Annotated in this window: 196 protein-coding genes, 1 tRNA gene, 3 rRNA genes and 4 pseudogenes (1 of these 204 running past the window's edge); 128 read left to right on the top strand and 76 right to left on the bottom strand. The window is 72.8% G+C overall.

Annotated features, from left to right (window positions below; genetic code table 11):
• Positions 1-2,041, top strand: the 3' portion of a protein-coding gene (locus JNO44_RS12590; RefSeq protein WP_205364012.1) for an ABC transporter ATP-binding protein/permease. It extends 494 nt beyond the left edge of the window; only the last 2,041 of its 2,535 coding nucleotides appear in the window; its start codon lies off the left edge, out of view; the stop codon is at positions 2,039-2,041.
• A 102-nt stretch (positions 2,042-2,143) separates the two neighbouring features.
• Here JNO44_RS12590 and JNO44_RS12585 read toward each other — a convergent pair whose 3' ends face one another.
• Together JNO44_RS12585 and JNO44_RS12580 are read right to left on the bottom strand one after the other, a co-directional pair.
• Positions 2,144-2,863, bottom strand: a complete 720-nt coding sequence (locus JNO44_RS12585; protein ID WP_205364003.1) for a transglycosylase SLT domain-containing protein — start codon at positions 2,861-2,863, stop codon at positions 2,144-2,146.
• A 337-nt stretch (positions 2,864-3,200) separates the two neighbouring features.
• Positions 3,201-3,929 (bottom strand): nitroreductase family protein, encoded by a 729-nt coding sequence (locus JNO44_RS12580; protein WP_205363997.1) that lies wholly within the window; start codon positions 3,927-3,929, stop codon positions 3,201-3,203.
• Between the two features lie 482 nt (positions 3,930-4,411).
• Between JNO44_RS12580 and JNO44_RS12575 the strand changes: the two genes are divergently transcribed.
• The 4 genes from JNO44_RS12575 to JNO44_RS12560 all read left to right on the top strand — a co-directional run bounded on the left by JNO44_RS12575 (position 4,412) and on the right by JNO44_RS12560 (position 7,069).
• Entirely contained in the window at positions 4,412-5,557 is a 1,146-nt protein-coding gene (locus JNO44_RS12575; protein ID WP_039637638.1) for a GAF domain-containing sensor histidine kinase, read from the top strand.
• A complete protein-coding gene (locus JNO44_RS12570; RefSeq protein ID WP_205363995.1) occupies positions 5,550-6,233 on the top strand; it encodes a response regulator in 684 nt (227 codons plus the stop codon). The genes JNO44_RS12575 and JNO44_RS12570 overlap by 8 nt, the downstream gene beginning before the upstream one ends.
• A 217-nt stretch (positions 6,234-6,450) precedes the next feature.
• The gene (locus tag JNO44_RS12565) at positions 6,451-6,660 is read left to right on the top strand and encodes a chaplin (RefSeq protein ID WP_205369719.1); all 210 of its coding nucleotides are present in this window, start codon (positions 6,451-6,453) and stop codon (positions 6,658-6,660) included.
• Between the two features lie 163 nt (positions 6,661-6,823).
• Positions 6,824-7,069 carry a chaplin gene (locus JNO44_RS12560; protein WP_205363993.1) on the top strand — a complete coding sequence of 82 codons (246 nt, stop codon included), beginning with the start codon at positions 6,824-6,826 and terminating at the stop codon, positions 7,067-7,069.
• A gap of 101 nt (positions 7,070-7,170) precedes the next feature.
• Here JNO44_RS12560 and JNO44_RS12555 read toward each other — a convergent pair whose 3' ends face one another.
• Positions 7,171-7,986, bottom strand: a complete 816-nt coding sequence (locus JNO44_RS12555) for a hypothetical protein (protein WP_205363991.1) — start codon at positions 7,984-7,986, stop codon at positions 7,171-7,173.
• A 108-nt stretch (positions 7,987-8,094) separates the two neighbouring features.
• On the opposite strand from JNO44_RS12555, the gene JNO44_RS12550 reads away from it, so the two are divergent.
• The 4 genes from JNO44_RS12550 to JNO44_RS12535 all read left to right on the top strand — a co-directional run bounded on the left by JNO44_RS12550 (position 8,095) and on the right by JNO44_RS12535 (position 11,298).
• Positions 8,095-8,889, top strand: a complete 795-nt coding sequence (locus JNO44_RS12550; protein WP_205363989.1) for an ABC transporter ATP-binding protein — start codon at positions 8,095-8,097, stop codon at positions 8,887-8,889.
• 110 nt (positions 8,890-8,999) lie between these two features.
• On the top strand, positions 9,000-9,413 hold the full coding sequence (locus tag JNO44_RS12545) for an NfeD family protein (protein ID WP_039637641.1): 414 nt from the start codon (positions 9,000-9,002) through the stop codon (positions 9,411-9,413).
• 99 nt (positions 9,414-9,512) lie between these two features.
• The gene (locus tag JNO44_RS12540; RefSeq protein ID WP_039637642.1) at positions 9,513-10,445 is read left to right on the top strand and encodes an SPFH domain-containing protein; all 933 of its coding nucleotides are present in this window, start codon (positions 9,513-9,515) and stop codon (positions 10,443-10,445) included.
• Positions 10,446-10,530: 85 nt separating this feature from the next.
• Positions 10,531-11,298 carry a sulfite exporter TauE/SafE family protein gene (locus JNO44_RS12535; protein WP_205363987.1) on the top strand — a complete coding sequence of 256 codons (768 nt, stop codon included), beginning with the start codon at positions 10,531-10,533 and terminating at the stop codon, positions 11,296-11,298.
• 49 nt (positions 11,299-11,347) lie between these two features.
• Here JNO44_RS12535 and JNO44_RS12530 read toward each other — a convergent pair whose 3' ends face one another.
• From JNO44_RS12530 to JNO44_RS12520, 3 genes are all read right to left on the bottom strand, one after another.
• Positions 11,348-11,854, bottom strand: coding sequence for an HNH endonuclease (locus JNO44_RS12530; RefSeq protein ID WP_205363985.1), 507 nt, complete (start codon positions 11,852-11,854; stop codon positions 11,348-11,350).
• A gap of 456 nt (positions 11,855-12,310) precedes the next feature.
• Positions 12,311-12,850 (bottom strand): YbhB/YbcL family Raf kinase inhibitor-like protein, encoded by a 540-nt coding sequence (locus JNO44_RS12525; RefSeq protein ID WP_205363983.1) that lies wholly within the window; start codon positions 12,848-12,850, stop codon positions 12,311-12,313.
• Between the two features lie 42 nt (positions 12,851-12,892).
• Positions 12,893-13,675 (bottom strand): sporulation protein, encoded by a 783-nt coding sequence (locus JNO44_RS12520; RefSeq protein WP_205363975.1) that lies wholly within the window; start codon positions 13,673-13,675, stop codon positions 12,893-12,895.
• Positions 13,676-13,828: 153 nt separating this feature from the next.
• Here JNO44_RS12520 and JNO44_RS12515 point away from each other — a divergent pair, with 153 nt between their 5' ends.
• The 6 genes and pseudogenes from JNO44_RS12515 to JNO44_RS12490 all read left to right on the top strand — a co-directional run bounded on the left by JNO44_RS12515 (position 13,829) and on the right by JNO44_RS12490 (position 22,228).
• Positions 13,829-14,479, top strand: coding sequence for a DNA-3-methyladenine glycosylase (locus JNO44_RS12515; RefSeq protein WP_205363973.1), 651 nt, complete (start codon positions 13,829-13,831; stop codon positions 14,477-14,479).
• 619 nt (positions 14,480-15,098) lie between these two features.
• Positions 15,099-16,627: ribosomal RNA gene (locus JNO44_RS12510) — 16S ribosomal RNA — on the top strand.
• A 306-nt stretch (positions 16,628-16,933) separates the two neighbouring features.
• A 23S ribosomal RNA gene (locus JNO44_RS12505) occupies positions 16,934-20,056 on the top strand.
• A gap of 139 nt (positions 20,057-20,195) precedes the next feature.
• Positions 20,196-20,312: ribosomal RNA gene (gene rrf / locus JNO44_RS12500) — 5S ribosomal RNA — on the top strand.
• Together the 16S, 23S and 5S rRNA genes form the textbook arrangement of a ribosomal RNA operon.
• A 125-nt stretch (positions 20,313-20,437) precedes the next feature.
• Positions 20,438-21,349, top strand: a pseudogene (locus tag JNO44_RS45140) (hypothetical protein); the annotation flags it as partial.
• Between the two features lie 99 nt (positions 21,350-21,448).
• Positions 21,449-22,228 (top strand): tetratricopeptide repeat protein, encoded by a 780-nt coding sequence (locus tag JNO44_RS12490; protein WP_205369717.1) that lies wholly within the window; start codon positions 21,449-21,451, stop codon positions 22,226-22,228.
• Positions 22,229-22,296: 68 nt separating this feature from the next.
• Here the strand turns inward: JNO44_RS12490 and JNO44_RS12485 are convergent, their stop codons facing one another.
• The 5 genes from JNO44_RS12485 to JNO44_RS12465 all read right to left on the bottom strand — a co-directional run bounded on the left by JNO44_RS12485 (position 22,297) and on the right by JNO44_RS12465 (position 29,042).
• Positions 22,297-24,102 (bottom strand): IucA/IucC family protein, encoded by a 1,806-nt coding sequence (locus JNO44_RS12485; protein ID WP_205363971.1) that lies wholly within the window; start codon positions 24,100-24,102, stop codon positions 22,297-22,299.
• Entirely contained in the window at positions 24,102-24,668 is a 567-nt protein-coding gene (locus JNO44_RS12480; RefSeq protein WP_205363969.1) for a GNAT family N-acetyltransferase, read from the bottom strand. The genes JNO44_RS12485 and JNO44_RS12480 overlap by 1 nt, the downstream gene beginning before the upstream one ends.
• The gene (locus tag JNO44_RS12475; RefSeq protein ID WP_205363967.1) at positions 24,665-25,990 is read right to left on the bottom strand and encodes a lysine N(6)-hydroxylase/L-ornithine N(5)-oxygenase family protein; all 1,326 of its coding nucleotides are present in this window, start codon (positions 25,988-25,990) and stop codon (positions 24,665-24,667) included. Before JNO44_RS12475 ends, JNO44_RS12480 begins: the two co-directional genes overlap by 4 nt.
• A 38-nt stretch (positions 25,991-26,028) precedes the next feature.
• On the bottom strand, positions 26,029-27,615 hold the full coding sequence (locus JNO44_RS12470; RefSeq protein ID WP_205363965.1) for a pyridoxal phosphate-dependent decarboxylase family protein: 1,587 nt from the start codon (positions 27,613-27,615) through the stop codon (positions 26,029-26,031).
• Between the two features lie 161 nt (positions 27,616-27,776).
• A complete protein-coding gene (locus JNO44_RS12465) occupies positions 27,777-29,042 on the bottom strand; it encodes a DUF1015 family protein (protein WP_205363963.1) in 1,266 nt (421 codons plus the stop codon).
• Between the two features lie 178 nt (positions 29,043-29,220).
• Here JNO44_RS12465 and JNO44_RS12460 point away from each other — a divergent pair, with 178 nt between their 5' ends.
• On the top strand, positions 29,221-30,243 hold the full coding sequence (locus JNO44_RS12460) for an HAD-IIA family hydrolase (RefSeq protein WP_205363961.1): 1,023 nt from the start codon (positions 29,221-29,223) through the stop codon (positions 30,241-30,243).
• A gap of 95 nt (positions 30,244-30,338) precedes the next feature.
• Here JNO44_RS12460 and JNO44_RS12455 read toward each other — a convergent pair whose 3' ends face one another.
• Together JNO44_RS12455 and JNO44_RS12450 are read right to left on the bottom strand one after the other, a co-directional pair.
• Positions 30,339-31,241: a siderophore-interacting protein gene (locus JNO44_RS12455; protein ID WP_205363959.1), complete on the bottom strand. Its 903-nt coding sequence runs from the start codon at positions 31,239-31,241 to the stop codon at positions 30,339-30,341.
• A gap of 73 nt (positions 31,242-31,314) precedes the next feature.
• Positions 31,315-32,352, bottom strand: a complete 1,038-nt coding sequence (locus tag JNO44_RS12450) for an ABC transporter substrate-binding protein (protein ID WP_205363958.1) — start codon at positions 32,350-32,352, stop codon at positions 31,315-31,317.
• A 111-nt stretch (positions 32,353-32,463) separates the two neighbouring features.
• Between JNO44_RS12450 and JNO44_RS12445 the strand changes: the two genes are divergently transcribed.
• The 3 genes from JNO44_RS12445 to JNO44_RS12435 all read left to right on the top strand — a co-directional run bounded on the left by JNO44_RS12445 (position 32,464) and on the right by JNO44_RS12435 (position 35,681).
• Positions 32,464-33,522, top strand: coding sequence for a FecCD family ABC transporter permease (locus JNO44_RS12445; RefSeq protein WP_205363956.1), 1,059 nt, complete (start codon positions 32,464-32,466; stop codon positions 33,520-33,522).
• 118 nt (positions 33,523-33,640) lie between these two features.
• Positions 33,641-34,768, top strand: coding sequence for a FecCD family ABC transporter permease (locus JNO44_RS12440; RefSeq protein ID WP_420882637.1), 1,128 nt, complete (start codon positions 33,641-33,643; stop codon positions 34,766-34,768).
• A gap of 76 nt (positions 34,769-34,844) precedes the next feature.
• Positions 34,845-35,681, top strand: coding sequence for an ABC transporter ATP-binding protein (locus tag JNO44_RS12435; RefSeq protein WP_205363953.1), 837 nt, complete (start codon positions 34,845-34,847; stop codon positions 35,679-35,681).
• Here the strand turns inward: JNO44_RS12435 and JNO44_RS12430 are convergent.
• On the bottom strand, positions 35,665-36,012 hold the full coding sequence (locus tag JNO44_RS12430) for an SCP2 sterol-binding domain-containing protein (protein WP_205363950.1): 348 nt from the start codon (positions 36,010-36,012) through the stop codon (positions 35,665-35,667). The two genes, JNO44_RS12435 and JNO44_RS12430, sit on opposite strands and share 17 nt — an antisense overlap.
• A 64-nt stretch (positions 36,013-36,076) precedes the next feature.
• Between JNO44_RS12430 and JNO44_RS44805 the strand changes: the two genes are divergently transcribed.
• The 4 genes from JNO44_RS44805 to JNO44_RS12415 are packed head-to-tail and all read left to right on the top strand — an operon-like array spanning position 36,077 to position 38,194.
• Complete coding sequence (locus JNO44_RS44805; RefSeq protein ID WP_338058566.1) at positions 36,077-36,283, top strand: hypothetical protein; 207 nt, start codon at positions 36,077-36,079, stop codon at positions 36,281-36,283.
• Entirely contained in the window at positions 36,280-36,426 is a 147-nt protein-coding gene (locus JNO44_RS44800) for a hypothetical protein (protein WP_338058565.1), read from the top strand. Before JNO44_RS44805 ends, JNO44_RS44800 begins: the two co-directional genes overlap by 4 nt.
• A gap of 14 nt (positions 36,427-36,440) precedes the next feature.
• The gene (locus JNO44_RS12420; protein WP_102923805.1) at positions 36,441-37,256 is read left to right on the top strand and encodes a TlyA family RNA methyltransferase; all 816 of its coding nucleotides are present in this window, start codon (positions 36,441-36,443) and stop codon (positions 37,254-37,256) included.
• 59 nt (positions 37,257-37,315) lie between these two features.
• Positions 37,316-38,194 (top strand): NAD kinase, encoded by an 879-nt coding sequence (locus tag JNO44_RS12415; RefSeq protein ID WP_039637662.1) that lies wholly within the window; start codon positions 37,316-37,318, stop codon positions 38,192-38,194.
• Positions 38,195-38,209: 15 nt separating this feature from the next.
• Here the strand turns inward: JNO44_RS12415 and JNO44_RS12410 are convergent, their stop codons facing one another.
• Positions 38,210-39,676, bottom strand: coding sequence for a S41 family peptidase (locus JNO44_RS12410; protein ID WP_205363942.1), 1,467 nt, complete (start codon positions 39,674-39,676; stop codon positions 38,210-38,212).
• Between the two features lie 245 nt (positions 39,677-39,921).
• Between JNO44_RS12410 and recN the strand changes: the two genes are divergently transcribed.
• Together recN and JNO44_RS12400 are read left to right on the top strand one after the other, a co-directional pair.
• Positions 39,922-41,658, top strand: a complete 1,737-nt coding sequence (gene recN, locus JNO44_RS12405; protein WP_205369713.1) for a DNA repair protein RecN — start codon at positions 39,922-39,924, stop codon at positions 41,656-41,658.
• A 414-nt stretch (positions 41,659-42,072) separates the two neighbouring features.
• Positions 42,073-43,236 carry a glycosyltransferase family 4 protein gene (locus JNO44_RS12400; protein WP_205363940.1) on the top strand — a complete coding sequence of 388 codons (1,164 nt, stop codon included), beginning with the start codon at positions 42,073-42,075 and terminating at the stop codon, positions 43,234-43,236.
• 25 nt (positions 43,237-43,261) lie between these two features.
• On the opposite strand, the gene JNO44_RS12395 is transcribed toward JNO44_RS12400, so the two are convergent.
• A complete protein-coding gene (locus JNO44_RS12395) occupies positions 43,262-44,887 on the bottom strand; it encodes a PucR family transcriptional regulator (protein ID WP_205363938.1) in 1,626 nt (541 codons plus the stop codon).
• 209 nt (positions 44,888-45,096) lie between these two features.
• Here JNO44_RS12395 and JNO44_RS12390 point away from each other — a divergent pair, with 209 nt between their 5' ends.
• The gene (locus JNO44_RS12390) at positions 45,097-46,287 is read left to right on the top strand and encodes a beta-1,3-glucanase family protein (RefSeq protein ID WP_205363936.1); all 1,191 of its coding nucleotides are present in this window, start codon (positions 45,097-45,099) and stop codon (positions 46,285-46,287) included.
• Between the two features lie 65 nt (positions 46,288-46,352).
• Here JNO44_RS12390 and JNO44_RS12385 read toward each other — a convergent pair whose 3' ends face one another.
• On the bottom strand, positions 46,353-48,155 hold the full coding sequence (locus JNO44_RS12385) for a glycoside hydrolase family 15 protein (protein WP_205369711.1): 1,803 nt from the start codon (positions 48,153-48,155) through the stop codon (positions 46,353-46,355).
• A gap of 454 nt (positions 48,156-48,609) precedes the next feature.
• Here JNO44_RS12385 and JNO44_RS12380 point away from each other — a divergent pair, with 454 nt between their 5' ends.
• The 11 genes from JNO44_RS12380 to JNO44_RS12330 all read left to right on the top strand — a co-directional run bounded on the left by JNO44_RS12380 (position 48,610) and on the right by JNO44_RS12330 (position 61,860).
• The gene (locus JNO44_RS12380) at positions 48,610-50,280 is read left to right on the top strand and encodes a CTP synthase (RefSeq protein ID WP_205363935.1); all 1,671 of its coding nucleotides are present in this window, start codon (positions 48,610-48,612) and stop codon (positions 50,278-50,280) included.
• 103 nt (positions 50,281-50,383) lie between these two features.
• Positions 50,384-51,010: an NUDIX domain-containing protein gene (locus tag JNO44_RS12375; protein WP_205363934.1), complete on the top strand. Its 627-nt coding sequence runs from the start codon at positions 50,384-50,386 to the stop codon at positions 51,008-51,010.
• A 192-nt stretch (positions 51,011-51,202) separates the two neighbouring features.
• Positions 51,203-53,314, top strand: a complete 2,112-nt coding sequence (locus tag JNO44_RS12370) for a tetratricopeptide repeat protein (RefSeq protein ID WP_205363933.1) — start codon at positions 51,203-51,205, stop codon at positions 53,312-53,314.
• Positions 53,315-53,481: 167 nt separating this feature from the next.
• Complete coding sequence (gene ald, locus JNO44_RS12365) at positions 53,482-54,597, top strand: alanine dehydrogenase (protein WP_073445446.1); 1,116 nt, start codon at positions 53,482-53,484, stop codon at positions 54,595-54,597.
• 490 nt (positions 54,598-55,087) lie between these two features.
• On the top strand, positions 55,088-56,104 hold the full coding sequence (locus JNO44_RS12360; protein ID WP_205363932.1) for a ParA family protein: 1,017 nt from the start codon (positions 55,088-55,090) through the stop codon (positions 56,102-56,104).
• Complete coding sequence (locus JNO44_RS12355; RefSeq protein ID WP_205363931.1) at positions 56,089-56,727, top strand: hypothetical protein; 639 nt, start codon at positions 56,089-56,091, stop codon at positions 56,725-56,727. Before JNO44_RS12360 ends, JNO44_RS12355 begins: the two co-directional genes overlap by 16 nt.
• Positions 56,728-57,030: 303 nt before the next feature.
• Positions 57,031-58,143 carry a segregation and condensation protein A gene (locus JNO44_RS12350; RefSeq protein WP_205363929.1) on the top strand — a complete coding sequence of 371 codons (1,113 nt, stop codon included), beginning with the start codon at positions 57,031-57,033 and terminating at the stop codon, positions 58,141-58,143.
• Complete coding sequence (scpB, locus tag JNO44_RS12345; RefSeq protein ID WP_205363923.1) at positions 58,140-58,823, top strand: SMC-Scp complex subunit ScpB; 684 nt, start codon at positions 58,140-58,142, stop codon at positions 58,821-58,823. Before JNO44_RS12350 ends, scpB begins: the two co-directional genes overlap by 4 nt.
• Entirely contained in the window at positions 58,823-59,941 is a 1,119-nt protein-coding gene (locus JNO44_RS12340) for a pseudouridine synthase (protein ID WP_205363919.1), read from the top strand. The genes scpB and JNO44_RS12340 overlap by 1 nt, the downstream gene beginning before the upstream one ends.
• A 106-nt stretch (positions 59,942-60,047) precedes the next feature.
• Complete coding sequence (locus JNO44_RS12335; protein ID WP_205363917.1) at positions 60,048-61,046, top strand: ADP-ribosylglycohydrolase family protein; 999 nt, start codon at positions 60,048-60,050, stop codon at positions 61,044-61,046.
• A complete protein-coding gene (locus JNO44_RS12330) occupies positions 61,039-61,860 on the top strand; it encodes a nucleotidyltransferase domain-containing protein (RefSeq protein WP_205363915.1) in 822 nt (273 codons plus the stop codon). The genes JNO44_RS12335 and JNO44_RS12330 overlap by 8 nt, the downstream gene beginning before the upstream one ends.
• A 67-nt stretch (positions 61,861-61,927) precedes the next feature.
• Here JNO44_RS12330 and JNO44_RS12325 read toward each other — a convergent pair whose 3' ends face one another.
• A complete protein-coding gene (locus tag JNO44_RS12325) occupies positions 61,928-62,635 on the bottom strand; it encodes a nucleotidyltransferase domain-containing protein (protein ID WP_205363913.1) in 708 nt (235 codons plus the stop codon).
• 140 nt (positions 62,636-62,775) lie between these two features.
• Here JNO44_RS12325 and aroH point away from each other — a divergent pair, with 140 nt between their 5' ends.
• From aroH to der, 5 genes are all read left to right on the top strand, one after another.
• Positions 62,776-63,138 carry a chorismate mutase gene (gene aroH / locus JNO44_RS12320; protein WP_205363911.1) on the top strand — a complete coding sequence of 121 codons (363 nt, stop codon included), beginning with the start codon at positions 62,776-62,778 and terminating at the stop codon, positions 63,136-63,138.
• Positions 63,135-64,220: a prephenate dehydrogenase gene (locus JNO44_RS12315; RefSeq protein ID WP_039637680.1), complete on the top strand. Its 1,086-nt coding sequence runs from the start codon at positions 63,135-63,137 to the stop codon at positions 64,218-64,220. The genes aroH and JNO44_RS12315 overlap by 4 nt, the downstream gene beginning before the upstream one ends.
• A gap of 142 nt (positions 64,221-64,362) precedes the next feature.
• Positions 64,363-65,097, top strand: coding sequence for a (d)CMP kinase (gene cmk, locus JNO44_RS12310; RefSeq protein ID WP_189865351.1), 735 nt, complete (start codon positions 64,363-64,365; stop codon positions 65,095-65,097).
• Positions 65,094-65,750, top strand: a complete 657-nt coding sequence (locus JNO44_RS12305) for a lysophospholipid acyltransferase family protein (protein WP_235092974.1) — start codon at positions 65,094-65,096, stop codon at positions 65,748-65,750. Before cmk ends, JNO44_RS12305 begins: the two co-directional genes overlap by 4 nt.
• 70 nt (positions 65,751-65,820) lie before the next feature.
• Positions 65,821-67,293: a ribosome biogenesis GTPase Der gene (der, locus tag JNO44_RS12300; RefSeq protein WP_205363909.1), complete on the top strand. Its 1,473-nt coding sequence runs from the start codon at positions 65,821-65,823 to the stop codon at positions 67,291-67,293.
• A 35-nt stretch (positions 67,294-67,328) separates the two neighbouring features.
• Here der and JNO44_RS12295 read toward each other — a convergent pair whose 3' ends face one another.
• Positions 67,329-67,637 (bottom strand): hypothetical protein, encoded by a 309-nt coding sequence (locus JNO44_RS12295; RefSeq protein WP_240167528.1) that lies wholly within the window; start codon positions 67,635-67,637, stop codon positions 67,329-67,331.
• A gap of 171 nt (positions 67,638-67,808) precedes the next feature.
• Positions 67,809-68,597, bottom strand: coding sequence for a hypothetical protein (locus JNO44_RS12290; protein ID WP_039641929.1), 789 nt, complete (start codon positions 68,595-68,597; stop codon positions 67,809-67,811).
• Between the two features lie 287 nt (positions 68,598-68,884).
• On the opposite strand from JNO44_RS12290, the gene JNO44_RS12285 reads away from it, so the two are divergent.
• The 4 genes from JNO44_RS12285 to JNO44_RS12270 all read left to right on the top strand — a co-directional run bounded on the left by JNO44_RS12285 (position 68,885) and on the right by JNO44_RS12270 (position 72,864).
• Entirely contained in the window at positions 68,885-69,463 is a 579-nt protein-coding gene (locus JNO44_RS12285) for a LysM peptidoglycan-binding domain-containing protein (protein WP_235092971.1), read from the top strand.
• 228 nt (positions 69,464-69,691) lie between these two features.
• Positions 69,692-70,951: a glycosyltransferase gene (locus JNO44_RS12280; protein ID WP_205363898.1), complete on the top strand. Its 1,260-nt coding sequence runs from the start codon at positions 69,692-69,694 to the stop codon at positions 70,949-70,951.
• 83 nt (positions 70,952-71,034) lie between these two features.
• Positions 71,035-71,901 carry a hypothetical protein gene (locus JNO44_RS12275; RefSeq protein ID WP_205363896.1) on the top strand — a complete coding sequence of 289 codons (867 nt, stop codon included), beginning with the start codon at positions 71,035-71,037 and terminating at the stop codon, positions 71,899-71,901.
• 9 nt (positions 71,902-71,910) lie between these two features.
• On the top strand, positions 71,911-72,864 hold the full coding sequence (locus JNO44_RS12270) for a helix-turn-helix domain-containing protein (protein ID WP_235092968.1): 954 nt from the start codon (positions 71,911-71,913) through the stop codon (positions 72,862-72,864).
• 46 nt (positions 72,865-72,910) lie between these two features.
• Here JNO44_RS12270 and ctaD read toward each other — a convergent pair whose 3' ends face one another.
• Positions 72,911-74,590: an aa3-type cytochrome oxidase subunit I gene (gene ctaD / locus JNO44_RS12265; protein WP_205363890.1), complete on the bottom strand. Its 1,680-nt coding sequence runs from the start codon at positions 74,588-74,590 to the stop codon at positions 72,911-72,913.
• 477 nt (positions 74,591-75,067) lie between these two features.
• Between ctaD and JNO44_RS12260 the strand changes: the two genes are divergently transcribed.
• Positions 75,068-75,292 (top strand): I78 family peptidase inhibitor, encoded by a 225-nt coding sequence (locus JNO44_RS12260; protein WP_205363889.1) that lies wholly within the window; start codon positions 75,068-75,070, stop codon positions 75,290-75,292.
• Positions 75,293-75,399: 107 nt separating this feature from the next.
• Here JNO44_RS12260 and JNO44_RS12255 read toward each other — a convergent pair whose 3' ends face one another.
• Both JNO44_RS12255 and JNO44_RS12250 read right to left on the bottom strand, forming a co-directional pair.
• Positions 75,400-76,437, bottom strand: a complete 1,038-nt coding sequence (locus JNO44_RS12255) for a phosphatase PAP2 family protein (RefSeq protein ID WP_205363888.1) — start codon at positions 76,435-76,437, stop codon at positions 75,400-75,402.
• A 265-nt stretch (positions 76,438-76,702) separates the two neighbouring features.
• The gene (locus JNO44_RS12250) at positions 76,703-77,896 is read right to left on the bottom strand and encodes a glycosyltransferase family 39 protein (RefSeq protein ID WP_205363884.1); all 1,194 of its coding nucleotides are present in this window, start codon (positions 77,894-77,896) and stop codon (positions 76,703-76,705) included.
• Between the two features lie 224 nt (positions 77,897-78,120).
• On the opposite strand from JNO44_RS12250, the gene JNO44_RS12245 reads away from it, so the two are divergent.
• Together JNO44_RS12245 and JNO44_RS12240 are read left to right on the top strand one after the other, a co-directional pair.
• A complete protein-coding gene (locus JNO44_RS12245) occupies positions 78,121-79,776 on the top strand; it encodes an MFS transporter (RefSeq protein ID WP_235092965.1) in 1,656 nt (551 codons plus the stop codon).
• Positions 79,777-79,909: 133 nt separating this feature from the next.
• Positions 79,910-81,103 carry an acyl-CoA dehydrogenase family protein gene (locus JNO44_RS12240; RefSeq protein ID WP_205363881.1) on the top strand — a complete coding sequence of 398 codons (1,194 nt, stop codon included), beginning with the start codon at positions 79,910-79,912 and terminating at the stop codon, positions 81,101-81,103.
• 104 nt (positions 81,104-81,207) lie between these two features.
• Here the strand turns inward: JNO44_RS12240 and JNO44_RS12235 are convergent, their stop codons facing one another.
• The 3 genes from JNO44_RS12235 to JNO44_RS12225 form a co-directional block, all read right to left on the bottom strand.
• Entirely contained in the window at positions 81,208-81,657 is a 450-nt protein-coding gene (locus tag JNO44_RS12235) for a cell division protein SepF (RefSeq protein WP_205363874.1), read from the bottom strand.
• Between the two features lie 376 nt (positions 81,658-82,033).
• Positions 82,034-82,987: an ABC transporter substrate-binding protein gene (locus tag JNO44_RS12230; RefSeq protein ID WP_205363873.1), complete on the bottom strand. Its 954-nt coding sequence runs from the start codon at positions 82,985-82,987 to the stop codon at positions 82,034-82,036.
• Positions 82,984-83,490, bottom strand: a complete 507-nt coding sequence (locus tag JNO44_RS12225) for a GNAT family N-acetyltransferase (RefSeq protein ID WP_205363871.1) — start codon at positions 83,488-83,490, stop codon at positions 82,984-82,986. Before JNO44_RS12225 ends, JNO44_RS12230 begins: the two co-directional genes overlap by 4 nt.
• Positions 83,491-84,005: 515 nt before the next feature.
• Between JNO44_RS12225 and JNO44_RS12220 the strand changes: the two genes are divergently transcribed.
• From JNO44_RS12220 to JNO44_RS12170, 11 genes are all read left to right on the top strand, one after another.
• The gene (locus tag JNO44_RS12220; RefSeq protein ID WP_205363869.1) at positions 84,006-84,869 is read left to right on the top strand and encodes an amino acid ABC transporter permease; all 864 of its coding nucleotides are present in this window, start codon (positions 84,006-84,008) and stop codon (positions 84,867-84,869) included.
• Complete coding sequence (locus JNO44_RS12215) at positions 84,866-86,764, top strand: FAD/NAD(P)-binding protein (RefSeq protein ID WP_205363867.1); 1,899 nt, start codon at positions 84,866-84,868, stop codon at positions 86,762-86,764. Before JNO44_RS12220 ends, JNO44_RS12215 begins: the two co-directional genes overlap by 4 nt.
• A complete protein-coding gene (locus JNO44_RS12210) occupies positions 86,748-87,680 on the top strand; it encodes an amino acid ABC transporter permease (RefSeq protein WP_205363865.1) in 933 nt (310 codons plus the stop codon). Before JNO44_RS12215 ends, JNO44_RS12210 begins: the two co-directional genes overlap by 17 nt.
• Positions 87,677-88,438 carry an amino acid ABC transporter ATP-binding protein gene (locus tag JNO44_RS12205; RefSeq protein WP_275695747.1) on the top strand — a complete coding sequence of 254 codons (762 nt, stop codon included), beginning with the start codon at positions 87,677-87,679 and terminating at the stop codon, positions 88,436-88,438. Before JNO44_RS12210 ends, JNO44_RS12205 begins: the two co-directional genes overlap by 4 nt.
• Positions 88,439-88,491: 53 nt before the next feature.
• Positions 88,492-89,460 (top strand): ABC transporter substrate-binding protein, encoded by a 969-nt coding sequence (locus tag JNO44_RS12200; protein WP_205363863.1) that lies wholly within the window; start codon positions 88,492-88,494, stop codon positions 89,458-89,460.
• A gap of 114 nt (positions 89,461-89,574) precedes the next feature.
• Positions 89,575-90,744 (top strand): LLM class flavin-dependent oxidoreductase, encoded by a 1,170-nt coding sequence (locus JNO44_RS12195; protein ID WP_205363861.1) that lies wholly within the window; start codon positions 89,575-89,577, stop codon positions 90,742-90,744.
• Positions 90,741-92,111: an LLM class flavin-dependent oxidoreductase gene (locus tag JNO44_RS12190; protein WP_205363860.1), complete on the top strand. Its 1,371-nt coding sequence runs from the start codon at positions 90,741-90,743 to the stop codon at positions 92,109-92,111. The genes JNO44_RS12195 and JNO44_RS12190 overlap by 4 nt, the downstream gene beginning before the upstream one ends.
• A 1-nt stretch (position 92,112) precedes the next feature.
• A complete protein-coding gene (locus JNO44_RS12185; RefSeq protein ID WP_205363859.1) occupies positions 92,113-92,916 on the top strand; it encodes a DUF1684 domain-containing protein in 804 nt (267 codons plus the stop codon).
• A gap of 282 nt (positions 92,917-93,198) precedes the next feature.
• Positions 93,199-94,110: a S1 family peptidase gene (locus JNO44_RS12180; RefSeq protein WP_205363858.1), complete on the top strand. Its 912-nt coding sequence runs from the start codon at positions 93,199-93,201 to the stop codon at positions 94,108-94,110.
• A 159-nt stretch (positions 94,111-94,269) separates the two neighbouring features.
• Positions 94,270-95,190: a slipin family protein gene (locus JNO44_RS12175; RefSeq protein ID WP_205363857.1), complete on the top strand. Its 921-nt coding sequence runs from the start codon at positions 94,270-94,272 to the stop codon at positions 95,188-95,190.
• A gap of 490 nt (positions 95,191-95,680) precedes the next feature.
• Entirely contained in the window at positions 95,681-96,745 is a 1,065-nt protein-coding gene (locus JNO44_RS12170; RefSeq protein ID WP_443032908.1) for a S1 family peptidase, read from the top strand.
• A 123-nt stretch (positions 96,746-96,868) separates the two neighbouring features.
• Here JNO44_RS12170 and JNO44_RS12165 read toward each other — a convergent pair whose 3' ends face one another.
• A complete protein-coding gene (locus JNO44_RS12165) occupies positions 96,869-97,309 on the bottom strand; it encodes a subtilase-type protease inhibitor (RefSeq protein WP_205363856.1) in 441 nt (146 codons plus the stop codon).
• Between the two features lie 280 nt (positions 97,310-97,589).
• Positions 97,590-98,297, bottom strand: a complete 708-nt coding sequence (locus JNO44_RS12160; protein WP_205363850.1) for a TetR/AcrR family transcriptional regulator — start codon at positions 98,295-98,297, stop codon at positions 97,590-97,592.
• Positions 98,298-98,417: 120 nt separating this feature from the next.
• Between JNO44_RS12160 and JNO44_RS12155 the strand changes: the two genes are divergently transcribed.
• On the top strand, positions 98,418-99,188 hold the full coding sequence (locus tag JNO44_RS12155) for an SDR family NAD(P)-dependent oxidoreductase (RefSeq protein WP_102923784.1): 771 nt from the start codon (positions 98,418-98,420) through the stop codon (positions 99,186-99,188).
• A gap of 155 nt (positions 99,189-99,343) precedes the next feature.
• Here the strand turns inward: JNO44_RS12155 and JNO44_RS12150 are convergent, their stop codons facing one another.
• Positions 99,344-100,432: a DUF3533 domain-containing protein gene (locus tag JNO44_RS12150; RefSeq protein ID WP_205363839.1), complete on the bottom strand. Its 1,089-nt coding sequence runs from the start codon at positions 100,430-100,432 to the stop codon at positions 99,344-99,346.
• Between the two features lie 184 nt (positions 100,433-100,616).
• Between JNO44_RS12150 and JNO44_RS12145 the strand changes: the two genes are divergently transcribed.
• The 3 genes from JNO44_RS12145 to JNO44_RS12135 all read left to right on the top strand — a co-directional run bounded on the left by JNO44_RS12145 (position 100,617) and on the right by JNO44_RS12135 (position 106,325).
• Positions 100,617-104,192 carry a DNA polymerase III subunit alpha gene (locus tag JNO44_RS12145; protein WP_205363837.1) on the top strand — a complete coding sequence of 1,192 codons (3,576 nt, stop codon included), beginning with the start codon at positions 100,617-100,619 and terminating at the stop codon, positions 104,190-104,192.
• Positions 104,189-105,241, top strand: coding sequence for a DNA polymerase Y family protein (locus JNO44_RS12140; RefSeq protein WP_205363828.1), 1,053 nt, complete (start codon positions 104,189-104,191; stop codon positions 105,239-105,241). The genes JNO44_RS12145 and JNO44_RS12140 overlap by 4 nt, the downstream gene beginning before the upstream one ends.
• 226 nt (positions 105,242-105,467) lie before the next feature.
• The gene (locus tag JNO44_RS12135; protein ID WP_205363825.1) at positions 105,468-106,325 is read left to right on the top strand and encodes an esterase/lipase family protein; all 858 of its coding nucleotides are present in this window, start codon (positions 105,468-105,470) and stop codon (positions 106,323-106,325) included.
• A gap of 91 nt (positions 106,326-106,416) precedes the next feature.
• On the opposite strand, the gene JNO44_RS12130 is transcribed toward JNO44_RS12135, so the two are convergent.
• Positions 106,417-107,709 carry an APC family permease gene (locus tag JNO44_RS12130; protein ID WP_275695746.1) on the bottom strand — a complete coding sequence of 431 codons (1,293 nt, stop codon included), beginning with the start codon at positions 107,707-107,709 and terminating at the stop codon, positions 106,417-106,419.
• Positions 107,710-107,789: 80 nt separating this feature from the next.
• On the opposite strand from JNO44_RS12130, the gene JNO44_RS12125 reads away from it, so the two are divergent.
• Entirely contained in the window at positions 107,790-108,257 is a 468-nt protein-coding gene (locus JNO44_RS12125; protein ID WP_067353352.1) for an Lrp/AsnC family transcriptional regulator, read from the top strand.
• Between the two features lie 32 nt (positions 108,258-108,289).
• Here the strand turns inward: JNO44_RS12125 and JNO44_RS12120 are convergent, their stop codons facing one another.
• Complete coding sequence (locus JNO44_RS12120; protein ID WP_205363818.1) at positions 108,290-109,279, bottom strand: lytic polysaccharide monooxygenase auxiliary activity family 9 protein; 990 nt, start codon at positions 109,277-109,279, stop codon at positions 108,290-108,292.
• A gap of 285 nt (positions 109,280-109,564) precedes the next feature.
• Positions 109,565-112,084, bottom strand: coding sequence for a SpoIIE family protein phosphatase (locus tag JNO44_RS12115; RefSeq protein WP_205363814.1), 2,520 nt, complete (start codon positions 112,082-112,084; stop codon positions 109,565-109,567).
• A 185-nt stretch (positions 112,085-112,269) separates the two neighbouring features.
• Here JNO44_RS12115 and JNO44_RS12110 point away from each other — a divergent pair, with 185 nt between their 5' ends.
• A complete protein-coding gene (locus JNO44_RS12110; RefSeq protein WP_205363802.1) occupies positions 112,270-112,923 on the top strand; it encodes a class I SAM-dependent methyltransferase in 654 nt (217 codons plus the stop codon).
• A gap of 6 nt (positions 112,924-112,929) precedes the next feature.
• Here JNO44_RS12110 and JNO44_RS12105 read toward each other — a convergent pair whose 3' ends face one another.
• Complete coding sequence (locus JNO44_RS12105) at positions 112,930-113,859, bottom strand: GNAT family N-acetyltransferase (RefSeq protein ID WP_205363800.1); 930 nt, start codon at positions 113,857-113,859, stop codon at positions 112,930-112,932.
• Between the two features lie 254 nt (positions 113,860-114,113).
• Here JNO44_RS12105 and asnB point away from each other — a divergent pair, with 254 nt between their 5' ends.
• The 4 genes and pseudogenes from asnB to JNO44_RS12085 form a co-directional block, all read left to right on the top strand.
• Positions 114,114-115,964: an asparagine synthase (glutamine-hydrolyzing) gene (gene asnB / locus JNO44_RS12100; RefSeq protein WP_205363797.1), complete on the top strand. Its 1,851-nt coding sequence runs from the start codon at positions 114,114-114,116 to the stop codon at positions 115,962-115,964.
• Positions 115,965-116,105: 141 nt separating this feature from the next.
• Complete coding sequence (locus JNO44_RS12095; RefSeq protein ID WP_039637723.1) at positions 116,106-116,495, top strand: GntR family transcriptional regulator; 390 nt, start codon at positions 116,106-116,108, stop codon at positions 116,493-116,495.
• A 79-nt stretch (positions 116,496-116,574) separates the two neighbouring features.
• Entirely contained in the window at positions 116,575-117,351 is a 777-nt protein-coding gene (ddaH, locus tag JNO44_RS12090) for a dimethylargininase (RefSeq protein WP_205363793.1), read from the top strand.
• 91 nt (positions 117,352-117,442) lie between these two features.
• A pseudogene (locus tag JNO44_RS12085) lies at positions 117,443-117,679 on the top strand (pirin-like C-terminal cupin domain-containing protein); the annotation flags it as partial.
• A gap of 30 nt (positions 117,680-117,709) precedes the next feature.
• On the opposite strand, the gene JNO44_RS12080 reads toward JNO44_RS12085, so the two are convergent.
• Positions 117,710-118,822 (bottom strand): DUF5925 domain-containing protein, encoded by a 1,113-nt coding sequence (locus tag JNO44_RS12080; RefSeq protein ID WP_205363792.1) that lies wholly within the window; start codon positions 118,820-118,822, stop codon positions 117,710-117,712.
• A 410-nt stretch (positions 118,823-119,232) separates the two neighbouring features.
• Between JNO44_RS12080 and JNO44_RS12075 the strand changes: the two are divergent.
• Positions 119,233-119,574: pseudogene (locus JNO44_RS12075) on the top strand (YoaK family protein); the annotation flags it as partial.
• 169 nt (positions 119,575-119,743) lie between these two features.
• Here JNO44_RS12075 and JNO44_RS12070 read toward each other — a convergent pair.
• Positions 119,744-120,982, bottom strand: a complete 1,239-nt coding sequence (locus JNO44_RS12070; protein WP_205363790.1) for a S8 family peptidase — start codon at positions 120,980-120,982, stop codon at positions 119,744-119,746.
• Between the two features lie 313 nt (positions 120,983-121,295).
• On the opposite strand from JNO44_RS12070, the gene JNO44_RS12065 reads away from it, so the two are divergent.
• Positions 121,296-122,102: an SGNH/GDSL hydrolase family protein gene (locus JNO44_RS12065; RefSeq protein WP_205363788.1), complete on the top strand. Its 807-nt coding sequence runs from the start codon at positions 121,296-121,298 to the stop codon at positions 122,100-122,102.
• Between the two features lie 240 nt (positions 122,103-122,342).
• The gene (locus JNO44_RS12060; RefSeq protein ID WP_205363786.1) at positions 122,343-122,606 is read left to right on the top strand and encodes a hypothetical protein; all 264 of its coding nucleotides are present in this window, start codon (positions 122,343-122,345) and stop codon (positions 122,604-122,606) included.
• A 157-nt stretch (positions 122,607-122,763) separates the two neighbouring features.
• Here JNO44_RS12060 and JNO44_RS12055 read toward each other — a convergent pair whose 3' ends face one another.
• Entirely contained in the window at positions 122,764-124,053 is a 1,290-nt protein-coding gene (locus tag JNO44_RS12055) for a type ISP restriction/modification enzyme (protein ID WP_205363784.1), read from the bottom strand.
• Positions 124,054-124,250: 197 nt separating this feature from the next.
• On the opposite strand from JNO44_RS12055, the gene JNO44_RS12050 reads away from it, so the two are divergent.
• Positions 124,251-125,642 (top strand): MFS transporter, encoded by a 1,392-nt coding sequence (locus tag JNO44_RS12050; protein ID WP_205363782.1) that lies wholly within the window; start codon positions 124,251-124,253, stop codon positions 125,640-125,642.
• A gap of 43 nt (positions 125,643-125,685) precedes the next feature.
• On the opposite strand, the gene JNO44_RS12045 is transcribed toward JNO44_RS12050, so the two are convergent.
• Together JNO44_RS12045 and hmgA are read right to left on the bottom strand one after the other, a co-directional pair.
• On the bottom strand, positions 125,686-126,435 hold the full coding sequence (locus JNO44_RS12045) for a GntR family transcriptional regulator (protein WP_205363781.1): 750 nt from the start codon (positions 126,433-126,435) through the stop codon (positions 125,686-125,688).
• A gap of 34 nt (positions 126,436-126,469) precedes the next feature.
• Positions 126,470-127,816: a homogentisate 1,2-dioxygenase gene (gene hmgA, locus JNO44_RS12040; RefSeq protein WP_205363779.1), complete on the bottom strand. Its 1,347-nt coding sequence runs from the start codon at positions 127,814-127,816 to the stop codon at positions 126,470-126,472.
• 310 nt (positions 127,817-128,126) lie between these two features.
• On the opposite strand from hmgA, the gene JNO44_RS12035 reads away from it, so the two are divergent.
• The 3 genes from JNO44_RS12035 to JNO44_RS12025 all read left to right on the top strand — a co-directional run bounded on the left by JNO44_RS12035 (position 128,127) and on the right by JNO44_RS12025 (position 131,530).
• Positions 128,127-128,798 carry a TetR/AcrR family transcriptional regulator gene (locus tag JNO44_RS12035; protein ID WP_205369696.1) on the top strand — a complete coding sequence of 224 codons (672 nt, stop codon included), beginning with the start codon at positions 128,127-128,129 and terminating at the stop codon, positions 128,796-128,798.
• Between the two features lie 157 nt (positions 128,799-128,955).
• Positions 128,956-130,350: an aldehyde dehydrogenase family protein gene (locus tag JNO44_RS12030; protein WP_205363777.1), complete on the top strand. Its 1,395-nt coding sequence runs from the start codon at positions 128,956-128,958 to the stop codon at positions 130,348-130,350.
• A gap of 79 nt (positions 130,351-130,429) precedes the next feature.
• Complete coding sequence (locus tag JNO44_RS12025) at positions 130,430-131,530, top strand: Zn-dependent alcohol dehydrogenase (RefSeq protein ID WP_205363775.1); 1,101 nt, start codon at positions 130,430-130,432, stop codon at positions 131,528-131,530.
• A 24-nt stretch (positions 131,531-131,554) separates the two neighbouring features.
• Here JNO44_RS12025 and JNO44_RS12020 read toward each other — a convergent pair whose 3' ends face one another.
• Both JNO44_RS12020 and JNO44_RS12015 read right to left on the bottom strand, forming a co-directional pair.
• Complete coding sequence (locus JNO44_RS12020) at positions 131,555-132,490, bottom strand: urea transporter (RefSeq protein ID WP_240167526.1); 936 nt, start codon at positions 132,488-132,490, stop codon at positions 131,555-131,557.
• Positions 132,491-132,620: 130 nt separating this feature from the next.
• Positions 132,621-133,277 (bottom strand): TetR/AcrR family transcriptional regulator, encoded by a 657-nt coding sequence (locus tag JNO44_RS12015; protein ID WP_205363771.1) that lies wholly within the window; start codon positions 133,275-133,277, stop codon positions 132,621-132,623.
• Between the two features lie 91 nt (positions 133,278-133,368).
• Between JNO44_RS12015 and JNO44_RS12010 the strand changes: the two genes are divergently transcribed.
• On the top strand, positions 133,369-134,526 hold the full coding sequence (locus JNO44_RS12010) for an acyl-CoA dehydrogenase family protein (protein WP_205363769.1): 1,158 nt from the start codon (positions 133,369-133,371) through the stop codon (positions 134,524-134,526).
• A 134-nt stretch (positions 134,527-134,660) separates the two neighbouring features.
• Positions 134,661-135,284, top strand: a complete 624-nt coding sequence (locus tag JNO44_RS12005) for a TetR/AcrR family transcriptional regulator (protein ID WP_039637737.1) — start codon at positions 134,661-134,663, stop codon at positions 135,282-135,284.
• 54 nt (positions 135,285-135,338) lie between these two features.
• On the opposite strand, the gene JNO44_RS12000 is transcribed toward JNO44_RS12005, so the two are convergent.
• The gene (locus JNO44_RS12000; protein ID WP_205363763.1) at positions 135,339-135,800 is read right to left on the bottom strand and encodes a MaoC family dehydratase; all 462 of its coding nucleotides are present in this window, start codon (positions 135,798-135,800) and stop codon (positions 135,339-135,341) included.
• Between the two features lie 124 nt (positions 135,801-135,924).
• On the opposite strand from JNO44_RS12000, the gene soxR reads away from it, so the two are divergent.
• Positions 135,925-136,482: a redox-sensitive transcriptional activator SoxR gene (gene soxR / locus JNO44_RS11995; protein ID WP_205363762.1), complete on the top strand. Its 558-nt coding sequence runs from the start codon at positions 135,925-135,927 to the stop codon at positions 136,480-136,482.
• A gap of 37 nt (positions 136,483-136,519) precedes the next feature.
• Here soxR and JNO44_RS11990 read toward each other — a convergent pair whose 3' ends face one another.
• The 4 genes and pseudogenes from JNO44_RS11990 to JNO44_RS11975 all read right to left on the bottom strand — a co-directional run bounded on the left by JNO44_RS11990 (position 136,520) and on the right by JNO44_RS11975 (position 140,640).
• The gene (locus JNO44_RS11990; protein WP_205363761.1) at positions 136,520-137,962 is read right to left on the bottom strand and encodes an amidase; all 1,443 of its coding nucleotides are present in this window, start codon (positions 137,960-137,962) and stop codon (positions 136,520-136,522) included.
• 865 nt (positions 137,963-138,827) lie between these two features.
• Positions 138,828-139,055: pseudogene (locus tag JNO44_RS11985) on the bottom strand (helix-turn-helix domain-containing protein); the annotation flags it as partial.
• Positions 139,056-139,210: 155 nt separating this feature from the next.
• Positions 139,211-139,942 (bottom strand): 3-keto-5-aminohexanoate cleavage protein, encoded by a 732-nt coding sequence (locus JNO44_RS11980; protein WP_205369694.1) that lies wholly within the window; start codon positions 139,940-139,942, stop codon positions 139,211-139,213.
• Positions 139,943-140,025: 83 nt separating this feature from the next.
• Positions 140,026-140,640, bottom strand: a complete 615-nt coding sequence (locus JNO44_RS11975) for a hypothetical protein (RefSeq protein ID WP_205363760.1) — start codon at positions 140,638-140,640, stop codon at positions 140,026-140,028.
• A gap of 264 nt (positions 140,641-140,904) precedes the next feature.
• Here JNO44_RS11975 and JNO44_RS11970 point away from each other — a divergent pair, with 264 nt between their 5' ends.
• Complete coding sequence (locus tag JNO44_RS11970; RefSeq protein WP_205363755.1) at positions 140,905-143,727, top strand: penicillin acylase family protein; 2,823 nt, start codon at positions 140,905-140,907, stop codon at positions 143,725-143,727.
• Positions 143,728-143,892: 165 nt separating this feature from the next.
• Positions 143,893-144,933 carry a LysR family transcriptional regulator gene (locus JNO44_RS11965; protein ID WP_039637744.1) on the top strand — a complete coding sequence of 347 codons (1,041 nt, stop codon included), beginning with the start codon at positions 143,893-143,895 and terminating at the stop codon, positions 144,931-144,933.
• A 19-nt stretch (positions 144,934-144,952) separates the two neighbouring features.
• Here JNO44_RS11965 and JNO44_RS11960 read toward each other — a convergent pair whose 3' ends face one another.
• From JNO44_RS11960 to JNO44_RS11950, 3 genes are all read right to left on the bottom strand, one after another.
• Entirely contained in the window at positions 144,953-146,278 is a 1,326-nt protein-coding gene (locus tag JNO44_RS11960) for an MFS transporter (RefSeq protein ID WP_240167525.1), read from the bottom strand.
• Between the two features lie 164 nt (positions 146,279-146,442).
• Positions 146,443-147,747, bottom strand: coding sequence for an exo-beta-N-acetylmuramidase NamZ family protein (locus tag JNO44_RS11955; protein WP_205363752.1), 1,305 nt, complete (start codon positions 147,745-147,747; stop codon positions 146,443-146,445).
• Between the two features lie 134 nt (positions 147,748-147,881).
• Positions 147,882-149,024 (bottom strand): FAD-dependent monooxygenase, encoded by a 1,143-nt coding sequence (locus JNO44_RS11950; protein WP_205363751.1) that lies wholly within the window; start codon positions 149,022-149,024, stop codon positions 147,882-147,884.
• Between the two features lie 176 nt (positions 149,025-149,200).
• Between JNO44_RS11950 and JNO44_RS11945 the strand changes: the two genes are divergently transcribed.
• The 4 genes from JNO44_RS11945 to JNO44_RS11930 all read left to right on the top strand — a co-directional run bounded on the left by JNO44_RS11945 (position 149,201) and on the right by JNO44_RS11930 (position 153,435).
• Positions 149,201-150,178 carry a TetR/AcrR family transcriptional regulator C-terminal domain-containing protein gene (locus tag JNO44_RS11945; RefSeq protein ID WP_205363750.1) on the top strand — a complete coding sequence of 326 codons (978 nt, stop codon included), beginning with the start codon at positions 149,201-149,203 and terminating at the stop codon, positions 150,176-150,178.
• Between the two features lie 158 nt (positions 150,179-150,336).
• The gene (locus tag JNO44_RS11940; RefSeq protein ID WP_205363749.1) at positions 150,337-151,110 is read left to right on the top strand and encodes an SDR family oxidoreductase; all 774 of its coding nucleotides are present in this window, start codon (positions 150,337-150,339) and stop codon (positions 151,108-151,110) included.
• Entirely contained in the window at positions 151,107-152,759 is a 1,653-nt protein-coding gene (locus JNO44_RS11935; protein ID WP_205363748.1) for a class I adenylate-forming enzyme family protein, read from the top strand. The genes JNO44_RS11940 and JNO44_RS11935 overlap by 4 nt, the downstream gene beginning before the upstream one ends.
• A 64-nt stretch (positions 152,760-152,823) precedes the next feature.
• Complete coding sequence (locus tag JNO44_RS11930) at positions 152,824-153,435, top strand: TetR/AcrR family transcriptional regulator (protein WP_205363747.1); 612 nt, start codon at positions 152,824-152,826, stop codon at positions 153,433-153,435.
• Between the two features lie 95 nt (positions 153,436-153,530).
• On the opposite strand, the gene JNO44_RS11925 is transcribed toward JNO44_RS11930, so the two are convergent.
• The 9 genes from JNO44_RS11925 to JNO44_RS11885 form a co-directional block, all read right to left on the bottom strand.
• Positions 153,531-154,781, bottom strand: coding sequence for an acyl-CoA dehydrogenase family protein (locus JNO44_RS11925; RefSeq protein WP_205363746.1), 1,251 nt, complete (start codon positions 154,779-154,781; stop codon positions 153,531-153,533).
• A 7-nt stretch (positions 154,782-154,788) separates the two neighbouring features.
• A complete protein-coding gene (locus tag JNO44_RS11920; RefSeq protein ID WP_205363735.1) occupies positions 154,789-155,838 on the bottom strand; it encodes a phosphotransferase family protein in 1,050 nt (349 codons plus the stop codon).
• Positions 155,839-156,031: 193 nt separating this feature from the next.
• Positions 156,032-156,988, bottom strand: a complete 957-nt coding sequence (locus JNO44_RS11915) for an MBL fold metallo-hydrolase (protein ID WP_205363734.1) — start codon at positions 156,986-156,988, stop codon at positions 156,032-156,034.
• Positions 156,989-157,102: 114 nt separating this feature from the next.
• Positions 157,103-157,468: a DUF202 domain-containing protein gene (locus tag JNO44_RS11910; protein ID WP_205363733.1), complete on the bottom strand. Its 366-nt coding sequence runs from the start codon at positions 157,466-157,468 to the stop codon at positions 157,103-157,105.
• Between the two features lie 15 nt (positions 157,469-157,483).
• A complete protein-coding gene (locus tag JNO44_RS11905; RefSeq protein WP_205363732.1) occupies positions 157,484-157,867 on the bottom strand; it encodes a YidH family protein in 384 nt (127 codons plus the stop codon).
• 4 nt (positions 157,868-157,871) lie between these two features.
• Positions 157,872-158,423: an NUDIX hydrolase gene (locus JNO44_RS11900; protein WP_205363731.1), complete on the bottom strand. Its 552-nt coding sequence runs from the start codon at positions 158,421-158,423 to the stop codon at positions 157,872-157,874.
• A gap of 64 nt (positions 158,424-158,487) precedes the next feature.
• Positions 158,488-159,279: a glucose 1-dehydrogenase gene (locus JNO44_RS11895; protein ID WP_205363726.1), complete on the bottom strand. Its 792-nt coding sequence runs from the start codon at positions 159,277-159,279 to the stop codon at positions 158,488-158,490.
• A complete protein-coding gene (locus JNO44_RS11890) occupies positions 159,276-159,923 on the bottom strand; it encodes a TetR/AcrR family transcriptional regulator (RefSeq protein WP_205363725.1) in 648 nt (215 codons plus the stop codon). Before JNO44_RS11890 ends, JNO44_RS11895 begins: the two co-directional genes overlap by 4 nt.
• Positions 159,924-160,086: 163 nt before the next feature.
• Complete coding sequence (locus tag JNO44_RS11885; RefSeq protein WP_205363724.1) at positions 160,087-160,983, bottom strand: DMT family transporter; 897 nt, start codon at positions 160,981-160,983, stop codon at positions 160,087-160,089.
• A gap of 217 nt (positions 160,984-161,200) precedes the next feature.
• Here JNO44_RS11885 and JNO44_RS11880 point away from each other — a divergent pair, with 217 nt between their 5' ends.
• Positions 161,201-161,905: a helix-turn-helix domain-containing protein gene (locus tag JNO44_RS11880; protein WP_338058564.1), complete on the top strand. Its 705-nt coding sequence runs from the start codon at positions 161,201-161,203 to the stop codon at positions 161,903-161,905.
• A complete protein-coding gene (locus tag JNO44_RS11875) occupies positions 161,902-163,188 on the top strand; it encodes an MFS transporter (protein ID WP_205363723.1) in 1,287 nt (428 codons plus the stop codon). The genes JNO44_RS11880 and JNO44_RS11875 overlap by 4 nt, the downstream gene beginning before the upstream one ends.
• A 127-nt stretch (positions 163,189-163,315) precedes the next feature.
• On the opposite strand, the gene JNO44_RS11870 is transcribed toward JNO44_RS11875, so the two are convergent.
• Positions 163,316-164,071, bottom strand: a complete 756-nt coding sequence (locus tag JNO44_RS11870) for a response regulator transcription factor (RefSeq protein WP_205363722.1) — start codon at positions 164,069-164,071, stop codon at positions 163,316-163,318.
• A 193-nt stretch (positions 164,072-164,264) separates the two neighbouring features.
• Positions 164,265-164,672, bottom strand: a complete 408-nt coding sequence (locus JNO44_RS11865) for a hypothetical protein (protein ID WP_039637761.1) — start codon at positions 164,670-164,672, stop codon at positions 164,265-164,267.
• A 147-nt stretch (positions 164,673-164,819) separates the two neighbouring features.
• Between JNO44_RS11865 and JNO44_RS11860 the strand changes: the two genes are divergently transcribed.
• Both JNO44_RS11860 and JNO44_RS11855 read left to right on the top strand, forming a co-directional pair.
• The gene (locus JNO44_RS11860) at positions 164,820-166,244 is read left to right on the top strand and encodes a cytochrome P450 (protein ID WP_205363721.1); all 1,425 of its coding nucleotides are present in this window, start codon (positions 164,820-164,822) and stop codon (positions 166,242-166,244) included.
• A 348-nt stretch (positions 166,245-166,592) separates the two neighbouring features.
• Entirely contained in the window at positions 166,593-168,272 is a 1,680-nt protein-coding gene (locus JNO44_RS11855) for an ABC-F family ATP-binding cassette domain-containing protein (RefSeq protein WP_205363720.1), read from the top strand.
• A gap of 76 nt (positions 168,273-168,348) precedes the next feature.
• Here JNO44_RS11855 and JNO44_RS11850 read toward each other — a convergent pair whose 3' ends face one another.
• Together JNO44_RS11850 and JNO44_RS11845 are read right to left on the bottom strand one after the other, a co-directional pair.
• The gene (locus JNO44_RS11850; RefSeq protein WP_205363718.1) at positions 168,349-169,023 is read right to left on the bottom strand and encodes an HAD family hydrolase; all 675 of its coding nucleotides are present in this window, start codon (positions 169,021-169,023) and stop codon (positions 168,349-168,351) included.
• A 474-nt stretch (positions 169,024-169,497) separates the two neighbouring features.
• Positions 169,498-169,585, bottom strand: a tRNA-Leu gene (locus JNO44_RS11845).
• A gap of 303 nt (positions 169,586-169,888) precedes the next feature.
• Here JNO44_RS11845 and JNO44_RS11840 point away from each other — a divergent pair.
• From JNO44_RS11840 to JNO44_RS11830, 3 genes are all read left to right on the top strand, one after another.
• Positions 169,889-171,214, top strand: coding sequence for a M20/M25/M40 family metallo-hydrolase (locus tag JNO44_RS11840; RefSeq protein WP_039637835.1), 1,326 nt, complete (start codon positions 169,889-169,891; stop codon positions 171,212-171,214).
• Positions 171,215-171,437: 223 nt separating this feature from the next.
• The gene (locus tag JNO44_RS11835) at positions 171,438-171,671 is read left to right on the top strand and encodes a chaplin (RefSeq protein ID WP_205363716.1); all 234 of its coding nucleotides are present in this window, start codon (positions 171,438-171,440) and stop codon (positions 171,669-171,671) included.
• A 192-nt stretch (positions 171,672-171,863) separates the two neighbouring features.
• Positions 171,864-172,715, top strand: a complete 852-nt coding sequence (locus JNO44_RS11830; protein WP_205363714.1) for a chaplin — start codon at positions 171,864-171,866, stop codon at positions 172,713-172,715.
• An 85-nt stretch (positions 172,716-172,800) separates the two neighbouring features.
• On the opposite strand, the gene JNO44_RS11825 is transcribed toward JNO44_RS11830, so the two are convergent.
• Positions 172,801-172,989, bottom strand: coding sequence for a DUF5703 family protein (locus JNO44_RS11825; RefSeq protein WP_018537156.1), 189 nt, complete (start codon positions 172,987-172,989; stop codon positions 172,801-172,803).
• A gap of 47 nt (positions 172,990-173,036) precedes the next feature.
• On the opposite strand from JNO44_RS11825, the gene JNO44_RS11820 reads away from it, so the two are divergent.
• The gene (locus JNO44_RS11820) at positions 173,037-173,720 is read left to right on the top strand and encodes a hypothetical protein (RefSeq protein WP_205363706.1); all 684 of its coding nucleotides are present in this window, start codon (positions 173,037-173,039) and stop codon (positions 173,718-173,720) included.
• Positions 173,721-173,798: 78 nt separating this feature from the next.
• Here JNO44_RS11820 and JNO44_RS11815 read toward each other — a convergent pair whose 3' ends face one another.
• Together JNO44_RS11815 and JNO44_RS11810 are read right to left on the bottom strand one after the other, a co-directional pair.
• Positions 173,799-176,180, bottom strand: a complete 2,382-nt coding sequence (locus tag JNO44_RS11815; RefSeq protein WP_205363704.1) for a helix-hairpin-helix domain-containing protein — start codon at positions 176,178-176,180, stop codon at positions 173,799-173,801.
• Positions 176,177-177,160 (bottom strand): aldo/keto reductase, encoded by a 984-nt coding sequence (locus tag JNO44_RS11810; protein WP_073445305.1) that lies wholly within the window; start codon positions 177,158-177,160, stop codon positions 176,177-176,179. The genes JNO44_RS11815 and JNO44_RS11810 overlap by 4 nt, the downstream gene beginning before the upstream one ends.
• A gap of 160 nt (positions 177,161-177,320) precedes the next feature.
• Here JNO44_RS11810 and JNO44_RS11805 point away from each other — a divergent pair, with 160 nt between their 5' ends.
• Complete coding sequence (locus JNO44_RS11805) at positions 177,321-178,376, top strand: LLM class F420-dependent oxidoreductase (protein WP_073445306.1); 1,056 nt, start codon at positions 177,321-177,323, stop codon at positions 178,374-178,376.
• A gap of 258 nt (positions 178,377-178,634) precedes the next feature.
• Positions 178,635-179,423 (top strand): ferritin-like domain-containing protein, encoded by a 789-nt coding sequence (locus JNO44_RS11800; RefSeq protein WP_205363696.1) that lies wholly within the window; start codon positions 178,635-178,637, stop codon positions 179,421-179,423.
• Positions 179,424-179,444: 21 nt separating this feature from the next.
• Here JNO44_RS11800 and corA read toward each other — a convergent pair whose 3' ends face one another.
• The gene (corA, locus tag JNO44_RS11795; RefSeq protein ID WP_205363694.1) at positions 179,445-180,437 is read right to left on the bottom strand and encodes a magnesium/cobalt transporter CorA; all 993 of its coding nucleotides are present in this window, start codon (positions 180,435-180,437) and stop codon (positions 179,445-179,447) included.
• A 128-nt stretch (positions 180,438-180,565) separates the two neighbouring features.
• Between corA and JNO44_RS11790 the strand changes: the two genes are divergently transcribed.
• From JNO44_RS11790 to mshC, 4 genes are all read left to right on the top strand, one after another.
• Entirely contained in the window at positions 180,566-181,264 is a 699-nt protein-coding gene (locus JNO44_RS11790; RefSeq protein WP_205363692.1) for a histidine phosphatase family protein, read from the top strand.
• A 130-nt stretch (positions 181,265-181,394) separates the two neighbouring features.
• The gene (locus tag JNO44_RS11785; RefSeq protein ID WP_039637845.1) at positions 181,395-181,985 is read left to right on the top strand and encodes a DUF3090 domain-containing protein; all 591 of its coding nucleotides are present in this window, start codon (positions 181,395-181,397) and stop codon (positions 181,983-181,985) included.
• A gap of 5 nt (positions 181,986-181,990) precedes the next feature.
• The gene (locus JNO44_RS11780; RefSeq protein WP_420882636.1) at positions 181,991-182,866 is read left to right on the top strand and encodes an SCO1664 family protein; all 876 of its coding nucleotides are present in this window, start codon (positions 181,991-181,993) and stop codon (positions 182,864-182,866) included.
• Between the two features lie 214 nt (positions 182,867-183,080).
• Positions 183,081-184,310, top strand: coding sequence for a cysteine--1-D-myo-inosityl 2-amino-2-deoxy-alpha-D-glucopyranoside ligase (gene mshC, locus JNO44_RS11775; RefSeq protein WP_205363688.1), 1,230 nt, complete (start codon positions 183,081-183,083; stop codon positions 184,308-184,310).
• Positions 184,311-184,398: 88 nt separating this feature from the next.
• Here the strand turns inward: mshC and JNO44_RS11770 are convergent, their stop codons facing one another.
• Positions 184,399-185,502, bottom strand: coding sequence for a PAC2 family protein (locus JNO44_RS11770; protein WP_205363686.1), 1,104 nt, complete (start codon positions 185,500-185,502; stop codon positions 184,399-184,401).
• Between the two features lie 318 nt (positions 185,503-185,820).
• On the opposite strand from JNO44_RS11770, the gene JNO44_RS11765 reads away from it, so the two are divergent.
• The 8 genes from JNO44_RS11765 (at position 185,821) to JNO44_RS11730 (ending at position 194,644) form a co-directional block, all read left to right on the top strand.
• Positions 185,821-187,152: an enolase C-terminal domain-like protein gene (locus tag JNO44_RS11765; protein ID WP_205363684.1), complete on the top strand. Its 1,332-nt coding sequence runs from the start codon at positions 185,821-185,823 to the stop codon at positions 187,150-187,152.
• The gene (locus tag JNO44_RS11760) at positions 187,149-187,934 is read left to right on the top strand and encodes an SDR family NAD(P)-dependent oxidoreductase (protein ID WP_205363682.1); all 786 of its coding nucleotides are present in this window, start codon (positions 187,149-187,151) and stop codon (positions 187,932-187,934) included. The genes JNO44_RS11765 and JNO44_RS11760 overlap by 4 nt, the downstream gene beginning before the upstream one ends.
• A gap of 115 nt (positions 187,935-188,049) precedes the next feature.
• A complete protein-coding gene (locus JNO44_RS11755; protein ID WP_073445462.1) occupies positions 188,050-189,102 on the top strand; it encodes a sugar ABC transporter substrate-binding protein in 1,053 nt (350 codons plus the stop codon).
• Positions 189,099-190,721 (top strand): sugar ABC transporter ATP-binding protein, encoded by a 1,623-nt coding sequence (locus JNO44_RS11750; protein WP_205363681.1) that lies wholly within the window; start codon positions 189,099-189,101, stop codon positions 190,719-190,721. Before JNO44_RS11755 ends, JNO44_RS11750 begins: the two co-directional genes overlap by 4 nt.
• Positions 190,718-191,749, top strand: coding sequence for an ABC transporter permease (locus tag JNO44_RS11745; protein ID WP_205363680.1), 1,032 nt, complete (start codon positions 190,718-190,720; stop codon positions 191,747-191,749). Before JNO44_RS11750 ends, JNO44_RS11745 begins: the two co-directional genes overlap by 4 nt.
• Before the next feature lie 13 nt (positions 191,750-191,762).
• Positions 191,763-192,776 carry an aldo/keto reductase gene (locus JNO44_RS11740; RefSeq protein WP_205363679.1) on the top strand — a complete coding sequence of 338 codons (1,014 nt, stop codon included), beginning with the start codon at positions 191,763-191,765 and terminating at the stop codon, positions 192,774-192,776.
• A 37-nt stretch (positions 192,777-192,813) separates the two neighbouring features.
• Positions 192,814-193,662: an amidohydrolase family protein gene (locus tag JNO44_RS11735; RefSeq protein ID WP_205363678.1), complete on the top strand. Its 849-nt coding sequence runs from the start codon at positions 192,814-192,816 to the stop codon at positions 193,660-193,662.
• Between the two features lie 196 nt (positions 193,663-193,858).
• Complete coding sequence (locus JNO44_RS11730; protein WP_205363677.1) at positions 193,859-194,644, top strand: SDR family NAD(P)-dependent oxidoreductase; 786 nt, start codon at positions 193,859-193,861, stop codon at positions 194,642-194,644.
• 19 nt (positions 194,645-194,663) lie between these two features.
• Here the strand turns inward: JNO44_RS11730 and JNO44_RS11725 are convergent, their stop codons facing one another.
• From JNO44_RS11725 to JNO44_RS11700, 6 genes are all read right to left on the bottom strand, one after another.
• Positions 194,664-195,335, bottom strand: coding sequence for a FadR/GntR family transcriptional regulator (locus JNO44_RS11725; RefSeq protein ID WP_205363675.1), 672 nt, complete (start codon positions 195,333-195,335; stop codon positions 194,664-194,666).
• Between the two features lie 90 nt (positions 195,336-195,425).
• The gene (locus JNO44_RS11720) at positions 195,426-196,571 is read right to left on the bottom strand and encodes an LLM class flavin-dependent oxidoreductase (protein WP_205363672.1); all 1,146 of its coding nucleotides are present in this window, start codon (positions 196,569-196,571) and stop codon (positions 195,426-195,428) included.
• 218 nt (positions 196,572-196,789) lie between these two features.
• Positions 196,790-198,394, bottom strand: a complete 1,605-nt coding sequence (locus JNO44_RS11715; protein WP_073445319.1) for a glycerol-3-phosphate dehydrogenase/oxidase — start codon at positions 198,392-198,394, stop codon at positions 196,790-196,792.
• A 13-nt stretch (positions 198,395-198,407) separates the two neighbouring features.
• On the bottom strand, positions 198,408-199,964 hold the full coding sequence (gene glpK, locus JNO44_RS11710; protein ID WP_205363670.1) for a glycerol kinase GlpK: 1,557 nt from the start codon (positions 199,962-199,964) through the stop codon (positions 198,408-198,410).
• 43 nt (positions 199,965-200,007) lie between these two features.
• Positions 200,008-200,796: an MIP/aquaporin family protein gene (locus JNO44_RS11705; RefSeq protein ID WP_039637856.1), complete on the bottom strand. Its 789-nt coding sequence runs from the start codon at positions 200,794-200,796 to the stop codon at positions 200,008-200,010.
• Between the two features lie 227 nt (positions 200,797-201,023).
• Complete coding sequence (locus JNO44_RS11700) at positions 201,024-201,788, bottom strand: IclR family transcriptional regulator (protein ID WP_205363664.1); 765 nt, start codon at positions 201,786-201,788, stop codon at positions 201,024-201,026.
• Positions 201,789-202,027: 239 nt separating this feature from the next.
• On the opposite strand from JNO44_RS11700, the gene metH reads away from it, so the two are divergent.
• From metH to JNO44_RS11680, 4 genes are all read left to right on the top strand, one after another.
• A complete protein-coding gene (gene metH / locus JNO44_RS11695) occupies positions 202,028-205,576 on the top strand; it encodes a methionine synthase (RefSeq protein ID WP_205363662.1) in 3,549 nt (1,182 codons plus the stop codon).
• A gap of 193 nt (positions 205,577-205,769) precedes the next feature.
• Complete coding sequence (locus JNO44_RS11690; RefSeq protein ID WP_420882635.1) at positions 205,770-206,522, top strand: HAD family hydrolase; 753 nt, start codon at positions 205,770-205,772, stop codon at positions 206,520-206,522.
• Between the two features lie 360 nt (positions 206,523-206,882).
• A complete protein-coding gene (locus JNO44_RS11685; protein WP_205363660.1) occupies positions 206,883-208,493 on the top strand; it encodes an ABC transporter substrate-binding protein in 1,611 nt (536 codons plus the stop codon).
• An 83-nt stretch (positions 208,494-208,576) separates the two neighbouring features.
• Entirely contained in the window at positions 208,577-210,172 is a 1,596-nt protein-coding gene (locus tag JNO44_RS11680) for an ABC transporter substrate-binding protein (protein WP_205363658.1), read from the top strand.
• 103 nt (positions 210,173-210,275) lie between these two features.
• On the opposite strand, the gene JNO44_RS11675 is transcribed toward JNO44_RS11680, so the two are convergent.
• Together JNO44_RS11675 and JNO44_RS11670 are read right to left on the bottom strand one after the other, a co-directional pair.
• Positions 210,276-210,947 (bottom strand): response regulator, encoded by a 672-nt coding sequence (locus JNO44_RS11675; RefSeq protein WP_067353535.1) that lies wholly within the window; start codon positions 210,945-210,947, stop codon positions 210,276-210,278.
• A gap of 125 nt (positions 210,948-211,072) precedes the next feature.
• Positions 211,073-211,996 carry a RecB family exonuclease gene (locus tag JNO44_RS11670; RefSeq protein WP_205363655.1) on the bottom strand — a complete coding sequence of 308 codons (924 nt, stop codon included), beginning with the start codon at positions 211,994-211,996 and terminating at the stop codon, positions 211,073-211,075.
• 186 nt (positions 211,997-212,182) lie between these two features.
• Between JNO44_RS11670 and JNO44_RS11665 the strand changes: the two genes are divergently transcribed.
• From JNO44_RS11665 to JNO44_RS11655, 3 genes are all read left to right on the top strand, one after another.
• Positions 212,183-213,487 carry a site-2 protease family protein gene (locus JNO44_RS11665; RefSeq protein WP_205363654.1) on the top strand — a complete coding sequence of 435 codons (1,305 nt, stop codon included), beginning with the start codon at positions 212,183-212,185 and terminating at the stop codon, positions 213,485-213,487.
• Positions 213,488-213,759: 272 nt separating this feature from the next.
• Positions 213,760-214,755, top strand: coding sequence for a tRNA (adenine-N1)-methyltransferase (locus JNO44_RS11660; protein WP_205363653.1), 996 nt, complete (start codon positions 213,760-213,762; stop codon positions 214,753-214,755).
• A 202-nt stretch (positions 214,756-214,957) separates the two neighbouring features.
• Positions 214,958-215,548, top strand: coding sequence for a hypothetical protein (locus JNO44_RS11655; RefSeq protein ID WP_102923716.1), 591 nt, complete (start codon positions 214,958-214,960; stop codon positions 215,546-215,548).
• 101 nt (positions 215,549-215,649) lie between these two features.
• Here JNO44_RS11655 and JNO44_RS11650 read toward each other — a convergent pair whose 3' ends face one another.
• Complete coding sequence (locus tag JNO44_RS11650; protein WP_039637869.1) at positions 215,650-215,943, bottom strand: ferredoxin; 294 nt, start codon at positions 215,941-215,943, stop codon at positions 215,650-215,652.
• A 249-nt stretch (positions 215,944-216,192) separates the two neighbouring features.
• Between JNO44_RS11650 and arc the strand changes: the two genes are divergently transcribed.
• The 6 genes from arc (at position 216,193) to prcA (ending at position 222,218) form a co-directional block, all read left to right on the top strand.
• Positions 216,193-217,959 (top strand): proteasome ATPase, encoded by a 1,767-nt coding sequence (arc, locus tag JNO44_RS11645; RefSeq protein ID WP_039637870.1) that lies wholly within the window; start codon positions 216,193-216,195, stop codon positions 217,957-217,959.
• A 274-nt stretch (positions 217,960-218,233) separates the two neighbouring features.
• Entirely contained in the window at positions 218,234-219,745 is a 1,512-nt protein-coding gene (dop, locus tag JNO44_RS11640) for a depupylase/deamidase Dop (RefSeq protein ID WP_338057242.1), read from the top strand.
• A gap of 188 nt (positions 219,746-219,933) precedes the next feature.
• Entirely contained in the window at positions 219,934-220,152 is a 219-nt protein-coding gene (locus tag JNO44_RS11635) for a ubiquitin-like protein Pup (protein ID WP_039642048.1), read from the top strand.
• Positions 220,153-220,197: 45 nt separating this feature from the next.
• Positions 220,198-220,539 (top strand): endonuclease domain-containing protein, encoded by a 342-nt coding sequence (locus JNO44_RS45135; protein WP_420882634.1) that lies wholly within the window; start codon positions 220,198-220,200, stop codon positions 220,537-220,539.
• Positions 220,427-221,272, top strand: a complete 846-nt coding sequence (gene prcB / locus JNO44_RS11625) for a proteasome subunit beta (RefSeq protein ID WP_205363652.1) — start codon at positions 220,427-220,429, stop codon at positions 221,270-221,272. The genes JNO44_RS45135 and prcB overlap by 113 nt, the downstream gene beginning before the upstream one ends.
• Positions 221,273-221,342: 70 nt before the next feature.
• Complete coding sequence (prcA, locus tag JNO44_RS11620; RefSeq protein ID WP_205363651.1) at positions 221,343-222,218, top strand: proteasome subunit alpha; 876 nt, start codon at positions 221,343-221,345, stop codon at positions 222,216-222,218.
• A gap of 57 nt (positions 222,219-222,275) precedes the next feature.
• Here the strand turns inward: prcA and JNO44_RS11615 are convergent, their stop codons facing one another.
• Positions 222,276-223,430, bottom strand: coding sequence for a LacI family DNA-binding transcriptional regulator (locus JNO44_RS11615; RefSeq protein ID WP_240167524.1), 1,155 nt, complete (start codon positions 223,428-223,430; stop codon positions 222,276-222,278).
• Between the two features lie 124 nt (positions 223,431-223,554).
• Here JNO44_RS11615 and JNO44_RS11610 point away from each other — a divergent pair, with 124 nt between their 5' ends.
• The 7 genes from JNO44_RS11610 (at position 223,555) to JNO44_RS11580 (ending at position 230,209) form a co-directional block, all read left to right on the top strand.
• A complete protein-coding gene (locus JNO44_RS11610; RefSeq protein WP_205363643.1) occupies positions 223,555-224,814 on the top strand; it encodes an MFS transporter in 1,260 nt (419 codons plus the stop codon).
• A gap of 9 nt (positions 224,815-224,823) precedes the next feature.
• Entirely contained in the window at positions 224,824-226,185 is a 1,362-nt protein-coding gene (gene pafA / locus JNO44_RS11605; RefSeq protein WP_016570833.1) for a Pup--protein ligase, read from the top strand.
• A 154-nt stretch (positions 226,186-226,339) separates the two neighbouring features.
• Positions 226,340-227,356 (top strand): FKBP-type peptidyl-prolyl cis-trans isomerase, encoded by a 1,017-nt coding sequence (locus JNO44_RS11600; protein ID WP_205363642.1) that lies wholly within the window; start codon positions 226,340-226,342, stop codon positions 227,354-227,356.
• Positions 227,357-227,425: 69 nt separating this feature from the next.
• Positions 227,426-227,800 (top strand): FKBP-type peptidyl-prolyl cis-trans isomerase, encoded by a 375-nt coding sequence (locus JNO44_RS11595; protein ID WP_039637875.1) that lies wholly within the window; start codon positions 227,426-227,428, stop codon positions 227,798-227,800.
• Between the two features lie 114 nt (positions 227,801-227,914).
• Positions 227,915-228,925 (top strand): helix-turn-helix transcriptional regulator, encoded by a 1,011-nt coding sequence (locus JNO44_RS11590; protein ID WP_039637876.1) that lies wholly within the window; start codon positions 227,915-227,917, stop codon positions 228,923-228,925.
• 14 nt (positions 228,926-228,939) lie between these two features.
• Entirely contained in the window at positions 228,940-229,890 is a 951-nt protein-coding gene (locus JNO44_RS11585; RefSeq protein WP_073445338.1) for a helix-turn-helix transcriptional regulator, read from the top strand.
• Between the two features lie 70 nt (positions 229,891-229,960).
• Positions 229,961-230,209 carry a hypothetical protein gene (locus tag JNO44_RS11580; RefSeq protein WP_039637878.1) on the top strand — a complete coding sequence of 83 codons (249 nt, stop codon included), beginning with the start codon at positions 229,961-229,963 and terminating at the stop codon, positions 230,207-230,209.
• The last annotated feature ends 9 nt before the right edge of the window (positions 230,210-230,218 follow it).

Here is a 230,218-nt window from a genome sequence, read left to right as displayed (position 1 = left end):
GCCGCAGCAGCGCCCGGCCCCGCAGGCCCAGGGCGGCGACCGCAGCCCGACCACCTTCCACCGCCTGGACTCGGGCCGGGTGATGCGGATCGGTCGTGCGCTCGACAACGAGCTGGTCGTCTCCGACCTCCAGGTCTCCCGTCACCACGCGGAGTTCCGCGCCACCCCCGACGGCCGGTTCGAGATCCGCGACCTGGGCAGCCACAACGGCACCTACGTCAACGGTCAGCCGGTCCCCAAGTCCGGCACCGCGCCGGTCGGTCCGAACGACACCGTCGGCGTCGGCCACTCCACCTTCCGGCTGGTCGGCGACCGCCTGGAGGAGTTCGTCGACACCGGCGAGGTCTCCTTCTCGGCCCGCCACCTCACCGTCACCGTCGACGGCGGCAAGAAGATCCTCAAGGACGTCTCCTTCGGCGTCCCCGAGAAGTCGCTGGTCGCCGTCATCGGCCCCTCCGGTTCCGGCAAGTCCACGCTGCTCAAGGCGCTGACCGGCTACCGCCCGGCCAACGAGGGCGAGGTCCTCTACGACCACCGGAACCTCTACAAGCACTTCGCCGAGCTGCGCCAGCGCGTCGGCCTGGTCCCGCAGGACGACATCCTCCACAAGGAGCTGACCGTCCAGAAGGCGCTCCGCTACGCCGCCAAGCTCCGCTTCCCCGGCGACACCGCGGAGTCCGAGCGCGAGGCACGGATCGGCGAGGTGCTGCGCGAGCTCAAGCTCGACGTCCACAAGGACAAGAAGGTCACCTCGCTCTCCGGCGGCCAGCGCAAGCGGGTCTCGGTCGCCCTGGAGCTGCTGACCAAGCCGTCGCTGATCTTCCTGGACGAGCCCACCTCGGGCCTCGACCCGGGCATGGACCGCGACGTCATGCAGCTGCTGCGCGGCCTCGCCGACGACGGCCGCACGGTCCTGGTCGTCACCCACTCGGTAGCCGAACTCGCCCTGTGCGACCGGCTGCTGGTGATGGCCCCCGGCGGTTCGGTGGCCTACTTCGGCCCGCCCGAGGAGGCGCTGAACTTCTTCCAGTACGAGACCTGGGCCGACGTCTTCTCGGCGTTCGAGAACTACCGCGACTACGACTGGGCGGGCCGCTGGCGCGGCTCCCCGCACTACCAGATGTACGCCGCGGACCTCGACGCCGCCCCGCCGCAGTCGGTCAGCGTCCAGGCCCCGCCGGCCCGCATACAGAAGTCGCAGAGCTGGGGTTCCCAGCTGTGGACCCTGATGCGGCGCTATGTCTCGGTGCTCGCCTCCGACCGGGGCTTCCTCGCCCTGATGGTGATCCTGCCGGCGGTGCTCGGCGTGGTCTCCCTGCTGATCCCCAGCGACTACGGCCTCGGGTACGGCCCGGTCTCCAAGCACCAGACCAACCGCGACGCGAGCACCATCTCGCTGATCCTCGCGGTCGGCATGTGCTTCTCCGGCGCGGCCAACTCGGTCCGTGAGCTGATCAAGGAGCGGGTCATCTACGAGCGCGAACGGGCCACCGGCCTGTCGCGGTCGGCGTACCTGATGTCCAAGATCATCGTGTTGGGCGTGGCCACCGCCCTCCAGGGCGTGATCATCGCGGCCATCGGCTTCTCCACCCGGAAGATGCCGTCCCAGGGCCTGATCGTGGCCAAGGTCCCGGCCGTCGAGATGACGATCGCGATCATCGCCCTCGGCTTCACCTCGATGATGGTCGGCCTGATCATCTCGTCGCTGGTCAAGACGGCCGAGAAGACCATGCCGCTGCTGGTCATGTTCGCCATCGTCCAGGTCGTCTTCACCGGTGTCCTCTTCCAGCTCTTCGACACCGTCGGCGTCTCCCAGGTCTCCTGGCTGATGCCGTCCCGTTGGGCGGTCGCCGCGCTCGGCGCCACCGAGGACATGAACACGCTGCTGCCGTGGGAGCCGGGCAACCCCGACCCGCTGTGGAAGCACCAGACCGGCGTCTACGTGATGGACGTGATCATCCTGGTCGCCCTGGGCGTGACACTCGCCCTCGTCGTCTCGCGGCTGCTGCGCCGCCACGAGCCGGAGGTCATGCGCAAGTAGCGCCCGCGACCACCGCACACACCGCCGAGGGGCGGCACCCGGAATCGGGTGCCGCCCCTCGGCGGTGTGTGCGGGTGCTGTGGTCCGCGGTGAACGTCCGGCTCAGTAGGCCGAGTTGACGTTGTCCATCGAGCCGTAGCGGGCGGCCGCGTAGTTGCAGGCGGCGGTGATGTTGGCGACCGGGTCGTAGATGTTCCAGGAGGTACCGGAGACGTGGTACTGGCGGAACGTCGGGTCGATGACCTGGAGCAGGCCCTTGGAGGGTATGCCCGCCTGGGCGTTGGAGTCCCAGAGGTTGATCGCCTTGGGGTTGCCGGACGACTCGCGCATCAGGTTGCGGTAGATGCCGTTGTAGCTGCCCGGGATGTTGTGCTTGGCCATGACGTCCAGCGACTCGCGGATCCAGCCGTCCAGGTTGTTCGGGTAGACCTTGGCCGGCTTCTCGACGGCAGCGGGGATCGCCTGGCGGACGGCGGCGCGGCTCGCGGCCTCCTCGACCCGGCGCTCCTTCTCGGCCTTCGCCTTCGCCTCGGCCTCGGCCCGCTTCTTGGCGGCGGCGGCCTCGGCCTTGCCCTGCGCGGCGGAGGCGTCGGCCTGCTGGGCGATGGTGGCCTGCTGGGCGCGGGCGGCGGTATCGACGGCGCTGAAGGCCACCGGCTTGACGTTCAGGCTGGCAGAGGCGGCCTCGGCCTTGCTCTGGCCGGCGTCGGCACCCGGGACGGCAGTGAAGACCAGTGCGGCGGCACCCGCGGCGGCGATGCCGGCGGCGGTGAGCTTGTGGACGCGGGTCAGATTCAGACCGGAGACGGCGTACTTGGACATGGCGGCTCGACCTCTTCCAATGGGGTGCGTCGCACGGGCCATGAGCGGCGGCAGTACGCCGAGTTCTGATCCGGCGCCGAGCGACGGGAGCCATTCTTAGCGGCCGAAAATTCGCCGAGCAATGGTGTGACGTACGACCCCGGTTAGTGGAACCGACCTTGCCCGGATTGCGTCGGGACGGGAATATTCCCAGTTCAAGGCGGATTTGTTAGTCCACTAACCGGGGTCGTAAGTGACCTGCGCCCTATGCGCGGGGTCACATCGGGCCGAGGTTTATCTCGCCGGTAGTAATTGCAATCGCACAGACTGTGCGTGCATTGTGGGCCGGCTGTGCGGCTCAGACCTCGACCAGCACCTGGTCAAGGGACTTTCGGACCAAATCGGGCACCTGGCAGTCCGGTGCCGGGTACCCCACGGGGATCACCGCGAACGCCTTCTCGTTGGCCGGCCGCCCCAGCGCCTCCTGCAGGAACCGCATCGGGCTCGGCGTGTGCACCAGCGCCGCCAGCCCCGACAGATGCAGCGCGGACAGCAGCATGCCGACCGCGATGCCCACCGACTCGTCGACGTAGTAGTGCTTGCGCTTGGTGCCGTCCGGGCCCAGCCAGTGCCGCTGCTGGAAGACCACGATCAGGTGCGGGGCGTCGGTCAGGTGCGGCTTGACCTCGTCCGTGCCCAGCGGCCGCAGTGCCGCCAGCCACTCCTCGCCCAGTCGCCCCTCGTAGGAGCGTTGCTCCTCGGCCTCCGCCGCCGCCCTGATCCGGCGGCGCACCTCGGGGTTCTTGACCAGGACGAACGTCCACGGTTGCTGATGGGCCCCGGACGGTGCGGTGGCCGCACAGGCGATCGCGTCCCGGACCACCTGCTCCGGCACCGGATCGGGGGCGAACTGCCGTACCGTCCGACGGCCGTCCATTCGGGCCCGCAGCTCGGCGGCGCGGGCCAGGGACTCGGTCGCGGGCATCCGCTCGGGCCGGTACGGCACCGGGCGGTAGGGCTCTCCGTGGGTCGGCGTCCAACGCTCGGGGGGTGTCGGCGCGGTGCGCGCCTGCGGTGAAGAGGACATGCCCAGAGTGTGGGGCGACGACGGCGGTGTGAGACGCAGATCACCGAATTCCCGCCGAGACCCCCCGCGTCCAGGACGAGATCGACGCGAAGCCGCCCTCGGTGTCACGCGCTCTGTCCCCATTGATCCCCTACACCCCTATATAAGGGGAAAGATTCCGATTGCCGGCTCCCGTATCCACCCCCCGTGCCGGGGCACCCTTCCACGGGTCCCCCGCATCGATCCCCCGCATCGATCCCCCGCATCGATCCCCTGCATCGATCCTCTCCGTCGAACCCCTCTATATGGGGCTCTCTATATAAGGGGACACAACAAGCCATGTAAGGGGTGTAAGGCATGCATAAGAACGAATCGGTATAAACCAGGCTTCGGTGTGGTGCGCGCACGGCTGTGAGCGGGGCGTTCGGCCTAGGCCCGCCGGCGTAGGCACGCAGCGTCGGCGGACCGATACCGGCCGCTCGGCGCGCCGGTACGGTGAACGCATGAGCAACGGACCGGGAGCCGGGATTCCCGCGGTGAGCACCGCGATCCTGGCCATGAGCAGGCATCTGGAGGTGCGCGACGTCCTCAAGACGATCGTCGCCTCGGCCCGTGAGCTGCTGGACGCCGAGTACGCCGCGCTCGGCGTGCCGGACGACCACGGGGGCTTCGCCCAGTTCGTCGTGGACGGCGTCAGCGCCGAGCAGTGGAAGGCCATCGGCCCGCTGCCCCGCCAGCACGGCATCCTCGCCGCGATGCTGCACAACGCCACCCCCGAGCGGCTCGCCGACGTCCGCGAGGACCCCCGCTTCGGCGGCTGGCCCGCCGCCCACCCGGACATGTCCGACTTCCTCGGCCTGCCGGTCGCCGACGGCGACGAGATCCTCGGCGCCCTCTTCCTGGCCAACAAGCGCTGCCCCAAGCCCACCGGCGGCTGCGGCTTCACCGAGGAGGACGAACGGCTCCTGGGGATACTCGCCCAGCACGCCGCCATCGCCCTGACCAACGCCCGCCTCTACGAGCGCAGCCGCGAGCTGACCATCGCCGGCGAGCGCGCCCGGCTCGCCCACGAGCTGCACGACGCGGTCTCCCAGAAGCTCTTCTCGCTCCGGCTCACCGCCCAGGCCGCGACCGCCCTGGTCGACCGCGACCCGGCCCGCGCCAAGGACGAGCTCCACCAGGTCGCCGCGCTGGCCGCGGAGGCCGCCGACGAGCTGCGCGCCGCCGTCGTCGAGCTGCGCCCCGCGGCGCTGGACGAGGACGGGCTGGTGGCCACCCTGCGCTCCCAGATCCAGGTCCTCGACCGGGCCCACTCCGCCCGCGTCACCTTCACCGCCCAGGGCGTACGGGCCCTCCCCAGCGCCCAGGAGGAGGCGATGCTCCGGGTCGCCCAGGAGGCGCTGCACAACGCGCTCCGGCACTCCGGCGCCGAGCGCGTCGAGGTCAGCCTCGGCCGGGCCGGCCAGGGCGCCCTGTTGAAGATCGCCGACAACGGGCGGGGCTTCGACACCCGGGTGGTCCGCCGGGCCGGTCGGCATCTAGGGCTGGTGTCGATGCGTGACCGCGCCGGCGGCGTCGGTGGCAAGCTCACCGTGGAATCGGAGCCCGGCAAGGGCACCACTGTCGAGATGGAGGTGCCCGGTGGCTGACACCACGCGGGACGGTACGGAACGGGCGACGGGCGAGGGACGCACGATCCGCGTGCTGCTGGTCGACGATCACCAGGTGGTGCGCCGCGGCCTGCGGACGTTCCTGGAGGTCCAGGACGACATCGAGGTGGTGGGGGAGGCCTCGGACGGCGCCGAGGGCATCGCCGCCGCCGAGCAACTGCGCCCGGACGTCGTCCTGATGGACATCAAGATGCCCGGTATGGACGGCATCGAGGCTCTCCGCCAGCTCCGCACCCTCGACAACCCGGCCAAGGTGCTGGTCGTCACCAGCTTCACCGAGCAGCGCACCGTCGTCCCGGCCCTGCGCGCCGGCGCGGCCGGCTACGTCTACAAGGACATCGACCCCGACGCCCTGGCCGGCGCCATCCGCTCCGTGCACGCCGGGCATGTGCTGCTGCAGCCCGAGGTGGCCGGCGCGCTGCTCTCCCAGGAGGACGGCAACGGCGGCCAGGGACGCGGGAGTTCGCTGACCGAGCGGGAGCGCGAGGTGCTGGGTCTGATCGCGGACGGCCGCTCCAACCGCGAGATCGCCCGCGCCTTGGTGCTGTCGGAGAAGACCGTCAAGACCCACGTCTCCAACATCCTGATGAAACTCGACCTCGCCGACCGCACCCAGGCCGCCCTGTGGGCCGTGCGACACGGCATCGGGGCCTGAAACACGGGGGAGTACGGCGTACTGACGGACCATCAAAGCTATTAGCCGAACGTCGCCTCGCGGATCCGAGATTCATACTGTCGTGTATACGTAGCCCGTTTGGCGTATCCCCGCTCCGTGCCGGGCCGTTTCCCAGTGCAGTCGTGGCGGCTGGCCACGGCATCGGCAACGAGGAGCAAGAGAAGTGAAGAACATCAAGCGGGTTGCGGCCATCACGATGGCGGGGGCCGGTCTCGTCCTGGCGGGCGCCGGCGTCGCCTCCGCGCACGACGGCCAGGCCGAGGGCGCCGCGGTGGGGTCCCCGGGCGTCCTGTCGGGCAACGTCACCCAGGCGCCGGTCCACATCCCCGCGAACATCTGCGGCAACAGCACCTCCGTGGTCGGCCTGCTCAACCCGACCTTCGGCAACACCTGCGTCAACAACTGATCGCCGGAGCGTCCGCTCCGACGACCTGACCCCTGCGCCGGGCCGCCCACCGGCCCGCGCGGGTCACCTGGACCGGCCCCGCCAGCCCTGGCCGTGCGGCCGGTCCGCTCTCCACCGTCACCGTCATTCCGGCCCTGTGCCACCACGTGAGGAACACGCCACCATGAACAGCGTCAAAAAGGCCGCCCTTGTCCTTGCCACCACCGGTCTCGCCGTCGGTGCCGCCGCCGGTTCGGCGTTCGCCCACGACGGCGGGCACGCCGAGGGCCAGGCCGTGAGCTCCCCGGGTGTCGCTTCGGGCAACGTCACCCAGGCGCCGGTGCACGTCCCCGTGAACATCAGCGGCAACAGCACCAACGTCGTGGGCGTGCTCAACTCCGCCTTCGGCAACCCGGCCGTCAACAACTGACGCCGCCGGCCCGGGCCAACTCCCGGGCCGCCCAGGGCTCTTCAGCCCGGCTCTCCTGTGGGTCCCGCCGGCCGCGCCATGGCCGGCGGGACCTTCCCCGTTCACCCCCGGCGGCGCTCCTGCTCCTCCACAGCGGAGTTGTACGCCGCCACCTGCGCCCGGCGGGCCGTGCGCTCCACCGGCCGCAGCGCCTCGGCGCGGGCCGCGATCTCCGACGAACTGACCGCCGTGCCGTGCTCCCGGCCGTCCCCGCCCGCGCTCCGGGCGATGTCGATCAACGCGCCGACCCGCTGGGCCAGCTCCAGCACCCGCACCGCCCGCGGCGGATAGCCCGGCGCCAACACCTGCCTGCCGACCTCCGCCCGCGCCCGGTAGGCCGCCAGCGCCGCGTCCGCCACCGGGCCGGATCCGGCCACGTCCAGCCGCGAGAGCACCTCCGTCGCCTCCCGCAGGGCCTCCGCCAGCTCCCGTTCGGCCTCGCCCAGCGAGGGCACATCGGCCGGCGGCGCTTCGCGCGCCGGCAGGCAGTGCCAGACCACCTCGACATGCACATCGGGGTCGGCCGCGCCCTCGGGACCCGCCTCGAACACCTCCGGGACCAGGCCCAGACCGGCGCCCTGGGCGACCACCGCCTCCTCGGCCGCCAGGGCCCGCGCATTGAACTCCGGCGGGCCGCTGAGCCCCAGCGGGTGCCCCGGCACCGGCAGTGCCACCCGCAGGCCGATCGCGCCGAGCGTCCGCAGGCGCCCCAGGGCGAGCGTCAGGCCGACCGGGGCGTCTTCCCCGGGCAGGCCCGAGACGCGGTGTACCGCGTCGTCGCCGGCGATCCGGTGCGCGGCATCATCAGGTGAGACAAATCCGGCCAAAAGGGCATTTCCCCATGCCGCTAGCCGTCCTGAACGAGGTTCGTCGAGCATGGTCCCCAGCCTAGGGAACGGCACTGACATCGAGTGGCGTAGGTTTGCAGGGGGGCTGCGCCTACAGGCGCACACGACGACCGAGAAGCAATGGGAGACAGTGCGCTCATGAGCGATGTGCTGGAGCTGGTGGACGTATCCGTGGTCCGCGAAGGACGGGCTCTGGTCGACCAGGTCTCCTGGTCGGTGAAGGAGGGGGAACGCTGGGTGATCCTCGGCCCCAACGGCGCCGGCAAGACCACCCTGCTGAACCTCGCCTCCAGCTACCTCTTCCCGAGCGCCGGCTCCGCCCGGATCCTCGGTGAGCAGCTGGGTCGCGTCGACGTCTTCGACCTGCGGCCGCGCATCGGCATCGCCGGCATCGCGCTCGCCGACAAGCTGCCGCGCAGCCAGACGGTGCTGCAGACCGTCCTCACCGCCGCCTACGGCATGACCGCCAGCTGGCGGGAGGACTACGACGAGGTCGACGAGCAGCGCGCCCGGGCCTTCCTCGACCGCCTCGGGATGAACGCCTACCTGGACCGGAAGTTCGGCACCCTCTCCGAGGGCGAGCGCAAGCGCACCCTGATCGCCCGCGCGATGATGACCGACCCCGAGCTGCTCCTCCTGGACGAGCCCGCCGCCGGCCTCGACCTCGGCGGCCGCGAGGACCTGGTGCGCCGCCTGGGCCGGCTCGCCCGCGACCCCTACGCACCCTCGATGATCATGGTCACCCACCACGTCGAGGAGATCCCGCCGGGCTTCACCCACGTCCTGATGATCCGTCAGGGCAAGGTGCTGTCCGCCGGCCCGCTCGACCTGGAGCTGACCTCCAGCAACCTCTCGCACTGCTTCGGCCTTCCGCTCGTCGTCGAGCGCAACGGCGCCGACCGCTGGACCGCGCAGGGGCTGCCCCTCACGTGACCGCTACCGCCCGAGTGGAGGCGCTTCGCGCTGCGGCAACCGGTCGCTGACCGATCGCGCCCTGTCCCCGGGCCGCCCGCCGGACCTACCATGAGGCCGTGGATCCATGGGTGTGGTGGCTGATCGCCGCCGTGGGACTGGGCATTCCGCTCGTCGTGACCGCGCTGCCCGAATTCGGGATGTTCGCGGTCGGCGCCGTCGCCGGTGCCGTCACCGCAGCGCTCGGTGGCGGCACCGTCGCACAATTCCTGGTGTTCGTGGTGGTGTCGGTGGCGTTGGTCGCCGTCGTCCGGCCGATCGCCAACCGCCACCGCGGGCAGGGCCCGCGCCTCGCCTCCGGCATCGACGCCCTGAAGGGCAGGACCGCGACGGTCCTCGAACGGGTCGACGCCGGGAGCGGCGGCCGCATCAAACTCGCCGGAGAAGTCTGGTCCGCCCGTGCCCTCGACGGCGACCGGGTCTACGAACCGGGCCAACAGGTCGACGTGGTGGAAATCGAGGGTGCCACCGCCCTCGTCATCTGACCGAACCCGGTGCACGACGCCCCGCACCTCTGAAAGACTGATCAACGGAAAGCCGGCCGCGGCCGGACGGGCCAGCAACGAAGGGCAACGGGAGCCGCTGTGGATATCATCATCGTCCTGATCATCCTGGTGGTGCTCGTCTTCATCGCACTCCTCAAAACGATCCAGGTCATCCCCCAGGCCAGCGCCGCCATCGTCGAGCGCTTCGGCCGCTACACCCGCACGCTCAACGCGGGCCTGAACATCGTCGTCCCGTTCATCGACACCATCCGCAACCGCATCGACCTGCGCGAACAGGTCGTGCCGTTCCCGCCGCAGCCGGTGATCACGCAGGACAACCTCGTCGTCAACATCGACACGGTCATCTACTACCAGGTCACCGACGCCCGCGCCGCCACCTACGAAGTCGCCAGCTACATCCAGGCGATCGAGCAGCTCACCGTCACCACCCTGCGCAACATCATCGGCGGCATGGACCTCGAACGCACCCTGACCTCCCGCGAGGAGATCAACGCGGCGCTGCGCGGCGTCCTGGACGAAGCCACCGGCAAGTGGGGCATCCGCGTCAACCGCGTCGAGCTCAAGGCGATCGAGCCGCCCACCTCCATCCAGGACTCGATGGAGAAGCAGATGCGCGCCGACCGCGACAAGCGCGCCGCCATCCTCCAGGCCGAAGGTGTCCGGCAGTCCGAGATCCTCACCGCCGAGGGCCAGAAGCAGTCCGCGATCCTCCGCGCCGAGGGTGAGGCCAAGGCCGCGGCCCTGCGCGCCGAGGGCGAGGCCCAGGCGATCCGGGTGGTCTTCGAGTCCATCCACGCCGGCGACCCGGACCAGAAACTGCTGTCGTACCAGTACCTCCAGATGCTCCCGAAGATCGCCGAGGGCGACGCCAACAAGCTCTGGATCGTCCCCAGCGAGATCGGCGACGCGCTCAAGGGCCTCGGCGGCGCCCTCGGCAACTTCAACCCCGCGGGCGGCGCCAACATCCCCAAGCCCGGCGGTCCCGAGCGCCAGGCGCCCCCGATCGACTGACGCCGCGACACCCCTCGTGCATGATCAGGGTTGCCCCTCGACCTCAAGGGCGGGGAGGCAGCCCTGATCATGTGAGGAGATGGACGTGTCCCTCTGGGAAGCAGTCGCAGTCTTCGTCGCCGGCCTGGGCGCCGGCACCATCAACACCATCGTCGGTTCCGGCACCCTGATCAGCTTCCCCGTCCTGCTCGCCGTCGGCCTCCCGCCGGTGACCGCCAACGTCTCCAACTCCCTTGGCCTGGTGCCCGGTTCGATCAGCGGCGCAATAGGGTACCGCCGCGAACTGCGCGGCCAGGGGCGCCGGGTGCTGCGCCTCGCGACCGCCGCCCTCATCGGCGGCCTGACCGGTGCCGTCCTGCTGCTGGCCCTGCCCTCCCGCACCTTCGACACGGTCGTCCCGGCCCTGATCGCCGTCGCCCTGGTGCTCGTCGTCGCGCAGCCCCGGCTCGCCGCCGCGGTCCGCGCCCGCCGTGCCCGCAACGGCACCGCCGCCCACCGCGACGGCGGCCTCGCCCTCTTCGCCGGCCTGCTGCTGGCCAGCGTCTACGGCGGCTACTTCGGCGCCGCCCAGGGCATCATCTACCTCTCCCTGATGGGCGTCCTGCTCAGCGACGACCTCCAGCGCATCAACGCGCTCAAGAACGTCCTCACCGCCCTCGTCAACGGCGTCGCGGCGATCTTCTTCCTCTTCGTCGCCGACTTCGACTGGACCGCCGTCGCTCTGATCGCGATCGGCTCCGCCCTCGGCGGCCAGGTGGGGGCCACGATCGGCCGACGCCTCCCGCCGACCGCCCTGCGTGCCGTGATCGTCGCGGTGGGACTGGCGGCCATCGTCCAACTCCTCCTGAAGTAAGAGGAGTTGGACGCCGTTTCGCCGGCCGGTCGGCCAGCCGCCCGCGGCGCTACGCCGGGAGCGCTCCCAGCCACTCCGGCAGCTCGTCCCGCGCGGACACCCCCAGGGCCGACACCAGGGCGTCCGCCGGCGTCGGCACGAAGGGCCGCCGGAGCAGCCGCATCCCCGCCTGCTCCGGCGTCCGGTCCGCCTTGCGGTGGTTGTCCACCGCACACGAAGCGACGGTATTCAGCCAGGTGTCCCCACCGCCGTGCGACCGCGGCAGCACGTGGTCCACGGTCGTCGCCCGCTTCCCGCAGTACGCGCATCGGTGCTGGTCACGGGCGAGTACCCCGCGCCGGGACCACGACGCCTGTCTTCGGAACGGTACCCGGACGAACCTGCTGAGCCTGATCACCCGCGGCACCGGTACGTCCACCGACGCCGCCCGGATCCGCATCCCCGGGTGGGCGTGCTCGACGACCGCCTTGTCCTGCATGACCAGCACCACCGCACGCCGCAGCGACACCGTCGCCAGCGGCTCGAAGCTCGCATTCAGCACCAGCGTCTCGCGCATCCCGTCCACCTCCCGGACCCTGATCGCCGCCGTGGCGAAGTGGCTCCACTGTGCAGGGGCAGGTATTTCCCGGACAACGCAATTTCCGTGTGCCACAAGGGAAATGGCGGGTGAGGGCAGGGTGAAGAAGAGGTGTGCCGCAGCGACGGCGGGGGCGCCGCAGAGGCACACAAAAGGGTGCGCTCCGAGTCCCGTCCCCCGTGACACACGGAACCCGGAGCGAACGACAGCCGGTACGGACGTCCGGCGCGTGCGGACTCCGGACGGGGCACCCTCCCGCGCTCCTGAGGCACGGGGGGAGGGGGCGAACACACCTGCGCCCCAGCACTCCCGCCCACGGTGGTACCAGCTGCCCGCCGCCTCGTGGAGGCGGCGGCACGCGTACCACTGTGCGCGCGGGGAGCGCCGGGGCGCAACGCATTTCTCCCGGGCCCGACGGCCCGGCCGGTACCGTCGTCAGCCGGCGGCGGGCACCTCGTACTCGCCGATCAGCTGGGCCCGCCCGATCGCGTGGAACCGCAGGTTGAAGCCGACCACCGCGGGCGAGACGTCCGCGTCCGGACCCAACTTCTCCTGGTCCACCGCGTACACGGTGAACACATAGCGGTGCGGACCGTCACCGGGCGGCGGCGCCGCACCGCCGAAGTCCCGCGTCCCGTAGTCGTTGCGGACGTGCACGGCACCCTCGGGGAGCCCCTTCATGTCACCGCTGCCCGCCCCGGCCGGCAGCTCCGTCACCGACGCCGGGATGTCGAACAGCACCCAGTGCCAGAACCCGCTGCCGGTCGGCGCGTCCGGGTCGTAGCAGGTGACGGCATAGCTCCTGGTCCCCGCGGGAGCACCCGCCCACCGCAGCTGCGGCGAGCGGTTCCCCGCGGCGTGGACCTGCTCCGGCCGGAGCGTCCCGCCCGGCTCCACCTCCTCGCTCACCACGGTGAACTCCGCCACCGGCGGGTGGAAATCGTGCGGGAGCGGCCGCCGCTTCAGCTCGGACACCTCGGACCTCCTGGTCGCTTGCTGACACTCTGTCCGGCCAGGTTAGAGCCAGTTGCGCCGCCCGCCGACCTCGGCCAGCCAGTGGTTGAGATAACCGGCCCAGTCGGTCCCCTCGAAGTCGTGCAGCCCCACCGTGAACGACCGGTAGGTGTCCGACCCCTCGCTGAACAGCCCCGGCTTCTTGTCCATCTCCAGCACCACGTCCATCTCCCGGTCGTCCGCCACGAAGGACAGCTCGACCTCGCTCAGCCCGCGGTACTGCGGCGGCGCCGAGAACTCGATCTCCTGGTAGAAGGGAAGTTGCTGACGTGTCCCGTGGATCCGCCCCTGCTCCAGGTCCGCCGTCTTGAACCGGAACCCGAGCCGCCCGAAGGCGTCCAGGACCGCCTGCTGCGCCGGCAGCGGGTGCACCTGTACCGGGTCGAGATCACTGGAGTCCACCGCCCGCGCGATCGCCAGGTCGGTCGTCACCCCCACGCTCACCCCGGGCAGCGGATGCCCCGGGAAGGTGGTCATCGGCGTCTCCCAGGGGATCTCCAGCCCGAACGGCACCGTGTGCACGGCCCCCGCCTGCACCTCGAACGCCCCGCCCAACTGCAGCCGGGCGAATGCGACGTCCCGCCTGACTTCCTCGTCCCCGCGCTCGACCTCCACCCGCGCCTGCAGCCCGACGGACAGCCCCTGGATCGCCTGCGGCACCGACCCGCCCCGGAGCCGGACCTCCCCCTGCACCACCCCGCCGGGCACCACGTTCTCCTCGAAGAGCACCGTCTCCACGGACGCGCCCCCGGCCCCCAGACTCGCCAGCAACTTCTTGAACCCCATGCTCGCCCTCCCCTGACGCAATCCGCGCCCCGTACCGCCGGCCGATCGTGGCCCGATCCTTACGCACCCCGAACCGATCGACCCAATTCCGTTTCCACAACCGCTCAAACCGCCCCGTCGCCCACCCGCGCCCCTCCACTACGCTCGGGATCCATGACCGACGTACCGGGCCGAACCCCCCTCCCGCGCGACTTCTTCGACCGCCCCGTCCTGGACGTCGCCCCGGACCTGCTCGGCCGCACCCTGGTACGTCACAGCCCCGCCGGCCCGATCGAACTCCGCCTCACCGAGGTCGAGGCGTACGACGGCGAGTCCGACCCCGGCTCCCACGCCTACCGTGGCCGTACCGCCCGCAACGCCACGATGTACGGCCCGCCCGGCCACGCGTACGTCTACTTCATCTACGGCATGTGGTTCAGCATCAACCTGGTCTGCGGTCCCGAGGGCAAGGCCGGCGCGGTCCTGCTGCGCGCCGGCGAGATCCTCACCGGCGCGCCCCTGGCCGCCGGCCGCCGCCCCAAGGCGCGCAATACCGACGAGCTCGCCAAGGGCCCGGCCCGGCTGGCCACCGCCCTCGACATCGACCGCTCCCTGGACGGCGTCGACGTCTGCGCCCCGGCCCACAGCCCGCTCACGATCCTCCACGGCACCCCCGCCCCGCGCGATCGGGTGCGCAACGGTCCCCGCACCGGCGTCGGCGGCGACGGTGCCGACCACCCGTGGCGCTACTGGATCGACGGTGACGCCACCGTCAGTCCCTATCGCCCCCACACGCCCAGGCGACGCACCGCCACGACGACTTGACTCTGTCCCGCCAAACGCCTAACGTATCCCGAGCCGCTGAACCCGGGCAGTGCTATCTGCACACCCGAGGCGGCACCACCACTACTTCGAACGACTCCCTGGCGGGTTTTTTCGGCGTTGCCGAAATTCACCCCGATCGGCTCGATTATGAGTCGTCAGGAAAAGCCGCTAAAGTAGTGATCACGCCGAAAGGCGAACCCCTCCGACGAAAATCGGAACCGAATTCGAAGCCGGTAGCGCCCCTCGGGAAGCGGCCCGGAAGCGAAAAAGGATCTGGTAAAGTCGGAACCGCGAGGAAGCCGAAAGGCCGAATCGCACCGGCGAAAATCGGAGCCGAAAGGATCTGATAGAGTCGGAGACGCAAGACCGAAGGGAAGCGCCCGGAGGAAGCCCGAGAGGGTGGCCGAAGGAAGCGTCCGTTCCTTGAGAACTCAACAGCGTGCCAAAAGTCAACGCCAGATATGTTGATACCCCGTCTCCATCTTGGAGATGAGGTTCCTTTGAAAAGTCCTTCCAATAGCTTTGGGAGGCGCACAGCGAGGACGCTGTGAACCGCGAGGATTATTCCTCCTTGTGGTTCCGCTCAACGCGAGTGTTGATACCGGATTACCGGTAAGCATTCACGGAGAGTTTGATCCTGGCTCAGGACGAACGCTGGCGGCGTGCTTAACACATGCAAGTCGAACGATGAACCGGCTTCGGTCGGGGATTAGTGGCGAACGGGTGAGTAACACGTGGGCAATCTGCCCTTCACTCTGGGACAAGCCCTGGAAACGGGGTCTAATACCGGATATGACACGGGGTCGCATGATCTCCGTGTGGAAAGCTCCGGCGGTGAAGGATGAGCCCGCGGCCTATCAGCTTGTTGGTGAGGTAGTGGCTCACCAAGGCGACGACGGGTAGCCGGCCTGAGAGGGCGACCGGCCACACTGGGACTGAGACACGGCCCAGACTCCTACGGGAGGCAGCAGTGGGGAATATTGCACAATGGGCGAAAGCCTGATGCAGCGACGCCGCGTGAGGGATGACGGCCTTCGGGTTGTAAACCTCTTTCAGCAGGGAAGAAGCGAGAGTGACGGTACCTGCAGAAGAAGCGCCGGCTAACTACGTGCCAGCAGCCGCGGTAATACGTAGGGCGCGAGCGTTGTCCGGAATTATTGGGCGTAAAGAGCTCGTAGGCGGCTTGTCACGTCGGATGTGAAAGCCCGGGGCTTAACCCCGGGTCTGCATTCGATACGGGCAGGCTAGAGTTCGGTAGGGGAGATCGGAATTCCTGGTGTAGCGGTGAAATGCGCAGATATCAGGAGGAACACCGGTGGCGAAGGCGGATCTCTGGGCCGATACTGACGCTGAGGAGCGAAAGCGTGGGGAGCGAACAGGATTAGATACCCTGGTAGTCCACGCCGTAAACGTTGGGAACTAGGTGTGGGCGACATTCCACGTCGTCCGTGCCGCAGCTAACGCATTAAGTTCCCCGCCTGGGGAGTACGGCCGCAAGGCTAAAACTCAAAGGAATTGACGGGGGCCCGCACAAGCAGCGGAGCATGTGGCTTAATTCGACGCAACGCGAAGAACCTTACCAAGGCTTGACATACACCGGAAAGCATTAGAGATAGTGCCCCCCTTGTGGTCGGTGTACAGGTGGTGCATGGCTGTCGTCAGCTCGTGTCGTGAGATGTTGGGTTAAGTCCCGCAACGAGCGCAACCCTTGTTCTGTGTTGCCAGCATGCCTTTCGGGGTGATGGGGACTCACAGGAGACTGCCGGGGTCAACTCGGAGGAAGGTGGGGACGACGTCAAGTCATCATGCCCCTTATGTCTTGGGCTGCACACGTGCTACAATGGCCGGTACAATGAGCTGCGATGCCGTGAGGTGGAGCGAATCTCAAAAAGCCGGTCTCAGTTCGGATTGGGGTCTGCAACTCGACCCCATGAAGTCGGAGTTGCTAGTAATCGCAGATCAGCATTGCTGCGGTGAATACGTTCCCGGGCCTTGTACACACCGCCCGTCACGTCACGAAAGTCGGTAACACCCGAAGCCGGTGGCCCAACCCCTTGTGGGAGGGAATCGTCGAAGGTGGGACTGGCGATTGGGACGAAGTCGTAACAAGGTAGCCGTACCGGAAGGTGCGGCTGGATCACCTCCTTTCTAAGGAGCATTTCTTACCGAGCTTTGTGCTTGGTCAGAGGCCAGTACATCAGCGAGTGTCTGATGCTGGTTGCTCATGGGTGGAACGTTGACTATTCGGCGCGATTGGTGTGAGGACTGTTAGTACTGCTTCGGCGTGGAACGCAGGGTCTCATCTGGTCGGGTCGGGCACGCTGTTGGGTATCTGAGGGTGCGGACTATGGTCTGAACCTTCGCGATGCCGGTCCCAGTGAACTCAGCCTTCGGGTTGGGGTGGTGGGTGGCTGGTCGTTGTTTGAGAACTGCACAGTGGACGCGAGCATCTGTGGCCAAGTTTTTAAGGGCGCACGGTGGATGCCTTGGCACCAGGAACCGATGAAGGACGTGGGAGGCCGCGATAGGCCCCGGGGAGCTGTCAACCGAGCTTTGATCCGGGGGTGTCCGAATGGGGAAACCCGGCAGTCGTCATGGGCTGTCACCCGCTGCTGAACACATAGGCAGTGTGGAGGGAACGCGGGGAAGTGAAACATCTCAGTACCCGCAGGAAGAGAAAACAACCGTGATTCCGGGAGTAGTGGCGAGCGAAACTGGATGAGGCCAAACCAGTCACGTGTGATACCCGGCAGGGGTTGCGTGGTTGGGGTTGTGGGATCTCTCTTCTGTCGTCTGCCGGCGGCAGGGCGAGTTAGAAACCGTTGATGTAGGCGAAGGACATGCGAAAGGTCCGGCGTAGAGGGTAAGACCCCCGTAGCTGAAACGTCAGCGGCTTGCTTGAGAGACACCCAAGTAGCACGGGGCCCGAGAAATCCCGTGTGAATCTGGCGGGACCACCCGTTAAGCCTAAATATTCCCTGGTGACCGATAGCGGATAGTACCGTGAGGGAATGGTGAAAAGTACCGCGGGAGCGGAGTGAAATAGTACCTGAAACCGTGTGCCTACAAGCCGTGGGAGCGTCGCGCAGAGACTTGTTCTTTGCGTCGTGACTGCGTGCCTTTTGAAGAATGAGCCTGCGAGTTTGCGGTATGTTGCGAGGTTAACCCGTGTGGGGAAGCCGTAGCGAAAGCGAGTCCGAATAGGGCGTTGGAGTAGCATGCTCAAGACCCGAAGCGGAGTGATCTAGCCATGGGCAGGTTGAAGCGGAGGTAAGACTTCGTGGAGGACCGAACCCACCAGGGTTGAAAACCTGGGGGATGACCTGTGGTTAGGGGTGAAAGGCCAATCAAACTCCGTGATAGCTGGTTCTCCCCGAAATGCATTTAGGTGCAGCGTCGTGTGTTTCTTGCCGGAGGTAGAGCACTGGATAGGCGATGGGCCCTACCGGGTTACTGACCTTAGCCAAACTCCGAATGCCGGTAAGTGAGAGCGCGGCAGTGAGACTGTGGGGGATAAGCTCCATGGTCGAGAGGGAAACAGCCCAGAGCATCGACTAAGGCCCCTAAGCGTGTGCTAAGTGGGAAAGGATGTGGAGTCGCAGAGACAACCAGGAGGTTGGCTTAGAAGCAGCCACCCTTGAAAGAGTGCGTAATAGCTCACTGGTCAAGTGATTCCGCGCCGACAATGTAGCGGGGCTCAAGTACACCGCCGAAGTCGTGTCATTGCGGTATTACCCCCAACGGGGATCGTGATGGGTAGGGGAGCGTCGTGTGCCGGGTGAAGCAGCCGTGGAAACGAGTTGTGGACGGTTCACGAGTGAGAATGCAGGCATGAGTAGCGATACAAGAGTGGGAAACTCTTGCGCCGATTGACTAAGGGTTCCTGGGTCAAGCTGATCTGCCCAGGGTAAGTCGGGACCTAAGGCGAGGCCGACAGGCGTAGTCGATGGACAACCGGTTGATATTCCGGTACCCGCTTTGAAGCGCCCAATACTGAATCAGGCGATGCTAAGTCCGTGAAGCCGCCCTGATCTCTTCGGAGTTGAGGGGAGTGGTGGAGCCGACGGACCAGACTTGTAGTAGGTAAGCGATGGGGTGACGCAGGAAGGTAGTCCAGCCCGGGCGGTGGTTGTCCCGGGGTAAGGGTGTAGGCCGTGTGGTAGGTAAATCCGTCGCACGTTAAGGCTGAGACCTGATGCCGAGCCGATTGTGGTGAAGTGGATGATCCTATGCTGTCGAGAAAAGCCTCTAGTGAGTTTCAAGGCGGCCCGTACCCTAAACCGACTCAGGTGGTCAGGTAGAGAATACCGAGGCGTTCGGGTGAACTATGGTTAAGGAACTCGGCAAAATGCCCCCGTAACTTCGGGAGAAGGGGGGCCATTTCTGGTGATCCGTTTTACACGGTGAGCTGGGGGTGGCCGCAGAGACCAGCGAGAAGCGACTGTTTACTAAAAACACAGGTCCGTGCGAAGCCGTAAGGCGATGTATACGGACTGACGCCTGCCCGGTGCTGGAACGTTAAGGGGACCGGTTAGCTCCATTTCGGTGGGGCGAAGCTGAGAACTTAAGCGCCAGTAAACGGCGGTGGTAACTATAACCATCCTAAGGTAGCGAAATTCCTTGTCGGGTAAGTTCCGACCTGCACGAATGGCGTAACGACTTCTCGACTGTCTCAACCATAGGCCCGGTGAAATTGCATTACGAGTAAAGATGCTCGTTTCGCGCAGCAGGACGGAAAGACCCCGGGACCTTTACTATAGCTTGATATTGGTGTTCGGTTCGGCTTGTGTAGGATAGGTGGGAGACTTTGAAGCGCCAACGCCAGTTGGTGTGGAGTCGTTGTTGAAATACCACTCTGGTCGTGCTGGATGTCTAACCTGGGTCCGTGATCCGGATCAGGGACAGTGTCTGGTGGGTAGTTTAACTGGGGCGGTTGCCTCCTAAAGGGTAACGGAGGCGCCCAAAGGTTCCCTCAGCCTGGTTGGTAATCAGGTGTTGAGTGTAAGTGCACAAGGGAGCTTGACTGTGAGACTGACGGGTCGAGCAGGTACGAAAGTAGGGACTAGTGATCCGGCGGTGGCTTGTGGAAGCGCCGTCGCTCAACGGATAAAAGGTACCCCGGGGATAACAGGCTGATCTTCCCCAAGAGTCCATATCGACGGGATGGTTTGGCACCTCGATGTCGGCTCGTCGCATCCTGGGGCTGGAGTCGGTCCCAAGGGTTGGGCTGTTCGCCCATTAAAGCGGTACGCGAGCTGGGTTTAGAACGTCGTGAGACAGTTCGGTCCCTATCCGCTGCGCGCGTAGGAGTCTTGAGAAGGGCTGTCCCTAGTACGAGAGGACCGGGACGGACGGACCTCTGGTGTGCCAGTTGTTCTGCCAAGGGCATGGCTGGTTGGCTACGTTCGGAAAGGATAACCGCTGAAAGCATCTAAGCGGGAAGCCTGCTTCGAGATGAGGGCTCCCACCCACTTGATGGGGTAAGGCTCCCAGTAGATGACTGGGTTGATAGGCCAGATATGGAAGCGCCGTAAGGTGTGGAGTTGACTGGTACTAATAGGCCGAGGGCTTGTCCTCAGTTGCTCGCGTCCACTGTGTTGTTCCCGGGTTGCGAACAGTCGCAGCGTCGGTACACGAACTGGTATCCCGTTCCGCGGGGTGACGGTTCCACTTCTTTAACTGAAGAGTGTGCTTGTTCGCTTGAACCCGAATGGGTTTCGGTGGTTATAGCGTTAGGGAAACGCCCGGTTACATTCCGAACCCGGAAGCTAAGCCTTTCAGCGCCGATGGTACTGCAGGGGGGACCCTGTGGGAGAGTAGGACGCCGCCGAACAATTTTTCAAGGACCCTTGGTCCCAGCGTTCACGCTGGGACCAAGGGTCCTTTTGTTTTGCCGAAGCGCGCCGAACGGGTCGGTGCGTGAGAATGAATGAAGTACCGAAGACAGGAGTCACGTCGATGTCCACCAACCCTTCCGACGATCGTTCGGAGCGCCGGCCGAGGCGCGACGGCGGTGACCGTGGTGGTTTCCGGCGGGACGACCGTGGGCCGCGGCGCGACAGCAGGGACAACCGCGACAGCCGCGACAACCGAGACAACCGTGGTGGTGAGCGCGGTGGTTTCCGGCGCGACGACCGCGGTGAGCGGGGCGACCGCGGTGACCGGGGCGGTTACCGCGGTGGGTTCCGTCGGGACGACCGTGCCAGTGGCGAGCGCCGCGACGACCGCGGTGGTTTCCGGCGTGACGAGCGTCGGGACGACCGGGGCGACCGGGGCGGGTTCCGGCGGGACGATCGGGGCGGTGCCGAGCGTCGCGACGACCGTGGCGGTTTCCGCCGTGACGAGCGCCGCGACGACCGGGGCGACCGGGGCGAGCGCGGTGGTTTCCGGCGCGACGAGCGTCGGGACGACCGGGGCGAGCGCGGCGGGTTCCGGCGGGACGAGCGGCCCGAGCGTCGTGATGACCGTGGCGGTTTCCGACGTGATGAGCGGGACGACCGTGGCGGTTTCCGGCGTGACGAGCGCCGCGACGACCGGGGCGACCGGGGCGGGTTCCGGCGGGACGATCGGGGGCCGCGGCGGGACGACCGTGGTGGGTTCCGGCGTGATGAGCGGGATGACCGCGGTGGGTTCCGGCGGGATGACCGTTCGCGGGCGCCGCGTCGGGACGACGAGCGCGGTGGCTTCCGTCGGGACGACGAGCGCGGCGGGTTCCGGCGTGACGAGCGTCGGGACGACCGCGGCGAGCGCGGCGGGTTCCGGCGTGATGATGACCGGGGCGGGTTCCGGCGGGACGATCGGGGGCCGCGGCGTGACGACCGTGGTGGTTTCCGGCGAGATGATGAGCGCGGGGCGCGGCGGCCGTACGGCGGTGGGCGCGGCCGGGACGACCGCCGGGACGACCGTCGGGACGGGCAGCGTCGGGACGACCGTCGGGACTACGACCGGGACCGGGAGCCGATCAAGCGGCTGCCGATCCCGGAGGACGTGACCGGTGAGGAGATCGACAAGGCGGTGCGGCAGGAGCTGCAGAGCCTGCCGAAGACGCTGGCCGAGGACGTCGCCAAGAACCTGGTGATGGTCGCGCGGCTGCTCGACGAGGAGCCGGAGAAGGCGTACGGGTACGCGCGGGTCGCGCTGCGGCTGGCGTCCCGGGTCGCGGCGGTGCGTGAGGCCGCCGGCTTCGCGGCGTACGGGACCGGCAAGTACGCCGAGGCGCTGAAGGAGTTCCGGGCGGCGCGACGGATGACCGGCAGCGCGGAGCTGTGGCCCCTCATGGCGGACTGCGAGCGGGGACTCGGTCGGCCGGAGAAGGCGCTGGCGATGGCCGGTGAGCCGGAGGTGCAGAAGCTGGACCGGGCCGGGCAGGTCGAGATGCGGCTGGTCGCGGCCGGGGCCCGGCGGGACCTGGGGCAGGCGGACGCTGCCGTGGTGACGCTGCAGAGCCCCGAGCTGGCGTCGAACGCGGTGCACCCGTGGACCGCGCGGCTGCGGTACGCGTACGCGGACGCGCTGTTGGAGGTCGGGCGCGAGGGCGAGGCGCGGGACTGGTTCGCCAAGGCGCTGGAGGCAGATCAGGCCGGTACCACGGATGCCTCGGACCGGCTGGCCGAGATGGACGGCGTGCAGTTCACCGATGCGCTGGTCGAGGACGAGGACGAGGACGAGGACGAGAAGGGTGCCGAGGAGCCGCGGGCCGAGGCCGGCGGTGAGGCGCAGTCCGGTGGCGGGTCGGAGAAGACCGAGTAGCTGAGTGACGAGAGAAGGGCGGACCCGGTGCGGGTCCGCCCTTCTTCGTATGGCGTGCGGGGGTGGGGTCAGGGGGCGTAGGGGGCGATGGGGTTGTGCAGGGTGCCGATGAGCTGGAGGGCGCCGGCGGGGTCCTGGAGGTCGACCATCTGCTGGTTGTTGCGCAGCTGGAGGCGGTTGAGGCAGGAGAGGGCGAACTCGGGGGCGAACATGTCGTACTCGGCGAACTTGTCGGCGAGTTCGGGGTGGGCCGCCTGGTAGTCGGTGACGGTGGCGGCGACGGTGCGCCAGAAGGTGTCCTCGCCGAGGACGCCGCGGTCGGCGAGGGTGGCGCCGAGGAAGCGGAAGAAGCAGTCGAAGACGTCGGTGAAGACCGAGAGCAGCTTCTTGTCGTCGGGGACGTCGGCGCGGATGCGTTCGACGGTGGGCGGCAGGACCGCGTCGGCGGACATCACGGCGATCTCCTCGGCGATGTCCTTGAAGATCACTCGGGCCACCGCGCCGTCCTCGATGACCAGGATGGCGTTCTCGCCGTGCGGCATGAAGACCAGGTCGTAGGCGTAGAAGGCGTGCAGGACCGGGGTGAGGTAGCCGTCGAGGTAGCGGCGGAGCCAGGCTTCGGGGGCCAGGCCGGATTCCGCGACGAGGGCGGCGGCGAAGGAGTCGCCGTCCCGGTCCACGTGGAGGAGGGAGGCCATGGTGGCCAGCCGCTGGCCCGGTTCGAGGGTGGGGACCGGGCTCTCGCGCCAGAGGGCGGCGAGCATCTTGCGGTACGGGGAGCCCTTGTCGGTGGCGGCCTCGTACTGGCGGTGGTGGTAGCCGATGGCGGCGCGCTCGCGGATGATCGAGAAGCGGGCGGCGCGGAAGGTGTCGTCGGCGTCGATCAGGCGGGCCAGCCAGTCGTTGATGGCCGGGGTGGCTTCCATGTAGGAGGCGGACAGGCCGCGCATGAAGCCCATGTTGAGGACCGACAGGGCGGTTTTGACGTAGTGCCGGGTGGGCTGGGTGGTGTTGAAGAAGGTGCGGATGGACTGCTGGGCGAGGTACTGGTCGTCGCCGGGGCCCAGGCAGACCAGGCGGCGCTGGGCGACCTCGGCGGCGAAGGTGACGGAGAGCTTGTTCCACCACTGCCAGGGGTGGGTGGGGAAGAAGTAGTAGGCGTCCGGGTCGAGGCCGAGGTCGGTGAGGGTGGCGGTGAAGCGGGCCCGGGTCGCGGCGGGGAGCTCGGCGTCGATGAGGGTGTCGTAGTCGAGGTCGGCGCCGGCGGTGAAGGTGCTGTGGTCGCGGTGGGCGGCCAGCCAGAGGAGCTGGAGGGGGGCGGCGGCCTCGGGGGCGTAGGCGTGGTACTCGTGGATGCCGAAGCCGAGGCGGCCGTTGTTGGCGACGAAGCAGGGGTGGCCCTCGGTCATGCCGGTCTCGACGGCCTGGAAGTCGGCGGTGGCGAGTTCGGCGGCGGTGGGGGCCTTGCCGGCGAGCTTGTAGGCGGTGCCGGAGAGGGTGGAGCTGATCTCCTCCAGGTAGACCGGGAGGACGTCCGGGGACAGGCCCAGGGTCGTGTGGAACTCGGTGATGAAGTCCAGGGCGTCCAGCGGGAGTTCGGCGTCGTCGCGGTGACGGGTGATGCTCTCGGCGTCGATCTGCCAGTGGTCGAGGGCCTGTCTGCGGGCGGTGAAGCGGTAGCTGGTGGTGGCGTCGTCGCTGTGGACGGCGTAGCGGCCGTCGTCGGCCAGCGGCTCGGGGGTCAGCAGGCGTTCGTGGGCGAACTCGGCGAGGGCCTTGCGGACCAGGGCGCGGTTGGCGCGGGACCACAGCTCCGGGGTGAGGTGGGCGACGGCGTCCTGGGCGGGCTGCTCCGGGGCGGTGGGGGCGGGCATCAGCGGTCTCCTCGGGTGGCCAGGAACTGTTCGCGGGTGCAGGTGCTGAGGTAGGCGTCTTTGGACGGGAGCGAGACGGTGCGGACGACCTCGAAGCCGACGGCCTTGTTGAGGGCGTGGACCGCGGTGTTGCGGGTGTCGGGTTCGACGACCACGCGCCGGACGTCGGGTTCGGCGAAGAGGCTCTCCATGACCGTGGTGATGACGGCGTGGGTGAAGCCGTGGACGGGGGTGTCCGTGGGGGCGGTCAGGAAGTGCATGCCGACGTCGCCGGGCCGGGCGGCGTGGATGCCGACCAGTTCGCGGTGGGCGGGGTCGTAGCGCTCCATGAGGAAGGCCGGGGTGCCGTTGTGCAGGCCGAGGAGGGCGTCGTGGTGCGGGTCGGCGTCGATCCGGGTGAACTCCTTCTCGACCGCGGCCAGGTCGCAGTCCTGCATCAGCCAGAAGACGGCCTTGGGGTGGGTGACCCAGGAGTGCAGGACGGGGGCGTCGGCGGCGGGGTCGACGGGCCGCAGGGCGAACTCCCCCAGCGCGGGGTCGGTGCGGGTGAAGGCGGGGGCGTTCATGCGGATATCTCCATCGGGTCGTGCGGGCCGGCCGGGGCGGCGAACTCCTGGAAGGCGATGGCCTTCTCGACCGGGTAGTACTCGCGGCCGAGCAGCTCGCGGATGATGCAGGAGTTGCGGTAGGCGGCCATGCCGAGGTCGGGGGTGACGAAGCCGTGGGTGTGCAGCTCGGCGTTCTGCACGAAGATGCCCTGGCCGGTGGTGTCGATGCTGTAGTTGCGGGCGACGTCGTAGCGGCCGGCGGCGTCCCAGGCGATGCGGTCGCGGACCGGGTCCAGGAAGTCGGGGACGCGGTAGCGGTAGCCGGTGGCGAGGACGAGGCCCTGGGTGGCGAGGGTGAAGTCCCGCCCCTGCTCCTCTTGGCGCAGGCCGAGGGTGTAGGTGCCGGTGGCTTCGTCGTAACGGGCCTCCTGGAGCGCGGAGTTGGTCAGCAGGCGGGTGCGGACCGGGCCGGCCAGGCGCTTCTGGTAGAGCAGGTCGAAGATGTCGTTGATCAGCTCCGAGTCGATGCCCTTGTAGAGGTGCTTCTGGGTGGCGTTGAGGTGGTCGCGGGTGGCGGCGGGGAGGGCGTGGAAGTAGTCCACGTACTCCGGGGAGGTCATCTCCAGGGTGAGCTTGGTGTATTCGAGGGGGAAGAAGCGGGGGGAGCGGGTGGCCCAGGTCAGGTGGTAGCCGTGGGTGTCGATGTCCTGGAGGAGGTCGTAGTAGATCTCGGCGGCGCTCTGGCCGCTGCCCACGATGGTGATGCTGTCCTTGGCCTGGAGGGTGGTCTTGGCGTCCAGGTAGCCGGCGTTGTGCAGGGCGTCGCCGCCGAGGTCGCGGCAGGCGTCGGGGAGGTGCGGCGGGGTGCCGGTGCCCAGGACGAGCCTGCGGGCCCGGAAGGTGTGCCGTTCGCCCTGGTGGTCGGCGTGGACGAGGTAGACCTCGGCGCGCTCGTCGTACTCGACGGTGGTGACCTTGTGGGAGAAGCGGACGGAGTCGAGCTTGCCGGCGGCCCAGCGGCAGTAGTCGTTGAACTCGGCGCGCAGCGGATAGAAGTTCTCGCGGATGTAGAAGGAGTACATCCGGCCCGATTCCTTCAGGTAGTTGAGGAAGGAGAAGGGCGAGGTGGGGTCGGCGAGGGTGACCAGGTCGGCCATGAACGGCACCTGGAGGTGGGTGCTGTCCAGCATCATGCCGGGGTGCCAGTCGAAGCCCGGCCGGTCGTCGAGGAAGAGGCCGTCGAGTTCGTCGATGGGGGCGGTCAGGCAGGCCAGGCCGAGGTTGAACGGGCCGAGTCCGATGGCGAGGAAGTCGTAGGGGGCATCGTGGGGGACGGTCACGGGGGGCTCTCTTCGGAGATGGTCGGTCGGTGCGGAGGTCAGGGGGCGCTGAGGGCGGGTGCCGGGCGGTCGACGACGGGCTGCTCGGCCAGGTAGCGGCCGGCGTGCTCGGCGATCAGGTCGAGGACGGTGGCGATGTCGTCGAGCGTGGTCTCCGGGTTGAGCAGGGTGAACTTGAGGTAGTGCCGGCCGTCGACCTTGGTGCCGGCGACGATCGCGTCACCGGAGGCGAAGAGGGCCTCCCGGGCGTGCAGATTGATCCGGTCGGTGAGCTCGGGGTCCTGGGGGCCGCCGGGGAGGTAGCGGAAGACCAGGGTGCTCAGCTGGGGCTCGACCACGACCTCGAAGCGCGGGTCGTCGTGCAGCAGTTTCCAGGCGTCGGCGGCCCGGTCGATGACCTCGTCGAAGAGTTCGCCGATGGCCTGGGCGCCCATGATGCGCAGGGTCAGCCAGAGTTTGAGGGCGTCGAAGCGGCGGGTGGTCTGGAGCGACTTGTCGACCTGGTTGGGGATCCGCTTCTCGACCATCCGGCGCGGGTTGAGGTAGTCCGCGTGGTAGGTGACGTGCCGGAGCGTGGCGCGGTCGCGGACCAGGACGGCGCTGGAACTGACCGGCTGGAAGAAGGACTTGTGGTAGTCGACGGTGACCGAGTCGGCGCGCTCGATGCCGGTGAGCAGGTCGCGGCGGCGGGAGACCAGCAGGCCGCAGCCGTAGGCGGCGTCCACGTGCATCCAGGCGCCGTGGCGGGCGGCCAGGTCGGCGATCTCCGGGAGCGGGTCGATGGAGCCGAAGTCGGTGGTGCCGGCGGTGGCGACGACCGCCATGGGTATCAGGCCGTCGCGGCGGCAGCGCTCCAGTTCGGCGGCGAGCGCGTCGGTGCGCATCCGCCGGGTGTCGTCGACCGGGACGGGGATGACGGCTTCCGCGCCCATGCCGAGCAGGGTGGCGGATTTACGGATGCTGAAGTGGCTGGCGGCGGAGGTGAGGATGCGCAGCCGGGGGAGCAGGTCGGTGAGCCGGGCGCCTTCCGATGGGGGTGCCCCCTGTTCGAGCGGAGTCGAGAACTTGGCGGACTCCGGGCGGGCCAGTTCGCGGCGGCAGGTCTCGTCCCGGGCGAGCAGCATGGCCTGGAGGTTGGACTGGCTGCCGCCGCTGGTGAAGATGCCGTCGGCGGTCGGGCCGAGGCCGATCCGCTCGGCCGTCCAGTCGACCAGGCGGCGTTCGATGAGGGTGCCGCCGGCGCTCTGGTCCCAGGTGTCGAGGGAGGAGTTGACGGCGGAGAGCACCGCCTCGCCGACGAGGGCCGGGATCACCACCGGGCAGTTGAGGTGCGCGAGGTAGCGCGGGTGGTGGAAGTAGATCGCGTCGCGGAGGTAGACGCGTTCCAGCTCGTCGAGGGCGGCGGCCGGGTCGTGGAGCGGGGCGTCGAGGTCGACGGCGGCGACGGTGGGCGCCAGCTCGTCGACGGAGACGCCGGTGAAGGGGCGCTCGGTGGTGGCGAACCGGTCGCTGAGCCGGGCGACGCTCTCGGTGACGGCGGAGCGATAGCGGTCGGCGGTACGGTTGTTGAGAAGATAGGTGCGGCTGTCGGCCGGGTCCTCGGCGGGGTGCTCGAGGCGACTCATGAAGTGCCCTCCCTGGTGCGGGGTCAACCGCGTCCTGTGCAGGGTGCGGAGGCGTGCACAGGGGCAGGGGGACCCGCCCGGTGACGCAGTGAGGTAAGCCTAACCTAACTGGATCACCGGGTGGGTGCGGGGTGCCGTCCGGGACGGGCGCCCGCGGAGGGTCAGCTCCCTTGGTCGTCCAGGGTGCGCAGCACCAGACCGGTCGCCGGCTTGGGGCCGAACGAGGTGGACTTGCGGGGCATCGTCACGCCCTGCTGGGCGAGTTGACGGACCGTCTCCTCCGAAGTGGCGCGCATCAGGACCGCCGTTCCGCCGTGCCGGGCGGCCTGCGCCACCGCCGCCCCGGTGTGATGCAGATAGCCGATGTCCGATGGGTGGTCCGGGATCCGCCAGACCTCGTCCAGCAGCACCGAGTGCAGCACCGTCGCGTCCAGCCGCCGCCACGCCTCGGGGCGGTCGGTGCGGATCGCCCGGTCCAGCAGGCCGGGGTCGGGGCGGTCCAGGAGGTGGAAGGAGTCCGGGCCGCCGGACAGCACGAAGGCGGTTCCGGGCGTGTGGGCCAGTGCCTCCAGGGCGGCGGCCGGTTCGTCGGGCAGCCGGCTGACCCGGAACGCGCCGGCCACGTCCGCCAGTGCCTTGTCGGGCGACAGGTGCGGCAGCACCCGGTGGATCGCCCGGACCTGGAGCGGATAGCGGGCGGTGTCGACCAGCAGCACCAGCCCGGATGCCCACGGGGAGTCCGGGCCGGCCTCCGGCCGCTGCTCGTGGAGCCGTTGGTAGGTCGCCCAGCGGTGGTGGCCGTCGGCGATCAGCGCCTGCCGCTGGGCCAGGTCCGCGTCGATGGCGGCCAGCTCGGCGGGGTCGGTGACCGCCCACAGGCGGTGCGCGAAGCCGTCCTCGGTGGTGGTGGCCAGCAGCGGGGCGTGCTGGACGGTGCGCTCGATGACCGCGGTGGCGCCGTTCGCGGTGCCCTGGCCGCGGTACGACAGCAGCAGTGGCTCGAAGTTGGCCGCCGCGGCGCCCATCAGGGCGGCCCGGTCCTCGACCACCTCGGGGATGACGTCTTCGTGGGGCAGTACCGGGCCGTCCAGGCGGAGCGCGCCGATCAGGCCGCGTTGGAGGGTGTCGCCGCCGCGCTGCTCGTAGACGTACAGCGCGGGCTCCGGATCCGGTGTGAGGATTCCCTCGTCGCGCCAGCGGCGCAGGGTCTCGGCGGCCTGGCGGTGGCGGGCGGTGGGGTCCGCGGTGTGCGGCAGGATCAACCGGACGATGTTGTACGGATCGGAGGTCTCCAACTCGCGGACCCCGTCCGGGCGGACCACGACGTCGTAGGGCGGGGAGGTGACCGCGGTGAGGCTGCTGACCCGGTCCGGGGCGTAGCGCAGGCCGCGGAACGGGAGGAGGCGGAGGCCGTCGGTACTGGTCATTGAAGAATGCTATGCCGGGAGCGGGTGCGGGATGATCGGGGGAGCGGCCGTGAATCGGCCGGAATTATCGGTGGCCGCGCGATGGCGGAGGGACCGGCCCGGGGGGGCGCCGGACGGCCCGCGCACGGAGTGCGGGGCGAGCCTCCGTGCGGCACGGAGGAGCGAGGAGCAGGACGGCATGGAAGAGGTTCGCAGGCGGCCCGACGGATGCCGGCGCGCGCTGAGCGAGGCGTACGACACGGCGCTGCTGGATCTGGACGGGGTGGTCTATGCCGGCGGACGGGCCATAGAGCACGCCGTGGCGTCGCTCACCACGGCGCGGGAGGGCGGCATGCACCTCGCGTATGTGACCAACAACGCTTCCCGGACCCCGCAGGCGGTGGCCGGCCAACTGTCCGGATTCGGTCTCCCCACGACCGCCGAGGACGTGATCACCTCGGCGCAGGCGGTGGCCCGCTTGATCTCCGAGCAGGTGCCGGCCGGCTCCCGGGTGCTGGCCGTCGGGGGCGAGGGGCTGCGGGTGGCGCTGCGCGAGCGCGGGCTGGTGCCGGTGGCGTCGGCGGACGACGACCCGGCGGCGGTGGTCCAGGGCTTCGACCCGGCGCTGGACTGGGAGCGGCTGGCGGAGGCCGCGTACGCGGTGCAGCGGGGGGTGCCGTGGTTCGCCTCCAACACCGACCTGACCATCCCCAAGGAGCGCGGGATCGCGCCGGGCAACGGCGCGCTGGTGGAGGTGGTGCGGATCGCCGCCGGCGGGGCGCCGCAGGTCGCGGGCAAGCCGCAGCCGCCGATGCACCGCGAGACGGTGCTGCGGACCGGCGCGCAGCGGCCGTTGGTGATCGGGGACCGGCTCGACACCGACATCGAGGGCGCCTGGAACGGCGGCGTGGACTCCCTGCTGGTGCTCACCGGCGTCACCACCCCGGCGGCCCTGCTGGCCGCGCCGCCCGAGCACCGGCCGACGTACGTGGACGCGGATCTGCGGGGACTGCTGCGACCGCAGCCGGAGGTGGCGGCGGACGGCACCGGCTTCCGCTGCGGCGACTGGCGGGCCGAGGCGGCCGGCGACGAACTGGTCCTGGACGGCGCGGGGGAGCCGCTGGACGGGCTGCGGGCGCTGTGCGCGGCGGCCTGGACCGCGGCGGGCACCGGGAGTTGTCCGGCGGACGCGACCAAGCCCCTGCGTGCGCTCGGTATGTGACGGCACATCACATAACTCGCGGCGTGGGTCGGAAGGCCGGCGGGCCCCGTCGCGAGGAGCGGCGGGGCCGTGCGGGGGACGGGCGGGCCGGTGGGTCACTCCTTGCCGGCGGCGGCCGTGGCGGCCGCGGTCAGCTCCGCGATCAGGTCCTCCTCGGTGGCGCCGCGCCGCCAGTAGCCGGTGAACTTCACCGCGCGGCGGTCGAATCCGCGCTCCCCGACGAGATGCCGGCGCACCGCCTTGACGGTGCCGGCCTCGCCGGCGATCCAGGAGTACGGGGTGCCCTCGGGCAGGTCGGCGGCGCGCAGCGCGTCCAGGACGGGCCCGCCGTCCGCGCCGTCGCGGCCGTGGGAGCGGACCAGCCAGCTGACCTCGACGTCGGCGAAGGTCGGCAGCGGCTGCCGGTCGTCCTCGTGCCCGACCTCGATCCACACCTTGGCCACCGTGCCGGGCGAGAGCCAGGACAGGATCCCGGCGATGGCCGGCAGGGCGGTCTCGTCACCGGTCAGCAGGATCCAGTCGGTGCCGGGCGGCGGCCGGAAGTCCACCCCGCCGTTGTCCTCGACGGCCGGGGCGAGGACGGTCAGCCGGTCGCCCGGCCGGGCCCGGAGCGCCCAGCGGCTGGCCGGCCCGCCGGAGTCGAGGGCGGGGGACGCCGGGTCGTCGGCGCCGTGCAGCGCGAAGTCCACGTCGAACTCGCAAGGGTCGGGGCGCTGTTCGCGGATCGTGTACGAGCGCATCACCGGGCGCTCGGCCGGGTCCTGCGCCCGCCAGGCGGTGTACCAGCCGTCCCCCATGTCGTCGAAGACCGGCGCGGTCTGGTGGGGCTGCGGGAGGAACAGTTTGAAGCGCTGGTCCCGGCCGCCGGACACCAGCTCCTCCAGCCGTTCGCCGGTGAAGGTGATCCGGACCATGGAGGGGCCCAGGCGCCGGGTGCGGGCGACCTGGACGTCGAAGAAGCGGAACGGCGCGGTGGTGGGGGTGGCGGTCGCGGTCATTCGGGAACCTCCCGGGACGGTGCGGGGTGGGGTGGGGTGACCGGGCCGGCGGCGAAGCCGGCCCGGCGGTGCGTCAGTTGACCTTCTTCGCGTGCTCGATGGCCTGGGCGAGCGACTCCAGGAGTGGGGCGGCGCCGGCGTAGGAGAAGCGCGGCTCGCTGGCCCAGGGGGTGATCTGGCCGGCCTTGACGGCGGGCAGTCGGGCCCAGGACGGCTTGGCGGCCAGGTCCTTGGGCTGGAGGGTGGCGGTCCGGTTGTCCAGCAGGAGGACGTCGGCCTTGTACTTGTCGGCGTTCTCCCAGCTCAGGCTCTCGAAGTAGCCGCCCTTGTCGAGGTGGTCGGGGACGATCAGGTCCACGCCGAGGGACCTGAAGTACATCAGGTCCGCGCTGATGCCGGGGTTGGAGGCGTAGAAGAAGTCGGCGCTGCCGGAGCAGGCGAGGACCTTGACCGGGTGGGCGGCGGCGGCCTTGCGCAGCCGCGCCGCGGCCTGCTCGAAGCGGGCCTTGGCGTCGGTGACCTTCTTGGCCTTCAGGTCCGCGCCGAGCGACGCGGCGAACTCCGCGTACCGCCCGATGATCCGGTCCAGCGGCACCCGCGACGAGGTGAGGGCCACGGACTTGGCCAGCTTGGTGATCTTGTCCTTGCTGCTGTCCGGGACGAACCAGAGCGCGCCGGGCTCGTACATGTTGGTGACCAGCAGATCGGGGCCGAGGCCGGCGTACTTCTCGACGTTGAACTGGTCGTAGGCGTTGCCGAGGATGGTGACCTTGTCGACGTCGAGGTCGCCGGCCTGCGGGTCGGGCTTGCCGTTCGGCAGCTTGGTGGGGCCGAAGACGCCGACGATCCGGTCGTCGATCCCGAAGTCGTGCAGGGCCGCGGCGCTGCCGGTGAAGGCGACGATCCGGTGCGGTGTCCCGGGCAGCGAGACCTTCTGCCCGCGGTCGTCGATGAAGGACCACGGGCCGCCCTTGCCGCCGCCGTCGGAACTCCCGGACCCTCCGGACCCCTTGCTCCCCCCGCAGGCGGCGAGCAGCGCGCCGATGCCGAGGGCACCGCCGGCGGCCAGGACACCGCGTCGGGACGGGGATACGCTTCGGGGGGTTCTCATGACGTGCGTGCTTCTCTCTGGAGGCGGAGCGCCCCAACGGGCATGGCGGACGGGCCGAACCGCAAGGGCCGGTAGATCGACTGCTTGTGAGGGTAGGCTAACCTAACTGGCGTGTTGGTTGACAGTCCTCCCGTCGACAGTCCCACCGACGCGGCGACGGCCCCCACCGCACCCCGGCGGCGGCCTGCCGCCCGCGCCGCGGGACTGGCCGCCTGCCTCGCGCTCCTCGCCGTCGTCGCCGTCCTGGGCATCGCCGTCGGCGCCAAGGCGATCCCCCTCGACCAGGTCTGGCACGGGGTGTTCCACTACTCCGGCTCCGACACCGACGTCGTCATCCGCGACGTACGGCTGCCGCGCACGCTCCTCGGACTGCTGGTCGGCGCCGCGCTCGGCCTGGCCGGCACCGTCATGCAGGCGCTCACCCGCAACCCGCTCGCCGACCCCGGCATCCTCGGCATCAACGCCGGCGCCTCGGCCGCGGTGGTCTCCGCCATCAGCTTCCTCGGCGTCACCTCGCTGACCGGCTATGTGTGGTTCGCCTTCGCCGGCGCCGCGCTGGTATCCGTCGCGGTCCACGTGCTCGGCGGCACCCGCAACGGCACCCCGGTCCGGCTCGCGCTGGCCGGCACCGCACTGACCGCCGTCCTCACCGGCTACCTCAACGCCGTCAACCTCATGGACTCCGCGGCACTGGACCGGATGCGGTTCTGGACGGTCGGCTCGCTGGCCAACGCGACCCTGCCGACGGTGACGCGGATCGCGCCGTTCCTGGCCGTCGGCGCGCTGCTCGCGCTGCTGCTCGCCCGCCCGCTCAACGCCGTTGCGCTCGGCGACGACCAGGCCCGGGCACTGGGCGCCCGACTGACCCGCACCCGGGTGCTGGCCATGCTCGCGGTCACCCTGCTGTGCGGCGGGGCCACCGCGGCCTGCGGCCCGATCGTCTATCTCGGCCTGATGGTGCCGCACGCGGTCCGCGTCCTCACCGGGCCGGACCTGCGCTGGATCCTGCCGTACTCGGCGGTGCTCTCGCCGGTGCTGCTGGTCGGCGCGGACGTGCTCGGGCGCGTGCTGGCCCGGCCCGGCGAACTCCAGGTCGGCATCGTCACCGCCGTCATCGGCGGCCCGGTCTTCATCTTCCTCGTCCGACGCCGACGGATGGCCCAACTGTGAGCGTCGCACGCGCGGCCGCCGGGCTGCTGACGGGTACGAGAGGCGCGCTGCTGCGCCGCGCTGGCGGAGAAGCGGGCGGGGGAGCGCTGTGAACGGACGCGGCGAGCGAGGAGAGGCAGTGCACGCGAGGGTGAAGCCGGACGGGTCCGGGACTCCGGGACGGCCGGGGGAGAGTACCGCGGCCGGGCCGCGGAGCGGGGCGCCGGCCGGCCGGCGGACCCGGGTGGTGCGGACCGCGGGCGGGCTCTCGCTCCGCCTGGACCTGCGCGCCGTCCTGTCCGGGGCGCTGCTGCTGGCCGTCGCGGTGGCCGCCACCGTCGCCCTGATCGGCTCCGGCGACTACCCGATGACCCCCTCGGAGGTGCTCACCACCCTGACCGGCGGCGGCACCACCGGCCAGGAGTTCATCGTGCACGAACTGCGGCTGCCGCGGGTGCTGGTGGGGCTGCTGGTCGGTGCCGCCTTCGGGATCGCCGGCGCGGCCTTCCAGGCCGTCTCCCGCAACCCGCTGGGCAGCCCGGACATGCTCGGACTCTCCCAGGGCGCCTCGGTCGGCGCGCTGGTCGTCATCGTGTGGTTCCACGGCGAGCCCCGCACGGTGGCCGCCGGCGCGGTCGTCGGCGGCGTGATCACCGGCCTGGCCATCTTCCTGCTCGCCTGGAAGCGCGGTGTCCACGGCTACCGCTTCGTCCTCGTCGGCATCGGCACCGCCGCCATGCTCTACGCCGTCGTGCTCTACCTCCTGACGAAGTCCACCCTCTACGACGCGGCCCGGGCCACCCTGTGGATGACCGGTTCGCTGAGCGGCCGCGACTGGAGCCAGGTCGGCCCGCTGGCCGCGGTCTGCGCGGTGCTGGTCCCGGTGGCGCTGCTGTGTGCGCGGCCGCTGCGGATGCTGGAGATGGGCGACGACGCGGCCGCCGCGCTGGGCGTCCGCACCGAACGGGTGCGGATCACCGTCCTGTTGGTCGCCGTGGTCCTCGTCGCGGCCGGTACCGCCGCGGCCGGCCCGATCTCCTTCGTGGCCCTCACCGCACCCCAACTCGCCCGCCGGCTGACCCGTGCGCCCGGCCCCAACCTGCTGCCCGCCGCGCTGATGGGCGCCGCACTGCTGGTCGGCGCGGACTGGGCCGCCCAGCGGCTCTTCGGCGCCGACCAACTGCCGGTCGGTGTGCTGACCGGCGTCCTCGGCGGCGGCTATCTGCTGTGGCTGCTGGTCGCCGAGCGCAAGGCGGGACGGGTGTGAGCGGCCGGCCGCCCGTCATCGCGGCCCCCGGCCACCCCAGCGATCCGACCACCCCCATCACCTCAGGAGCCATCCAGTGAGCCGTCTCACGGCCGAGGGCCTCACCCTCGCCTACGACCAGCGGACCATCGCCGAGCACCTCTCGGTCGCCATCCCCGACCACTCCTTCACCGTCATCGTCGGCCCCAACGCCTGCGGCAAGTCCACGCTGTTGCGCGCGCTGTCGCGGATGCTCAAGCCGGCCGCCGGCGCGGTCCTGCTCGACGGCCAGGCGATCTCCTCGCTGCCGGCCAAGCAGGTCGCCCGCACGCTGGGCCTGCTGCCGCAGTCCTCGGTCGCCCCCGACGGCATCACCGTCGCCGACCTGGTGGCCCGCGGCCGCTACCCGCACCAGGGACTGCTGCGCCAGTGGTCGGCCGAGGACGAGCGGATCGTCCAGGAGTCGATGGCCGCGACCGGCGTGGCCGGGCTGGCCGACCGCTACGTCGACGAGCTCTCCGGCGGGCAGCGGCAGCGGGTCTGGATCGCCATGGCGCTGGCCCAGCAGACCCCGCTGTTCCTCCTCGACGAGCCGACCACCTACCTCGACATCCAGCACCAGATCGAGGTGCTGGACCTGTGCGCCACCCTCCACGAGGAGCAGGGCCGCACCCTGGTCGCGGTGCTGCACGACCTCAACCAGGCGGCCCGCTACGCCACCCACCTGATCGCCATGAAGGACGGCGAGGTGATCGCCGAGGGCGCGCCGTCGGACATCGTCACCGCTGACCTGGTGGGCCGGGTCTTCGGCATCGAATGCCGGATCATCGACGACCCCGAGAGCGGCACCCCGCTGGTCGTGCCGGCCGCCCGCCGGCCCCGGGAGGCCGCCGCGGCGGCGTCGGCCACCGCGGCGGCTACAGCAGGGCCCTGAGCCGCAGCAGGTCGCGCAGGCCGGCCTCCAGCTTCACCCGGCCGCTGCCCCAGGCCCGGGCGAAGTTGAGCCGGCCGTCCACCAGCGCGACCAGGTCGTCCCCGGTCATCGCCAGCCGGATCTCGGCCTTCTGGGGCGGCGGTCCGGCGAGGCAGATCACGTCCCGCAGGCTGCCGTCGGCCAGCCGGCCGACGAAGGTGGTGTCCAGGTCGGTGATGCGGCAGCTGACGGAGCGGTCGAGCGCCGTGGCGCTGCGCACCTCGCCGTCCGCCGACGCAAGGTTGTGGGCCAGCCGGTCGAGCGCGGCGCGGCACTGGTCGAGAGTTGCCATCGCGCCCGACGATACGCCAGGTCACGGACGGCCGGGGGCGCACGGCCGAGGTAGCGTCGGGGGCATGGCAGACCCGACGAACGGCCCGGCGCAGGCGGCCCCCGACACCCCGGACGCGGCACCGGAGCCGGCCCCCCAGCAGGCCCCCGAGGCCGTGGAGCCCGCCGAGCCGGCCGGCCCCCGGCCGCTCGGGCTGGCGGTGACCCCACCGGCCAGGCCGCGGTCGACGGCGACCTGCGGCGCCTGGCCGAAGCCGACCACCTCCCGGTGAGCGGCCACCTGGACATGTACGAGGATGTCCACCGTGGGCTGCGCGACGTGCTGGCCGGCCTCGACCAGCACCCCGGGCCGCCCGCCCCGTCCCCGTCCCCGACGCACGACCGTCCCGGCCGTCCCGGCCGGCTCGAACAGTAGGAGCTGAACCACAGGTGGCAGGAGTGGCACGACGCCGTCTCGACGCGGAGCTGGTGCGCCGCAAGCTGGCCCGCTCGCGGGAGCACGCGAGCCAGCTGATCGCCGCGGGCCGGGTGACCGTCGGCGGGACGACCGCGACCAAACCGGCCACCCAGGTGGAGACCAGCGCGGCCCTGGTCGTCCGGGCGGACGAGAGCGACCCGGAGTACGTCTCGCGCGGCGGTCACAAGCTCGCCGGGGCGCTGGCCGCCTTCGTCCCGCGCGGGCTGCGCGTCGAGGGCCGCCGGGCGCTCGACGCCGGCGCCTCCACCGGCGGCTTCACCGACGTCCTGCTGCGGTCCGGCGCCGGCCATGTCGTCGCGGTGGACGTCGGCTACGGGCAGCTCGCCTGGCAGCTGCAGAGCGACGAGCGGGTCACCGTCAAGGACCGCACCAACGTCCGCGAGCTGACCCTCGATCAGATCGACGACCGGCCCGTCGACCTGGTCGTCGGCGACCTCTCCTTCATCCCGCTCGGCCTGGTCCTGCCCGCGCTGGTGCGCTGCGCGGCGCCCGACGCCGACCTGGTGCTGATGGTCAAGCCGCAGTTCGAGGTCGGCAAGGAGCGGCTGGGCAGCGGCGGGGTGGTGCGCAGCGCGGCACTGCGGGCCGAGGCGGTGCGCGGCGTCGCGGACCGCGCGGCCGGGCTGGGGCTGGGCGTCCTCGGTGTGACCGCGAGCCCGTTGCCCGGCCCCTCGGGCAATGTCGAGTACTTTCTGTGGCTGCGCGCCGGGGCGCCTGCACTCGACCCGGCGGATGTCGACCGTGCAGTGGCGGAGGGGCCCAGTTGACCACTACCCAGGCAGTTGAAGGCAGCGCAGCACCGCAGAGCGGCGGCGCCGGGCGGACGGTGTTCCTGCTCGCGCACACCGGGCGCCCGGCGGCCATCCGCAGCGCCGAACTCGTCGTCCAGGGGCTGCTGCGCAGCGGGATCGGCGTGCGGGTGCTGGCCGAGGAGGCCACCGACCTGCCGCTGCCGGACCCGGTCGAGCGCGTGGAGTCCGAGCCCTGCGCGGCCGAGGGCTGCGAACTGCTGGTCGTCCTGGGCGGGGACGGCACGCTGCTGCGCGGCGCCGACTTCGCCCGGACGTCCGGCGTGCCGATGCTCGGCGTCAACCTCGGCCGGGTCGGCTTCCTGGCCGAGGCCGAGCGCGACGACCTCGACAAGGTCGTCGACCGGGTCGTCACCCGCTCCTACGAGGTCGAGGAGCGGATGACCCTCGACGTCCTGGTGCGCAACAACGGCGCCGTGGTGCACACCGACTGGGCGCTCAACGAGGCGTCCGTGGAGAAGGCCGCCCGCGAGCGGATGCTGGAGGTCGTCACCGAGGTGGACGGCCGGCCGGTCTCCCGCTTCGGCGGCGACGGGGTGGTCTGCGCGACCCCGACCGGCTCGACCGCGTACGCCTTCTCGGCCGGCGGCCCGGTCGTCTGGCCGGAGGTCGAGGCGCTGTTGATGGTCCCGATCAGCGCCCACGCGCTGTTCGCCAAGCCGCTGGTCACCTCGCCGACCTCGGTGCTGGCCGTCGAGGTCCAGCCCAAGACCCCGCACGGGGTGCTGTGGTGCGACGGACGGCGCAGCGTCGAGCTCCCCGCCGGCGCCCGGGTCGAGGTCCGCCGCGGCGCGGTCCCGGTCCGTCTGGCCCGGCTGCACCACGCCTCCTTCACCGACCGGCTGGTCGCCAAGTTCGCCCTCCCGGTGGCCGGCTGGCGGGGCGCGCCGCACTGACCCGACAGGGCTTCGTCAGGACGACGCCGTCCCGGTGCCGCGCGCCAGCAGCTCCCGCGCCCGGGCCAGGGCGGTGTCGCGCCCGGCGGTGAGTTCCGCGTCGGTGAAGACCGGGGTGCGGACGGCGGGCGGGATGCCGGGGCCGTCGAAGGCCCGGCCGTCGTCCGTCAGGAACTCCTCGTCGGGCAGGCCGAAGCTCCAGCCGTTCGGCAGCGCCCGCTCCAGCACGTCGGAGAAGACGCCCTGGGTGTTCTCGCCGATCCGGGTGGGCGCGGGGGAGCGGCCCATCAGGGACTGGGTGAAGGTCTCGCCCGCGCTGATCGTCAGCCGGCCGGTGAGCACGGCCAGCGGTCCGGTGTAGAGCGGGCCGCGGTGCGGACGGACGGTGATCGGCTCCGGCGCCGTGAACCCGCCCGGGTGCCGCGGGTCGTTCCGGACCCGCTTGCGGTACGCGGTGTAGGGCCGGTCGGTGAGCCGGGAGGCGATCCGCAGGCCCAGGGCGTCCGAGCCGCCGCCGTTGAGCCGCAGGTCCAGGACGAGTCCGCGCAGCGCGCCGGGGCCCTGGGTGCGGGCCCTGGTGAAGATCGCGTCCAGCGCCCGGTCGAGCTCGGCGACGTCCCCCGCGTAGTCGCCCCGCTCGGTGTACTTGGCGAACTGGGTGACCCGGAAGTAGCCGATCCGGCCGGGCAGATCGGCGTAGGAGAGCCTGCCGCCGGCCCAGTGCCGCTGGACGGCGCCCGGCCCGAGGTTCGCGGCGATCGCCCGGTCGACGCGGGCGGTGAACTCGGGCGTGGGCAGCACGGTGCCGGGACGGCCGCCGGCGAACCACCGGTCCGGTCCGGCGACGACCCGGGTGTGCGCGTCGTGCAGCGGCTCGATCATCGCGCGCAGCACCGCGAAGAGTTCGGCGTCCGTCGTCGTCGCGGTGATCCGGGGGCGGTAGCGGCCCCGGACCGCGTTCCAGCCGATGCCCTTCGCCCGGAAAAAGGGGTAGTTCTCCGCATATGTCTGCCAGAAGATGTCGAAGACCGCCCGCGGGTCCCGGGCCGGCCGGGCACCGCAGCGCTTCGGCAGCGCCCCGGCCCGGCGCAGTGCGTGGTGGCCGACGTTGTCCTCGAAGGCCATCCGGGCGCGGTCGGTGCCCGTCGGGGTCACGGTCAGCGGCGCGGAGTCCGGCACGGTGAAGCGGAGCGCGCCGTCCGCGCCGGGGGTGCCGGCCCGGCTGCCGGTGACCGCGCCCGGCAGGCAGCTGATCGCGGTGGTCTCGTACGTCTTGAGTGTGCGGCCCTCGATCGTGACGAGGGTGCCGTAGCCGTCCGTCCGCCAGACGCCGTCCAGGGAGGGCGCGGCGGCCCCCGCGGCGCGGGCGGGAGCCGCCGGGGCGGCACAGGCGGTGAGCGCGGTGACGGTGGCCAGCGCGGTGGCCAGGAGGACGGCGGTGCGCGGGCGGCGGGCCTGACGGGGCGCTGCCGGGTCACTCATGGAAGTACCTCGGGGAAGTCGGAACGGATTGCGGCACGGGCCGCGGTGTCCGCTCAGCGTGCCGTTCGGGCCCGGTCGGGCGCACTGCGGCGGCCACCCCCTTCCGTGGTGCGGTTTTCCGCACGTCCCGGGCCTGCGCGGCGTCCGGACGGGGCGGGACGGGGGCCGGAGCCGGGAAGCGGTGTGGGGGAGGCCGTCGCGGGGCGGCCCCCGGACCTCGTAAGGTCATACCCGTGTTGGAGGAGATGCGGATCCGGTCCCTGGGTGTCATCGACGACGCGGTCGTCGAGCTGTCCCCGGGCTTCACGGCGGTGACCGGCGAGACCGGCGCCGGCAAGACCATGGTCGTCACCAGTCTCGGCCTGCTGCTGGGCGGGCGCGCGGACCCCGCCCTGGTGCGGATCGGCGCCAGGGCGGCGGTGGTCGAGGGCACGATCGTCCTCAATTCCTCGTCCCCCGCGGCCGTGCGGGCCGAGGAGGCCGGCGCGGAGCTGGACGACGGTGCGCTGCTGATCAGCCGCACGGTCTCCGCCGAGGGCCGCTCGCGGGCCCATGTGGGCGGCCGCTCGGTACCGGTCGGGGTGCTCGGCGACCTCGCCGACGACCTGGTCGCGGTGCACGGCCAGACCGACCAGCAGGGTCTGCTGCGGCCGGCCCGCCAGCGCCAGGCCCTGGACCGCTACGCCGGGGACGCGGTCGCCGTCCCGCTCGCCAAGTACACCGGCGCGCACCGCAGGCTGCGCACCGTCGCCACCGAGCTGGACGAGCTGACCACCCGGGCCCGCGAGCGCGCCCAGGAAGCCGATCTGCTCCGCTTCGGCCTGGACGAGATCGCCGCCACCGAGCCGCTGCCCGGCGAGGACACCGAACTCGCCGCCGAGGCCGAACGGCTCGGCCACGCCGAGGCGCTGGCGTCCGCCGCGGTCGCCGCGCACGCCGCGCTGGCCGGCAACCCCGAGGACCCCGAGGCCGTCGACGCCACCACCCTGGTCGCCGGCGCCCACCGCGCCCTGGAGTCGGTCCGCGGCCACGACCGCGACCTGGCCGCACTGGCCGACCGGCTCGGCGAGATCGGCATCCTGATGGCCGACGTCGCCACCGAACTCGCCGGCTACGCGGACGGCCTGGACGCCGACCCGCGGCGACTGGCCGCCGTGGAGGAGCGCCGCGCCGCCCTGAACCACCTCACCCGCAAGTACGGCGAGGACATCACCGCGGTGCTGGCCTGGGCCGAGCAGAGCGCCGCCCGGCTCGCCGAACTCGACGGCGACGACGACCGGATCGCCGAGCTGACCGCCGAGCGCGACGCCCTCCGCGCCGAACTGGGCGAACTGGCCCAGCAGTTGACCGACGCCCGGGCCGCCTCCGCGGAGCGCTTCGCGGACGCGGTCACCGCCGAACTGGGCGAACTGGCCATGCCGCACGCCCGGGTGAGCGTCGCCCTGCACCAGACTGAGCTCGCCGAGGACGCCGACGAGGCCGACGGTATCGAGGTGAACGGCCGCACCGTGGCCTACGGCCCGGCCGGCGCCGACGAGGTCGAGATCCTGCTGGCCCCGCACCCGGGCGCCCCGCCCCGGCCGATCGCCAAGGGCGCCTCCGGCGGCGAGCTCTCCCGGGTGATGCTGGCCGTGGAGGTCGTCTTCGCCGGCTCGGACCCGGTGCCGACCTACCTCTTCGACGAGGTGGACGCGGGCGTCGGCGGCAAGGCGGCCGTCGAGGTCGGCCGGCGGCTGGCCCGGCTCGCGAAGTCGGCGCAGGTCGTGGTGGTCACCCACCTCCCGCAGGTCGCCGCGTTCGCCGACCGGCAGCTGCTGGTGGAGAAGACCAACGACGGGTCGGTGACCCGCAGCGGCGTCACCGTCCTGGAGGGCGAGGACCGGATCCGCGAGCTGTCCCGGATGCTGGCCGGCCAGGAGGACTCCGAAACGGCCCGGGCGCACGCCGAGGAACTGCTGGAGACCGCCCGCACCAGCCGCTAGCTGTATTGATCACAAGCGTCAACAACGCTCGTGATCAATACGCCTAGGGCCCGCGGAAGATCCGGAGCGACCCGATCCGGACAGTGAAGGGCGGGTTCCGGACAGCGGCGGAGGTGGACCGGAAGGGTGGCTTCACCCCTTTCGGGCTGCGGTCCGCTCACGCGCCGGGTCGCCCATGTGGGTGAATCCGGGGAACGGCGGGTGAGACTTCCCACCGGAACGGCGTCCGCACGGTGCCGAATTGACGTCGCCGGACTGGCATCCTGGGCGCGGTGCGCGGAGCCGGGGCGTGCCCGCCCCGACCCGTCCGCAGGTCGGTGCGTCGCTCTGCCTCGGCGCATCGCAGCACCTCGCAGTGCCAAACCGCCCCGCCGGTACGGTCCGTACCGCCCCCCGACCCAGGAGTCCGACGCCGTGACCAGCACCCCGACCCCGCCGCACGGGCTCGCGCCGCTGCGCACGGTCCAGGTGCTCGGCCACGGCGGAGCCGGCAGCGCGGCCCACGTCCGCTCGCTGGCCGAGGGGCTGGCCGCCCGCGGGGTCCGGGTGACCGTGTGCGCCCCACCCGAGACCGAGGAGGCGTACCGCTTCACCGCGGCGGGCGCCCGGTTCGTGCCGGTCGCCCCGCGGATGGACCCGGCGAGCATGACCGTCCTGCGCGGCGCCTGTTGGGACACCGACCTGGTCCATGCGCACGGTCTGCGGGCGGGGCTGCGCGCGTCGATGGCGCTGCGCGGGCTGCGCGGCCCGCGCGGCGGGAGGGTCCCGCTCGTCATCACCTGGCACACCAAGGCGCACACCGAGGGCGCGCGGGCCGGGTTGGTGCACCTGATGGAGCGGCGGGTGGCCCGGGCCGCGGCGGTCGTCCTGGGCGTCTGCTCCGACCTCGTCGACCGGGCGCGCGAGCGGGGCGCCCGGGACGCCCGCCTCGCGCCGGTCGCCATCCCGCGCCCCCGGCCCGGCCGGGTCGCCGCCGCCGACCCCGACCGAGGCCGCGACAAGGAGCGCGCCGAACTGGGCGTGGTGGACCGGCCGTTGCTGCTCGCGGTCGGCCGGCTCGACCCCGCCCAGGGCCATGACCTGCTGCTGGACGCGGCCCACGCCTGGTGCGGGCTCGACCCCCAGCCGCTGCTCGCCATCGCGGGCGAGGGCGGCCAACGGGCCGCACTGCAGCGCCGGATCGACAGCGAACGGCTGCCCGTCCAACTGCTCGGCCGCCGCGACGACGTGCCCGCACTCCTCGCCGCCGCCGACCTGGTGGTGCTGCCCAGCCGGTGGGAGGCGCGCTCGCTGATCGCCCAGGAGGCGCTGCGCGCCGGCGTCCCCCTGGTGGCCACCGACACCGGCGGCACCCCCGAACTGGTCGGCCGGGCCGCCGCCCTGGTCCGCTACGGCGACGCCTCCGCCCTGGCCCACACGGTCCTCGACCTGCTGGCCGACCCGGTGCGCCGGGACGCGCTGGCCGTGGCCGGCCGCGCCCAGGCCGCCGGCTGGCCCAGCGAGAACGACACCGTCGCCCAGGTCCTCAGCGTCTACGACGAGCTGACCCAGCCGCGGTCGGCGGAGCGGTCGGCCTGACCAAGGCCGCCGGGCGGCACGGGCCCTACCGCTCGGTGTGCCGCCGTGCCCGCAGCGCCAGCCGCAGCCCCAGCACGGTCTGCGGATCGTCCAGGTCGGTCCCCAGCAGCTGGGCGATCCGCGCCAGCCGGTCGTAGAGGGTCTGCCGGTTGACGTTCAGATCGCGGGCGGTCTCGGCCTTGCGGCCGGCGCTGGCCAGATACGCCTCCAGGGTCGGCAGCAGCGGCTGGCGGGCACCCCGGTCGTGGGCCAGTAGCGGGCCGATGGCGCGCTCGACGAAGTCGGTGAGCACCCCCGGCTCGCCGTGCTCCCGCATCCGCCACAGCAGCAGTTCGATGTCCAGGCGACGGGCGTCGTGCCAGGGCGCCTCCGGCAGGCCCTGGGCCGCGGCCGCCGCCTCCGCCGCGTGCCGCAGCCCGGGGCCGGCCGCCGCCCAGTCGCCCGCCGTGCCGACCACCACCACCGGGCGGTGCGCGGACGGCCGGTCCAGGCCGGCCCGGATGACCCCGGCCCGCAGCGCCTCGGCGACCCGGTCGGCCAGCGCCGCCCGGTCCTGTCCCGCCCGCAGCGCCACCAGCAGCGGCACCCGGCCCTCCACGGGCCGCACGCCGAGCAGCACCGGCACGCCGGGGGCGGCCAGCTCCTCGCGCAGCGCCTGGGCGAGCACCGCCCAGCTGCCGGGGGAGGGGAGCGCGGCCGGCAGCCGCATCACCACCGGCAGCACCGGGTCGGCGCCCGGCCGGAAACCCAGCAGGCGGGCCTGCGCCGGCGCCTCGGACGCGGAGATCCGGCCCTCGGCGAGCTCGGCGAGGAAGTCCCCGCGGCCCCGGGCGGCCAGCACCTCCTCCTGCCGGGACTGGAGCATCACCACGGCCAGCAGATCGGCGGCCCGCTCGGCGGCGATCCGGTGCACCGGCTCCAGCGGCCCGTTCACCGGGAGCAGCACCAGTCGGGCGCGCACCGTGTCGGGCCCGTGTCCGCCGCCGGGCACCTCGATCCGCAGGCCGGATTCCCGCAGCCCCTCCCAGGCCAGCAGGGGGTCGGCGTCCGCGCCGCCGTCGTCGCCCTCCGGCCCGGCCGCGTACAGCGGGCTGCCGTCGGGGGCCTCCAGGCACAGCGGATTGCCGGTGAAGACGGCGAGCAGCCGCAGCACCTCCGGGGCGCCGCCGCCCCGCAGCAGCACGTCGGTGCAGCGCCGCAACAGCTCGTCGGCGCGCCGCAGCAGGGTGTAGTGGCCGTTGATGATCTCGGTGTGGATCTCCTCGGTGACCGTGACGTACGGGACCTCGCGGTGCAGTTGGATCAGCGGCAGCCCGCAGTCCCGCGCGGCGTCGATCAGTGCCGTCGGCAGCGTGTCGAACCGCGAGCCCAGCTCCACGACCAGCGCGGCGACGTCCCGGTCCGCGAGCTTGCGGATGAAGGCGCGCTGCTCGGACGGCCGGGTGCCCACGCCGAGGCCGGTGGTCAGCAGCAGCTCGCCGCCCTTGAGCAGCGAGGCGATGTGCGGGACCTCGCCGGCGTGCACCCAGCGCACCGGCCGGCCCAGCCGGTCCTCGCCGGCCAGCACCTCGGGCAGGCCGCGCCGCAGCGCCGGCAGTTCCAGCGCCCTGCGCACCGTGATGTCGGCGTCGGTCCTCGCATGCGGCCCCATGGCGCGAACGCTACCGCGAGGACGACCATCCGGAGGAATGTGATCCGGATGGTCCCCGGTGGCCCCGGGGGAGGGTCGCCCCGCCCCACCCGACGCGTTTCCCAACTCCCGCCCCCGACGGCCCACTTGACGAGATCGGCGACAACTGGGCAGGGTGCCCGCACGTCCCACGGAGAGCGCTCACCCCACCCCCCACAAGGAGCCGCCTCATGATCACCCGTCGCACCCTGCTCGGCGGACTCACCGCCGGCGCCGCCACCGCCGCCCTCGCCGGCCGCGCCGCCGGCGCCCCCGCCCGCCCCGCCGCGGCGCCCCTCCCGCTGCACGTCGTCAACAACTCCGGCGCCTACGCCAACGGCTCCGTCTGGATCTACCTCCTCGGTAACGACGGCACCCAGCAGATCCGGGTCACCCCGGACGGCCGCCCCGCCCCCGTCGCCCTGGCCGACAACGGCCCGGACGGCTACACCGACTACGCGATACCGCTCGCCGCCAACGGCCCCACCACCCTCGGGCTGCCCCCGATGTCCGGCCGGATCTACGTCAGCCTCGGCGCCAAACTCAAGATCAAGGCGGTCGCCGACGGCAACGGCCGGCCCGCGCTGGCCTACCCGGCGGGCTGGGTCGCCTCCGACCCCAACTACGACGTCCTGCACGACTGCGCCGAGTTCACCCGCACCCCCGACGGGATGTACTGCAACACCACCATGGTCGACATGTTCAGCGTCCCGCTCGCCCTGCGGCTCACCGGCGCCGCCGACCAGACCACCGGCACGCTCAAGGACGGCGCCCGGGCCCGGATCTTCGCCGACGTCAAGGCCGCCGCGGGCTTCGACCGCCTGGTCGTCGGCGACCGGCGGGTGATCGCCCCCGGCCACGGCCTGGACAGCGGCCTGTTCGCCGCCGACTACTTCGCCCCCGCCATCGACGCCGCCTGGTCCGCGTACGCCGCCAAGGACCTGACCGTCGCCACCACCGCCGGCACCTTCACCGGCCGGACCGACGGCGGCCGGCTCACCTTCACCGGACCCCGAGGCCCCAAGGGCCGGGGTGGGGGTGCCCCCGTCGGCACGGTCGCCTTCGACAAACCGTCCACCCGTGACGTCCTCTTCTGCGACGGCACCCTGGCCGCCCCCAACGACGGCACCCGGGGCCCGGTGGCCGCCGTCCTCGGCGCCGCCCTCAACCGCGCCACCCTGGCGACCCACGCCGCCCAGCCCGTCACCGACCCGGCCGCCTTCTACCAGCAGCCGCTCACCAACCACTACGCCCGCGCCATGCACGCCGCGACGTCGGACGGCAAGGCGTACGGCTTCGCCTTCGACGACGTCGCCGGCTTCGCCTCCTACATCGAGGACCACGCCCCCAGGGAACTCACCCTCACCCTGACACCGTTCTGAACCACGGGGAGCCGAAGACCGACGGCAGCGAAGACCTCCGGGAGGGTGGCGCCCCGAAGGGGGCGTCAGCCTCCGTACGCCCCGCTGGCGGTCAGCCGCAGCGCCGTGTCGATCAGCGGAACGTGGCTGAACGCCTGCGGGAAGTTCCCCACCTGGCGCTGGAGCCGGGAATCCCACTCCTCCGCGAGCAGCCCCAGGTCGTTGCGGAGCGAGAGCAGCTTCTCGAAGAGCTTGCGGGCCTCCTCCACCCGGCCGATCATCGCCAGGTCGTCGGCCAGCCAGAACGAGCAGGCCAGGAACGCCCCCTCGTCGCCTTCGAGGCCGTCCACGCCGAGCCCCTCGCCGGCCGTCGGGTAGCGCAGCACGAACCCGTCCTCGGTGGACAGCTCCCGCTGGATCGCCTCGATGGTGCCGATCACCCGCTTGTCGTCCGGCGGCAGGAACCCCACCTGCGGGATCAGCAGCAGCGACGCGTCCAGCTCCTCCGACCCGTAGGACTGGGTGAAGGTGTTCCGCTCCTTGTCGTACCCGTGCTCGCAGACGTCCCGGTGGATGGTCTCCCGCAGGTCCTTCCAGCGCTCCAGCGGGCCGTCGACGTCCCCGGACTCGATCAGCTTCACCGTGCGGTCGACCGCGACCCAGGTCATCACCTTGGAGTGGACGAAGTGCCGGCGCGGCCCGCGCACCTCCCAGATGCCCTCGTCCGGCTCGTCCCAGTGCTTCTCCACCCACTCGATCAACTTGATCTGGAGCAGCGAGGCGTAGTCGTTGCGGGCCAGCCCGGTCATGTGCGCCAGGTGCAGCGCCTCGGTGACCTCACCGTAGACGTCCAGCTGGAGCTGGCCGGCGGCGCCGTTGCCGACCCGCACCGGGCGCGAATCCTCGTACCCGGGCAGCCACTTGAGCTCGGTCTCGCCCAGCTCCCGCTCACCGGCGATGCCGTACATGATCTGGAGGTTCTCCGGGTCGCCGGCCACCGCCCGCAGCAGCCACTCGCGCCACGCCCGGGCCTCCTCGCGGTAGCCGGTGCGCAGCAGCGACGACAGGGTGATCGCCGCGTCCCGCAGCCAGGTGAAGCGGTAGTCCCAGTTGCGGATCCCGCCGATGCACTCCGGCAGGGACGTCGTCGGGGCCGCCACGATCCCGCCGGTCGGCGCGTACGTCAGCGCCTTGAGCGTGATCAGCGAGCGCACCACCGCGTCCCGGTAGGGCCCGTGGTAGGTGCAGTGCTCGACCCACTCCCGCCAGAAGTCCTCGGTCGCCTCCAGCGACTGCTCCGGCTCGGCCAGGGCCGGCGGCTGGTGGTGCGAGGGCTGCCAGCTGATCGTGAACGCGATCCGCTCGCCCGGCGACACCGTGAAGTCGGAGTACGTCGTCAGGTCCTTGCCGTAGGTCTCGGCGGAGGTGTCCAGCCACACCGAGTCGGGCCCGGCGACCGCGACGGTCCGCCCGTCCACCTTGTGGACCCAGGGCACCACCCAGCCGTACGCGAACCGCATCCGCAGCTCCGACCGCATCGGGACCCGGCCGCTGACGCCCTCCACGACCCGGATCACCTGCGGCGCACCGTCCCGCGGCGGCATGAAGTCGATCACCCGGACGGTACCGCGCGGGGTGTCCCACTCGGATTCCAGGACGAGTGAATCCCCCCGGTAGCGCCGCCGGTCCGCGGCCCGTGGGCCGTCCCCGCCGGCCGGGCCCATCCGCCAGAAGCCGTGCTCCTCGGTGCCCAGCAGGCCCGCGAAGACCGCCGGGGAGTCGAAACGGGGCAGACACAGCCAGTCGACCGTGCCGTCCCGGCACACGAGAGCGGCGGTCTGCATATCACCGATAAGTGCGTAGTCCTCGATGCGCCCGGCCACGTGCATCTCCCGTCGAACTGGAGTCACGCCCCCCATGGGACGTTGTGTGCTGTCCGTCCTGCCCATGAAACGTCGCCGAGCAGCGGGACCGGAAATCGGGCTGGGGGCACTCCCCCAGCTATCGCTGGGGGCACCCCCACCCAGCGGTGGCTGGGGCAGGGTGGTGCCTTCCCGGACGGCTCGTAGCGAGTGTCCGAGCAGGATACGACGCAGGGGAGTGCTGCGCGCGACGCTCACGTCGAGTGGGGGTGCTCCGAAAGAGTGGCCTGCGGAACGACCCCCTCCGGTGCGTGGCCGGACGCGACCATGCCCGGTCGCTGATAGCCTGGTACCCCGTGGACCGGTGGGCCCCAGCAGAAATGCGGCACCCCCGAACCGCAGCGAAGGCACCCCCTGAACCCCAGGGCCGGCGCCGCATCGCACCTCTCCACCTCGCGACCACGGGAGCCCCCTCTTGGCCATGCCGCCCAAATCTACGACGACCAAGCACCTCTTCGTCACCGGGGGCGTCGCCTCCTCGCTCGGCAAGGGGCTCACCGCCTCCAGCCTGGGTGCGCTCCTGAAGGCGCGCGGTCTGCGGGTCACGATGCAGAAGCTCGACCCCTACCTCAACGTCGACCCCGGGACGATGAACCCGTTCCAGCACGGTGAGGTCTTCGTCACCAACGACGGCGCCGAGACCGACCTGGACATCGGCCACTACGAGCGCTTCCTCGACGTCGACCTCGACGGCTCGGCCAACGTCACCACCGGCCAGGTCTACAACACCGTGATCGCCAAGGAGCGGCGCGGCGAGTACCTCGGTGACACCGTGCAGGTCATCCCGCACATCACCAACGAGATCAAGCACCGCATCCGGCGGATGGCGACCGAGGACGTCGACGTCGTGATCACCGAGGTCGGTGGCACCGTCGGCGACATCGAGTCGCTGCCGTTCCTGGAGACCGTCCGCCAGGTCCGCCACGAGGTCGGCCGGGACAACGTCTTCGTCGTGCACATCTCGCTGCTCCCCTACATCGGCCCGTCCGGCGAGCTGAAGACCAAGCCGACCCAGCACTCGGTCGCCGCGCTGCGCAACATCGGCATCCAGCCCGACGCGATCGTGCTGCGCGCCGACCGCGAGGTGCCCACCGCCATCAAGCGCAAGATCTCGCTGATGTGCGACGTCGACGAGGCCGCGGTGGTCGCCGCCATCGACGCCCCCTCGATCTACGACATCCCCAAGGTCCTGCACGCCGAGGGCCTGGACGCCTATGTCGTCCGCAAGCTGGACCTGCCGTTCCGCGACGTGGACTGGACCCAGTGGGCGGACCTGCTCGACCGCGTCCACAACCCCGACCACGAGGTCAAGATCGCGCTGGTCGGCAAGTACATCGACCTGCCCGACGCCTACCTCTCGGTCACCGAGGCGCTGCGCGCCGGCGGCTTCGCCAACAAGGCCCGCGTCAAGATCAAGTGGGTCACCTCCGACGACTGCAAGACCCCGGCCGGCGCCCGTGCGCAGCTCTCCGACTGCGACGCGGTCTGCGTCCCCGGCGGCTTCGGCGACCGCGGCGTGGACGGCAAGGTCGGCGCGATCACTTACGCCCGCGAGAACAAGCTCCCGCTGCTCGGCCTCTGCCTGGGCCTGCAGTGCGTGGTGATCGAGGCGGCCCGCAACCTCGCCGGCATCGAGGGTGCCAACTCCACCGAGTTCGACCCGGCCGCCACCCACCCGGTGATCTCCACGATGGCCGAGCAGATGGACATCGTCGCCGGCGAGGGCGACATGGGCGGCACCATGCGGCTGGGCATGTACCCGGCCAAGCTCGCCGAGGGCTCCATCGTCCGCGAGGTCTACGGCGGCGAGCCCTACGTCGAGGAGCGCCACCGCCACCGCTACGAGGTCAACAACGCCTACCGCGGCGAGCTGGAGAAGAAGGCCGGCCTGCTGTTCTCCGGCACCTCCCCGGACAACAAGCTGGTCGAGTACGTCGAGTACCCGCGCGAGGTCCACCCCTACCTGGTCGCCACCCAGGCGCACCCGGAGCTGCGGTCCCGCCCGACCCGTCCGCACCCGCTCTTCGCCGGCCTGGTGAAGGCGGCCGTCGAGCGGCAGGCGGCGGCCCGGAAGCCGGGCGCCAAGAAGTAGGCGCCGACACGCCGGATACGGTTGCCGGGGTACGGCCTCACCTCATGGGGCGGTACCCCGGTTTCCGTTGCGGCACAGGCACCTACAGGAGGAGAGGACGCGCATGGCGATCAAGGACACCCCGGAGGAATGGACGGTCACCGGGACCACCACGCCGTTCACCGGGGCGAAGACGAGCGTGCGCACCGACCGGGTCGTGATGCCGGACGGCTCCACCGCCACCCGCGACTACCAGGTCCACCCCGGCTCGGTGGCGGTCCTCGCCCTCGACGACGCCGGCCAGGTGCTGGTGCTGCGCCAGTACCGCCACCCGGTGCGGCAGAAGCTGTGGGAGATCCCCGCCGGCCTGCTCGACGTCCCCGGGGAGAACCCGCTGCGCGCCGCACAGCGCGAGCTGTACGAGGAGGCGCACGTCGAGGCCGAGGACTGGCGGGTGCTGACCGACGTCTACACCACCCCGGGCGGCTGCGACGAGGCGGTGCGGATCTTCCTCGCCCGCGGGCTGTCCGAGGCCGCGGGCGAGCGTTTCGAGGTCTCCGAGGAGGAGGCCGACATGGAGCTGGCGCGGGTGTCGGTGGACGAGCTGATCCGCGGGGTGCTCGCCGGCGAGCTGCACAACAACTGCCTGGTCGTGGGGGTGCTGGCGCTCACCGCGGCGCGCGCCGGCGACGGCCTGGACGCCCTCCGGTCGGCCGACGCGCCCTGGCCGGCCCGTCCCTTCGCCGCCTGATCCCGGGCCGGGTGCCGGCGCCCCGGCACGGGGCCCCTCCCGTCTCCCGGTCGGATGATCGGCCGATCCGATCGAGTGACCCAACCGCCCTGCTCCACACGGTGCGTGACGGATCGTGAACTACGCTCGACAGGGTTCCCGTACGCGCCCGCGACGGGAACCCAAGCGCGCGGGCGGACGGGAGCGTGACCGGTGACGGACCAGGCGGTGGACGGGGGGCACCGTGCGCCGGATGCGGCGCGCGGGCCCGGCGCGGCGGCCCGCGAACGGCGGGCGACGCTGCCCCGCCAGGACGCTGCCGCCGCCCGCTCCGGCCTCCCGGGATTCGCCGGCCGCCGCCATGAACTCAAGGCGCTGCGCGCCGACATCGGGCGGGCCGGCCTGGACACCCTTACTGGTCGCCGAGGCGCCCGCAGCCGCGTCCTGCTGATCGCCGGCCGCCCCGGCTCCGGCCGCACCACCCTGGCCGAGGCGCTGCTGCGGGAGGTCGCCGACGCGTACCCGGACGGGGTGCTGCGCGCCGTCCTGACCGGTCGGGACGGCGCCCCGACGGGCCTCGCCCGGACCGCCCGCGACCTGCTCGCCGCGCTCGGCGCCGACGCCCCGCCGGGCGCCGACGAGGACGAACTGGCCGAGGCGGTGCGCACGGCGCTGGCCGGGCGGCGCACGGTGCTCCTGCTGGACGACGCGCCGGGCGCCGAGCACGTCGAACCGCTGATCCCGGACGCCCCGGACTGCCTGGTCGTGGTGGTCTCGCAGGGCCCGTTGACCGGCATCCCGGACGTCCGGCCGTGCGCCCTGGGCGGGTTGGACACCGCGGCCGCCGTCGAGGTGCTGTGCCACTACGCGGGACCGACCCGCATCACCGTCGATCCGCGGACCGCGGAGGCCGTCGCCGAGGAGTGCGGCGGCCAGCCCGCGGCGCTGATACTGGCGGGCGCCTGGCTCGCCGCCCGCCCCAAGCTCTCCGTCGCCGACCTGCGTCAGGCGCTGCTCGCCGTCCCGCTGCCGCCGGACCTGCCGGCCGGCGACCGCCCCCTGCACCGCGCCTTCCGCCTCACCTACGACGCGCTGCCCCAACCCGCCGCCCGGATACTGCGCCTGGCCACGCTCGCGCCGGACGGCCTGGTGGATCCGCACACCGCCGCCGCGCTGGGCGGCTGCACGGTCCCGGCCGCCGCCGCGGTGCTGCACGACTTCGCCGCGCTCGGCCTGGTGCGGCCGGTCCCCGAGGACGACGGCCCGCACGTCCCGCCCGCCGACGCCGCGATCGGTCCCCGCTACCGGCTCCCCGGCTGCCTCGTGCCGCTCTCCCGGGAACTGATCCACGGGCACGAGCGGCCGGCCGACGTGCAGTTGGCCCGGGCTCGGATGCTGGAGCGGACGGTGCGACTGGTCCAGTCCTGCCGGGCGGCCGCCGAACCATCCGGTTCGCCCGCCCGCCGCAAGGCCGGGGAGCTGCCCCGCTCGCTGCGCTTCGCCACCAGGGCCGCCGCCGCGCACTGGCTGCACACCCGCCGCGGCGCCCTGCTGGATGCCGCCCGGTTGGCCGTCGCGGACGGCCAACTCGACATGCTGGACCGGCGGTTGATCGCCACGCTGACCCGCGCCCTGCTCGCCCACTACGGCCCCGAGGCCGCCGCGCCCGACCTCTACACCCTGCATGCGCTGCTCCTTGAGGTCGCCGAGCGGCGCGCCCTGCCGCGCGAGCGGGCCGCCGCCCTGCTCAACCTCGGCGACCTGGACGCCGGGGCCGGCCGGCGGGAGCAGGCGCTCACCCGCTACCGGGGGGCCTTGGAGTCGGCCCGCGCGGTCAAGGACCCCCTGGCCACTGGCCGTGCACTGGAGTCGCTGGGCGACACCTACGCCGAGCTGGGCGACTGGGTCCGGGCCGCGGACTGGTACGGGCGGGCGCTGGAGCTCCGGCTGGCCCGGGGCGAGCGGGCCGACGCGGCCCGGCTGCACGCCCGGATCGGTGCCGCGCACGGCCGCGCCGGCCGCCACGAGCAGGCGCTGAAGGACTGCCGGGCGGCCGCCCGGACCTCCCGCAGGCTCGGCGACGCCGCAGGCCAGGCGCGTGCGGCGGAGGTGGCGGCGGACGTCTACGAGCACGTCGGGCAGCTCGACGGGGCGCTGCGCAGCCTGCTGGAGGCCCTCGATTTCGCCCGTGCGGCGGCCGACGGGGCGCTGGAGGTGCGCCTCCAGCTGCGGATTGCGGAGATCCTCGACCGGCTCGGCGACCCAGCAGCGGCACGGCTGCATCGGGCGGCGGGGGAGCGGCGACGGGAGGAGCACCCCGAGTGACCTACGAAATCGGTAGTGGTCTTCCGGAAAATTATGCCTTTGCAAGGCTAGACAACGTGACGTCCTTCAATAGACTGGTCGGGCCGCGTACGGCGCGGTCAGTTCCGTCATGCATCGCATGAGGGATAATTCCTTCTGCAAGCTCTCATTCAAGGACCGTGATCGACGTGAAGGTCGGCATCCCCCGCGAGGTCAAGAACAACGAGTTCCGCGTGGCCATCACGCCCGCCGGAGTCCACGAGCTCGTCCGCAACGGCCACCAGGTCGTCATTGAGAAGGACGCCGGTCTCGGCTCGTCCATCACGAACGAGGAGTACGTCGCCGCCGGCGCCACCATCCTCGACACCGCCGACGAGGTCTGGGGCACCGCCGACCTGCTGCTGAAGGTCAAGGAGCCGATCGCGGAGGAGTACCACCGCCTCCGCAAGGACCAGACCCTGTTCACCTACCTCCACCTGGCCGCGTCCAAGGAGTGCACGGACGCCCTGCTGGAGTCCGGCACCACCGCCATCGCCTACGAGACGGTCGAGACCGCCAACCGCGCGCTGCCGCTGCTGGCCCCGATGTCCGAGGTCGCGGGCCGGATCGCCCCGCAGGTCGGCGCCTACCACCTGATGCGCCAGGCCGGCGGCCGCGGCGTGCTGCCCGGTGGCGTCCCCGGCGTCCAGGCCGGCAAGGCCGTCGTCATCGGCGGTGGCGTCTCCGGTTGGAACGCGGTGCAGATCGCCGTGGGCCTCGGCTTCCACGTCACCCTGCTCGACCGGGACATCAACAAGCTCCGCGAGGCCGACAAGATCTTCGGCACCAAGGTGCAGACGATCGTCTCCAACGCCTTCGAGCTGGAGAAGGCCGTCGTCGAGGCCGACCTGGTCGTCGGTGCGGTCCTGATCCCGGGCGCCAAGGCCCCCAAGCTCGTCACCAACGAGCTGGTCGCCAAGATGAAGCCCGGTAGTGTCCTTGTCGACATCGCGATCGACCAGGGCGGCTGCTTCGAGGACTCCAAGCCGACCACGCACGCCGAGCCGACCTTCCAGGTCCACAACTCGGTCTTCTACTGCGTCGCCAACATGCCCGGCGCGGTGCCCAACACCTCCACCTACGCCCTCACCAACGCCACGATGCCCTACATCGTGGAGCTGGCGAACCGCGGCTGGGTCGAGGCGCTGCGCCGTGACCCCGCGCTGGCCAAGGGCCTGAACACCCACGACGGCAAGGTCGTCTACCCCGAGGTCGCCCAGGCCCACGGTCTGGAGTACGTGGAGCTGCGCACCCTCCTCGGCTAAGGGCGTCAACCGCACGCGTCAAGCGCCGCACGACCGGCCGGGCCCCCTCGACAGGGCCCGGCCGGTCGCATGTACGACGCGCCCCGGGCGCGGCTCCCGACGGTCAACTCTCAACTCGCCGTGAACGTAACCCTTTAACCTATTCGCGCACCCCCGAAACATCCGTCTTGTGCGCTGTGCACTCTTGACATCGGGGGCTTCCGTTACCGACACATCGGGCCGGGTCCGGCGGATTGTGTTGCTGTGGACGCCCGACACGCCATAGAGTCGCCAACCGTCGGCATGGTGCCACGCTGACCTATCGATAAGTTTCCTGGTCACATCCAAGGAGGTAAGACGACTTGTGAATGAGTCGACATTTACTCCCGGAGGCGGTCGGCCAGGAGCGGTTGTACGGGGCCAGGGTCCCTCGGGGCGCGAGGCTGTCGGCTCCGTAGTGGTCCACCCCTTCGCAGCCCCCCAGAGCACTTCCACGACAGCCCACCAGAGTATGGACGGCCAACACGTGAACGCCATGGCCGGCGACCGGGGCAGTGGAGAGCCCGCCCGTCTCGCCGACTACGACGACCTGCCCGAAGGGCACTTCTACGACCCGGACGCCGAGTACGAGCCGGACCCCGAATACGCGGCGACGCTCGCGCCGGACGCGGCGCGCCAGCGCCGTGAGCGGGTCGGCCCGACCGGACGCCCGCTGCCTTACTTCCCCATCCCGGGACCGCTGTCGGAACACGGCCCGGCGAAGATCATCGCGATGTGCAACCAGAAGGGCGGGGTCGGCAAGACCACCTCGACCATCAACCTGGGTGCCGCACTCGCCGAATACGGCCGCCGGGTGCTGCTCGTCGACTTCGACCCGCAGGGTGCCCTGTCCGTCGGACTCGGCGTCAACCCGATGGAACTGGACCTGACGGTCTACAACCTGCTCATGGAGCGGGGCATGTCGGCCGACGAGGTTCTGCTCAAGACCGCGGTCCCCAACATGGACCTGCTGCCCAGCAATATCGATTTGTCAGCGGCAGAGGTGCAGTTGGTCAGCGAGGTCGCCCGCGAGTCGACCCTCCAGCGGGCCCTGAAGCCCCTGCTGCCCGACTACGACTACATCGTCATCGACTGTCAGCCCTCGCTCGGCCTGCTGACCGTCAACGCCCTGACGGCCGCTCACAAGGTCATCGTGCCGCTGGAGTGCGAGTTCTTCGCGCTGCGCGGGGTCGCGCTGCTTACCGAGACGATCGAGAAGGTCCAGGAGCGGCTCAACCCCGACCTCCAGCTGGACGGCATCCTGGCGACGATGTACGACTCCCGGACCGTGCACAGTCGCGAGGTCCTGGCGCGCGTCGTCGAGGCGTTCGACGATCACGTCTACCACACCGTCATCGGCCGTACGGTCCGCTTCCCGGAGACCACCGTCGCCGGTGAGCCGATCACCACCTACGCCTCCAACTCCGTGGGGGCCGCGGCCTATCGCCAGCTCGCCAGGGAGGTGCTCGCCCGGTGTCACGCCGAGTGAGTCTGCCCGGAGCCGACGAACTGTTCCGCACCACCGGGGGAGTGGGCCTGCAGTCGTCCACTCCCCGCCGTACGAACGGCGGTCCGGCCGGCGGCGAGGACGCCCGGGTGCCCGCCCCGGCCGGTGAGTCGGACCCCACGTCGGACGCGGCCGAGGACGCCCCCGGGGCGCGCCGGTCGCGGACCGGGGCCGGCGCGGACGCCGATGCCCCGGCGGCCGACGACGGTGCCCCGGGCGGGCCGCGTACGGCGTCGGCCGAGCACAGCGGCCGCGAGGCGGATTCGGAGGCTTCCGCCGGGCACCGCACGACGGCCGGCCGCGCGGCCCGCGCCGAGCGGGAGGGCGCGGCGCCCGCGGTGCCGGCCGGGACGTCGGGCCGCCGTCGGGGACGCGGCGCCAACCGCCGCCCCAGCGGCCGGGAACGGCACGACGAGAAGATCACCGTCTATGTCTCCGCCGAGGAGCTCATGGACCTCGAACACGCCCGTCTGGTGCTGCGCGGCGAGCACGGCCTGGCGGTCGACCGCGGCCGGATCGTCCGCGAGGCGGTGGCCGTGGTCCTCGCCGACCTGGAGTCGCGCGGGGACGCCAGCATCCTGGTCCGGCGGCTCCGCGGCCGCTAGGGCCTGTCGTCAAACTCCCGCCTGCCTCGCGACGCCTGGCACGCACGCTCTCTGCGTTGTCGTGCTCATCCCGGTACCGGGCGTACCGGGATGAGCCTCCGCCTTGAGATCGCACGCACCAGACGCCGCGAGGCCCGCCCTCCGGGCGAACGACGGGAGTTTGACGACAGGCCCTAGGGCCCGCCCGACACGCCCTGGGGGCCGGTCCCCGGTGCGTGGCGGGATAGCCTGCCTCTCCGGCGGGGTGTCCCGCCCGTGACCGACCCGCCGCCCCGGCGCGGGACCGCAGCACACTGGACCGCCATGCCGACCGACGCCGCCGACGAGACCGGCCCCGCCCCGCGCCGCACCCGCCGCGCTCTCGGGCGGGGGCCGGACAGCGCCCTGGAGGCCCCTGAGGCCAGCGAGGCTCCCGCGCCGGACGTGATGGACGTGGCGGACGTGGTGGACGCCGCCGCGGCTCCGGTCGAGCAGACCGCGGAGGCGACCGCGGACGAGGCCGTGGAGACGGCGGGGACGGAGGAGGCAACCGGGGGCGAGGCCGCCGCGGCGCCCTCCGGGGACGGCCGGTTCACGCTCCGGCTGGACAACTTCGAGGGGCCCTTCGACCTCCTGCTCCAGCTCATCTCCCGGCACAAGCTGGACGTCACCGAGGTCGCGCTGTCCAAGGTGACCGACGAGTTCATGGCCCACATCCGGGCCATGGGGCCGGACTGGGACCTCGACCAGACCACCGAGTTCCTGGTCGTCGCGGCCACCCTGCTCGACCTCAAGGCGGCCCGGCTGCTGCCCGTCGCCGAAGTGGAGGACGAGGCCGACCTCGCCCTCCTGGAGGCCCGCGACCTGCTCTTCGCCCGGCTGCTCCAGTACCGCGCCTACAAGCGGATCGCGGAGATCTTCAGCGGGCGGCTGGCCGAGGAGACGCGCTGCCACCCCCGGACCGTGGGGCTGGAGCCGCACCACGCGGAGCTGCTGCCCGAGGTCGTCCTCGGCATCGGGGCGGAGGGCTTCGCCCGGCTCGCGGTGCGGGCGATGCAGCCCAGGGCGAAGCCGCAGGTCTACGTGGACCACATCCACGCGCCGCTGGTCAGCGTCCGGGAGCAGGCCGAGGTGGTGGTGGCCCGGCTGCGCACGGCCGGCGCCGCCGACTTCCGGGAACTGGTCGCCGACGCCCCCGACACCCTCACCGTCGTCGCGCGCTTCCTGGCCCTGCTGGAGCTCTACCGGGAGCGGGTGGTCGCCCTGGACCAGGAGGAGGCGCTGGGGACGCTGACGGCCCGCTGGACGGGTGCGGAGGGGGCCGCCCCACAGGTCACCGACGAGTTCGACCGGGAACCGGGCGAAGGGGCAGACAAAGACGCCGGCGCGGACGCGACGGACCGCCCGGAGGCGGAGGAACAGGAGGAGCCGGCGTGAGCGGCACGGGATACGAGATCACCGAGCAGGGGCCGGGGGAGCACCGCGCGCCCCAGGAGACGCCGGCCGGCGCGCTGGGCGTGGCCGACCTGGAGCTGAAGCCCGCGCTGGAGGCCGTCCTCATGGTCGTCGACGAGCCGGCGACCGAGGAGCACCTGGCCAGGGTGCTCCAGCGGTCCCGCCGGGCGGTGGCGCTGGCGCTGCGCGAGCTGTCCGAGGACTACACCCGCCAGGGCCGCGGCTTCGACCTGCGGATGGTGGCCGGTGGCTGGCGGTTCTCCTCCCGGGCGGCCTACGCGGACGCGGTGGAGGGCTTCGTCCTGGACGGTCAGCAGGCCCGGCTGACCCAGGCCGCATTGGAGACTCTGGCCGTGGTCGCGTACCGTCAGCCGGTCAGCCGTTCCCGCGTCTCGGCCGTCCGCGGGGTCAACTGCGACGGCGTGATGCGCACGCTCCTCCAGCGCGGCCTGGTGGAGGAGGCGGGGACGGAACCTGAAACAGGTGCGATCCTGTACAGGACGACGAATTACTTCCTGGAGCGGATGGGCCTGCGTGGCCTGGACGAGCTCCCTGAGCTCGCACCGTTCCTCCCAGAGGCGGACGCGGTCGAGGGCGACTCCGCGGAAGGCATCCCGTCGTTCGACGTAGACGACAGCGGCAACTCTCAGACGGATCATTGATGCGAAGCAGCGGCAGTAACAGCAGGGGCAGCGGCGGCGGCAGGGGCAACTACCGCGGCGCGGGCAACAAGCGGGACGACAAGCAGCAGCGCACGGGCCGCCCCCGTCCCGAGGAGCGCCGCTACGACGTGGGCGGGTCCCAGGGCGGCGACGAGCGCCGGGGCGGCGGCAAGAGCGGCGCCCGGGGCGAGGCGGCCCGCGGCGGCGCCAAGGGAGGCCCCCGCACGGGCGCGTCCCGGGGCGGGCGGCCGGGCGGCGCCGGTGGCGCGGGCGGTCAGCAGCGCGGCCGTGGTCAGGGGCCCGCGCGGCCCCGCGAGTACGACGCCAAGATCGAGGAGCGCAACCGCGCCCGCTACGACAAGCCGCAGGTCAAGACCCCCAAGACCTTCGGCGAGCAGGAGGGCGAGCGGCTCCAGAAGGTGCTGGCCAGGGCCGGTATGGGCTCCCGCCGCGCCTGTGAGGAGCTGATCGACCAGGCCCGGGTCGAGGTCAACGGCAAGATCGTCAGGGAGCAGGGTCTCCGGGTCGACCCGGAGAAGGACGAGATCAAGGTCGACGGCCTGACGGTCGCCACCCAGTCCTACCTCTTCTTCGCGCTGAACAAGCCCGCCGGTGTGGTCTCCACGATGGAGGACCCGGACGGCCGCCAGTGCCTGGGCGACTACGTGACCAACCGGGAGACCCGGCTGTTCCACGTCGGCCGGCTGGACACCGAGACCGAGGGCATCATCCTGCTCACCAACCACGGCGAGCTGGCCCACCGCCTCACGCACCCGCGCTACGGCGTCACCAAGACCTACCTGGCCGCCATCCAGGGCCCGCTCCCGCGCGACCTGGGCAAGCGGCTCAAGGACGGCATCCCGCTGGAGGACGGCTACGCCCGCGCCGACCACTTCCGGGTCGTGGAGAACACCGGCAAGAACTACCTCGTCGAGGTCACCCTCCACGAGGGCCGCAAGCACATCGTGCGCCGGATGCTGGCCGAGGCCGGCTTCCCGGTGGACAAGCTGGTCCGGACGCACTTCGGCCCGATCGCCCTGGGCGACCAGAAGTCGGGCTGGCTGCGCCGGATGACCAACACCGAGGTCGGGATGCTGATGCGCGAGGTGAACCTCTAAGGTCCGGCCGCGGCGGTCCGTCCGGGCCGGTCGTCGCTTGCGGTGGCCGGCCACCACCCCTTAATGTCATCATGACGATTAAGGGGTGGTTTTTCATGGGGCATCGATGACGGCGACCGGATCGCTGGTCGGGCTGGCGCTCGGCGACGCGCTCGGCTTCCCGACGGAGTTCAGCGACGTACCGGCGATCCTCGCGAAGTGCGGTCCCTGGCGGGAGATGGACCTGCCCGAACCCGCCCTTGTCACCGACGACACCCAGATGACGCTGGCCCTGGGGCGCGGACTGCGCACCGCCCTGGACGGCGGCGGGCTGACCGCCGCCACGCTCGAACCGCCGGTCCGGCGCGCGTACGTGGCCTGGTGGCGCTCGCCCGACAACAACCGGGCACCGGGCAACACCTGCCTCCGCGCCTGCCAACTCCTCAGCGACGAGCACCGGTCCTGGGCCGACGCCAGTCAGATCGGGTCCAAGGGCTGCGGCGCCAACATGCGGGTGGCGCCCCTCGGGCTGGTGCCCGGACTGACCCCGGAGCAGCGCTCCGGCGCCGCCCAGCTCCAGTCCGCGCTGACCCACGGACACCCCACCGCGCTCGCCGCCAGCGACCTCACCGCGTACGCCGTGCGCGCCCTCGCCGACGGCGCCCGCCCCGCCGAACTGCCCGGCCTGCTGCGGGCCCACGCCCACGCCCAGCGCACCACCTACCGCGAGGACTGGCTCGGCGACCTCTGGCGGCGCTCCCAGGACCCGTCCCCGACGGCGTTCATCGCCCGTGGCTGGGACGACTGCCTGGGCGTCCTGGACCGGCTCGACGCGGCGCTCGCCGCACCGGACCGGGAGGCCGACCCGTGCCTGGCCACCGGCGCCGGCTGGATCGCCGAGGAGGCGCTGGCCACCGGCCTGCTCTGCTTCCTGCTCTTCCCCGACGAGCCGGTCACCGCGCTGCGCCGGGCCGCCTGCAGCTCCGGGGACTCCGACTCGCTCGCCTGCCTCGCCGGCGCGTTCGCGGGCGCCGCGCTCGGCGCCGGTGCCTGGCCGCAGGAGTGGACCGCCCGCATCGAGTACCGCGCGGAACTCCTCGCCCTCGGGGCGGCCTGGGATGCCTGAGACGTCCGTGGCCCCCGCCGCCGGCCGGGACGCGGTCCTGCGGGCCGCCGGACTCCCCGCCGTCGACCTGGACGCCCTTCTCGCGCGGCAGCGCGATCCGCTGCTCTTCGCCACGGTCTCCGGCGCCCACCTGTACGGCTTCCCCTCCCGCGACTCCGACGTGGACCTGCGCGGCGTCCACCTGCTGCCGGTGGCCGACCTCGTGGGGCTGCGGGAGCCGGCGGAGACCAGGACGCTGATGGGGGAGCACGACGGCGTCGAGACGGATCTCGTCACGCACGACCTGCGGAAGTTCGTCCGGCTGCTGCTGCGCCGCAACGGCTACGTCCTGGAGCAGCTGCTCTCCCCTCTGGTCGTGCACAGCACGCCCGTCCACGAGGAACTGGTCGCGCTCGCCCCCGGCCTGTTCACCTCCCACCACGCCCACCACTACCGGGGCTTCGCGGGCACCCAGTGGCGGCTCTTCGAGAAGACCGGCGAACTGAAGCCGCTGCTGTACACCCTGCGGGTCCTGCTGACCGGCATCCACCTCATGGCCGCCGGCCGGCTGGTGGCCCACCTGCCCACCCTGGCCGGCGAGCCGGACGCCCCCGCCTACGTGTCGGAACTGATCGCGGCCAAGGAGGCGGCCGAACACGGGCCGACCGGCGACCTGGTACCCCCGGACCGGCTGCGCGCCGACGTCGAGGCGCTGCACGCCCGGCTGGACGCCGCGCAGGCCGCCACCGCCCTGCCGGACGCGCCGGCCGGCCGGGACGCGCTGCACGACCTGGTGGTGCGGGCCCGGCTGGACGGTGCCGCGACCGGCGGCTGAACGGCCCGACCGACCGGTACGGTCCGACCGGCCCGACCGACCGGCGCGGTCCGTACGGCCGGCGGCGTCAGCCGCGGAGGGCCGAGGCCCGGCGCGTCCGGTGCAGGAAGTCCGCGACCCGGGCCCGGTCCGGCCCGGCGGGCAGCGGCGAGCCGGGCAGCGCCGCCTCCGCCTCCGCCGACAGCGCCGCCACCCGGTGCTCCACCGTCTCCCAGGGCACCTCGCCGCGGCGCACCGCCAGCAGCTCCTCCCGGGCCGTGCCGACCTCCAGGGTCAGCTCGCCGGTACGCAGCAGGTCACGGGCGCAGGCCAGGAGGCGCAGCAAGTGCATCGCCTGCTTCCAGCGGGGTGCGCCGTGCCGCGCCCGGTCGGCCCGCAGCTGCTTCAACTGGCCGGTGGCGTAGCGGACATAGGTGCCGTGCACCTCGCGGGAGAGGAACGCCTCGCGCAGCGCGAGCAGTTCGCGGCCGGTGGCGTCGGCGTGTTCCACCAGGGGGGAGTGCAGGCACTCCAGGGCGGTGGGGTTGGCGCGCAGCGCCAGCTCGCAGAACCGTTCCAGCTCCCAGGAGAACTCCTCCTCGCGCGGCCCCTCCACGTGCGTCGGCGGCTTCTCGAACCGCCAGAAGAGGGCGGTGGGCGCGAGATAGACCCCGCGCCGGTCGGTGTCGCTGGCCTCGGTGGCCAGACCGAAGGCGCGCGAGCCCATCACACACGCATAGACGGTGTGCCCGGTGACGAGTTCATGGCCGGAAGGGGCGGGAGGAGCGGTCGACATGTCGGGGATTGTCGCCGGACGGGGGCGCCGGGGGCCACCGGATTCCCGGGAGCTCGGGACACGGTTGTCGGTGGCGCTGGTTACGCTGAGCAGTGCGTACGCGGACGTGTACGCGGCACACGACGCAGGGGAGCAGGGACGTGGCGGTACGGGCCGTGCGCGGGGCCGTCCAGCTGGAGCGGGACGACGCGGAGCACATGCGGGAGCAGGTCGGCGCGCTGCTCACCGCGATATTGGAGCGCAACGGCCTGGCGCCGGACGACCTGATCAGCATGTGGTTCACCGCCACCCCCGACCTGCACAGCGACTTCCCGGCCGCCGCCGCGCGCGCCCTGGGCATCACGGACGTCCCGCTGCTCTGCGCCCAGGAGCTGGACGTGGCCGGTGCCATGGCACGCGTGGTGCGGGTGCTCGCCCATGTCGAGACCAGGCGGTCCAAGCCCGAGATCGCCCACGTCTACCTCGGCGCGGCCGCGGCGCTCCGGAAGGACATCGCCCAGTGAGAACCGCACTCGTCATCGGAACGGGCCTGATCGGCACCTCGGCCGCCCTCGCGCTCAGCGCCCGCGGCGTGCAGGTCCACCTGGCGGACCACGACCACGCCCAGGCCCTGACGGCCGCCGCGCTCGGCGCCGGCACCGCCGAGCCGCCGCAGGACACCGTGGACCTCGCCATCGTGGCCGTGCCCCCGGCGCACGTCGCGGCGGCGCTGGCCGAGGCGATCCGGCGCGGTGCGGCCCGGGCGTACATCGACGTCGCCAGCGTCAAGGGCGGCCCGCGCCGCGAGCTGGAGGCGCTCGGCTGCGACCTGTCCGGCTACCTCGGCACGCACCCGATGGCCGGCAAGGAGCGCTCCGGCCCGCTGGCCGCAACGGCCGACCTCTTCGAGGGCCGCCCCTGGGTGCTCACCCCGTCCCCCGGCGGCGACACCGAGGTGCTCAACCTCGCCCTGGAGCTGGTCGCGCTGTGCCGGGCCGTCCCGGTGGTGATGGACGCGGACGCGCACGACCGCGCCGTCGCCCTGGTCTCGCACACCCCGCAGCTGGTCTCCAGCCTGGTCGCGGCCCGCCTCAAGGGCGCCGACGAGACCGCCGTCCGGCTCTGCGGCCAGGGCATCCGGGACGTGACGCGGATCGCCGCCTCCGACCCCGCGATGTGGATCGACATCCTCTCCGCCAACCCCGGCCCGGTCGCCGACGTCCTGGCCGAGGTCGCCGCCGACCTGGACGCCACGGTCCGGTCGCTGCGCTCCCTCCAGTCCGCCGACGACGAGAAGCGCGGCAGCGGCGCCCACGGCATCGCGGACGTGCTCCGCCGCGGCAACGCCGGCCGCGAGCGGGTCCCCGGCAAGCACGGCGCCGCCCCGTCCGTCTACGACGTCGTCGCGGTCTACATCGGCGACCAGCCCGGTGAGCTGGCCCGGATCTTCGCCGACGCCGGCCGCGTCGGGGTCAACATCGAGGACGTCCGCATCGAGCACGCCACCGGCCAGCAGGCCGGCTTCATCCAGCTGATGGTCGAACCGCAGGCGGTCCCGGCGCTGACCGCGGAGCTGCGGGAGCGGGGGTGGTCGATCCGGCAGTGACACCGTGGACGGCGCGCTGCGGCCGAGCCAGTAACCTTGTCCGAGGCCCCAGTCCCTTCGTCGGCCCCCTCGTCGCTCTCCCGACCGCCGGTCGACGACCGGACCTGGCGCCCTGGACCGCGCCCCGTGTGTATCAAGAAAGGTGTTCGTCACCGTGGAAACCGCCGATCGGACCGCCCCGGCTGCAGTGATTGTCGCCATCGACGGCCCCGCAGGCACGGGCAAGTCCAGCACGTCCAAGGCCGTCGCCGGCAAGCTGGGCCTTGGCTACCTCGACACCGGCGCGCAGTACCGCGCGATCACCTGGTGGATGCTGACCAACGGCATCGACGTCAACGACCCGGTCGCGGTGGCCGACGCCTGTGCCAAGCCCGTGATCGTCTCCGGCACCGACCCGGCGGCGCCGACCATCACCGTGGACGGGGCGGACGCCGCCGGCCCGATCCGCAGCGCGGAGGTCACCGCCGCGGTCAGCGCGGTCAGCGCGGTCCCCGAGGTGCGTGCCGCGATCACCGACCTCCAGCGCAGCATCGCCGCCGAGGCGCCGCTGGGCATCGTCGTCGAGGGCCGGGACATCGGCATAACCGTCCTGCCGGACGCCGATCTCAAGATCTTCCTCACCGCCTCCGCGGAGGCCCGGGCGGCCCGCCGCAACGGCGAGCTCAAGGGCAAGGAGGCCGGCGACCTGGCCGCCACCCGCGAGGCGCTGATCAAGCGGGACGCCGCCGACTCCTCCCGCAAGACCTCGCCGCTGGCCAAGGCGGACGACGCCGTCGAGGTCGACACCACCGACCTGACGCTGGACCAGGTCATCGAGTGCGTGGTCACCCTCATCGAGGGTGTCAGCGCCGAGAAGGCGGGGCGGGACATCCGGTGACCGACGGCGGCAAGGCGCCGAGCCCCCGCGGGGCCGCGATCGGCCGGCGGATCGGCATCGGGCTGATGTACGGCCTGTGGAAGCCGCGGGTGCTGGGCGCCTGGCGGGTGCCGGCCTCCGGACCGGTCATCCTCGCCGTCAACCACTCCCACGGCATCGACGGCCCGATGCTGATGGGCACCGCACCCCGACCGGTGCACTTCCTGATCAAGAAGGAAGCCTTCGTCGGCCCGCTGGACCCGTTCCTGCGGGGCATCGGTCAGCTGAAGGTGGACCGCCAGGCAGCCGACCGCAAGGCGATCACCGACGCGCTCGACGTGCTGGCGGGCGGCGGAGTGCTGGGGATCTTCCCGGAGGGCACCCGCGGCGAGGGCGACTTCGCCTCCCTGCGGGCCGGCCTCGCGTACTTCGCGGTGCGCTCCGGCGCCCAGGTCGTCCCGGTGGCGGTGCTCGGCAGCACCGACCGCCCCAGCCGGCTCACCCCGGCCGTGCCGCGGCTGCGCGGCCGCATCGACGTCGTCTTCGGCGACGCCTTCGAGGCGGGCGACGGCAGCGGGCGGCGCACCCGTAAGGCGCTGGACGAGGCGACCGTACGGATCCAGGAGCGGCTGACCGCCCACCTGGCACAGGCCCGGCGCCTTACCGGGCGCTGACCGACACTTGAGCAGTGGGCCCTTCCCCAAGCGGCCCACCGACCACATGGATGAACGAGGAACGGACTTCATGAACGAGCAGATCCCCGCCGGCGACGAGCACGGTGCGCTTGGCGACGCCGAGTACGCGGAGTTCATGGAGCTCGCCGCGGAAGAGGGCTTCGACCTGGAGGAGGTCGAGGGCGACATCGCCGCGGCCGGCCACGGCCCGCTCCCGGTCCTCGCCGTCATCGGCCGCCCCAACGTCGGCAAGTCGACGCTGGTGAACCGCATCATCGGCCGCCGCGAGGCGGTCGTCGAGGACCGGCCGGGCGTCACCCGCGACCGGGTCACCTACGAGGCCGACTGGAACGGCCGCCGCTTCAAGGTCGTCGACACCGGCGGCTGGGAGCAGGACGTCCTCGGCATCGACGCGTCGGTCGCGATGCAGGCCGAGTTCGCCATCGAGGCCGCCGACGCGGTGGTCTTCGTGGTGGACTCCAAGGTCGGCGCCACCGACACCGACGAGGCCGTGGTCAAGCTGCTGCGCCGCTCCGGCAAGCCGGTCGTCCTGGTCGCCAACAAGGTCGACGGCCCGTCCGGCGAGGCCGACGCCGCCATGCTCTGGTCGCTGGGCCTGGGCGAGCCGCACCCGATCTCCGCGCTGCACGGCCGGGGCACCGGCGACATGCTCGACGCGGCGCTGGACGCGCTCCCCGAGGCGCCCGCGCAGACCTTCGGCGTCGGCGTCGGCGGCCCCCGCCGGATCGCCCTGATCGGCCGCCCGAACGTCGGCAAGTCGTCGCTGCTGAACAAGCTCGCCCGCGAGGAGCGGGTGGTCGTCAACGAGCTCGCCGGCACCACCCGCGACCCGGTCGACGAGCTGATCGAACTGGGCGGCAAGACCTGGAAGTTCGTGGACACCGCCGGCATCCGCCGCCGGGTGCACCTCCAGGAGGGCGCCGACTACTACGCCTCGCTGCGCACCGCCGCGGCCGTGGAGAAGGCCGAGGTGGCGGTCGTCCTGATCGACGCCGGCGAGTCCATCAGCGTCCAGGACCAGCGGATCATCACGATGGCCGTGGAGGCCGGCCGGGCCCTGGTCATCGCCTACAACAAGTGGGACAACCTCGACGAGGAGCGCCGCTTCTACCTGGAGCGGGAGATCGAGCGGGACCTCGTCCAGATCCCGTGGGCGATGCGGGTCAACGTCTCCGCGCGCACCGGCCGGCACATGGAGAAGCTCGTGCCGGCGATCGAGACCGCGCTGGCCGGCTGGGAGACCCGGATCCCCACCGGGCGGCTGAACGCCTTCCTCGGCGAGATCGTGTCCTCCCACCCGCACCCGATCCGCGGCGGCAAGCAGCCCCGGATCCTCTTCGGCACCCAGGCCGGCACCAAGCCGCCGCGCTTCGTGCTCTTCGCCTCGGGCTTCCTGGAGGCGGGCTACCGTCGCTTCGTCGAGCGCCGGCTGCGCGAGGAATTCGGCTTCGAGGGGACGCCGATCCACATCTCGGTGCGGGTGCGCGAGAAGCGCGGCACCAAGAACAGCAAGAAGAAGTAGCAGCGACGATCCCGCCCGCGGCGGCCCGGCCGGTGTCAGCGGCCGCCGTGGGGTCGGGAGCCGTGGGGTCGGGAGCCGTCCCGCGGCCCCGGCGGCAGCGCCGCCGGCAACTGCCCCCGCGGCCGGAACGGCTGCCGGCCCACCACCTCCCACTGCGTCGGTGCCGCCGCGCCGCCGCCCCAGTTGCCGCCGCGCAACGCCTCCGGGACCTCCGGCTCGTCCGTACGGTCCCCGGGCAGCGCCCGGAAGGCGCGGCGGTACTCGGCGTACAGCGCGTCATAGATCGGCGTGGCCGAACCGCGGTCGACGCCGCGCGGCGCCGCGGCTTCCCGGGACGGACGCATGCCGGGGATGGGGTGGGGGAACGGGGCGCGGGAGGGGGGCTCGTATGCGTGCACGTAGGTGCCAACGACCCCGGTGCCGCCGGGATGCGGCTTTCGGGAGGAAATGGCCGATCGCGGGCGCAATCCCGCCCCATTGGACGGTCATGCTCCCGCGATCGGATTGCCGGTCGGTCAGGTTCCGGCCAGCGGCATCGAGGCAGCGACCAGCAGGCCCTTGGCGGCCGCCTGCTCCAGCGCCTGGCGCATCAGGTCCTCGCGTGGCTGATGGCCGATGGTTCCCGAGGGCGCGGCGTACATCAGCACGGTCCGCGCCTTGTTGGCCGCGGTGCGCCAGCCGTCCGAGACGGCCAACGGCTGATGGGCCTGCCACCAGGCGGACTGGCTGCCGGCCGTGCCGGGCTGGAGCACGGCGTGCAGCTTGCCCATGGCCAGCAGTGCGGACCAGCCCTCGATCGGGGCGGGGAGCGTGTTCATGTCCCGCACCGGGGTGAAGCCGTGCTCCAGGAGGAGCGGCAGGAAGTCGTCGTCCAGGCTGGTCGAACCCGGGCGGGCGATCGGGCCGTTGGGCTCCACCACGAGGGCGGGGTGCAGCTCGTCCTTGATCAGCACCAGGCCGCAGGTGATGCCCAGGGTGGCCTGGCGGTCGCTGGTGGGGATCGGGGCGGCCGGGGCACCGGCGGAGTTGTCGCCGGTGATGGAGCGCACGGCCCCGCGGAGCTGCTCCTCGGCGACCGGCACGACCTGCGAGGGGATGCACGTGGCATGGGCGAACGCGAGCACCGCGGTCTCCTCGCCGACGAACAGGACGGTGCTGGTGCGCTCCTGCTCGCTGTTGCCGGGCGTGCGGCACGAGGTGCAGTCGTAGCTGCCGGGGGCGTCTTCTCCGGCCAGCAGGCGGTCGGCTTCTTCGTCGCCGATCTCGGCGCGAACGTCGTCGCTGACGTCGAGCATGCGCGGCACGGGTGGCTCCTCGATCTTCATGAGCGGCTGCCGGGCGGTCTCCCGGCTCGTACAAGGACAACGGGCGACCCCCGGCAGAGTCACGCGCGGACGCGAACAGAATCGAACCACGCGGCCCCCGGCGGGGAACCGGTGAAAAGACGTCATCGGGATGGTCACGCACCGCCAATTCCTGCGCAGAACTTGGCGCAGGTGGCCGCGTTTTGTACACCGGACGGGGTGGGGTCGTCCCCTGGAAGGGCGCGGCGCGCCGGCGCCCGGCGACCCGCTGCCTACCGTCACCGGCTATGTCGGACATCTCTTCGGCGCCGCGGCGCCGCGTGGAATCCGTCGGGCTGTTGATCGCGGCGGCCGCCGCACTGATCCTGTGCCTGCCCGGCGGTGCCGCCGCCGACGGGGCGCCGGGCGGGGACGGCGGCGGGGACGACGGCGGTCGGCCGCCCTACGCCTGCGCCGACGACCAGTGGCCCTGGGGTTGCCTCGCCGAGTGCGAGAGCGGCGGTGACTGGCACATCAACACCGGCAACGACTACTACGGTGGGCTCCAGTTCTGGCAGCCCACCTGGGAGCGGTACGGCGGCCTGAAGTACGCCGACCGGGCCGACCTCGCCAGCCGGGACGAGCAGATCGAGATCGCCAAGCGGGTCCAGGCCGACCAGGGCTGGGGCGCCTGGCCCACGTGCGCCCGGCGCTACGGCCTCCTCGACGATCACGTTCACGTCGTCCGCCGCGGTGACACCCTCGCCGGGATCGCGCGCCGGCGCCACGTCAAGGGCGGCTGGCGGGCGCTGTACGAGGCGAACCGGGACGTCATCGGGGACGACCCCAGGCACCTGACCGCCGGCATCCGGCTCGCGCTCGACTGAGCCGCGCACGGCGTCCGGGGAACGGTGCCCCGCTCCCCGGAAAGAGTTCCCGCCGTGCCATACCGATGCCCTAACTTTTTCGGCACGACTTGGCCAATACCCCCAACCCCGAAGGCCGTTTTGCGGTCTTACCTTTCAACAGCCGGACGCCGGGTGCCGCCACCAGGGCGGCCGTCCGGATCGCGGGGGACCAGGAAGAGCGCGAGGGACCAGGGGGCACCGGGACGGATGCACATCTCATTCCTGCTTCACCATGCCTACGGCATCGGTGAGACGGTCCGGGCCACCTTCAGCCTGGCGGACGCCCTCGCCGCCCAGCACGACGTGGAGATCGTCTCCGTCCTGCGGCACCGCGACGCCCCGGCGCTCGACCTCGCCCCCCGGGTCGCGCTGCGGCACCTGGTGGACCTCCGCGAGCACGCCCCGGCCGGGGACCGGATGGACCCGGCGCACGCCCGGCCCGCCAAGGTCTTCCCGGCCGCCGAACCGTGCTTCGGCCAGTACAGCGAGCTCACCGACCGCCGGATCGCCGCGCACCTGCGCCGGACCGAGGCCGACGTGGTGATCGGCACCCGGCCCGGCCTCACCGTGCACATCGCCCGGCAGACCCGCCGCGGGCCGCTCCGGGTCGGCCAGGAGCCGCACTGCCTGGCCGCCCACGGCCGGGGGCTGCGGTTGGCGCTGCGCGGTGCCTACCCGCGGTTGGACGCGCTGGTCACCGCCACCGAGGCGGACGCCCACGCCCACCTGCGCCGGCTGCGGCTGCCCGGCGTCCGCGTCGCGGCGGTGCCCCGCGCGGTCCCGGCCCCACGGCTGGCGCCCGCCGACGGCACCGGCCGGTGGGTGGTCGCCGCCGGCCGACTCACCCGGGCCAAGCGCTACGACGTGCTTGTCCGGGCCTTCGCCGCGGTGGCCGCCGAACGCCCCGACTGGCGCCTGCGGATCTACGGCGGTGGGCCGGAGAAGCCCGCGCTGCGCGCCCTGATCGACGAACTCGACCTCTACAACCACGTCTTCCTGATGGGACCGGCCGGCCCACTGGAGTCCGAGTGGGCCAAGGGCGCCGTCGCCGTGGACCCCGCCGACCGGGAGCCCGCCGGGACGGACCTCGCCGAGGCGCTGCGCTGCGGACTGCCCGCCGTCGCCACCGACAGCCCCTACGGGCCGGGCGAGCTCGTCGAGGACGGGGTCACCGGCCGGCTGGTGCCCGCCGGCCACCCGGCGGCGCTGGCCGCGGCCCTGCTGGAGCTGATCGGCGACACCGCCGGCCGGACCCGGATGGGCGCCGCCGCGCTCGCCGCGTCCGCCCGCTTCGACCCGGCCGCGGTCGCCGGGCGGCACGCCGCGCTCTTCGGCGAACTGCTCGACCGGCGGCGCGGCAGCGGACTGCGCGGCTCCCTGCACCGCGTGCGGGGAACCCTGATCGGCGGCGCCTACGCCACCAAGGATGCGGCCCGCGCCGCGGTGAGAGGGGTGCGGACGGTATGAACGCCTCGACGCAGTCACCCGTGACCGGGCCCGGAGCGGCCGACCGACCGCGGCGGAGCGCCGCGGCAGGAGGAGGGGCGCCGGTGCCCGTGGACCTGAAGGCCGACTGCATCGCGGACTCCGCGGGCGGCCTCACCTTCGATCTGAACGTCCCCCAGGGCACCGGCACCACCTGGAGCGCGGCCCTGGTGCTGCGGCTGCGGGCCGGCACCGACGACACCGGCACCGCCGCCGGCGGCACGGACGACACCGCCGCCGACAACGAGGTGCGGCTGCCGCTCGGGCCCAACGGCCCCGGTCGGCTGCGCGCCGTCCTGCCCAGCACCGTCGCGCTGGCCGAGGGCCGCTGGCACGCCTTCGCCGACCTCGGAGACGGCGCCGACCCGCGCCGGCTGCTGCCCGGCGTCAACGATCTGCGGGCGCTGGTGGACCGCCGGCCGCTGGCGGCCATCGGCCGGCTCGGCGTGCGCATCCCCTACGCCACCAAGCTGGGCAACCTCGCGCTGCGCAGCTGGCTGCGCGGGCCGCACGCCGAGGCCGGCGACATCCTGGTCGGCCCCGAGGGCATCACCGTCACCGGCCGCCTGTACGGGGCGAGTCCGGCGGCCGGCGCCCATGCGGAGGCCCGCGCCCGCCGCGCCGGCCGGGACCCGGTCGCCGTCCCGCTGACCGTCGAGGGACCGACCTTCCGCTTCACCCTCCCCTACGGGGAGTTGGCCGCCCACTGGAGGCACGGCAGCGAGCCCTGGGACCTGTGGCTGTGCCCCGCCGAGGACCTGCCACCGGTCCGGATCGCCCGGCTCCTGGACGACGTCCCGGAGAAGGAGCAGGTGTTCAGCTATCCGGCGCGGCCCGTGCCGGCGCCGGCCGGGGAACTCAGGATCGGCCCGTACTACACGCTCGACAACGACCTGGCCGTACGGGTCACCGGTCCGGTCGGCCGGGAGTAGGGGCGGCCCGTGGAAGGGGAGTGCGGTGCGGCGCCGCTGGGGATCGGGGAGTTGGCCCGCCGCGCGGGGGTGACGGTCAAGACCGTGCGGCACTACTCCGACGCCGGGCTGCTGCCGGAGACCGACCGCAGCGCTGGCGGGCACCGCCGCTACGGCCCGGACGCCCTGGACCGGCTGCACCGGATCCGCGATCTGCGGGCCGTCGGGATGCCGCTGCCCGCCGTGGCCCAGGCGCTGGCGGGCGGTTCCTTGGAGCGCGCCCTGGCCGCCCAACTCGACGCCGTCGGCGGCCAGCTGACCGCGCTGCGCTGGCGGGAGGCCGCGCTGCGCGCGCTGACCGCCGCCCCCGAGGAGCGTCGTCCGGAGCTGCTGCGCCTGCTGGGCGGCCTGCCGCAGCCGCCCACCAGCGACGCGCTGGTCCGGTTCTGGCACCGGCAGTTGCCCCGTGCGCTGCCGCCCGCGGTGCGCGCCGCCGTGGTCGACGCCGCGGTGCCCGCCCCGCCCGCCGACCCCCGGCCCGCCCAGGTCGTCGGCTACGCCCGGCTCCACGCGCTCGCCATGGACCGCGACGGCGGGCTGGCCGCGCGCTGCCGCCGGGTGCGCGCGGCCGCCGCGCTGCCGGGGGAGACGGACCCGGTGGTGCTCTACGAGGGGCTGGGCGAGGCGTACGCGCTGGCCGGGGCGGCGCTCGCCGCGGGCCGCCGGCCGGCGCCCGGGGCCGAGGTGGACTCTTTCGTGGCCGCGCACGCCCGTGCGTACCGGCGGCGGGACGGCGTCGCCTTCCGCGCCGGGCTGCGGGCGGCCCTGGTGGCCGGCGACGATCCGCGGATGCGGGCGTACTGGCGGTACGCCGGCGAGGTGGCCGGTGGGGAGGTCCCGTCGCTGGGGGCCGCGCACGACTGGCTGGTCGCCGGCCTCGGGGCCGGGGCGCCGACCGGAGCCGGGGGAACCGCCGGGCCCTGACACCGAGAGGGCGCTGCGCCGGGCCTTTGTGGCCCGGGCCCAGGCCCTATGCCCCGGAGCTCCCGGGTGACGGGATGCCGGTGGATCGTTCGGTCATCTCCGGGTGGTGCAGGTCGAAGGCCGGGGACTCGGAGCGGATCCGGGGCAGGGTGGCGAAGTTGTGGCGCGGCGGCGGGCAGGAGGTGGCCCACTCCAGGGAGCGGCCGAAGCCCCAGGGGTCGTCCACGGTGACCCGGGCGCCGTAGTGCCGGGTCCGCCAGACGTTGTAGAGGAACGGCAGGGTGGAGGCGCCGAGCAGGAAGGCGCCGATGGTGGAGAGGGTGTTGAGCGCGGTGAAGCCGTCTGCGGCGAGGTAGTCGGCGTAGCGGCGCGGCATGCCCGCCACGCCCAGCCAGTGCTGGACGAGGAAGGTGGTGTGGAAGCCGGTGAAGAGCATCCAGAAGTGGATCTTTCCCAGGCGTTCGTCGAGCATCCGGCCGGTGAACTTGGGCCACCAGAAGTAGAAGCCGGCGAAGGTCGCGAAGGTCACCGTGCCGAAGACCACGTAGTGGAAGTGGCCGACGACGAAGTAGCTGTCGGTGACGTGGAAGTCCAGCGGCGGGGAGGCCAGGATGACGCCGGTGAGCCCGCCGAACAGGAAGCTCACCAGGAAGCCCACCGACCACAGCATCGGGGTCTCGAAGGAGACCGAGCCGTGCCACATGGTCCCGATCCAGTTGAAGAACTTCACCCCGGTCGGCACCGCGATCAGGAACGACAGCAGGGAGAAGAACGGCAGCAGCACCGCGCCGGTCGCGAACATGTGGTGGGCCCAGACCATCGCCGACAGCGCCGTGATGGCCATCGTCGCGCCGATCAGCGTGACGTAGCCGAAGATCGGTTTGCGGGAGAAGACCGGGATGATCTCGGTGATCACGCCGAAGAACGGCAGCGCGATGATGTAGACCTCGGGGTGGCCGAAGAACCAGAAGAGGTGCTGCCACAGCAGCGCCCCGCCCCAGCGGGCGTCGAAGACCACCGCGCCGAACTTCCGGTCCGCCTCCAGCACCAGCAGGGCCGCGGCGAGCACGGGGAACGCCATCAGCACCAGGACCGAGGTGAACAGGACGTTCCAGGTGAACACCGGCATGCGGAACATCGTCATGCCCGGCGCCCGCAGGGTGATGATCGTGGCGATGAAGTTGACCGCGCCGAGGATGGTGCCGAAGCCGGCGAACGCCAGCCCCGTGATCCACAGGTCGGTACCGATGCCGGGCATCCGGACCGTGGAGTTCAGCGGGGCGTACGCGGTCCACCCGTAGGAGGGTCCGCCCTCCGGGGTGAGCAGGCCGCCCAGCACCATCAGGCCGCCGAAGAGGAAGAACCAGTACGAGAGCATGTTCAGCCGCGGGAAGGCGACGTCCGGGGAGCCGATCTGGAGCGGCATGATCTCGTTGGCGAAGCCGGCGAAGGCCGGGGTGGCGAAGAGCAGCAGCATGATCGTGCCGTGCAGGGTCACCGCCTGGTTGAACTGGTCGGCGCTGACGAACTGGAGGCCGGGGCGGGCCAGCTCGGCCCGCATCACCAGTGCCAGCAGCCCGCCCACGAGGAAGAACCCGAACGACGTGATCAGGTAGAGGTGCCCGATCTTCTTGTGGTCGGTGGTCGACAGCCAGTCCGCCAGCACCGCCCCGCGGCGTCGGGTCCGGCGCCGCCGGGTGTGCTCCCGGGAGATCTCGCTGACCATCGGCTCCACCTCGCTCGGCGGGGGTGTCTCGGTGCCCGGTCATGATCCTCGGGCGCGGGGCGCAGTGCGAGGGGGCGCTCCGGTCCGTTCCGGTGGCATCCGTCCGGTGGTGCCCCGGTCCGCGGGGTGATGTGCGGGAAATGTGTGTGGAATGTGTCTCGTTCGCCAATTCCGGGACGGCCGGAAAAGGACGTCGGGTAAGGGGAATCCGGAGGAGTCGGACGATTAATTCCGGCGCGTTGTACGGCCTTGCTCGAACCGTCGGCACGCCCTTCCGTATCTGATCAAGAGGGAATTCCGGCCGCTTTGTTTTCCGCCTGGCCGCGGTGACGCACGGCGCGTAAGGGTGAGGGGGTTCCGGCAAACGCAGGAGCGTTCGCTGTGACACAAGTGTGACCAATGACGGACCGCCACGGCACGGCGATGTGCAGGGGACGGGCCTTCCACGCGCCGCCGCGGGCGCCTACGGTGGCTGCCATGGCACCCGAACCGAACCTTCCCGGCGACCTGCCGGAAATACAGGACGACCCCGAGACGTACGCCGGTCTGACCCAGGAGGCGGCCGAGGAGCGGGCCCGGACCCGGGGCTGGACCACCGTCCGGGCGGTCCCACCGGGGGCGATGATCACCATGGACTACCTCGTCGGCCGGATCAATTTCGAGGTCAAGGACGGTGTGGTGGTACGCGGCTGGGAGGGCTGACGGACCGCCCCCCGCCCGTCGACACGGCGAAGGCCCCGGCCGCTCCGAGGTGGAGCGGCCGGGGCCTTCGTGCGGGGCGGGGTGTGCGTACCGGGCCCCGGGAGCGGTCAGCCGGCGCCGTTGCGGGGACGGCCGGCGGTCGGGCCGAACGGTGCGGCGCCGCGCGGGACGCGGTCCGCGTGCGGCGGCCGGCGGCTGCCGGTCGGGGTGACCGGGGTGCGCTCGGCGCGCGAGGTGTGCGGGCGCGGCGGGTGGTGCGGCCAGCTCTCGGGGGCGTGCGCGGTGCGACCGCCGGTGGCGGCGCCGACCGCTTCCCGCACCAGGACCTCCCCGTCCGGGGCGATCGGCTGCCGGGCGAGCTCGGAGGCCAGCGCGCCGGCGGGCAGCGGGCCGCGCAGCGAGTCGGGGCGGAGCCGCAGCCACAGCCGCAGCAGGATGCCCATGAGCCGGTCCTCGACCCAGGTGATGCCGGGCTCCAGCCACGGCATCGCCAGCAGCACCAGCAGCCCCGCGGCCCAGCCCAGCAGGACGTCGCTGACCCAGTGGGTGCCGAGGTAGACCGTGGTCATCCCGACGCCCAGCGCGCCCAGCGCGGCGATCACCGACAGGGTGCGGCGGCGCAGCGGGGTGGTCGCCAGATAGGCCAGCACGCCCCAGGTGACGACGGCGTTCGCGGTGTGGCCGGAGGGGAATATGTCGCCGTTCTGCCACATCTCGTTGGAGCCGACCGTCGTCGCGTAGTGCGGGCCGAGGCGGCCCATGCCGAGCTTGGCGGCGCCGACGGTGATGTTGAGCAGCAGCAGCGAGGCGCCCAGCACCAGCAGCGGGTGGAGGTTGCGCTGCCGCCAGCAGCGCCAGCCCAGCCAGGCCGCGACCGCCACCGCGGTCGGGCCGCGCTGCCCCAGCACGACGAAGTAGTCGAGGAAGGCATGGATCTCCGGCCACTGCTTGTACGGCCGGAACAGCATGAGCTGCCAGTCGATCGTGACCAGGGAGGTGTCGGCCAGTACCCCGACGACGATCGCCGCGTACACCGCCAGCGTGCCCCAGAACAGCCACAGCCGGGTCCGGGTCATGCGCGGCGGTCTGACGCGGTCGGTCGGGAGGCGCTCCTCCATCTGGTCGAGCTTGTCATCGGTACGCACTCAAACGACGTTACCGCCTGTGATGTATGCACTTGGTCAAACCGTGCGCTTTGTAATGACGATGTGATGTGGAATGGGTCTCAATCCGGGCCGGGTTCCCGGGATTTCGAAGAGAATTTCTTGGGTACTGGATTCCGTTCCGGCCATCCGCGTGTCGCCGCCATAGACGCTTATCTGTTTTTCGCCGGCGGAGTTTATCTGCCATTCGCACGGGTGTCGCAGCGCGTTTTCCTCGGGGCGGCGATTACGGAGCGGGATCTTCCGGTCACGGCGGGCCGGAGCCGTTGAGCCAGAACGCGCCGTAGACCGCCGAGCCGACCGCCGCCACCCCGATGACCAGCCACGCCCGCACCGGGCGCCAGCGGGCCAGCCCCGCGGCGAGCGGCAGCAGCAGCGGGAAGGCGGGCATCATCAGCCGCGGCTTCGACCCGAAATAGCCCTTGGCGGTGAGCGCGATCAGCAGCACCGTCCCGCCGTAGACGGCCAGTGGCAGCGGCTGGCCCTTCCGTACGCCGTGCACATACAGCCAGATCACCAGCGCGACGCCGACCAGCAGGCCGAGGCCGGCGGCGAAGGCGGGCCCGGTGAGCTGGTGCCAGACGAAGGAGCCGAAGGCGATCCCGCCGTCGAAGCCGTTGTGCCAGCCGGCCTGGACGTCCAGATAGCCGGTGAGCGACCCCTGGCGGACGCTGACCCACAGGACGTAGCCGCACCAGCCGAGCGGTGCCAGCAGCACGCCGAGCAGCATCCGCCGGTGCCGGCCGCGCAGGAAGGCGCGCGGCCGGACCCCGCCGGCCCGCTCGTTCGCCACCGTCACCGCCGCGGTGATCCACACCGCGGCGACCACCGCGGCGCCCACCGGCCGGGTCAGCCCGGCCAGCGACGCCAGCACGCCCGCCGCCACCCAGCGGCCGGTCAGCACGCAGTAGACGCCCCACGCCGCGAGGGCGGTGAACAGCGACTCCGAGTAGGCCATCGACTGGACGACGCCGACCGGCAGCGCGGCCCACAGCGCGGCCAGCAGCACCCCGGCCCGCGGTCCGTGCAGCCGCTCCCCGGTGAGGTAGAGCGCCAGCGCCGCGGCCAGCGACGTCAGCCAGGCCACCGCCATCCCGGCGTCCGCGGCGGACAGCGGGGTGAGTGCCGACAGGCCCCGCTCCAGCCAGGGCAGCAGTGGGAAGAACGCCAGGTTGGAGTGGACGTCGCCGTTGGCCAGATGGACGGTGTAGCCGTAGCCCTGTTCGGCGACCCGGGTGTACCACAGGGAGTCCCAACGGGCGGTCAGCAGGGCGTGCCAGTCCTTGCCCTCGGCGGCCGACCACGCCCCGAGCGCGACCAGCCCCAGCAGCCGGATCGCCGCGTACGCCGCCAGGCCGGGGACGGCGCGGCGGAGCGCGGCACGGACGGCGGGCGGACACAGGGCCCGGCCGGGTGCGGCGGTGGAGGCAAGATCGTTCACCCGGTCGATTATCCAGGTGGTGCGGGCGCGACCGTCCGGCACGACCGCGGGAACGTCGGGGCTGCGACGAGCGTCTCACCGTGAGGTGGGCCACGCGGGTCCCGCGGGGACTCGCGTAGTCTGACGTCTCAACTCGCCCGTACCGCCGGTTCCGCCGGCGCGTCGTCGCGCCCAGGACCGGGGCCGCGAGAGCAGCACGGCGAGCGCATGACAGGAGGTTCTGGATGTCAGGGACGACCGCGTCCGGCAGGGGGCGGACGGCTGGTGTTCCCCGGCACACAGGCGGCGGTGTGAACCGCTGGACGGTGCTGACCGTGCTCTGCGTCAGCCTGCTGTTCGTCGCGCTGGACACCACCATCCTCTACGTGGCGGTGCCCTCCATCACCGAGGACCTCCGCCCCGGCCCGGTCGAGCTGTTGTGGATCGTCGACGTCTACCCGCTGATCGCGGCCTCGCTGCTGATCCTCTTCGGCACGCTGGGCGACCGCGTCGGCCGCCGTCGCGTCCTGCTGCTCGGCTACGGGCTCTTCGCCCTGGCCTCGGCCGCCGCCGCGCTGGCGCCCAACCCGCAGATCCTGATGGCGGCCCGCGCGCTGCTCGGCATCGGCGGCGCCATGATCATGCCCGCGACGCTGTCGATCCTGCGTCAGGTCTTCCCCGACCGGCGGGAGCGGGCGGTCGCGATCGGGGTGTGGAGCGCGGTGGCCGCGGTCGGCGCCGCGGTCGGCCCGGTGCTCGGCGGCTTCCTGGTCGAGAACTTCTGGTGGGGCTCGGTCTTCCTGATCAACATCCCGATGATGGCGGCGATGTTCCTGATAGGGCGCTGGCTGCTGCCGGAGTCCCGGGGCGAGCGCAACGGTCCCTGGGACCTGCTCGGCGCGGTGATCGCGGCGCTCGGCGTGCTGGGCATCGTCTTCGGCGTCAAGCGGCTGGGCAGCGGTGCCCCGGTGGTCGGGGTGACGACGCTGCTGCCGATCGTCATCGGGGTCGCGCTGCTGATCCTCTTCGTCCGTCGGCAGGGGCGTCGTGCCCATCCGCTGATCGACATGCGGCTGTTCGCCCGGCCGGCGTTCGGCACCTCCATCGGCTGCATCGTGCTCGCCATGCTCGCGCTCGTCGGCCTCCAGCTGATCGCCGTCCAGTACCTCCAGCTGGTGCTGCACCTGAGCCCGTTGGAGACCGGGCTGCGGATGCTGCCGCTGGTGTTCTCCGCGATGGCCGCCGGGCTGACCGGCTCCAAGCTGCTCCAGGCCCTCGGCCCGCGGGTGATGGTCGTCGGCGGTTTCACCCTCACCGCGCTCGCGGTGCTCTCGCTGACCGCGCTGGGCTCCCAGGACCACTTCTGGCAGCTGTCCCTCGGCTTCGTGCTGCTCGGCTTCGGCTTCCAGTCCACGCTGTTCGGTGCGTACGAGTCGATGCTCAGCGAGGCCCCGGCCGCGCAGTCCGGCGGTGCGGCGGCGCTCGGCGAGACCGCCTACCAGTTGGGCGCCGGGATCGGTGTGGCGCTGCTCGGCAGCGTGATGAACGCCGCCTACGCGCCGGGCCTGGGCCGCGTCGAGGGGGTCTCCGACCGGGCCGCCCGCTTGGCCTCGCACTCGCTCGGCGAGGCGTACAAGGTCGCCGCCGGACTGGGCGAGCACGCCCGGGAGGCGCTGCGGGTGGCCGCCCGGGACTCCTTCGTCCACGGTCTGCGGGTCACCCTCGTCGCCAGTGCCGTGCTGCTGCTGGTCGGCGCCGGGATCGCGCTGCGGCTGCCGCGCCGGGCCGCGGCGGAGTCCGTGGAGCGGGACGCCACCGAGGAGGGCGCGACGGCCGCCGAGGAGAGCGCTCCGGTCGTGGGGTGCGAGGGGACGCCGGCCCCCGCGAGCACCGGCCGCTGAACCGGGCGGCACCCTCTCGCCGCACCGCGCGGCGGGGACCCTTGCCGGGCGGTGCCGGGGACCGTACCGTCGGACGCGCGTAACTACCACTGCTAGTTTTTCGCGCGAGCGCTGAATCCGCCGGAGGCCCGCCATGCCCGCAACGCCGTCCCCGCTTCCGCCGTTCGACCCCAGCGACCCCCTGGGCCTGGACGACCTGCTCACCGACGAGGACCGCGCGGTCCGCTCCACCGTCCGCCAGTGGGCCGCCGACCGGGTCCTGCCGCACATCGCCGACTGGTACGAGCGCGGCGAACTCCCCGACATCCGCGAACTCGCCCGGGAGCTGGGCGCGATCGGCGCCCTGGGCATGTCCCTGACCGGCTACGGCTGCGCCGGCGCCTCGCACGTCCAGTACGGGCTGGCCTGCCTGGAGCTGGAGGCCGCCGACTCCGGCATCCGCTCGCTGGTCTCCGTCCAGGGCTCGCTGGCCATGTACGCGATCTGGCGCTTCGGTTCGGAGGAGCAGAAGCGGCAGTGGCTGCCGCGGATGGCCTCCGGCGAGGTCATCGGCTGCTTCGGGCTGACCGAGCCGGACCACGGCTCCGACCCGGCGGGCATGCGCACCTACGCCAAGCGGGACGGCACGGACTGGGTGCTGACCGGGCGCAAGATGTGGATCACCAACGGGTCGGTGGCCGGCGTCGCGGTGGTCTGGGCCCGCACCGACGACGGCATCCGGGGCTTCCTCGTCCCCACGGACAGCGCCGGCTTCTCCGCCCCCGAGATCAAGCACAAGTGGTCGCTGCGCGCCTCGGTCACCAGCGAGTTGGTGCTGGACGAGGTGCGGCTGCCCGCCGACGCGCTGCTGCCGGAGGCCCGGGGGCTGGGCGGCCCGCTGCGGTGCCTGAGCCACGCCCGCTACGGGATCGTCTGGGGCTCGATGGGGGCGGCGCGGTCCTGCTTCGAGGCGGCGCTCGACTACGCCCGCACCCGCGAGCAGTTCGGCAAGCCCATCGGCGCCTTCCAGCTCACCCAGGCCAAGCTCGCCGACATGGCGCTGGAACTCCACAAGGGCGTGCTGCTCGCCCACCACCTCGGGCGGCGGTTCGACGCCCGGCGGCTGCTGCCCGAGCAGATCAGCTTCGGCAAGCTCAACAACGTCCGCGAGGCGCTCGACATCTGCCGCACCGCGCGGACGATCCTCGGCGCCAACGGGATCTCCCTCGAATACCCCGTCATGCGGCACGCCACCAACCTGGAGTCGGTGCTGACCTACGAGGGCACCGCGGAGATGCACCAACTGGTGCTGGGCAAGGCACTCACCGGCCTGGACGCCTTCCGGTGAGCCCCTCGCCGGGCGCCGGCCGCGGCGCTTCCCGGGGGGCGCGGTAACCGGTCGCGGCCCTGCCGCGGTCCGGACCCCCGGCCGGAACGGACCCCCGCGCCCCCTCAACTCTGGTTGAAGAAACCGCCGTTGCGGTGGCCGCGGGCCTCACCGGTGACGACCTTGTAGTCGGCGGGGGTGAGCAGGAACACCCGGGTGGCGACCCGCTCGATGGAGCCGCGCAGGCCGAAGGTCAGGCCGGCCGCGAAGTCCACCACCCGCTTGGCGTCGGCGGACTCCATGGCCGTCAGGTTGACGATCACCGGGACGCCGTCCCGGAAGAGCTCCCCGATGCCGCGGGCGTCCCGGAAGGAGGCCGGGGTGATCGTGGCGATGCGGGTGCCCTGGCTCTGGGCGGCCTCGTCGGCCACCTGGACCCGGGGGTCGGTCACCCAGGGGTTGCCACCCGACTCGGCGGACTCGTGCCCCTCGGCGTAGTCGTCGTCGTAGTAGCGCTCGTCATCGTTGTCGTCCACGAGGCCAAGCCAGGCACTTGCCTTGCGTACCGATCCCATTGACGCCTCCTCTCACCCGCGGCGTGTGTGTTCCGTTCTCCCTATCGTCGTCCATGAGGGCGAGGGTGTGCCAAGCGGATAGCCGCCGCACGGGGGGTTCGTGACATATCTGGTGCAAAGAGGGTGGTGCGCCGTCAGCTCGCGTGCCCTGGCGGTGAACTGACAGTACGAAAGGCATCACGGTCGGTGCCTACGTCATGGTGTCGACAAGTTGACCGCTCTGGATCGGGCCGACGCGCGAGGAGGTTCGGGGCGGGACCAGGGCGTATGTCGGTCCGGGCGGCCGGCGTGGACGTCGCCCGTCCGGCGGGGGCCCGGCGCGGGTCGCCGCGATCCGGGCCCGGGCCGCCGACGGGTGCCGGGGTGCGGTGCCCGGTCAGCGGATCTCCGGTGGGCTGATCCGCGATGTCGCGATGGCCGAGGGGGTGGTGCCCCACTTCTTGAGGATCCGGTCGTAGGTCCCGTCCTTCTTCAGCCGGTTGACCGCGGCCTGGAAGGCGGGTGCCAGCGGCGTCCCCTTCTTGAAGGCGAAGCCGACGTCCAACCGTTTGAACTCGTTGAGGAAGCGCAGGCCCGGCTGTTGCCGCACCGCGTAGCGCAGCCCGTTGATGGTGCTCATCACCACGTCGCTGCGGCCCTGTTGGAGCGAGATCCACAGTGCGCCCTGGTCGGCGTAGGTCTTGACGTCGTAGGGCTGCTCGCCGGCGTCCGCGCACCGGTGCTTGTTCTCCTCCAGAGTCGTCTCGAAGGTGGTGCCGGCGCCGGTGGCCACCGTCAGGCCGCACAGCCGGGTCAGCGTGGTGACCTTCTTCAGCGGGCTGTCCCGGCGGGCAGCGAAGCCCTGGCCGTCGTTGACGTAGGTGACGAAGTCGAGGGTCTCGCGGCGTTCGTCGGTGACGCCGAAGTTGCCGGTGCCCACGTCGTACTTGCCGCTGTCCAGCGCCGGCAGGATCGCCTCGAAGCTGGCCACCTCGCGGGTCAGTTTCAGGCCGAGGACCTTGCCGACCGCGTCCGCGAAGTCGATGTCCTGGCCGGCCAGGGTCCGTCCGTCGGGCAGATAGGTGGCGCCGGGCGGGGTGCCGACGCTGCTGGCCAGGGCGAGGGTGCCGCGGGCGCGGACGTCGGCGGGCAGCAGCGCGGCGGCGGCCGGGTCCTCGTGCACGCCGGAGACCACGTCGGTGGTGGGGATCCGGGCGCTCGCCGCGGCCGGCCCGGCGTCCCGGGCGCCGGGGGCGGCGCCGCCCGCACCGCAGGCGGTGACCGTCAGGGCCGCGGTGACCAGGAGCGCCGCGGTGCGCAGCGCGGTGGCGGACGGACGGGTGGTGGTCATGGGCGCGGAATCTCCAGGTGCTTCTCGAACGGCAGCGGGCCGATCGACTCCGGGTCGGCGGTCAGGTCGAACAGGGGGCGGTAACCCGCCGCGAGGTAGAGGTGTTTGGCCTCCGGTTGGCGGGGGCCGGTGGTCAGGTAGAGCCGGGTGTAGCCGCGGGCGGCGGCGTGCTGCTCCAGGGCGGTCAGGACGCGGCGGGCCAGCCCGCGGCGGCGGTGCGCGTGGTGCGTCCAGATCCGTTTGAGCTCGGCGGTGTCCGGGGCGTAGCGGCGGTAGGCGCCGCCGGCGACCGGCTCGTCGTCCTCCAGGAGCAGCAGGAACGCGCCCCCGGGTGGGCCGAATTCGGCGGCCGGGTACTCCAGGTCCAGGTCCACGGGACGGCCGTAGCGGGTGCTGTATTCGTGGGTGAGCTCGTCCAGCAGGGGGCGGGCGAGCGGGTCGGTGACGGCGGTGTGATGGATCGTCAGGCGGGCCGCACGGGGCGGCCGTGGCGCGGCGGTCATCGGGGCGCCTCCGTGGCCGGCGGCGGCACTCGGGCGTCCGAGCGCGCCGGATGGACGAGGGAGAACAGGGAGGGAGGGCGGGGGAGGAACGGGGCGAGGAACGGTGGAACGGTAGAGCGAGGGGAGGGGCGCGCCGAACGGCGCGTGGAGGTGTGAAGGCGCGCGGCGGGAAGGAACGAGAACCGCGGGAACGGCCCGGCCTGCGGCGACGGGCCTCAAGGGCAGGGGGTCAGCTCAACAGGACGACGACCACACGCGACCGAAGTCGATGTGGTCACGGGTGACCAGCCGCTGCCATGGATACATGCGACCAAGTGGAACAGGCATCCGTTTCCGCGTCAACCGCGAAGTGACGCATCGCTCACCGCGCGGACGCCATCCGAACTCCCCTTGACAACCTGCCGTGTTCACCGCATAGCCTCGAAGGCCGGTCGTGCTGAGGGGCGCGACCCGTTCCGCCTGTGTGAAGGCGCTCGACTCCCGTGCTCGATCTGAAGCGTCCACGGAGCCTTCGCATGCCTTCCGACATCCTTGACGCCCCCGCCGTGTCCGCGGCGCCGCCCGGTGAACCGGACCGCGCCGCCCCGCGCATCGTGCCGCGCCGCCGCACCGGCCAGTGGGCGTCCGCCGCCGTCCTCCTCGTCCTGCTGGCGCTGGCCCTCGTCTCCGTCGTCCGCAACCCCGCCTTCCAGTGGGACGTGGTCGCCGACTACTTCCTGACCTCCGCCGTGCTGCGCGGCCTGGGTCTGACGCTCTGGCTGACCGCCGTGGTGATGGCGCTCGGCTTCGCGCTGGGCACCCTGCTCGCGGTGCTGCGGCTGTCCGCCAACCCCGTGCTGCGCGGCATCGGGTGGGGCTACGTCTGGCTGTTCCGGTCGATGCCGATCCTGGTGCAGCTGCTGTTCTGGTTCAACATCGGGGCGCTGTACCCGGTCGTCCTCGGCGTCAAGACCGTCGATCTGCTCTCGCCGGTGGCCGTCGCGGTCATCGGGCTCACCCTGCACGAGGCCGCGTACGCCGCGGAGGTGGTCCGCGGCGGTGTGCTCTCCGTCGACAAGGGCCAGTTGGAGGCCGCGCAGGCGCTGGGGCTGGGGGCCGGGCGGCGGCTGCGTCGGATCGTGCTGCCGCAGGCGATGCGGTCGATCGTGCCACCGGCCGGGAACATGCTGATCGGCACCCTCAAGGGCACCTCCATCGTCAGCGTCATCGCCGTCCAGGATCTGCTCTACTCCGTCCAGTTGGTCTACCACCGCACCTATCAGGTCATCCCGCTGCTGCTGGTGGCGACCCTCTGGTACGTCCTGGTCACCTCGGTCCTCAGTGTCGGTCAGCGCCACGTCGAGCGGCACTACGCCCGCGGGACGGCCGGTGCCCGGTGAGCGCGTCGAACCCCCGCCGGCCGTCCGTGGTGATCGTGGGCGCCGGCCCGCGGGGCACCGGGGTGCTGGAGCGGATCGCCGCCAACGCCCCCGAGCTGTGGGGCGATGCGCCCCTGGACCTGCACCTGGTTGATCCGCACCCGCCCGGCGGCGGCCGGATCTGGCGCCATGAGCAGTCCCCGCTGCTGTGGATGAACTCCACGGCCGAGGACGTCACCATGTTCACCGACGAGACCGTCGAGCAGGCCGGTCCGGTGCGGCCCGGCCCCTCGCTCGCCGCGTGGGCCCGCGCGGTGCGGGACGGGGAGCGCCCCGCCCCGCCCGGCCTCGCCGACGCCGTGGCGGCGCTGGGCCCGCGGGACTTCGCCGGCCGGCGGCTGCTCAGCGGCTATCTGCGCTGGGTCCACGAGGACGCGGTGGCCGCGCTGCCGCCCCGGGTCGCCGTGCACGAGCACCGGGCCACCGCGCTGCGGGTCTCCGGGCCGCGCGAGGGGCGCCAGCGGGTGTGGCTGGCGGGCCGCCGCGCCCCGCTCCTCGCCGACCTGGTGGTGCTGACACTGGGCCATCTGGAGTCCCAACCGGCCGCACAGGACCGGGAGTTCGCCGGGTTCGCGGCCCGGCACGGGCTGACGTACCTGCCGCCGGCGTTCACCGCCGACAGCGACCTGGGTGCGCTGCGGCCCGGTGAACCGGTGCTGGTGCGCGGCTTCGGGCTGGCCTTCGTCGACCTGATGGTGCTGCTGACCGAGGGGCGCGGCGGGAGGTACACCACCGGCCGCGACGGCGCCTTGACCTACCACCCCTCCGGCCGCGAACCGGTGCTGCACGTCGGGTCCCGGCGCGGCGTCCCCTACCACTCCAAGATCGGCTACCCGCCGTCCGGCGAACGGCCCCCGCTGCCACGGTTCTTCGGGCCCGCCGAGGTCGAGGCGCTGCTCGCCCGCCCCGGGGGGATCGACTTCGACCGGGACGTCCGGCCGCTGATCGACAAGGAGTTGGGCTTCGCGCACTACCACCGGCTGTTCACCGCGCACCCCGCGCGCACCCGGATGGCGTGGCCGGACTTCGAGGAGGAGTATGCCGCCGGCGAACCGGGCGGGGCCGCCCTCCAGGCGCTGGTCCGCGCCGCCGTCCCCGACCCGGCCGACCGACTCGACCTGGAGGTGCTGGACCACCCGTTGGACGGCATCCGCTACGCCGACGGCGCGGCCCTCCAGGCGGGGTTGCGCGGCCACATCGAGGCCGACCTGGCGCGCCGGCACGACCCCGCGTACAGCCCCGACCTGGCGGTCTTCCTCGCGCTGCTGTCGGTCTACGGCCAGCTGACCCGGCTCGGCGACCACGGGCCCTGGTGGCACGGCTTCTTCAGCTTCCTCGCCTCCGGGCCGCCCGGGCCCCGGCTGCGGCAGCTGCTGGCGCTGTCCCGGGCCGGGGTGGTGCGCTTCCTGGGCGCCGGCCTCACCGTCACCGCCGACGAGGCCCGCGGGGTGTTCCGCGCCGAGTCCGTCAGCGTGCCGGGGGAGCGGACCGAGGCCCGGGCGCTGGTGGAGGCGCGGCTGCCGGAACCGTCCGTGGCCCGCACCCGGGACCGGCTGCTGCACGCCCTGCAGGCCGACGGCGCCCGTGCCACGGCCGGCGGTCTGCTGGCCGTCGACCCGGCCGACGGCCGGATCCTGGACCGGGCCGGCCGTCCGCACCCGCGCCGGTTCGCGCTCGGCCCGCACACCGACGCCCGCGCCGGTGGCGCCTTCGCCCGCCCCCGCACCAACGCGCCCGCCTTCCGGCAGAACGACGCGACCGCGCGGGCCCTGCTCACCTTCCTCCGCGACCGCACCGCCCCACCGGTCCCGGTCCCCGCACTCACCCCGAGGACTGACCATGCCGTTGACCAGTGATCCCGCCGTCACCGGCGATCCCCCCGCCGGACCGGCCGCGACCGCCCGCCCCGCCCCGCGGCGCGCCGGGCCACCGGGGGCCGACGACCCGGCGGACCTGAAGGTCGTCCCCGTGCGCCATCCCTGGCGCTGGGCGGGGGTGGCGGTGACCGCGGTGCTGCTCGCCCAGTTCGCGCACGGTCTGATCACCAACCCCGCCTGGGAATGGGGGGTGTTCGCCCGGTTCTTCGCCAACGGAACGATCCTCAAGTCGGTCGGGACCACCCTCCAACTCACCGTCTACGGCACCGCCCTCGGCTTCGCGCTGGGCCTGGTGCTGGCCCTGATGCGGCTGTCCGCCAGCCCGTTCCTGCGCTGGGTGGCCTTCGGCTACATCTGGGCCTTCCGGTCCATCCCGCTCATCGTCCAGCTGCTGTTCTGGTTCAACCTCGCCTATCTCTACAAGCGGTTGGACTTCGGGATCCCGTTCGGCCCCGGCCTCTTCCACTTCGACACCATGGGGCTGGTCGGCGCGATGGGCGCGGCGGTGCTCGGGCTGGCGCTGCACCAGGCCGCCTACGCCGCCGAGATCGTCCGGGCCGGTGTGCAGGCCGTGGACGCCGGCCAGTTGGAGGCCGCCGCCGCGCTCGGCCTGCCGCGGGCCCGCCGACTGCGCCGGATCGTGCTGCCGCAGGCGATGCGCTCGATCCTGCCGAACGCCACCAACGAGGTGATCTCCCTCTTCAAGGGCACCTCGATCGTCTCGGTGATGGCGATCGGCGAACTCTTCTACCAGGTCCAGGTCGTCTACGGACGCAACGGCCGGGTGGTGCCCCTGCTGATGGTCGCCACCGCCTGGTACATCCTCCTCACCACCGTGCTCTCCGTCCTCCAGCACTACGTCGAACGCCACTACGCCAAGGGGGCCGCGCGATGAGCGCAATGGTCGAGATCCGTTCCGTCCACAAGAGCTTCGGTTCCGTCGAGGTGCTGCGCGGCATCGACCTGGAGGTCGCGGCCGGCCGGGTGACGGTGGTGCTCGGCCCGTCCGGGTCGGGCAAGTCCACGCTGCTGCGCACCATCAACCACCTGGAGAAGGTCGACCGCGGCTGGATCAGCGTGGACGGGGCGCTGGTCGGCTACCGGAAGTCCGGCGACAGGCTGTACGAGCTGCGGGAACGGGAGATCCTCAAGCAGCGCACCGGGATCGGGTTCGTCTTCCAGAACTTCAACCTCTTCCCCCATCTGACGGTGCTGGAGAACCTCGTCGAGGCGCCGCTGGCGGTGCAGCGCCGCCCGCGCAAGGAGGCCGAGGCCACCGCCCGCCGGCTGCTCACGCGGGTGGGCCTGGCGGAGAAGGCGGACGCCTATCCCCGGCAGCTCTCCGGCGGACAGCAGCAGCGGGTCGCCATCGCCCGGGCGCTCGCCCTGGAACCCAAGCTGCTGCTCTTCGACGAGCCGACCTCGGCGCTCGACCCCGAGCTGGTCGGGGAAGTCCTGGACGTCATCAAGGACTTGGCGCACCAGGGCACCACCATGATCGTCGTCACCCATGAGATCGGCTTCGCCCGCGAGGTCGCCGACACCGTCGTCTTCATGGACGGCGGGCGGATCGTCGAGCAGGGCCCGCCCGCGCAGGTGCTCGACCACCCGCGCCACGAGCGCACCCGCTCCTTCCTCTCCAAGGTCCTGTGACCGTGTCCGCCGCGCCCGCCGCACCGCCCGTACCGTTCCGAAGGAGATCCCCCGTGATCCGCCGCACGCTCGCCGCCGCCCTCGCCCTCGCCGCCGGCTCCGTCCTGCTCACCGGCTGCGGCAGCGGTGACGCGGCGAGCGCGGAGGTCGGCGTCGGGAACGCCGGCACGAAGATCAACATCGGGCCCGACCAGCACCGCGTCCGCGGCACCGAGGACCCCAGGAGCGCCGCGCTGGTGCCCGCCGCCGTCCGGCGCACCGGCGAACTGCGGATCGGAGTGGGCGCGGAGAGCAGCCCCCCGCTGAGCTTCTACGCCACCGACGACAAGACCCTGATCGGAGTCGAGGAGGACCTGGCCACCCTCGTCGCCGACACCCTGGGGCTGAAACCGCACTTCGAGCCGCTGTCCTGGGAGAACCTCTTCGTCGGCCTGGACAGCGGCAAGCTCGACGCGGTCTTCGGCAATGTCACGGTGACCGAGGAGCGCAAGGACAAGTACGACTTCGCCACCTACCGGCTCGACCAGCTGGCCATGGAGACGAAGAAGGGCAGCGGCTGGAAGGTCCGCGGCGCCGCGGACGTGGCGGGCCGGACCATCGCGGTCGGCTCCGGCACCAACCAGGAGAAGATCCTGCTCGACTGGAGCAAGGAGGACGAGCGGGCCGGCCGCAAGCCGGTGGACGTCAAGTACTTCCAGAAGCCCTCGGACGTCTACCTCGCACTCCAATCGGGCCGGATCGACGGCTACTTCGGCCCCAACCCGACCGTCGCCTACCACATCGCCACCGCCGGCGGGACCGAGAGCGCCGGCACCTTCTCCGGCGGCGGCGCCCACCTCAAGGGCGAGATCGCCGCCACCACCCGCAAGGGCAGCGGCCTGGTCGGGGCGTACGCCGCCGCCCTGCGCAAGGTCATCGACGACGGCCGCTACGCCAAGGTGCTGGCCCGCTGGGGGCTGTCCGGCGAGGCCGTGACGACCTCGCGGATCAACCCGCCCGGCCTGCCCAGGACCGCCGACTAGGGCCCGTCCGCAACGTCCCGTCTGCCGTTCGTCGCTCCCCCGGCCAACGCTGGGAGGTGCCCCCAGGCACGCACTTCGGCGGCACCCCCGTACCGCACAGGAAGGCCCCACCCCATGCCCGAACCGCACCACCCGCCGCGGCTGGCCGTCGCGCTGGACGCCCCGGGCGTCCCGCCCCGCCACGACGCCGCCCACTACACCGCCCTCGCCCGGCTCGCCGAACACGGCACCCTGGACTTCGTCACCCTCGGCGACCGGTTCGGCGGCCCCGGCCCGGACGCCCTCGCGGTGCTCGCCCGGATCGCCCCGGACACCGAACGGATCGGCCTGGTCCCCACGGTGACCACCACCCACACCGAGCCGTTCCACGTCTCCACCGCCGTGGCGACCCTGGACTGGGTCAGCCGCGGCCGGGCCGGCTGGACGGTGGAGGTGTCCACCACCGAGGCCGAGGCCGCGCTCGTCGGGCGCCCCCAAGTTCTCGGCTTCGCTCGAACAGGGAAGGACCCCCATCCGGCCGCCTCGCCCGCCGAGGTCTGGTCGGAGGCCGGCGAGGTCGCCGACGTCGTCGGGCGGCTGTGGGACAGCTGGGAGGACGACGCGGAGATCCGCGACCGGGCCACCGGCCGCTTCGTGGACCGCGCCAAGCTCCACCACGTCGACTTCACCGGCCGCGCCTTCTCGGTCCGCGGGCCGTCCATCGTCCCCCGGCCGCCGCAGGGCCGCCCGGTGACCGTCGTCGATGTGACCGGGGAGACCGACGGGCCGGACGGGGGTCCCTCCCCGGGCACCGGGGACCTCCCGCACGTGGGGGTCCCGCCGCGCGGGGGGAGCCGGGAGCGGGGGAGAAGTCGGGAACTCGGGGAAGGGGCCCGCCGGGAGGTGGCCGCCGCCCGGGCCGATGTCGCGCTGGTCAGGGCCGAGGATCCGCAGACCGCCGGCGCCGCCCGCGCCGACCTGCTCGCCCGCGCCCGGGCGCACGGCCGCGCCCCCGGCGGGCCGCTGGTGCTGGCCTCGCTGCCCGTCGAGCTGGAGTCGTCCGGCGACGCCGCCGGGCTCGCCGCCCTGCTCGGCGACTGGTTCGCCCAGGGCGTCGCGGACGGCTTCCACCTGCGCCTCGCCGACCCCGTACGGGACCTGGCCCGGTTCGTCGAGGGCACCGTCCCGCTCCTTCGGGAGCGCGGCCTGCTCCGTCGCTCCTACGAGGGCACGACCCTGCGCGAGCACCTCGGTCTGCCGCGCCCCGCCAGTATCTACGCCCTCGCCCGGGAGGCCGCCCGATGAGCCCCGACCCCCGTCCCCGCAAGCAGATCCACCTCGCCGCGCACTTCCCCGGCGTCAACAACACCACCGTCTGGGCCGACCCGCCCACCGGCCGTCCGACCACCACCCCGGCGGGCGGGACTTCGCCCGGCTCCTCCCTCGGGAGCCAGATCGACTTCGCCTCCTTCGTGCATCTGGCGCGGACCGCGGAGCGCGGACTGTTCGACTTCTTCTTCCTGGCCGAGGGGCTGCGGCTGCGCGAGCACAAGGGCCGGATCCACGACCTCGACGTGCTCGGCCGGCCCGAGTCGCTCACCGTGCTGAACGCCCTGGCGGCGGTCACCGAGCGGCTGGGCCTGGCCGGCACGGTCAGCGCCACCTTCAACGAGCCCTACGAACTCGCCCGCCGGTTCGCCTCCCTGGACCACCTCAGCGGCGGCCGGGCCGCCTGGAACATCGTCACCACCTCCGACGCCTTCACCGGGGAGAACTTCCGGCGCGGCGGCTATCTCGACCACGCCGACCGCTACACCCGCGCCGCCGAATTCCTCGCCACCGCACGCGCGTTGTGGGACTCCGGGCCGGCCGGCGGGCCGCCGCGCCGGGTGGACCACAGCGGCCGGCACTTCGTCGTCCGCGGTGAGTTCGGCGTCGCGCGCAGCCCGCAGGGCCACCCCGTCGTCATCCAGGCCGGGGACTCCGCCGAGGGCCGGGAGTTCGCCGCCTCCGCCGCCGACGTGATCTTCACCCGGCACAGCGGGCCGGAGGCCGGCCGGGCCTTCTACGCGGACGTCAAGCGCCGGCTCCCGGCGTACGGGCGGCGGCCCGAGGACCTCAAGATCATGCCGGGTGTCACCTTCGTCCTCGGCGACACCCTCGCCGAGGCCCAGGAGCGGGCCGTCGAGATCCGCCGGCAGCAGGTCTCCCCGCAGACCGCGCTGCTCACCCTGGAGCAGGTCTGGGGCGTGGACCTGTCCTCCTACGACCCGGACGGGCCGCTGCCGGACATCGACCCGGATCCGCACGGCGAGCTGGCCCAGGGCCGGGTCCGGATCGCCGACCCGCAGGCCGTCGCCGACCGGTGGCGGGCGCTCTCCCGCGCCAAGGGGCTGTCCATCCGGGAGACCGTCATCGAGACCACCGGGCGGCAGTCCTTCGTCGGCACCCCGGACAGCGTCGCCCGCGAGATGGACCACTTCGTGCAGAGCGACGCCGCCGACGGCTTCATCCTGGTGCCGCACCTCACGCCCGACGGGCTCGACCCGTTCGTGGAGCGGGTCGTTCCGCTGCTCCAGGAGCGCGGCGTCCACCGCACGGAATACACCGGGACCACCCTGCGCTCCCACTTGGGGCTGCCGGATCCGGCGCGCCCCGCACGGAAGGACTGAGATGACCAGCACAACGCAGCCGGACGCCGTCCAGAAGTGGCAGGAGTGGCGCGAGGGGCGCCTGGCAGCGGTCACCGAGCCGCACGGTCCGCTCGCGCTCGCCGGCACGCACTGGCTCGCCGACCACCCCGACGGCCGGATCGCGGGGCTGCCGGGCCGCTGGACGGTCGCCGCCGACGGCGCCGCGGTGCTCCTGGAGGCCGGGCCCGAGGACGGGCTCACCGTGGACGGCGCGCCGGCGGCCGGTGCGCATCGCCTCGACCAGGACGCCGGGCCGGCGGCGGCCCGGGTCGGCCACGGGGCGCGCCGCCTGGTGGTGCTGCGCCGCGAGGGGTTGTGGGCGGTCCGCGACTTCGACCCGGACGCCCCGGCCCGGCGCGCCTTCGCCGGCATCGACGCCTACCCCTACGAGGAGCGCTGGGTGCGGCCGGGCCTGTTCCGCCCGTACGGCGAGCGGCGGACCGTCCAGGTGGCCAACGCCGACGGGCAGGAGCGGGGCTTCGTCCTCGGCGGGGAACTGGCCTTCACCCTCGACGGCGACGAGCACACCCTCCAGGTCGCGGTGGAGCCGGACGGCTCGCTGTGGGCGGTGCTGGCCGACGCCACCAGCGGCACCGACAGCTATCGCTTCCGCTTCCTGCGCCCGCCCGCGCCGGCCGCCGACGGCACCGTTCCGGTGGACCTCAACCGCACCCAGCTGCCGCCCTGCGCCTTCGCCGACCACTTCATCTGCCCCTTCCCGCCGCCCGGCAACACCCTGCCGTTCGCCCTGCGGGCGGGGGAGCGGAACGCGCTCGTCGACTGAGCCGGGGACCGTCCCGCCCGCGGAGCGCGTCGCCCCGGCAGCCGTCAACTCGGCTGCCGGGGCGGCGTGTTGGGGGCGCTCGGCGGGGTGGTGCGGGGGGCGCGCAATCGGGGCGGCCCTCTTGCGCCGCGGGGTCGGCGCACCGGACACTCCCGGTCAGGAGCGTTTGTCAGGGGCACGCAAAGAATGCGGGGGTGTCCCCTCCCGCGTGCGTCGGAGTGCCCTTCGGCTGCGCCTCACGGGCCGCCCCTCGGCGGTCCCCGATCCCCCTCGGAGGAATCAGTGAGGAACGAGCGCACCATCCCCCACAGCGGCGTGGCGAGACGCACCCGGCTGATCGCCGTGGCGTCCGGACTGGCGGCCCTCGGTGCCGTCGCCGTCCCGACCGCCGCCGGCGCCCAGACCCCCGCCCCCGCCACGACGTTCAGCGCCGCCCAGCTCACCGCCGCCGGCAACGCGGTCCGCGGCGCGGACGTCGCGGGCACCGCCTGGCGGGTGGACCCGGCGACCCGCACCCTGGTCGTCACCGCCGACAGCACCGTCTCCACGGCCCAGATCGCCAAGATCCGGCAGGCCGCGGGGAGCACCGCGGGCGCGGTCCGGATCGAGCGCACCACGGGCCGGATCCGTAAGCTGATCTCCGGCGGCGACGCCATCTACGCACCGAGCTGGCGCTGCTCGCTCGGCTTCAACGTCCGCAGCGGCAGCACTTATTACTTCCTGACGGCCGGTCACTGCACCGACGGCAAACCCCCCTGGTACACCAACTCCTCCGGCAGCACCAGCATCGGGCCGACCACCGGCTCCAGCTTCCCCGGCAACGACTACGGCATCGTCAAGTACACCAACTCCTCGGTGGCGCACGCCGGTACGGTCGGCAGCCAGGACATCACCAGCGCCGGGAACCCCACGGTCGGCCAGACGGTCACCCGCCGCGGCTCCACCACCGGCGTCCACAGCGGCAAGGTCACCGGCCTGAACGCCACGGTGAACTACGGCAGCGGCGAGATCGTCTCCGGCCTCATCCAGACCACGGTCTGCGCCGAGCCCGGCGACAGCGGCGGCCCCCTCTACGCGGGCACCAAGGCGCTCGGCCTGACCTCCGGCGGCAGCGGCGACTGCACCAGCGGCGGCACCACCTTCTTCCAGCCCGTCACCGAGGCGCTCAGCGCGTACGGCGTGAGCGTCTACTGACCGGCTGAGGATCGAACGGCCGCACTGGCGTAAGGGCCCCCGCCGGCCGGCGGGGGCCCTTACGCCAGTGCCGCGAGCCTCGACCGGTCCCCGGGCCGGGCCTACCATGGGAGACAAAGGCGACTCGGGCGACGTAACGGCACACTTCAGGGGGCCGTGATGGTCGGAGAACTGGTGGCGGCCGGGGTGGCGCTGGCCTCCGCGGGGACGGTCTATCTGATGGCCGCGGCGCGGGTGGTCAAGCAGTACGAGCGCGGTGTGGTGCTCCGGCTGGGGCGGCTGACCTCCCCGGTGCGCGGCCCCGGCTTCACCATGATCATCCCGGCCGTCGACCGGATGCGTAAGGTCAACATGCAGATCGTCACGATGCCGGTGCCCGCGCAGGAGGGCATCACCCGGGACAACGTCACCGTCCGGGTCGACGCGGTGGTCTACTTCAAGGTCGTGGACGCCGCCGACGCGGTCGTCCGGGTCGAGGACTACCGCTTCGCGGTCTCCCAGATGGCGCAGACCTCGCTGCGGTCGATCATCGGCAAGAGCGAGCTGGACGATCTGCTGTCCAACCGCGAGAAGCTCAACCAGGGCCTGGAGCTGATGATGGACAGCCCGGCCATCGGCTGGGGCGTGAGCGTCGACCGGGTCGAGATCAAGGACGTCTCGCTGCCGGAGACGATGAAGCGCTCGATGGCCCGGCAGGCGGAGGCCACCCGGGACCGCCGGGCCCGGGTGATCAACGCCGATGCCGAGCTCCAGGCGTCGCGGAAGCTGGCCGAGGCCGCCGCGGCCATGTCCGACCAGCCCGCCGCGCTGCAACTGCGGCTGCTCCAGACCGTGGTGGCGGTCGCCGCGGAGAAGAACTCCACCCTCGTCCTGCCCTTCCCCGTGGAGCTGCTGCGGTTCCTGGAGCGCTCCGGACTCCAGGCCCGGGCGCAGACCGAGCAGGTGGAGGCGGAGACCGAACGGGTCCGCGCGCAGCGGCAGGCGACCCGCGACGCCGCCCCGGCCCCGGTGGAGAACGGCCAGGTGAGCGACGCCCTGCCGGTGCTGGAGGACCTCCCGGAGGCGGAGCACCTCCCGTAGGGCCCCGTGAGCTCCGCCGTCCATCTCCCGTTCGCAGCGTTCGCAGCCCTGTAACACCGTCATAGACGACCGCCGCGCCTCGCCGCGCGGCGGTTCCGTGCCGCCCGATGCTGCCGGCCCCGTGTCATCGGCCCGCCGGCGTCGGTCCCGTTCGCGGTGGTGGGGTCGCTTTCCGGACAGGTGTGGCCCTCACACTTCGCGCGCCGCCGGGCGGTCCGCGTGCCCTCTGATGTCCGCACTCAGGACTCGGCCGCGCGGATATCGGCGTGAACGACGTGTGCCGAAAACGTGAACTCCCGCGCCTGAGACCGGAACCCGGCCTTGTGTACGAGTGGGACGGATGGGAATACTCGGCTTCGTTGGCATGGACGCGACGCCCTGCGGCGGCTGCCACGGGGCCGACCCGTCTGTGCTCGGTACCTCACACCTCGCTCTCGGGCCCGCGCGACCCCCCACGGTCGGGGCCCATCCCCCCACGGGAGGCACTGAGTTGAAGCACCGACGCATACCCCACCGCCGCACGATGCTGGCCAGCGCGGGCGCGCTCGCGCTCGCCGCCACCGCGACCGTCACCCTCGCCAACGCCCACGCCGCCCCCGCCCCCTCGGCGGCCACGCTCTCCCCGGCCGCCGCGACCACCCTGGCGTCGCAGCTCAAGACCGGTACGGCCGGCGCGTTCTACGACGCCAAGGCCCAGAAGCTGGTCGTCAACGTGGTGGACGAGGCGTCCGCCGCGGCCGTCCGGGCCAAGGGCGCGGAGGCCAGAATCGTCAAGCACTCGATGGCCCAACTCGACGCGGCCCGGCAGACGCTGAAGACCAGGGCGACCATTCCCGGCACCGCCTGGGCCATGGACCCCAAGGCCAACAAGGTCGTGGTGACCGCCGACCGCACGGTCACCGGCGCCAAGCTGGACCGGCTCGCCAAGGTCGCCAAGGGCCTCGGCGACACCGTCGAGATCCGCCACTCCCAGGGCGAGTTCAAGCCCCTCATCGCCGGCGGCGACGCGATCTGGGGCAGCAGCGCCCGCTGCTCGCTCGGCTTCAACGTGACCAAGGGCGGCCAGCCGTACATCCTGACCGCCGGCCACTGCGGCAACGCCGTCCAGGAGTGGTCCGACCAGCAGGGCGGCCAGACGATCGCGACCACCGAGGACTCCAAGTTCCCCGGTAACGACTACTCGATCGCCAAGTACACCGGCAACACCGACCACCCCAGCGAGGTCGACCTCTACAACGGCAGCACCCAGAAGATCACCAAGGCGGCGGAGGCCACCGTCGGCGAGAAGGTGCAGCGCAGCGGCAGCACCACCCAGGTGCACGACGGCACCGTCAAGGGGCTGAACGCCACCGTCAACTACCAGGAGGGCACGGTCGACGGCCTGATAGACACCGACGTCTGCGCCGAGCCCGGTGACAGCGGCGGCGCCCTCTTCGACGGCGAGAGCGCCCTCGGCCTCACCTCCGGCGGCAGCGGCGACTGCACCAACGGCGGCGAGACCTTCTTCCAGCCGGTGCCGGCCGCCCTCCAGGCGACGGGCACGCAGATCGGCTGACCCGCACGGCCGATCGGCTCCGGCCCACGGCGCGAACCGGCCCCCGGACGCTCTCCTCGTCCGGGGGCCGGTGCCGTTCCGCCGCATCGGCGCATCGTTGTGCCGACGCATCGACTCGACGGATCAGAACTCGAAGACCGAGCCCTTTCCGTCCGTCATCTCACAGGAGTTGGCGAAGACGTGGGTGTACGCGATCCGGCGGCCCTGCCAGACACCGTCCGCGGTGACCACGACGGGGGCCCAGATCTTGTTGCAGATCCGCTCGCTCGCGGCCTCGGTCACCTTGTTGAAGTCGCCGGAGGCCGTGCGCAGTTGGGCGCAGGCGGCCTTCGCGTACGGGTGGCTTCCGGATGCCGTCGGCATACAGCTCAGCGTCGCCGCACGCAGCGACGTGGTGGTCGCGCGGCTGTCGCCCTGGCCAATCGTCAGGACCATTTCGGTGGGTGCGTAGAGGCCACCGGTCCGGGCGGGCTGGGCCGGCGCGGCGACGGCCTGCGCGGTGGTGGACAGCGCGCCCAGAACCAGCGCTGCGCCGAGCGCGATCGCCCCAGTGATGTGCCGCATGACGAACTCCCTTGTTCGTGGGTGAAGATGCCGGACGGGAGTCTGGCCCAACCGCACCTCAAACGCACGCGGCCCGATCACTTTCGGTCGATAGGTGAAAGCTGAGGGTAATGGCGCGAAAGTGTCCGGGCGCGGGGGAGCGGGGTGCCCGCGGGAGCGGTGCGGCCAGCGCGGTTGAGGGCCCTCCGGTGCGGCCGGAGTCGTCTCCGGGAGGGGGAATTCGGCCGCCGACCGGTCGTTCGGGCGGTATACGATCTCCGGCGATTGGCCGGGGGTGGAGCTAGTTGCCGCCCGGACTGTCCTGGTTGCCCGGGCCCTGCGGGCCCTGCGGTTCGTCCAGTTCGGGCAGTCCCGCGGTGAGCGCCCGCATCCCGCGGACGACCAGTTCGGCGGGGCCGTGCGGGCCGTCCGCCGGATCGTCGCCCGCGGCCCACTCCTCGACCGCGACCCGCAGTGCGGTGTTCGCGGCGGCCGCGGCCAGCCGCACCGCCAGCGGATCGGCGCCGGTGAGCCGGGCCAGGACCGGCCGCAACTCCTCCTCGGAGTCGTGGTGCACGCGGTGCCAGACCGCGCGCAGCGCCGGTTCGCCGGGCATCGCCCGCAGCAGCCCGCGGGTCCAGCGCAGCGCCTCCTCGGCCGGTTCGTCGGCGGGGGTCAGTGCCCGCCGGGCGGCCCGCTCCAGTGCCACCCGGGGCGACGGCGCGCCCGGCCCGGAGGTGGCGGCGGCCAGGTCGCCGATCCACTGCCGGACGCCGACCGCGAGCAGCGGGGCCACGGCGTCCTCCTTGGTGCGGAAGTACCGGTAGAAGGTGCGCAGCGCGACGCCCGAGGCGCGGGCGATCTCGTCGGCGGTGACCCCGGGGCCGCGGTCCGCGAACAGGGCCGCCGCGGTGCGGGCGATCTCCAGTTGGGTCTCGGCCTTGCGGCGCTCGGTGAGGGAGGGGCGCGCGGGGGTGGGCGCGGCCGTGGGGCGCGGTGCGGTGGGCATGGGGCCAGCTTACGGAGCGCGATGGCGCATCGGCATGCAGTGCGAATATGGCACATTGTGCCAAGTGGGCGTACGGTGCGGACTGAGCCCCCAGAGGCACTTCACGAACGGAGCAGCACCATGAACCGCTTTGACGGACGCCGCGCACTGATCACCGGCGCCGGCTCGGGCATCGGGCAGGCCACCGTCCACCGGATCCTCGCCGAGGGCGGCCGGGTCGTCGCGGTGGACGTCGACGAGGCGGGCCTGGCGGCCACCGCGGAGCGGGCCGCCGCGGACGGCGTCGCCGACCGCCTGGAGACCGCGCGGCTGGACATCGCGGACGAGGCCGGGGTGCGGTCCGGCGTGGCCGCCGCGGTGGCGCACCTGGGCGGGCTGGACGTGCTGGTCAACGCGGCCGGCATCCTGCGCTCCGCGCACACCCACGCGACCACGCTGGAGTTCTTCAACAAGGTCGTCTCGGTCAATCTGACCGGCACCTTCCTAATGATCCGCGAGGCGCTGCCGGCCCTGCTGGAGGGGCAGGCGCCGGTGATCGTCAACTTCAGTTCCACCTCGGCCTCGTTCGCCCACCCGTACATGGCGGCGTACGCGGCCAGCAAGGGCGGCGTCCAGTCGATGACCCACGCCATCGCCAGCGAGTACAGCAAGCAGGGGCTGCGGGCGGTGTGCGTGGCGCCGGGCTCGATCGCCAGCAACATGACCACCGGCCGCGGTCCGGGGCTGCCCGAGGACGCCGACATGAGCCTGTTCATGAAGCTCGCCCCGGCCATCGGGCAGGGCTTCGCCGGCCCGGAGACCGTCGCCGGCGTGATCGCGATGCTCGCGTCGGAGGACGGCGCGTTCATCACCGGCACCGAGATCCGCATCGACGGCGGCACGCACATGTGACGGATCCGCGATGGCCGGGAACTGACGGCCCGTAGGGGATCACCCGCGGGTCGCGCCGGCCGGGCGGGAGAATGGGCAACGGCGCCTCGTGCGTGCCGCGTCGGGAGGGGCGTGGCAGGCGCGGGGCGCTTCTCGTTCGTGCCGGGCGCCCGGGCTCAGGCCGGCGGACGCTCCCCGGCGCCGGCCGTCCCGTCGTCGGCCCGCTCGCCGTCGGCCCGCTCGTCGGCCGTCCGGTGCAGCGTCGCCAGGGCGACGGTGACCAGCGCACCGCCCACCGCCCAGGCGGAGAGCACCAGCAGCGGTCCGGTCAGCGCCTGGCCCCGGAAGTACGCGATCGAGCGCGCCGCCCAGGTGCCGGCGCCCGGCGGCAGCGCGGGCCCGATCGCCCGCCAGAACGGCGGCAGCAGCGGATACGGATAGGCGCCGCCCGCGCTCGGGTTGCCGAACACCACGATCACCAGGATCGCCAGGCCGATGCCGATGATGCCCAGCAGCCCTTGGAAGGCCAGGGTGGTGGCGCCCACCGCGAAGACGGTCAGCGCGCCCAGCCCCCACAGTCCGAAGAGGCTGCCGGGCAGCGCGCCGAGGACCGGGCCGACCACGAGCGCCCCGGCCAGCCCGGCGGCGATCGCGTAGAGCGCCAGCGCGGCCAGCCGGATGACCGCCCGCTGCCGGTTGGCCGGGCGCGCCCCGGCGCTGATCGCCAGGATCGCGGCGCACAGGTAGCCGCCCACGCACCACCCCACGACCAGGTAGAAGGACGACAGGCTGCGGCCGTCGCCGGCGTCGGCCGGGACCACGTCCTCGGTGTGCACGGTCCGCCGCTGCTGCTTCTCGGCCGCCGTCACCACCGCCTCGACCGCCTGCGAGAGCGAGGCGCCGCCGCCGCTGGCGACCAGCAGCCGGTCGGTGGTGCCGTGCGGGTCGACGAGCAGTGCGGCGTCGAGGGTGCGGTCCTCGATCCGGCGCCGGGCGGCCTGTTCGGAGGCGACCGGGCGCGGGTCCAGCGGCGCGCCCGGGAGCAGGTCGAGGGTGCGCACCAACTCCGCGCGGACCTGGGCGGGGGCGACCACGCCGAGCGGCACCCGGTCCGGCTTCGGGCGGTGGAAGGCGCCGGCGTACGACGTGATGAACGCGACCATCAGGCCCAGCACCCCGATCACCAGGAGCGCCGCCCGGGTCGTCACCGCGCTCTTCACCTCCTCGACGAGGGTGGGGCGGGTGCCGTCGTCGGTCGTGGCCATGCGCCGCTCCGTTCTGGGATTCGCAGCTGTTCAGGGGCTTTATATCCCTTTCGGTCGATATCTCCCGGTCGCCGTGATCTCCGGGCGTGTGTTCGTACGGATGTTCGAAAGAAGCGTTATGGTGGAGGAAGTGAAACGAGGGACGCGAATACAGCCGGGGGCGTATGAGGTGCAGGAGGTGCGGATGCCCGGGTTCACGCATCTGCACACCGCTTCGGGCTTCTCGCTGCGCTACGGCGCCTCCCACCCCGAGCGGCTGGCCGAGCGCGCCGCCGAGCGCGGGATGGACGCCCTCGCGCTGACCGACCGGGACGGGCTCTCCGGCGCCGTACGGTTCGCCAAGGCCGCCGCCGAGGCCGGCGTCCGCCCCCTGTTCGGCGCCGAACTGGCCGTCGCAGAGCGGGAACCGGCGCCCCGGCCCGCCACCCGCCCCCGCACCCCGGTGCGCGGCGGCGCCTTCCTCGACGAGTCCGCCGCCCGCGCCGTCTTCCTGGCCCGGGACGGCGCCGCCGGCTGGGCCGCCCTGTGCCGACTGGTCTCGGCCGCCCACGCGACCCGCCCCGCCCGGCCCGTCGCCCCCTGGAGCGCCCTGGACTCCGCCACCGACGGGCTGACCGTCCTGCTCGGACCGGACTCCGAGGTCGGCCGGGCGCTGGCCGCCGGCCGCCCGGACCGCGCCGCGGAGCTCCTCGCCCCCTGGCGCGAGCGGTACGGCGACGCGCTCCGCCTGGAGGTCGTCGACCACCACCACCGCCCCGGCGGCGGCCCCGGCTCCCCGCGGCTGGCCGCCCGCACCCTCGGCTTCGCCGTCGACCAGGGTGTCCGCGCCGTCCTGACCAACGCGGTCCGCTACGCCGACCCCGGCCAGGGCCCGGTCGCCGACGTGCTGGACTCCGCCCGCCGCCTGGTGCCGGTGGACCGGCACCGCCCCGAGACCTGGGACAGCGGCGAGCGCTGGCTCAAGGGCGCCGCCGCGATGGGCCGCACCGCCGAGCGGATCGCCGAGGCGGCCGGCCACCGGCGCGACCTCGCCCACCGGCTGCTCGCCATGACCGAACAGACCGCAGGGGAGTGCCTGGTGGACCCCCGGGACGACATCGGGCTGGGCCGCATCCACTTCCCCGAGCCCCGGCTGGTCGGTGCCGAACACCGCACCGCCGCCCGGGTGCTGCGCTCCCGCTGCGCCGCCGCGATGGTGCTGCGCGGCTACGACCGCGACCGCACCCGCTGGGCCCGGCTGCACGACGAACTGCGCACCGTCGAACGGCTCGGCTACCCCTCGTACTTCCTGACGGTGGCTCAGGTCGTGGACGACATCCGGCAGCGGGGGATCCGGGTGGCCGCCCGGGGCTCCGGCGCCGGGTCCCTGGTCAACCACCTGCTGGGCATCGCCCACGCCGACCCGGTCGAACACGGGCTGCTGATGGAGCGGTTCCTGTCCGAGCGGCGGGCCGCGCTGCCGGACATCGACATCGACGTCGAGTCGGCCCGCCGGCTGGAGGTCTACCACGCGATCTTCGACCGCTTCGGCGCCGAGCGGGTGGCGACCGTCTCGATGCCCGAGACCTACCGCGTCCGGCACGCCGTGCGGGACGTGGGCGCCGCGCTCGGCCTGGACCCGGCGCGGGTGGACCACCTCGCCAAGGCGTTCCCGCACATCCGGGCCCGGGACGCCCGCGCCGCGCTGGCCGAACTCCCCGAACTGCGCGGGGTGCGGGAGGGCGCCGACGAACGGCTGTGGCAGCTGGTGGAGGCGCTGGACGCGCTGCCCCGCGGGATGGCCATGCACCCGTGCGGGGTGCTGCTCTCCGACGCCACGCTGCTGGACCGCACCCCCGTCGTGCCCACCAGCGGCGAGGGGTTCGCGATGTCCCAGTTCGACAAGGAGGACGTGGAGGACCTCGGGCTGCTCAAGCTCGACGTGCTGGGCGTGCGGATGCAGTCCGCGATGGCGCACGCGGTCGCCGAGATCGGCCGGGCCACCGGGGTCCGCCTCGACCTGGACGACCCGGCGCAGGTGCCGCCCGGCGACCCGGCCACCTACGGCCTGATCCGCTCGACCGAGACGCTGGGCTGCTTCCAGATCGAGTCGCCCGGGCAGCGCGACCTGGTCGGCCGGCTCCAGCCCACCACCTTCCACGACCTGGTCGTCGACATCTCGCTCTTCCGGCCGGGCCCGGTCGCCGCCGACATGGTGCGCCCCTTCATCGACGCCCGGCACGGCCGCGCGGCCGTCCGCTACCCGCACCCCGACCTGGAGGAACCGCTGCGCGAGACCTACGGGGTGGTGGTGTTCCACGAGCAGATCATCGAGTTCCTGCGGATCATGACCGGATGCCGGCGGGACGAGGCGGACGAGCAGCGGCGCGCACTGTCGGACCCGGAGAAGCAGGGCCGGGTGCGCACCTGGTTCGCCGGGCGGGCCGAGCGGCGCGGATACGCACCCGACGTCATCGCGCACACCTGGGAGATCGTCGAGGCGTTCGGCGCGTACGGCTTCTGCAAGGCGCACGCGGTGGCGTTCGCGGTGCCCACCTACCAGTCCGCCTGGCTCAAGGCGCATCATCCCGCGGCCTTCTACGCCGGGCTGCTCACCCACGACCCCGGGATGTACCCCAAGCGGCTGCTGCTCGCCGACGCCCGGCGGCGCGGGGTGCCGGTGCTGCCGCTGGACGTGAACCGGTCGGCGGTCACCCACCGGATCGAACTGGTGTCCGGTATGGAGGGTGCTCCGGACACCTGGGGGCTGCGGCTGGCCCTCTCCGACGTGTACGGAATGAGCCAGGTCGAGGCCCGGCGGATCGCGGACGGTCAGCCCTACCGCTCGCTCCAGGACCTCTGGCAGCGGGCCCGGCCGAGCCGCCCGGTGGCCGAACGCCTCGCCCGGGTCGGCGCGTTGGACGCCTTCGGCGCCAACCGCCGGGACCTGCTGCTGCACCTCGCCGAACTGCACCGGCACGGACACGGCGCCCCCGGCGGGCAGTTGACGCTCCACCTGGACGACCGGATGGAGGTCGAGCCGGTCGAGCCGGCCGGCCTGCCCGACCTCGACGACGTGGAACGGCTCAGCGCCGAACTGGGCGTCCTCGGCATGGACACCTCCCGCCATCTGATGGCCGATCACCGGGAGTTCCTCGCCGAACTCGGCGCGGTGCCGGCCCGGCGGCTGCGCGACGCCCGGCACGGCGAGACGGTGCTGGTCGCCGGGGCCAAGGCGGCCACCCAAACACCGCCGATCCGCTCCGGCCGCCGGGTCATCTTCACCACCCTCGACGACAGCACCGGCCTGGTCGACTGCGCCTTCTTCGACGCTCCCCCAGGCCCGGGGGGCCTGGGAGGTACCCCCAGCCCCCTTGCGGCGTGCGCCCGTACCGTCTTCCACTCCTGGCTGCTGCTGGTGCGCGGCACGGTCCAGCGGCGCGGCCCGCGCAGTCTCAGCGTGGTCGGCAGCGCCGCCTGGAACCTCGCCGAACTGGCCGAACTCCGCCGCACCGGCGGCCTGGAGGCGGTCACCGCCCGGCTCGCCGCCGCGCCGGAGCCGTCCGACGCGGGCGCCGTTCCCCACGTTCTCGAATCCGCTCGAACAGGGGAGGCCCCCCTCACCGGAGCGGCCGACGCCGCACCCCTTGCCGGCCCCGGCCGCACCATCCGCCTGGAGACCGGCTACGAGATGCACCCGTGGGCGGACCTCCAGCCGCCCGGTGAACGCGCCGCCACCGGCCGCAGGCTGTGGCACGCCAGCCCCGGGAGCGCCGGATGACCCCGCCCGGCGCCCGGCGGTCGCCCGGCACGCTGTACGTCCGTTTCCGGACCGCCGCCGACGGGCCCGTAGACGCGCGCCAGTACGAGCAACTGCTCGGCCTGATGGGCCAGTTCACCCCCGTCGTGCAGGCGCTGCCGCCGGACGCCGCGCTCGCCGACGTCCGCGGCGCGCTGCGCTACTTCGACCGGGACGCGGTGGGCATCGCCGCGCTGATCCGGCTGCGCGCGCTGGCCTGGCACGGCGTGCGGTGCACCATCGGCGTCGGCGACAACCCGCAGCTCGCCCGGATCGCGGCCCAGGACGCCCCGCCCGGCGGGATCCGGTCGGTGCCCGCCGACCCCCGGGCCGTCGCCGCCTTCCTCGACCGCCGCCCGGCCTCCGCGCTGTACGGCGTCGGGCCGGCGGCCGCCCGCGCGCTGTCCGCCTACGGGCTCGACAGCATCGGCCGGATCGCCGCCGCCCCGCCCGCCACCCTCCAGCGGATCCTGGGTGCCAGGGCCGGCCGGGCGGTCTCCGAACGGGCCCGCGGAATCGACCCCAGCCCCGTCACCCCCAACGCGGCGGCCCGCTCGATCGCCGCCGAACACCGCTTCGCCCACGACGAGTTGGACCCGGACCGGCGCCGCCGGGCGCTGCTCTCGCTCGCCGACGAACTCGGCGCCCGGCTGCGGGCGAGCGGAGCGGCGGCCCGCGCGCTCACCCTCACCGTCCGCTACGCCGACCGCTCCACCACGACCCGCACCCGGCGGCTGGACGCGCCGACCGCACACGGCCCCGCGCTGACCGCGGCCGCCTACGCGCTGCACGCCGCACTCGGCCTCCAGCGGGCCCGGGTGCGCACGCTGGCCCTGCGGGCCGAGGACCTGTGCCGCGCCGAACGCGCCGCCCGCCAGCTGACCTTCGACCCCGTCGACGACAAGGCGCACCGCATCGAAGCGGCCGTCGATCGCGCCCGGGCCCGCTTCGGCGCCACGGCAGTACGTCCCGCCGGGACGTTCGGACCGGCCCCGGGGCGGACCCCGCCGCGCCGCCCGGCCCGCTCGTAGGCGCCGCCGCCGTCGGCCGGCATTTCCCCGACACACAACCGGAGTTGCGCACCCGGTCATGCGGTGCGGATCCGGTGCGTCTTCCTTCACCGTCACGCCACTGGTACGCCGTGCTTACCCGCCCGTAACTTACTTGCAAGTCACCACGTTGGCCCTTGCGATCCGGATCGCAGGTGAACGGCTCACCGAGCACCTCGGAGTCCCCTCACCCCGCAAGGAGCACCGTATGAAGCTGCGTTGGTCGAGACTGCGCGCCGCCCTCCCGGCGGTCGCCCTGGCCCTGGGTCTCACCACGGCAACCCCCGCGGCGGCGTCCCCCACCGTCAGCAGCGGATGGAACGACTTCTCCTGCAAGCCCTCCAGTGCCCACCCCCGCCCCGTCGTCCTCGTCCACGGCACCTTCGGCAACGCCATCGACAACTGGGTCGGCCTCGCACCCTACTTGGTCGCCCGCGGCTACTGCGTCTTCTCCCTGGACTACGGCCAACTGCCCGGCGTCCCGATCTTCCACGGGCTCGGCCCGATCGACGCCTCGGCACAGCAACTCGCCACGTACGTCGACCAGGTGCGGGCCGCGACCGGCTCGGACAAGGTGGACCTCGTCGGGCACTCGCAGGGCGGCATGATGCCGCGGGTCTACCTGAAGTTCCACGGCGGCGCGGACAAGGTGCACACGCTGGTCGGGCTGGCCCCCGACAACCACGGCACCACCCTCAGCGGCCTGACCAAACTGCTGGACCTCTTCCCCGGCGCCAAGCAGTACCTCGACAAGTTCACCCCGGGGCTGACCGACCAGGCCACCGGCTCCGACCTCCTCAACCGCCTCAACGCCGGCGGCGACACCGTCCCCGGCATCCACTACACCGTCATCGCCACCCGGTACGACGAGGTCGTCACGCCCTACGCCTCCGGGTTCCTCAACGGCCCCGACGTCCACAACGTCATGCTCCAGGACCTGTGCGCGGTCGACCTCTCCGAGCACGTGGCCATCGGGACCCTCGACCGGATCGCCTTCCACGAGACGGCCAACGCGCTCGACCCGGCGCACGCCACCCCGACCACCTGCGCCTCCGCCGCGAGTTAGGGCCGCCCGGCCGCGAGCCGGACCCTGCGCCATCCCGGCCCGCGGTCGGCGTGCGGGCCGGGACGGCGGGCCGGGCGCACCCGCCCGCGGTTCAGCGGGTGCCCCGGCCCGTCCGGCGCAGCGTCAGGAAGCCGACCGCGGCGACCGCCAGCGCCACCGGGATCAGCAGCAGCCACCCGGAGAAGGCGAGCACCCCCGCGGTCAGCAGGGCACTGGCCAGCCCGCCGAACCACAGCGGGGTGCGCCGTGGCAGCAGCACCAGCGCGGCGGCCAGCCCCGCCAGGGTCACCGCGGCCAGGCAGGTCGCGGTGGCCCGCATCAGCAGGTCCAGGTCGGCGGTGCCGGTGGCGGCCGGTACCGCCAGCCCCGCCGCCACCACGCCCAGCACCGCCAGCGACCGGCGCGGCACCTCGCCCGGCGCGCCGCCCTTGGCCAGCCAGCGCGGTGCCGCGCCGTCCCGGCCGAGCGCCGCGCCGAGCCGGGAGGCCCCGGCCAGATAGGAGTTGACCGCCCCGAAGGTGAGGAACAGCGCCGCCGCTGCCGCCACCGGGCGGGCGGCGGTCCCCACGCTCTGTTCGAGCAGCGCGGTCAGCGGGGTGTCGGTCCGGGCGGCGGCCGGCCCCAGCGCCCCGATGGTGGTGACCGCCAGCCCCAGGTAGAGCACGGTGATCACGGCGAGCGTACGGCGGGTCACCCGCGGCAGGTCCCGCACCGGATCGGCGAACTCCCCGGAGAGGTGGCTGGCCGCCTCCCACCCGGCGAACGCGAAGAACAGCACCGAGGCCGCCGACCCCACCGACGCCCAGCCGCCCGGCAGGAACGGCGTGAAGTGCGCCGCGGACACCCGCGGCGCGGCGGCCAGCACCGCGCACAGCAGCACCGCCGCCAGCAGCCCGCCGAGCAGCAGTTGGACCCGGCCCGACATCCGCAGCCCGACCGCGTTGGAGACCAGCGCGCCGACCAGCACCACGGCGCCGACCACGGCCGCACCCATCCGGCCCCAACCGGCCGCGTCGGCCACGTACGTGCCGCCGATCCAGGCGGCCGAGACCACGCCGAGCGGCACCGCCCCGTAGAACCACCACCCGACCACCGCCGCGGCCCGCGGCCCGATCGCCCGGTGCACGAAGGTCGCCACGCCGCCGCCGTCGGGGTACCGGGCGCCCAGCGCCGCGAACGAGGCGGCCACCGGCACGCACATGGCCAGCAGCACGACCCAGGCCAGCAGGGAGGCGGGACCGGCCGCGGCGGCGGCCAGCGACGGCAGCGTCAGCACACCGGGACCCAGGACGGCGCCGGCGCACAGCGCGGTACCGCCCCCGATACCCAGCCGCCGTACATCCGGCCGCGCAGAAGCAGTGAGAGATGTTTCTTGTACGGACACGGCCGCAGACGCTAGCCGGAAAGTTGATCAAACGGGGCTACCGCCGAACGAAATTCGACGGCGACGGGCACCATGGGGGCATGGACGACATTGATTCGGCGATTGTCCGGGAACTGCAGCGCGATGCACGGCAGACCAACCGCGAACTGGCCGGCAAACTGAACATCGCCCCCTCCACCTGTCTGGAGCGGGTCCGCGCCCTGCGCGCCCGAGGGGTGATCACCGGCTACCGCGCCACGGTGGACCTGCGCGCCCTCAACCGCCCCGTACAGGCGCTGCTGACGGTCCGGATCCGGCCCATGAACCGCGAGGTGATCGAGCGGTTCAAGGCGTTCCTGACCTCCCTGCCCGAGGTGCTCACCGTCTATGTCGTCGCGGGCGGCGACGACTTCCTGGTGCACGTCGCCGTCCCGGACGTGGACCGGCTGCACGCCCTGCTGATGGACCGGATCTTCAAGCGCCGCGAAGTCGTCGACTGCCGCAGCTCGGTGATCTACCAGCACGTCGCCAACGACATCATCGAGCCGCTGCCGCCCGAGCGGCCCTGACGGGACCGGACGGGCGGCAGCGGCGGGCGACCTCAGCCCTGGTGGCGGGCGGCCTTGCGGCGGGTGGCCAGGAACAGCACCCCGGCACCCAGGGCGAGCACCGCGGCGCCCCCGACGGTCAGCGGCGCGGTGCTGCCGTCGCCACCGGTCTCGGCCAGGTGCTTCCCGCCGACCGGCCGCCCCGCGCCGTCCGGGTGCGGCCCGCCCGCGCCGGAACCGGCATCCGCGGAAGGGGCAGCCGGGGCAGCCGGGGCCTGGGCGCCGGCCGGCCGGTCGCCGCCCATGGCGTGGTCGTGGTGGCTCATGTCCATCGAGGACCTGTTGGCGCCCGCGGCGATCTGCCGGTCGGTCGGCGCGGGTGCCGACGTGCTCCCGGCGCCGCCGTTGTCCTTGCCGAAGACCACGTCGGAGCAGGTGTAGAAGGCTTCCGGACTGTCCGAGCGCTGCCAGATGCTGTAGACGAGGTGGCGGCCGGACCGGGCGGGCACGGTGCCGTCGAAGACGTACTCCCCGTTGGTCAGCGTCGGGTCGGTGGCCTTCGCGAACGGCCGGGCCTCCAGGTCCGACCACTTCAGCGGCTTCTTCGGGTCGTAGCCGTCCTTGGTGAGGTACAGCTCGAACGTGCCCCTGTGCGGCGCGGTCGCCTTGTAGTGGAAGGTGTGCTTGCCCGCCTTCATCGGGGTGGACGGCCAGTCGGCGCGCGGCAGGTCCAGCCCCTTGTACTCGTCGTTGCCGGCGCTGCACAGCTTGCCGTCCGGGATCCGCTCCTTCGACTTGCCGCCGGCGTTGCCGTCCCGGACGGCGTTCCAGTCGTAGAGCGCCTGGGCGCCGCCGACCTGCACGGCGGCCTTGCACGCGGCGGACTCGGGGTGCTCGGGGCCCTCGGCGTAGCAGGCCGCGACGCGGCTGACCGGGTCCGACATCGACCCGTGCGCGGCGGCCGGGGTCGCGGTGAGCACGGTGAGCGCCACGGGGGCGACGCCGAGCAGCGCGAGCACCGTGACGTTGCGGCGAGCGGTCATCGTGGGGGTCTCCTTCATCGGGTGTGTCGGTTGCGGGCGCGCGGCGCACCGAGGGGGTCCCTGCTCCCGGGGGAGCGCGGGGCGGTGCGCCGCGCGCGGAGGGGCGGCGGGCGGTGGGGGGTCGGGCGGCGAACGGCACCGGTGCCGCCCTCCGGCGAACGGCACCGGCCGGCCCGCGAACCCGCCGTGCGGAGCTGACGCTAGCCGCCCTGAGCAGCGGATTTGAGGCCCGAAGGCCGATCCGGCGGATCCTTATGGCGCCGTTAAGGGACGGGTAAGGAGCGTCTAAGCGGGGGCGCCGGAACGTGGGCCGGTCGGTGGGCAGTCGAGGCCGTCGGCGAGTGTGCCGAACGCCTCCGCGGCGGCGTCGGGGCCGGCGTCCAGCGGGAGTTCGGCCCAGATGAACTTGCCCTGCGGGGTGTAGCGGGCGCCCCACCGCCGGGCGTACCCGGCGATCAGGAAGAGCCCCCGGCCGCCCTCGTCGGTGGTCCGGGCGTGCCGCAGGTGCGGCGCGGTGCTGCTGCCGTCGGAGACCTCGCAGATCAGCGACTCCGCCCGGATCATCCGCAGCCCGATCGGTCCGGAGGCGTGCCGGATGGCGTTGGTGACCAGTTCGCTGACGATCAGCTCGGTGGAGAACTCCAGCCTCGTCAGCCCCCACCGGGCCAACTGGTCGGCGGCGGACCGACGGGCCTCGCCGACCGCCGACGGGTCCGCGGGGATGTCCCAGGTGGCCAACTGCTCCTGCGGCAGCGCCCGGGTGCGGGCCAGCAGCAGCGCCACGTCGTCCACCGGCCGGGTGCCGGGCAGGGAGCTGACGACCCGTTCGCAGATCTCCTCCAACGGGGCCTGCGGATCGGAGAGCGCGGTCCGCAGCCGGGTGATCCCGCCGTCCAGGTCGAGCGCCTTCCCCAGCAGCAGCCCGTTGGTGTAGAGCGCCAGCAAACTGCCCTCGGGCAGCGGCAGTTCGACGGACTCGAAGGGCATCCCGCCCAGCCCCAGCGGCGGCCCGGTCGGCAGCTCCAGCACCTGGCAGCCGCCCGCCGGACCGACCAGCAGCGGCGCGGGGTGCCCGGCCCGGGCCAGGGTGCAGGAGCAGCCGACCGGGTCGTAGACCGCGTACAGGCAGGTCGCCCCGATCACCCCGTCGTCGCTGTGCGCGTCGTGCGCGACCCGGTTGACCATGTCGTCCAGGTGGGCCAGCACCTCCTCGGGGGACAGGTCCAGATCGGCCAGCGCCTGTACGGCGGCGCGCAGCCGGCCCATCGTGGCCGCGGCGTGCACCCCGTGCCCGACCACGTCGCCGACCACCAGCGCCACCCGCGCCCCGGACAGCGGGATCACATCGAACCAGTCGCCGCCCACCCCGGATCGCGAATCGGCCGGCAGATAGCGGTACGCCGCCTCCACCGCGCTCTGTTCGGGCAGGCCGCGCGGCAGCAGGCTGCGCTGGAGGGCGAGCGCCGCGGCGTGCTCCCGGGTGTACCGGCGGGCGTTGTCGATGGAGCTCGCCGCGCGGGTGACGAACTCCTCGGCCAGGACCAGGTCGTCGGGGTGGAACGGGCCGGTGGGCCGCCAGCGCGCGAACGCCGCCGCGCCCAGGAAGTTGCCCCGGGCCCGCAGCGGCACCACCATCAGCGAGTGGAAGCCGAGCGCGCGCAGTTGCCCGGCCCGGACCGGATCGTCGGCCGCCCAGTCGGCCCGGTCCAGGTCCAGGGCCGGGACCAGCACCGACTCGCCCTCGGTCAGGCTCAGCACCACCGGCGCCGACGGCGGGTAGGCGGCCCGCTCCCCGACCGCGATCACCGCCTCCGGGCAGCCCTCCCGCACGGACTGCTGACCGGCCCGGCGCATGGTGAACAGGGTGGCGGGCTCGATCGGCCCGGGCGCGGGCTCCTCACCGGTGAGCATCGCCTCCAGCAGGTCGACGGTGACGAAGTCGGCGAGGTCGGGGACCGCCACGTCCGCCAGTTCCTGGGCGGTCTGCCAGACGTCCAGGGAACCGCCGATCCGCTCCCCGGCGCGGTTGAGCAGCGCCATCCGCTGCCGGGCGCGGTAGCTCTCGGTGACGTCGAGGACCATGTAGCAGATGCCGAGCACCCCGCCGGACTCGTCCTCCAACCGGAAGAAGGACGTCGAGTAGGCGTGCTCGCGCTGCGGATCGGACTCCGGGCGCCCGAGGTACTCGTAGCCCAGAGAGGGCACCCCGGTCCGCAGCACCCGCCGCATCTCCGCCTCGACGGACTCCACCGCCAGGCCCGGCAGCACCTCGCCCAGCCGCCTGCCCAGCCGATCGGGGCGCGCGGTGCCGCCCATCCGTTCCAGCGCGTCGTTCAGCCAGACGTACCGCAGCTCGCGGTCGAGCATCGCCACCCCGATCGGCGACACCCTCAGGATGCCGTTCAGCAGCGACCGGACCGCCCCCGACCAGGGCGTCCGGGCCATCTCCGAGGCCAGCACCAGCCGCGCGGCGGGTTCCCCGCCGGCCAGCACGGGCAGCACCCGCACCTCCAGGTCGAGCCGCCGACCCGCGCGGTCGCGCACCGCCGCCAGCCCGCTCCAGCCGCCCTCCGCCGCCAGCCGGTCCGCCCAGACCCGCTGCCCGGACGCCGCCTGCGGGTTCGCCGGGGCGAACAGCTCCGCCAGCGGACGGCCGACGGCCCATGACGCCGGATGACCGAGCAGCCGCTCGGCGCCCGCGGTCCAGCCCCGTACCACCCCCGTCCGATCGGCCATCACCACGGCGGTCCGGGTGAGGTCGAAGGCTCCGTCTCCGGGGAGGCGGTTGCTCGGGGAGGCACTCATACAAGACCGTTCCAATGCCGGCGCAAGGCCCCGCGACGGCCCTGCCACCGGCCCGCCACCGCGTACCACCAGCGCCTTCAACGGTACTCCCGGAACCTGTCGGGGCGCTTGCCCGGCGGCCCCGCCGGCGGCCCGCTCCCGCAGGTCACCGGCGGTTGTCAGTGGCAGCTGGCACCCTGGCGGACATGAGCATCGACACCCCGGTCGACCGGGTGACACCGCCCCTGCCCGACCCGTCCGCCGCCTACTGGCAGGCCGCCGCCGCGACCTACGACGACGAGCCCGACCACGGCCTCGGCGACCCGGCCGTCCGCGCCGCCTGGGCCGCCCGGCTGCGCGCCTGGCTGCCGGCCGCCCCCGGCGACGTCCTCGACCTGGGCTGCGGCACCGGCAGCCTGGCCCTGCTCGCCACCGAGCAGGGCCACCGGGTCACCGGCGTCGACCGCTCACCGGCCATGCTCGCCCGCGCCCGGACGAAGCTCGCCGGGCGGCCCGCCACCTTCGTCGTCGGCGACGCCGCCCAACCGCCCGTGGGGGAGCGCCGGTTCGACGCCGTCCTGGTGCGCCACGTGCTGTGGGCGCTGCCGGACCCGTCGGCGGCCCTGCGCCACTGGGCGGCACTGCTCGCCCCCGGCGGCCGACTGGTGCTGGTGGAGGGCCGCTGGGGCGAGTCCGCCCCGATGGGCCTGGCCGCCGCCGAACTCACCGCCCTGACCGCACCGTTGGCGTCCCGCACGGAGCTGATACCCCTCTCCGACGATCCGACGCTGTGGGGCCGGGAGGTCTCCGACGAGCGGTATGCGGTGGTCGCCCATGCCGCTCCCCGACACGGGGCGTGATCGACGTCACTTCGGCCCCAACTCCCGCACATGCCGCACCTCCCCGCCGCACCCCCGGTAGCCGAAGCCGCGGTTGACGGCGAGCATCGGGGCGTTGGTGGTGTCGTTGCCGGTGAATGCCTCGGTGCAGCCGGCGTCGCGGGCGCGGTGCAGGGCGTCGGTCTTGGCGAGCTTCGCCAGGCCCCGGCCGCGGAAGGCGCGGCGACAGCCGGTCATCGTGGTCAGATAGCGGCCCAGGCCGTCGGTGGCGGCGAGGGTGTAGGCGGCGACCTCGCCGTCGACGGTGACCACGGTGGTCAGGCCCAGGTCGAGGTCGGGGTTCTCCCAGGTGGTGCGGAGCCAGTCCGGGTAGGTGACGGCGTCCGCGGCGACGTCGGCCGGTTCGTCGGCGCCGGCCTCGGCGTCCGCCTCGTACAAGGGGCGCGGATCGGCGCCGAAGTCCGCGCCGGTGCACAGCCGGACGCCGGGTGGCAGCGCGGCCGGCAGCGGCGGCAGCGCGGTGCGTGCCAGGTCGAGCCGGAGGAAGTCGGCGCGGCGGGTGGGGCGGTAGCCGTGCCGGGCGGCGAAGGCCAGTGAGCCGGGTTCGTCGACCGTCCAGGCGTATGCGTGGCTGGCGCCGACCGCGGCCAGGTGTTCCTCGCCGGCCGCCAGCAGCGCGCTGCCGGCGCCGTGCCCCCGGTGGTCGGGGTGGACGAGGGGAGTGGCCATGCCCTGCCCGGGCTGGCTGCTGTCGTGCAGCAGCGAGGCATTGATCTGGCCGATCACCCGTCCGTCGCGCACCGCGACCAGCGACCGCAGCCGCTTCGCCGGGGGCGCGGCGGCGATCTGCCAGGCGACGCCCTGCGGGGTCGCGAGGAGGAACCGCAGGGCGGCCCGTCGCAGGTCGGCGACGGGCTTCGCGTCGGAGGGGCGGAAGTCGCGCAGGGTGAGCGTCATGGCGCGGACGGTACGCCGGCGCGGTCCGTTCCGCCGCCCGATTTCCGGGCGCCGGTGGTGGACGGGGGTGGCTTCTTCCGTGCGGGGCAAGGGAGTTGACGGTGGTCTGCCGGTGGGTGGTGGGGGTGTGGCTCATTCCGGACGGTCGACCAGATGTATAGGTGGTCCCTGCAACTACCTGGGCGTACGGTGATCGCGCCGGGCGCCGCCGGGAGCGCGGCGGCCCGCCGAAACCCGAAGGAGGAGCCGCGAGCATGTGCGGAATCACCGGATGGATCTCCTACGACAACGACCTCACCACGCAGCGCCCCATCCTTGAGGCGATGACCCGGACCATGGCCTGCCGCGGTCCGGACGCCGGCGGCATATGGCTCGCCCCGCACGCCGCGTTCGGGCACCGCCGGCTCGCCGTCATCGACATCGACGGCGGCAGGCAGCCGATGAGCGTCGAGCAGGACGGCCGCACCCTGGTCGTCACCACCTACAGCGGCGAGGTCTACAACTACCGCGAACTCCGTGCCGAGTTGACCCAGCTGGGCCACGTCTTCCGGACGAACAGCGACACCGAGGTCGTGCTGCACGCCTACCTCCAGTGGGGCGAGGCGTTCGTCGAGCGCCTCAACGGCATGTACGCCTTCGCGCTCTGGGACCCGCGCACCGAGCAACTCCTGCTGGTCCGCGACCGGATGGGCATCAAGCCGCTCTTCTACTACCCGACCCGCGACGGCGTCCTGTTCGGCTCCGAGCCCAAGGCGGTGCACGCCCACCCCGACGTCCGCCCGGCCGTCGACGCCGAGGGCCTGGCCGAGCTGATCACCTTCACCAAGACCCCCGGCCACGGCGTCTACAAGGGGCTGCACGAGGTCCGCCCCGGCCACCTGGTGCGCATCGACCGCAACGGCGTCCACGTCAGCCGCTACTGGGCCCTGGAGGCCCGCGAGCACACCGACGACCTCGACACCACCGTCGCCCACGTCCGCGAACTCCTCGACGACATCGTCGCCCGCCAGCTGATCGCCGACGTCCCCTTGTGCACCCTGCTCTCCGGCGGCCTGGACTCCTCGGCCATCACCGCGCTCGCCGCCAAGGCGCTGGGCGCCCAGGGCAGCGGCCCGGTCCGCTCGTTCGCCGTCGACTTCACCGGCTACACCGAGAACTTCAAGCCCGACGACCTGCGCGGCACCCCCGACGGGCCGTACGCGCACGCCCTGGCCGAGCACGTCCGCTCCGACCACCACGACATCGTGCTGGACACCGCGGCCCTGATGGACCCGGCGCACCGTGCCGCGGTCCTGGCCGCCCGCGACCTGCCCAACGGGTTCGGCGACGGCGACACCTCGCTCTACCTGCTGTTCAAGGCGGTCCGCGAGCAGTCCACGGTCGCCCTCTCCGGTGAGTCCGCGGACGAGGTGTTCGGCGGCTACCGCTGGTTCCACGACCCGGAGTCGGTCAACGCCGACACCTTCCCCTGGGTCGCCGCGGGAGTCTCCGGCCGGTTCGCCGGCGGCAACGCGGTCCGCGAGGCGCTGCTCGACCGCGCCCTGCTCAAGCGGCTCGACCTGCCCGGCTACGAGCACCGCCGCTACCGCGAGGCGCTCGCCGAAGTCCCCTACCTGGACGACGACATCGGCCACCAGCGCCGGATGCGCGAGGTCAGCTATCTGCACCTGACCCGCTTCGTGCAGATCCTGCTGGACCGCAAGGACCGCGCCAGCATGGCCGTCGGACTGGAGGTCCGGGTCCCGTTCTGCGACCACCGCCTGGTCGACTACGTCTTCAACACCCCCTGGGCGATGAAGACGTTCGACGGCCGGGAGAAGTCGCTGCTGCGGGCCGCCACCCGCGACGTGCTGCCCGACGTGGTCGCCGACCGCGTCAAGAGCCCCTACCCCAGCACCCAGGACCCCGGCTACAACGAGGCGCTGCGCGACGAACTCAGGGAACTGACCGCGGACCGCGACGCCCCGGTCCGCCCGCTGCTGGACTCCGGGGTGCTCGCCGAGGCCACCGCCGCCGGCGCCGACCAGGACATCCGCCCGGGCGCCGAACTCGTCCTCGGCATGGACGCCTGGCTGCGCACCACCGGCACCACCCTGGAGCTGTAGGCCGCGGACTTCCACTGTCCCCGGGCACGGTGGCCGCTCCTGGCGCACAATGGATGCGACAAAACCGCGCACCCGTGCCGGCGGATCCGCGCACCCCGCGCGCCCGCCGACCGCGCCACCACCAGCACCAGGAGCGCCACCGTGTCCCCGCAGACGCTGACGATCACCATCGACCCGGCGGCGGCCGAGGCCCCGTTCGAGCAGGTCCGCACCCAGATCGCCGACCAGGCCCGGACCGGCACCCTGCCGGTCGGCCACAAGCTGCCCACCGTCCGCGGCCTCGCCGAGGAACTGGGCCTGGCCGCCAACACCGTCGCCAAGGCGTACCGCGCCCTGGAGACCGACGGCGTGATCGAGACCCGCGGCCGCAACGGCAGCTTCGTCGCCGCGGCCGGTGACGCCGCCGCCAAGGAGGCCGCCGCGGCCGCCGCGGTCTACGCCCACCGCGCCCAACGCCTGGGCCTGGACCGCGCCGCCGCGCTCGCCGCCGTCACCGACGCCCTGCGCGCCAGCTACGACAGCGGGGACTGACCGCACCGGCACCCGAAGAACCCGGCTGGCCGCCCCGATCGACCCGCCGACCCGACCCGCACCCGCCCCGGAGGAGCCCATGCCCAGTCGGCACGCCCTCGTCCGACGCCCCGGTCCCCGCCTCGCCGAGGGCCTGGTCACCCATATGGACCGGCGGCCGGTCGACGTCGCGCTGGCGCTGCGCCAGTGGGAGGCGTACGTCCAGGTGCTGCACGACCACGGCTGGCGGACCACCGAGGTGGCGCCCGCCGACGACTGCCCGGACGCGGTCTTCGTCGAGGACACCATGGTCGTCTTCCGCAACGTCGCCCTGCTCGCCCGCTCCGGCGCCGACTCCCGCAGACCCGAGCTGCCGGCCGCCCGCGAGGCCGCCGAGGCGCTCGGCTGCTCCCTCAACGCGGTCCGCGCCCCCGGCACGCTCGACGGCGGCGACGTCCTGAAGGTCGGCGACACCCTGTACGTGGGCCGCGGCTGCCGCACCAACCTCGACGGGGTCCGGCAACTCCGCGCCGCCTTCGAGCCGTTGGGTGCCCGGGTGATCGCCGTACCGGTCAGCCGGGTGCTGCACCTGAAGTCCGCGGTCACCGCCCTCCCCGACGGCACCGTCGTCGGCTACCCGCCGCTGGTCGAGGACTCGTCGGTCTTCCCGCACTTCCGCCCGGTCCTGGAGGAGAGCGGGGCGCACGTCGTCCTCCTGGGCGGCGACGCGCTGCTGATGGCCGCCTCCGCACCCCGGACCACCCAGTTGTTCACCCGCCTCGGTTTCCGCCCGGTGCCCGTCGACATCAGCGAGTTCGAGAAGCGGGAGGGCTGTGTCACCTGCCTGTCGGTGCGCCTGCGCGCACTGACGGAGTGAGCGGCGCACGGAGCTGACGGAACCTCATCCGCGTGGCCCGGCAGCGGGCATCCTTGCCCATGAGCAACCTCGACCTCCGCCCCGCCCCCACCCGCTGCGCGCCACCGAGCCCGGCAGTCTGCTCCTCCTCGGCGGCGAGCCGTTCGAGGAGGAGATCGTCATGTGGTGGAACTTCGTGGGGCGCACCGGCGACGAGATCGCCGACGCCCGCGCGGCGTGGAACGCCGGCGGCGAACGCTTCGGCGCCGTCCACGGCTACGCCGGCGACCGGCTGCTCGCCCCGGAACTCCCGCCCGTGCCGCTCAAACCGCGCGGCCGGGCCCGCTGACCGGCGCCGCGCCCGCCCTCTGTAACGGCGTTACAGATACAGCCCCGATGCCGTGCCCCGGGGCTGGGTCGGCAACCCGGCGGGCCGGGTGCCGCGGCGGAGGGCGTAGAGCTCGGCCAGGGTGGCGCCGTCGCGGCCGACGCCCTCCTCGGTGCCGAGCCAGGCGACGGCCTCCGGGCGGGTCAGCGGGCCGACCTCGATCCGGGCCAGGCAGCGGCCGGGGCGGACCACCGCGGGGTGCATCCGCTCCAGGTCCTCGTTGGTGGTGACGCCGACCAGGACGTTGCGGCCCTGGCCCAGGAGGCCGTCGGTGAGGTTGAGCAGGCGGGAGAGCGCCTGGCCCGCGGCGTGCTTGGCCTCGCCGCGGATCAGTTCGTCGCAGTCCTCCAGCAGGAGCAGCCGCCAGCGGGTGCGGCCGGTGGCGTCGTCCTCCCCGATGGCGATGTCCATCAGATAGCCGATGTCGCCGAACAGCCGCTCCGGGTCCAGTACGCAGTCCACCTGGCACCACTCCCGCCAGGACCGGGCGAGGGTGCGCAGCGCGGAGGTCTTGCCCGTGCCGGGCGGGCCGTGCAGCAACAGCAGCCGACCGGCGATCTCCTCGGGGGAGACCGCCATCAGCCGGTCCAGCTCCGCGGCCACCGGAGCGGTGTAGTTGGCGCGGATCTCCTCCCACGTCCCGGCGCCGATCTGCCGGGTGGTGCGGTGCGGGCCGCGGCGCGGGGAGTAGTACCAAAAGCCCATCGGGACGTTCTCCGGCTGGGGGTCGGGGGCGTCCTCGGCGCCCTCCGTGGCCTGCCCGAGCACCTTCTCGGCGAGTGCGTCGGTGACCGCGGTGACCGTCACGTCGGCGCCGCGGTTCCAGCGGGAGACCAGCAGCGTGAAGCCGTCGCCCTCGGCGAGGGTGGCGCCGCGGTCGTCGTCCCGGGCCGAGCGCAGGATCCGGACCCCGGGCGGCAGCAGCGTCCGCCCGGACTTCACCCGGTCCACCGTGCGGCTCCGGGCGTACGGCTGCTCGCCGTTGGCGAACCGGCCCAGGAAGAGCGCGTCGACGACATCGGACGGGGAGTCGCTGTCGTCCATCGTCAGCCGGAGCGGAAGGGATTCCTCGGCGCGGGAGGACGGGACCCGATCGGCACACATACCGGCATGATCCGCCAGACCGGCCGCCCGCGTACAAGCATTATCCGAGCCCCGCCGCCCGCCCGGCGCCGGATCGGTTGTCCGCGGGCGGTGCGCGCGCCGAAACGCGCCCTGTGCGCGCCCGTCGGACCCGCCCTAGGGTGGTCCGCCGTGCGACGTCGAGGTGGGGAACGTCAGGGGCGGCCGGACGGGCCGGAGCGAGCGGGCGGCGGGCGCCTGCGGGGGCGCCGGGGGACGGCCTTCGGGGTGGCGGTGGTGGTCGGGGTGGCCGCGCTGGCGCTGCTGCTGGTGATGTGCGGGGCGGGGGGCGGGCACCGGGACGCGTCCCGGGCGAGAACGGCCCCAGGGGGAGGGATTGCCGCCGGCCGTCGCTGAGGGGCCGTCCGGGCGGGGCGCCCACCGACGGCGCAATGGGCCCGGTGCCGCGCCGGCTCTCCGGAGACTGGCAGGACGCCGATCCGAGGTGCCCGGTGGAAGGAGCCGATCCCGTGGAGCCGCCGAGCGGAGCCGCCCTGACGGTGGTCATGGTGTGCCTGACCGTGGTGACCGGCGTGCTCGACGCCGCCAGCTTCCTGACCCTCGGTCATGTCTTCACCGCGACCCAGACCGGCAATCTGCTCTTCCTCGGCTTCGGCATCTCCGGGCAGGGCGGGCTGCCGGTGGCCGCGACGGTGGTCTTGCTCGGCGCGTTCCTGGCCGGGGCGGTCACCGGGGCCCGGCTGGAGTCCGCGCTGGCCACCCGTCGGCGGCCGTGGTTCCCGGTGGCCCTGCTGGCCGGCGCGGCGGCGGCGTGCTGGGGTCCGGCCCGGCCGGGCTCGCCCACGGGCGGAACGCCGACGGCTGACCGGCCGGCCGTCGGCGTCCGCACCCGCCGGGCCCCCGACGGGGCCCGCTACCGGGTGGCCCGCAGGGGGCGCCCCGTTACGGGACGATCTTCAACAGCTTGTTGGGCGAGCCGCTGCCGGGATTGGTCACGGTCCCGGAGGTGGCGCCGTTCACCAGGGCCGTGGCGACCTGGGCGGGAGTGGCCGTGGGGTGCCCGGCGAGATAGACCGCGGCGGCGCCCGCGACGTGCGGGGTGGCCATCGAGGTCCCGGAAATGGTGTTGGTGGCGGTGTCGCTGGTGTTCCAGGCGCTGGTGATGCTGCTGCCGGGCGCGAAGAGGTCCACCCGGGCGCCGTAGTTGGAGTACGAGGCGCGGGCGTCGGTCGAGGTCGTCGCGCCGACGGTGATGGCTTCGGGGACCCGCGCGGGGGAGTAGTTCTGCGCGTTGGCGCCCGAATTGCCGGCCGCGATGGCGTAGGTCACGCCGCTCTTGATGGAGTTCTGCACGGCGGCGTCCAGGGCCGCGTCCGGGCCGCCGCCCAGCGACACGTTCGCCGCCGACGGGCCCTTGTGGTTCTTGGTGACCCAGTCGATGCCCGCGACCACCTGGGCGGTGGTGCCGGAGCCGGAGTCGTCCAGCACCCGCACGGCGACGATCTTCGCCTTCTTGGCGACGCCGTACGACGAGCCGGCGATGTTCGCCGCGACGTGGGTGCCGTGGCCGTTGCCGTCCTGGGCGACGTTGTCGTTGTCGATCGCGTCGTAGCCGTTGGACGCCCGGCCGCCGAACTCCTGGTGGGAGATCCGGACCCCGGTGTCGATGACGTACACGGTGGCGCCGGAGCCGGCGGTGGCGGGGTAGGAGTACTTCTTGTCCAGCGGCAGCTTCGCCTGGTCGATCCGGTCCAGGCCCCAGGACGGCGGGTTGTTCTGGGTGTCCAGGGCGTGCACGGTGCGGTCCTGGTAGACGTGGTCGACGGCGGGGTCGGCCGCCAGCCGTCTCGCCTGGGCCTCGGACAGGGTGGCGGCATAGCCGTTGAGCGCGGCCGTATAGGTGCGCTTGACGGTGCCTCCGTAGGCGGATATCACGCCGCGGCCGTCCGCCGACGCGGCCTTGAGACCGGCGGTCGGCTTGAGCGTGACGAGGTAGCTGCCGTGCACCGCGTCGGCGGCACCGGCACCGACGACGGTGCCCTGGGCGGGCGCCGCCTGGGCGGGCAGGGCCAGGACGCCGAGGGTGGCGGCGGCCGTGGCGGCGGTGACCGCCGTGGCGATCCGCAGGGTGGTGGAACGCCGGCGGGCGGCGTGGGGGGCGGTGGAACGCATCACTGCCATCGCGAGGGAGTCCTCCTCATCGGTGGCGCGCCGTGGTGCGCGCGCGGGGTGGGCGTACGGGTCCGTACGCAATCGGCCGATCCGTGAAAGTCCGTGACCGTCCGTCAAAAGATTCGATGAGTCGCACGCATGTATCAAGAGTCCCAACGGGATGTCATATGCGCGTCACGGAAAGGCAATGCCGCCGCAGTGAGTAACCTGACAGAACAGCAGATTTGTCATGAACTCTGTACGAGTTTTGGCATGGACACTTCCGGCCACGCGGGACTCCTGGTACCACGGATCGCGCAGAGATCCTGCTATGGGAGGTTCCATGAGAGTGTCCCGTTTTGCGGCATTGACATCCGCCTTCTTCGTTGCTTCGTCGCTCGCGCTCACCGGCGCAGGCGCCGCGGCGGCAGCCCAACTCCCCGCCGCCGGGGGCTATGTGGCCCTCGGCGACTCCTACTCCTCCGGCGTCGGCGCCGGCAGTTACGACAGCGGCAGCGGTGCCTGTAAACGCAGCACCAAGTCCTATCCGGCCCTCTGGGCGGCGGCGCACTCCCCGTCGTCCTTCGCTTTCACCGCATGTTCAGGGGCCCGAACGGGTGATGTCGTCAGTGGTCAGCTCGGCCCGCTCAACTCCGCCACGAGCCTGGTCAGCATCACCATCGGCGGCAACGACGCCGGATTCGCCGACACCATGACGACCTGCGCCCTCCAGGGCGAGAGTGCCTGCCTCGCCCGCGTCGGCCAGGCCCGCACCTACATCGACAACACCCTCCCCGGCAAGCTCGACACCGTGTACGGGGCCATCGCCGACAAGGCGCCGTCCGCCCATGTCGTCGCCCTGGGGTACCCGCACTTCTACAAGCTCGACGGATCCTGTGTGGCCGGCCTCACCGAGAAGTCCCGCGCCGCCATCAACGACGCCGCCGACGCCATCAACGGCGTCATCGCCAAGCGCGCCGCCGACCACGGCTTCGCCTTCGCCGATGTCAACTCCACCTTCGCCGGCCATGAGCTGTGCTCCGGCAGCCCGTGGTTGCACAGCGTGACCTATCCCGTCGGCGAGTCCTACCACCCCACCGCCGCCGGTCAAGCCAGCGGCTACCTCCCGGTGTTCGGCTCCGCTGCGTGATCTTCCGTGTACAGGGTGCGGAGGAGGGGGCTTCCTCCTCCGCGCTCCGGCCTCCCCGGAAAACTCCCGCGGGTTCCCAACTCGCCCTGGCACGCGCGCTGTACGTGACATTCCGTATGGTGTTCGTCAACGTCAAGGCATGGCAGGTGAATCCGTTGACCGGTCTGCACGCGTGTCCTCCAAGAGAGATAGGGTTACCCTGCCCGTTGGCCGGGTGCCCTCGTACGGGTGGGGAGAGTCATGGAACAGATAACAATGCGCAGCAGGGCGCGGGTCCCTGCCGTCACATGCGGGAGCAGCGCGTCCAGCGCGCGGCTCGACCGCCATCTCGCGGTGCTCGGCGGTCCCGCCATTCCGCAGCGCGAGGTGGAGGGGGCCACGTCGTTGATGCAGGAGCTCACCGCGCGTGACCACACGCGCATCACGAAGAGCCGCGGCCACCGGGTGTCGCTGTTCGCACCGCTGCGCAGGCTTCGCCGCTCGCTCTTCGGCGGCCACAGCTGAGCAGTCCCTGAAGCGGCACCACCGGCTCAGGCAGCCCACCGTCCCGGCTCGGCACAGCACCGCCGCCCGGTGCCGTCTTCTCACCACCCGTCACCTCGTGGCGGGTGGTCCTTTGTGTGCCCGCGGGCGCGCCGTGCCCACCGGCTCGGCGCGCGACTCACAAGAGCGCGAACTGGCCGTCCGGGCCCTCTTCCCGGTGGTCCAGCACGGAGGCCGGCCGGGCCGCCGCGGCCGGCACCGGCAGCACCCCGGCGGACCGTAGCTCCGCCGCCCCGATCCGTGGACCGGCCGCCACCGCCCGCGCCAACTGCGCCACCTGCGGCGCGAGTTCGGCCAGCAGCGCCAGGACGGTGACCAGCTCCAGCAGTTCCGAGGTCCACTCCTGGGGCCAGGCCGCGGGCCGCAGCGCCGCCAGCGAACCGGCCTCGGCGGACTCGCCGCCGGCCGCGCCGTTCGCACCGGCCGCACCGGTCCCGCAGCGCTGCGCGAACCACTCCTCCAGCACCCGTACGCCCCCGGCGTGGAACTCCCAGGCGCCCGCCGGCACCGGCGAGATCCGGCCGCTGCCGAGCAGCAGTGCCTGGTCGTCGGGGTCGTAGGCGAGGGTCCCGGGCAGCCCGTGGGCGGGCAGCGCGGCACGCACGTAGGGGCGCCGACCGCCCGGCAGGCGTGGCCGCCCGCCGGGCCCGTTCGGGCCGTCGCCCTGGTGGGCGCCCCAGGTGCACAGCCACAGCAGCCGGCAGCCGAGCGCCGTCCCGCGGTCCCAGAGCGCCGGGTCGGCGGTGAGCGGCACCGCGGTGCCGGCGGGGGAGTGCTCCGCGGTGGCGACGATCCAGGCGAGCAGCTCGGCCGGGCGGACCGGACGGTCCAGGCGGCGGGCGAGGAGGTCCGTCAGCCCGGGGGCGAGGTTGGGCTCGGCGCCGCCGGGCCGGCGGTGGAGCGGGTGGATCCGGCCGGGCCGGCCGGCCGGGGAGCGTCCGTCCGGGAGCAGCGCGGAGGGCACCACCGCCGGGCCCGGGGTCTGCGGGACCTGGCCCAACTCCACCAGGAACAGCTGGTGTTCGTCGGCGACCCGCCACAACTCCGGGCGGGCCGCGTCGATCAGCCGGTGGTCGGGCAGCAGCCACTGCCGGTCGAACGGCCCGTGCAGCACCCGCACCGGCTCCGGGCACGGGCCGACCACCCGGGACAGCCGCGCGGTCGGGGCGGCCCGACCGGGGAGCTGACCGACCGCGGAGTGCAGGGTGCGGGCCCGGGAGGGGCGGAACAGCCGCTCCCGCGCCGCCGGGTCCGCGGCGTTCGCCAGGGCCTGCCAGCGGGCGCGCAGGGTGGCCGGATCGGGGCCCATCACCCAGGAGCGGCCGAGCCGTAGCGGCGCCACGGACCACGGCATCAGATCGGACAGCCGTGGCGCGTCACGTCCTGGCGCGCCCTGCTTCGCCGTCACGCGGAGCCCCTCCCGCAACCGTTGGTCGACCCCGGCATGGTAGGCCCTGGCGGCGCACTCCCGCCCGCCGGCCGTCGCCCGGAGGGGCATCGGCGCCGGGGGTGCCCGGTCGCCAGAAGCGCCCCGAGGCGGTCTTCCGCGTGCTGATCTTGGCGGAGTACGGTCCTGACCGGAACACCTGCCGAGGGAGGGCCGCCATGACGGACATCGCCTCCTCCGCGCCTGGACGGCGCCGGGGGACCTCCATCGAGGCCCGGGCCGCCGCACGGCTGGACCGGCTGCCGCCGTCCCGCTGGCACCGCCGGATCACCCTCGTCGTCGGTATCGGAGCCTTCTTCGACCTCTACGAGATCTTCCTCGGCGGGGTGCTCGCCGCGGTACTGGCCGACCGGTGGGGCCTGGGGCACACCGCGAAGTCCTGGGTGATCGCCGCCGGTTTCCTGGGGATGTTCGTCGGCGCCAATGTGCTGTCGGTGCTCGCCGACCGGCTCGGCCGGCGCCGGATGTTCCTGGTCAACCTGGGCGGTTACGCGCTCTTCTCGCTGGCCGCGGCGTGCGCGCCGGATCTGGGCTGGCTGCTCGTCCTGCGCTGTCTGTCCGGACTCGGGCTCGGCGCCGAACTCGTCCTGGTCGATACCTATTTGGCGGAATTCCTGCCGCGGGCGGTCCGCGGTCGGTACCTCGCCTACGCCTACACCCTCGGCTTCGTCGGCGTCCCGGTGGCGGCGCTGCTGGGTGCCCGCCTGGTGGCCGGGCACACGGTGCTGGGGGTGGACGGCTGGCGCTGGCTGCTGATCGCCGGCGCGCTGGGCGCCGCCTTCCTGCAACTGATGCGACGTCAGCTACCTGAGTCACCGCGCTGGTTGACCGTCCAGGGCCGTCAGGAGGAGGCCGACCGGATCGTCACCGACATCGAGCGGCGGGTGGCGGCGGAGACGGGCAACAGCCTGCCCTCCGTCCCGGACGTCGCGGAGGTCCCGGAACGGAAGGTGCCGCTGGGGGAGATGTTCCGCGGCGAGTACCGGCGCCGGACGCTCATGTGGTGGATCTTCCAGGTGTTCCAGACCGTCGGCTACTACGGCTTCGGCTCGCTGGCGCCGGTGGTGCTCACCGCCAAGGGGCACACCGTCACCGACTCGCTGATGTACGCGGCGCTGAGCTACTGCGGCTATCCGATCGGCTCCGCGCTGTCCGTCCCGCTGATCGACCGGATCGAGCGCCGGACGCTGATCGTCGCCGCCGCGCTCGGCATGGCCGGCTGCGGTCTGGCCTTCGGCTTCGCCACCGCCACCTGGGCGATCGTCGTCTTCGGCTTCCTGCTGACGGTGTGCAGCAACGTCTTCTCCAACGCCTTCCACGTCTACCAGACCGAGATCTTCCCGACCGGGCTGCGCGGCAGCGCGATCGGCATCGCCTACTCGCTGTCCCGGCTCACCTCGGTCGTGCTGCCGTTCGTCGCGCTGGGCGTGCTCGCCGACTTCGGCGCGCCCGCGGTCTTCGTCGGCTCCGCGGTGCTGCTGGCGCTGCTGTGCCTGGACGTGGCGCTGCTCGGGCCGCGCAGCACCGGGCGGAGCCTGGAGCGGATCTGAAGGGGCGGCGCCGCCGGGGGCGGCCCCGGGCGCGGCCCGCGGGTCAGTGCGCGTCCAGCGTCACCGTGAACGAGAACCGGTCGCCGCGGTAGTGGATCAGGGCGACGTCCAGCACCCGCCCGGACTCGTCGTAGGTGATCCCGGTGTAGTGCAGGATCGGGCTGAGCAGCGGCACGTGCAGCAGACGGGCGGTCTCGGGGTCGGCCAGCCGGGCCTCGACGGTGTCGGTGATCCGCCCGATCCGGATGCCCACCGCGTCCCGCAGCACCTTCGTCATCGGCCACCGCTCCAGGTCCGCCAGGTCGATCCGGGCGGCCACGTCGGGGCGTACGTAGTTGCGCGCGTGGTTGGTGGGCTCGTCCGTCGCCTCGTCGCTGCGCAGTCGCCGAAAACCGGCCACCTCCGACAGGTCCGGAAAGTATTCGGCCAGTTCGGCGGGGACCGCGACCGGTCCGTGCTCCAGCAGCACGGTCCGCATCCCGGACTGCTGGGCCACGATCGCGTCCACGGACCCGAGCAGCCGCACCGGCGCACCGCGCCGCGCATGCGGCTCGATGAAGGTGCCCCGGCGCCGGTGCCGGCTGATCAGCCCCTCCTCCTCCAGCTCCTTGAGCGCCTGGCGCATCGTCAGCACGCTGACGCCGTAGTGCGCGGCGAGCGCGTCCTCGGTGGGCAGCCGGAGCGGTGCCTCCGGGGAGCGGCCCAGTATGGAGGCGCGCAGGGACTGCGAGACCTGGTACCACAGCGGCAGCTTGCGGTTCAGGGCGAGCGAGTCGGGAGCGAAGGTGGTCAAGGGCGTTCCCCGGTCTGCGGTGCTGGTCCCGGTGCTACGGGCGGAAGTGGCGCTGGAGACCCTGCCATACGTCGTCGTAGCCGCGCTGACGGTGTCCGGCGTCCCGGGCCTGCTCGGTGAGGGTCAGCGGCCAGCGGGTCTCGAACATGAAGGCCAGCCCGTCGTCGATCTTCTGCGGGGCCAGTTCGGCGGCGCTGGCCCGCTCGAAGGTCTCCCGGTCCGGCCCGTGCGCGGACATCATGTTGTGCAGCGAGCCGCCGCCCGGCACGAAGCCGGCCGCCTTCGCGTCGTAGGCGCCCTCGATGAGGCCCATGTACTCGGTCATCACATTGCGGTGGAAGTACGGCGGGCGGAAGGTGTCCTCGCCGACCAGCCAGCGCGGGGCGAACACCACGAAGTCCACCCCGGCCAGCCCCGGGGTGTCCGAGGGCGAGGTCAGCACGGTGAAGATCGACGGGTCCGGGTGGTCGTAGCTGATCGAGCCGATGACGTTGAAGCGGCGCAGGTCGTAGACGTAGGGCACGTGGTTGCCGTGCCAGGCGACCACGTCCAGCGGCGAGTGGTCGTAGGTCGCGGTCCACAGGTGGCCGCAGAACTTGTTGACCACCTCGACCGGTCCCTCGACGTCCTCGTAGGCGGCGGTCGGGGCGAGGAAGTCCCGTGCGTTGGCCAGGCCGTTGGCGCCGATCGGGCCGAGGTGGGGGAGTTCGAAGGGGCGGCCGTAGTTCTCGCAGACATAGCCGCGAGCCGTCGGGCCCGTTCCGTCGGGCGCGGCGTCCAGCAGCTCGACCCGGAAGCGGACGCCGCGCGGGATCAGTGCCACATGGCCCGGTTCGACCCGCAGCAGGCCGAACTCGGTGCGCAGCAGCAGCCCGCCGCGCTCCGGCACGATCAGCAGCTCGCCGTCCGCGTTGCCGAACACCCGGCGTTCCATGGAGGCGTTGACGTGGTAGAGGTGCACCGCCATGCCGGTGCGCTGGGTGGCGTCGCCGTTGCCGCCCAGCGTCCACAGGCCGTCGATGAAGTCCGTGGGGTCGGCGGGCGCGGGGAGCGGGTCCCAGCGCAGCCGGTTGGGGTCGGGCAGGCACTCGGTGAACGGCGCGGAGCGGATCTCGCCGCGGTTGGCGCGGATGAACGGCGGGTGCGCGGCCGACGGCCGGATGCGGTAGAGCCAGGACCGGCGGTTGTGGCTCCGGGGTTCGGTGAACGCGGAACCGCTGAGCTGCTCGGCGTACAGCCCGAGGGGGGCCCGCTGGGGGGAGTTGCGGCCCACCGGCAGGGCGCCGGGGACCGCCTCCGAGCTGTGCTCGTTGCCGAACCCGGAGGAGTAGGCGAGGCCCTCGGCCGCCTTCCTGGCCCGCTCGTTGTCCGTACCTGTCATCGCACGCTCCCGCCGCTCACGGATCAAGACGTTCACGGAATCCCAGGCACCACGGGGTCCGAGGAGGACCTCGGGGAATCCTATGTAAGACCTTAGGATTGGGGCGGGGGTCCGTCAACGGCGGCGCTCCCTCCCTGGTCGGGCGAGGTCGGGTACGCGGGGGGTGATCCCGGCCGCGGTGGCCGGATCGCCCCGCTCGCCCCTCCCCGGTGCGCGTGGCGGGCAAGATGACCACGTGCAGCCTTCGACGCCCCCGCCCGTCCCGCCGTCCACCCCCGCTCCGCAGCCCGCTCCCGCCGCCCTGCCCGACCTGCCCGCACCGCCCCTGCTCCGCCGTGCGCCCGTCCAGCGGCGCAGCGCCCAGCGCCTGGCCCGGATCCTCGACGCCTGCGCCGAGCTGCTGGACGAGACCGGCTACGAGGACCTGAGCACCCGCGCGGTGGCCGGCCGCGCCGGGGTCCCGATCGGCTCCGTCTACCGCTTCTTCCCCAACAAGCGCGCCATGGCCGAGGCGCTCGCCCGGCGCAACCTCGACGCCTACGCGGACCGGATCAGCGCCCGGCTGACCGCTCCGCAGCAGCCGCCGGGCTGGCGCGCCGCGATGGACGTGGTGATCGACGAGTACCTGGCCATGAAGCGGACGGTGTCGGGTTTCGCCCTGGTGGAGTTCACCGTCCCCGCTCCGCGCGAGTCCCGGCAGGCCAACTACGAGGTCGCCGACCGGCTGCTGCGGCTGCTCGCCGGGCGGCTCGGCCTGGATCCCGCCGACGCCCGGCTGCGCACCGTCTTCCTGGTCGGCGTGGAGACCGCCGACGCGCTGCTCCAGCTCGCCTTCCGCATCGACCCGGCGGGCGATCCGGCGATCGTCACGGAGGCCAAGGAGCTGCTGCGGGCCTATCTGGCGCGCTATCTGGACGGGCCGGACGGCGGCCCGGGCAAGGGCGCGGCAGGGGCGGCCGGCGCCGGCGGCGGGGCCGGGTGAGGGCGGTGCGTCCGCGCCGCGGAGGGCCCGGGCGGGCGGGGGTGCCGCTGGCGGACACGAAACTACCGGCGCTAGTTTGGAGGGTGTCCCCCTAGGAAGCACCCGAGGGTGCCCCTAGGGTGCCGATCATCACCAGCCGGCCCGGGAGGAACGCAACGTGAAGCACCACGAGGCGATGTACATCGACGGACGCTGGCGGCCCGCCGCGGGCAGCGGCACGATCGAGGTCGTCAACCCGGCCGACGAGCAGGTCATCGCCACCGTCCCGGCCGGCTCCGCGGAGGACGTGGACGCCGCGGTGCGGGCCGCCCGCGCCGCCCTGCCCGGCTGGGCCGCCACCCCGCCCGCCGCCCGCGCCGAGCGGCTGGCCGCGCTGCGCGACCAACTCGCCGCCCGCGCCGAGGAGATCGCGCAGACCGTCACCGCGGAACTCGGTGCGCCGCTCGCCTTCAGCCGGACCGTGCACGCCGGGGCGCCGGTCGCGGTCTGCGGCTCGTACGCCGAGATCGCCCGCGAGTACGCCTTCGAGGAGACGCTCGGCAACTCCACCGTGCTGCACGAGCCGGTCGGCGTGGTGGGCGCGATCACCCCGTGGAACTACCCGCTGCACCAGATCGTCGCCAAGGTGGCCCCGGCGCTGGCGGCCGGTTGCACGGTCGTCCTCAAGCCCGCCGAGGACACCCCGCTGGTGGCCCAGCTGTTCGCCGAGTGCGTCGAGGCGGTCGGGATACCCGCCGGCGTCGTCAACCTCGTCACCGGACGGGGACCGGTCGCCGGCCGGGCGCTGGCCGAGCACGACGGTATCGACATGGTCTCCTTCACCGGCTCGACCGCGGTGGGCCGGACCATCGGCGCGCTCGCCGGCGGCGCGGTCAAGCGGGTGGCCCTGGAACTGGGCGGCAAGTCCGCCAACGTCATCCTGCCCGACGCGGACCTCGGCAAGGCGGTGGCGGTCGGCGTCGCCAACGTCATGGCCAACTCCGGCCAGACGTGCAGCGCCTGGACCAGGATGCTGGTGCACAAGGACCAGTACGACGAGGCGGTCGCGCTGGCCGCCGCCGCGACCGCCAAATACGTCCCCGGCGAGCGGCTCGGCCCGCTGGTCAGCGCCCGCCAGCGGGACCGGGTGGTCGGCTACCTCGAACGCGGCGTCGCCGAGGGCGCCCGGCCCGTCGTGGGCGGACCGCGGACGCCCGAGGGGCCCGGCTTCTACGTCCGCCCCACCGTCTTCGCCGACGTCACCCCGGAGATGACCATCGCCCAGGAGGAGATCTTCGGCCCGGTCCTCACCGTGCTGCGCTACGAGGACGAGGACGACGCGGTGCGGATCGCCAACGGCACCGTCTACGGCCTGGCCGGCGCGGTCTGGGCCGGCGACGACGCCCGGGCGGTCGCCTTCGCCCGCCGGCTGGAGACCGGCCAGGTCGACATCAACGGCGGCCGGTTCAACCCGCTCGCCCCGTTCGGCGGGTACAAGCAGTCCGGGATCGGCCGGGAGCTGGGGCCGCACGGCCTGACCGAGTACCTCCAGACCAAGTCCCTCCAGTTCTGACAGCCCGTTCCCGCACCGGGCCGGCACGCCCCGCCGGCCCGTCCCACCCGCCCCGCCGCCGACGCCCCGAGGAGACCCCGTGGTCCGCGCCGCCGTCCTGCCCGCCGTCAATGCCCCGCTCCGGGTGACCGAGATCGAACTGCCGGAGCCCGGCCCCGGCCAGGTCCGGATCAGGCTCGCCGCCGCCGGCGTCTGTCACTCCGACCTGTCGCTGTCCAACGGGACGCTGCGCCAACCCGCCCCCGCCGTGCTCGGGCACGAGGGCGCGGGCACCGTCAGCGCGGTGGGGCCGGACGTGACCGGGGTGGCGGTCGGCGACCGGGTGGTCCTCAACTGGGCGCCGTCCTGCGGCGATTGCCACTTCTGTGGACTGGCCGAGCCCTGGCTGTGCGCCCATGCCGGCCGGGCCGCGGGCGCCCCGTACGCCACCCTCGGCGCCGACGGCAGCGCGCTCTACCCGGGCCTGGGCACCGCCGCGTTCGCCGAGGAGACCGTGGTGCCCGCGCGCGCCGCGCTGCCGCTGCCGGACGGCATCCCGCTGGCCGACGCGGCCCTGCTCGGCTGTGCGGTGCTCACCGGCTGGGGAGCCGTCCACCACAGCGCCCGGGTCCGGGCGGGGGAGTCGGTGCTGGTCGTCGGCGTCGGCGGGGTGGGGCTGGCGACCCTGCAGGCGGCCCGGATCGCCGGGGCGGGCCCGATCGTGGCGGTGGACGTCTCGCCGGCGAAGGAGGAGTTGGCCCGGGCGGCCGGTGCCACCGACTTCCTGGTCGCCGACGGTCCGGCGTTCTTCGAGAAGGAGGGCGCCCAGCGGATCCGGGCGCTCACCGGCGGCGTCGGCGCCGATGTCGCCGTGGAGTGCGTGGGCCGCGCGGAGACCATCCGCGCGGCCTGGTCCGCCACCCGGCGCGGCGGCCGGACGACAGTGGTGGGCATCGGCGGCAAGGACCAGCAGGTCGCCTTCTCCGCCCTGGAGTTGTTCTACTTCGGCCGGACGCTTTCCGGCTGCGTCTACGGCAACAGCGATCCGGCCCGCGACCTGCCGGTGATCGCCGAGCACGTCCGCTCCGGCGCGCTCGACCTCTCCGCGCTGGTCACCGACCGGATCGGGCTGGACGGGATCCCGGCCGCCTTCGAGGCGATGCTCGCCGGGAAGGGCGGCCGGGCGCTGGTGGTGTTCTGAGCGGTCCGATGCGCCGCCGGCCGGTCAGCCCGTGGCCCGGCGCAGCCGCGGGAAGGCCGGCGCGGCGGCCAGGAACACCAGCGAAACCAGCACGAACGGCCAGGTGAAGGCGTGCCCGCCGGACGGCGCGAAGAGCGCGCCGAGCGCCGGGCTGAGCACGGTGGCGGCGATCGCACCGACCATCGCGTACCCCACACTCCAGGCGTCGGTGACCAGGAAGACCCCGCCCAGCGCCATCGCCACCAGCACCGCGTCGTAGCCCATCAGGCCCTGGCGCACCTGGTCGGCGGGGGCGCCGAGCGCCCAGGACGTCAGGATGCCGACGGCGCTGCCGGCGCAGGCCAGGGCGCCCATGCGGCGGTCGGCGAGGAAGATGCCGACGAGGAAGATGAGGCCGACGTACCACTGCGGCATCAGGAAGATCTCGCCGAAGTTGGCGAAGAAGGCGTGCCACAGGTCGGTGAAGCCGAGCGCGGTGGGCCCGGACGCGGCGCCGGGCAGCGCCGACAGGGCGTCGGACAGGTGCCAGACGTGTTGGAAACCCGGCGCGGCGACGGTGAGCGCGGTGGCCGTCAGACAGAACGGCAGGGTGAAGGTGGGCAGCTCCCAGGTGCCCAGGAGCCGCGCGGCGGCGGCCGTGACGACCGTGACCGCCGCGCTGGCGGCGACCGCGACCAGCAGGGTGGACAGGTGGTCGGCGTGCAGGAAGACCGCGCAGGCGACCCCGACCAGGCAGGAGTTGAAGCCCTCCAGTCCGGCCGCGACCCGGCCGCCCTCCACGCCCAGCAGGCGCGCGGTGCCGGTGCCCACGGCGGCGCCCAGCAGCCCGTAGGCGCCGTACCGCCACCCCGCGGCGCACAGCGCGATCGAGAAGACCAGCCCGGTCAGTGCGCTGGGCAGGAGGTCGACCTGTGCCTGGCCGCGCAGCACCTCCACGACGAACCGTCGCCAGCGGGGCATCGACGGACGGGTCGCTGACAGGTCGTGACTCTTGGCAGCCGACGCTCCGTCGGCCGTGCTCGGCTGGCGCATATCCGCCTCCGCAGGACGCACATCGTCCCTGCCCGCCAGGGACTGATGCACTTTACATTCAAATCCTGGGCGGTCGTCCGGGTGCTGCCAGTTCCGGGTGATGCAGCGTCAGGCCGTCCACCAGCGCCAGCAGTCCGGCCTCGAACGCGCCCTCGTCCACCCGGCGTTGGTGCTCGGCCAGCAGGTGCGCCTGGCCGAGGTGCGGGTAGGCGGCCGGGTCGTAGGCGCGCGGGTCGTCCACGAAGCCGCGGGCGAACGAGCCCAGCGCCGAGCCGGCGACGAAGTACCGCACCATGGCGCAGACCTTGGTGGCCAGGGCGGGCGGCCAGCCCGCCTCCACCATGCCGCCGAACGCCGTGTCGGCCATCTTCAGCCCGGCCGGCCGCAGGCCGGGGCCCTGGGCGAGGAACGGCACGATGTGCGGGTGGGCGGCCAGCGCCGCGCGGTAGGAGCGGGCCCAGTCCAGCAGGCCGGCCCGCCAGTCGGCGCCGGACGCCAGGGTCGAGACGTCGACCTGGGCGATGACGGTGTCGGCCACCGCGTCGAGGATCTCGTCCTTGGTCGTGAAGTGGTTGTAGAGGGAGGGGCCGCTCACGCCCAGTTCCGCCGCCAGCCGCCGGGTGGAGAGCGCCGCGAGCCCCTCCGCGTCGATCAGTGCCAGCGCGGTGGTGACGATGCGCTCGCGGCTCAGCAGGGGCTTGCGGGGTCGGGCCATGCCGCACATAGTAGGGGCTGCCCCACGAAAACTAGCACCGCTAATTTTCTCCGTCCGTCGCCCTCCCGTTCCCGTCGACAAGGGGTCCGAGATGAACCTGGAGCTCACGCCCGAGCAGACCGCCGTACGCCGGCTCGCCGCGGACTTCACCGACCGCGAGATCGCCCCGCACGCCACCGCCTGGGACCGCGCCGAGCAGGTCGACCCGGGCATCGTCCGCGCGCTCGGCGACCTGGGATTCCTGGGCCTGACCATCCCCGAGGAGTACGGCGGCTCCGGCGGCGACCACCTCTCCTACGCCCTGGTCACCGAGGAGTTGGGGCGCGGCGACTCCTCGGTCCGCGGCATCGTCTCGGTCTCGCTCGGCCTGGTCGCCAAGACCCTCGCCGCCTGGGGCGACGAGGAGCAGAAGCGGACGTGGCTGCCCCGGCTGACGTCCGGCGAGGCGCTCGGCTGCTTCGGTCTGACCGAGCCCGGCACCGGCTCCGACGCGGCCGCCCTGACCACCCGCGCGGTCCGCGACGGCGCGCGCGGCGACTGGGTCGTCGACGGCGGCAAGATGTTCATCACCAACGGCACCTGGGCCGACGTCGTCCTGCTCTTCGCCCGGACCGGCGGCGCCCCCGGCCACAAGGGCATCAGCGCCTTCCTGATACCGACCGACACCCCCGGCCTGACCCGCCGCCCGATCCACGGCAAGCTCGGGCTGCGCGGCCAGGCCACCGCCGAACTCGTCCTGGAGGGCGTGCGGGTGCCCGCCGGGGCCATGCTGGGCCCCGAGGGCAAGGGCTTCTCGGTCGCCATGTCCGCGCTGGCCAAGGGGCGGATGTCGGTCGCCGCCGGCTGCGTCGGCATCGCCCAGGCCGCGCTGGACGCCGCGCTCGGCTACGCCGGCCAGCGCGAGCAGTTCGGCGCCCCGATCGCCGGGCGCCAGCTCGTCCAGGAGCTGATCAGCGACATCGCGGTGGACGTGGACGCGGCGCGGCTGCTGACCTGGCGGGTGGCCGATCTGATCGACCGCGGCGAGTCCTTCGCCACCGAGGCGTCCAAGGCGAAGCTCTTCGCCTCCGAGGCCGCGGTGCGCGCCGCGAGCAACGCCCTGCAGGTCTTCGGCGGTTACGGCTACATCGACGAGTACCCGGTCGGCAAGCTGCTCCGGGACGCCCGGGTGATGACCCTCTACGAGGGCACCAGCCAGATCCAGAAGCTCCTCATCGGCCGCGCCCTGACCGGCGTCTCCGCCTTCTGACCCGCCCGTCCGCCGTCCGACCGCCGCCCCGCCGGGAGCCCGGCGAGCGGCCCTAAGCGCTTGCTCAGCGACGCGGTATGGTGTTCGATCCGGCAGAGGAAGGCCCCTGACGGATCGAGGAGCGGGGAGAGGCGATGAGTGCGGCCGAGCGGGCGGCGGAGGAGAGCGGCGAGTGGTCCGGGGTGACCCCGGACGCCGCGCGGCGGCTGGTCAGCGCGGCCGTCCAGGCGTTCGCCGAGCGCGGCTACCACGCCACCACCACCCGTGACATCGCCGGCCGCGCCGGGATGAGCCCGGCCGCGCTCTACATCCACTACAAGACCAAGGAAGAGCTGCTCTACCGGATCAGCAGCACCGGCCACGAGAAGGCGCTGCGCATCATGGGCGCCGCCGCCGAGGCCGGGGGCAGCGCCACCGACCGGCTCCGCGACGCGGTGCGCGCCTTCGCCCGCTGGCACGCCGAGCACCACACCACCGCCCGGGTCATCCAGTACGAGCTCCAGGCGCTCGGCCCGGACCACTACGCCGAGATCGCCGGGCTGCGCCGGCGCACCGACCGGCTGCTCCGGCAGATCATCCAGGACGGCGCGGACAGCGGGGAGTTCCGGGTGGACGACGTCCCCGGCACCACCCTGGCCGTGCTGTCGCTGTGCGTGGACGTCGCCCGCTGGTTCTCCGCCGACGGCCCGCGGACGCCCGACGAGGTCGGCGCGCTCTATGCCGACCTCGTCCTGCGGATGGTCGGCGGCTCCGTCTGAGAGCCGCCCACCGACCAGGCCCTGCCCGGTGGGGCAGGGACGGACGGCGACGACCTACAGGTGGAACCGGCTGACCGACTCCGCCACGCACACCGGCTTCTCGCCGCCCTCCCGCTCGACCGTCACCAGCGTGGTGAGCTGCACCCCGCCGGTCACCTCGGCCACCTCCGCGATCCGGGCCCGGGCCCGCAGCCGGGAGCCGACCGGGACGATCGCCGGGAAGCGCACCTTGTTGGTGCCGTAGTTGATGCCCATCTTCACGTTGTCCACCCGCATCAGCTGCGGGACCAGGACCGGCAGCAGCGACAGGGTCAGATACCCGTGCGCGATGGTCGTGCCGAACGGGCCGGCCGCGGCCTTCTCCCGGTCGACGTGGATCCACTGGTGGTCGCCGGTGGCCTCCGCGAACAGGTCGATCCGCTTCTGGTCGACCTCCAACCAGTCGCTGGGGCCCAGCTCCTCGCCGATCGCCGCCCGCAGCTCCTCGACCGACCCGAACACCCGGGGCTCTGCCATCCTCGTCCGCCTCCTCAGCCGATTACTAAGCGCTTGCTCAGCATGCGAGGACGGGCGCCCGCTGTCAACGCCCCGGCCGCAGGCCGCCCCGGAGGTCCCCCGGACAGGCCGTAGGGTGGGCCGCGTGCCCCAGCTTCCGTTCAAGGTCCACGAACTCTCCGTCGGCCAGCTCTCCGCGCGCAGCGGCGCGGCCGTCTCCGCCCTGCACTTCTACGAGTCCAAGGGACTGATCAGCAGCACCCGCACGGCCGGCAACCAGCGCCGCTACACCCGCGAGACGCTGCGCCGGGTCGCCTTCATCCGGGCCGCCCAACGGGTCGGGATCCCGCTCGCGGTGATCCGCGACGCCCTGGCCGAGCTGCCGGACGAGCGCACCCCCAACCGCGAGGACTGGGCGCGGCTCTCGGAGGTCTGGCGCACCGAACTCGACGAGCGGATCGGCCAACTCGTCGAGCTGCGCGACCGGCTGACCGACTGCATCGGCTGCGGCTGCCTCTCGCTGCAGACCTGCGCGCTGTCCAACCCCTACGACAACCTCGGCGAACAGGGCCCCGGCGCCCGCCGGCTGCGAGTGGACCGCCGCACCGTCGACCCGACGCCGACGCCGCACGACGACACCGACGCCCACGCCGGCACCCGCGCCCCGGACGCGCTGAGCTGCGCGCCCGGGGAGGAGTGCTAGGGCCTGTCGTCAAACTCCCGCTGCCCCGGTCGTCGGTTCACCAGACGGGCGGCTTGCGGTGCGCCCACGGGCGGGCCGCCTCCAACTGCGCGGAGAGCGCGATCAAGGTGGCCTCGTCGCCGTAGCGGCCGGCCAGCATCACGCCGATCGGCAGTCCCTCGGCGTTCCAGTGCAGCGGGACGTTGACCGCGGGCTGGCCGGTGGCGTTGTAGAAGGCGGTGAACGGCGTGAAGCGGCCGATCGCGGCGAACTCGGCCTGCGGATCGGCGTCGTCGCGCAGCGCGCCGACCAGGGGCGGCGGCGCGGCCACGGTGGGGGAGAGGATCACGTCGTAGCCGGTGCCCGGCGGCATCAGCTCATCGGCGAGGGTCTGGGCGAGGGTCCGGAAGGCGTACAGCGAGCTGCCGAAGGCGGTGCCGGAGACGTCCCGGCCGCGGGCCCGCAGATAGCGGGTGAGCGGCATCAGCAGCTCCTCGCCGCCCGGCGGGACCGGGCGGTTGGCGGCCATCACCGACCAGACCCGGGTGAAGGCGTGCAGGATCCGGTCGTCGACCGGGAAGCTCAACTCCTCGGGCCGGTGGCCGAGTTCGCCGAGCAGTGTCACGGTCTCGTCGACCGCGGTGCGGCAGTCGGGGTGCACCTCGACGTCCGGGAGCGGCGCCTGGGCCAGCACCGCTATCCGCAGGCTGCCGGGGTCCCGGCGGACCTGGCCGGCGAAGGTCTCCCCGGGCGGCAGGGACGGGGCGGCGTACGGGTCGCCGGGCCGGGTGCCCGCCATCACGTCCAGCAGTGCCGCCGCGTCGGCCACCGTGCGGGCCAGCGGGCCGGAGGTGCTCAGGCCCGTGACGTCGTGCAGCACCGGGCCGCCGCTGACCCGGCCGCGGCTGGGCTTGATGCCGTAGAGCCCGCACGCCGACGCCGGGATGCGGATCGAACCGCCGCCGTCGCTGGCGTGCGCGACCGGCGCCAGTCCGCCGGCCACCGCCGCGGCCGCGCCGCCGCTGGAGCCGCCCGCCGAGCGGGTCGGGTCCCAGGGGGTGCGGGCGGGCGGCGCGAGCGCGTTCTCGGTGTAGCAGGGCAGCCCGAACTCGGGGGTGTTGGTCTTGCCCAGCAGGACGGTGCCGGCCCGGCGCAGCGCGGCGGCGACATGGTCGTCGACGTCCGGGACGTACTCGGCCAGCGCGGCCGACCCCATCGTGCAGCGCACCCCGGCGACCTGGTTGAGGTCCTTCACGGGCACCGGGACGCCGTGCAGCGGCGGCAGCGCGCGGCCCTCGCGGCGGGCCGCGACGGCCTCGCTCTCGGCCTCCGCGGCCTGCTTGCGGGCGAGCTCGGGGGTACGGGTGAGGAAGGCGCCCAGGGTGCCGTCCAGCCGGTCGATCCGCGCGAGGTAGTGCTCGGTGAGCTCGACCGGGGACAGCTCCCCGGACCGGATCTCCTCGGCCTGTTCGAGCGCGGTCAGGTCGTGCAGTTCGGCCATGGACGTCCACACCCTCTCGTCAGGGCCCGTGCGGCCCGGGTGCCGCACGGGTGGGGCGGGCCGGCCCCGGCGCGCGCGACCTCCGGCGATCAGCCCGTCAACAGTGTTTCAGTTTGCGGGTCAACTCTTGGTGTCCTTCCCGGCTTGGGGGCCGAGGACGCCCGTTGCGGTCGTTTGGCCGTCTCGATGGCTTCCTGCTTCAACGCGCTGTGCCGGGACTTTCGTCCCGGTCTTACCTGTGCTCCGCGAGGCGTTTAACCTGCCCTCAAACATTGATCGTGTGCGGCAGAACAAACATCATGCGACTGTGCGGGAAGGGCTGTGGAAGGCCAACCATCAAGGATGGCGATCGATACTGTCGAGAGTGCCGGAATGCCTACAACTGAGAGTGGCGCAAGGCCAACCCGGGCAAGAGGAGTGCCTACCACCGAAAGTGGCGGGATAAGCAGGCTCTCCTGATCAGGTGTCACAAGTGCACCCGCACCGTCTGCGAGTTCTCCACAGATCGCTGCTTGGTCCACTACCTTGCCCGCCGGGCACGGAAGGCTCTAGGGGCCGAAACGGTGGCTGGCGCGAAACTCCTGATCGCTGCGTTTGAACAGCAGGAGGGTCGTTGCCCCTGCACCGGACGGAAGCTGACCTACGGGATGGCCGAGATTGACCACGTACACCCGCGTTCGAAGGGAGGGCGTGAGGCTCTGGCCGTGGACAACGTGGAGTGGGTCCATCCAGACGTGAATCGAGCAAAGTCGGGTATGAGCCGCGAGGAGTTCATCGAGCTCTGCCATGACATCGCGGCGTGGCTTGGTCCGCGGACCTAGGGGACGGTCGGTGTGGCAGGCAGCGGCCGGGACCACGCCACCTTGACCGCCGACACCTCGACGAGCCAGGCGCGTTCCTCGGTCTGCTTCGCCTGTGTGATGCGAAACCGCGACAACTCGGCCGACTTCACGTAGGGCAGCCCCGCCGCATGCGCTTCTTTCCGGTCGCGCAGGCAGTTGTTCCACACCACACGGGCGCACCCGAACGCACGCGCCAACGCGCGACGTTGAGAGGCGTTCGGGTACGCACGGTAGTTGTAGCGAAGCTGCATGCACACAAGCCTGCGAGGGTTGGCCTCATGGGTCAGGAGAACGAGTTTCTCCGTGGACGTTAGGTAGGTTCAGCGGTGCCCGTGTACTGGAATTCGTGGGTGTGGCACCGCGGGGGCGGTCGGGGACGCGCATGCCGCGGAACGTACCGGCTGGATCAGGCGCGGGGAAGACCGCCCGTCAACGCGGCGGCACAGGAGACCAGATGGCCGTTGTCGACGGCCGGCGAGCCGTCGGACAGCGCGAGGGTGTCCTCGATGCCGATGCGGCTGGCCAGGCCCAACTCCCCGGCCAGCCGCAGCACCGGCCAGGCGCCGCCGTCGAAGCCGTGCAGCAGCACCGGGCGGCCGTGCGGTATCCGTGCCAGCTCGGCGAGCAGCGCCCGGGCGGTGTCGGGCGCGGTGCGCGGGTCGGTGTCGTCGATGACCTCGGCCAGCACCCGCAGCACCCGTGGCGCGAAGGGCGACTCGGCGAACCGGGCGGCGGCCTCGGTGTCCGCCCAGATGCCCGCCTCGATGCCGACGCCCCGCTCCAGCAGCGCGGCGGCGACCGTATCGGCGCCGTCCTCGTGCCAGTTGACCGAGGCGTGGTCGGGGAGCACCGTCCAGGACGCGATCCGCTCCGCCCGGCGCCGGGGGTCGGGCTCTGCCCAGGCGCCGGTCGTCACGCCCACCGGGACGTCCACCGCCTCCCGTATCGCCTCCAGGGCCGGGCCGACCACCCCCGGCGAGAGGGAATCCTGGCCGCACGGGGTCTTGGGATGGACATGGACGTCCTGCGCGCCGGCCGCGACCGCCTGCCGCGCCGCTTCCGCGAGCGCGGCCGGCGACAGCGGCACGGCCGACGAATCGGCTGCCGTGCGGGCGCCGTTGAGACACACCTGAAGCATCTGGAGCATGTGTCCGATGATGGCAGAAGGGTCCGACAAGCCCCCCCCCGTGCACGGGGGGACGGCGCCGCGCGGAGCGGGGGTCAGGCCGCCGCGGCGGCTTGCGCGCCGGGCATCCCGGCGGCGGTGTGCAGCGCCTCCGGGGTCAGTACGGACGCCGGGGCCAGCACCCCGCACTCCCGGCAGGCCGGGCCGGTGGCCGGGCAGCCGTCCGGGCCGGGGACCCACGCGAAGCGGGTGCCGCCGCAGACCGGGCAGTCGCGGCGCGGGCGGCCCGCCTCCATCGCCGCGATCATGCGGCGCAGCACCTCGGAGAGACGGGCCGCCGGGTGCCGCTGCGGGGAGGCGCAGGGCACGATGTCGTAGCCGCCCCAGGTGCGGCGGTGCCATGCGTCCAGGGCGCTGGGCTGGCGGATGCCGTGGTGCTTCTCGCGGCGGCGCCGGGCGGCGAACTCCTCCTCGTAGGCGAGCCAGAGGGCGCGCGCCTCTTCCAGCTCGGCGAGCGCGGCCATCAGCCGCGCCGGATCGGGGTCGCGGTCCTGGAGGGCGAATCCGGCCCTGGTGCACAGATGGTGCCACGTTGCGCGGTGCCCGTAAGGGGCGAAGCGCTCCAGGCACTTGCGCAGGGCGGTGCGCCGCCGAACGGTGACGAGTCGTGGATTACGGACCTGTTCTGCGAGGGCTCTGAAACCGGCCATGGTGCTTCCACCTCCGAGGAGGATCCCGACTGGACAGGGAATGGACGTAGTCGGCCGCCACCTGGATCCATCGAATTCTCTTGCGGTTTTGGGTGGCGATGTGACGGGGTGTCCGGCCGTGCGACGCCCATCGACATCTGCCCGCTGTGGGGAATTCGAAAAGGTGACTGTTGTTCATCTTCCCGTCACGAGTAACCGCCGGTAACGTCCGGCGCACCTTCCCCGGGCTCTCCACGAGCAGCGGGACCCCCTCAAGGAGCAGGAATGCAGCGACGTACCGGAAGGCTCAGGACCGCCGCCACGGCAGCCCTGTTCGCCTTGGGTGCCACGTTCTTGGCACCGCCCCCCAGCGCGACTGCGGCCGTGCCGCACGACGTTGACGACTATTGCCAGGGCCAGTGCGCGGACATCCTGCCGCCCGGCGCGACGGGCAACGCCACCCTGATGCAGATCCTCGGCAACAAGCTGTTCGGCACCCATCCGCCGCACACCACCGACCAGATCGCCCCCTACAACGCCCTGGCCGGCGGCTACCGTTCGCTCACCGACGACACCCTCACCGCCTTCTTCAACGACGCCTCCTTCGGCGTCCCGAAGGACCAGGTCGCCTCGGTGAGCACCCCGCGTCCGGACGTCAGCATCACCCGCGACAAGAAGACCGGCGTCCCGCACATCAAGGGCACCACCCGCTACGGCACCGAGTACGGCGCCGGCTACGCCGCGGGCCAGGACCGGCTGTGGCTGATGGACCTCTTCCGGCACATCGGACGCGGCGAGCTGACCTCCTTCGCCGGTGGCGCCCTCGCCAACCAGGGCCTGGAGCAGCAGTTCTGGCCCTCGGCCCCGTACACCGAGGCCGACCTCCAGGCGCAGGTCGACGCGATCCGGAACAACAACGGAGCCCGCGGCAAGCAGGCCATGGCGGACGCCCAGGCGTACGTGGACGGCATCAACGCCTACCGCGAACAGTCCAAGAACGGCCGCTACTTCCCCGGCGAGTACGTCGTCACCGGCCACATCGACGCGATCACCAACGCCGGTGAGATCCAGCCGTTCAAGCTCACTGACCTGATAGCGCTGGCCTCCGTCGTCGGCGGCCTCTTCGGCAACGGTGGCGGCGGCGAGGTACCGTCCGCCCTCGCCCTGCTCTCCGCGCAGCAGAAGTACGGCCTGGAGAAGGGCACCAAGGTCTGGGAGTCCTTCCGCGAGCGAAACGACCCCGAGGCGGTCAAGACCCTGCACGACGGCCAGAGCTTCCCCTACGCCGTCAAGCCCGCCAAGGCCAAGGGCACCGCGCTGCCCGACCGTGGCTCGGTCACCCCCGAGCCGCTGGTCTTCGACCGCACCGGCGCCGCCGCCTCCAAGAGCGCCACCCCGCCCCGCGACCCGGTCAAGGCCCCGGAGAAGTACCGAAAGTTGGAGGGCCTCTTCAAGGACGGCGTGCTGCCCAAGGGGAGCTTCGACCCGACCCAGCACCGCGGGATGTCCAACGCCCTGCTGGTCTCCGGCAAGCACACCGCCAGCGGCCACCCGGTCGCCGTCTTCGGCCCGCAGACCGGCTACTTCGCGCCCCAGCTGCTGATGCTCCAGGAGATCCAGGGCCCCGGCATCAGCGCCCGCGGCGCCTCCTTCGCCGGCGTCGGGATGTACGTCCAGCTCGGCCGCGGCCAGGACTACGCCTGGAGCGCCACCTCCGCCGGCCAGGACATCACCGACACCTACGCCGTCGACCTGTGCAACGCGGACGGCTCGGAGCCCACCAAGGAGTCCGCCTCCTACCGCTACCACGGCCGCTGCCTGCCGATGGAGAAGCTGGAGCGCACCAACTCCTGGAAGCCCACCGTCGCCGACCCCACCGCGGCCGGCTCGTACCGGATGCAGGTCTTCCGCACCAAGTACGGCACCGTCACCCACCGCGCCACCGTCGGCGGCAAGCCCGTCGCCTACACGGCGCTGCGCTCCACCTACCGCCACGAGGCCGACTCCATCATCGGCTTCCAGATGCTCAACGACCCGTCGTACGTCCACGGCGCCAAGAGCTTCCAGCAGGCCGCCCAGCACATCGGCTACGCCTTCAACTGGTTCTACGCCGACTCCCGCGACATCGCGTACTACAACAGCGGCCTCAACCCCGTCCGCAACCCCGATGTCGACCCCGCGCTGCCCGTCAAGGCCGAACCGGCCTACGAGTGGAAGGGCTTCGACCCCGACACCAACACCACCGCCTACACCCCGCCCGCCCAGCACCCGCAGTCGATCGACCAGGACTACTACGTCTCCTGGAACAACAAGCAGGCCAAGGACTACGACTCGGCCGGCTTCGGCAACGGCCCGGTGCACCGCGCCAACCTGCTCGACGACCGGGTGCGCGCGCTCACCCGGGACGGCGGGGTCACCCGGGCCTCCCTGACCCGGGCGATGGCCGACGCCGCCCTCACCGACCTGCGCGGCGAGGACGTCCTGCCCGAACTGCTGCGGGTCCTGGGCAGCAAGCCGGTCACCGACCCCGTGCTGCGCGGTGCGCTCCAGCGGCTGGACGCCTGGCGCAAGGACGGCGCCCAGCGCCGCGAGACCACCCCCGGCTCGCACGCCTACGCCCACTCCGACGCGGTCCGGCTGATGGACGCCTGGTGGCCGCTGATGGTCCAGGAGACCTTCCGGCCCGGCCTCGGCGCCGACCTCTACGACGCGGTGCGTGCCAACCTCGCGATCGACGAGTCCCCGTCGGCCGGCCACGGCCCCACCGGCGCGCACGCCGGATCGGCCTTCCAGTACGGCTGGTGGAGCTATGTCGACAAGGACCTGCGCGCGGTGCTCGGCGACCGCGTCCAGGGCCCGCTCGCCGCACGCTACTGCGGCAACGGCGACCTCTCCGCCTGTCGCGACACGCTCCTGGCCACCCTCCGTCAGGCCAGCGCGCGGACCGCCGCCCAGGTCTACCCGGGCGACGACAACTGCAAGGCCGGCGACCAGTGGTGCGCGGACTCGATCGTCCACCGCGCGGTGGGCGGTCTGACCCACGACAAGATGAGCTGGCAGAACCGCCCCACCTACCAGCAGGTGGTGGAATTCCCCGCCCACAGGTAGCGGAGCGAACGACACGGGCCCCGGGGTGCGCGCACCTCGGGGCCCCGCTGTATTTCTCTGCGGTTTCCGCGATGAGCCGGAAACCGCCTCGGCTCCGGACGAGTTTTCGGGACGGCTATGCTGCTCATCCCTGAATCTGGGGGAAGGGAAAGCGAGTAGGGGCACATGGCCGCGTCAGGTCCGCAGCAGTACCCGAGTCCGCAGCAGTACCCGACGGAGCTGCTGGACACCACGATGGACCAGCTGCGCACGCTGATCACGGTGCACGAGGAGGGCACCGCGCTGGCCGCGGCCCGCCGGCTGGGCCGCGAGCAGTCCAGCGTGCAGAAGCAACTCGACACCATGAACCGCACCTTCGCGGCGCTCTGCGGCGAGGAGTTGGTCCTCAAGCAGGGCCGGGGCCGCGATGCGCTGTTCACCGCCACCGGCGAGGCCCTGGTCGAACTGGCCCGGCGCACCCTCGGCGCGTGGTCGGCGGGTGTCCACGGCGCCCGCCGCCGCCTCGGCCGCACGCTCTCCGTCGGCACCACCCGCTATACCCTCGGCTTCCTCCTGGACGCCGTGGAGTACGTCAGCGAGGACTTCGACCGCGAGGGCGTCGACCTGAAGATCACCCACGTCCGCACCGCCGACCTCTTCACCAAGCTCCGCTCCCAGGAGCTGGACCTGGTCTGCGGCAGCGTCGTGGTCACCGAGGGCGAGGAGGCCGCCCAACTCGCCCCGTACGAGGTGATGGAGTGGCGGCGCAGCGGGCTGTCCCTGCTGACCAACCTGCCACCGGAGCGGCTGCCCGGCGGCTCGTTCCCCGCCGGCGAACTGCCGCGGCTGCCGCTGGTGGTCTCCACGGGCGGGCTGATCGACCGCTTCCTGACCGCCTGGTACGGCAGCGACTACCGCCAGAAGCTGACCGTGGCCGCCGAGATCGAGGCCGCCCACTACGGCTTCGAGCTGCTCCGCTCGGGGGTGGTCAGCGGCGCGATGCTGGTCACCAGGGGCCTGGGGGAGGCGGCGTCGGACGGTCACCTCCCGGAGGCCGGCGGCCTGCGCACCCTGGAGGTCACCGGGGACGTCGGCCCCCGCACGGAGGTCCTGGTCGGCGTCTTCACCCGACGCGGCGAGCGGGACTCCTACGGGCCGGAGCACCCGCTCAACCGCCTCTGGGAGGTGCTCTCCTGGGAGAGCGAGCGCTGGTGGCTCCGGCCCTGAAGGCCCCCAAGGGGGATGCTCAGCCCAGGAGTTCGCGTTCCCTGGTCTCCGGCAGCGCCAGCACGCATCCCAGCGACACCAGCGCCATCGCGCTCACGTACCACCCCACCGACGCCGAACCGAACGCCGCCTGGAGCCGGGTGGCGACCAGCGGCGCGACCGCCCCGCCCAGCACCCCGCCGAGGTTGTAGGCGAGCGACGCGCCCGAGTAGCGGACCGTGGTCCCGAACAGCTCCGGCAGATAGGCGCCCATCGGGCCGTAGACCACGCCCATGCAGAACAGCGCGCCGCCGATGCCCAGGGCGATCAGCACCGGCTGCCGGGTGTCCAGCAGCGGGAAGAGGGCCAGCCCCCACACCAGCGCGAGCCCGGAGCCGCCCAGGATCAGCGTGCGGCGTCCGCTGCCGTCGGAACGGGTGGCCGCCAGCCAGGTGCCCGCCGCCAGGAACAGGCAGGCGACCAGGGAGAGGCCGAGCATGGTGGTGCGGGGGATCCCCAGGGTGCCGGTGGCGTACGCGAGGCAGTAGGTCGTGGCGGTGTAGAAGAGGCCGTAGGCGATGACCATCCCGCCGGCACCCAGCAGCAGCTCCCGCGGATGCCGCCGGAAGACGTCCACGGCCGGGACCCGGCTGGCCTCCTGGGCGTCCAGTACCTTGGCGAACACCGGCGTCTCGCTGATCTTCAGCCGGACGAACAGCCCCACCCCCACCAGCAGGAACGACAGCAGGAACGGCACCCGCCAGCCCCACGACCGGAAGGCCGCGTCGCTCATCGTCTCGGACAGCAGCCAGAACACCCCGGTCGCCGCGAAGAAGCCGACGGACGGCCCGAGTTGCGGGAAGGCGGCGTACAGCCCCCGCCGTCCGCGCGGTGCGTGCTCGACGGCCAGCAGCGCCGCCCCGCCCCACTCGCCGCCCAGCCCGATCCCCTGGAGGAAGCGGAGCAGGATCAGCAGCAGGGGAGCCCAGATCCCCCACGTTCCGTATCCGGGCAGCAGGCCGACGAGCGCCGTGGACAGGCCCATCAGCAGCAGTGAGGCGACCAGTACCGACTTGCGGCCGACCCGGTCGCCGAAGTGCCCGAAGACCACCGACCCGAGCGGTCGGGCGGCGAACGCCACCGCATAGGTGGAGAACGACGCGAGGGTGGCGTTGACCGGGTCGAGCGTCGGGAAGAACGCCTGGTTGAGCACCAGGGCCGCGGCCGTGCCGTAGATGTAGAAGTCGTAGAACTCGATGGCGGTCCCGATGAACGAGGCCACGGCCACCCGCCGCAGGCTCTCCCCGCCGGCCGGCGCCGCGTCCGGGGACGCCGCCGGCTTCGCTGATGTCGCGTCACTGTGCACGAGCCGCACTCTCTTGGTCGGTGCACGGGGCAGTCAATAGCCGAAATGATCTATCTCGGATGGTGAGATATCGGGCAGGCCCGCCCGTTCGGCCGCCACACCTGCCCGGACTGCCCCGGGCGCCCCCGAGTGCCCCGAACACCCTGGCCGCCCGCCAACGGCTCCTACGGATACCGCAGATACCGCTCCCGCACCCGCCGGAAGCGCCCGAGCCGCTCCGCCCAGGCTCCCGCGATTTCCTCGACCCCCGCGCCCGCGTCGATCATCGTGCGGACGGTGTCGGTGCCGGCCAGTCGGTCGAAGTGGTCGGCGCGCCAGGCGAAGTCCTTCCACAGGCGCCGGACGGTGACCAGCAGTCCGATGCCGGTCAGCACCGGGTCGAAGACGGCCCGGTCGTGGACGTGGAGTTGGAGGCCGCCGATCGTCCTGCCCTGGAACTTGGAGAAGGTCGGGGCGAAGTACGCCTCGCGGAAGTACACGCCGGGCAGGTCCAGTTCGGTCGCGGCCTCGGCCCAGCGGCGGTCCAGGCCCTCGGCGCCGAGGAGTTCGAAGGGGCGGGTGGTGCCGCGGCCCTCGGAGAGGTTGGTGCCCTCGAACAGGCAGGTCCCGGCGTAGGCCAGGGCGGTGTCGGGGGTGGGCATGTTGGGGCTCGGGGGCACCCAGGGGAGCCCGGTCGCGTCGAAGAAGTCGGTGCGGCGCCAGCCGGTCATCCGGACCGTCTCCAGCGGCGCCGGGCGCCCGGCGGCGGCCAGCACGAACTCGCCGTTGAAGAGCAGCGCCAGCTCCACCACCGTCATGCCGTGCGCCTGCGCGATCGGCTCCCGGCCGACGAAGGAGGAGTACCGCCGGTCCAGCACGGGGCCGGTCGCGGCCCGGCCGGTCACCGGGTTGGGGCGGTCCAGCACCACGAGCCGCTTGCCGGCCAGGACGGCCGCCACCATGCAGTCGTAGAGCGTCCAGATGTAGGTGTAGAAGCGGGCGCCGACGTCCTGGATGTCGAAGACCACGGTGTCCACGCCGGAGGCGGTGAAGATGTCGGCGAGCTCCCGGCCACTCTTGTCGTAGGTGTCGTAGACGGGCAGACCGGTGGCCGGGTCGTCGTAGCGGCCCTCGGAGCCGCCGGCCTGGGCGGTGCCCCGGAAGCCGTGCTCGGGCCCGAAGACGGCGGTGAGCCGGACCCGGGGGTCGGCGTGCATCACGTCCACGAGGTGCCGGATCCCCCCGCGCCCGGCCTCGCTCGCGCGGGAGGTGCCCCCACGCGTGACGCCGGTGGGGTTGGTGACGATGCCGACCCGCCGGCCGTCCAGGAGGCGGTAGCCGTCGGCGGCCAGGCGGTCGAAGCCGGTGCGCACCCGCCGGCCGCGGGCACCCGGCGCGGCCTGGGCGGCGGCCGGGCCCGCGGAGACCGCTGCCGCGGCCGCCCCGGTCGCCGCCAACTGCCCCAGCAGAACACGTCTCGACAGAGCCATGCGCACACCTCCGTGAGCGGTGGTCGACTCGATGTGTGTCGTGGGCACGCTAACGCTCGGCGGCCCGGTGCGGAACGCGCCGGGCCGGTCCTCGTGGCGGAGCGGGGCGGGGCGGGCGGCGTCGGCCGGGGCGGTCAGTCCTCCAGTGCGAGCGCGCGCTTGGCCCGGTCGACGGATGCCTCGGAGGCCGGTCCGCCGGGATTCTCCACGGCGAGCGCCTGGTTGAGCGCGACGAACGGGCGCATCCGCTCCTCGTAGCGGGCGAAGGCCGCGCGGTGGTCGTCGCCCGCACCGCGCAGGGCGGCGGCCAGGACATGCGCCCCCACGAGGGCGAGGCCGGTCCCCTGGCCGGACAGCGGCGAGGCGCAGTACCCCGCGTCGCCGAGCAGCACGGTCCTGCCGTGCGACCAGCGGTCCATGTGGACCTGTGTCATCGCGTCGGAGTAGAAGTCGGAAGCCTCCCACAGGGCCTTCAGCAGCCGCGGGGTCTCCCAGCGCAGGGCCGCCATCCGGTCGGCGACGAGGCGCTTGTGTGCCGCGGTGTCGAGCGGCCCGGCGGGCAGCGGCCCGGCCGCGAAGCCGAACGAGATCCGCAGCTCGGTGTTGTCGCGCACCGGGTAGATGCCGTAGCCGGCCTCGCCGTCCCTGAGCCACAGTTGCCAGTCGTCCAGGCCCAGGAAGTTGTCCGCGGTGAAGAGCGCCAGGTGCATGCCCAGGTGGCGGGTGAACCGCTCCTCCGGTCCGAAACCCAGCCGCCGCACCGCCGAATGCAGGCCGTCGGCCCCCACGACCAGGTCGAACGTCCGGGGGCGGCCCCGCTCGAAGGTGACGCGTATCCCGCCCCCGCCCGCCACCCCTCCCTCCTCGTCCTCTTCCTCGTCCTGGTCCAGTGCCCTGATGCGGTCGTCGAAGACGAACTCGACGCCGGCGCCGGCCTGTTCGTGCAGGACATGGACCAGGTCCTCGCGCAGCAGCTCGATGTCCTCGCTCGCCAGCCGGCCGCTGCTGAAGGTCGTCTCGGTCGAGCGGTGGACCTCCCTGCCGTCCCCGTCCAGCACCGACATGCCGCGCATCCGGGTGCGGTGCGCGCGGACCCGGTCCAGCAGCCCCATCCGCTCGACGACATCGAGTGCGGTGCCCCGGATGTCGACGGCCTGGCCGCCGCGGCGCCGGCCCGGCGTGTGTTCCACCACCGTCACGGCGACCCCGTCGCGGTGCAGCCAGTGGGCGAGTGCGGATCCGGCGACCCCGGCGCCGGAGATGAGCACGGTCTTCATACACGCTCCTTCATACGCTGTACGCGCCTGAATGTACGGCGTATGCGCAGCGCCGCCAACTGCCCATATCCCCCTCCTGTTCTAGGTCAGATGCCGCTCTCAGACGCTCCGCGCTGGTAGCGTCTGAACTAGTACAGATCCGATGGGTGCGAAAAAAATCCCGAGGAGGCGACCGCATGGCCGCACAGCCCGATCCGCCGTACCGGCGCATCGCCGACGAGATCGCCCGGCGCATCACCGACGGCACGCTCGCCCCGGGCGACCGCGTGCCCTCGACGCGCCGGATCGCCCGCGAATGGGGCGTCGCGCTCGCCACCGCCACCAAGGCCCTCACCACGCTGCGCCTGGAGGGGCTGGTCGAGGCCCGCCCTCGGGTCGGCACCGTGGTGGCGGCCCGCGACCGGCCGGCGTCGACGGAGCACCGCGCCCCCACCACGCGCCGGACGCCGTCCACGGCCCCGCCCGATCGCGACCTGAGCCGCGAACGGATCGTCCGGGCTGCCGTGGACCTCGCGGACGCCGAGGGGCTGGCCGCGGTGTCCATGCGCAGCGTCGCGGCCAGGCTCGGCGTCGCCGCCATGTCCCCGTACCGCCACGTCACCAGCAAGGACGACCTGGTGCTGCTGATGGCGGACGCGGCGTTCGGCGAGGAGACCTACCCGGCCCCGCCGCCGGAAGGCTGGCGGGCCCGGCTGGAACTCGGCGCGCGCACCCTGTGGACGATCTACCGCCGGCATCCCTGGCTCGCCCAGGTCGGCTCCCTCACCCGCCCCCTGATGCTGCCGTCCCTGATGGTCCACGCGGAATGGGCGCTCGCCGCCCTCGACGGCCACGGCCTCGAACCGGAGACGATGCTCGACCTGCACGTCCTGTTCTACAGCTACATCCAAGGGATCGCGGTGCACCTGGAGCGGGAGGCCCAGGCCGAGGCCGCCACCGGACTGTCCGAGGACCAGTGGATGGACCGGCAGGCCCGCGCCTTCCAGACGATCACCGCGTCGACCCGCTACCCCGTCTTCACCAGGCTCACCAGCAGCTTCGCGGACGGTTACGACCTCGACCTGGACGCGCTGTTCGCCTTCGGCCTCACGCCGCTCCTGGACGGCATCGCCCTCCTCATCGCGGACCCGCCGTCCGGCCGCGCGCCCTCCTGACCGGGAGCGCTCGCCCGTCCCCACCGGCGACCGCCACCCCCGCAATCCCGGCCGTGACGGAAAACAGAGGCTTCCGCTGGGACATACCGACTGGTTAGTCTGCCCCTGCCGGTGAGCCGGTGGAGCCGGTGGAGTCAGGCGACCGAGGGAGACGCAGCGTGGCAGTCGTACGGGACAAGGCCGTTGTTGTGACCGGAGCGGGCGGGGGGATCGGCGCCGCGCTGGCCCGCCGGTTCGCCGCCGAGGGCGCCCGGGTCGTGGTCAACGACCTGGACGAGGCCAAGGCCCGCAGAACCGCGGAGGAGATCGGGGCGGTCGCCGTCCCCGGCGACGCCTCCGCCGCCGTCGGCCCGGCCCGCGAGGCGCTCGGCGGCGCCATCGACGTCTTCTGCGCCAACGCCGGCGTCGGCACCGGCGGCGGTCCCGAAGCGCCCGAGGGCGACTGGGCGCTGGCCTGGGACGTCAACGTGATGGCCCACGTGCGGGCCGCCCGCGAGCTGCTGCCGGAATGGCTGGCGCGCGGCAGCGGCCGGTTCGTCTCCACGGTGTCCGCCGCCGGCCTGCTCACCATGGTCGCCGCCGCCCCCTACAGCGTCACCAAGCACGGCGCCTACGCCTTCGCCGAGTGGCTGTCGCTGACCTACCGCCACCGCGGCATCGACGTGCACGCCATCTGCCCGCAGGGCGTGCGGACCGACATGCTCGCCGCCACCGGCACCGCCGGCGACCTCGTCCTGACCCCCACCGCCATCGAGCCGGACGCCGTCGCCGACGCCCTCTTCGCGGCCATGGAAGCGGGCCGCTTCCTGGTCCTGCCGCACCCCGAGGTGGGCGACTACTACACCGCCCGCGCCACCGACCCGGACCGCTGGCTGGCCGGGATGAACCACCTCCAACAGAAGCTGGAGGCACGCGAGGGGGAGGCCCGGTGACCACCTACCAGGACAAGCCGTGGCTGGCCCTGCTCACCGACGCCCAGCGCGCCCCCGTCCAGCCGCCGCCCTCGCCGCTGCACGCCTTCCGCGCCGCGGTCCGCCGCGCCCCCGACCGCACCGCGCTCGCCTACTTCGACGGCCGGATCGACTACGCCGAGGCCGACGCCCTCTCCGACGGCCTCGCCGGCCACCTCGCCGCCCGCGGGCTCAGGCCCGGCGACCGCGCCGCGGTCATGCTCCAGAACACCCCGCACTTCGTGCTCGCGGTGCTCGCCGTCTGGAAGGCCGGCGGCGTGGTCGTCCCCGTCAACCCCATGTACAAGGCGGCGGAGATCCGGCACATCCTCGACGACGCGGAGGTCACCGCCGTCCTCTGCGCGGACCGCACCTGGGCCGGCTTCCTGCGCGCCACCGCCGCCGAGGCCGGCTCCGTCCGGATCGCGGTCACCGCCGACGAACGCGGACTCCAGACCCGCGACGACGTCCGGGTGCTGCGCGACGAGCCGGCCGGCCCCCAGGACGGCGCCGACGACCTGCTCACCGTCGCCCGGACCGGCGGAGGGGCGCCCACCGTCCCCGAGCCCGCCGCCGCCGACATCGCACTCATCAGCTACACCTCCGGCACCAGTGGCACCCCCAAGGGCGCCACCAACACCCACGGCAACATCAGCTACAACGCCGAACGGATGCGCACCGGCCTCGAACTCGCCGAGGGTGCCACCTACTTCGCGCTCGCCCCGCTCTTCCACATCACCGGCATGGTCTGCGAACTGGCCACCTGCCTCGCCAACGCCGGGACCCTGGCCCTGGCCTACCGCTTCGAGGCCGGCACCGTCCTGGACGCCTTCCTGGAGCACCGCCCGGCCTTCACCGTCGGCCCAGCCACCGCCTACATGGCACTGATGGCCCACCCGGACGCCACCCCCGGGCACTTCGCGTCCTTCCGGACCATGAGTTCCGGCGGCGCGCCGCTGCCGCCGGCCCTGGTCGAGAAGTTCCGCACCGCCTTCGGCCCGCACATCCACAACGGCTATGGCCTGACCGAGTGCACCGCGCCCTGCGCCACCGTCCCGCCCGGCAGGGAGGCGCCGGTCGACAAGGTCTCCGGCACCCTCGCGGTCGGCGTCCCCGGCCCGGACACCGTGGTGCGGATCATCGACGAGGCCGGCCGCGATCTGCCGTTCGGCGAGCAGGGCGAGATAGCGGTCCGCGGCCCCCAGGTCGTGCCCGGCTACTGGCGCCGCCCGGACGCCACCGCCGAGGCCGTCCCGGACGGCGAACTGCGCACCGGCGACATCGGGTTCATGGACCGCGACGGCTGGCTGTACGTCGTCGACCGCAAGAAGGACATGATCAACGCGTCCGGCTTCAAGGTGTGGCCCCGCGAGGTCGAGGACGTGCTCTACACCCATCCCGCGGTGCGCGAGGCGGCCGTCGTCGGGGTGCCCGACCCCTACCGCGGGGAGACCGTCAAGGCGTACGTCAGCCTGCGTCCCGGCGCCTCCCCCGACCCCGCCGAGCTGGCCGCCTACTGCAAGGAACGGCTCGCGGCGTACAAATATCCCCGAGTGGTGGAGATCCTGCCGGAGCTTCCCAAGACCACGAGTGGCAAGATCCTTCGACGGGAGTTGCGCGGGCGCGCATGACGGCAGGGACGGTCGGCGCGCACGACGGACGCACGTGAGGAACTTCAAGGAACGGGTGAGGGCGATGGCCGGCATCAAGGACGGCACCAGCAACGGCAACGGCACGACGAAGCCCGTCGCGCAGCGGCTGCTGGCCACCGCCACCAGGCTCTTCGCGGAGCAGGGCTACGACCGCACCTCGGTCCAGGAGATCGTGGACAGGGCGGGTGTCACCAAGGGCGCCCTCTACCACTACTTCGGCTCCAAGGAGGACCTGCTCCACGAGGTCTACGGCCGGGTGCTGCGGCTCCAGCAGGAGCGGCTGGACCGCTTCGCGGACGCCGACGCGCCGGTGGAGCAGCGGCTGCGGGACGCCGCCGCCGACGTGGTGGTCACCACCATCGAGAACCTCGACGACACCAAGATCTTCTTCCGCTCGATGCACCATCTGAGCCCGGAGAAGGACAAGCAGGTGCGGGCCGAGCGGCGCCGCTACCACGAGCGGTTCCGGGCGCTGATCGAGGAGGGGCAGCGCACCGGCGTGTTCACCGCCGACGTCCCCGCCGACCTGGTCGTCGACTACCACTTCGGCTCGGTGCACCACCTGGGCACCTGGTACCGCGAGGACGGCCCCCTGAGCCCGCAGCAGGTCGCCGACCACCTGGCCGGACTCCTGCTGCGGGCCCTGCGGCCCTAGCGGGAATATCCCGCCCCCCACCTCCTGTTGCGGCCCCGCAGGGGGCGCGCCCGACCCCTACGGGGAGTGTTCGACCGCCCCCTACGGCCCGCGCCCTACATGTAGCGCTTGATCTCGCGCCGCGCCAGCGACCGCTGGTGCACCTCGTCGGGGCCGTCCGCCAGTTGGAGCGTACGGGCGGCGGCCCACAGCTCCGCCAGCGGGAAGTCCTGGCTGACCCCGCCCGCGCCGTGCAGCTGGACCGCCTTGTCCAGGATGCCCACGACCGTCCGCGGCGTGGCGATCTTGATGGCCTGGATCTCGGTGTGCGCGCCCTTGTTGCCGACGGTGTCCATCAGCCAGGCGGTCTTCAGTACCAGCAGCCGCAGCTGCTCCACCGCCACCCGGGCGTCCGCGATCCACTCCTGGACCACGCCCTGCTGCGCCAGCGGTTTGCCGAACGCCGTACGGGCCACCGCCCGCCGGCACATCAGCTCGATCGCCCGCTCGGCCATCCCGATCAGCCGCATGCAGTGGTGGATCCGGCCGGGCCCCAGCCGCGCCTGCGCGATGCCGAAGCCGCCGCCCTCCTCGCCGATCAGGTTGCCGACCGGCACCCGGACGTCCTCGAAGAGCACCTCCGCGTGCCCGCCGTGGTAGTGGTCCTCGTAGCCGTAGACCTGCATGGCGCGCTTGACCGTCAGTCCGGGGGTGTCCCGCGGCACCAGCACCATCGACTGCTGGCGGCGGAGGTCGGGGCTTTCCGGGTCGGTCTTGCCCATCACGATGAAGATCTCGCACAGCGGGTTCATCGCGCCGGAGATGTACCACTTGCGGCCGTTGATGACGTAGCTTCCCCCACTCTCGGCTCCGCTGGAGCGGGAGGTGCCCCCCTCGTCCCGCTCGATCCGGGTCTCGATGTTGGTGGCGTCCGACGAGGCCACCTCCGGCTCGGTCATCGCGAACGCCGAGCGGATCTCCCCCGCCAGCAGCGGCTCCAGCCACCGCTTCTTCTGTTCGGCGTCGCCGAACTGCGCCAGCACCTCCATGTTGCCGGTGTCCGGCGCCGCGCAGTTCAGCGCGGTCGGCGCCAACTGCGGGCTGCGGCCGGTGATCTCGGCCAGCGGCGCGTACTGGAGGTTGGTCAGCCCCGCGCCGTGCTCCTCGTCCGGCAGGAACAGGTTCCACAGGCCCTGCCGACGGGCCTCGGCCTTGAGCTCCTCCACCACCGGCGGGGTGTCCCACGGAGAGGCCAGCGCGGCCCGCTGCTCCTCCGCCACCTGCTCGGCCGGGTACACATGCGCGGTCATGAACGTCTCCAGCTTCGCGCGCAGTTCTTCGGTGCGGGCGTCGAATGCGAAGTCCATCGGTGCCTCAGCCTTCCTTGAGGGTGGTCAGTCCGCGGTCGATGAAGACGGGCACCAGCTCGCCGATCCGGTCGAAGCCCGCGCCGACCGTCTGGCCGAGCGTGTAGCGGTAGTGGATCCCTTCGAGGATCACCGCGAGCTTGAACCACGCGAACGCGGTGTACCAGGCGATCCGCGAGGTGTCCCGGCCCGAGCGCTCGGCGTAGCGCGCGATCAGCTCCTGCGGGCTGGGGTGCCCCGGTGCGCCGCTGGTGGTGCTGACCGGCGACTTCGGCAGCCCGAGGTCGGTGCAGTACATCGCCAGCAGCCCGAGGTCGGTCAGCGGGTCGCCGAGCGTGGACATCTCCCAGTCCAGTACGGCGGTGATGGTGTCGTCGGTGCCGACCAGGACGTTGTCCAACCGGTAGTCGCCGTGCACGACGGTCGGCGCGGGGGAGGGGGGCAGCTCCCGGCCCAGCGCCTCGTGGAGCGCGTCGATGCCGGGCAGCGCGCGGTTCTTGGAGGCCGCCAACTGCTTGCCCCAGCGCCGGAGTTGGCGCTCCAGGAAGCCGTCCGGGCGCCCGAAGTCGGCCAGCCCGGCCGCCTCCGGCTCCACCGCGTGCAGCGCCACCAGCGTGTCGACCAGCGACAGCACCACCGCCCGGGTCCGCTCCGGGCCCAGCGGGGCCAGCTGCTCCGTGGTCCGGTACGGGGTGCCCGCCACCAGCTCCATCACGTAGAACGGCGCGCCGACGACGGTCTCGTCCTCGCACAGCAGCAGCGCCTCCGGCACCGGTACGGCGGTGTCGTGCAGGGCGCTGATCACCCGGTGCTCGCGGCGCATGTCGTGCGCGGTGGCCAGCACATGGCCGAGCGGCGGGCGGCGGACGACCCAGGAGTCGGTGCCGTCGGTGACCCGGTAGGTGAGGTTGGACCGTCCGCCCTCGATCAGCTGCGCACGCAGCGGCCCGGAGACCAGGCCCGGCCGCTCCCGGTCCAGATGCTCCCGCAGGCGCTCCAGATCGAGGCCGGGCGGTGCCTCCCCGGCGGCCGACGGGGGCGGTGTGCCGTTGCTCATCGTGCTTCCTCCGTACGGAGTGGACGGTTGGCGGTCCGGGGCCGGCGGGCCCGTCCCGCCTGATCATGCCGACTAGTCGGTATGGAGTCCAGTGCTCCGTCGTGGGGCGTCGGTCACCCGACGTGTTTCCGCCACCGGGCCCGGCGCGCGGGCGCGGGCGCGGCCGGCCGCCGGCGCCCCGGCCGGCCCCCGCTCAGGCGTGACAGGCCGGCAGCACCCCGCCGTTCAGCTCCGCCATCGCCCCGAACCCGGCCGCCGCGTCCAGCGGCGCACCCGGCGCCGCGCCCGCCAACTCGGCGTAGGCCCGCAGCAGGTTGGCCACCAGCCGCTCGCTCTCCGCCAGTCCCCCGAACGCCCCCGGGTCCGCCTCCCGGGCCGCCTCCAACGGCGTCCGCCCGGCTGCCCGGCCCTCCCGCGCCAGCTCCCCGACGTACCGCAGATACCGCTCGACCTCGTCGTAGACCTCGGGCCCGGCCACCGGACCGTGCCCCGGCACGACCGTCTCGGCGCCGAGCGACCGCAGCAGCTCGATCGCCCGCAGCGACCCGCTCAGCGAGCCCATCAGGAGGAACGGCGTGCCCCCGTGGAAGATCAGGTCCCCGGTGAAGACCACCCGCTGCCGCGGCAGCCAGACGATGGTGTCGCCGGGCGTGTGCGCCGGCCCGGGGTGGATCAGCCGCACCTCGCACTCCCCGACGTGCAGGGTCAGGCGGTCCTCGAAGGTCACCTCCGGCGGGGTCAGTCGGATGTCGCCGTACGTCACCTCGGGCCACACCGCGTGCAGCTGGTAGCCGGCGGACAGCACCTCCCGCCGGCAGGCCGCGTGCCCGATGATCGTCGCCTCCGGCGCGAACACGCCGTTGCCGTAGGTGTGGTCGCCGTGGTGGTGGGTGTTGACGAGGGTGCGCGGCGCGGGGGCGCCGCTCTCCGCGATCCGGCGGCGCAGCAGTCGCGCCCGGCGCTCGGTGGCGGCGGTGTCCACGACCAGGGTGGCGGTGCCGTCGGTGACGAACCCCGCGTTGTTCAGGCACCAGCCGCCGTCCGGCTGGACGAACGCGTGGACGCCCGGGGCGAGTTCGGTGAGGTAGGGCTCGGCGACGGCGGCGGTGCCGTTCGCGTCGGCCCCCGCGGCCTGCTGATGGTCCGTCATGTTCCGCTCCCGGGGATGGGTCGGTCGGTCCGTGCGGATACCGCGGCCGGCCGCCGGATCCCGGAGCCGGGCCGGTGCCGCGCGGGCCCGCTCACCGTACCGCCGTCCGCGATCTCACCGCCCCGGTAGCAGCAGCGTCGCGCCGCCCGCCGCCAGCCCGACCGTGCAACCGGCCACCAGCAGGGCCAGCCGCGCCGGCAGGGCCGCCGGTCGCCCGGCCGCCATCGTCCGCATCCGCAGGTCCGCGGCGACCGCGAACGCCACCCACACCAGCGACACCAGCGCCGCCAAGGTCACCTCGACCGGGCCCGGGGCCCCGCTGCGCAGCACCTGCCGGCCGGCCAGCACCGCCACCACCGCGGCCGACAGCACCGTCCGCCGCCAGGCCAGCCGGGTCCGCTCCGGCTGGAGCCCCGGGTCCCGGTCGGCCGTCGGCCGCGGCGCCCGGCCGCCCCGCCCGGCCCCCTGGGACGCGCCCATCGCTTCCCCCACCCGCTAGTTCGTCCAGCCGATCAGCGTCAGCACGACCACCGCCACCGCCAGCAGCCCGACGCACAGCGCCAGCACGGCCGGGAAGCGGGAGAGCGGCAGGTCCTCGCCGCGCCGCATCGCCCGCTCGCAGCGCACCCAGTGGTTGACCGCGCGCAGCGCGCACAGCGCCCCGCCCACCAGCAGGACGACGGTGAAGGCGAGCCGCAGGCTGCCGTGCAGCCGCGGCAGGAACTGGTCCACCGCGAAGCCCCCGCCGACCAGCGCCAGCCCGGTGCGCAGCCAGGCGAGGAAGGTCCGCTCGTTGGCGAGCGAGAACCGGTAGTCGGGGGTGGTGCCCTCCTCGCGCACCCGCCCCGGGGAGAACCACAGGCGTATGCCCTGACCCATCGGCTCAGCCCTCCCCGGCCGCCCGCCGGGCCGTCAGCTCCCGGTACGCGGCCAGCCCGTCCGGGGTCCACCGCCACACGTCCAGCTGCCGGGCCAGCTCCTCCTCGGGCAGGAAGGCGTGCCAGTCGATCTCCGCCTCCTGGGGCGCCACCGGAAGCGTGCAGCGCACCTGGTAGACCGCCGACCACCAGGTGTGTTCGGGCGTCTCGTACAGGAAGCGGAACAGCGGCTCCGGACGCGGCAGCCCGGACACCCCGAGCTCCTCCTCGGCCTCCCGCAACGCCGCCTGGTCATAGCTCTCGCCGGTGCCCACCACACCGCCCACGAACATGTCGTAGTGCGAGGGGAACACCAGCTTCCGGGGCGTCCGCCGGTGCACGAAGATCCGGTCCTCGGCGTCACGGACCAGGATGAACGTGCACCGGGTGCGCAGCCGGCGGGCGTACGCCACCGCCCGCGGGGCCTGCCCCACGACCCGGTCCTGCTCGTCGACGACATCGAGGACTTCGTCCGCGTTGAGCGGCTCCTGCGCGGTGCGCGGTCGCTGATCGGTCATGGAGCCATCGAACCACCCGCGGCGGCGCGCGGACGTGCCGGGGACACCGCCACCGGTCTTCGGCTCACTGCCCCATGACGTACTTCACGGTCGGCCCGGTGGTCCAGCCGCCGTCCACCGCCAGCTCGGCGCCGGTGAGGTACGAGGCGGCGTCGGAGAGCAGGAAGACCACCGCGCCGGCGATCTCGTGCGCCTCGCCGACCCGGGCCATCGGCGTGTTGGGGTACTTGCCCTCGCCGACCTCGATGCCGACCTGGGCGGTCATCGGGGTGTAGGTCATCCCGGGGTGCACGGAGTTCACCCGGACCCGCGCGGTGCCCCACTCCACCGCGCCGATCTTGGTCAGGCCGCGGACGCCCCACTTCGACGCGCCGTAGCCCCCGGTCATCGCCAGGCCCATCAGCCCGGCCGCCGACGAGATGTTCACGATCGAACCGGCGCCGCGCTCCTTCATGGCCGGCAGCACGGTCTTCATCCCGATGAAGACGCCGGTGAGGTTGACGTCCAGGACCTTGCGGAAGAAGTCGGCGGAGATCGTCTCCAGGGGCGCGCCGGTCGATATCCCGGCGTTGTTCACCAGCCCGTCGATCCCGCCGAACTCCGCCACCGCGAAGTCCGCGACCCGCTGCCAGTCCTCCTCGGAGGTGACGTCGTGGGCCAGGAAGCGGGCCCGCTCGCCGAGCCGCGCCGCGGTCGCCGCGCCCTCCTCCTGGAGGACGTCGGTGAGGACGACGTGGGCGCCGGCCGCGACGGCATGCTCGGCGGCCGCGGCACCCAGCCCGCGGGCCGCACCGGTGAGGACGACGGCCTTGCCGGTCAGGTCCGCGGCCGGGGCCGCCGGCGTGGACTCGCTCATGGGAACTCCTTCGGTTCGGGGGCGGCGGCGAGCAGGAACGCCGTCGTCGTCCCGGTGAGGTCGGCGAGAAACAGCTCCTCGCCCGTCAGGGGTGCGGCACCGTCCAGGTAGTGCCGGGCCCGGTCGGCCAGCGCCGCGCCGATCAGCGTCAGTGCCAGGTCCAGCCGCTCCAGCCGCACCGGCTCCGCCAGCCCGGCGGCGGCCAGCGCCGCCGCCACCCGGCAGATCAGCCGCCAGTAGGCGGTCCCGGCGAGCGTGGGGTGCGGGACCCCGGTACGGACCCCGCTCTCGTGGCTGAGCTGCGCGGAGATCCGCAGACAGCGCCGCCCGCGGTCGGTGCGCAGCTCGGTGGCCTCCGCCGTGACCAGGAGCCCGATCAGCTCCCGGAGCGCCGGTTCGCCGGCCTCCGCCGTGGTCAGCGCCGGCGCCAGGGCCGCCTCCGTACGGGCCAGCCGGCCGGCCATCACGGCGTCCAGCAGTCCGGTCCGGGAGCCGAAGTGGTACTGCACCGCCGAGGGATTGCTCTGGCCGGCGAGCGCCACGATGTCGCGGAGCTGGGCGCCGTCCACGCCTTGCGCCGCGAAGACCTCTTCGGCGGCGCGGATCAACTTCTCCCGGGTCTCGGGGCCTGATGTCCTGGGCATGCGCCGATTCTAATGTCGAACATTAATAAACGGGGAAGGGGGTGGTGGCGCGTCGGTCGGCGCGCGGTGCTGCTCGCGTGGCGCGGACGGCGTGGCGCGGACGGCGTGGCGCGACTGCGCGCGCAGGACGGGGGCGCGGCAGGCGGGAGTTCGGCGACAGGCCCTAGCGGGGCTGCAGCTCCCGCGAGGAGTCGGTCGCCCCGGCCCCCGGCGGCATCGCCGGATGGCTGCCGATCAGTACGATCCCCGCCACCACTGCGGCGATCCCGGCCGCCTGGAAGGCCAGCGCCCCGGGCGTCACCCGCAGCTGGTCGCCGAGGAAGCCCACCCCGCAGGCGATGCCCGCCAGTGGCTGGGCGGCGGTCAGCGCGGGCAGCGACATCCGCAGCGGCGCCGACTCGAAGGCGCTCTGCACCATCACCAGCGCCAGCACCCCGAGCACCACGATCGCGTACGGGTGCCAGCTCGTCAGCAGCGCGCGCCAGCCGCCCGCGCCGAACCGCAGGCCGCTGATCCGGGTCAGCGCGTCCTGCAGCCCGTACAGCAGTCCGGCCGCCACCCCCAGCAGTGCGGCCTCCAGGCTCACATGCACCCGCTCCCGCTTGGCGACCGCCGCCAGCAGCAGGGCGGCGGACAGCACCCCGCCCATGATCAACCACTGGGCCAGCTGTCCCACCTCGCTGTTGCGCCCGCCGTGCGGCTGCCCGGCCACGATGAACGCGGTCACCCCGCCCGCCAGCAGCCACAGGCCAGCCCAGCCGCTGCGGCCCAGTCGCTGCCGGGAGATCCAGCGCGCCAGCGCCATCGCGAACAGCAGGTTGGTCGCCATCAGCGGTTCGACCAGGGTGATGTCGCCCATCCCCAGCGCCACCGCGCCCAGCGCCATCCCCGTCACCATCAGCACGATTCCGGCCACCCAGCGCGGCATCCGCACCAGGTCCAGCAGCAGCCGGAAGGAGAGGTAGTCCTGCGGCGGGGCGTGCTGCGCCGCGATCTGCTGGAGGACGAAGCCGGTGCCCAGACAGCAAGCCGCGGCAAGGGCGAGCAGGATCACCGTCACGTCGCACACCTCGTATCGCGCGGGGCGGGGGATGCGCCCGAGGATAGTCAGCCACGGTGGCCGAAACGCGGCCCTCGACCCCGCCATTCTCGCGCGCACCCGTCTGTACCACCGACCACCGGCCGTTGCGGGCAACGCCCCCGTCCACCACCGTTTGCGGGGAACTCTTTGCAGAGAAACCTGTGCAGAGAAGTCTCTGCATCCCTACGCTGAGGTCATGACGACCCGCGACGAGGGGCCGCGCGCCGCGCCGCGCCCCACCCGCCGGATGGACGCCCGCAGCCTGCGCGGCCTCGCCCACCCGCTGCGGATGCGCATCCTGGAGCTGCTGACCCTCGACGGCCCGGACACCGCCACCGGGCTCTCCCGGCGGCTCGGCGAGAACACCGGCACGGTCAGCTGGCACCTGCGCCAGCTCGCCGCACACGACTTCATCGAGGAGGAGGCCGGCCGCGGCACCAGGCGCGAGCGCTGGTGGCGGGCGGTCGCGGTCTCCCGCCAGCTCAACACCACGGACTTCCGCGACGATCCGGACGCCCGCGGCCCGCTCTCGGTCTACGTCCACGAACTCGTCCAGCAGCACTTCCACCAGGTCGTCGGCTACCTCGCCGAGGACTGGGGCCCGGAGTGGCGCGACGCCGGCGCCATCGCGCAGTGGCACGACCTCAGGCTGACGCCCGATCAGTTGGCGGCGCTGAACAAGGAGGTGGAGGACGTCGTCGACCGGCACCGGGCCGCCGCGCGGGACGCGGCGGCGGAGCAGACGTCCGCGGCCCCCGGCGCGAGTGCCGCGCAGCCCGTCATCGTCCAGCTCCAGTCCTTCCCCCGGACGCCGCGGGCGGACCGCTCGGCGCGGTCGGACGCCGCCGCGCACCCGGACCGCGCCGACCGCACGGACGACGCCGGGCGGACCGGGCGGTGAGCGGCCTGCTCCGTCGCCACCGCGACTTCCGGCTGCTGTGGTGCGGCGAGACCGCGGGCAAGTTCGGTACCGCGGTCACCGGGGTGGCGATGCCGCTGACCGCGGTCGCCGCACTGCGCGCCGACACCTTCGCGGTCGGCCTGCTGAGCGCCTGCGGCTGGCTGCCCTGGCTGCTGATCGGGCTGCCGGTCGGGGTCTGGGTGGACCGCACCCGCCGCCGGCCGCTGATGCTGGGCGCCGCCGGGCTCTGCCTGGCGGTCTTCGCCGCCGTCCCGGTCATCGCCTGGTGCGGCGGGCTCGGCCTCGGCCTGCTGGGCGGCGCGGCCCTGCTGAGCGGCGCCGCCGCGGTGGTCTTCCAGACCGCCTACAGCGCCTACCTCCCCGGCCTGCTCGCCCCCGCCGACCAGAGCGAGGGCAACGCCAAACTGCACGGCAGCGCCTCCGCGGCGCAGCTCGTCGGGCAGGGCGCGGGCGGCTTCCTGGTCCAACTCGTCGGCGCCGCCAACGGATTGCTCGCCACCGCGGCCACCTTCCTGGTCTCGCTGCTCTGCCTGCTCGGCATCCGGCACCGCGAACCGCGCCCGGACCGCACGGGGGAGCGCGCCCGGCGGTCCCTGCGCGCCGAGGTCGCCGAGGGGCTGCGGCTGGTCTCCGGCGACGTCTGGCTCCGCACCCTGACGCTCTTCGGCGCCGCCTCCAACCTCGCCCTGATGGGGTACCAGTCGATCCTGCCGGTCTTCCTGGTCCGCGCGGTCGGGCTGTCGCCGGGCACCGTCGGCACCCTGCTGGCGGTGGCCGGCACCGGCGGGATCGCGGGCGCCCTCGCGGTCCGTCGGGCCGCCGCCCGGATCGGCACCGCCCGCGCCACCCTGCTCTTCGAACTCGGCCTGCCCGCCGCGGCGTTGCTCATCCCGCTCACCACCTCCGGGCCCGGCGTCGTCCTGTACGCCGTCGGCGGCTTCGGGGTCTGCGCGGGAGTGGTCGGCGGCAACATCCTCAAGGTGAGCTTCCAGCAGGCGTACTGCCCGCCGGCGCTGCTCGGCCGGGTGACCGCCAGCGCCGCCTTCCTCAACTACGGCACGCTGCCGCTGGGCGCCCTGCTCGGCGGTGCGCTCGGCGCGGCGCTCGGCGTCCGCACGGCCCTGTGGATCACCACCGCAGGCGTCCCGCTCGCCGCCCTGATCCTGCTGGCCTCGCCGATCCGTACGGCCCGCGACCTGCCCTCCCGGCGTGCGGCCGAGGGCATCGACGCGCCCGACGGCGACCGCCTCGCGCGGCCCTGAGCCGCCGCACCGCCCGCCGGGCTCGCCGGCTGTACGGGCTGCACAACAGCCGGGATTCCGCGGCCGGTCGGGCCGGCCGACCCCGTCATCCAGCCCGGTCGTCCGACGGCCTGGTCATCCGCCCCCGTCACCCGGTCCACGGCCGGCCCCGGAGGCCGCCCGGCGTGGCATCGGCCGCCCCGCCCACCGGTACGGTCTCCCCGGCGGGTGCGCCCGCGCCCGCCGGGACCGCCTCGCCGCCCCCGGCGCCGAAGCGGTAGCCGGACCCCCACACCTCGGTCAGCGGACCCGGCGCGCCCGGACCCGCCGCCAGTTCCGTCCGCAGCCGCGCCAGCAGCGCCGCCACCGCCGACAGGTCGCCGAAGTCCCGCCCCCAGACCCGCCGGAGCAACTGCTCCCGGGAGAAGACCCGCCCCGGGTGCCGCATCAGGAACACCAGCAGCGCGAACTCGTCCGCCGTCAGGGAGAGTTCCCGGCCGGCCCGCACCGCCCGCCCGGTCCCGGGATCGGCGGTCAGGTCCCCGGCCCGCAGGACGGGCGCGGCCTCGGGGCCCGTCGCCGCACGCCCGGCCCGGCGCAGCGCCTCGGCCACCCGCGCGACCAGCTGCGGCGCCCCCGCGCGGCCCGCCGCCGCTCCTGCCGCCCCGCCGCCCGCGGGCAACGACACCACGGGGACCGGCGCCCGAGCGCCGCTGCGCAGCCGGCGGCGCAGCCCCAGACCGTGGATCCCCGGCAGCGCCGGATCGAGCACGACGACGTGCGGATGGAAGTCCGCGGCCAGTTCGAGGGCGGTGAAGCCGTCGGTGGCGTACGCGGTGGTGTGGCCGGCGCGGGCCAGAGCCGCGGTGGCGGCCGTGGCGACGGCCGGGTCGTCCGCGACCACCAGGACACGGTGCGGCGGTCCCGGTGCCGGATCCGGGGGAGCGGGCGGCACTGCCCGGCGCACCGTTCAGCCCGCCGTTCCCGGAAGGCGCGTCCGGCGGCGCGCCGTCAGGAAGGACTGCATACCTCCAGCCAACACCCGTCGGCCCGCCGCCGCGCGCCGAGGCCGGGTCCCGCCCGGCCGGTGCGCCCCGTTACTTCTCCAGCTGCTCCCGCACCCGCCGGGACACCGTCAGCGCGTACAGGTCCAGCACGCCGGGCGGCTCCGCCAGGCCCGGCCCGCCGGCCCGCACCCAGGCGGCGATGTCCGCCAGCGCGTCGTCGTCGTTGACCAGCCCCAGCCACACCGGCCGCCCGCCCGCGGCCCGCCCGGCCGCCGAGGGCTGCACCACGACCACGTTCGCCTGGTCGCAGACGTCCAGGCACTCCGAGGCGCGGACCGGCGCCGCCCCGTCCAGCGCGGCCCGCAGCCGCGGTATCTGCCCGGTGTGGTCGACCCCCGGGATCTTCGCCGCGTCACCGCAGCAGCAGCCGCGGCAGACGGTCACCCGGCACTGTTGCGCGGTGGCCCGCTCCGCCCGCCCGGCACGCTTTTCGATCATCGGGCCATGCTACGTGCCGCCGCCGCGCCGCCCGCCGGCTCCCGGCCACCCGCCCCACCGCCCCCGGTCGTCCCTCCCGGCCGCCCGTTACCCACTCGACGCCGGGGTACGACATTCCCGGGCCCGTTCCTGGATAGGAATCGGGGCATGTCCCTGACCAACTCCTCGTCCGGCGCCGGCGCCGGCACGGCGCAGACGCCCGGCGGCGGCGCCCCGGCCGCCATCCCCGGACCCGCCGGGCTCCCCGTGATCGGCTCCCTGCTCGACCTGCGCCGCGACTCCCTCGGCGCCTTCTTAAGAGCCCAGCGCGAACACGGCGACGTGGTCCGGCTGGAGGCCGGCCCGCCCGGACTCCGCAGCGTCTTCTACGCCGTCTTCGCGCCCGAAGGCGTCCAGCAGATCCTCGGCACCCAGGCCGCCAACTTCCGCAAGGACCACCCGCTCTACGAGGAGGTCCGCCAGGCGTTCGGCAACGGCCTGCTCACCAGCCAGGACGACGACTACCTCCGCCAGCGCCGGCTGGTCCAGCCGCTGTTCACCAAGCGCCGGGTCGACGGCTACGCCACGGCCGTCACCACCGAGGCCGACGCGGTCGCGGCCCGCTGGCGGTCGGCCGAGGAGGGCGTGGTCGACCTCGTCCCCGAGATGAACCGGCTCGCCCTGCGCACCGTCGCCCGGATCCTCTTCGGCCTGGACGTGGAGGCCGCGGTGGCCGCCATCCACCGCTCCGCCCCCGTCATCAACGACTACGTCGTACGCCGTGCCTACGCCCCCCTGAAGGTCCCCCGCGACTGGCCCACCCCCAGGAACCTCGGCAACCACCGGGCCACCGCCGAACTCAACGCGCTGTGCGACCGGATCATCGCCGAACGCCGCGCGGCCGCCGCCACCGGTGCGGTCTCGGACCACGACGACCTGCTCTCCCTGCTGGCCGCGGCCGGCAACGAGGAGGACGGCACCCTCGACGCCACCGAGGTCCGCGAACAGGTCCTGATCTTCCTGCTGGCCGGCCACGAGACCACCGCCACCTCCATGGCCTTCACCCTCCACCTGCTCGCCCGGCACCCCGGCGAACAGACCCGGATCCGCGCCGAACTCGCCCGGGTGCTCGGCGACCGCACCCCCACCGCCGCCGACCTGGACCGCCTGCCGCGACTCACCCGGGCCTTCAAGGAGTCCATGCGGCTCTACCCGGCGGCACCGGTTGTCAGCCGCCGTGCCGTCGAGGCCACCGAGGTCGCCGGCTTCACGCTGCCGGCCGGCGCCGACGTCGTCGTCGCCCCCTGGGTCACCCACCGCCACCCGGACCTCTGGGAGGACCCCGAGCGGTTCGACCCGGACCGCTTCGCCCCCGAACGCGAGGCGGAGCGCCACCGCTACGCCTGGTTCCCGTTCGGCGGCGGCCCGCGCGCCTGCATCGGCCAGCACTTCTCGATGCTGGAGTCCGTCCTGGCCCTGGCGACGCTGCTGCGCTCCCACGAGCTGGAGGCCATCGACCAGGACGTGCCGGTCGCCGCCGGCATCACCCTCCAGGCCACCGGCCCAGCCCGGGTCCGCCTGCGCGCCCTCTGACGACCGCGCCGCACCCGACGCCCGCCCGCGCGGCCGGCGTCGGGACAGCGGAGAATGCAAACGCAACAAAAATAGCGTTTGCATTCCCGCCGGTCAGCCTCTACGGTCGTAGTCGTCCACCCCGCCCGGGCAGCGCCCCGGCGGGTTTCCCTCCCGACAGGAGAAGGCCGTTGCTCGTCTGAGGTCCGGAAGACACCGCGCCCGCGACCGGCGATTCGCTCCGCGATCCCGCCCCGCGCGCCCCGTCCGTGACCTCGGCGTACGCACGGCGTACCCGAACCCCGGCACTGCCGCGGTGTCTCCCTGCGCACGCATCGCCCGCCCGCGCACACCTCCCTGGAGACCCGCATGCCAAAGCCCCCCACCGCCCCCTCCGCGGCCGTCGTCTGCACCCGCACCGGCTTCGACTGGCCCGACGGCACCCCCGTCCTGGACGACTTCCAGTTCACCGTCGGCCCCGGTCGCACCGGCCTCATCGGCCTCAACGGCTCGGGGAAATCAACCCTGTTGAAGCTCATCGCCGGCGAGCTGACCCCGACCGCCGGCAGCGTCAAGGTCGTCGGCGAGGTCGGCTACCTCCCGCAGCACGCCTCCCTCGACACCCATCTCAGGGTCGACGAGGCGCTCGGCATCGCGGCCACCCGCGCCGCCCTGCACGCCATCGAGGACGGCGACGCGAGCGAGGAGCACTTCACCGCCGTCGGCGACGACTGGGACGTCGAGGAGCGCGCCCGCGCCACCCTCGACCAACTCGGCCTGCACGCCCTCGACCTCGACCGCACCATCGGCGAGGTCTCCGGCGGCGAGTCCGTCCTTCTCCGCCTCACCGCCCTGCTGCTCCGCCGCCCCGACGTGCTCCTCCTCGACGAGCCCACCAACAACCTCGACCTGCCCGCCCGCCGCCGCCTCCACGACGCGGTCTCCGCCTGGTCCGGGGTCCTCCTCGTGGTCAGCCACGACCGCGAACTCCTCGAACGCGTCGACCGGATCGCCGACCTCCGCGTGACGGGCGGGGCGGCGCGAGGGGGGACCCCGGCCAAGGGCGGTGGCGGGCGACGGGTGGGCGTCCACTGGTACGGCGGCAACTTCACCGCCTACGAACAGGCCCTCGCCGTCGAGCAGGAGGCGGCCGAGCGGATGGTCCGGGCCGCCGGGGCCGACGTCGCCCGCCAGCAGCGCGAACTGGCCGACGCCCAGGTCAAACTGGCCCGCCGGGTCCGCTACGGCGACAAGATGTACGCCCGGAAGCGCGAACCCAAGATCGTCATGAACAGCCGCAAGCAGGAGGCTCAGGTCTCGGCCGGCAAACACCGCGCCCTGCACACCGAACGCCTCCAGGAAGCCCGGGAACGCCTCGACGAGGCGACCGAGGCCGTCCGCGACGAGGACGAGATCCGCATCGACCTCCCGTACACCGCAGTCCCACCGGGCCGCACCGTCCTCACCCTCACCGGCCTGCGCACCCGTTACGGCACCCGTGCCGACCTGGAGGTGCGCGGCCCCGAACGGATCGCCCTCACCGGCCGCAACGGCTCCGGCAAGACCACCCTGCTGCGCACCCTCGCCGGCGAACTCCCGCCGGCCGCCGGCACCGCGGAGGTCCACGTCCCCCACCGCTTCCTCCCGCAGCGCCTCGACGAGGTCCTCGACCACGACCTCACCGTCGTCGAGAACGTCGCCCGCTACGCCCCCGACGCCACCAACAACCGCATCCGCGCCCGCCTGGCCCGCTTCCTGTTCAAGGGCGCCCGCGCCGACCAACAGGCCGGCACCCTCTCCGGTGGCGAACGCTTCCGGGCCGCACTGGCCGCCCTGATGCTCGCCGAACCGGCCCCCCAGCTCCTCCTCCTCGACGAACCGACCAACAATCTCGACATGTCCTCCGTCCGCCGCCTGGTCACCGCCCTGCACTCCTACGAGGGCGCCCTCCTCGTGGTCAGCCACGACCACCGCTTCCTGCGCGAGCTGTCGCTCACCCGCTGGCTGACCGTCGAATCCGGCGGACTCACCGCCACCGACCCGCTCTGACCCGCGCCCGATCCCGGCCGGGGCCCTGCCGCACCCTTGGGCGGCCACCCGGGCCCCGGCCCCTCCTCTCGGAAGTTCAGAAGTGCCGCACCAACTCCCGGAACGCCCCCAGCCGCAACACCTTCTCGTCCCCCGGGTCCACCTCCTCGTGCTCCAGCACCCAGGTGTGGTCGTGCGGGATGAACACCGCGTTCAGCCCCGCCGACCGCGCCGGCAGGATGTCCGACTTCGGGGAGTTCCCGATCATCCACGTCCGCTCCGGCGCCAGCCCGTAGCCGCGGGTCAGCTCCTCGTAGGCGGCCACGTTCTTCTCCGGCACGATGTGCACCCCGCGGAAGTGCCCGGTCAGTCCCGACGCGGTCACCTTCCGCTGCTGTTCCTCCCGGTCCCCCTTGGTCAGCAACAGCAGCTCGTGCCGCCCCGCCAGCTCCGCCAGCGTCTCGGCCACCCCCGGGATCAGCTCCACCCGATCCCCCGCGAAGGCCGCCTCCCACCCGGCGATCCGCGCCCGCTCCGCCGCCGTGGCCGCCCGCCCCCGCAGCCGCTCCACGCACTCCCCGAGGCTCCGCAGGAACATCTTGCTCCCGTACCCCAGCGTCCTCGTGTTGACCGCCTCGATCTCGTCCAACACGGCCCGCACCGCCGCCCGATCGGTCCCCGGCCCCGCCATCCACGCCGTGAACTCGTCGATCACCCGCTCGAAGATCACGTTGTTCTCCCACAACGTGTCGTCCGCATCAAAGATCAACATCACTCGCGCCCCTCTCGCCATCCATGAACGGGGGCACCCTACGGACGGACTCGCCACACCCGCACCGGAAATACGGGTCTGAGGTTTTAGGGAATGACCTACTCGCCGCCGCGAGACAGGCCGTCAGCGCTCGGGCCCGTAGCGATGTTCAAGCGACGGATCCGCTCTCCTCGTCGAAGTGCTCGACGAGCCCGATGAGGTCGCGCTCGCGACGGACCCCGCCGCCCCGAACTCATCGAGCCCCCTCGTGAAATGCGTCACCCCTACCGGGTTCGGCTGCGGCGGCGGGCTGGAGGCCGCCCTTCGGCGCGAGCGCTCCTCCTCACGAGGGGCAGGGGCGTACCCCGAAATGGCGGGCGACGGGCGTCCGCCGGGAAGATGTCTCGCCCGCGCCTCAGCGCCATGCCGGTGAACACCGGTGCCCGGGAAAAGCATCAGGCCCCAGATCCGAAGATCTGGGGCCTGATTGCCTCATGGTGTCCGAGGGGGGACTTGAACCCCCACGCCCGATAAAGGGCACTAGCACCTCAAGCTAGCGCGTCTGCCATTCCGCCACCCGGACAAGGTGTCTGTCGTTGCGGCCTCCGGGCCGTTCCGACGAGGAAAACAATAGCAAACGTTCGGGGGTGGTCGATCACCTGCGGTCCGGGGCCGCCGCGGGGCTGTGACCAGCGCATGTCGGGAGTATTGCGGCCTTGGGCGGAGCGGGTGCGGGGTGGAGGATGGCGGTGGACCCGCCGTGGCGTGCCCGTGGAGGGTGCCGCGGCCGTGAACCCAGAGGAGGCAGTGTGAGCGAGCTCCGCGAGCGAACCAAGGATCGGTGCGAGCCCTGCGGATGCGGGGCCGAGCGAAGCGAGGTCTCGGCATGAGCGAGTCGCAGCAGGCCCGTACGGTCACCGGCGAGGACGAGGTCGTCGACCTGTGCCGGGATCTGATCAGGATCGACACCAGCAACTACGGCGACCACTCGGGGCCGGGGGAGCGGGTCGCCGCCGAGTACGTCGCGGAGAAGCTCGCCGAGGTCGGCCTGGAGCCGCGGATCTTCGAGTCCCACAAGGGGCGCGCCTCGACCGTCGCGCGGATCGAGGGGGAGGACCGCTCGCGGCCGGCGCTGCTGATCCACGGGCACACCGACGTGGTGCCGGCCAACGCGGACGACTGGACCCACCACCCGTTCTCCGGGGAGATCGCGGACGGGTGCGTGTGGGGCCGCGGCGCGGTCGACATGAAGGACATGGACGCGATGACCCTGGCGGTGGTGCGCGACCGGCTGCGCACGGGGCGCAAGCCGCCGCGGGACATCGTGCTGGCGTTCCTCGCGGACGAGGAGGCCGGTGGCACGTACGGCGCGCGCTATCTCGTCGACCACCACCCCGAGCTGTTCGAGGGGGTGACCGAGGCGATCAGCGAGGTCGGAGGGTTCTCCTTCACTGTCAACGAGAACCTGCGGCTGTACCTCGTCGAGACGGCCCAGAAGGGCATGCACTGGATGAAGCTGACCGTGGCCGGCTCGGCCGGGCACGGTTCGATGATCCACAGGGACAACGCGATCACCGAACTGTCCGAGGCCGTCGGGCGGTTGGGTCGGTACGAGTTCCCGGTGCGGGTGACCAAGACGCTGCGGGCCTTCCTCGACGAGCTCGGGGACGCGCTGGGCACCGAGCTGGACCCGGAGAACATGGACGAGACGCTGGCCAAGCTCGGCGGGATCGCCAAGCTGATCGGCGCATCGCTGCGGAACACCGCCAACCCCACGCAGCTGGGCGCCGGTTACAAGATCAACGTGATTCCGGGCGAGGCCACCGCCCACGTGGACGGCCGCTTCCTGCCCGGGTTCGAGGAGGAGTTCCTGGCGGACCTGGACCGGATCCTCGGGCCGCGGGTCAGGCGCGAGGACGTCCACGCGGACAAGGCGTTGGAGACCACTTTCGACGGCGCCCTGGTGGACGCGATGCAGTCGGCGCTGCAGGCCGAGGACCCGATCGCGCGGGCCGTGCCGTACATGCTCTCCGCGGGGACCGACGCCAAGTCCTTCGACGACCTGGGGATCCGCGGGTTCGGGTTCGCGCCGCTGAAGCTGCCGCCGGAGCTGGACTTCGCCGGGATGTTCCACGGCGTGGACGAGCGGGTGCCGGTGGACGGGCTGAAGTTCGGGGTGCGGGTGCTCGACCGGTTCATCGAACTGAGTTAGTCGGAAGGGTTCGCCGGGAAACGGTTCTCCGATCGGGGGACGGTGCGGCGTACGGCGTACGGGCCGGTGCGGAGAGGGTGAAGTCGGCGTGAATTTCCTGCCTTTCGCGTTGACTTCGCTGAAACGAGTGAATGCCGCGGTGTGTTCGTATCTTCAACGGCCTGGCCTCCGTTGACGTCGTTGCGGTCCGCGGCTGGGACCGCAATGCCTACAAGGAGGAACCATGATCAAGAAGGTCGTCGCCGCTGCTGCGGTCGCCGGTGGAGTCGTACTCGCCGGCGCCGGCCTTGCCGTTGCCGATTCGCAGAGCCAGGGTGCAGCGGTGCGCTCCCCCGGTGTGCTCTCCGGCAACGTCGTCCAGGCCCCGGTGCACGTTCCGGTGAACGTCTGCGGCAACACGATCTCCGTGATCGGCCTGCTGAACCCGACCTTCGGCAACACCTGCGCGAACCGCTGACGTTATCGACGGCCTCGCCGGCCCTTTGAGGGCCCGGCCCAGCCCGGCTCCGGAATGTCGCTCCGACATTCCGGAGCCTCTGGGTATTTCGCGGCGGGTGAACCTCCCCAAGAGGCAGTCCGCGGAGTTGATCTCATCTCCGCCGGCCGCCACCCGTCCGCATTCATGTAAGGCACTAGGCAGGGGAAAACTATGAGGCAGGTCGCGAGAAAAGGCCTGATCACCATGGCGGCGGCCGGCGGCGCGCTCGCCATGGCCGCCGGATACGCGCACGCGGACTCCGCGGCCGTGGGGGGTGCGGCGAATTCACCCGGTGTCGGATCCGGCAACGTGATCCAGGCCCCGATCGACGCCCCGATCAACGTCTGCGGCAACACCGTCAATGTCGTCGGCGCGCTCAACCCGTCGTTCGGCAACCACTGCGCGAACGGTTCCGACGGGCGGCACGGGCACGGGCCGGGCGGCAAGCACCGGCGGACGCCCGGTGGACACGGCGGTGCCAGCGCCACGGGCGGTGCGGCGCATTCGCCCGGTGTCGGATCCGGCAACGTGATCCAGGCCCCGGTCGACGTCCCGATCAACGTCTGCGGCAACAGCGTTGACGTCGTCGGCGCGATGAACCCGTCCTTCGGCAACGACTGCGACAACGCCTCACCGGGGGGCCCGGGCCGTTCGCACCACCCCGGTCACCCGTCGCAGCCCGGTCAGCCGGAGCCGGGCCACCCGCACGGCCCCGGCACGCCCCACCACCCGGGCACGCCGCACCAACCGGGCTCCGCACACCACCCGGGGCACCCGGCGCAGCCCGGCGGCCCGCACGCGCCGCGGTCCGTCGCCCCGCAGACCCCGGACGCGCCGGGGCCGCGGACGCACACCGCGGGCGCCCGTGCGACGCACGCCCAGGCCGCGGCGACGCCGGAGCACGGTGCGCGGCAGCTCGCGCACACCGGTGCCGGGACGCTGGGCTATGCGGTCCCGATCAGCGCCGGATTGCTGCTCGGTGGCGCCGTCCTCTACCGGCGGGCCCGTACCGTCCGTAGCTGATCAGCGGCGCTCCGTGTGAGCGCGCGAGGGAGCGGGCCCCGTCTTCGACCGGGCCCGCTCTGCTGCGATCACACCCTTCCGGCGGTCACCACGTGGCGCGGAGCTGTCGGATGATCCGGCGACGCAGCCGCACCCGGCGGCTACCGTCGGGATTGAGACGAAGTCGGTCCAACTCCCAGTGTCCGTACTCGGCATGGTCGGTCAGCAGGCGTGTGGCGGCCTTGCGGGAGACGCCCCGGGGCACATACACATCGCAGAATTCGTATTCCGGCATCGCATCTATTGTGCGGGACCGGCCCCGGTACGGATAGCGTCTGCACTATGTCTGATGCTGCGCAGCCTTCCGCTGCCGAGGTTCGTGCCGCCGCTGAGGCGGTCAAAGCCGCGCTGGACCGTCACCTCGCCGCGGTCGAACGCCGCGCGGGGGCGGACGATCCCGCCGTCTATGCCGCGTTCGACGAACTCGCCGCGGCTGCCGAGCGCTATGACGAGCTGCTCTACGACACCTACGACGAGGTCACCCCCTTCGAGATCCCCGGTAACGACGCCCTGCCCGCGTACGCGGGTCCCGAGGAGCCGAGCGCGCTGAGCGTACTGATCCGACGCGACTACACCGTCGCCGAGCCGCAGCGCCTGCTGCATCAGGCACAGCGCATCGCGGCCCTGGACCCGGACGCCGCCGACGACGCCACGGGCAACGCCCCCGATGCCGCCGCGCTCGTCGGCAGCAGCGCCTACGCCGCGCTCGGGGTGCTCTTCGGGGAGTACGAACCGGATGAGATCGCCTCCCGGCACAAGGAGTTCGGCCTGGAGGAGGGCGACTCCACGCTGTGGGTGGCGGCCGTCGACGAGCCGGCCGAGCCGGGGGAGTGGCTCGCCGCGCCGTTCGACCAGGCGGATCCGCAGCGGGTGGTGTGCCGCTTCGATGTCAGCGCCGTCTTCGACGAGGAAGAACTCGACGACGGGGACGACGATCTGCTGGAGCCGGCCGACGGGAGGCGGTGAGGCGCCCGGCGGAACGGGCCCACGGGGCGGACGGCCGGTGCGCCGCCGCCCCGTGGGCCCACCGCCCGGGCCGCGTGGTCAGCCCGCCGCCGGGTCCGCCGACTGCTCCTCGGCCTGGAGTCGCAGCAGCGTCCGCAGTCGGGTGGTGCGCTCCTTGGCGGGGAGTTCGGCGACCGCGCGGGACAGCGCCTGGCCCACGCCCTGGACCACCGACAGATGCCGTTCGGCGCGGCCGAAGGCGGTGTGGACCCAGGCGCGGGTCAGCCCACCGGCGGCGTCGCCGGGGAGCACCACGACCGCGGCGGGCCAGCGCGACCCGGCGGCCTGATGGGCGGTGAGCGCCCAGCCGTGCCGGACCGCGCCGGAGTCGACCTGCTCGCGCGGGACGACCACGGCGGTGCCCGCGCAGTCGAGGTGCAGGCCGTCGGCGTCGGCGCCGGTGACCGTGCCGAGGAGCGTACGGCCCAGCGCCGGGGAGTAGGCCGCGCGGTCGCCCGGGTCGAAGCCGCCGAACCGGCCGGGGCCGGCGTTCAGCCGCTCCTTGAGCGCGGCGTTCAGCGCGCGGGTGCCGGCGGCGCCGCCGTGGCCGACGGTGATGACCTGCGTCTGCTCGGCGGGGATGCCCAGCGCCCGGGGCACCGAGTCGGCGACCAGCTGGACCGTGCGGTGCACCGCCTCGGCGGCGTCCCGCACCGGGACGGTCACCACCTCCTTGCCGGGCGCATCGACCTCGGTGAGCTCGCCGACGCTGATGCCCGACACCAGCTCGCCGATCGGCCCGAAGTCCGGGGTGCGGGAGGCGACCTGGGGGCAGAACCGGGACTGCAGGACGTCCTGGAACAGCCGCCCGGGGCCCGCGGACCACAGGACGCCCGGGTCGCCGCTGAGCACCAGGCGCGTCCCGTCGGTCAACGATTCGACGAGCAGGGCGGCGGTCTCCAGGTCGAGCTGCGGGGCGTCCAGCACGACGAGCAGGTCGAGGGCGAGCGCGCCGTCCGCGTCCCGGCCCGGGCCCTCGGCGCCGGACAGCAGGCCGGAGACGGTCACCGCGGCCTCGGCCGCGGCCGGGCCGGCGGGCTCCCCGGGGGCGGCGTCCGGTGCGACCTCGGCGAGGTGCGCGGCCAGCCGGCGGCGGCCGTCGGCGGTGTGGGCCGCGCCGTACGCCCGCAGCCCCAGGGCGCGGGCCGCGGCGATCAGTGCGGCGGGCTCGGCGCGGGCCGCCTCGCCGCCGGTGTGGGTCACCAGTCCGCTGAGCGCGACGGTCTGGATCAGCTCCGCGGCGCAGCCCGAGGGAGCGGCCGTCGCGACGGCCGCCCAGGCGCCGGCGGAGGGGCGGACGCGGGGGCCGGAGGCGTCTGTGTCGTCCGCGGCGTCCGTGGTGTCGCCCTCGGGGGCGGCGGCCTCGGTGTCGTCGGCGGCCGGGGTGTCCTGGGGGGTCGGGGCCGTGTCGTCCGCCCCGGTGTCGTCAGGTGCGGTGCCCGGCGCGATCCTGGACCGTTCGTCCGCCGGGGGTTCGAAGGTGTTCAGCAGCCGGGCCAGTCCGTCGGCGACGCTCTCCTCGGCCATGGCGAGCCGGTCCAGGCCGAGCAGTACGCGGACCGGCTGCTCCTCGTCGTCGTCCGTGGCGGCCCGGGGGCGGCCCGGGGTGTCCAGGGCGTCCTGGAAGACCAGTACCGCGCCGTCCGCGATGGCGCTCTGGAGGGCCTCGTCCGGCTCCGGGACGGCGCGCTGGGCGAGGGCGGCGCGCAGCGCGGATGCCTCCAGGGCGGAGTGGCCGGCGACCGCGGCCTGCTCCAGCAGCCAGCCGATCAGCGCCTGGGCGCGCCGCTCGTCGCCCGGCCCGCAGGCGGGGCCGAGCAGTGCGCGGGCGAAGCCGTCGGCCTGCTCGGGGCGCACCCCGGGCACCGTGAGCAGCTGCCAGGGATCCTCGGTCAGTGCCTCGGCGGCCTGTTGGCCGAGCGCCTCCGCGGCGCGCTCCGCGAGCGCCTCGGGGGCGCCGCCGGCCGCGAGCACCCGCCGGACGCCCTCGATGCCGGGGGCCGGGACGAGCGCGGGACGGGCCGCCGGGACCGTGGGGCCGGCCGTGGCGCCCTGGGCGCCGGGCTCGGGCGCGGACGGACGGGCCGGGGCGGGCGGCGGCCCGGCGGGGCGCTGCGCGGCCTCCTCGCGGGCCGGGCCCGCCGACGCCGGCTGCGGGGCAGGGTCCGGGGCCGCGCCGGCCGCGCCGTCCCGCGCCGGGCGGGCGGCGGGGGCCTTGGCGGCCCGCGGGGTCTCGGCGAAGAACGAGGCGGCGGAGCGCTCGCCGCTCTCCACGGCCCGCACCGCCGCCGCCAGGGACGCCAGGGACGCGGCGGAGTCGGACCGCGGTGCTGGTGCGCCGCCGGCCTCGCGGCCCGCCTCGCCACCGGGCGCGGCGGCCTCCTGCTCGGGCGGGTTGTCGCCGGCGCGGTCGGTACTCACAGCGTGCTCCAGTCGTGGTCGGGATAGTGGTGCACCGGAGCTGACACATCGTCCAGCGCCCGGCGGATCTCGTCAGGAAGACTAAGCGCCTCCACTGACAATGCGGCTCTGAGCTGCTGCGCCGTGCGGGCGCCGAGCAGCGGGGCGGTGACCCCGGGGCGGTCGCGGAGCCAGGAGAGCGCGACCTGGAGGGGGGTGACGGCCAGTCCGTCGGCGGCGGTGGCGACCGCGTCGACGACCCGGCCGGCGGCCTCGTCGAGATAGGGCGCCACGAACGGCGCGAGGTGCTCCGAGCCGCCCCGGGAGTCGGCCGGGGTGGCGTGGCGGTACTTGCCGGTGAGTACCCCGCGGCCCAACGGGGACGACGGCAGCAGGCCGAGGCCCAGGTCCAGGGCGGCGGGGAGCACCTCCCGTTCGACGCCGCGCTGGAGGAGGGAGTACTCCATCTGCGTGCTCGCCAGCCGGTTGCGGACGTCGGGGGCGGCCAGCTGCCAGGTGGCGGCCTTGGCGAGCTGCCAGCCGGAGAAGTTCGACAGGCCCACATAGCGCGCCCGGCCGCTCGCCACCGCCACGTCGAGGGCCTGGAGGGTCTCCTCCAGCGGGGTGTGCGGGTCGAAGGCGTGCAGCTGCCAGAGGTCCACGTAGTCGGTGCCCAGGCGCTCCAGGGACGCGTCCAGTGCGGCGAGCAGGTGGCGGCGCGAGCCGTCGACCCGGCGGTCCGGCTCCAGGACGCTGCCGGCCTTGGTGGCGACGACCAGGTCGGAACGCGGCACCAGTCCTTCGAGCAGCCGGCCCAGGAGGTACTCGGCGCCGCCGTCGGCGTAGATGTCGGCGGTGTCCACGAGGGTGCCGCCGGCCTCCCAGAACATCTTGAGCTGCTCGGCGGCGTCCTGTTCGCCGGTGTCGCGTGCCCAGTTCAGGGTGCCCAGCCCGAGGCGGGACACGCGCAGGCCCGTGCGGCCGAGGTGCCTTTGCTCCATGGGCCCAGACCCTACGCGCCGGGCCCCACGATCAGGGGACCTGTGGACAAAGGCCGGGCGGCGGTGTGCGGACCGGGTTCCGGTCTGCCGGTGACGGCCGCGGCACCCGCACGCTAGAGTCCCCGCAACAGCGACGTTACTGATGGGTAAGGGGAGCGGCATGAGGCTCGGCATCAACCTCGGCTACTGGGGCGCCGGCATGGACTCCGACAATCTCGCGGTGGCGCAGGAGGCCGACCGCCTCGGCTACGCGGTCTGCTGGGCGGCCGAGGCGTACGGCTCCGACGCCCCCACGGTGCTCTCCTGGGTGGCCGCGCAGACCGAGCGGATCGACGTCGGTTCGGCGATCTTCCAGATCCCCGCCCGCACGCCCGCGATGACCGCGATGACCGCGGCGACCCTGGACTCGCTCTCCGGCGGCCGCTTCCGGCTCGGCCTGGGCGTCTCCGGCCCGCAGGTCTCCGAGGGCTGGTACGGCGTGAAGTTCGACAAGCCGCTGGCCCGCACCCGGGAGTACGTGGAGATCGTCCGCAGGGCCATGTCCCGCGAGCGGCTCTCCTACGAGGGCGAGCACTGGACGCTGCCGCTGCCGGGCGGCCCGGGCAAGCCGATCAAGCTCACCGTCCACCCGCAGCGCGAGCACATCCCGCTCTACATCGCCGCGATCGGGCCCAAGAACCTCCGGCAGACCGGCGAGATCGCCGACGGCGCGCTGCTGATCTTCCCCTCCGCCGACCACCTGGAGGAGACCGCGATCTCCCACATCCGGGCGGGCCGGGAGGCGGCCGGCAAGACCATGGACGGCTTCGACGTCTGCCCCACCCTCCCGCTGGCCCTCGGCGAGGACAAGGACGTCAGCGCGCTCGCCGACACCTTCCGCCCGTACACCGCGCTGTACGTCGGCGGCATGGGCAGCCGGAAGCAGAACTTCTACAACCAGCTCGCGCAGCGGATGGGGTACGAGAAGGAGGCCGCCGAGATCCAGGACAAGTACCTGGCCGGGGACAAGGCCGGCGCCGCCGCTGCCGTCCCCGAGCGGCTGATCGACCAGACCACCCTGCTCGGCTCGGTCGACCGGATCGCCGAGCGGATGCAGGCGTACGCGGCGGCCGGGGTGACCACCCTGACCGTGGCGCCGGCCGGGTTCACGCTGGAGGAGCGGATGGCCGCGCTCCGCGCGGGCACCGAGGCCCTGGAGCGGGCCGGCCTGGCGTAGCCCCGGACGGGGCCCGGACGCGCGAGAGCCCGGCGCCTGGGCGCCGGGCGGAGGAAGCGCTGCGGCCGTGGTGGGGGCTCGGGGGTCTTCCCCGCCACGGCCGTCACGGAATTCAACGGCTCAGGGGCGGGCGGGTTACGGGGCCCGCCCCGCGGGGGTCAGGCGAACGGGCGCAGCCGGCCGCGCCCCCGGTTGCCGGCGGCGAAAGGCGGCATTTGGCTTTCCCTCTACGGGCGTGTCCGTTCGGAGGTGACGCTGATGTTCTCGGCCAGGAGCCTGTTCCAGGAGATCGTCGACAACGACGCCTCCTACCGTCTCTTCTGCTCCATCGCGGCCAGCGGGGAGGCGCAGGGCGGCTGGGAGAACGGGCGGATCGCCGCGCTGCTCCCGGACTCCCAGCGCGCCCTGGCGCCCAAGGTCGCCCGGCACGGCGCCGACGAGGACAAGCACGGCCGGATCTTCAACGCCCTGCTCCGCAAGCGCGGGCTGACGCCCGTCGAGATCCCCGCCGCCACCGACTACACCATGCTGCTGGAGCGGCGGGGCATCGGGCTGGCCCACGACAGGCTCCGCCGTGACGAGCCGCTCAGCGAGCGGGACATCGTCACCTACCTCGCGCACAGCCGGGTCACCGAGCAGCGCGCGGCCGAGCAGATGGTGCTGCTGCGCAGGTACTTCGGCGACCACCCCGAGGTGGGCCGGGCGGTCCGGATGATCTGCCAGGACGAGGAGAACCACCTCGCGTACTGCCACGAGGAACTGCTTCGGCTGGCCGGGGCCGGGCACGGGCGGGCGATCCAGCGGACCCTGCGGGAGTGCGCACTGGCCGAGATCGCCGTCCACCGGGACGTCAGCCTGGCCGTGATGGCGCGGATGGGCCGCATCCTGGGGTGGTCGAGGGCCAGGTCCGCGCTGCTCCGGGCCGGGATCGCGGCGCTCTACGGCTACGAGCGGCTGTTCGGCTGGCGGCGGATGGTCAGCCTGGCGATGCCCGAGCGGCGGAACGCGCTGGGCGGTCCGGCCACCGCCGCGCCGGAGTTCGCCTGAGCGGTGCGCCGGTCCGCCCCCTCACAGCCAGCCGCGGCGCTTGAACAGTCGGTAGAGCGAGACCTCGATGACCGCCATCGTCAGCAGGACCATCGGGTAGCCCAGTGACCAGGACAGTTCCGGCATGTCCCGGAAGTTCATGCCGTAGATGCCCGCGATCAGGGTCGGCACCGCGGCCAGCGCAGCCCACGCCGAGATCTTGCGCATGTCGTCGTTCTGCCGGACCCCCATCTGCGCCAGATGGGCGGCCAGGATGTCCGAGAGCAGCCGGTCCAGGCCCTCCACCGACTCGTTGGCGCGGGTCAGGTGGTCGCCGACGTCCCGGAAGAACGGCCGGGCGTGGTCGTGCACGAAGGGCACACCGGGGCTCTGCAGACGGGACATCGGGTCGGCCAACGGGACGGTGGCCCGGCGGAATTCGAGGACCTCGCGCTTGAACGCGTAGATCTGGGCGGCGGTGTTCCTGGTCTCCCGGCGGATCGGGGCGAACACCTCCGCCTCCAACTCCTCAAGATCCACCTGGAGTTCGCCGGCCACCTCGATGTAGTGGTCGACCACCGCGTCGCTGACCGCGTACAGCACCGCCCCGGGGCCGTGCCGCAGGATCTCCGGGTGGTGCTCCAGCCGCCGCCGGACCGCCGCCAGCGGACTGGCCGTCCCGTGCCGGACGGTGACCACGAACGAGTCGCCGACGAAGACCATCAGCTCCGAGGCGGTCACGGTGTCGGCCGTGACGTCGTATGTGATCGGCTTCAGCACCATGAACAGCGAGTCGTCGTAGACCTCCAGCTTCGGCCGCTGGTGGGCGTTCAGGGCGTCCTCCACGGCCAGCGGGTGCAGCCCGAACTCGCTTCTGACCTGGTCGAACTCGTGCTGGGTCGGCTCGTACATGCCCAGCCACAGGAAGGAGTGGCCCTCCGCCCGCGCCGCCTCCAGCGCGCGGGAGAAATCCGTCGCGCACTCATGGCGGCGGCCCTCGCGGTAGATGGCGCAGTCCACGATCACATCAGGCATTCTCGCCCGTCGCAGGGGGCCTTGCCAGGGAAGCCGGGCCGGGGCGGGGGCGGACGCAGGGCGGACCGCGGGCTGTGGAGCGGGCCCGGCCACCCCCGATCCGCCGGACAGGCCCTAGTGTTGCGGTCATGCCCACGCTGATCCTGGTGCGGCACGGCCGCTCCACCGCCAACACCGCCGGGGTGCTCGCCGGCCGGACCCCCGCAGTCGCCCTCGACGAGCGGGGTGCCGCCCAGGCCGCGGCGCTGCCCGCCCGGCTCGCGGGGATCCCGCTGGCCGTCGCCGTCACCAGCCCGCTGCAACGCTGCCGGGAGACCCTGGGGCCGCTGGTGGACGCCCGCCCCGGGCTGCGCCTGGAGAACGACGAGCGGATCAACGAGTGCGACTACGGCGACTGGTCGGGCCGCAAGCTCGGGGAGCTGGCCGACGAGCCGCTGATGGAGGTCGTCCAGCAGCACCCCTCCGCCGCCGGCTTCCCCGGTGGCGAGTCGATGCGGGAGATGCAGGCCCGCGCGGTGGCCGCGGTCCGGGACTGGAACGCCCAGGTCGAGGAGACGTCCGGCGCCGAGGCGACCTACCTCATGTGCTCCCACGGTGACATCATCAAATCCCTGGTCGCCGACGCCCTCGGCATGCACCTGGACCTCTTCCAGCGGATCTCCGTGGAGCCGTGCTCGGTGACCGTGATCCGCTACACCCGGCTGCGCCCCTACCTCGTACGGCTCGGCGACACCGGCGACCTCGCCTCGCTGGTGCCCCGCGAGGACGGCGGCGGGGCCGGGAGCGAGCGGGACGCGGCCATCGGTGGTGGTGCGGGCGCAGCGTGATCAGCGGGCGCAGTAGGGTGGTGCGACGGCGCTGCCCGCGACGTCCGTGTGATCCGCGCAGTACCCCTCCGGAACGCAGCGACCGCAGCGACCGCACAGACCCAGCAGTCGAGACAAACGGAGCAGGACGTTGTCCCGTCAGGTGTTCTTCTACGACCTACCGGACCGCTTCGTGGCCGGTACGGTCGGGCTGCCTGGCCGCCGTAGCTTCTTCCTCCAGGCCACCGCGAGCGGTCGCACCACCAGCGTCGCCCTGGAGAAGACGCAGGTGGCGGCGCTCGCCGAGCGGATCGACGAGCTCCTGGACGAGGTGGTGCGGCGCAGCGGCGGCAGCGCCCCGGTGCCCGCCGTCTCCCCGACCGAGATGGCCGACACCGCGCCGCTGGAGTCGCCGGTGGAGGAGGAGTTCCGGGTCGGCACCATGGCGCTGGCCTGGGACGGCGAGGAAGAGCGGATGATCGTCGAGGCCCAGGCGCTGGTGGAGCTGGAGGCCGACAGCGACGAGGACCTCGCCGACGCCGAGGAGCGGCTGCTCCAGGACGACGAGAACGGCCCGCCGATGCTGCGGGTCCGGCTGACCGGCACCATGGCCCGGGCGTTCGCCAAGCGGGCGCTGGACGTCGTCAACGCCGGCCGCCCGCCGTGCCCGCTGTGCAGCCTGCCGCTCGATCCGGAGGGACACGTATGCCCGCGCCAGAACGGATACCGGCGGGACGCCTGAGCCCCATGGAGCCCACCGCCGAACCGGTGCCCACGCCCGCGGACCCGCAGCAGCCGCCGGCGCCCGCCGCCGAGCCCGTCGGGAGCCTGGCGCCGTCGCTGCTCGCCGAGGGCGAGCTGACCGTCCGCGGACAGATCCCGGACGCCTCCAACGCGGTGCTCTACTGCACCGTCGAGCTGGACGGCCGCAGCGCCGCCTGTGTCTACAAGCCGGTCGCCGGCGAGCGCCCGCTGTGGGACTTCCCGGACGGCACGCTCGCCCAGCGCGAGGTCGCCGCCTACGAGGTCTCCCGGGCCTGCGGCTGGGACCTCATCCCCACCACGGTGCTGCGGGACGGCCCGTACGGCACCGGCATGGTCCAGGAGTGGATAGCGCCGCCGGGGGACGGCGACGCGGCGCCCGAGCTGCTGGCGCTGGTCGCCGAGGACGAGCCGGAGCCGGGCTGGAAGGCGGTCGGCCGGGCGGACATCGGCGCCGGCCGCACCGCGCTGCTGGTCCACGCAGACCACCCCCGGCTGCGGCGGCTGGCCGTCCTCGACGCGGTGATCAACAACGGCGACCGCAAGGGCGGCCATCTGCTGCCCGGTGCCGATGGCGCGTTCTTCGCGATCGATCACGGTGTGACGTTCAACTCGGCCGACAAGCTGCGCACGCTGCTGTGGGGCTGGGCCGGGGAGCCGTTGACCGACGAGGCGTCGGCGGTGCTGCGCGGCCTGACGGCGGCGCTGGCGGACGGGGCGCCGCTCGCCGTCCGGCTGGCCGAACTCATCACGGATGCCGAGCTGGCGGCGCTGCGGGCGCGGGTGGACGGGATGCTGGGCAGCGGGCGGCACCCGGAGCCGAGCGGGGAGTGGCCGGCGATTCCCTGGCCGCCGGTCTGAACAGCGGCCCGCCGGGCAGCCGGTGCGGGCACCGTCGCCCGATGTCCCGACTGCACCGGATCAGGGAGACCCCCGACACCGGACGCGGCTGACGCCGCACCATGTGCTGCCGCTTGCCCTTGGCACATCCGGTGGCGGAACACAAGACCGCCTTTCCAGCCAGAGGGACCCCTCCGGTTCGTATGCGGAACATGCATCCGGTTACGCTCAAGGCATGCATGCATGGCCCGCTTCTGAGGTCCCCGCCCTGCCCGGTCAGGGCCGCGACCTGAGGATCCACGACACCGCGACCGGCGGACGGGTAACCCTCGACCCCGGTCCCGTCGCCCGTATCTACGTCTGCGGCATCACGCCGTACGACGCCACCCACATGGGGCACGCGGCGACCTACAACGCGTTCGACCTCGTTCAGCGCATGTGGCTCGACACGAAGCGTCAGGTCCACTACGTGCAGAACGTCACCGACGTCGACGACCCGCTGCTGGAGCGGGCGGTGGCGACCGGCGACGATTGGACCGCGCTCGCCGAGCGCGAGACCGCCCTGTTCCGCGAGGACATGACGGCGCTGCGGATGCTGCCGCCGCGGCACTACATAGGCGCCGTCGAGTCGATACCGCGCATCGTCCCGCTGGTCGAGCGGCTGCGCGACGCCGGCGCCGCCTACGAACTGGACGGCGACATCTACTTCTCGGTCGCCGCCGACCCGCACTTCGGCGGGGTCTCCGGCCTGGACGCCGAGGCGATGCGGCGGCTGTCCGCGGAGCGCGGCGGCGACCCGGAGCGCGAGGGCAAGAAGAACCCGCTCGACCCGATGCTGTGGATGGCCGCCCGCGACGGCGAGCCGAGCTGGGACGGCGGCTCGCTGGGCCGCGGCCGGCCCGGTTGGCACATCGAGTGCGTCGCCATCGCCCTGGACCACTTCGGCATGGGCTTCGACGTCCAGGGCGGCGGTTCCGACCTCGTCTTCCCGCACCACGAGATGGGCGCCTCGCACGCCCAGGCGCTGACCGGTGAACACCCCTTCGCCAAGGCGTATGTGCACGCCGGCATGGTCGCGCTGAACGGCGCGAAGATGTCCAAGTCCAAGGGCAACCTGGTCTTCGTCTCGGCGCTGCGCCGGGACGGTGTCGATCCGGCGGCGATCCGCCTGGCGCTGCTGGCCCACCACTACCGCAGCGACTGGGAGTGGACCGACGAGGCGATCCCGGAGGCCGAGGCCCGGCTGGCCCGCTGGCGGGCCGCCGTGTCCCGCCCCGACGGTCCGCCCGCCGAGGCCCTGCTGGCGGAGGTCCGCGCCGCCCTCGCCGACGACCTGGACGCGCCCGCCGCCCTGGCCGCGGTGGACCGCTGGGCCGCCGCGCAGCAGGCCGACGGGGGCACGGACGAGAGCGCTCCCGGGCTCGTCACCCGTGCGGTGGACGCGCTGCTGGGCGTCGCGCTGTAGGGACGCCCGCGGTCGGATGCGAAAGGGGCGCCCCCGCCGGATGGCGGGGGCGCCCCTTCGTCGTGCCGGCGCGGGGCCGGGCGGCCGGTCAGCGCTCGGTGCCGGGGTCCTCCGGGCCGTCGGCGTCGGTGTGCCCGCCGTCCTCTCCGGTGCCCTCGCCGGGCGCCGGGCCGTCGGCCGCCTTCGGGGGCGGCCCGGACTCCTCCGGCGACCGGGGCTCGCGCGGCTCCTTGGACGCGGCGCGAGGGTGCCGGGTGCGTCCGCTGGCGGTGTCGCGGAGGTAGGAGCTGTCCCGGCCGTCGGCGACGCCGCCCTCGCTCGCCACCCCCGGGCCGGCCTGCGGGTCGCGGCGGCGCAGATAGCGCTCGAACTCGCGGGCGATGGCCTCGCCGGACGCCTCCGGCAGTTCGGCGGTGTCCCGGGCCTCCTCCAGCGACTGGACGTACTCGGCGACCTCGCTGTCCTCCGCGGCGAGTTGGTCCACGCCCAGCTGCCAGGCGCGGGCGTCCTCGGTCAGCTCGCCGAGCGGGATCCGCAGGTCGAGCAGGTCCTCCAGGCGGTTGAGGAGGGCGAGGGTGGCCTTGGGATTGGGCGGCTGGGAGACGTAGTGCGGCACCGCGGCCCACAGGCTGACCGCAGGGACGCCGGCGTGTGTGCACGCCTCCTGGAGGATGCCGACGATGCCCGTCGGGCCCTCGTAGCGGGATTCCTCCAGATCCAGCCGGCGCGCCACGTCGGCGTCGGAGGTGACCCCGCTGACCGGGACCGGTCGGGTGTGCGGGGTGTCGCCCAGCAGGGATCCCAGCACCACCACCATCTCGACGCCCAATTCATGGGCGAAGCCGAGGAGTTCGTTGCAGAACGAGCGCCAGCGCATGCTCGGCTCGATGCCGCGGACCAGGACCAGGTCGCGGGGGTTCCCCTTGCCGTCGGCGTCGCCGATGCGGACGACGGAGAGCCGCGTGGTGGGCCAGGTGATCTTGCGGACGCCGTTCTCCAGGAAGACCGTCGGGCGGTTCACCTGGAAGTCGTAGTAGTCCTCCGCGTCGAGCGCGGCGAAGACCTCGCCCTTCCATTCCCGGTCCAGGTGGGCGACCGCGGCGGAGGCGGCGTCGCCGGCGTCGTTCCAGCCCTCGAACGCGGCCACCATGACCGGGTCGATCAGCTCGGGCACCCCCTCCAGCTCGATCACCCGCCCCTCCTTCCGGCCGGCCCCGCCGCCTTGGGGCGGCCGCCGGCAGCAGTTCCGTTGCGTGCGCTCCCAAGACTACGGCTTCCCCGGTGCCGATCCGCAGCCCCTTTACGAGCGTGTGTGCGGAGGGGCCGGTCCGAGAGAGATCCGATCTGTGGTAGGGGAGGAGCGGAGGGCTCCGGTCAATGCTCCTGGAATTCCCGGTGGATTCGGGTGCGGGGTCTGGACGCGTTCATCGGGGCGGGGCTATACATCGGAGGACCGGGAAAGGTCCGATGTTCTCCGCGAGATCCGCGCGACATCCCAGGGGGCGTGCCCATGGCCGTAACCGACATCGTCACCGGGCTGGAGGTCCACGACGTCCGCTTCCCCACCTCCGACCAACTGCACGGGTCGGACGCGATGCACCCCGATCCCGACTACTCCGCCGCCTATGTCGTGCTGCGCACCGCCGACGGGCCGGACGGGCACGGCCTCTGCTTCACCCTCGGGCGCGGCAACGACGTCATGGCCGCCGCGATCCGCGCCCTGGCCCCGTACGTCGTCGGCCGCCCCGCCCCGGCCACCGTCGGCCGGCTCGGCGCGCTGCACCGCGCCCTCACCCACGACTCCCAGCTGCGCTGGCTCGGTCCGGAGAAGGGCGTGGCGCAGATGGCCGCCGGGGCGGTGGTCAACGCCGCCTGGGACCTGGCCGCGCGCCGCGCCGGCCGGCCGGTCTGGGAGCTGCTGGCCGGGCTGAGTCCCGAAGAGCTGGTCGGGCTGGTGGACTTCCGCTACCTGACCGACGCGCTGACGCCCACCGAGGCGCTGGACCTGCTGCGCGCCGCCGAGCCCGGCCGGGCCGGGCGCACCGCCCGCCTCAAGGCCGAGGGCTATCCCGCCTACACCACCTCGCCCGGCTGGCTCGGCCACGACGACGCGACCCTGGTCCGGCTCGCCGAGGCCGCGGTCGCCGACGGCTTCGGCCAGATCAAGCTCAAGGTGGGCGCCGACCTCGACGACGACCTGCGGCGGCTGCGACTGGCCCGGGACGCGGTCGGGCCCGACGTGCGGATCGCGGTCGACGCCAACCAGCGCTGGGACGTGGCCGAGGCGGTCCGCTGGATGACCGCGCTGGCGCCCTGCGCCCCGCACTGGATCGAGGAGCCGACCAGCCCGGACGACGTCCTGGGGCACGCCGCGGTGCGCGCCGGCCAGCCGGTCAAGGTCGCCACCGGCGAACACGTCGCCAACCGCGTGGTGTTCAAGCAGCTGCTGCAGGCCGGCGCGGTGGACTTCGTGCAGCTCGACGCGGTCCGGGTGGCCGGGGTCAACGACAACCTGGCGATCCTGCTGCTGGCCGCGAAGTACGGGGTGCCGGTGTGCCCGCACGCCGGCGGGGTGGGGCTGTGCGAGCTGGTGCAGCACCTGGCGATGTTCGACTACGTGGCGGTGTCCGGGAGTTGGGAGGACCGGGTGATCGAGTACGTGGACCACCTGCACGAGCACTTCACCGATCCGGTGGTCCTCGCGCGCGGCCGCTACCGCGCGCCCGTCGCGCCCGGCTTCTCCGCCCGGATGAAGCCGGCGTCGCTGGCCGCGTACCGCTTCCCCGACGGGCCGGTGTGGCGGACCCGCGGGCCGCGCCGGGAAGCCGGGGTACCGGCATGAACGGGCCGGCCGGAGCGGATGACTTCGCGGGCCTGGCCGCCCTGGTGACCGGCGGCGGTTCGGGGATCGGCGCGGCCACCGCCGCCCTGCTGCTGGCCCGTGGCGCCCGGGTCGCCGTCCTGGACCGCGACCCGTCCGGGGCGCCCCCGGGGGCGCTGCGGATCGCCGCGGACGTCACCGACGACGCCGGTGTCCGGGCCGCGGTCGCGACGGCGGTGGCGGAGCTGGGCGCCCTGCACACCCTCATCGGCAACGCCGGGATCGGCGCCGTGGGCACCGTCGAGGACAACGACGACGCCGAGTGGGGCCGCGTCCTGGACGTCAACGTCCTGGGGCTGGTGCGCACCGCCCGGGCCGCGCTGCCGCACCTGCGGCGGGCCGCGGCCGACGCGCCCGGCGCGGTCTCCATCACCCACACCTGCTCCATCGCCGCCACCGCCGGGCTGCCGCAGCGGGCGCTGTACGGCGCGAGCAAGGGGGCGGTGCTCGCGCTGACCCTGGCGATGGCGGCCGACCACCTCCGGGACGGCATCCGCGTCAACTGCGTCAACCCCGGCACCGCGGACACCCCCTGGGTCGCCCGGCTGCTCGACCGGGCCGCCGACCCGGCCGCCGAACGGGCCGCGCTGCACGCCCGTCAGCCCCTGGGCCGGATGGTCACCGCGCAGGAGGTCGCCGCCGCACTCGTCCACCTGGCCTCCCCGGCCGCCTCCGGCATCACCGGCACCGCGCTGGCCGTGGACGGCGGGATGCAGGGGCTGCGGCCGCGCCCGGCCCGTTGAGCCACCCGGAGGCCGCCCGGAGGCCGAGGCCCGGAGGCCGCCCGCCCACCACCGTCGCCCCGTGACCGCCGCCCACCACGACCGAGGGACCACCGACCCGACGCGAGGGACCCCCATGAGACTGCGTACCCGCACCACCGGCGCGGCGGCCGGAGCCGCGGTGCTCGCCCTGGCCGTGCTGGCCGGGGCGGCCGTGCTGACCGGCTGCAACCGGGGCAGCGACGCCACCGGCCGGATCGGCATCGACGTGCCGCGCACCGACACCGACTTCTGGGACTCCTACCAGGACCACCTGAAGGCCGACCTGGCGCACGGCGGCCCGGCCGCGCTGCCGCTGGCCAACTCGCAGAACGACATCGGCAAGGTCGTCTCCGACGTCCAGGCGCTGACCGGCCAGGGCGCCCGGGCGATCGTCATCGCCCCGCAGGACACCGGCGCCATCACCGCCGAACTCCGGCGCCTGGCCGACCGGAGGATCCCGGTCGTCAGCGTCGACACCCGCCCCGACGACGGCCCGGTCTACATGGTCGTCCGGGCCGACAACCGCGCCTACGGGGAGCGGTCCTGCGTGTTCCTGGGCGAGCGGCTCGGCGGCCACGGCCGGGTCGCCGAACTCCAGGGCGACCTCAGCTCGATCAACGGGCGGGACCGCTCGGAGGCGTTCGCGGCCTGCATGAAGCGGAGGTACCCCGGTATCACCGTCCACGAGCTGGCCACCGACTGGAAGGGGGAGGTCGCCTCCGCCAAGCTCCAGAGCCTGCTGGCCCAGCACCACGACCTCGACGGCGTCTACCTCCAGGCCGGCGGCGCCTTCCTCCAGCCGGTGCTGGCCCTGTTGCGGCAGCGCGGGCTGCTCGAACCCGTCGGGACACCGGGGCACCTCACCCTCGTCTCCAACGACGGCATCCCCGACGAACTGGCCGCCATCCGGGCCGGCACCCTGGACGCCACCCTCTCCCAGCCCGCCGACCTCTACGCCCGGTACGCGCTGTACTACGCCCGGGCGGCGCTCGCCGGGAAGACCTTCCGGCCCGGGCCGACCGACCACGGCTCGACCATCGTGAAGATCAAGAACGGGTTGGAGGACCAGCTGCCCGCGCCGCTGGTCACCAAGGAGAACGTCAACGACCCCCACCTGTGGGCCAATCAGTCGGAGCAGGGGAAGTGACGGCGGCGCCCGGCGGCCCGGCGCCCGAGGAGCCGACCCGTGAGCCGGCGGTCGCCGAGCCCCCGGCGGTGCGGGCCGAGGGCATCGTCAAGCGCTACGGGCCCACCCTCGCCCTCGACGGGGTCCACCTGACCGTCCGGCCCGGCGAGGCGCACGCCCTGGTCGGCCGCAACGGCGCCGGCAAGTCCACCCTGGTGTCGGTGCTGACCGGGATGGCCCGGCCGGACGCCGGGCGGGTCGCCTTCGGCGGGGTCCCCGCGCCCCGTTGGGGCGACCCCGCCGCCTGGCAGCGTCAGGTCGCCTGCGTCCACCAGCGGTCGATGACCGTGCCCGGCCTGACGGTGGCCGAGAACCTCTTCCTCAACCGCTTCCCCGGTGGCCCCGCCCTCCGCTGGCGGGCGCTGCGCGGGCGGGCCCGGGACCTGCTCGCCGGCTACGGCGTGGACGTCGACCCGGCCGCCCGGCTCGAAGAACTCGGCGTCGAACAGCTCCAGTTCGTCGAGATCGCCCGCGCCCTCTCGCGCGGTGCCCGGCTGATCGTCCTGGACGAGCCGACCGCGCGACTGGACGCACCCGGCATCGCCCGGCTCTTCGGCCGGCTGCGGGAACTGCGCGCGCAGGGGGTGGCGTTCCTGTTCATCTCCCACCACCTCCAGGAGGTCCGGGCGCTCTGTGACACCGTTACAGTCCTCCGGGACGCCCGCCGGGTGCTGACCGCCCCGGTCGCCGGGCTCGGCGAGGACGCCCTGGTGGCGGCGATGACGGGGGAGGACGCCGGGCACCGGCGCCCGGCACGCGCCCCGGCACCGCCGGCGCCACCCGCCCCGCGCACCGACGGCACGCCGGTGCTGCGGGCCGAAGGACTGGCGCTGCGCGGGCACTTCGGCCCGCTGGACCTGGCCGTAGGGGCCGGCGAGGTGGTGGGCCTGGCGGGCGCCGCCGCCGGCGGGACCACCGCGGTCGCCGAGGTGCTGGCGGGACTTCGGTCCCCGGACGCCGGGCGGATCACCGTGCGCGGCCGACCGGTCCGCCCCGGGAGCGTGCCGCACGCCCTCGACGCCGGCATCGGCTACGTCCCCGAGGACCGGCACCGCGAGGGACTGGTCCCCGCCCGCAGCGTGGCCGAGAACCTCACCCTGGCCGTCACCGGACCGTTGGGGCCGTGCGGGACCGTACTGCCCGCCCGGACCCGGGAGTTCGCCCGGCGGATGATCGCGGCGCTGGACATCAGGACCACCGGGCCCGACCAGCCGGTCTCCGGGCTCTCCGGCGGCAACCAGCAGAAGGTGGTGGTGGCCCGCGCGCTGGCCCGCGACCCCGCCGTCCTGGTCGCCGTCCGCCCCACCAACGGCGTGGACGTCCGGTCCAAGGAGGCGCTGCTGGGCGTCGTACGGCAGGTCGCGGACGGCGGGCGCGGCGCGCTGATCGTCTCCGACGAACCGGCCGACCTGCGGATCTGCGACCGGGTGGTGGCGGTCTTCCGCGGCCGGGTCCGGGCCGAGTTCCGCCGCGGCTGGCGCGAGGCGGACCTGGTGGCCGCCATGGAGGGCGTCACCGCCGGCACCCCGGGCCCGCCCACCGCACCGGACACCTCCACGACGGAAGGGACCGCGCCATGACCGAGACCACCGCCCCACCGGCCGCCGACGCGCCGCCGGCCGGCCCGGTGCGCCGCCCCCGGATCGCGCCCGGCCGCTGGCGGGACTTCTCGCTCGTCCCGGTGATCCTGCTCCTCGGCGTCGTCGGCTTCATCGTCTCGCCGGCCTTCCTCAGCGGGGACAACCTCATCGGCGTGGTCCAACAGTCCACCGAGCTGGGCCTGTTGGTGCTGGGCGAGGCGCTGGTCCTGATCAGCGGGCGGATGGACCTGTCGCTGGAGTCGACGATCGGCCTGGCGCCGGTGGTCGCGCTGTGGCTGGTCCTGCCCGCCCACGGCGGCCGGTTCGCCGGCCTGGGGCTGCTGCCCTCGTGGACGGCGGTCCCGCTGTGCCTGGCCGTGGGCGCGGCGATCGGCGCCGCCAACGGCTTCCTCATGCTCCGGCTGCGGGTCAACGGCTTCATCGCCACCCTGGGCATGCTCACCATGCTGCGCGGCCTGCACCTGGGCCTCTCCGAGGGCCGCTCGCTCGCCGACGTCCCGGACTCCTTCGCCTACCTGGGCCGGACCTCCTGGCTGGGCGTCCCGGCCGCCGTCTGGATCTGCCTGGCGCTCTTCGCGCTCGGCGGCGCGGCGCTCGGCTACCTTCGGCACGGCCGGGCGCTCTACGCGATCGGCGGCAACCCGGAGGCGGCCCGCGCGGCCGGCATCCGCACCGACCGGATCACCTGGACCGTCCTGGTGCTGGCCGGGGTCCTCGCCGCGTTCGCCGGCGTCCTGTACACCGGCCACTACGGCGCGGTCTCCGCCAGCCAGGGCAGCGGCTGGATCTTCCAGGTCTTCGCCGCCGCGGTGATCGGCGGCATCAGCCTCAAGGGCGGGCGCGGCACCCTCTTCGGGGCGCTCACCGGCGTGCTGACCCTCCAACTCGTCATCAACGTGATGACGCTGGGCGGGGTGCCGCCGCTGTGGACGCAGTTCCTCAACGGCGCGATCATCCTCCTCGCGCTCGTCGTCTCCCGCTTCACCAGCGGCGAGCAGCAGGAGTGAAGGGGCCGCCGCCATGAACCGTCCGCCCCACGGGCCACGGGAGTTGGGCCGCAGCGGGGTCGTCATCCCGCCGCTGGGCCTGGGCTGCGCCCCGCTCGGCAACCTCTACCGCGCCGTTCCCGAGGAGCGTGCCGAGGCGGTCGTCCGCACCGCCCTGGCCACCGGCGCCCGCTACCTCGACACCGCCCCGCACTACGGCGTCGGCCTCTCCGAGGAGCGCCTGGGTCGGGCGCTGCGCGGCGTCGACCGCGCCGGCTACGTGCTGTCCACCAAGGTCGGCCGCCGGCTCCGCCCGCTCGCGCCCGGCGAGACAGCGGCCGGCGAGGGCTTCGTGGCCACCCCCGCCCGGGCCCGCGTCCGCGACCTGACCGGCGACGGCATCCGCGCCACCCTGGAGGCGTCCCTGGACCGGCTCGGCGTGGCCGCGGTGGACATCGTCTACCTCCACGACGTCGAGGACCATCTGCGCGAGGTCTACGAGACCGGCTACCCGGCCCTGGCCGCCCTGCGCGCCGAGGGCACCGTCCGCGCCATCGGCTTCGGCATGAACCACAGCGGCGTGCTGGCCCGCCTGGTCGCCGACCTGGACGTCGACGTGGTGCTCTGCGCCGGCCGCTGGACGCTGCTGGAGCGGACCGCCGTCGACGACCTGCTGCCGGTGTGCGCCCGGCGCGGCACCTCGGTGGTGGTCGGCGGGGTCTACAACTCCGGGCTGCTCGCCGACCCGTCGCCCGGCGCCCCCTACGACTACGCCCCGGCGTCGCCGGCGGTCCTGGCCCGGGCCCGCCGACTGGCCGCCGTCTGCGCCGAGTTCGACGTGCCCCTGAAGGCGGCGGCGCTCCGCTTCCCGTTCGGGCATCCGGCCGTCGTCGCGGCGGTGGTCGGCGCCGCCGCGCCCGCCGAGGCCGCCGAGAACGCCGCCCTCTTCCGCCACCCCGTGCCCGACGGCCTCTGGCACGCCCTCGTCGCCCGTGGTCTGCTCGACCCGGACCTGCCGCTGCCGCCGGGGCCTGTCGCCGACGCCTGACGCCCCGCCCGCCGACCCCGACCGGGGGAGCCGCCCGATGCGCATCGACGCCCACCACCACCTCTGGGACCCCACCCGCCGCGCGCAGCCGTGGATGGACGGCCCCTGGGCCGACCCGATCCGCCGCCGCTACACCCAGGCCGACCTCGTCCCGCACCTCGCGGCGCACCGCATCGACGGCACCGTCCTGGTGCAGTCCTGCGCCTCGGACCGGGAGACTCTCGAACTCCTCGCCGTCGCCGCCGCGGAGGGCCCGGTGCGCGGCGTCGTCGGCTGGGCCGACCTCACCGCCCCCGGGCTGCCGGACGCGCTCGCGGCGCTGCCTACCGGGCTCGTCGGCCTGCGCCACCAGGTCCAGGACGAGCCCGACGCGGACTGGCTCGGCCGCCCCGAGGTCCGGCGCGGCCTGCGCACCCTGGCGGACCGCGGCCTGGTCTACGACCTGCTGGTCACCCCGCGCGAACTGCCCGCCGCACAGGCCGTCGTACGGGCCCTGCCCGAGCTGTCGTTCGTGCTGGACCACGCCGCCAAACCGGCCGTCGCCCGCGGCGACTGGCAGTCCTGGGCGTCCGCGCTCACCGCCCTGGCCGCCCTCCCCAACGTCGCCTGCAAGCTCTCCGGGCTGGTCACCGAGGCCGACTGGGCCGCCTGGCGGCCGCGGCAGATCCTGCCCTACGCCCGGCACGCCCTGGACGCCTTCGGCCCGGACCGGGTGATGTTCGGCTCCGACTGGCCGGTCTGCACCCTGGCCGCCGACTACGCCGACGTCGTCGCCCTCGCCGAGGCCGCCACCGACCGGCTCACCGCGCCCGAGCGCAGGGCCGTCTTCGGCGGCACCGCGACCCGGGTCTACGGCCTCGCCGCACGGCCGCGGACCCGGCCATGACGCAGCGGACAGCCCTGAGGCCATGCCCGGTGCGTCGGAGGGCGGAAGGCCGCGGCGTCCGGATTCCGCCAGCACCGCCCGCCGCCCTGTCGGAGGATCGAGCCGTACCGCGGAGGAAGCCCCCGGAAGCAGAGAAGGCATCCCGGACATCCCCAAACCGGTACGTATTGCTCGGATTTCGATGTGAGACAAGGTGATGACGATGACGACGGCCACGACCCCCGCACCCACCGCGTCCGGCACCCGCCCGCTGACCGGCAAGGCGGCCCTGGTGACCGGCGGCAGCCGGGGCATCGGCGCGGCGATCGCGGTGCGGCTGGCGGCCGACGGGGCGATGGTGGCGCTGACCTACCGGAACCGGGAGGACCTGGCCGCCCAGGTGGTCAAGGAGATCACGGAGGCCGGCGGGTGGGCCCGGGCGATCCGGGCCGACGGCGCGGACCCGGAGGCGGTGCGCGCCTCGGTCGCCGCCGCGGCCGACCGGATGGGGCGGCTGGACATCCTCGTCAACAACGCGGGCATGGGTGTCATGGGCCCCTTCGAGGGGATCGCCCTCGACGACGTGGACCGGGTGCTGGCGACCAATGTCCGGGCCCCGTTCCTGGCCGCGCAGGCCGCCGCCGCCCACCTCGGCGAGGGCGGCCGGATCATCTCGATCGGCAGCTGCATGGCCGAGCGGGTGGCCTTCCCCGGCGGTTCCCTCTACGCCACCAGCAAGGCCGCGCTCGTCGGCCTGACCAAGGCCCTGGCCCGGGAGCTGGGGCCGCGCGGCATCACCGTCAACGTCGTCCACCCCGGGCCCGTCGACACCGACATGAACCCCGCGGACGGCGAGAGCGCCGCGTTCCAGGCGCAGTTGACCTCGCTCGGCAGGTACGGGCAGCCGGCGGAGGTGGCGGCGACGGTGGCCCACCTGGCGGGCGACGGCGGCCGGTACATCACCGGTGCCGCGCTCGCGGTCGACGGCGGCTACGCGGCCTGACCGCCGGCCGCCGCGGCCCTCACAGCGACGCCCGCAGCCACTGCTCCACGCTCGCGACGTGCACCGTCGCCCAGGCCCGCGCCGCCTCGGCGTCCCCGTCGCGCAGCGCGCCGAGGATCGCCCGGTGCTCGGTGAGGGTGCGGGCCACCGCGCCCTCCTGGGTCAGCCCGCGCCAGATCCTGGCGCGGGTGGTCGGGCCGGACAGGCCGTCCAGGAGGGAGCAGAGCACCGAGTTCCCGGACGCGGCGACGATCCGGTGGTGGAACTCCAGGTCGCCGGCGACCAGCTCCTCCACCGACGGCGCCGGGCCCAGCGCGTCCAACTGCTCCTGGAGCGCGTCCAGTTCCGCCACCGCGATCCGGCCGGCCGCCAGGCCCGTGGCGGCCGGCTCCAGGATCCGGCGGACGGCCAGGAACTCCAGCACCGTGTCGTCGCGGTGGAAGTCCACCACGAAGCTCATCGCCTCCAGCAGGAGTTGCGGGTCCAGGCTGGTGACGTAGGTGCCGTCGCCCTGGCGGACGTCCAGGACCCGGATCAGCGACAGCGCCCGCACCGCCTCCCGCAGGGAGTTGCGGGACAGCCCCAGTTCCGCGGCGAGTTCGCTCTCCTTGGGCAGCCGGTCGCCCGGCCGCAGCGCACCGGAGACGATCATCCCCTTGATCTTCTCGATGGCCTCGTCGGTGACCGCCATGGTCGTCCTCCCCGTCCGGACCCGCCCGGACGCCGCGGGCCCGCCCGCAGACATCCGATGTCTGGGGGCATTATGGCCCGGGGGACGCGCTCAGCGCCCGTACCCGCCCGCGTCGCCGTCCGCCGCGCCGTCCCGCGCCGTGTCCTGTGCGTCTTGCGCGTCCGGCGCTCCGTCGGCCGCCTCCCACAGCGTGCTGGGCGCCTCGCGGCGGACCACGGGGGCGATCTCCTCGGCGAACCGCTGGAGCGTCTCCAGCTGTTCGGCGTGCGCCAGGCCGAAGCCGTCCACGCTGATCGACTGGAGGTCGTGCCCGTACACCGCGTGACAGCCGAGGATCTTGTCGATGATCTGCTGCGGCGAGCCGATCAGCTGCGGACCGTCCGCGATGGCGTCCTCGATGGTGCGGAACGGGGTGTTGTAGCCCGCCCTGCCCGCCAGCTGCGGTTGGAAGGTCTGGGCGACCTTCGCCTCGTAGAGGTCCTTGTAGCGGGCGATCGCCTCCCGTTCGCTGTTCGCGATCAGCAGCCCGCCGGAGCCGGCGGCCACCCGGGCCCGCGCCGGGTCGTGCCCGTGCGCGGCGAACCGCTCCCGGTAGTGCGCGATCAGCTCGGCGTAGGCGGCGCGCGGCTGGATCGCGTTGGCGGTGAACAGCGGATCGCCGTACGTCGCGGCGAGTTCGGGGGAGTTGCGGCTGGTGGCGGAGCCGTGCCAGATCCGCGGCGGTCCGCCGTACGGGCGCGGCACGGTCGTCACGTTCTTCAACGGCGGCCGGAACTCGCCCTCCCAGTCGACGTTCTCCTCGCTCCACAGCCGCCGCAACAGGGCGTACTTCTCGGCCTGGAGGTCCCACTGCCGCTCCTCGTCGAGCCCGAAGAGGGCGAAGTGCCCGGCCTCCGCGCCCTTGCCGATGACCAGCTCCAGCCGCCCGCGGGCGAGTTGGGTGAGCGTGGCGTAGTCCTCGGCGACCCGCACCGGGTCGAGGATCGCCACGACGGCGACCCCGGTCTGCAGCCGGATCCGGGACGTCCGCGCGGCCAGCGCGCCCAGCACCACCGACGGGCTGGAGGAGAGGAACGGCCCGGCGTGCCGTTCGCCGACGGCGTACGCGTCGAAGCCGAGCCGCTCGGCCGCCACGGCGGTCTCGACGACCTCCGCGAACCGGTCGGCGGGGGCGGGGAGCCTGCCGGTCAGCGGGTGCGGTGCATGGCCGATCAGGGAGAGCACGGAGAATTTCATGGCGTCCTTCCGGCGTGGGGGCCACCCCGGCGGTGGTCCTCCCACTGTGCGCGCCGGACGTTGCCGCGGTGTGTCGGCCGCGTGGCACCGTGCCGCCGGACGGCCGCGGCGCGCGCCCCGAACGGGGACGCGCGCCGCGGTGTGCTCCGGGGAAAGGGGTCGGGGCGGCCCGTGGACCGCCCCGACTCACCTCACCTGTGCAGGTTTCTGACTACTCGTCAGCGCTCCAGCATGCTCTCGACCCGGGCGCGGATGTCGTCCGTGGCCAGGCCGCGGATGGTCAGCGTGGTCCGGCGGCGCAGCACGTCGTCGGCGGTCTCGGCCCACTCGTGGTCCCGGGCGTAGGCGACCTGCGCCCAGATCTCCGGCGCGTCCGGGTGGATCCGCTCGGCCAGCGCCGGGTCCTCGTTCGCCAGCCGGGCGATGTCGAAGGAGAGCGAGCCGTAGTGGGTGGCCAGGTGGCGCGCGGTGTCGGCGGACATCCGCGGGCCGGGGGTGCCGCCGTCGATCAGCAGCCGGTGCGCGACCGCGTTGGGGTTGGCGATACCGGGCAGCGGGAGCTTCTTCGGCAGCTGCGAGATCGGCTCCATGTCCTCGGCCAGCGGGTGGCCGGGCAGCGCGGCGAGCTTGTTCATCACCGTGCGGCCGATGTGCCGGAAGGTCGTCCACTTGCCGCCGGCCACCGACAGCATCCCGCCGCGGCCCTCGGTGACCACGGTCTCGCGCTTGGCCTTGGAGGTGTCGCCGGGGCCGCCGGGCAGCACCCGCAGACCGGCGAACGAGTAGGTGATCAGGTCGCGGGAGAGCTGCTGGTCGCGGACGGAGAAGGCGGCCTCGTCCAGGATCTGGGCGGTGTCCTTCTCGGTGACCGCGACGTCCGCCGGGTCGCCCTCGTACTCCTCGTCGGTGGTGCCGAGCAGCAGCATGTCCTCCCAGGGGAGGGCGAAGGTGATGCGGTACTTGTCGATCGGGGTGGCCAGCGCGGCCTTCCAGGGGGAGGTGCGCTTGAGGACCAGGTGCGCGCCCTTGGACAGGCGGATGGAGGGCGCCGCGTTGGGGTCCTCCAGCTTGCGCAGGTGGTCGACCCAGGGACCGGTGGCGTTGAGCACCAGGCGGGCGTTGACGCCGAACTCGGTGCCGTCCAGGCGGTCCTTGAGCTCGGCGCCGGTGACCCGGCCCTGGGTGAAGCGCAGGCCGGTGACCTCGGAGTGGTTCAGGACCGTGGCGCCGGCGGCGACCGCCGCGCGGACGGTCATCAGCGCCATCCGGGAGTCGTTCATCTGGTCGTCGCCGTACACGGCCACGGCCTTGAGGTTCTCGGTGCGCAGCTCCGGCACGTCCCGCTGGGCCTTGGCCGGGCTTATGACGTGGCCGACGCCGTCGCCGAACGCGGACAGCGCGGAGTAGGCGAAGACGCCCGCGCCGAGCTTGGCCGCGCCGTGCGGGCCGCCCTTGTAGACCGGCAGGTAGAAGGTGAGCGGGTTGGCCAGGTGCGGGGCCACCTCGCGGGAGACCGCGCGGCGCTCGAAGTGGTTCTCCGCGACCAGCTTGACCGCACCGGTCTGCAGGTAGCGCAGACCGCCGTGCAGCAGCTTGGAGGAGGCGGAGGAGGTGGCGCCGGCGAAGTCGCCGGCGTCCACCAGGGCAACCCGCAGTCCGGCCTGCGCGGCATGCCAGGCGGTGGAGATGCCCAGGATGCCGCCGCCGATCACCAGGAGGTCGTACGTCGCCTTGGACAGCTGCTCCCGGGTTTCGGCGCGGCTCGGCAGGGAACCGGCGGCCGGGTGCGTCCCGAGGGCCGGGACGCTCTGCAGGGTGCTCATGATGTGCTCCTCGTCAGCTCTCGTCGTCGAGCCAGCCCATGGTCCGCTCAACGGCCTTGAGCCAGTTCTTGTACTCGCGGTCACGGATGGCCGCGTCCATGCGGGGGGTCCATTCGGCGGCCCGGCGCCAGTTGGCGCGCAGTTCGTCGGTGCTGGACCAGAAGCCGACGGCCAGTCCGGCCGCGTAGGCAGCGCCGAGGCAGGTGGTCTCGGCGACCATCGGGCGCACCACGGGTGCGTCCAGGAAGTCCGAGATGGTCTGCATCAGCAGGTTGTTGGAGGTCATTCCGCCGTCGACCTTGAGCGCGGTCAGGTCGACACCGGAGTCCTTGGTCATGGCGTCGGTGATCTCGCGGGTCTGCCAGGCGGTGGCCTCAAGGACGGCACGGGCGATGTGCGCCTTGGTGACGTAGCGGGTCAGGCCGGCGATGACGCCGCGGGCGTCCGAGCGCCAGTACGGGGCGAACAGGCCGGAGAAGGCCGGCACGAAGTAGGCGCCGCCGTTGTCCTCGACGGTGCTGGCCAGCGTCTCGATCTCGGCCGCGCTGTTGATGAGCCCCATCTGGTCGCGCATCCACTGGACGAGCGAGCCGGTGACGGCGATGGAGCCCTCCAGGGCGTAGACCGGCTGTTCGTCGCCGATCCGGTAACCGACCGTGGTCAGCAGCCCGTTGTAGGAGTTCACCGGCTGGTGGCCGGTGTTCATCAGCATGAAGGTGCCGGTGCCGTAGGTGGACTTGGCCTCGCCCTCGGCGAAGCAGGTCTGGCCGAAGAGCGCGGCCTGCTGGTCGCCGAGCGCGGAGGCGACCGGGACGCCTTCGAGCACACCGGCGGCGGTGGTGCCGTAGACCTCGGCGGAGGAACGGATCTCCGGCAGCACGGCCGCCGGGATCTCCAGCGAGTCCAGGATCCGCTCGTCCCACTGGAGGGTGTGCAGGTTCATCAGGAGGGTGCGGGAGGCGTTGGTGACGTCCGTGACGTGCACGCCGCCGTTGACACCGCCGGTGAGGTTCCAGATGACCCAGGAGTCCATGGTGCCGAAGAGGATGTCGCCGCGCTCGGCGCGCTCGCGCAGCCCCTCGACGTTGTCCAGCAGCCAGCGGACCTTCGGGCCGGCGAAGTACGAGGCCAGCGGCAGGCCGGTCTCCCGGCGGAAGCGGTCCTGGCCGACGTTGCGGCCCAGCTCGCGGCAGAGCCCGTCGGTGCGGGTGTCCTGCCAGACGATGGCGTTGTGGACCGGCTCACCGGTGTTCTTGTCCCAAAGGAGGGTGGTCTCGCGCTGGTTGGTGATGCCGATCGCCTTGACGTCGGCCGAGGTGAAGCCGGGGTTGCTCTGCGCGGCCTTCTCGATGGCGCCCTCGACGACCTGCTGGACGTTGGTCCAGATCTCGGTGGCGTTGTGTTCGACCCAACCCGGCTTGGGGAAGATCTGCTCGTGTTCCTTCTGGTCGACCGAGACGATCCGGCCGTCCCGGTCGAAGACGATGCAGCGGCTGGACGTGGTGCCCTGGTCGATCGCCGCGATGAACGGGCCGTGGCCGTGCGAGGAGGTGCTGGGGGTGTCGCTCATGGTGTGCTCCAGGTTGCGGTGCGGGCGTGGTGGGCGGGGCGGCTCAGGCGAACGCCAACTGGTAGATGCCCCCGGCGAGGGCTCCGCCGATCAGCGGGCCGACGACCGGGATCCATGCGTAGCCCCAGTCGGATCCGCCCTTGTTCGGCAGCGGCAGCAGCGCGTGCACGATGCGCGGACCGAGGTCGCGGACCGGGTTGATGGCGTAGCCGGTCGGTCCGCCCAGGGAGAGGCCGATGCCGGTGACGACCAGGGCGACCAGCAGTGTGCCGATCGCGCCCACGCCCTTGCCGTTGTCGCTCAGCCCGAGGGTGAGGATCGCCAGCACGAGCACGATGGTGGCGATGATCTCGGTGACGAGGTTCTGCACCACGTTCCGGATCTCCGGGCCGGTGGAGAAGATGCCCAGCACGGGGCCGGCCTTGGGAGCGGCGGCCGGGTCGACCATGCCCTCCTCGCCGAAGTGGCCGGACACCACCTCGGGGTCGGTCAGATGCGCCCGGAACTGCCCGTAGTACACCAGCCAGACCAGCACCGCGCCGATCATGGCCCCGAGGAACTCGCCGGCGAAGTACACCGGCACCTGACTCCACTCGATGCCGCCCTTGATCGCGAGACCGATGGTGACGGCGGGGTTGAGATGCGCGCCGGACTTGGCGGCGATGTAGGCACCCGTGAGGACGGCGAAGCCCCACCCGAAGGCGATGGCGACCCATCCGGCGTTGAACGCCTTGGAGCGCTTGAAGGTGACGGCGGCGCAGACGCCACCGCCCATCAAGATCAGAACAGCGGTACCGATGGTCTCGCTGATGAAGATGTCGGAGCTGGACACCCGCGACTCCTTTGTCCTTCGTCCAGGGGAAGGCGAACCCCGGGTCCCTCCGGTGGTCCGCACCCTCCGAGAGGGCGTTGGTCGGCCCGCGGCAGTCCACACCATAACGCTTATTGCCGTTAGGTGTTCGGCAATGCCGACCGACGAACGGCAGTTTTATTTACCTCCCAGACCTCGTCAAGGGTTCTGTGGCCAAAAACTTAGGTGAACAATTGGGGCATAAGTGGTCAGAATCGCCCTGCTCCGAGGTCGCGGGAGACCGCACGTGCGCAATCCCTCACAGCAGCGACGATTTCCGGCCGCAGCTCGCCGTCCCGGCACACCCGCTCCACGGCCCCGGTGACCCCCACCGCGCCCACCGGCATCCGGCGCCGATCGTGGATCGGCGCGGCGATCGAGGCCACGCCCTCCCAGGTCTCCTCCACGTCCGCGGCCCAGCCGCGCGCCCGCGTGAGATCCAGCACCGCCTCGAACTCCGGCAGTCCGGTCGTGGTCCGCGGCGTGAACGCCTCCCGCGCGCACTCCACGGCCTCGCTGTGCGCCACCGGGTCGTAGGCCGAGAGCACCTTGCCCAGCGCGGTGCTGTGCAGCGGCTGCATCGCGCCGACCTCCAGCACCTGCCGGCTGTCGTCGGGCCGGAAGACGTGGTGCACGATCAGTACGCCCTGCTGGTGCAGGACGCCCAGGTAGACGCTCTCCCCGCTGGAGCGGGCCAGATCGTCGGTCCACACCAGGGCGCGGGCCCGCAACTCGTGGACGTCCAGGTAGCTGTTGCCCAGCCGTAGCAGCTCGGCGCCCAGCTGATAGCGGCCCGAGGCCGCGTCCTGCTCCACGAAGCCCTCCTGTTGGAGGGTGCGCAGGATGCCGTGGGCGGTGCCCTTGGCCAGGCCCAGGGAGGAGGAGATGTCAGAGAGACCCAGCCGCCGTTCTCCCCCGGCGAGCAGTCGCAGCATGGCGGCTGCTCGCTCCAGCGACTGGATGGTGCGTGCCATCGGGGCGACCTCCGAAGTATCTGGTTCGACAATGCTGAACGATATCGGCCCATGCCGACCATGGGGAGTGGGCCGGGCGATCAACGATCATGGATAGCGGACCGGGCAGCGGTCGGTAACCGCTGTCCACGCCGTGGAATGGAGAACACCTGTCCCGGCCCGGAAGCTACGCTGGCCGGGTGCGCCCTCTTCAGGAGGGGTGCAAAGCCGACAGCCGTCGCAACCACGGGAGCACCTCCATGGCTTCGAATACGCCCTCGTCCACCAGCTCGTCCCGCGTCACCGCGCTCCGCGAGGCCCTCGCCTCACGGGTGGTGGTCGCCGACGGCGCCATGGGAACGATGCTCCAGGCGCAGGATCCGACCCTGGAGGACTTCCAGCAGCTGGAGGGCTGCAACGAGATCCTCAACCTCACCCGCCCCGACATCGTGCGCTCGGTCCACGAGGAGTACTTCGCGGTGGGCGTGGACTGCGTGGAGACCAACACCTTCGGCGCCAACTTCGCCGCCCTGGCCGAGTACGACATTCCCGAGCGGGTCTTCGAGCTGTCCGAGGCCGGTGCGGCGATCGCCCGCGAGGTGGCGGACGAGTTCACCGCCTCGACCGGCCAGCAGCGCTACGTCCTCGGCTCCATGGGCCCGGGCACCAAGCTCCCCACCCTCGGCCACGTCGACTACCTCACCCTGCGGGACGCCTACCAGCGCAACGCCGAGGGCATGATCGCCGGCGGCGCGGACGCCCTGCTGGTGGAGACCACCCAGGACCTCCTCCAGACCAAGGCAGCCGTGCTGGGCGCCCGCCGCGCCCTGGAGGCGACCGGCACCCACCTGCCGATCATCTGCTCGGTCACCGTCGAGACCACCGGCACGATGCTGCTGGGCTCGGAGATCGGCGCCGCGCTCACCGCGCTGGAGCCCCTGGGCATCGACATGATCGGCCTGAACTGCGCCACCGGCCCGGCCGAGATGAGCGAGCACCTGCGCTACCTGGCCCGGCACTCCCGCATCCCGCTGTCCTGCATGCCCAACGCCGGCCTGCCGGTCCTGGGCAAGGACGGCGCGCACTACCCGCTGAGCGCCGTCGAGCTGGCCGACGCCCAGGAGACCTTCGTCGGCGAGTACGGGCTGTCCCTGGTGGGCGGCTGCTGCGGCACCACCCCCGAGCACCTGCGGCAGGTCGTCGAGCGGGTCCGGGGCATGGCGCCCACCGTCCGCGAACCGCGCCCCGAGCCCGGCGCGGCCTCCCTCTACCAGACCGTCCCGTTCCGCCAGGACACCTCCTACCTGGCGATCGGCGAGCGGACCAACGCCAACGGGTCGAAGAAGTTCCGCGAGGCGATGCTGGACGGCCGCTGGGACGACTGCGTGGAGATGGCCCGCGACCAGATCCGCGAGGGCGCGCACATGCTCGACCTGTGCGTGGACTACGTGGGCCGGGACGGCGTCGCCGACATGGAGGAGCTGGCCGGCCGCTTCGCCACCGCCTCCACCCTCCCGATCGTCCTGGACTCCACCGAGGTCGACGTCCTGCAAGCCGGGCTGCAGAAGCTCGGCGGCCGCGCGGTGATCAACTCCGTCAACTACGAGGACGGCGACGGCCCGGAGTCCCGCTTCGCGAAGGTGACGCGGCTGGCGGCCGAGCACGGCGCGGCGCTGATCGCACTGACCATCGACGAGGAGGGCCAGGCCCGCACCCCCGAGAAGAAGGTGGAGATCGCCGAGCGGCTGATCGACGACCTGACCGGCAACTGGGGCGTCCACGAGTCCGACATCCTCATCGACACCCTGACCTTCACCATCTGCACCGGCCAGGAGGAGTCGCGCAAGGACGGCATCGCCACCATCGAGGCGATCCGGGAGCTGAAGCGGCGCCACCCCGACGTCCAGACCACCCTCGGCCTGTCCAACATCTCCTTCGGCCTGAACCCGGCCGCCCGCATCGTCCTGAACTCCGTCTTCCTGGACGAGTGCGTCAAGGCCGGCCTGGACTCGGCGATCGTGCACGCCTCGAAGATCCTGCCGATCGCCCGCTTCGACGAGGAGCAGGTCACCACGGCGCTCGACCTGATCTACGACCGGCGACGCCCCTCGCGAGGGGACGAGCCGGCCTACGACCCGCTGCAGCGGCTGATGGCGCTCTTCGAGGGCGCCACCGCCAAGTCCCTCAAGGCCGACAAGGCCGCCGAGCTGGCCGCGCTGCCGCTGGAGGAGCGGCTCAAGCGGCGCATCATCGACGGCGAGAAGAACGGCCTGGAGGCCGACCTCGAAGCGGCCCTGGTGGACCGCCCGGCCCTCGACATCGTCAACGTGACCCTGCTGGACGGCATGAAGGTCGTCGGCGAGCTGTTCGGCTCCGGCCAGATGCAGCTGCCGTTCGTGCTCCAGTCCGCCGAGGTCATGAAGAGCGCGGTGGCCTACCTGGAGCCGCACATGGAGAAGTCCGACGACGAGGGCAAGGGCACCATCGTGCTGGCCACCGTCCGCGGCGACGTCCACGACATCGGCAAGAACCTCGTCGACATCATCCTGTCCAACAACGGCTACAACGTCGTCAACCTCGGCATCAAGCAGCCCGTCTCCGCGATCCTGGAGGCCGCCGAGGAGCACAAGGCCGACGTCATCGGGATGTCCGGGCTCCTGGTCAAGTCCACGGTGATCATGAAGGAGAACCTGGAGGAGCTCAACCAGCGCAAGATGGCGGCCGACTACCCCGTCATCCTCGGCGGCGCCGCCCTCACCCGCGCCTACGTCGAACAGGACCTCCACGAGATCTACGAGGGCGAGGTCCGCTACGCCCGCGACGCCTTCGAGGGCCTGCGGCTGATGGACGCCCTGATCGCCGTCAAGCGCGGCGTGCCGGGCGCGACCCTGCCCGAGCTCAAGCAGCGGCGGGTGCCCCAGCGCGCGACACCGGCGGCCGGCGCCGCGGGCCGGAGCACCGACCCGGAGCCCGATCAGGGCGCCGTCCGCTCGGACGTGGCCACCGACAACCCGGTGCCCACCCCGCCGTTCTGGGGCACCCGGGTCATCAAGGGCATCCAACTCGCCGACTACGCCTCCTGGCTGGACGAGGGCGCGCTCTTCAAGGGCCAGTGGGGGCTCAAGCAGGCCCGCACCGGCGAGGGCCCCACGTACGAGGAACTGGTGGAGACCGAGGGCCGGCCGCGGCTGCGCGGCTGGCTGGACAAGCTCCAGACCGAGAACCTCCTGGAGGCGGCCGTCGTCCACGGCTACTTCCCCTGCGTCTCCAAGGGCGACGACCTGATCCTGCTGGGAGAGGACGGCACCGAGCGGACCCGCTTCACCTTCCCCCGCCAGCGCCGCGGCCGCCGCCTGTGCCTGGCCGACTTCTTCCGTCCGGAGGAGTCCGGCGAGACGGATGTGGTCGGCCTGCAGGTGGTCACCGTCGGTTCGAGGATCGGCGAGGCCACGGCCGAGCTGTTCGCGGCCAACTCCTACCGTGACTACCTCGAACTGCATGGCCTGTCCGTCCAGTTGGCCGAGGCGCTGGCCGAGTACTGGCACGCCCGGGTCCGGGCCGAGCTGGGCTTCGCGGGCGAGGATCCGGCGGACGTCGAGGACATGTTCGCGCTGAAGTACCGCGGTGCGCGCTTCTCCCTCGGCTACGGCGCCTGCCCCGACCTGGAGGACCGGGCCAAGATCGCGGACCTGCTGCAGCCGGAGCGCATCGGCGTCCAGCTCTCCGAGGAGTTCCAGCTCCACCCCGAGCAGTCCACCGACGCCATCGTCATCCACCACCCGGAAGCCAAGTACTTCAATGCGCGGTGACGCACCGTAGTCGGCCGGCCCGTCGGAACGCCCGGCGCGGCGCCCGGGGAAGCGGACCTTCCGCCTTCCCCGGGCGTTCCGGCGCGCGCGGTCGTACACTGGTCGATCCGGTAGTGGCCGGTCGTTTTCCCCCAGCCGGGGGTGGCGGCCGGCCTTTTCGTCCCTCCGGGGACGTCCCAACGGAGGTGGACGGATGACCAGCAGCATCCCCGCAGTCGGCGCCTCTCCCCAAGCTCTCGGCTCCGCCCGAACCGGGGAGACCCCCATGGCCGAAGCCGTGACCCTCCAGGCCGTGTTCCTCGATCTGGACGGCACCCTCGTGGACACCGAGGGCTTCTGGTGGGAGGCCGAGGCCGAGGTCTTCGCGCGGCTCGGCCACGTCCTGGACGACAGTCACCGGGAGGTCGTGGTCGGCGGGCCGATGTCCCGCAGCGCCGGCTATCTGCTGCAGGAGACCGGCGCCGACATCGGCCTGACGGAGCTGAGCACTCTGCTCAACGAGGCGTTCGTGGCCCGGATCGGCCGCGGCGTCCCGCTGATGCCGGGCGCCCGCCGACTGCTGTGCGAGCTGGCCGCGCACCGGGTGCCGGCCGCCCTGGTCTCCGCCTCGCACCGGACCATCATCGAGCGGATGCTGGACTCCCTCGGCCCGGAGAACTTCGTCCTCGCGGTCGCCGGCGACGACCTGATGCGCACCAAGCCGCATCCGGACCCGTATCTGACCGCCGCCGCCCGGCTGGGGGTGGACCCGACCCGCTGCGCCGTCGTCGAGGACACCCTGACTGGGGTGCGGGCGGGGGAGGCGGCCGGCTGCCGGGTGGTCGCGGTGCCGTCCGTGACGCCCATCCCGCCGGCTCCCGGGCGGACCGTGGTGCGCTCCCTCGAAGAAGTCGATCTCCCTTTTCTCCAGGCGCTCATCACGGAAAGCCAAGGGAGCGTGCACTGAGCGTGCTGTGCGGAATGCCCGGGAACTCACGGCAGCGATCCGCTTATTTTCCGTGACGAATACCCGGGCGAATTCTCAGCGCTACGGGGCCGCTAGGATGCGTGACGTTTCTCACGTGCCGGGCCGTCGACAGCGGCCCCGGCAGGTGATCCAGAGGGTCCCGGTGGTGGCTTCTACGGGGGTAAGTGTCCGGATTGGTGGGGCAACGTGCGATACGTTCCGCCGTCCGGATATCGATCACGCTGTCCCCGTTATCCCACCGCCTTAACGATGTAACTTCCTTGCGTCGATGACCCGCTGGCGGTGCCTACTAATCTCGACGCGAGCAACACCTCTGCGCTGATAAGGAACCTGCCGACGATGAATCGCAAGACCTTGGTGCTGCCGGCGCTGGCTGCCGGTCTCCTCGCCCCGGCTCTCGCTGCTTGCGGCAACACCGACGGCGCGGGCTCGGACGGCTCGCCGATAGTGGTCGGCGTCGCCTCGCAGATCGAGGCCACCAAGGCGGCGCCCGCGCCGCTGGATCCGGCGCAGGCGTACGACGTCGACGCCTGGAACGTGTTGCGCAGCACCTTCCAGACGCTGATGCGGCTGCCCCGGACCGGTACCGCCGTGGTGCCCGAGGCCGCCGAGTCGTGCGGCTTCCGGGACACCCAGAACGAGCAGTACCGCTGCACCCTGCGCAGCGGGCTGAAGTTCTCCAACGGCCACGACCTGACGGCCCAGGACGTGAAGTTCTCCTTCGACCGGATGCGGGCCATCAACTACACCAACGGCCCGGTGTCGCTGCTCGACGACATCGACCGGGTCGAGACGCCCAGCGACCGCGAGGTGGTCTTCCACCTCACCAAGCCGGACGCCACCTTCCCGCAGAAGCTCGCCACCCCCGCCGCGGCCATCGTCGACAGCCAGGTGTACCCCAGGAACAGCCTCTACAAGGGCTGGGAGACGGTCGGCTCGGGCCCGTACACCGTCAAGACCGAGCACAGCGGCGACCGCCTCACCAAGGCCGTCTTCACCAAGAACCCCGAGTACAAGGGCGGGCTGACGGTGAAGAACGACAAGGTCGAGATGCGGTTCTTCGACGACTCGGCGGGCATGGCGGCGGCGCTCCGCAAGGGCGACGTCGACCTGCTGAGCCGCGGCCTGACGCCCGACGAGGTCAAGGGCCTGCAGAACTCCTCGGACAAGCACCTCACGCTCCAGGAGGTGCCCGGCCAGGAGATCCGCTACATCGCCTTCAACATCAAGGACCCGGCCGTCTCCAACAAGGCCGTCCGGCAGGCGATCGCCCAGGTCGTCAACCGCTCCCAGTTGGTGCGCGACGTCTACGCGTACACCGGTGACCCGCTCTACTCGCTCGTCCCCAGCGGCCTCACCGGGCACATCAACTCCTTCTACACCAAGTACGGCAACCCCGACGCCGCCGCCGCCCGGCAGACCCTTCAGCAGGCGAACATCACCACCCCGGTGAAGTTCACCCTGACCTACAGCAAGAACCACTACGGCCCCAACACGGCCAAGGAGTTCGCCGCCCTCCAGCAGCAGCTCAACAGCACCAAGCTGTTCGACGTCAGCATCAAGGGCATCGACCGCTGGCAGCAGTTCCGCACCGACGGGTCGAGCGGCAAGTACGCCGCGTACGGCATGGGGTGGTTCGCCGACATCCCCGACGCGGACAACTACATCGCGCCGTTCGTGGGCAAGGGGAACTTCCTCAACTCCCCCTACCGCAACGACAAGATCGAGTCGCAGCTGATCCCCACCACCCGCCAGCAGACCGACCGCAACGCCGCCGGGGCCGGCTTCAAGCAGGCCCAGGACATCCTCGCCGAGGACGTCCCGTACCTCCCGCTGTGGCAGGGCAAGCAGTATGTCGCCGCCCGTGACAACATCACCGGCGTCGAATGGGCCGTCAACTCCGCCTCGGCGCTGCAGATCTGGGAGCTGGGCCGCGGCGTCTCCAGCTGACCGCCGGCCCGCCCCGCACCGTCCACCGTCGCGGCACCCCGCCGCGACCCGATCGGCACCACCAGAACGTGAGGAACCACCGAGTGAAGCGTGACCAGTGGCTGGCCGCCCCGATCGGAGCGGGGCTGGCAACAGTCCTGCTCGCGGTCGCCGGGTGCGGCACCGACACCTCGGCGTCGTCCGGCCACGGCGAGCCCGTCGTCATGGGCACGACCGGCAAGGTCGTGGCCACCGACCCAGCCTCGGGTTATGACCCCGACTCCTGGCTGCTGTTCAACAACGTCTTCCAGTCGCTGCTCAGCTTCCCCAAGGGCCAGACGACGCCGGAACCGGAGGCCGCCGAGAGCTGCGGCTTCACCGGCTCCGACAGCAAGGTCTACCGTTGCACCCTCAAGGACGGTCTGACCTTCAGCAACGGTGACCAGCTCACCTCGCAGGACGTCAAGTTCTCCTTCGACCGCATCCAGCGCATCAAGGACGACAAGGGTCCCGCAGTGATGTTCTCCGCCCTGGAGAGCGTCGAGACGCCGGACGCCAAGACGGTGGTCTTCCACCTCAAGTCGCCCGATGCCACCTTCCCCATGAAGATCGCCTCGGGCGCCGGCTCCATCGTCGACCACACCGCCTACCCCGCCGACCGGCTGCGCACCGACGGCAAGGCCGTCGGCTCGGGCGTCTACACCCTCGACTCCTACGGCCCCGAGCAGGCCAAGTTCTCGGTCAACTCGTCCTACAAGGGCCCCGCCAAGGCCAAGAACTCCGGGATGACCCTGAAGTTCTACGCCAACCGCGACCAGCTCAAGAAGGCCGTCCAGAGCGGCGGCATCGACCTGGCCTACCGCGGCCTGGCCATGAAGGACATCGCCGCGCTGGACCAGGCGTCCCTGCACCAGCAGCACGGCACCCAGGTCGTCGAGGGCGGCAGCGCCGAGGTCATGCACCTGGTCTTCAACCTCAAGGACCCGGTCGCCGGCAAGCTCGGCGTCCGCAAGGCCATCGCCTACCTCCTGGACCGCTCCACCCTCGTCCGGGACGTCTACCAGCGCACCGCCGAACCGCTGTACTCGGTCGTCCCGGCCGGCATCACCGGCCACAACACCGCCTTCTTCAACACCTACGGCGACCGCCCGCAGCCCGACAAGGCCGCCGCCGCACTGCGCGACGCAGGCGTCCAGGGCAAGGTCCCGCTGACCCTGTGGGCCACCCCGGACCGGTACGGCCCCGGCACCGTCGCCGCCGTCCAGGAGATCGCCGAACAGCTCAACGCCAGCGGCCTGTTCGAGGCCAAGGTGCACAGCGTGCCCACCCAGGAGTACGACCAGGGCATGGCCGGCGGCAAGTTCGGCATCTACGTCAAGGGCTGGATCCCCGACTACCCGGACCCGGACAACTTCACCCAGCCGTTCTTCGGCAAGGACAGCGTGCTGGCCAACCACTACAGCTCGCCCGACATCACCGGCCGGCTGCTGCCCGAGACGGCCGACCAGCCCAACCGCGGCGCCACCAAGGCCGCCTTCCGCGAGCTCCAGGACATCATCGCCAAGGACCTGCCGGTCATACCGATCTGGCAGGGCAAGCAGTACGCGGTGGCCCGTCAGGGAGTCTCCGGCCTGGAATGGACCCTGGACTCCTCGACCGTCTTCCGCTTCTGGGAGATCAGCAAGTCGACCGACACCTGAGCCGGCCCGGCGGCACGCCGGAGCAGCACGGCGGCGGGGCCGGTCCGGGACATCCCGGGCCGGCCCCGCCGCCGTGGGTGACGCCTCCGCCCGCGCCGGGGCCCTACTGGGCGCCGGGCCGCACCAGCCCGCTCTCGTAGGCGTACACCGCCGCCTGCACCCGGTCCCGCAGCCCCAGCTTCGTCAGCACATGGCCGACGTGGGTCTTGACCGTCGTCTCGCTGACGAACAGATCCGCCGCGATCTCCGCGTTCGACAGGCCGCGGGCCACCAGCTTCAGCACCTCCACCTCCCGCTCGGTGAGCGTGTGGAGGGTGTTCGGCACCGGCTCCTCGCCCGACGGCAGATGCCCGGCGTACTTGTCCAGCAGGCGCCGGGTGATGCTGGGCGCGAGCATCGCCTCGCCCGCCGCCACCACCCGGATCGCCTGCACCAGCTCATGCGCCGGGGCGTCCTTGAGCAGGAAGCCGCTGGCCCCGGCCCGCAGCGCCTCGACGACGTACTCGTCCAGGTCGAACGTGGTCAGCACCAGCACCTTCGCCGGGCCGTCCTTGGCCGGGCCGGTGATCTGCCGGGTCGCCTCGACCCCGTCCATCCGCGGCATCCGGATGTCCATCAGCACCACATCGGGCTGCAGCGCCCGCACCTGTTCCAGTGCCTGGAGTCCGTCGCCCGCCTCACCGACGACCGCCAGATCCTGCTCGGCCTCCAGAATCATCCGGAAACCCGTACGCAGCAGGGGCTGGTCGTCGACCAGCAGGACGCGGATTGCCACTAGCTCTCCTTCGACGGGGGAGGGATCTACTCGATCCGCTCCATTCTGCCCTGCGGCCCGGCCCCGCCGTCCGCCGGGCGCACCGACCGCCTCTCCCGGGGCACCGCCCCGGGCGCTCCGACCGGCTAGTCCGCCGTTGCCCGCACGGGCAACGGATACACCGGGGGAGTGCCGCCGAACTCCGGGCAGTGCGCCTGGTGGTCGCACCAGCCGCACAGCTTCGTCGGCCGCGGACGCCACTCGCCGGTCTCCGTCGCCTGCCGGATCGCCTCCCACAGCGCCAGCAACTTCCGCTCCACGCCCCGCAGATCGCGCTCGTCCGGGTCGTACGTCAGCACCTCGCCGTTGCCCAGATACACCAGTTGCAGCCGGCGCGGCACCACGCCCCGCAACCGCCACACCACCAGCGCGTAGAACTTCATCTGGAACAGCGCGCCCTCCGCGAACTGCGGCCGCGGCGCCTTGCCGGTCTTGTAGTCGACCAGCCGCACCTCGCCCGTCGGCGCCACATCGACCCGGTCGATGAACCCCCGCAGCCGCAGCCCGGACTCCAGCACCGTCTCGACGTACAGCTCGCGGTCGGCCGGCTCCAGCCGCGTCGGATCCTCCAGCGTGAACCAGCGGTCCACCAGCGCCTCGGCCTCCGCCAGCCACTGCCCCAACCGCTCCCCGTCCGCGTCGTCCGCGAACAGCTCGGCCAGCTCGGGGCGCTTGGCCAGCAGTTTCTCCCACTCGACCGGCACCAGCGCGCGGGCCCCGACGGCCGTGCGCTGCGCCGCGGGGGCGTCGAAGAGCCGCTCCAGCACCGCGTGCACCACCGTGCCCCGGGTCGCCGCCGGGCTCGGCTTCTCCGGCAACTTGTCGATCACGCGGAAGCGGTAGAGCAGCGGGCACTGCATGAAGTCGCTCGCCCGCGACGGCGACAGCGCCACCGGCGGCTGCGCCCCGCCCCGCGCCGGCACCGCACCCTGCGCCGGCACCGCGGCCGCCGCCGACTCCGGACCACCGCCCGGCGCCTCCGCCTCGGTCTTCTCCGTGCTCCATCCCATGCACCGAACCCTACGGCCCGCCACTGACAATCGCCGACGCGTCACCGACGGTGAGACCGCTGCCCGACCCCGCGGCCGAGTGCGGCCGGAAGCTCCGCATACCATCGACGTCGGGCACCTTTGCCCTGCATGATCGAGTTGTTCAGACAGTGCAGGTGCCGTAGCCGTATTCGACGAGGGGACGCCGTGGACGAGAGCGGGAAGCCGCAGGACCCCCAGGAGTCCGGGCCGGACCGGCCGCCCCAGCCGACCGAACACGCCCCCGACGGACCCCAGCCGCCGTCCCCGGGCACCCCAGGCACTCCAGGGGGAGAGGCCCGGGCGCACGCCGAGCCGAAGGCCCCCGGCGGCGGCATCCTCATGGGCCGCCCCTTCGGCGTGCCCGTCTACGTCGCGCCCAGCTGGTTCCTGGTCGCCGCCCTGATCACCTGGGTGTTCGGCGGCCAGTTGGAGCGGGTCCTGCCCGAGCTGGGCGCCGCCCGCTACCTGGTCTCCCTGTTCTTCGCGGTCGCCTTCTACGCCTCGGTGCTCGTCCACGAACTCGCGCACACCGTCGCGGCGATCCGCTTCAAGCTCCCCGTCCGCCGGATCCAGCTCCAGTTCTTCGGCGGCGTCTCGGAGATAGAGAAGGAGACCGAGACCCCCGGGCGGGAGTTCGTCCTGGCCTTCGTCGGCCCGCTCCTCTCCCTGGTCCTCGCCGGCGTCTTCTACGTGGGCATGCAGCTGGTCGAACCGGGCACCGTCCCCGGCGTGCTGCTCGCCGGCCTGATGATCTCCAACCTCATCGTCGCCGTCTTCAACCTGCTCCCCGGCCTCCCGCTGGACGGCGGCCGGATGCTGCGCGCCGTCGTCTGGAAGCTCACCGGCAGGCCGATGAGCGGCACCGTCGCCGCCGCCTGGGTCGGCAGGGCGCTCGCCGTCACCGTTCTCATCGGCCTGCCGCTGCTCACCCACACCGGCGCCCTCGGCAGGGCCCCCGAGGAGATCGGCGGCGCCGACTCGCTCACCGACGCCCTGCTCGCCGCGATCCTCGCCGCGATCATCTGGACCGGCGCCGGCAACAGCCTCCGCATGGCCCGCCTGCGCGAACGCCTCCCCGACCTCACCGCCCGTACGCTCACCCGGCGCGCCATCCCCGTCGAGACCGACACCCCGCTGTCCGAGGCGCTGCGCCGCGCCGACGACGCCGGCGCCCGTGCCCTGGTCGTCGTCGACCGGCAGGGATCCCCCACCGCCCTGGTCCGCGAGGCCGCCATCATCGGTATCCCCGAGCACCGCCGCCCCTGGGTCACGGTCGGCACCCTCGCCCAGGACCTCAAGGACGGCATGCGGGTCGGCGCCGAACTCGCCGGCGAGGACCTCCTGGACCACCTGCGCGCCACCCCCGCCACGGAATACCTCGTCGTCGAGCACTCCGGCGAGATCTACGGCGTCCTGTCCACCACCGACGTGGAACGCGCCTTCGTGGCCGCAATGGCCCGTACGCCCTGACCGATCGCCCCAGAACAACGGTCCGGAACCCCCGCCCCGGAACCCCCGCCCCGGAAAACCGGTCCGGAACCCGCGACCCGGTGCACCCGGCCGCCTCTCCGACGCCGTGCCCGGGCGCTCGCCCCGCGGGCACCCGGGCCGGGCGGGCATGACCGGGCCCGCCCCTGGGCAGCCCCCAGCCGGGGGGGCCGGCCCCGTTCGACGAGCCCTGGGGAGAGGCCGGTCCGGCGCCCGCGGTACGGGGGACGCCAAACGGCCGGTAGGCTGGTCACATGTCCGAACCGACCGGTGCCGCCCGCCGTCGCGGGCCCTTCAAGGTCGGGGACCAGGTCCAGCTCACCGACCCCAAGGGACGCCACTACACCTTCACGCTCGAAGAGGGCAAGAGCTTCCACACCCACAAGGGAGCCTTCCCCCACGACGAGCTGATCGGCGCGCCCGAGGGCAGTGTTGTCCGTACCACCGGAAACGTCGCTTACCTCGCGCTGCGTCCCCTGCTCCCCGACTACGTCCTGTCCATGCCCCGCGGTGCCGCCGTGGTCTACCCCAAGGACGCGGGGCAGATCCTGGCGATGGCCGACATCTTCCCCGGCGCCCGCGTCGTCGAGGCGGGGGTGGGATCCGGCTCGCTCAGCAGCTTCCTGCTGCGCGCCATCGGCGACGACGGCATGCTGCACTCCTACGAGCGCCGCGCCGACTTCGCCGAGATCGCCACCCAGAACGTGGAGCGCTACTTCGGCGGTCCGCACCCCGCCTGGACGCTCACCGTCGGCGACCTCCAGGACAACCTCTCCGACACCGACGTCGACCGGGTCATCCTGGACATGCTGGCCCCCTGGGAGTGCCTGGAGGCCGTCTCCAAGGCCCTGGTGCCCGGCGGCATCCTCTGTGCCTACGTGGCGACGACGACGCAGCTGGCCCGCACCGTGGAGGCGATCCGCGAACACGGCACCTTCAACGAGCCGTCGGCCTGGGAAACCATGGTCCGCACCTGGCACGTCGAGGGCCTGGCCGTCCGCCCCGACCACCGCATGATCGGCCACACCGGCTTCCTGCTGACCGCCCGCCGGCTGGCGGACGGCGTCGAGCCCCCGCTGCGCCGCCGCCGGCCCGCGAAGGGCGCTTACGGCGAGGACTACACCGGTCCGGGCGGGCGGGAACAGGCAGCGTCGGGCGGGCGGGAGAAGAGCGCCCCCGGCAAGCCCGACGGCGCCGCCGCGGCCGACCTCACCGCCGACCTCGCGGACGGGTCGCCCGAGCGCGGCTGACGCGGCCGACAGGCCACCGAACCGACCGGCGCCGCCGACGAGTTCCCCCGAGCGGGAACCGTCGGCGGCGCCGCTTCGTTCCCCTCACGAACCGGTGCGGAAATCGTGGAAAACTCCGCCCCCGCCGGTTCCTTGCCGCCGCCCGCTGTGGAACGATGCTGGGCACTCCCACCGCCACAGCACCTCACAGGAGTTACCCCGCGTGCAGCCCTTGGCAGGCCAGGACCTGTTGCACACCCAGCCCCACCCCATGCACTGGCTCGCCACCGCCACCGCCATCTCGGCCGTGATCGCGGTCTCGTCCCTCGTCCAACCCCCCAGTGCCACCGCCACCGCCGCCAGTGCGTCGTCCGTCAAGGACGCCCCGGTCGCCGCGGCGGCACCCGACCCGGGCCGGGTGACCTTCCCCGTCAACTGCGGACCCAACCGCCTCGACGTGGTCCGCAAGGTCTCCGGGGACCTCGACGGCGCGGGCGGCATCCAGACCGTCGCCGTGGTCCGCTGCCACAGCGGGGCCGGCACCCCGCCCAGCGGCGTCTACGTCCTCGCCCAGCCCTCCGACCCCAAGGCCGCTCCGCGCATCGTGGCGACGCTCCTGGCGCCCGCCCAGCGGCTCTCCGTCCAGGACATCGACCTGGAGGGCCGCGTCGTCTCCGCGACCGTCCAGGGCTATTCCTCACCCGACGTGCCGCGCTACATGCCGGACGTGCACAAGACCGTCAAGTGGCAATGGCAAGGCGGGAAGTTCGTCCAGAGTGAACTCCCCGCCGATACGGCAACCGAGGGTGCCTGATTCCTCACACGGCGTGCGGGCGTCCCGTGTTCCGCTACGCCGTGCCTACGTCGTCTCTACGCCGCGTCCGCGCCGCGTCTACTCCGCGTCGGTGCGGCCGGTCACTCCGCGTCCGGCCCGTAGACCTCGACGAGATCCGCGACCCGGCGCACGTGGATGCAGTCGCCGGGGCACTCCTTGGCCGAGTCCCGCACGTCATTGAGCAGCGGCAACGGCACGCGCGTTGTGGCGCCCTTCTCCTGCAGGAGCTCGTCGTCGGGGCTCTTGACATACGCCAGGCCGTCGATGTCCAGCTCGAAGACCTCCGGCGCGTACTGCGCGCAGATCCCGTCCCCGGTGCACAGGTCCTGGTCGATCCAGACTTCCAGCTCCGGTGCTTCGTCCTGCGCGGTCATCTCGCCTGCCGTTCTTGCGTACGTGAACCGTTTTTGCCTAAGTGGCGCCAGCCCTGACGGGTGTTGACCGACTCGACGATACAACCGCTCGCTTTCCGATGTTGTTGGGTGGGTATTCCCCTGGCGTGAGGACGTGCGCAAGGGTGAAGATCGGACACACCCCGACAGTCTTTTCGATCTAGGGGTTTCAACCTGCACCGGCCCAGGTAGGGTCTGGAAGCGTCCAGCTCCTTGGAGGAGGTGAGGACCGTGGCAGCCCACGACGACGACATCAACCGCGGCATCCGGCCGGGGCGCGGGTCTGAAGATCCAGCCGGTCAGGTTGCCTATCTTGAGCAGGAGATCGCCGTCCTGCGACGCAAGCTCGCCGACTCTCCGCGGCACACGAGGATTCTCGAAGAGCGGATCGTCGAGCTGCAGACCAACCTGGCCGGCGTTTCCGCTCAGAATGAACGCCTCGCCAATACGCTCCGCGAGGCCCGCGACCAGATCGTCGCCCTCAAGGAAGAGGTCGACCGGCTCGCGCAGCCGCCGGCCGGTTTCGGCGTCTTCCTGCAGGCGAACGAGGACGGCACCGTCGACATCTTCACCGGGGGCCGCAAGCTCCGGGTGAACGTCAGCCCCAGCGTCGAGGCCGAGGACCTCCGGCGCGGCCAAGAGGTGATGCTCAACGAAGCACTCAACGTGGTCGAGGCCATGGAGTTCGAGAGTGCCGGCGACATCGTCACCCTCAAGGAAGTCCTGGAGGACGGCGAGCGCGCGCTGGTCATCGGGCACACCGACGAGGAGCGGGTGGTGCGGCTCGCCGAGCCGCTGCTGGACATCACCATCCGCCCCGGCGACGCCCTGCTGCTCGACTCCCGCTCCGGCTACGTCTACGAGGTCATCCCCAAGAGCGAGGTCGAGGAACTGGTCCTCGAAGAGGTCCCGGACATCGACTACACCAAGATCGGCGGTCTGAGCGGTCAGATCGAGCTGATCCGGGACGCGGTCGAGCTCCCCTACCTCTACCCGGACCTCTTCAAGGAGCACGAACTCCGCCCGCCCAAGGGCGTCTTGCTCTACGGCCCGCCCGGCTGTGGCAAGACCCTCATCGCCAAGGCAGTCGCCAACTCCCTTGCCAAGAAGGTCGCCGAGGTGACCGGGCAGCCCGCCGGGAAGAGCTTCTTCCTGAACATCAAGGGCCCCGAGCTGCTCAACAAGTACGTCGGCGAGACCGAGCGGCACATCCGCCTGGTCTTCCAACGGGCCAGGGAGAAGGCCAGCGAGGGCACGCCCGTCATCGTCTTCTTCGACGAGATGGACTCCCTCTTCCGGACCCGTGGCTCCGGAGTCAGCTCGGACGTGGAGAACACCATCGTCCCGCAGCTGCTCTCCGAGATCGACGGCGTCGAGGGCCTGGAGAACGTGATCGTGATCGGCGCCTCGAACCGCGAGGACATGATCGACCCCGCGATCCTGCGCCCCGGTCGCCTCGACGTGAAGATCAAGATCGAGCGTCCGGACGCGGAGGCCGCCAAGGACATCTTCTCGAAGTACCTCACGGAAAATCTCCCGCTGCATGCCGACGATCTCGCCGAGCACGGAAATTCCCGCAAGGCGGCGGTCAGCGGAATGATCCAGTCGGTCGTCGAGCAGATGTACGCGGAATCCGAGGAAAACCGTTTCCTGGAGGTCACCTATGCCAATGGTGACAAGGAAGTCCTCTACTTCAAGGACTTCAACTCCGGCGCGATGATCGAAAACATCGTGGGTCGTGCCAAGAAGATGGCCATCAAGGCTTTCCTGGAGCACAACCAGAAAGGTCTGCGGGTCTCCCATCTCCTCCAGGCATGCGTGGACGAGTTCAAGGAGAACGAGGACCTGCCCAACACCACCAACCCGGACGACTGGGCTCGGATCTCCGGAAAGAAGGGTGAGCGGATCGTCTACATCCGCACCCTGGTCACCGGAAAGCAGGGCGCGGACACTGGTCGCTCCATCGACACGGTGGCGAATACCGGCCAATACCTGTAACACCGCTCGCCGGCTGCGGATGTCCTGCACGGGGCGTCCGCAGCCGGACGCATTTCCGGGGGCGGCGGATCGCCCCGGCGAGCCGGCGACGGATCAGGGAAAACCGGACTGGAGCAATGACTGTAATGATCTCCCCAGCGCCGCAAAGGCGTTCTAGGCTCTTCGGTACCGCTGCGTCTCGCTGTGCGGGCGCGGGGAACGGACACGGACCGGAAGCGCAGCGGTTTTCGAGCGCCTGCCCCATCCGGGGGCGCCGCCGGGCAAGGAGGGCCGCATGACCGTACGGCGAGTAATGGGCATCGAGACGGAGTACGGGATCTCCGTCCCCGGCCACCCGAACGCCAATGCCATGCTCACCTCGTCCCAGGTCGTCAACGCCTACGCGGCGGCGATGCACCGGGCACGACGTGCCCGCTGGGACTTCGAGGAGGAGAACCCGCTGCGGGACGCCCGCGGCTTCGACCTCGCCCGCGAGGCCGCCGACTCCAGCCAGCTGACGGACGAGGACATCGGCCTGGCCAATGTCATCCTCACCAACGGGGCCAGGCTCTACGTCGACCACGCACACCCCGAGTACAGCGCGCCCGAGGTCACCAACCCGCGGGACGCGGTCCTGTGGGACAAGGCCGGCGAGCGGATCATGGCCGAGGCCGCCGAGCGTGCCGCCCAGGTCCCCGGCGCCCAGCCCATCCACCTCTACAAGAACAACACCGACAACAAGGGCGCCTCCTACGGGACGCACGAGAACTACCTGATGAAACGGGAGACCCCGTTCTCGGACATCGTGCGCCACCTGACGCCGTTCTTCGTCTCCCGGCAGGTGGTCACCGGCGCCGGACGCGTCGGCATCGGCCAGGACGGCCACGAGCACGGCTTCCAGCTCAGCCAGCGCGCCGACTACTTCGAGGTGGAGGTGGGCCTGGAGACGACCCTCAAGCGGCCCATCATCAACACCCGCGACGAGCCGCACGCGGACGCCGAGAAGTACCGCCGGCTGCACGTGATCATCGGCGACGCCAACCTCTCCGAGATCTCGACGTACCTGAAGCTGGGCACCACCGCGCTGGTGCTGTCCATGATCGAGGACGGCTTCATCGCCGTCGATCTCGCCGTCGACCAGCCGGTACGCACCCTCCACCATGTCTCGCACGACCCGTCGCTGCGCCATCTGATCACCCTCCGCAGCGGGCGCACGCTGACCGCGGTGCAGCTCCAGATGGAGTACTTCGAGCTGGCCCGCAAGTACGTCGAGGACCGCTACGGCGCGGACGCCGACGAGCAGACCCGGGACGTGCTCTCCCGTTGGGAGGACGTGCTGGGACGGCTGGAGAACGACCCGATGAGCCTGTCGGGCGAGCTGGACTGGGTCGCCAAGCGGGAGCTGATGGAGGGCTACCGCCGTCGTGACGGCCTGGACTGGGACGCCGCGCGGCTGCACCTCATCGACCTCCAGTACGCCGACGTGCGCCCCGAGAAGGGCCTGTACAACCGTCTGGTGGCCCGCGGCAGGATGAAGCGGCTGCTGGACGAGCCGGCGGTCGAGCAGGCCGAGCTGAAGCCCCCGGAGGACACCAGGGCCTACTTCCGTGGCCGCTGCCTGGAGCAGTACGCGGACGACGTGGCCGCCGCCTCCTGGGATTCGGTCATCTTCGACCTGCCCGGCCGTGACTCTCTGCAACGGGTGCCCACGCTGGAGCCGCTGCGCGGGACCCGTAAGCACGTGAAGGAGCTGCTGGATCGCTGCCGGACGGCAGAAGAGCTGGTCAGGACGTTGTCCGGGCGCTGAAGCGGGGCAGGTTCATGGCAAATGCACCATGATCCACGACCGATCCGTGGCTGAAACGACCGCGGTGCGGGAATCATCGAGGTGACTCCCGGGCGTTGCAGCAAGTGCAGGGCCGATGTCGGACCCTGCTTGTAGGGTCGGATCTTGAAGGTCACATCGAGCGGGGCAAACCGAGCGGGGTGAGGGATATGGCGACCAAGGACAGCGGCGGCGGACAGCAGCGGGCCACCCGGTCCACCGAAGAGGTCGAGGAGCAGACGCAGGACGCGCAGGCGTCGGGGGACCTCAAGGAACGCCAGGAGAAATTGTCCGACGACGTGGATTCCGTCCTGGACGAGATTGACGACGTCCTCGAAGAAAACGCTGAGGACTTCGTGCGGTCATTTGTCCAAAAAGGCGGACAGTAACCGCAAAACGGGCGCATATATCTGACGCCCGCCGGTCGGTGTGCCGTGCGCGGTGGGGAGAGGAATTCCCGCGCGCGGTGCCCGGCCGGCGCGCACGGCTTCGGGCGGTGCCGCCCGGTCCGTTCGATATCGGGATCCCACGATGTGGATCACGGCTCCGGGGCGGGTAGGGTCCGAGGCGTACTCTGCTTCAGCTGCAACGCAACCTTGGGTCAATTCAAGGAGTCGGCCGGACGTACCTCGGGCGGGCGGCCGAGTATCCGGAAGGAAACGTGTGGAAGCCAACACTCCAAGCACCGGGCGTCTGCCGGCTGCCTTCCTGACGCCTGGATCCTCGTCCTTCATGGACTTCCTCGGGCAGCACGCGCCCGAGCTGTTGCCCGGTAATCGCCCGCTGCCGGCCGTGCAGGGGGTCATCGAGGCCCCGCACGGCACGACCATCGTGGCGGCCTCGTTCCCCGGCGGTGTGGTGCTCGCCGGCGACCGCCGGGCGACGATGGGCAACGTCATCGCACAGCGCGACATCGAGAAGGTCTTCCCGGCCGACGAGTACTCGGCGGTCGGCATCGCGGGCACGGCCGGTCTCGCGGTGGAGATGGTCAAGCTGTTCCAGCTGGAACTGGAGCACTTCGAGAAGGTCGAGGGAGCCCAACTCTCCCTGGAGGGCAAGGCGAACCGGCTCTCGACGATGATCCGCAGCAACCTCGGGATGGCCATGCAGGGCCTCGCCGTGGTGCCGCTGTTCGCCGGCTACGACCTCGACCGCGAGAAGGGCCGGATCTTCTCCTACGACGTCACCGGCGGGCGCTCGGAGGAGCACGGTTTCGCGGCGACCGGCTCCGGGTCGGTCTTCGCGCGCAGCGCGCTCAAGAAGCTCTTCCGGGAGGACTTCACGGAGCATCAGGCCGCCACCGCCGTCGTGCAGGCGCTCTACGACGCCGCCGACGACGACTCGGCGACCGGTGGGCCGGACATGGCGCGGCGGATCTACCCCATCGTCACGGTGATCACCGAAGAGGGCTTCAAGAAGCTGACCGAGGCCGAGGTCTCGGAGATCGCCCGTGCCGTGCACGAGCGCCGCCTCGAACAGCCCGACGGCCCGCGCGCCGCGCTGCTCTGACGGGACGGATGGTTCCGCAGTGCGCCCCCAGACAGCGAGAGAGCTTTTGACAGGAAGGGACGGATAGCCGGTGTCGACGCCGTTCTATGTCTCACCCCAGCAGGCCATGGCCGACCGCGCCGAGTACGCCCGCAAGGGCATCGCGCGCGGCCGCAGCGTGGTGGTGCTGCAGTACACCGACGGCGTGCTCTTCGTCGCCGAGAATCCCTCCCGCGCCCTCCACAAGGTCAGCGAGATCTACGACCGGATCGCCTTCGCGGCGGTCGGCAAGTACAACGAGTTCGAGAACCTGCGGATCGGCGGCGTCCGCTACGCCGACCTGCGTGGTTACACCTACGACCGGGAGGACGTGACCGCCCGCGGGCTGGCCAACGTCTACGCCCAGACGCTCGGCACGATCTTCTCCAGCGCGGCCGAGAAGCCCTACGAGGTCGAGCTGATCGTCGCCGAGGTCGGCAACGCCCCCGAGGACGACCAGATCTACCGGCTGCCGCACGACGGCTCGATCGTGGACGAGCACGGCTCGGTCGCGGTGGGCGGCAACGCCGACCAGATCAGCAGCTACCTCGACCAGCGCCACCGGGACGGCATGACCCTGGCGGAGGCGCTCCGGCTGGCGGTGGACTCGCTCTCCCGGGACACCAACGGCGGCGAGCGCACGCTGACCGCCGAGCACCTCGAAGTGGCGGTACTGGACCGCACCCGCCCGCAGAAGCGGAAGTTCAAGCGGATCCTGGGGCGGCAGCTGTCCCGGCTGCTGGACGGGCACGCCGCCGGGGAGCAGGAGAAGGGCCAGCCCGGGGAGGGCGCGGGGGAGTCCTCGGGCACCGGCTCCACCGGCGGGAACGGCAAGGGCGCCGGCAAGGGCGGCGCCGCGGGGAAGAACGGCTCCGGCGCGTCCGCGGCGGACGCCGACGAGCCGGAGTCCGGCGCCGCGGACGACTGAGGACCGCGGCACACCGCTTCCGGGCCGGCCGCCCGGACCGCGCGCCCCGGTGGGTCATCACCCGCCGGGGCGCGCGGTGTTGTGCGGGGTGTCCGGCGGCGGCGCCGTGGAGCCGCGCGGGACGAGGGCGACGGGGAGGGTGGCGGCGTCGGTCGGGGCACCGTCCAGGACGGCCATCAGGGCCCGCATCCCGGCCTCGCCGAACTCCTCGGCGGGCAGCCGCACGGTCGTCAGTTCCGGCTCCACGGCGACCGCGAGGGCCAGGTCGTCGAAGCCGGTGACCGAGACGTCCTCGGGGACCCGCAGTCCGAGGCGGCGCACCGCCTTGCAGGCGCCGGCGGCGATGATGTCGTCGTCGCACAGCAGCGCGGTGGGACGGGGCCCGGGGACGGTCAGCGCGGTGTGTGCGGCCCGCAGGCCGGCGTCCACGCCCAGCGCGGTGGGCACCCGGTGCACGACCGCGTCCGGGGTGCCGGCCAGGGCGTCGGTGAGGGTCCGGGTGCGGACGGCGAAGGTCCAGGAGTCCACGTCGGCCGCGAGGTGGGCGATCCGGCGGTGTCCGAGGCCGGTGAGGTGAGCGGTCAACTGCCGTACGCCGTCGGCGATGTCGAGGTTGACGGTGGCCGAGGCGGTGGCGTCGCCGGGGTCGCTGTCGAGCATGACCAGCGGCAGTCCGGGGGTGCGCAGCGCGGCCAGGGCGTCGGCCGCCATCGACGAGGCGATCACGCCGTCCAGGGCGGCCGAGGCGGAGGCGAAGGGGTCGGGAACCAAAGGGGCCCGAACGGGCCTTCCGCCGTGGGTGGTGGAGGGCGACGGGCGGGCCGGGCCGATGCCCTCGGGTGAGGGGTAGAGGACCACGCCGAAGTCGTGGTCGGCGGCGATCCGGGCAGCTCCCGTATAGACCCGCGCGAAGAACTCCGTGGTGAGCGCGGGGACGACGAGCAGCGCGGTGCGGGTGCGGCCGGTGCGCAGGCTGCGGGCGGCGAGGTTGGGGCGGTAGCCCAGCTCGCGGGCGGCGGCCCGGACCGCCTCGGCCTTGCCGGGGGAGACCCGACCGCGCCATTTGTCGCCGAGGACCAGGGAGACCGCGGCCTGCGAGACGCCGGCGGCGCGGGCGACGTCGCGGCTGGTGACCCGGGCGGCGGCCCGGTCGGGGGTGCCTGCCCGCGCGAGCTCGGGGACGGCGGGCACAGCGCCCTCGTGGCTGCTCACCGGGTGCGTCACTCCTTGGGTCCGGCACTGCGGGGTGGACCCGCGGGTTGCCGCCATGGTACGTATGACGCCGTAAGTTATACGTAACACGTCCCGGCGTCGGGCCGGGCGGAGAGGGGCAGGCGTGGCCGCGGGATATGCGGATTTGCTCAGGACCCGGTATGCCGCCCGGCTGCTGGCCGGGACCCTGATCGGCCGGTTGCCGAACGCCACCGCGGCGCTGGCGCTGGTGCTCTTCGTCCGGGGGCAGGGCGGCAGCTACGCCCTGGCCGGCGCGCTGTCCGCGATCTACGGCGTCTGCAACGCCGTCGGTCAGCCGCTGCTCGGCCGCGCCGTGGACCTCTACGGCCAGCCCCGGGTGATGCTGCCCGCCTCGGTGCTCTCCGCGCTCGGCATGGCGCTGCTCGCCGCCGTCGGGGTGGAGCCGCGCTGGGCCGCCTACGGGGCGGTGGCGATCGCCGGGTTCTTCACCCCGCCGCTGGAGGGCGGGCTGCGGGCGCTGTGGCCCGGCGTGCTCCAGCGGGCGGACCGGGTGCACGCCGCGTACGCGCTCGACGCGGTGGCCCAGGAAGTCATGTTCGCGGTCGGGCCGTTGCTGGTCACGCTCTGCGTGGCGGCCTGGTCGGCCGGGGCGGCGCTGCTGGTGATCAACGCGATCGGGGTGCTCGGCGCGCTCTCCGTCGCGGTCTCCGCGCCGTCGCGGCAGTGGCGCAGCGCGCCCCGGGACGCGCACTGGCTCGGCGCCCTGCGCTCGCCCGGGATGCTCGTGCTGATCGGTGCGTTCTTCTTCGTCGGGCTGGCGCTGGGGTCGATCGCGGTGGCGGCGGTCGCCTACTCCGACCGGCACGGCGGCGGGATGGTCTCCAGCTATCTGCTCTCCGCGCTCGGCCTGGGCGCGCTGCTCGGCGGCCTCGTCTACGGCGCCCGGCAGTGGCCGGGGCGCCCGGAGGCGCGGCTGCGGCTGCTCGTGGCGCTGCTGGCGCTGGGCTATCTCCCGCTGTTCCTGGTGCCCGGGGTGGCCGGGATGACGGCGTTGACCGGTCTCGCCGGGGTGTTCCTGGCGCCGTCCCTGGCCTGCGCGTTCGTGGTGGTGGACCGGCATGCGCCCAAGGGGACGGTGACGGAGGCGTTTTCCTGGTTGGTGACGACGTTCGGGGTCGGCTCGGCGGTGGGCGCCTCGGTGGCCGGCCCGGTGCTGGAGGGCGGCGGACCGGCCTCGGGGTTCGCGGTCGCCGGCGCCTCCGGAGTCGCCGCGCTGCTGGTGCTTTTGTCGATGAAGCGATTCCTCGGGGAACCGGTGGTACCCGCCGCCGGTGCGGTCCGGGCGGAAAATGATCGAAACGGGGCTGTCGAACCCGGTTTCAGAGCAGGCCATCAGGCGTAATGTTCAGTCATGGACCGCCGCATTTTCGGGCTGGAGAACGAGTACGGCGTCACGTGCACGTTCAGGGGACAGCGCCGACTGTCGCCTGACGAAGTGGCGCGGTACCTCTTCCGCCGTGTCGTGTCATGGGGCCGCAGCAGCAATGTCTTCCTGCGGAACGGCGCCCGCCTGTACTTGGACGTGGGTTCACACCCGGAATACGCAACTCCCGAGTGCGACAACGTGACCGAGCTGGTCACCCACGACAAGGCCGGCGAACGCATTCTCGAAGGTCTGCTCGTCGACGCCGAACGCCGCCTGCACGAGGAGGGAATCGCGGGCGACGTCTATCTCTTCAAGAACAACACCGATTCGGCGGGAAACTCCTACGGCTGCCACGAGAACTATCTCGTGGCCCGGCACGGCGAGTTCTCCCGGCTCGCGGACATCCTCATTCCGTTCCTCGTCACCCGGCAGCTGCTGTGCGGCGCCGGCAAGGTGCTGCAGACGCCGCGTGGCGCGGTCTACTGCGTCAGTCAGCGCGCCGAGCACATCTGGGAGGGCGTCTCCTCGGCGACCACCCGCTCCCGGCCGATCATCAACACCCGGGACGAACCGCACGCGGACGCCGAGCGCTACCGCCGTCTGCACGTCATCGTCGGTGACTCCAACATGTCCGAGACCACGATGATGCTCAAGGTCGGGGCCACCGACCTCGTGCTGCGGATGATCGAGGCGGGCACCGTCATGCGCGATCTGACGCTGGAGAACCCGATCCGGGCGATCCGCGAGGTCAGTCATGACACCACCGGACAGCGCAAGGTGCGGTTGGCCAGCGGACGTGAGGCGTCCGCGCTCGAAGTGCAACAGGAGTACTACGAAAAGGCCGTGGATTTCTGCGACCGCCGCGGAATCCGCACGGGCACCGTCGAGCGCGTCCTGGAGTTGTGGGGCCGCACGCTGGAAGCCGTTCGCGACCAGGAGCTCGACCGTATTGCGACCGAGATCGACTGGGTGATGAAGCATCAGCTCATCGAGCGGTATCGCGCGAAGCACAACATCAGCATGTCCCATCCGCGCGTGGCCCAGATAGACCTCGCGTATCACGACATCCACCGCCGCCGGGGTCTTTACTACCTCCTGGAGCGGAAGGGGCAAGCGGCACGGATCTGCAACGACTTGAAGATCTTCGAGGGCAAGTCGGTTCCGCCGCAGACCACGCGCGCGCGGTTGCGCGGCGACTTCATTCGCCGGGCCCAGGAACAGCGTCGTGATTTCACGGTCGACTGGGTGCATCTGAAGCTCAATGACCAGGCGCAGCGCACGGTCCTGTGCAAGGACCCGTTCCGTTCCGTGGACGACCGGGTGGAGAAGCTGATCGCCGGAATGTGAGTGTCCGGAATGCGCAGCGGTGCGCCGGGAGCGTGAATGCTCCCGGCGCATCGTCGTGCCGCGCCGGGCTGCTGTGTTTACCGGAAGCGGCCACAGCGACAGGTCGTAGAGTGGCGGGCATTGCCCATCTACCCCACGAGCCCGAGTTGGACAGATGCTGAATTCTCCCGGGGGGCGCTTCCCCCGCCCCTTCGCCACGCACACCCGTCGCGCCGTCGCTGCCGCGCTGGCGGTGCCCGTTCTGCTCCTCACCGCCGCCTGCGGGTCCGACGAGGGCAAGACCTCCGACGAGGCGGTGGTCAAGGTGACGGGCAAGCCCGGTGCGAAGCCGACGATCTCCGTGCCCAAGGATGCCAAGCCGGCCGACAAGGCCGTCACCAAGACCCTGGTCGAGGGCAAGGGCGCGGTGGTCAACAAGGGCGATCTGGTGCGGCTGGACTTCTCCGCGCAGACCATGAAGGGCCAGAACCTCGGCAGCAGCTGGACGCCGCAGCCGGGCGCCAAGCCGGGTGCGGCGCGCACCCAGGTCGTCACCGAGGTCACCGACCAGATGACGCAGCAGATGCTGCCGCCGAAGGTGCTGACCGCCGCGGCCGGGCAGAAGGTCGGCGGCCGGTTCGAGGTCGAGGGCACCGCCAAGGCGCTGATCGGCGAGGGCCTCAACCCGCAGTCGGGGATCAAGCCGGAGGACGGCCTGGTCTGGGTCGTCGACGTGGTCGGCGCGAAGAAGGTGGACAAGAAGGCGAAGGCCGAGGGCACCCAGGCGGCGCCGGAGGACGGGATGCCGGAGGTCAAGGCCGAGGACGACAAGGCCGCGACGATCACCATCCCCCAGGGGGAGAAGGCGCCCACCGACCTCAAGCAGCAGGTGCTGATCAAGGGCAAGGGCCCGGAGGTCAAGGCCGGTGACGGCCTGATCGCCCAGTACACCGGCGTGAAGTGGGAGGACGGGAAGAAGTTCGACTCGTCCTGGGACCACGGTGGCGCGACCGCCTTCCAGATCGGCACCGGGCAGGTCGTCCAGGGCTGGGACCAGGCGCTGGTCGGCAAGCACGTCGGGGACCGGGTGGAGATCGTGATCCCGCCGAAGCTGGGCTACGGCGCCAGCCCGCAGCACGAGCTGGCGAAGAACACCCTGGTCTTCGTGGTCGACATCGTCGGCACGGTCTGACCCGGGTGACCTGCGCGATCTGCCAGACTGACCCGGTAATCGCAAAGATTCGCAAGTAGGAGCACATACGTGAACATCGACAAGCCCGAGATCGACTTCCCCGAGGGCCCGGTTCCCACTGACCTGGAGATCGTGGACCTGTGGGAGGGTGACGGGCCGGTCGCCAAGGCCGGGGACATGGTCTCCGTGCACTACGTCGGCGTCTCCTTCAGCACCGGCGAGGAGTTCGACGCGAGCTGGAACCGCGGCAAGCCGCTCCAGTTCCAGCTGGGCGCCGGCCAGGTCATCGCGGGTTGGGACCAGGGTGTGCAGGGCATGAAGGTGGGCGGCCGGCGCCGGCTGACCATCCCGCCGCACCTCGCCTACGGCGAGCGCGGCGCCGGCGGTGGCCGGATCGCGCCCAACGAGTCGCTGATCTTCGTCTGCGACCTGGTCGCCGTCTGAGACGCCCGTAGGACGCAGTGAGGGTCCGCGCCGACCGGCGCGGGCCCTCCGCTTTTGCGGTACGCACCCAGGGCGGTACGGTCACCCGTTGGGAGCCAACGAGAAAGGGCGTCGATGGCGATTGCCAAGGCCGAGCGGCTGATGAATCTGGCGCTGTGCCTGCTGGGGACGCGACGCCCGCTGACCAAGCACGAGCTGCGGTCGTCGATCGAGGCCTACGTCGAAGCCTTCGGGCCGGGCGCGGGGACGGGCTTCGGGACGGGGAGCACCGCCGGCGACGACTCCTTCAACCGGATGTTCGAGCGGGACAAGGACGACCTGCGCGAGCTGGGCCTGGTCATCGAGACCGTGGACGGCATCGACGGCGAGGTCGGCTACCTCGCCCGCCGCGACAGCAACCGGCTGCCCCCGATCACGCTGGACGCCGAGGAGTCCGCGGCCCTCGGGCTGGCCGCCAAGGTCTGGCAGCAGGCCCGGCTGGCCGGCGCGGCCAGCGGCGCCCTGCAGAAGCTGCGGGCGGCCGGGATGCCGCTGGCCGGGGAGCGCGACGAGGTGGAGGCCGGAGCGCCGCACAGCGCGCTGGAGCCCCGCATCCCCACCCACGAGGCGGCCTTCGAACCGCTGATGCTGGCCTGCCGGGACCGCCGTCCGGTCGTCTTCGACTACCGCAAGTCCAACGCCGCCCACCCCGAGCAGCGGCACATCGAGCCCTGGATCCTGGAGTGCTGGCGCGGCCACTGGTACGTCGCCGGCTGGGACCGGGACCGCGGCGCCGAGCGGGTTTTCCGGCTCTCCCGGATCACCGGCAAAGTCCGTTCCCGGCAAGGGAAGTTCACCGCGCCGGTGCCCGACCACGTCACCGTCCGCGAGACCGTCGAGCGCTGGGCGGGGGAGACCGCCACCGGCACCGCGCGGATCAAGCTCCGCACCGGGCACGGCTATCCGCTGCGCGCCCGGGCGCTGGCCGTCCGCGCGCTGGACGGCGACTGGGACGAGCTGGAGATCCCCTACGGGCACGGACTCGACGCCTGGCTGGTGGAGTTCGGGCCCGATGTGGTCGTACTGGAACCGGCGGAGCTGCGGGCCGAGGTCATCGACCGGCTGCGCGCGGTGGCCAAGGGCTGAGTGGGGGACGGAACATGGCTACGAACGCGATCGACCAGACCCGCCGGATGCTGTCGCTGGTGACCTATCTGCGCGAGCGCCCCGGCGCCCGCGTCAACGACGTCGCCCGGGCCTTCGGCATCACCGAGGACGAGCTGATCGCCGACCTCGACGTGCTGCCGATGTGCGGGACGAGCTTCCGCGGCGGCGATCTGATGGACATCGACACCGACGGCGACCGGATCTGGTGGCACAACCCCGACGACGTCGCCGAGCCGCTGCGGCTGGCCGCCGACGAGGCCACCGCGCTGCTGGTGGCGGCCCGTGCGGTGGCCACCCTCCCGGGGCTGCGCGAGGGCGACCGGCAGGCGCTGCTGCGGGCCACCGCCAAGCTGGAGGCGGCGGCCGGCGAGGCGGCCGGGGCCAGCTCCCGGCTGTCGGTGACCTTCGAGTCCGAGGGCGGGGTCTTCGCCGACGTGGACCGCGCCATCGCCGAGCGGCGCCGACTGTGGCTGCGCTACTACTCCCCGGCCCGCGACGAGCTGACCGAGCGCGAGGTGGACCCGATCCGGCTCTTCGCCGTCGGCCACACCTACATGGAGGCGTGGTGCCGGCTCTCCGAGGCCCGGCGCACCTTCCGCCTCGACCGGGTCGCCGAGATCAAACTGCTGGACGCGCCCGCCGACCCGCCGCCGGTCGAGCTGCGCGACCTCTCGGAGGGGCTGGTCCAGCCCGCGGCCGAGGATCCCGAGGTCGCCGTCGAGGTCGGGCCCGGCGGCCGATGGGTCGCCGAGTACTACCCGCACGACAGTGCCGAGGAACTCCCCGACGGGGGCCTGCGGATCACCCTGCGCACGCCCGACCCGGCGTCGCTGCGCCGGCTGGCGCTGCGGCTGGGCGGGGACGGCCGGATCGTGTCGCCGCCGGCGCTGGCGGCCAGCGCCCGGCAGGCCGCCCGGCAGGCGCTCACGGCGTACGGCGAGTGAGACCGGCCCGCCCTGGTGGCGGGCCGGCGCACCGATGACCGGTAGGAGGCAGCGAAGGATGACGACCACGATGGCGACGACCACTCTGGCGGACATGGCCGCTCCGGTGCTCTTCAAGGCGGCCTGCCCGGAGTGCCGGGGGCGCTTCGAGCTGGCCTCGGACGCCTTCCGGCTGGCCATCGGCGCCAGCCGCCGCACCACCTTCTACTCCTTCACCTGCCCCGACTGCGGCCGGGCGGTGCGCCGGCCGGCCGGGGAGCGGATCGTCGAGCTGCTGACCGGCGGCGGGGTGCGCACGCTGCGGCTGCACACCGGCTGATCGCTGCCG

It is taken from the genome of Streptomyces noursei (assembly GCF_016917755.1).
Taxonomy (GTDB): Bacteria; Actinomycetota; Actinomycetes; order Streptomycetales; family Streptomycetaceae; genus Streptomyces; species Streptomyces yunnanensis.
This window is presented reverse-complemented; position numbering and strand designations above follow the sequence as displayed.

Bases quoted from the DNA above. Each gene is read 5' to 3' on its own strand.
- JNO44_RS12585 (WP_205364003.1), bottom strand. From the start codon at position 2,863: ATGTCCAAGTACGCCGTCTCCGGTCTGAATCTGACCCGCGTCCACAAG.
- JNO44_RS12580 (WP_205363997.1), bottom strand. From the start codon at position 3,929: ATGTCCTCTTCACCGCAGGCGCGCACCGCGCCGACACCCCCCGAGCGT.
- JNO44_RS12575 (WP_039637638.1), top strand. From the start codon at position 4,412: ATGAGCAACGGACCGGGAGCCGGGATTCCCGCGGTGAGCACCGCGATC.
- JNO44_RS12565 (WP_205369719.1), top strand. From the start codon at position 6,451: ATGGCGGGGGCCGGTCTCGTCCTGGCGGGCGCCGGCGTCGCCTCCGCG.
- JNO44_RS12560 (WP_205363993.1), top strand. From the start codon at position 6,824: ATGAACAGCGTCAAAAAGGCCGCCCTTGTCCTTGCCACCACCGGTCTC.
- JNO44_RS12555 (WP_205363991.1), bottom strand. From the start codon at position 7,986: ATGCTCGACGAACCTCGTTCAGGACGGCTAGCGGCATGGGGAAATGCC.
- JNO44_RS12550 (WP_205363989.1), top strand. From the start codon at position 8,095: ATGAGCGATGTGCTGGAGCTGGTGGACGTATCCGTGGTCCGCGAAGGA.
- JNO44_RS12530 (WP_205363985.1), bottom strand. From the start codon at position 11,854: ATGCGCGAGACGCTGGTGCTGAATGCGAGCTTCGAGCCGCTGGCGACG.
- JNO44_RS12520 (WP_205363975.1), bottom strand. From the start codon at position 13,675: ATGGGGTTCAAGAAGTTGCTGGCGAGTCTGGGGGCCGGGGGCGCGTCC.
- JNO44_RS12515 (WP_205363973.1), top strand. From the start codon at position 13,829: ATGACCGACGTACCGGGCCGAACCCCCCTCCCGCGCGACTTCTTCGAC.
- JNO44_RS12485 (WP_205363971.1), bottom strand. From the start codon at position 24,102: ATGCCCGCCCCCACCGCCCCGGAGCAGCCCGCCCAGGACGCCGTCGCC.
- JNO44_RS12480 (WP_205363969.1), bottom strand. From the start codon at position 24,668: ATGAACGCCCCCGCCTTCACCCGCACCGACCCCGCGCTGGGGGAGTTC.
- JNO44_RS12470 (WP_205363965.1), bottom strand. From the start codon at position 27,615: ATGAGTCGCCTCGAGCACCCCGCCGAGGACCCGGCCGACAGCCGCACC.
- JNO44_RS12465 (WP_205363963.1), bottom strand. From the start codon at position 29,042: ATGACCAGTACCGACGGCCTCCGCCTCCTCCCGTTCCGCGGCCTGCGC.
- JNO44_RS12460 (WP_205363961.1), top strand. From the start codon at position 29,221: ATGGAAGAGGTTCGCAGGCGGCCCGACGGATGCCGGCGCGCGCTGAGC.
- JNO44_RS12455 (WP_205363959.1), bottom strand. From the start codon at position 31,241: ATGACCGCGACCGCCACCCCCACCACCGCGCCGTTCCGCTTCTTCGAC.
- JNO44_RS12450 (WP_205363958.1), bottom strand. From the start codon at position 32,352: ATGAGAACCCCCCGAAGCGTATCCCCGTCCCGACGCGGTGTCCTGGCC.
- JNO44_RS12430 (WP_205363950.1), bottom strand. From the start codon at position 36,012: ATGGCAACTCTCGACCAGTGCCGCGCCGCGCTCGACCGGCTGGCCCAC.
- JNO44_RS44805 (WP_338058566.1), top strand. From the start codon at position 36,077: ATGGCAGACCCGACGAACGGCCCGGCGCAGGCGGCCCCCGACACCCCG.
- JNO44_RS12410 (WP_205363942.1), bottom strand. From the start codon at position 39,676: ATGAGTGACCCGGCAGCGCCCCGTCAGGCCCGCCGCCCGCGCACCGCC.
- recN (WP_205369713.1), top strand. From the start codon at position 39,922: ATGCGGATCCGGTCCCTGGGTGTCATCGACGACGCGGTCGTCGAGCTG.
- JNO44_RS12395 (WP_205363938.1), bottom strand. From the start codon at position 44,887: ATGGGGCCGCATGCGAGGACCGACGCCGACATCACGGTGCGCAGGGCG.
- JNO44_RS12390 (WP_205363936.1), top strand. From the start codon at position 45,097: ATGATCACCCGTCGCACCCTGCTCGGCGGACTCACCGCCGGCGCCGCC.
- JNO44_RS12385 (WP_205369711.1), bottom strand. From the start codon at position 48,155: ATGCACGTGGCCGGGCGCATCGAGGACTACGCACTTATCGGTGATATG.
- JNO44_RS12380 (WP_205363935.1), top strand. From the start codon at position 48,610: ATGCCGCCCAAATCTACGACGACCAAGCACCTCTTCGTCACCGGGGGC.
- JNO44_RS12375 (WP_205363934.1), top strand. From the start codon at position 50,384: ATGGCGATCAAGGACACCCCGGAGGAATGGACGGTCACCGGGACCACC.
- JNO44_RS12360 (WP_205363932.1), top strand. From the start codon at position 55,088: ATGGACGGCCAACACGTGAACGCCATGGCCGGCGACCGGGGCAGTGGA.
- JNO44_RS12350 (WP_205363929.1), top strand. From the start codon at position 57,031: ATGCCGACCGACGCCGCCGACGAGACCGGCCCCGCCCCGCGCCGCACC.
- JNO44_RS12340 (WP_205363919.1), top strand. From the start codon at position 58,823: ATGCGAAGCAGCGGCAGTAACAGCAGGGGCAGCGGCGGCGGCAGGGGC.
- JNO44_RS12335 (WP_205363917.1), top strand. From the start codon at position 60,048: ATGACGGCGACCGGATCGCTGGTCGGGCTGGCGCTCGGCGACGCGCTC.
- JNO44_RS12330 (WP_205363915.1), top strand. From the start codon at position 61,039: ATGCCTGAGACGTCCGTGGCCCCCGCCGCCGGCCGGGACGCGGTCCTG.
- JNO44_RS12325 (WP_205363913.1), bottom strand. From the start codon at position 62,635: ATGTCGACCGCTCCTCCCGCCCCTTCCGGCCATGAACTCGTCACCGGG.
- der (WP_205363909.1), top strand. From the start codon at position 65,821: ATGAACGAGCAGATCCCCGCCGGCGACGAGCACGGTGCGCTTGGCGAC.
- JNO44_RS12295 (WP_240167528.1), bottom strand. From the start codon at position 67,637: ATGCGTCCGTCCCGGGAAGCCGCGGCGCCGCGCGGCGTCGACCGCGGT.
- JNO44_RS12285 (WP_235092971.1), top strand. From the start codon at position 68,885: ATGTCGGACATCTCTTCGGCGCCGCGGCGCCGCGTGGAATCCGTCGGG.
- JNO44_RS12280 (WP_205363898.1), top strand. From the start codon at position 69,692: ATGCACATCTCATTCCTGCTTCACCATGCCTACGGCATCGGTGAGACG.
- ctaD (WP_205363890.1), bottom strand. From the start codon at position 74,590: ATGGTCAGCGAGATCTCCCGGGAGCACACCCGGCGGCGCCGGACCCGA.
- JNO44_RS12260 (WP_205363889.1), top strand. From the start codon at position 75,068: ATGGCACCCGAACCGAACCTTCCCGGCGACCTGCCGGAAATACAGGAC.
- JNO44_RS12245 (WP_235092965.1), top strand. From the start codon at position 78,121: ATGTCAGGGACGACCGCGTCCGGCAGGGGGCGGACGGCTGGTGTTCCC.
- JNO44_RS12240 (WP_205363881.1), top strand. From the start codon at position 79,910: ATGCCCGCAACGCCGTCCCCGCTTCCGCCGTTCGACCCCAGCGACCCC.
- JNO44_RS12235 (WP_205363874.1), bottom strand. From the start codon at position 81,657: ATGGGATCGGTACGCAAGGCAAGTGCCTGGCTTGGCCTCGTGGACGAC.
- JNO44_RS12230 (WP_205363873.1), bottom strand. From the start codon at position 82,987: ATGACCACCACCCGTCCGTCCGCCACCGCGCTGCGCACCGCGGCGCTC.
- JNO44_RS12225 (WP_205363871.1), bottom strand. From the start codon at position 83,490: ATGACCGCCGCGCCACGGCCGCCCCGTGCGGCCCGCCTGACGATCCAT.
- JNO44_RS12220 (WP_205363869.1), top strand. From the start codon at position 84,006: ATGCCTTCCGACATCCTTGACGCCCCCGCCGTGTCCGCGGCGCCGCCC.
- JNO44_RS12210 (WP_205363865.1), top strand. From the start codon at position 86,748: ATGCCGTTGACCAGTGATCCCGCCGTCACCGGCGATCCCCCCGCCGGA.
- JNO44_RS12205 (WP_275695747.1), top strand. From the start codon at position 87,677: ATGAGCGCAATGGTCGAGATCCGTTCCGTCCACAAGAGCTTCGGTTCC.
- JNO44_RS12195 (WP_205363861.1), top strand. From the start codon at position 89,575: ATGCCCGAACCGCACCACCCGCCGCGGCTGGCCGTCGCGCTGGACGCC.
- JNO44_RS12190 (WP_205363860.1), top strand. From the start codon at position 90,741: ATGAGCCCCGACCCCCGTCCCCGCAAGCAGATCCACCTCGCCGCGCAC.
- JNO44_RS12185 (WP_205363859.1), top strand. From the start codon at position 92,113: ATGACCAGCACAACGCAGCCGGACGCCGTCCAGAAGTGGCAGGAGTGG.
- JNO44_RS12175 (WP_205363857.1), top strand. From the start codon at position 94,270: ATGGTCGGAGAACTGGTGGCGGCCGGGGTGGCGCTGGCCTCCGCGGGG.
- JNO44_RS12165 (WP_205363856.1), bottom strand. From the start codon at position 97,309: ATGCGGCACATCACTGGGGCGATCGCGCTCGGCGCAGCGCTGGTTCTG.
- JNO44_RS12160 (WP_205363850.1), bottom strand. From the start codon at position 98,297: ATGCCCACCGCACCGCGCCCCACGGCCGCGCCCACCCCCGCGCGCCCC.
- JNO44_RS12155 (WP_102923784.1), top strand. From the start codon at position 98,418: ATGAACCGCTTTGACGGACGCCGCGCACTGATCACCGGCGCCGGCTCG.
- JNO44_RS12150 (WP_205363839.1), bottom strand. From the start codon at position 100,432: ATGGCCACGACCGACGACGGCACCCGCCCCACCCTCGTCGAGGAGGTG.
- JNO44_RS12145 (WP_205363837.1), top strand. From the start codon at position 100,617: ATGCCCGGGTTCACGCATCTGCACACCGCTTCGGGCTTCTCGCTGCGC.
- JNO44_RS12140 (WP_205363828.1), top strand. From the start codon at position 104,189: ATGACCCCGCCCGGCGCCCGGCGGTCGCCCGGCACGCTGTACGTCCGT.
- JNO44_RS12135 (WP_205363825.1), top strand. From the start codon at position 105,468: ATGAAGCTGCGTTGGTCGAGACTGCGCGCCGCCCTCCCGGCGGTCGCC.
- JNO44_RS12125 (WP_067353352.1), top strand. From the start codon at position 107,790: ATGGACGACATTGATTCGGCGATTGTCCGGGAACTGCAGCGCGATGCA.
- JNO44_RS12120 (WP_205363818.1), bottom strand. From the start codon at position 109,279: ATGACCGCTCGCCGCAACGTCACGGTGCTCGCGCTGCTCGGCGTCGCC.
- JNO44_RS12115 (WP_205363814.1), bottom strand. From the start codon at position 112,084: ATGAGTGCCTCCCCGAGCAACCGCCTCCCCGGAGACGGAGCCTTCGAC.
- JNO44_RS12110 (WP_205363802.1), top strand. From the start codon at position 112,270: ATGAGCATCGACACCCCGGTCGACCGGGTGACACCGCCCCTGCCCGAC.
- JNO44_RS12105 (WP_205363800.1), bottom strand. From the start codon at position 113,859: ATGACGCTCACCCTGCGCGACTTCCGCCCCTCCGACGCGAAGCCCGTC.
- asnB (WP_205363797.1), top strand. From the start codon at position 114,114: ATGTGCGGAATCACCGGATGGATCTCCTACGACAACGACCTCACCACG.
- ddaH (WP_205363793.1), top strand. From the start codon at position 116,575: ATGCCCAGTCGGCACGCCCTCGTCCGACGCCCCGGTCCCCGCCTCGCC.
- JNO44_RS12080 (WP_205363792.1), bottom strand. From the start codon at position 118,822: ATGTGTGCCGATCGGGTCCCGTCCTCCCGCGCCGAGGAATCCCTTCCG.
- JNO44_RS12070 (WP_205363790.1), bottom strand. From the start codon at position 120,982: ATGGCAGTGATGCGTTCCACCGCCCCCCACGCCGCCCGCCGGCGTTCC.
- JNO44_RS12065 (WP_205363788.1), top strand. From the start codon at position 121,296: ATGAGAGTGTCCCGTTTTGCGGCATTGACATCCGCCTTCTTCGTTGCT.
- JNO44_RS12060 (WP_205363786.1), top strand. From the start codon at position 122,343: ATGGAACAGATAACAATGCGCAGCAGGGCGCGGGTCCCTGCCGTCACA.
- JNO44_RS12050 (WP_205363782.1), top strand. From the start codon at position 124,251: ATGACGGACATCGCCTCCTCCGCGCCTGGACGGCGCCGGGGGACCTCC.
- hmgA (WP_205363779.1), bottom strand. From the start codon at position 127,816: ATGACAGGTACGGACAACGAGCGGGCCAGGAAGGCGGCCGAGGGCCTC.
- JNO44_RS12020 (WP_240167526.1), bottom strand. From the start codon at position 132,490: ATGCCCCGCTGGCGACGGTTCGTCGTGGAGGTGCTGCGCGGCCAGGCA.
- JNO44_RS12015 (WP_205363771.1), bottom strand. From the start codon at position 133,277: ATGGCCCGACCCCGCAAGCCCCTGCTGAGCCGCGAGCGCATCGTCACC.
- JNO44_RS12010 (WP_205363769.1), top strand. From the start codon at position 133,369: ATGAACCTGGAGCTCACGCCCGAGCAGACCGCCGTACGCCGGCTCGCC.
- JNO44_RS12005 (WP_039637737.1), top strand. From the start codon at position 134,661: ATGAGTGCGGCCGAGCGGGCGGCGGAGGAGAGCGGCGAGTGGTCCGGG.
- JNO44_RS12000 (WP_205363763.1), bottom strand. From the start codon at position 135,800: ATGGCAGAGCCCCGGGTGTTCGGGTCGGTCGAGGAGCTGCGGGCGGCG.
- JNO44_RS11990 (WP_205363761.1), bottom strand. From the start codon at position 137,962: ATGGCCGAACTGCACGACCTGACCGCGCTCGAACAGGCCGAGGAGATC.
- JNO44_RS11980 (WP_205369694.1), bottom strand. From the start codon at position 139,942: ATGCTTCAGGTGTGTCTCAACGGCGCCCGCACGGCAGCCGATTCGTCG.
- JNO44_RS11975 (WP_205363760.1), bottom strand. From the start codon at position 140,640: ATGGCCGGTTTCAGAGCCCTCGCAGAACAGGTCCGTAATCCACGACTC.
- JNO44_RS11970 (WP_205363755.1), top strand. From the start codon at position 140,905: ATGCAGCGACGTACCGGAAGGCTCAGGACCGCCGCCACGGCAGCCCTG.
- JNO44_RS11965 (WP_039637744.1), top strand. From the start codon at position 143,893: ATGGCCGCGTCAGGTCCGCAGCAGTACCCGAGTCCGCAGCAGTACCCG.
- JNO44_RS11955 (WP_205363752.1), bottom strand. From the start codon at position 147,747: ATGGCTCTGTCGAGACGTGTTCTGCTGGGGCAGTTGGCGGCGACCGGG.
- JNO44_RS11950 (WP_205363751.1), bottom strand. From the start codon at position 149,024: ATGAAGACCGTGCTCATCTCCGGCGCCGGGGTCGCCGGATCCGCACTC.
- JNO44_RS11945 (WP_205363750.1), top strand. From the start codon at position 149,201: ATGGCCGCACAGCCCGATCCGCCGTACCGGCGCATCGCCGACGAGATC.
- JNO44_RS11930 (WP_205363747.1), top strand. From the start codon at position 152,824: ATGGCCGGCATCAAGGACGGCACCAGCAACGGCAACGGCACGACGAAG.
- JNO44_RS11925 (WP_205363746.1), bottom strand. From the start codon at position 154,781: ATGGACTTCGCATTCGACGCCCGCACCGAAGAACTGCGCGCGAAGCTG.
- JNO44_RS11920 (WP_205363735.1), bottom strand. From the start codon at position 155,838: ATGAGCAACGGCACACCGCCCCCGTCGGCCGCCGGGGAGGCACCGCCC.
- JNO44_RS11915 (WP_205363734.1), bottom strand. From the start codon at position 156,988: ATGACGGACCATCAGCAGGCCGCGGGGGCCGACGCGAACGGCACCGCC.
- JNO44_RS11910 (WP_205363733.1), bottom strand. From the start codon at position 157,468: ATGGGCGCGTCCCAGGGGGCCGGGCGGGGCGGCCGGGCGCCGCGGCCG.
- JNO44_RS11905 (WP_205363732.1), bottom strand. From the start codon at position 157,867: ATGGGTCAGGGCATACGCCTGTGGTTCTCCCCGGGGCGGGTGCGCGAG.
- JNO44_RS11900 (WP_205363731.1), bottom strand. From the start codon at position 158,423: ATGACCGATCAGCGACCGCGCACCGCGCAGGAGCCGCTCAACGCGGAC.
- JNO44_RS11895 (WP_205363726.1), bottom strand. From the start codon at position 159,279: ATGAGCGAGTCCACGCCGGCGGCCCCGGCCGCGGACCTGACCGGCAAG.
- JNO44_RS11890 (WP_205363725.1), bottom strand. From the start codon at position 159,923: ATGCCCAGGACATCAGGCCCCGAGACCCGGGAGAAGTTGATCCGCGCC.
- JNO44_RS11880 (WP_338058564.1), top strand. From the start codon at position 161,201: ATGACGACCCGCGACGAGGGGCCGCGCGCCGCGCCGCGCCCCACCCGC.
- JNO44_RS11865 (WP_039637761.1), bottom strand. From the start codon at position 164,672: ATGATCGAAAAGCGTGCCGGGCGGGCGGAGCGGGCCACCGCGCAACAG.
- JNO44_RS11860 (WP_205363721.1), top strand. From the start codon at position 164,820: ATGTCCCTGACCAACTCCTCGTCCGGCGCCGGCGCCGGCACGGCGCAG.
- JNO44_RS11855 (WP_205363720.1), top strand. From the start codon at position 166,593: ATGCCAAAGCCCCCCACCGCCCCCTCCGCGGCCGTCGTCTGCACCCGC.
- JNO44_RS11850 (WP_205363718.1), bottom strand. From the start codon at position 169,023: ATGTTGATCTTTGATGCGGACGACACGTTGTGGGAGAACAACGTGATC.
- JNO44_RS11840 (WP_039637835.1), top strand. From the start codon at position 169,889: ATGAGCGAGTCGCAGCAGGCCCGTACGGTCACCGGCGAGGACGAGGTC.
- JNO44_RS11835 (WP_205363716.1), top strand. From the start codon at position 171,438: ATGATCAAGAAGGTCGTCGCCGCTGCTGCGGTCGCCGGTGGAGTCGTA.
- JNO44_RS11830 (WP_205363714.1), top strand. From the start codon at position 171,864: ATGAGGCAGGTCGCGAGAAAAGGCCTGATCACCATGGCGGCGGCCGGC.
- JNO44_RS11825 (WP_018537156.1), bottom strand. From the start codon at position 172,989: ATGCCGGAATACGAATTCTGCGATGTGTATGTGCCCCGGGGCGTCTCC.
- JNO44_RS11820 (WP_205363706.1), top strand. From the start codon at position 173,037: ATGTCTGATGCTGCGCAGCCTTCCGCTGCCGAGGTTCGTGCCGCCGCT.
- JNO44_RS11810 (WP_073445305.1), bottom strand. From the start codon at position 177,160: ATGGAGCAAAGGCACCTCGGCCGCACGGGCCTGCGCGTGTCCCGCCTC.
- JNO44_RS11805 (WP_073445306.1), top strand. From the start codon at position 177,321: ATGAGGCTCGGCATCAACCTCGGCTACTGGGGCGCCGGCATGGACTCC.
- JNO44_RS11800 (WP_205363696.1), top strand. From the start codon at position 178,635: ATGTTCTCGGCCAGGAGCCTGTTCCAGGAGATCGTCGACAACGACGCC.
- corA (WP_205363694.1), bottom strand. From the start codon at position 180,437: ATGCCTGATGTGATCGTGGACTGCGCCATCTACCGCGAGGGCCGCCGC.
- JNO44_RS11790 (WP_205363692.1), top strand. From the start codon at position 180,566: ATGCCCACGCTGATCCTGGTGCGGCACGGCCGCTCCACCGCCAACACC.
- JNO44_RS11780 (WP_420882636.1), top strand. From the start codon at position 181,991: ATGGAGCCCACCGCCGAACCGGTGCCCACGCCCGCGGACCCGCAGCAG.
- mshC (WP_205363688.1), top strand. From the start codon at position 183,081: ATGCATGCATGGCCCGCTTCTGAGGTCCCCGCCCTGCCCGGTCAGGGC.
- JNO44_RS11765 (WP_205363684.1), top strand. From the start codon at position 185,821: ATGGCCGTAACCGACATCGTCACCGGGCTGGAGGTCCACGACGTCCGC.
- JNO44_RS11760 (WP_205363682.1), top strand. From the start codon at position 187,149: ATGAACGGGCCGGCCGGAGCGGATGACTTCGCGGGCCTGGCCGCCCTG.
- JNO44_RS11755 (WP_073445462.1), top strand. From the start codon at position 188,050: ATGAGACTGCGTACCCGCACCACCGGCGCGGCGGCCGGAGCCGCGGTG.
- JNO44_RS11745 (WP_205363680.1), top strand. From the start codon at position 190,718: ATGACCGAGACCACCGCCCCACCGGCCGCCGACGCGCCGCCGGCCGGC.
- JNO44_RS11740 (WP_205363679.1), top strand. From the start codon at position 191,763: ATGAACCGTCCGCCCCACGGGCCACGGGAGTTGGGCCGCAGCGGGGTC.
- JNO44_RS11735 (WP_205363678.1), top strand. From the start codon at position 192,814: ATGCGCATCGACGCCCACCACCACCTCTGGGACCCCACCCGCCGCGCG.
- JNO44_RS11730 (WP_205363677.1), top strand. From the start codon at position 193,859: ATGACGATGACGACGGCCACGACCCCCGCACCCACCGCGTCCGGCACC.
- JNO44_RS11725 (WP_205363675.1), bottom strand. From the start codon at position 195,335: ATGGCGGTCACCGACGAGGCCATCGAGAAGATCAAGGGGATGATCGTC.
- JNO44_RS11720 (WP_205363672.1), bottom strand. From the start codon at position 196,571: ATGAAATTCTCCGTGCTCTCCCTGATCGGCCATGCACCGCACCCGCTG.
- JNO44_RS11715 (WP_073445319.1), bottom strand. From the start codon at position 198,394: ATGAGCACCCTGCAGAGCGTCCCGGCCCTCGGGACGCACCCGGCCGCC.
- glpK (WP_205363670.1), bottom strand. From the start codon at position 199,964: ATGAGCGACACCCCCAGCACCTCCTCGCACGGCCACGGCCCGTTCATC.
- JNO44_RS11700 (WP_205363664.1), bottom strand. From the start codon at position 201,788: ATGGCACGCACCATCCAGTCGCTGGAGCGAGCAGCCGCCATGCTGCGA.
- metH (WP_205363662.1), top strand. From the start codon at position 202,028: ATGGCTTCGAATACGCCCTCGTCCACCAGCTCGTCCCGCGTCACCGCG.
- JNO44_RS11690 (WP_420882635.1), top strand. From the start codon at position 205,770: ATGACCAGCAGCATCCCCGCAGTCGGCGCCTCTCCCCAAGCTCTCGGC.
- JNO44_RS11685 (WP_205363660.1), top strand. From the start codon at position 206,883: ATGAATCGCAAGACCTTGGTGCTGCCGGCGCTGGCTGCCGGTCTCCTC.
- JNO44_RS11670 (WP_205363655.1), bottom strand. From the start codon at position 211,996: ATGGGATGGAGCACGGAGAAGACCGAGGCGGAGGCGCCGGGCGGTGGT.
- JNO44_RS11660 (WP_205363653.1), top strand. From the start codon at position 213,760: ATGTCCGAACCGACCGGTGCCGCCCGCCGTCGCGGGCCCTTCAAGGTC.
- JNO44_RS11650 (WP_039637869.1), bottom strand. From the start codon at position 215,943: ATGACCGCGCAGGACGAAGCACCGGAGCTGGAAGTCTGGATCGACCAG.
- dop (WP_338057242.1), top strand. From the start codon at position 218,234: ATGACCGTACGGCGAGTAATGGGCATCGAGACGGAGTACGGGATCTCC.
- JNO44_RS11635 (WP_039642048.1), top strand. From the start codon at position 219,934: ATGGCGACCAAGGACAGCGGCGGCGGACAGCAGCGGGCCACCCGGTCC.
- pafA (WP_016570833.1), top strand. From the start codon at position 224,824: ATGGACCGCCGCATTTTCGGGCTGGAGAACGAGTACGGCGTCACGTGC.
- JNO44_RS11600 (WP_205363642.1), top strand. From the start codon at position 226,340: ATGCTGAATTCTCCCGGGGGGCGCTTCCCCCGCCCCTTCGCCACGCAC.
- JNO44_RS11590 (WP_039637876.1), top strand. From the start codon at position 227,915: ATGGCGATTGCCAAGGCCGAGCGGCTGATGAATCTGGCGCTGTGCCTG.
- JNO44_RS11585 (WP_073445338.1), top strand. From the start codon at position 228,940: ATGGCTACGAACGCGATCGACCAGACCCGCCGGATGCTGTCGCTGGTG.
- JNO44_RS11580 (WP_039637878.1), top strand. From the start codon at position 229,961: ATGGCGACGACCACTCTGGCGGACATGGCCGCTCCGGTGCTCTTCAAG.